The organism is Bacteroides sp. D1, assembly GCF_000157095.2.
Lineage (GTDB): Bacteria > Bacteroidota > Bacteroidia > Bacteroidales > Bacteroidaceae > Bacteroides > Bacteroides xylanisolvens.
Genome location: NZ_JH114331.1, coordinates 586,984 through 806,781, shown reverse-complemented (window position 1 = coordinate 806,781; position 219,798 = coordinate 586,984). Strand labels below are relative to the sequence as shown.

General features: G+C 41.2%; 189 protein-coding genes, 2 tRNA genes, 2 pseudogenes and 1 riboswitch. Of the genes and pseudogenes, 57 read left to right on the top strand and 136 right to left on the bottom strand.

The genetic code is table 11. The features are described from left to right. From BSAG_RS18365 to dnaN, 16 genes are all read right to left on the bottom strand, one after another. A partial coding sequence (locus BSAG_RS18365) for a glycosyltransferase family 2 protein (RefSeq protein ID WP_008997365.1) occupies positions 1 to 449 on the bottom strand: 449 nt, incomplete at its 3' end. Positions 450 to 511: 62 nt separating this feature from the next. Then, the gene (gene glf, locus BSAG_RS18370) at positions 512 to 1,666 is read right to left on the bottom strand and encodes a UDP-galactopyranose mutase (RefSeq protein ID WP_004313282.1); all 1,155 of its coding nucleotides are present in this window, start codon (positions 1,664 to 1,666) and stop codon (positions 512 to 514) included. After that, positions 1,653 to 2,573, bottom strand: coding sequence for an NAD-dependent epimerase/dehydratase family protein (locus BSAG_RS18375; RefSeq protein ID WP_004309193.1), 921 nt, complete (start codon positions 2,571 to 2,573; stop codon positions 1,653 to 1,655). Before BSAG_RS18375 ends, glf begins: the two co-directional genes overlap by 14 nt. Continuing rightward, complete coding sequence (gene rfbG / locus BSAG_RS18380) at positions 2,570 to 3,649, bottom strand: CDP-glucose 4,6-dehydratase (protein ID WP_004309192.1); 1,080 nt, start codon at positions 3,647 to 3,649, stop codon at positions 2,570 to 2,572. The genes BSAG_RS18375 and rfbG overlap by 4 nt, the downstream gene beginning before the upstream one ends. Positions 3,650 to 3,652: 3 nt before the next feature. After that, entirely contained in the window at positions 3,653 to 4,432 is a 780-nt protein-coding gene (rfbF, locus tag BSAG_RS18385) for a glucose-1-phosphate cytidylyltransferase (RefSeq protein ID WP_004309191.1), read from the bottom strand. Between the two features lie 171 nt (positions 4,433 to 4,603). After that, a complete protein-coding gene (locus BSAG_RS18390) occupies positions 4,604 to 6,013 on the bottom strand; it encodes an undecaprenyl-phosphate glucose phosphotransferase (RefSeq protein WP_004309190.1) in 1,410 nt (469 codons plus the stop codon). Between the two features lie 20 nt (positions 6,014 to 6,033). Next, a complete protein-coding gene (locus BSAG_RS18395) occupies positions 6,034 to 7,170 on the bottom strand; it encodes a chain-length determining protein (RefSeq protein ID WP_004313281.1) in 1,137 nt (378 codons plus the stop codon). 12 nt (positions 7,171 to 7,182) lie between these two features. Then, complete coding sequence (locus BSAG_RS18400) at positions 7,183 to 9,597, bottom strand: SLBB domain-containing protein (protein ID WP_008020270.1); 2,415 nt, start codon at positions 9,595 to 9,597, stop codon at positions 7,183 to 7,185. Beyond that, positions 9,575 to 10,171, bottom strand: coding sequence for a UpxY family transcription antiterminator (locus tag BSAG_RS18405; protein WP_004297022.1), 597 nt, complete (start codon positions 10,169 to 10,171; stop codon positions 9,575 to 9,577). The genes BSAG_RS18400 and BSAG_RS18405 overlap by 23 nt, the downstream gene beginning before the upstream one ends. Before the next feature lie 357 nt (positions 10,172 to 10,528). Further along, complete coding sequence (locus BSAG_RS18410) at positions 10,529 to 11,473, bottom strand: tyrosine-type recombinase/integrase (protein ID WP_004315124.1); 945 nt, start codon at positions 11,471 to 11,473, stop codon at positions 10,529 to 10,531. 368 nt (positions 11,474 to 11,841) lie between these two features. Further along, positions 11,842 to 13,548: a serine protease gene (locus tag BSAG_RS18415; protein ID WP_008997363.1), complete on the bottom strand. Its 1,707-nt coding sequence runs from the start codon at positions 13,546 to 13,548 to the stop codon at positions 11,842 to 11,844. A 1-nt stretch (position 13,549) separates the two neighbouring features. Next, entirely contained in the window at positions 13,550 to 14,293 is a 744-nt protein-coding gene (gene rlmB, locus BSAG_RS18420) for a 23S rRNA (guanosine(2251)-2'-O)-methyltransferase RlmB (RefSeq protein ID WP_004316861.1), read from the bottom strand. Between the two features lie 102 nt (positions 14,294 to 14,395). After that, positions 14,396 to 16,057: a DNA repair protein RecN gene (recN, locus tag BSAG_RS18425; RefSeq protein ID WP_004316862.1), complete on the bottom strand. Its 1,662-nt coding sequence runs from the start codon at positions 16,055 to 16,057 to the stop codon at positions 14,396 to 14,398. Between the two features lie 26 nt (positions 16,058 to 16,083). Next, a complete protein-coding gene (gene coaBC / locus BSAG_RS18430; protein WP_004316863.1) occupies positions 16,084 to 17,292 on the bottom strand; it encodes a bifunctional phosphopantothenoylcysteine decarboxylase/phosphopantothenate--cysteine ligase CoaBC in 1,209 nt (402 codons plus the stop codon). Continuing rightward, positions 17,292 to 18,071, bottom strand: coding sequence for a 3'-5' exonuclease (locus tag BSAG_RS18435; RefSeq protein ID WP_004316864.1), 780 nt, complete (start codon positions 18,069 to 18,071; stop codon positions 17,292 to 17,294). Before BSAG_RS18435 ends, coaBC begins: the two co-directional genes overlap by 1 nt. Positions 18,072 to 18,183: 112 nt before the next feature. Further along, complete coding sequence (gene dnaN, locus BSAG_RS18440) at positions 18,184 to 19,308, bottom strand: DNA polymerase III subunit beta (RefSeq protein WP_004316865.1); 1,125 nt, start codon at positions 19,306 to 19,308, stop codon at positions 18,184 to 18,186. 154 nt (positions 19,309 to 19,462) lie between these two features. On the opposite strand from dnaN, the gene BSAG_RS18445 reads away from it, so the two are divergent. Together BSAG_RS18445 and BSAG_RS18450 are read left to right on the top strand one after the other, a co-directional pair. Further along, a complete protein-coding gene (locus BSAG_RS18445) occupies positions 19,463 to 19,837 on the top strand; it encodes a DUF3127 domain-containing protein (RefSeq protein ID WP_004316866.1) in 375 nt (124 codons plus the stop codon). Positions 19,838 to 20,138: 301 nt separating this feature from the next. Further along, positions 20,139 to 20,327, top strand: a complete 189-nt coding sequence (locus BSAG_RS18450; protein ID WP_008771201.1) for a hypothetical protein — start codon at positions 20,139 to 20,141, stop codon at positions 20,325 to 20,327. Between the two features lie 4 nt (positions 20,328 to 20,331). On the opposite strand, the gene BSAG_RS18455 is transcribed toward BSAG_RS18450, so the two are convergent. The 5 genes from BSAG_RS18455 to BSAG_RS18475 all read right to left on the bottom strand — a co-directional run bounded on the left by BSAG_RS18455 (position 20,332) and on the right by BSAG_RS18475 (position 25,654). After that, entirely contained in the window at positions 20,332 to 21,906 is a 1,575-nt protein-coding gene (locus BSAG_RS18455; protein ID WP_008020263.1) for a DUF3352 domain-containing protein, read from the bottom strand. An 83-nt stretch (positions 21,907 to 21,989) separates the two neighbouring features. Further along, complete coding sequence (locus BSAG_RS18460) at positions 21,990 to 22,748, bottom strand: MBL fold metallo-hydrolase (protein WP_004313651.1); 759 nt, start codon at positions 22,746 to 22,748, stop codon at positions 21,990 to 21,992. Between the two features lie 10 nt (positions 22,749 to 22,758). Then, positions 22,759 to 23,751 (bottom strand): UDP-N-acetylmuramate dehydrogenase, encoded by a 993-nt coding sequence (gene murB / locus BSAG_RS18465; RefSeq protein ID WP_004313652.1) that lies wholly within the window; start codon positions 23,749 to 23,751, stop codon positions 22,759 to 22,761. A 101-nt stretch (positions 23,752 to 23,852) separates the two neighbouring features. Continuing rightward, entirely contained in the window at positions 23,853 to 24,701 is an 849-nt protein-coding gene (locus tag BSAG_RS18470) for a DUF4348 domain-containing protein (protein ID WP_004313653.1), read from the bottom strand. Further along, positions 24,701 to 25,654, bottom strand: a complete 954-nt coding sequence (locus BSAG_RS18475; protein ID WP_004313654.1) for an NAD-dependent epimerase/dehydratase family protein — start codon at positions 25,652 to 25,654, stop codon at positions 24,701 to 24,703. The genes BSAG_RS18470 and BSAG_RS18475 overlap by 1 nt, the downstream gene beginning before the upstream one ends. Positions 25,655 to 25,790: 136 nt before the next feature. Here BSAG_RS18475 and kbl point away from each other — a divergent pair, with 136 nt between their 5' ends. Beyond that, a complete protein-coding gene (gene kbl, locus BSAG_RS18480) occupies positions 25,791 to 26,984 on the top strand; it encodes a glycine C-acetyltransferase (protein ID WP_004313655.1) in 1,194 nt (397 codons plus the stop codon). A gap of 172 nt (positions 26,985 to 27,156) precedes the next feature. Next, on the top strand, positions 27,157 to 27,564 hold the full coding sequence (locus tag BSAG_RS18485) for a DUF2721 domain-containing protein (protein ID WP_004313656.1): 408 nt from the start codon (positions 27,157 to 27,159) through the stop codon (positions 27,562 to 27,564). Positions 27,565 to 27,597: 33 nt separating this feature from the next. Here BSAG_RS18485 and BSAG_RS18490 read toward each other — a convergent pair whose 3' ends face one another. From BSAG_RS18490 to purU, 10 genes are all read right to left on the bottom strand, one after another. Then, a complete protein-coding gene (locus BSAG_RS18490) occupies positions 27,598 to 29,862 on the bottom strand; it encodes an ATP-binding protein (RefSeq protein ID WP_008771203.1) in 2,265 nt (754 codons plus the stop codon). Between the two features lie 154 nt (positions 29,863 to 30,016). Further along, a complete protein-coding gene (locus BSAG_RS18495) occupies positions 30,017 to 30,496 on the bottom strand; it encodes a ferritin (RefSeq protein ID WP_004304025.1) in 480 nt (159 codons plus the stop codon). Between the two features lie 142 nt (positions 30,497 to 30,638). Further along, positions 30,639 to 31,799 carry a diaminopimelate decarboxylase gene (gene lysA, locus BSAG_RS18500; protein WP_004313658.1) on the bottom strand — a complete coding sequence of 387 codons (1,161 nt, stop codon included), beginning with the start codon at positions 31,797 to 31,799 and terminating at the stop codon, positions 30,639 to 30,641. A 78-nt stretch (positions 31,800 to 31,877) separates the two neighbouring features. Further along, a complete protein-coding gene (locus BSAG_RS18505; RefSeq protein WP_004313659.1) occupies positions 31,878 to 33,197 on the bottom strand; it encodes an aspartate kinase in 1,320 nt (439 codons plus the stop codon). Positions 33,198 to 33,210: 13 nt separating this feature from the next. After that, the gene (locus BSAG_RS18510; RefSeq protein WP_004313660.1) at positions 33,211 to 33,939 is read right to left on the bottom strand and encodes a cell division ATP-binding protein FtsE; all 729 of its coding nucleotides are present in this window, start codon (positions 33,937 to 33,939) and stop codon (positions 33,211 to 33,213) included. Positions 33,940 to 33,981: 42 nt separating this feature from the next. Beyond that, on the bottom strand, positions 33,982 to 34,593 hold the full coding sequence (hisIE, locus tag BSAG_RS18515) for a bifunctional phosphoribosyl-AMP cyclohydrolase/phosphoribosyl-ATP diphosphatase HisIE (protein ID WP_004313661.1): 612 nt from the start codon (positions 34,591 to 34,593) through the stop codon (positions 33,982 to 33,984). A 129-nt stretch (positions 34,594 to 34,722) separates the two neighbouring features. Then, positions 34,723 to 35,478 carry an imidazole glycerol phosphate synthase subunit HisF gene (hisF, locus tag BSAG_RS18520; RefSeq protein WP_004313662.1) on the bottom strand — a complete coding sequence of 252 codons (756 nt, stop codon included), beginning with the start codon at positions 35,476 to 35,478 and terminating at the stop codon, positions 34,723 to 34,725. 124 nt (positions 35,479 to 35,602) lie between these two features. Further along, a complete protein-coding gene (hisA, locus tag BSAG_RS18525) occupies positions 35,603 to 36,322 on the bottom strand; it encodes a 1-(5-phosphoribosyl)-5-[(5-phosphoribosylamino)methylideneamino]imidazole-4-carboxamide isomerase (protein WP_004313663.1) in 720 nt (239 codons plus the stop codon). Positions 36,323 to 36,413: 91 nt separating this feature from the next. After that, positions 36,414 to 37,004, bottom strand: a complete 591-nt coding sequence (hisH, locus tag BSAG_RS18530) for an imidazole glycerol phosphate synthase subunit HisH (RefSeq protein ID WP_008020256.1) — start codon at positions 37,002 to 37,004, stop codon at positions 36,414 to 36,416. After that, positions 37,004 to 37,861, bottom strand: a complete 858-nt coding sequence (gene purU, locus BSAG_RS18535) for a formyltetrahydrofolate deformylase (protein ID WP_008771204.1) — start codon at positions 37,859 to 37,861, stop codon at positions 37,004 to 37,006. Before purU ends, hisH begins: the two co-directional genes overlap by 1 nt. Positions 37,862 to 38,301: 440 nt before the next feature. Here purU and BSAG_RS18540 point away from each other — a divergent pair. The 3 genes from BSAG_RS18540 (at position 38,302) to BSAG_RS18550 (ending at position 39,630) form a co-directional block, all read left to right on the top strand. Beyond that, positions 38,302 to 38,375: transfer RNA gene (locus tag BSAG_RS18540), tRNA-Asp, on the top strand. 55 nt (positions 38,376 to 38,430) lie between these two features. Next, positions 38,431 to 38,504, top strand: a tRNA-Asp gene (locus BSAG_RS18545). 529 nt (positions 38,505 to 39,033) lie between these two features. Beyond that, positions 39,034 to 39,630: a type 1 glutamine amidotransferase family protein gene (locus BSAG_RS18550; protein ID WP_004317740.1), complete on the top strand. Its 597-nt coding sequence runs from the start codon at positions 39,034 to 39,036 to the stop codon at positions 39,628 to 39,630. Positions 39,631 to 40,206: 576 nt separating this feature from the next. On the opposite strand, the gene BSAG_RS18555 is transcribed toward BSAG_RS18550, so the two are convergent. From BSAG_RS18555 to BSAG_RS18615, 13 genes are all read right to left on the bottom strand, one after another. Continuing rightward, entirely contained in the window at positions 40,207 to 40,629 is a 423-nt protein-coding gene (locus tag BSAG_RS18555; protein ID WP_004317738.1) for a pyridoxamine 5'-phosphate oxidase family protein, read from the bottom strand. A 91-nt stretch (positions 40,630 to 40,720) separates the two neighbouring features. Continuing rightward, positions 40,721 to 41,599: an AraC family transcriptional regulator gene (locus BSAG_RS18560; RefSeq protein WP_008771206.1), complete on the bottom strand. Its 879-nt coding sequence runs from the start codon at positions 41,597 to 41,599 to the stop codon at positions 40,721 to 40,723. Positions 41,600 to 41,721: 122 nt separating this feature from the next. Continuing rightward, the gene (locus tag BSAG_RS18565) at positions 41,722 to 42,270 is read right to left on the bottom strand and encodes a Crp/Fnr family transcriptional regulator (RefSeq protein ID WP_004317734.1); all 549 of its coding nucleotides are present in this window, start codon (positions 42,268 to 42,270) and stop codon (positions 41,722 to 41,724) included. 40 nt (positions 42,271 to 42,310) lie between these two features. Next, positions 42,311 to 43,675, bottom strand: coding sequence for an MATE family efflux transporter (locus BSAG_RS18570; protein ID WP_004317732.1), 1,365 nt, complete (start codon positions 43,673 to 43,675; stop codon positions 42,311 to 42,313). 260 nt (positions 43,676 to 43,935) lie between these two features. Further along, on the bottom strand, positions 43,936 to 45,465 hold the full coding sequence (locus BSAG_RS18575; RefSeq protein ID WP_008643444.1) for an STM4011 family radical SAM protein: 1,530 nt from the start codon (positions 45,463 to 45,465) through the stop codon (positions 43,936 to 43,938). An 11-nt stretch (positions 45,466 to 45,476) separates the two neighbouring features. Further along, positions 45,477 to 46,751 carry an STM4012 family radical SAM protein gene (locus BSAG_RS18580; RefSeq protein ID WP_008020253.1) on the bottom strand — a complete coding sequence of 425 codons (1,275 nt, stop codon included), beginning with the start codon at positions 46,749 to 46,751 and terminating at the stop codon, positions 45,477 to 45,479. Then, positions 46,748 to 47,602 (bottom strand): STM4013/SEN3800 family hydrolase, encoded by an 855-nt coding sequence (locus tag BSAG_RS18585; protein WP_004317724.1) that lies wholly within the window; start codon positions 47,600 to 47,602, stop codon positions 46,748 to 46,750. The genes BSAG_RS18580 and BSAG_RS18585 overlap by 4 nt, the downstream gene beginning before the upstream one ends. Then, entirely contained in the window at positions 47,589 to 48,599 is a 1,011-nt protein-coding gene (locus BSAG_RS18590; RefSeq protein ID WP_008771207.1) for an STM4014 family protein, read from the bottom strand. Before BSAG_RS18590 ends, BSAG_RS18585 begins: the two co-directional genes overlap by 14 nt. Positions 48,600 to 48,602: 3 nt before the next feature. Next, positions 48,603 to 49,676 (bottom strand): STM4015 family protein, encoded by a 1,074-nt coding sequence (locus tag BSAG_RS18595; RefSeq protein WP_008020250.1) that lies wholly within the window; start codon positions 49,674 to 49,676, stop codon positions 48,603 to 48,605. A gap of 215 nt (positions 49,677 to 49,891) precedes the next feature. Continuing rightward, positions 49,892 to 51,025 (bottom strand): OmpA family protein, encoded by a 1,134-nt coding sequence (locus tag BSAG_RS18600; protein ID WP_004317719.1) that lies wholly within the window; start codon positions 51,023 to 51,025, stop codon positions 49,892 to 49,894. A 402-nt stretch (positions 51,026 to 51,427) separates the two neighbouring features. After that, the gene (locus BSAG_RS18605) at positions 51,428 to 53,014 is read right to left on the bottom strand and encodes an ATP-binding protein (protein ID WP_008997361.1); all 1,587 of its coding nucleotides are present in this window, start codon (positions 53,012 to 53,014) and stop codon (positions 51,428 to 51,430) included. 676 nt (positions 53,015 to 53,690) lie between these two features. Continuing rightward, positions 53,691 to 54,896 carry a cupin domain-containing carboxymuconolactone decarboxylase family protein gene (locus tag BSAG_RS18610; RefSeq protein ID WP_004317715.1) on the bottom strand — a complete coding sequence of 402 codons (1,206 nt, stop codon included), beginning with the start codon at positions 54,894 to 54,896 and terminating at the stop codon, positions 53,691 to 53,693. A 115-nt stretch (positions 54,897 to 55,011) separates the two neighbouring features. Further along, positions 55,012 to 55,407 (bottom strand): putative quinol monooxygenase, encoded by a 396-nt coding sequence (locus tag BSAG_RS18615; protein WP_004317713.1) that lies wholly within the window; start codon positions 55,405 to 55,407, stop codon positions 55,012 to 55,014. Positions 55,408 to 55,592: 185 nt separating this feature from the next. Between BSAG_RS18615 and BSAG_RS18620 the strand changes: the two genes are divergently transcribed. Continuing rightward, positions 55,593 to 56,504 (top strand): helix-turn-helix domain-containing protein, encoded by a 912-nt coding sequence (locus BSAG_RS18620; protein WP_008019676.1) that lies wholly within the window; start codon positions 55,593 to 55,595, stop codon positions 56,502 to 56,504. Between the two features lie 153 nt (positions 56,505 to 56,657). Here BSAG_RS18620 and BSAG_RS18625 read toward each other — a convergent pair whose 3' ends face one another. The 6 genes from BSAG_RS18625 to BSAG_RS18650 all read right to left on the bottom strand — a co-directional run bounded on the left by BSAG_RS18625 (position 56,658) and on the right by BSAG_RS18650 (position 62,606). Beyond that, the gene (locus BSAG_RS18625; protein ID WP_004317709.1) at positions 56,658 to 57,233 is read right to left on the bottom strand and encodes a sugar O-acetyltransferase; all 576 of its coding nucleotides are present in this window, start codon (positions 57,231 to 57,233) and stop codon (positions 56,658 to 56,660) included. An 85-nt stretch (positions 57,234 to 57,318) separates the two neighbouring features. Beyond that, positions 57,319 to 58,245, bottom strand: a complete 927-nt coding sequence (locus BSAG_RS18630; protein WP_004317707.1) for an EamA family transporter — start codon at positions 58,243 to 58,245, stop codon at positions 57,319 to 57,321. A gap of 70 nt (positions 58,246 to 58,315) precedes the next feature. After that, positions 58,316 to 59,473, bottom strand: a complete 1,158-nt coding sequence (locus BSAG_RS18635) for a MalY/PatB family protein (protein ID WP_004317704.1) — start codon at positions 59,471 to 59,473, stop codon at positions 58,316 to 58,318. A gap of 3 nt (positions 59,474 to 59,476) precedes the next feature. Continuing rightward, on the bottom strand, positions 59,477 to 60,340 hold the full coding sequence (locus tag BSAG_RS18640) for a DUF3737 family protein (protein WP_004317703.1): 864 nt from the start codon (positions 60,338 to 60,340) through the stop codon (positions 59,477 to 59,479). 55 nt (positions 60,341 to 60,395) lie between these two features. Then, positions 60,396 to 61,427, bottom strand: a complete 1,032-nt coding sequence (locus BSAG_RS18645; RefSeq protein ID WP_004317701.1) for an alpha/beta hydrolase — start codon at positions 61,425 to 61,427, stop codon at positions 60,396 to 60,398. A 411-nt stretch (positions 61,428 to 61,838) separates the two neighbouring features. Continuing rightward, positions 61,839 to 62,606, bottom strand: a complete 768-nt coding sequence (locus tag BSAG_RS18650) for a class I SAM-dependent methyltransferase (protein ID WP_004317699.1) — start codon at positions 62,604 to 62,606, stop codon at positions 61,839 to 61,841. 178 nt (positions 62,607 to 62,784) lie between these two features. Between BSAG_RS18650 and BSAG_RS18655 the strand changes: the two genes are divergently transcribed. Further along, complete coding sequence (locus BSAG_RS18655; protein ID WP_004317697.1) at positions 62,785 to 64,542, top strand: 1-deoxy-D-xylulose-5-phosphate synthase; 1,758 nt, start codon at positions 62,785 to 62,787, stop codon at positions 64,540 to 64,542. A gap of 169 nt (positions 64,543 to 64,711) precedes the next feature. Here BSAG_RS18655 and BSAG_RS18660 read toward each other — a convergent pair whose 3' ends face one another. Then, positions 64,712 to 65,602 (bottom strand): helix-turn-helix domain-containing protein, encoded by an 891-nt coding sequence (locus tag BSAG_RS18660; RefSeq protein ID WP_004317695.1) that lies wholly within the window; start codon positions 65,600 to 65,602, stop codon positions 64,712 to 64,714. Between the two features lie 155 nt (positions 65,603 to 65,757). On the opposite strand from BSAG_RS18660, the gene BSAG_RS18665 reads away from it, so the two are divergent. After that, the gene (locus BSAG_RS18665) at positions 65,758 to 66,429 is read left to right on the top strand and encodes a YczE/YyaS/YitT family protein (RefSeq protein WP_004317693.1); all 672 of its coding nucleotides are present in this window, start codon (positions 65,758 to 65,760) and stop codon (positions 66,427 to 66,429) included. Positions 66,430 to 66,585: 156 nt separating this feature from the next. On the opposite strand, the gene BSAG_RS18670 is transcribed toward BSAG_RS18665, so the two are convergent. The 3 genes from BSAG_RS18670 to BSAG_RS18680 form a co-directional block, all read right to left on the bottom strand. Next, positions 66,586 to 69,945, bottom strand: coding sequence for a S41 family peptidase (locus BSAG_RS18670; RefSeq protein ID WP_004317691.1), 3,360 nt, complete (start codon positions 69,943 to 69,945; stop codon positions 66,586 to 66,588). A 17-nt stretch (positions 69,946 to 69,962) separates the two neighbouring features. Next, positions 69,963 to 70,784 carry an MBL fold metallo-hydrolase gene (locus BSAG_RS18675; protein WP_004317690.1) on the bottom strand — a complete coding sequence of 274 codons (822 nt, stop codon included), beginning with the start codon at positions 70,782 to 70,784 and terminating at the stop codon, positions 69,963 to 69,965. Positions 70,785 to 71,036: 252 nt separating this feature from the next. Then, positions 71,037 to 71,576 (bottom strand): flavodoxin family protein, encoded by a 540-nt coding sequence (locus tag BSAG_RS18680; protein ID WP_004317688.1) that lies wholly within the window; start codon positions 71,574 to 71,576, stop codon positions 71,037 to 71,039. Positions 71,577 to 71,822: 246 nt separating this feature from the next. Here BSAG_RS18680 and BSAG_RS18685 point away from each other — a divergent pair, with 246 nt between their 5' ends. After that, positions 71,823 to 72,512 (top strand): Crp/Fnr family transcriptional regulator, encoded by a 690-nt coding sequence (locus BSAG_RS18685; RefSeq protein ID WP_004317686.1) that lies wholly within the window; start codon positions 71,823 to 71,825, stop codon positions 72,510 to 72,512. Between the two features lie 178 nt (positions 72,513 to 72,690). On the opposite strand, the gene BSAG_RS18690 is transcribed toward BSAG_RS18685, so the two are convergent. The 12 genes and pseudogenes from BSAG_RS18690 to BSAG_RS0222620 all read right to left on the bottom strand — a co-directional run. Continuing rightward, positions 72,691 to 73,971, bottom strand: coding sequence for an alginate export family protein (locus BSAG_RS18690; RefSeq protein WP_008771211.1), 1,281 nt, complete (start codon positions 73,969 to 73,971; stop codon positions 72,691 to 72,693). A 29-nt stretch (positions 73,972 to 74,000) separates the two neighbouring features. Next, a complete protein-coding gene (locus BSAG_RS18695; protein ID WP_004317682.1) occupies positions 74,001 to 74,792 on the bottom strand; it encodes a cytochrome c biogenesis protein in 792 nt (263 codons plus the stop codon). Further along, positions 74,789 to 76,033 (bottom strand): cytochrome c biogenesis protein ResB, encoded by a 1,245-nt coding sequence (locus BSAG_RS18700; protein WP_004317680.1) that lies wholly within the window; start codon positions 76,031 to 76,033, stop codon positions 74,789 to 74,791. The genes BSAG_RS18695 and BSAG_RS18700 overlap by 4 nt, the downstream gene beginning before the upstream one ends. Before the next feature lie 23 nt (positions 76,034 to 76,056). Then, entirely contained in the window at positions 76,057 to 77,538 is a 1,482-nt protein-coding gene (nrfA, locus tag BSAG_RS18705) for an ammonia-forming cytochrome c nitrite reductase (RefSeq protein ID WP_008019661.1), read from the bottom strand. A 39-nt stretch (positions 77,539 to 77,577) separates the two neighbouring features. After that, positions 77,578 to 78,177: a cytochrome c nitrite reductase small subunit gene (gene nrfH, locus BSAG_RS18710; protein WP_008019659.1), complete on the bottom strand. Its 600-nt coding sequence runs from the start codon at positions 78,175 to 78,177 to the stop codon at positions 77,578 to 77,580. Positions 78,178 to 78,330: 153 nt separating this feature from the next. Beyond that, positions 78,331 to 78,822: a DUF4625 domain-containing protein gene (locus tag BSAG_RS18715; RefSeq protein WP_004313310.1), complete on the bottom strand. Its 492-nt coding sequence runs from the start codon at positions 78,820 to 78,822 to the stop codon at positions 78,331 to 78,333. Further along, a complete protein-coding gene (locus BSAG_RS18720; protein WP_004313312.1) occupies positions 78,819 to 80,978 on the bottom strand; it encodes a TonB-dependent receptor in 2,160 nt (719 codons plus the stop codon). The genes BSAG_RS18715 and BSAG_RS18720 overlap by 4 nt, the downstream gene beginning before the upstream one ends. 87 nt (positions 80,979 to 81,065) lie before the next feature. Further along, a complete protein-coding gene (locus tag BSAG_RS26015; RefSeq protein WP_004313314.1) occupies positions 81,066 to 81,380 on the bottom strand; it encodes a hypothetical protein in 315 nt (104 codons plus the stop codon). Between the two features lie 271 nt (positions 81,381 to 81,651). Continuing rightward, complete coding sequence (locus BSAG_RS18725) at positions 81,652 to 83,364, bottom strand: ATP-binding protein (protein ID WP_004313315.1); 1,713 nt, start codon at positions 83,362 to 83,364, stop codon at positions 81,652 to 81,654. Positions 83,365 to 83,441: 77 nt separating this feature from the next. Beyond that, positions 83,442 to 84,059, bottom strand: a complete 618-nt coding sequence (locus BSAG_RS18730; RefSeq protein ID WP_004313318.1) for a DsbA family protein — start codon at positions 84,057 to 84,059, stop codon at positions 83,442 to 83,444. 269 nt (positions 84,060 to 84,328) lie between these two features. Continuing rightward, on the bottom strand, positions 84,329 to 86,575 hold the full coding sequence (locus tag BSAG_RS18735; RefSeq protein WP_004313319.1) for a hypothetical protein: 2,247 nt from the start codon (positions 86,573 to 86,575) through the stop codon (positions 84,329 to 84,331). 370 nt (positions 86,576 to 86,945) lie between these two features. Beyond that, a pseudogene (locus BSAG_RS0222620) lies at positions 86,946 to 87,179 on the bottom strand (hypothetical protein); the annotation flags it as partial. Positions 87,180 to 87,749: 570 nt separating this feature from the next. On the opposite strand from BSAG_RS0222620, the gene BSAG_RS18740 reads away from it, so the two are divergent. From BSAG_RS18740 to BSAG_RS18760, 5 genes are all read left to right on the top strand, one after another. After that, entirely contained in the window at positions 87,750 to 88,124 is a 375-nt protein-coding gene (locus BSAG_RS18740) for a CPCC family cysteine-rich protein (protein WP_004313325.1), read from the top strand. A gap of 126 nt (positions 88,125 to 88,250) precedes the next feature. Further along, a complete protein-coding gene (locus tag BSAG_RS18745; protein WP_008643512.1) occupies positions 88,251 to 88,553 on the top strand; it encodes a hypothetical protein in 303 nt (100 codons plus the stop codon). Positions 88,554 to 88,642: 89 nt separating this feature from the next. After that, on the top strand, positions 88,643 to 89,149 hold the full coding sequence (locus tag BSAG_RS18750) for a hypothetical protein (protein ID WP_008643518.1): 507 nt from the start codon (positions 88,643 to 88,645) through the stop codon (positions 89,147 to 89,149). Between the two features lie 77 nt (positions 89,150 to 89,226). Next, positions 89,227 to 90,123 carry a WD40 repeat domain-containing protein gene (locus BSAG_RS18755; protein ID WP_008019653.1) on the top strand — a complete coding sequence of 299 codons (897 nt, stop codon included), beginning with the start codon at positions 89,227 to 89,229 and terminating at the stop codon, positions 90,121 to 90,123. 59 nt (positions 90,124 to 90,182) lie between these two features. After that, positions 90,183 to 90,614, top strand: coding sequence for a hypothetical protein (locus BSAG_RS18760; RefSeq protein WP_008019652.1), 432 nt, complete (start codon positions 90,183 to 90,185; stop codon positions 90,612 to 90,614). A 180-nt stretch (positions 90,615 to 90,794) separates the two neighbouring features. Here BSAG_RS18760 and BSAG_RS18765 read toward each other — a convergent pair whose 3' ends face one another. Continuing rightward, positions 90,795 to 91,016, bottom strand: a complete 222-nt coding sequence (locus BSAG_RS18765; RefSeq protein ID WP_008643522.1) for a hypothetical protein — start codon at positions 91,014 to 91,016, stop codon at positions 90,795 to 90,797. Positions 91,017 to 91,193: 177 nt separating this feature from the next. Here BSAG_RS18765 and BSAG_RS18770 point away from each other — a divergent pair, with 177 nt between their 5' ends. The 5 genes from BSAG_RS18770 (at position 91,194) to BSAG_RS18790 (ending at position 93,710) form a co-directional block, all read left to right on the top strand. Next, on the top strand, positions 91,194 to 91,706 hold the full coding sequence (locus tag BSAG_RS18770; RefSeq protein ID WP_004313328.1) for a hypothetical protein: 513 nt from the start codon (positions 91,194 to 91,196) through the stop codon (positions 91,704 to 91,706). Between the two features lie 134 nt (positions 91,707 to 91,840). Next, the gene (locus BSAG_RS18775; protein ID WP_225450304.1) at positions 91,841 to 92,281 is read left to right on the top strand and encodes a hypothetical protein; all 441 of its coding nucleotides are present in this window, start codon (positions 91,841 to 91,843) and stop codon (positions 92,279 to 92,281) included. A 19-nt stretch (positions 92,282 to 92,300) separates the two neighbouring features. Further along, on the top strand, positions 92,301 to 92,639 hold the full coding sequence (locus BSAG_RS18780) for a hypothetical protein (RefSeq protein ID WP_004313330.1): 339 nt from the start codon (positions 92,301 to 92,303) through the stop codon (positions 92,637 to 92,639). 10 nt (positions 92,640 to 92,649) lie between these two features. Beyond that, the gene (gene lepB / locus BSAG_RS18785) at positions 92,650 to 93,183 is read left to right on the top strand and encodes a signal peptidase I (RefSeq protein WP_004313331.1); all 534 of its coding nucleotides are present in this window, start codon (positions 92,650 to 92,652) and stop codon (positions 93,181 to 93,183) included. Positions 93,184 to 93,221: 38 nt separating this feature from the next. Then, on the top strand, positions 93,222 to 93,710 hold the full coding sequence (locus BSAG_RS18790; RefSeq protein ID WP_008771216.1) for a hypothetical protein: 489 nt from the start codon (positions 93,222 to 93,224) through the stop codon (positions 93,708 to 93,710). Here the strand turns inward: BSAG_RS18790 and BSAG_RS18795 are convergent. Both BSAG_RS18795 and BSAG_RS18800 read right to left on the bottom strand, forming a co-directional pair. After that, positions 93,693 to 94,238 (bottom strand): hypothetical protein, encoded by a 546-nt coding sequence (locus BSAG_RS18795; protein WP_004313333.1) that lies wholly within the window; start codon positions 94,236 to 94,238, stop codon positions 93,693 to 93,695. The genes BSAG_RS18790 and BSAG_RS18795 overlap by 18 nt on opposite strands. Positions 94,239 to 94,244: 6 nt before the next feature. After that, positions 94,245 to 94,631 (bottom strand): hypothetical protein, encoded by a 387-nt coding sequence (locus tag BSAG_RS18800; protein ID WP_008643529.1) that lies wholly within the window; start codon positions 94,629 to 94,631, stop codon positions 94,245 to 94,247. Positions 94,632 to 95,568: 937 nt separating this feature from the next. Here BSAG_RS18800 and BSAG_RS18805 point away from each other — a divergent pair. From BSAG_RS18805 to BSAG_RS18820, 4 genes are all read left to right on the top strand, one after another. Then, positions 95,569 to 96,288, top strand: a complete 720-nt coding sequence (locus tag BSAG_RS18805; RefSeq protein ID WP_004313336.1) for a WGR domain-containing protein — start codon at positions 95,569 to 95,571, stop codon at positions 96,286 to 96,288. Between the two features lie 109 nt (positions 96,289 to 96,397). Then, the gene (locus tag BSAG_RS18810; protein ID WP_004320634.1) at positions 96,398 to 96,988 is read left to right on the top strand and encodes a hypothetical protein; all 591 of its coding nucleotides are present in this window, start codon (positions 96,398 to 96,400) and stop codon (positions 96,986 to 96,988) included. Positions 96,989 to 97,094: 106 nt separating this feature from the next. Next, positions 97,095 to 97,562 carry a macro domain-containing protein gene (locus tag BSAG_RS18815; protein WP_008025599.1) on the top strand — a complete coding sequence of 156 codons (468 nt, stop codon included), beginning with the start codon at positions 97,095 to 97,097 and terminating at the stop codon, positions 97,560 to 97,562. 179 nt (positions 97,563 to 97,741) lie between these two features. Beyond that, entirely contained in the window at positions 97,742 to 98,314 is a 573-nt protein-coding gene (locus BSAG_RS18820) for a GrpB family protein (protein ID WP_004313338.1), read from the top strand. 100 nt (positions 98,315 to 98,414) lie between these two features. Here BSAG_RS18820 and rsgA read toward each other — a convergent pair whose 3' ends face one another. The 4 genes from rsgA to BSAG_RS18840 all read right to left on the bottom strand — a co-directional run bounded on the left by rsgA (position 98,415) and on the right by BSAG_RS18840 (position 102,057). Beyond that, the gene (gene rsgA / locus BSAG_RS18825) at positions 98,415 to 99,503 is read right to left on the bottom strand and encodes a ribosome small subunit-dependent GTPase A (RefSeq protein ID WP_004313339.1); all 1,089 of its coding nucleotides are present in this window, start codon (positions 99,501 to 99,503) and stop codon (positions 98,415 to 98,417) included. 217 nt (positions 99,504 to 99,720) lie between these two features. Next, positions 99,721 to 100,422 (bottom strand): SIMPL domain-containing protein, encoded by a 702-nt coding sequence (locus BSAG_RS18830; RefSeq protein ID WP_004313340.1) that lies wholly within the window; start codon positions 100,420 to 100,422, stop codon positions 99,721 to 99,723. Between the two features lie 84 nt (positions 100,423 to 100,506). Then, complete coding sequence (locus tag BSAG_RS18835; protein ID WP_004313341.1) at positions 100,507 to 101,109, bottom strand: DUF1062 domain-containing protein; 603 nt, start codon at positions 101,107 to 101,109, stop codon at positions 100,507 to 100,509. A 108-nt stretch (positions 101,110 to 101,217) separates the two neighbouring features. Further along, the gene (locus tag BSAG_RS18840; protein WP_004313342.1) at positions 101,218 to 102,057 is read right to left on the bottom strand and encodes an RteC domain-containing protein; all 840 of its coding nucleotides are present in this window, start codon (positions 102,055 to 102,057) and stop codon (positions 101,218 to 101,220) included. A 331-nt stretch (positions 102,058 to 102,388) separates the two neighbouring features. Between BSAG_RS18840 and BSAG_RS18845 the strand changes: the two genes are divergently transcribed. Next, positions 102,389 to 102,664, top strand: a complete 276-nt coding sequence (locus tag BSAG_RS18845) for a putative quinol monooxygenase (RefSeq protein WP_004313343.1) — start codon at positions 102,389 to 102,391, stop codon at positions 102,662 to 102,664. Positions 102,665 to 102,796: 132 nt separating this feature from the next. Here the strand turns inward: BSAG_RS18845 and BSAG_RS18850 are convergent, their stop codons facing one another. The 4 genes from BSAG_RS18850 to BSAG_RS18865 all read right to left on the bottom strand — a co-directional run bounded on the left by BSAG_RS18850 (position 102,797) and on the right by BSAG_RS18865 (position 108,104). Then, positions 102,797 to 103,213: a pyridoxamine 5'-phosphate oxidase family protein gene (locus tag BSAG_RS18850; RefSeq protein WP_008771219.1), complete on the bottom strand. Its 417-nt coding sequence runs from the start codon at positions 103,211 to 103,213 to the stop codon at positions 102,797 to 102,799. An 81-nt stretch (positions 103,214 to 103,294) separates the two neighbouring features. Next, entirely contained in the window at positions 103,295 to 104,119 is an 825-nt protein-coding gene (locus BSAG_RS18855; RefSeq protein WP_008019640.1) for a helix-turn-helix transcriptional regulator, read from the bottom strand. Between the two features lie 37 nt (positions 104,120 to 104,156). Continuing rightward, positions 104,157 to 105,635 (bottom strand): ammonia-forming cytochrome c nitrite reductase, encoded by a 1,479-nt coding sequence (gene nrfA / locus BSAG_RS18860; protein ID WP_004313347.1) that lies wholly within the window; start codon positions 105,633 to 105,635, stop codon positions 104,157 to 104,159. A gap of 39 nt (positions 105,636 to 105,674) precedes the next feature. Then, positions 105,675 to 108,104, bottom strand: coding sequence for a sensor histidine kinase (locus tag BSAG_RS18865; RefSeq protein ID WP_004313348.1), 2,430 nt, complete (start codon positions 108,102 to 108,104; stop codon positions 105,675 to 105,677). 117 nt (positions 108,105 to 108,221) lie between these two features. Between BSAG_RS18865 and BSAG_RS18870 the strand changes: the two genes are divergently transcribed. Further along, the gene (locus BSAG_RS18870) at positions 108,222 to 108,818 is read left to right on the top strand and encodes a 3'-5' exonuclease (protein ID WP_004313349.1); all 597 of its coding nucleotides are present in this window, start codon (positions 108,222 to 108,224) and stop codon (positions 108,816 to 108,818) included. A 74-nt stretch (positions 108,819 to 108,892) separates the two neighbouring features. Here BSAG_RS18870 and uxuA read toward each other — a convergent pair whose 3' ends face one another. The 5 genes from uxuA to BSAG_RS18895 form a co-directional block, all read right to left on the bottom strand. After that, a complete protein-coding gene (uxuA, locus tag BSAG_RS18875) occupies positions 108,893 to 110,062 on the bottom strand; it encodes a mannonate dehydratase (protein WP_004313350.1) in 1,170 nt (389 codons plus the stop codon). 126 nt (positions 110,063 to 110,188) lie between these two features. Next, positions 110,189 to 111,001 carry an SDR family oxidoreductase gene (locus tag BSAG_RS18880; protein WP_004304110.1) on the bottom strand — a complete coding sequence of 271 codons (813 nt, stop codon included), beginning with the start codon at positions 110,999 to 111,001 and terminating at the stop codon, positions 110,189 to 110,191. A gap of 21 nt (positions 111,002 to 111,022) precedes the next feature. Further along, entirely contained in the window at positions 111,023 to 112,096 is a 1,074-nt protein-coding gene (locus BSAG_RS18885) for a substrate-binding domain-containing protein (RefSeq protein WP_008643545.1), read from the bottom strand. A gap of 387 nt (positions 112,097 to 112,483) precedes the next feature. Continuing rightward, positions 112,484 to 112,771, bottom strand: a complete 288-nt coding sequence (locus BSAG_RS18890; protein ID WP_004313352.1) for a YtxH domain-containing protein — start codon at positions 112,769 to 112,771, stop codon at positions 112,484 to 112,486. A gap of 44 nt (positions 112,772 to 112,815) precedes the next feature. Beyond that, positions 112,816 to 113,061 (bottom strand): GlsB/YeaQ/YmgE family stress response membrane protein, encoded by a 246-nt coding sequence (locus tag BSAG_RS18895; RefSeq protein ID WP_004313353.1) that lies wholly within the window; start codon positions 113,059 to 113,061, stop codon positions 112,816 to 112,818. A 161-nt stretch (positions 113,062 to 113,222) separates the two neighbouring features. Between BSAG_RS18895 and BSAG_RS18900 the strand changes: the two genes are divergently transcribed. Then, entirely contained in the window at positions 113,223 to 114,428 is a 1,206-nt protein-coding gene (locus BSAG_RS18900) for an MFS transporter (protein WP_004313354.1), read from the top strand. 132 nt (positions 114,429 to 114,560) lie between these two features. Here BSAG_RS18900 and BSAG_RS18905 read toward each other — a convergent pair whose 3' ends face one another. Together BSAG_RS18905 and BSAG_RS18910 are read right to left on the bottom strand one after the other, a co-directional pair. Beyond that, on the bottom strand, positions 114,561 to 116,042 hold the full coding sequence (locus tag BSAG_RS18905; RefSeq protein WP_008019633.1) for a RagB/SusD family nutrient uptake outer membrane protein: 1,482 nt from the start codon (positions 116,040 to 116,042) through the stop codon (positions 114,561 to 114,563). Between the two features lie 14 nt (positions 116,043 to 116,056). Continuing rightward, a complete protein-coding gene (locus BSAG_RS18910) occupies positions 116,057 to 119,185 on the bottom strand; it encodes a SusC/RagA family TonB-linked outer membrane protein (RefSeq protein ID WP_004316909.1) in 3,129 nt (1,042 codons plus the stop codon). 157 nt (positions 119,186 to 119,342) lie between these two features. Between BSAG_RS18910 and BSAG_RS18915 the strand changes: the two genes are divergently transcribed. The 6 genes from BSAG_RS18915 (at position 119,343) to bioD (ending at position 126,412) form a co-directional block, all read left to right on the top strand. Further along, positions 119,343 to 120,452, top strand: a complete 1,110-nt coding sequence (locus BSAG_RS18915) for a DUF4421 domain-containing protein (protein ID WP_008997356.1) — start codon at positions 119,343 to 119,345, stop codon at positions 120,450 to 120,452. A gap of 91 nt (positions 120,453 to 120,543) precedes the next feature. Next, positions 120,544 to 122,958 carry an adenosylmethionine--8-amino-7-oxononanoate transaminase gene (gene bioA / locus BSAG_RS18920; RefSeq protein ID WP_004316906.1) on the top strand — a complete coding sequence of 805 codons (2,415 nt, stop codon included), beginning with the start codon at positions 120,544 to 120,546 and terminating at the stop codon, positions 122,956 to 122,958. Positions 122,959 to 123,179: 221 nt separating this feature from the next. Next, a complete protein-coding gene (locus tag BSAG_RS18925) occupies positions 123,180 to 124,334 on the top strand; it encodes an 8-amino-7-oxononanoate synthase (protein WP_004316905.1) in 1,155 nt (384 codons plus the stop codon). Next, positions 124,331 to 124,990, top strand: a complete 660-nt coding sequence (locus tag BSAG_RS0222615) for a DUF452 family protein (protein WP_004316904.1) — start codon at positions 124,331 to 124,333, stop codon at positions 124,988 to 124,990. Before BSAG_RS18925 ends, BSAG_RS0222615 begins: the two co-directional genes overlap by 4 nt. Positions 124,991 to 125,000: 10 nt before the next feature. Beyond that, positions 125,001 to 125,768: a malonyl-ACP O-methyltransferase BioC gene (gene bioC / locus BSAG_RS0222610; RefSeq protein ID WP_004316903.1), complete on the top strand. Its 768-nt coding sequence runs from the start codon at positions 125,001 to 125,003 to the stop codon at positions 125,766 to 125,768. Next, entirely contained in the window at positions 125,765 to 126,412 is a 648-nt protein-coding gene (gene bioD, locus BSAG_RS18930) for a dethiobiotin synthase (protein ID WP_004316902.1), read from the top strand. The genes bioC and bioD overlap by 4 nt, the downstream gene beginning before the upstream one ends. 43 nt (positions 126,413 to 126,455) lie before the next feature. Here the strand turns inward: bioD and BSAG_RS18935 are convergent, their stop codons facing one another. The 9 genes from BSAG_RS18935 to BSAG_RS18975 form a co-directional block, all read right to left on the bottom strand. Then, positions 126,456 to 128,015 (bottom strand): ATP-binding protein, encoded by a 1,560-nt coding sequence (locus tag BSAG_RS18935; RefSeq protein ID WP_008019626.1) that lies wholly within the window; start codon positions 128,013 to 128,015, stop codon positions 126,456 to 126,458. 76 nt (positions 128,016 to 128,091) lie between these two features. Continuing rightward, positions 128,092 to 128,514, bottom strand: a complete 423-nt coding sequence (locus BSAG_RS18940; RefSeq protein ID WP_004316065.1) for a HEPN domain-containing protein — start codon at positions 128,512 to 128,514, stop codon at positions 128,092 to 128,094. Then, positions 128,511 to 128,825, bottom strand: coding sequence for a nucleotidyltransferase domain-containing protein (locus BSAG_RS18945; protein ID WP_004316066.1), 315 nt, complete (start codon positions 128,823 to 128,825; stop codon positions 128,511 to 128,513). The genes BSAG_RS18940 and BSAG_RS18945 overlap by 4 nt, the downstream gene beginning before the upstream one ends. A 216-nt stretch (positions 128,826 to 129,041) precedes the next feature. Further along, complete coding sequence (locus tag BSAG_RS18950) at positions 129,042 to 129,728, bottom strand: REP-associated tyrosine transposase (protein ID WP_004316067.1); 687 nt, start codon at positions 129,726 to 129,728, stop codon at positions 129,042 to 129,044. A 129-nt stretch (positions 129,729 to 129,857) separates the two neighbouring features. Then, positions 129,858 to 130,244: a DUF3592 domain-containing protein gene (locus BSAG_RS18955; protein WP_225473796.1), complete on the bottom strand. Its 387-nt coding sequence runs from the start codon at positions 130,242 to 130,244 to the stop codon at positions 129,858 to 129,860. 61 nt (positions 130,245 to 130,305) lie between these two features. After that, positions 130,306 to 132,663 carry a PAS domain-containing protein gene (locus tag BSAG_RS18960; protein WP_008771223.1) on the bottom strand — a complete coding sequence of 786 codons (2,358 nt, stop codon included), beginning with the start codon at positions 132,661 to 132,663 and terminating at the stop codon, positions 130,306 to 130,308. Positions 132,664 to 132,750: 87 nt separating this feature from the next. Beyond that, complete coding sequence (locus BSAG_RS18965; RefSeq protein WP_004314803.1) at positions 132,751 to 133,275, bottom strand: biotin/lipoyl-containing protein; 525 nt, start codon at positions 133,273 to 133,275, stop codon at positions 132,751 to 132,753. A 29-nt stretch (positions 133,276 to 133,304) separates the two neighbouring features. Further along, positions 133,305 to 134,816: an acetyl-CoA carboxylase biotin carboxylase subunit gene (accC, locus tag BSAG_RS18970; protein WP_004314804.1), complete on the bottom strand. Its 1,512-nt coding sequence runs from the start codon at positions 134,814 to 134,816 to the stop codon at positions 133,305 to 133,307. Positions 134,817 to 134,873: 57 nt separating this feature from the next. Further along, positions 134,874 to 136,418: an acyl-CoA carboxylase subunit beta gene (locus BSAG_RS18975; protein WP_004314805.1), complete on the bottom strand. Its 1,545-nt coding sequence runs from the start codon at positions 136,416 to 136,418 to the stop codon at positions 134,874 to 134,876. 512 nt (positions 136,419 to 136,930) lie between these two features. Between BSAG_RS18975 and BSAG_RS18980 the strand changes: the two genes are divergently transcribed. After that, positions 136,931 to 138,430 carry an L-lactate permease gene (locus BSAG_RS18980; RefSeq protein WP_004314807.1) on the top strand — a complete coding sequence of 500 codons (1,500 nt, stop codon included), beginning with the start codon at positions 136,931 to 136,933 and terminating at the stop codon, positions 138,428 to 138,430. Between the two features lie 324 nt (positions 138,431 to 138,754). Here BSAG_RS18980 and BSAG_RS18985 read toward each other — a convergent pair whose 3' ends face one another. From BSAG_RS18985 to BSAG_RS18995, 3 genes are all read right to left on the bottom strand, one after another. After that, positions 138,755 to 139,858: an AAA family ATPase gene (locus tag BSAG_RS18985; protein ID WP_004314808.1), complete on the bottom strand. Its 1,104-nt coding sequence runs from the start codon at positions 139,856 to 139,858 to the stop codon at positions 138,755 to 138,757. Then, positions 139,833 to 140,567 (bottom strand): RNA ligase family protein, encoded by a 735-nt coding sequence (locus BSAG_RS18990; protein WP_008019617.1) that lies wholly within the window; start codon positions 140,565 to 140,567, stop codon positions 139,833 to 139,835. The genes BSAG_RS18985 and BSAG_RS18990 overlap by 26 nt, the downstream gene beginning before the upstream one ends. A gap of 131 nt (positions 140,568 to 140,698) precedes the next feature. Beyond that, a complete protein-coding gene (locus BSAG_RS18995) occupies positions 140,699 to 142,096 on the bottom strand; it encodes an RtcB family protein (RefSeq protein WP_004314810.1) in 1,398 nt (465 codons plus the stop codon). A gap of 515 nt (positions 142,097 to 142,611) precedes the next feature. Here BSAG_RS18995 and trxA point away from each other — a divergent pair. Continuing rightward, positions 142,612 to 143,109 (top strand): thioredoxin, encoded by a 498-nt coding sequence (gene trxA, locus BSAG_RS19000; RefSeq protein WP_004314811.1) that lies wholly within the window; start codon positions 142,612 to 142,614, stop codon positions 143,107 to 143,109. A gap of 187 nt (positions 143,110 to 143,296) precedes the next feature. Here the strand turns inward: trxA and BSAG_RS19005 are convergent, their stop codons facing one another. The 15 genes from BSAG_RS19005 to BSAG_RS19070 all read right to left on the bottom strand — a co-directional run bounded on the left by BSAG_RS19005 (position 143,297) and on the right by BSAG_RS19070 (position 165,189). After that, positions 143,297 to 144,013: a LytR/AlgR family response regulator transcription factor gene (locus BSAG_RS19005; RefSeq protein WP_004314812.1), complete on the bottom strand. Its 717-nt coding sequence runs from the start codon at positions 144,011 to 144,013 to the stop codon at positions 143,297 to 143,299. Then, complete coding sequence (locus tag BSAG_RS19010; protein WP_004314813.1) at positions 144,010 to 145,119, bottom strand: sensor histidine kinase; 1,110 nt, start codon at positions 145,117 to 145,119, stop codon at positions 144,010 to 144,012. Before BSAG_RS19010 ends, BSAG_RS19005 begins: the two co-directional genes overlap by 4 nt. After that, a complete protein-coding gene (locus BSAG_RS19015) occupies positions 145,116 to 146,198 on the bottom strand; it encodes a sensor histidine kinase (RefSeq protein WP_004314814.1) in 1,083 nt (360 codons plus the stop codon). The genes BSAG_RS19010 and BSAG_RS19015 overlap by 4 nt, the downstream gene beginning before the upstream one ends. 57 nt (positions 146,199 to 146,255) lie before the next feature. Further along, a complete protein-coding gene (locus tag BSAG_RS19020) occupies positions 146,256 to 148,733 on the bottom strand; it encodes a TonB-dependent receptor (protein WP_008997355.1) in 2,478 nt (825 codons plus the stop codon). 286 nt (positions 148,734 to 149,019) lie between these two features. Then, positions 149,020 to 149,562 carry a hypothetical protein gene (locus BSAG_RS0222605; RefSeq protein WP_004314816.1) on the bottom strand — a complete coding sequence of 181 codons (543 nt, stop codon included), beginning with the start codon at positions 149,560 to 149,562 and terminating at the stop codon, positions 149,020 to 149,022. A 193-nt stretch (positions 149,563 to 149,755) separates the two neighbouring features. Then, entirely contained in the window at positions 149,756 to 151,840 is a 2,085-nt protein-coding gene (locus BSAG_RS19025; protein ID WP_004314817.1) for a beta-glucosidase, read from the bottom strand. A 67-nt stretch (positions 151,841 to 151,907) separates the two neighbouring features. Beyond that, the gene (locus tag BSAG_RS19030) at positions 151,908 to 153,479 is read right to left on the bottom strand and encodes a PKD domain-containing protein (RefSeq protein WP_004314818.1); all 1,572 of its coding nucleotides are present in this window, start codon (positions 153,477 to 153,479) and stop codon (positions 151,908 to 151,910) included. Between the two features lie 18 nt (positions 153,480 to 153,497). Beyond that, complete coding sequence (locus tag BSAG_RS19035; RefSeq protein WP_004314819.1) at positions 153,498 to 154,658, bottom strand: sialidase family protein; 1,161 nt, start codon at positions 154,656 to 154,658, stop codon at positions 153,498 to 153,500. Beyond that, positions 154,645 to 156,099 carry a RagB/SusD family nutrient uptake outer membrane protein gene (locus BSAG_RS19040; RefSeq protein ID WP_004314820.1) on the bottom strand — a complete coding sequence of 485 codons (1,455 nt, stop codon included), beginning with the start codon at positions 156,097 to 156,099 and terminating at the stop codon, positions 154,645 to 154,647. Before BSAG_RS19040 ends, BSAG_RS19035 begins: the two co-directional genes overlap by 14 nt. Positions 156,100 to 156,118: 19 nt before the next feature. Continuing rightward, positions 156,119 to 159,403 (bottom strand): SusC/RagA family TonB-linked outer membrane protein, encoded by a 3,285-nt coding sequence (locus BSAG_RS19045; RefSeq protein WP_008025673.1) that lies wholly within the window; start codon positions 159,401 to 159,403, stop codon positions 156,119 to 156,121. Positions 159,404 to 159,428: 25 nt separating this feature from the next. After that, the gene (locus BSAG_RS19050) at positions 159,429 to 160,661 is read right to left on the bottom strand and encodes an MFS transporter (RefSeq protein ID WP_004314822.1); all 1,233 of its coding nucleotides are present in this window, start codon (positions 160,659 to 160,661) and stop codon (positions 159,429 to 159,431) included. Positions 160,662 to 160,667: 6 nt separating this feature from the next. Next, the gene (locus BSAG_RS19055; protein WP_004314823.1) at positions 160,668 to 162,308 is read right to left on the bottom strand and encodes a sialidase family protein; all 1,641 of its coding nucleotides are present in this window, start codon (positions 162,306 to 162,308) and stop codon (positions 160,668 to 160,670) included. 116 nt (positions 162,309 to 162,424) lie between these two features. After that, complete coding sequence (locus BSAG_RS19060) at positions 162,425 to 163,336, bottom strand: dihydrodipicolinate synthase family protein (RefSeq protein ID WP_004314824.1); 912 nt, start codon at positions 163,334 to 163,336, stop codon at positions 162,425 to 162,427. A gap of 36 nt (positions 163,337 to 163,372) precedes the next feature. Further along, positions 163,373 to 164,389, bottom strand: a complete 1,017-nt coding sequence (locus tag BSAG_RS19065) for a hypothetical protein (RefSeq protein WP_004314825.1) — start codon at positions 164,387 to 164,389, stop codon at positions 163,373 to 163,375. A 47-nt stretch (positions 164,390 to 164,436) separates the two neighbouring features. After that, entirely contained in the window at positions 164,437 to 165,189 is a 753-nt protein-coding gene (locus BSAG_RS19070; protein WP_004314826.1) for a FadR/GntR family transcriptional regulator, read from the bottom strand. Positions 165,190 to 165,603: 414 nt separating this feature from the next. On the opposite strand from BSAG_RS19070, the gene BSAG_RS19075 reads away from it, so the two are divergent. The 3 genes from BSAG_RS19075 (at position 165,604) to BSAG_RS19085 (ending at position 168,785) form a co-directional block, all read left to right on the top strand. Beyond that, positions 165,604 to 166,230 carry a hypothetical protein gene (locus BSAG_RS19075; protein ID WP_004314827.1) on the top strand — a complete coding sequence of 209 codons (627 nt, stop codon included), beginning with the start codon at positions 165,604 to 165,606 and terminating at the stop codon, positions 166,228 to 166,230. Positions 166,231 to 166,530: 300 nt separating this feature from the next. Further along, positions 166,531 to 167,556, top strand: coding sequence for an AI-2E family transporter (locus BSAG_RS19080; protein WP_004314829.1), 1,026 nt, complete (start codon positions 166,531 to 166,533; stop codon positions 167,554 to 167,556). A 56-nt stretch (positions 167,557 to 167,612) separates the two neighbouring features. Next, positions 167,613 to 168,785, top strand: a complete 1,173-nt coding sequence (locus tag BSAG_RS19085) for a glycosyltransferase (RefSeq protein WP_004314830.1) — start codon at positions 167,613 to 167,615, stop codon at positions 168,783 to 168,785. A gap of 2 nt (positions 168,786 to 168,787) precedes the next feature. Here BSAG_RS19085 and rimI read toward each other — a convergent pair whose 3' ends face one another. The 4 genes from rimI to BSAG_RS19105 form a co-directional block, all read right to left on the bottom strand. Further along, positions 168,788 to 169,246 (bottom strand): ribosomal protein S18-alanine N-acetyltransferase, encoded by a 459-nt coding sequence (gene rimI, locus BSAG_RS19090; RefSeq protein WP_004314831.1) that lies wholly within the window; start codon positions 169,244 to 169,246, stop codon positions 168,788 to 168,790. Continuing rightward, positions 169,246 to 170,712 carry a RimK family protein gene (locus BSAG_RS19095; RefSeq protein WP_004314832.1) on the bottom strand — a complete coding sequence of 489 codons (1,467 nt, stop codon included), beginning with the start codon at positions 170,710 to 170,712 and terminating at the stop codon, positions 169,246 to 169,248. Before BSAG_RS19095 ends, rimI begins: the two co-directional genes overlap by 1 nt. A gap of 130 nt (positions 170,713 to 170,842) precedes the next feature. After that, positions 170,843 to 172,087 carry an ABC transporter permease gene (locus BSAG_RS19100; RefSeq protein WP_004314833.1) on the bottom strand — a complete coding sequence of 415 codons (1,245 nt, stop codon included), beginning with the start codon at positions 172,085 to 172,087 and terminating at the stop codon, positions 170,843 to 170,845. A 123-nt stretch (positions 172,088 to 172,210) separates the two neighbouring features. Next, positions 172,211 to 173,410, bottom strand: coding sequence for a pyridoxal phosphate-dependent aminotransferase (locus tag BSAG_RS19105; protein WP_004314834.1), 1,200 nt, complete (start codon positions 173,408 to 173,410; stop codon positions 172,211 to 172,213). 181 nt (positions 173,411 to 173,591) lie between these two features. Between BSAG_RS19105 and BSAG_RS19110 the strand changes: the two genes are divergently transcribed. Next, positions 173,592 to 174,827, top strand: a complete 1,236-nt coding sequence (locus tag BSAG_RS19110; RefSeq protein ID WP_008025695.1) for a fucose isomerase — start codon at positions 173,592 to 173,594, stop codon at positions 174,825 to 174,827. Positions 174,828 to 174,926: 99 nt separating this feature from the next. Here the strand turns inward: BSAG_RS19110 and BSAG_RS19115 are convergent, their stop codons facing one another. From BSAG_RS19115 to BSAG_RS19130, 4 genes are all read right to left on the bottom strand, one after another. After that, positions 174,927 to 175,766, bottom strand: coding sequence for a histidinol-phosphatase (locus tag BSAG_RS19115; RefSeq protein ID WP_004314836.1), 840 nt, complete (start codon positions 175,764 to 175,766; stop codon positions 174,927 to 174,929). Between the two features lie 79 nt (positions 175,767 to 175,845). Continuing rightward, positions 175,846 to 177,714, bottom strand: coding sequence for an ABC-F family ATP-binding cassette domain-containing protein (locus tag BSAG_RS19120; protein WP_004314837.1), 1,869 nt, complete (start codon positions 177,712 to 177,714; stop codon positions 175,846 to 175,848). Between the two features lie 27 nt (positions 177,715 to 177,741). Continuing rightward, positions 177,742 to 178,548 (bottom strand): DUF3805 domain-containing protein, encoded by an 807-nt coding sequence (locus BSAG_RS19125; protein ID WP_004314838.1) that lies wholly within the window; start codon positions 178,546 to 178,548, stop codon positions 177,742 to 177,744. 52 nt (positions 178,549 to 178,600) lie between these two features. Next, a complete protein-coding gene (locus BSAG_RS19130; RefSeq protein WP_008019595.1) occupies positions 178,601 to 179,794 on the bottom strand; it encodes a hypothetical protein in 1,194 nt (397 codons plus the stop codon). 241 nt (positions 179,795 to 180,035) lie between these two features. On the opposite strand from BSAG_RS19130, the gene BSAG_RS19135 reads away from it, so the two are divergent. After that, a complete protein-coding gene (locus tag BSAG_RS19135) occupies positions 180,036 to 180,725 on the top strand; it encodes a response regulator transcription factor (protein WP_004314840.1) in 690 nt (229 codons plus the stop codon). A 27-nt stretch (positions 180,726 to 180,752) separates the two neighbouring features. Further along, the gene (locus BSAG_RS19140; RefSeq protein WP_004314841.1) at positions 180,753 to 182,534 is read left to right on the top strand and encodes a sensor histidine kinase; all 1,782 of its coding nucleotides are present in this window, start codon (positions 180,753 to 180,755) and stop codon (positions 182,532 to 182,534) included. A 66-nt stretch (positions 182,535 to 182,600) separates the two neighbouring features. On the opposite strand, the pseudogene BSAG_RS0222600 reads toward BSAG_RS19140, so the two are convergent. From BSAG_RS0222600 to BSAG_RS19175, 8 genes and pseudogenes are all read right to left on the bottom strand, one after another. Then, positions 182,601 to 182,905, bottom strand: a pseudogene (locus BSAG_RS0222600) (nucleotidyltransferase family protein). Positions 182,906 to 183,170: 265 nt separating this feature from the next. Further along, positions 183,171 to 183,638 (bottom strand): HU family DNA-binding protein, encoded by a 468-nt coding sequence (locus BSAG_RS19145; protein WP_004314844.1) that lies wholly within the window; start codon positions 183,636 to 183,638, stop codon positions 183,171 to 183,173. Between the two features lie 215 nt (positions 183,639 to 183,853). Further along, positions 183,854 to 184,771 (bottom strand): hypothetical protein, encoded by a 918-nt coding sequence (locus BSAG_RS19150; protein ID WP_004314845.1) that lies wholly within the window; start codon positions 184,769 to 184,771, stop codon positions 183,854 to 183,856. A 237-nt stretch (positions 184,772 to 185,008) separates the two neighbouring features. After that, positions 185,009 to 186,736, bottom strand: a complete 1,728-nt coding sequence (locus BSAG_RS19155; RefSeq protein WP_225473997.1) for a DUF6562 domain-containing protein — start codon at positions 186,734 to 186,736, stop codon at positions 185,009 to 185,011. A 56-nt stretch (positions 186,737 to 186,792) separates the two neighbouring features. Then, the gene (locus BSAG_RS19160) at positions 186,793 to 187,839 is read right to left on the bottom strand and encodes a DUF6562 domain-containing protein (RefSeq protein WP_004314847.1); all 1,047 of its coding nucleotides are present in this window, start codon (positions 187,837 to 187,839) and stop codon (positions 186,793 to 186,795) included. Positions 187,840 to 187,845: 6 nt separating this feature from the next. Next, positions 187,846 to 189,075 (bottom strand): DUF3575 domain-containing protein, encoded by a 1,230-nt coding sequence (locus BSAG_RS19165; protein WP_008016239.1) that lies wholly within the window; start codon positions 189,073 to 189,075, stop codon positions 187,846 to 187,848. A 567-nt stretch (positions 189,076 to 189,642) separates the two neighbouring features. Beyond that, the gene (locus tag BSAG_RS19170; protein WP_004314849.1) at positions 189,643 to 190,467 is read right to left on the bottom strand and encodes an Rpn family recombination-promoting nuclease/putative transposase; all 825 of its coding nucleotides are present in this window, start codon (positions 190,465 to 190,467) and stop codon (positions 189,643 to 189,645) included. A 102-nt stretch (positions 190,468 to 190,569) separates the two neighbouring features. Next, on the bottom strand, positions 190,570 to 192,633 hold the full coding sequence (locus tag BSAG_RS19175; protein WP_008997353.1) for a tetratricopeptide repeat protein: 2,064 nt from the start codon (positions 192,631 to 192,633) through the stop codon (positions 190,570 to 190,572). 75 nt (positions 192,634 to 192,708) lie between these two features. Between BSAG_RS19175 and BSAG_RS19180 the strand changes: the two genes are divergently transcribed. The 7 genes from BSAG_RS19180 to BSAG_RS19215 all read left to right on the top strand — a co-directional run bounded on the left by BSAG_RS19180 (position 192,709) and on the right by BSAG_RS19215 (position 201,483). Next, positions 192,709 to 193,653: a DUF5106 domain-containing protein gene (locus BSAG_RS19180; protein WP_004314851.1), complete on the top strand. Its 945-nt coding sequence runs from the start codon at positions 192,709 to 192,711 to the stop codon at positions 193,651 to 193,653. Between the two features lie 267 nt (positions 193,654 to 193,920). After that, a riboswitch (cobalamin riboswitch) is annotated at positions 193,921 to 194,121 on the top strand. A 182-nt stretch (positions 194,122 to 194,303) separates the two neighbouring features. Next, positions 194,304 to 196,346, top strand: coding sequence for a TonB-dependent receptor plug domain-containing protein (locus tag BSAG_RS19190; protein ID WP_004316214.1), 2,043 nt, complete (start codon positions 194,304 to 194,306; stop codon positions 196,344 to 196,346). Between the two features lie 23 nt (positions 196,347 to 196,369). Next, positions 196,370 to 198,346: a YncE family protein gene (locus tag BSAG_RS19195; RefSeq protein ID WP_008016879.1), complete on the top strand. Its 1,977-nt coding sequence runs from the start codon at positions 196,370 to 196,372 to the stop codon at positions 198,344 to 198,346. Between the two features lie 36 nt (positions 198,347 to 198,382). Beyond that, positions 198,383 to 199,168 carry a DUF4465 domain-containing protein gene (locus tag BSAG_RS19200; RefSeq protein WP_004316212.1) on the top strand — a complete coding sequence of 262 codons (786 nt, stop codon included), beginning with the start codon at positions 198,383 to 198,385 and terminating at the stop codon, positions 199,166 to 199,168. A 236-nt stretch (positions 199,169 to 199,404) separates the two neighbouring features. Further along, positions 199,405 to 200,778, top strand: coding sequence for a tryptophanase (locus BSAG_RS19205; protein ID WP_004316211.1), 1,374 nt, complete (start codon positions 199,405 to 199,407; stop codon positions 200,776 to 200,778). Between the two features lie 169 nt (positions 200,779 to 200,947). Continuing rightward, on the top strand, positions 200,948 to 201,250 hold the full coding sequence (locus tag BSAG_RS19210; RefSeq protein WP_004316210.1) for a GNAT family N-acetyltransferase: 303 nt from the start codon (positions 200,948 to 200,950) through the stop codon (positions 201,248 to 201,250). Between the two features lie 8 nt (positions 201,251 to 201,258). Further along, positions 201,259 to 201,483 (top strand): (4Fe-4S)-binding protein, encoded by a 225-nt coding sequence (locus tag BSAG_RS19215; RefSeq protein WP_004316209.1) that lies wholly within the window; start codon positions 201,259 to 201,261, stop codon positions 201,481 to 201,483. A 178-nt stretch (positions 201,484 to 201,661) separates the two neighbouring features. On the opposite strand, the gene BSAG_RS19220 is transcribed toward BSAG_RS19215, so the two are convergent. From BSAG_RS19220 to mutY, 4 genes are all read right to left on the bottom strand, one after another. Further along, a complete protein-coding gene (locus BSAG_RS19220) occupies positions 201,662 to 202,294 on the bottom strand; it encodes a 4'-phosphopantetheinyl transferase superfamily protein (protein WP_004316208.1) in 633 nt (210 codons plus the stop codon). Between the two features lie 43 nt (positions 202,295 to 202,337). Then, complete coding sequence (locus tag BSAG_RS19225; RefSeq protein WP_004316207.1) at positions 202,338 to 203,690, bottom strand: gliding motility-associated protein GldE; 1,353 nt, start codon at positions 203,688 to 203,690, stop codon at positions 202,338 to 202,340. Positions 203,691 to 203,767: 77 nt separating this feature from the next. After that, complete coding sequence (locus BSAG_RS19230) at positions 203,768 to 204,247, bottom strand: single-stranded DNA-binding protein (protein WP_008025720.1); 480 nt, start codon at positions 204,245 to 204,247, stop codon at positions 203,768 to 203,770. 181 nt (positions 204,248 to 204,428) lie between these two features. Further along, complete coding sequence (gene mutY, locus BSAG_RS19235) at positions 204,429 to 205,469, bottom strand: A/G-specific adenine glycosylase (protein WP_004316205.1); 1,041 nt, start codon at positions 205,467 to 205,469, stop codon at positions 204,429 to 204,431. 211 nt (positions 205,470 to 205,680) lie between these two features. Between mutY and BSAG_RS19240 the strand changes: the two genes are divergently transcribed. Both BSAG_RS19240 and BSAG_RS19245 read left to right on the top strand, forming a co-directional pair. Further along, positions 205,681 to 205,956, top strand: coding sequence for an HU family DNA-binding protein (locus BSAG_RS19240; RefSeq protein ID WP_004300646.1), 276 nt, complete (start codon positions 205,681 to 205,683; stop codon positions 205,954 to 205,956). Positions 205,957 to 206,239: 283 nt separating this feature from the next. After that, positions 206,240 to 207,814: a ribonuclease E/G gene (locus BSAG_RS19245; protein ID WP_004316204.1), complete on the top strand. Its 1,575-nt coding sequence runs from the start codon at positions 206,240 to 206,242 to the stop codon at positions 207,812 to 207,814. A 45-nt stretch (positions 207,815 to 207,859) separates the two neighbouring features. Here BSAG_RS19245 and BSAG_RS19250 read toward each other — a convergent pair whose 3' ends face one another. The 3 genes from BSAG_RS19250 to BSAG_RS19260 all read right to left on the bottom strand — a co-directional run bounded on the left by BSAG_RS19250 (position 207,860) and on the right by BSAG_RS19260 (position 213,958). Beyond that, positions 207,860 to 209,416, bottom strand: a complete 1,557-nt coding sequence (locus BSAG_RS19250; protein WP_004316203.1) for an ATP-binding protein — start codon at positions 209,414 to 209,416, stop codon at positions 207,860 to 207,862. Positions 209,417 to 209,983: 567 nt separating this feature from the next. Beyond that, positions 209,984 to 212,635: a collagen-like protein gene (locus BSAG_RS25450; protein ID WP_008997352.1), complete on the bottom strand. Its 2,652-nt coding sequence runs from the start codon at positions 212,633 to 212,635 to the stop codon at positions 209,984 to 209,986. 372 nt (positions 212,636 to 213,007) lie between these two features. Further along, the gene (locus tag BSAG_RS19260) at positions 213,008 to 213,958 is read right to left on the bottom strand and encodes a tyrosine-type recombinase/integrase (protein ID WP_255344458.1); all 951 of its coding nucleotides are present in this window, start codon (positions 213,956 to 213,958) and stop codon (positions 213,008 to 213,010) included. 195 nt (positions 213,959 to 214,153) lie between these two features. Here BSAG_RS19260 and BSAG_RS19265 point away from each other — a divergent pair, with 195 nt between their 5' ends. Beyond that, complete coding sequence (locus tag BSAG_RS19265) at positions 214,154 to 214,423, top strand: DUF4248 domain-containing protein (protein WP_004300655.1); 270 nt, start codon at positions 214,154 to 214,156, stop codon at positions 214,421 to 214,423. A 156-nt stretch (positions 214,424 to 214,579) separates the two neighbouring features. Here BSAG_RS19265 and BSAG_RS0222585 read toward each other — a convergent pair whose 3' ends face one another. Continuing rightward, positions 214,580 to 214,885, bottom strand: a complete 306-nt coding sequence (locus BSAG_RS0222585; RefSeq protein WP_153882625.1) for a hypothetical protein — start codon at positions 214,883 to 214,885, stop codon at positions 214,580 to 214,582. A gap of 41 nt (positions 214,886 to 214,926) precedes the next feature. Here BSAG_RS0222585 and BSAG_RS19270 point away from each other — a divergent pair, with 41 nt between their 5' ends. The 5 genes from BSAG_RS19270 to BSAG_RS19290 all read left to right on the top strand — a co-directional run bounded on the left by BSAG_RS19270 (position 214,927) and on the right by BSAG_RS19290 (position 218,598). Then, entirely contained in the window at positions 214,927 to 215,550 is a 624-nt protein-coding gene (locus BSAG_RS19270) for a hypothetical protein (RefSeq protein WP_004314320.1), read from the top strand. A 47-nt stretch (positions 215,551 to 215,597) separates the two neighbouring features. Beyond that, positions 215,598 to 216,977 carry a replicative DNA helicase gene (dnaB, locus tag BSAG_RS19275; RefSeq protein ID WP_004314319.1) on the top strand — a complete coding sequence of 460 codons (1,380 nt, stop codon included), beginning with the start codon at positions 215,598 to 215,600 and terminating at the stop codon, positions 216,975 to 216,977. Between the two features lie 189 nt (positions 216,978 to 217,166). After that, entirely contained in the window at positions 217,167 to 217,661 is a 495-nt protein-coding gene (locus BSAG_RS19280) for an HU family DNA-binding protein (protein WP_004314318.1), read from the top strand. Positions 217,662 to 217,782: 121 nt separating this feature from the next. Next, positions 217,783 to 218,076 carry a hypothetical protein gene (locus BSAG_RS19285; RefSeq protein ID WP_008648736.1) on the top strand — a complete coding sequence of 98 codons (294 nt, stop codon included), beginning with the start codon at positions 217,783 to 217,785 and terminating at the stop codon, positions 218,074 to 218,076. A 72-nt stretch (positions 218,077 to 218,148) separates the two neighbouring features. Continuing rightward, complete coding sequence (locus BSAG_RS19290; protein WP_004314316.1) at positions 218,149 to 218,598, top strand: N-acetylmuramoyl-L-alanine amidase; 450 nt, start codon at positions 218,149 to 218,151, stop codon at positions 218,596 to 218,598. Between the two features lie 127 nt (positions 218,599 to 218,725). On the opposite strand, the gene BSAG_RS23850 is transcribed toward BSAG_RS19290, so the two are convergent. After that, the coding region (locus tag BSAG_RS23850) for an ATP-binding protein (protein ID WP_008997349.1) at positions 218,726 to 219,798 on the bottom strand (1,073 nt) is incomplete at its 5' end.

Genomic DNA, 219,798 nt, shown 5'->3' with positions numbered 1-219,798 from the left:
AAAGACTCTACTTCTTCACGAAGGAAATAAATAGGTTGTAATGGCTTTAGTTCAGGAGACATGCCAATGGGGCTTGATACAATCACATCCACATCTTGATTTTGATCTAATAAATTGAATATCTTATTTAGTCCTCCATCCATTAAATAATCATCATCACCTTTAAGAATAGACCACTCTCCATCAGCCATTTTCATTACTTGTTCATGATTAGCATCCAAACCACGATTTTCACCAAAATAATTTATTTTAAAGTTAATAGTAGGATATTTTCTTTTCATTTCTTCAATGATATCTTTAGTTCCGTCAGTAGAGCCATTATCAGAAAAACACAGCTGAACATCATTCTCTCTATGTTCAGAAAGAATTTGTTCAATTATCTTGGTAGTTGTATCTTTAATAAAATATACACGATTATAAGTTGGTTGACAAATAGATAGTTTAAACATGTTTTTGTTGTTTATAATATGAGTATATTAATAACTTAAGTAATTTAACAATTGATTTATATTTATGTCAAACGTAATACTGCAAGGATTGCTTGATCCATATTATAATATTTATAATTAGCCAGCCGCCCACATAGTATTAGATTATCATAATTCCCAGCTTTTGCTTTGTATTTAGAATAAAGCATAGCTGTATCATCTGTTGGAACAGGATAATATGGTTCATCCGCTTTACCTTCCTCAAACATCATAGGATATTCATAAGCAATAGTTGTAATCCCTAAAATATTTTGTTTAGGGAGCTGCTTGTATTCTGTTATACGGGTATATCCTTCAACCTGAGGATAAGCCACTACTGGAGTTGCTTGAAATAACTCCTCATTCAAAGTCTCATATTTAAATGTTAAAGAGCGATATGGTAATTTTCCAAACTCATAATTAAAAAGTTCATCAATAGCACCTGTATATACTAATTTACAATTAGTGGACACTTCTAAATCATGGAATTCAATCCTATGGTCTTGATCATTCAAAGATATATATTTAAGTGCATCCTCATTGTTTATATATTCAATATTATCGTGATCCAAAAGGTCCTTAATGAAGGAAGTAAAACCACCCTCTGGCATACACTCGTACTTATCAGAGAAATACATCTCTTTATAATCTAAGCGAACTGGAACTCGTTTCAATACATTGATATCGATTTCACTAGCTTTAATACCCCATTGCTTTGCTGTATAAAGACTGTAATCATTATCAAAAAGCATTTGTGCATACTGCTTAATAAGAGGCTCTTCACTGTTCAATAATTCCACGATTGTTACAGTACTTTGATTAGGATACTTTAATAGCAAAGCTTCCTTAATTAATTCAGCTTTATCTGTAGCATAAAACTGATCTATGGTTTTAAAATTGAAAGGAGAAGGTGTTTGTTGTCCACACATATCAACAGAACACCTTAATTTAAAGGGATTCCATTTATGATATTTAGTTATAAATGAATATACTTCCTCACTATTAGTATGAAAAATATGTGGTCCATACTGCTGAACTAATATGCCATACATATTAGTTTCATCATAAAGATTACCAGCTACAGTGGATCGCCTGTCTATCACTAGAATTTTAGAGCCTTTTTCAGCCCTCAATCGTGCAAATGTGCTTCCACTCAAACCTGCACCAGCTATAATATAATCAAAATTACTTAATCGCATTTTTATAGTAATCTATTGTCAATTTTATTCCAGACTCAAAACTATACCTTGCTGTAAATCCTGTATCTTCATTTAATTCTGATATATCAAGTATCTGATTATCAATAGTTTTATTTTTATAAGGTATATCTCCAATTCCTAAAGGCAAGGTAGGATCAATCATATCACGTATAATCTTGACATATTCTACTATTTGTTTATTTTCACCACTCCCAATAGGATATGTCTTTCCTCCTATTCCTTTTTCACCAACAGCAACTAGCGCATCAATTAAATCGTCAATATACAAGTAATCCCACTGCTGTTCAAGCCCTGTAAAAGATGGTTTTTCACCTTTTAACAATGTCTTAATACAATAGGTTATCAAATTTTCATCATTACGACCAGGACCATAAATACTTGTAATTACAGCCCAAATTAACGAAATACCATTTTGTCTTGCATAGGTTTGACACAAGAACTTGGTTGCTACCTTGGAAGCACTATACAAATCAGAAGGCGATGGAATACTGCGCCCATTAATAACTTCATTACCACAAGCATATTCGGATGCAGAACCTGGAAAAATTACTCTAGAAATTCCATTACGATGGGCAAACTCCATCACTTGTATTCCATACAATATATTTGAAACTTGAATTTCGACTTGATTTTTATAAGTTGAGCTAACACCCGCCCAAGCCATATAGAACATTGTATCAGCACCTTTTATCTCCTCAATTCCATCCCAATCAACAATCCGCGATAAATCAAATTCGATACAGTTGACATTATGCAAGCTTTTTGCAAAAGAGTAATCACCTCCTTTAGCAACTAAAGCAACAACTGCAATACCTTTGGATGCCAGTTTCTTACATAATTCCCTCCCTAAAAAGCCATTAGCACCTACAACTATTACTTTTTTCATTTGATTAAATATTGCTTAATCTGATCAACACACAAGCTATATACATTCTCAAATGTATACCTTTTATACCAGTCAACAGTAAGAGCAACACATTGATGAATATTCATACGTGGTTCCCAGCCTAGTTGAAACTTAGCTTTACTAATATCAAGCATTAAAAATCTAGCTTCATGAGGAGCATTGGGGATGGAGATATCATTGAGCCCACCACTACCATAATTCTTGACTACATCATTTGCCACATCCCATACAGAGGTAATACTTTCCGCACGAGGCCCGAAGTTCCATCCCTCACAATATTTTGTTGGTTCTTCCCAAATTTTTGCAGTTAAAAGCATATAGCCACTCAATGGTTCCAATACATGCTGCCATGGACGGACAGATTTAGTATTTCGAATATCAATATTCTTACCGGATTCAAGAGCTTTAATGCAATCTGGAATAATACGATCTAATGCCCAATCGCCTCCACCAATCACATTACCTGCTCGAACACTAGCAATACTCTTGCCATGTTTATCATACTGGTCAGGATTGAAGAAACTTCTGCGCCATGAGGCAATGGCTATCTCTGCCGCCCCTTTACTACTGGAATAAGGATCATATCCTCCCATCGGTTCATTTTCACGATATCCCCAAATCTGCTCTTTATTCTCATAGCATTTGTCCGTAGTTATCATAATACCGACCTTCACACTATCTGTTACTCGTATAGCCTCTAAAATGTTTATTGTTCCCATCACATTCGTTTCGTATGTTTCAACAGGAATATCATAACTTAGACGCACTAAAGGTTGAGCAGCTAAATGAAAAACAATTTCAGGTTGGTATGTCTGAAAGATTTCTTTCATTCGTTGACTGTCACAAATATCGGCACGTAAGTCAGCTTTAATTTTCTTTCCTATTCCCGATAAAACATAATTATCTTTTTCTGAATATGGATCTTTCGCTACACCAACTACCTCTGCACCAAGTTCATGAAGCCAAATAGAAAGCCAACTACCTTTAAAACCAGTATGTCCAGTTACAAGAACACGTTTTCCTTTATAGAAATTGTTAAATATATCTATACTCATTATTTACCAAACTTTCCAAGGAGCTAGCCCCTTATCCCACATCTCATTCAATTCTACATTATCACGCAGTGTATCCATCGGTTTCCAAAAACCAGTATGACGATAAGCATGCATTTTACCATCTTTTGCTAAATTTTCGAGAGGTTTACGCTCGAAAATAACAGTATCATCATTTTCGGGAATATATTCTAAAATTTCAGGTTCGCAAACAAAGTAACCTGCATTTATCCAATTGCGATCACCATCTGGTTTTTCTTGAAAAGAGAGCACTTTGTTACTTTCCAAGTCAATTTGTAACGCACCAAATTTTCCTCCAGGTTTATAAGCCGTCAATGAAATGGCACATTCTGATAATTCATGTTCTTTAATACTCTCTGCTATATTAATATCTGCTACCCCATCACCGTAAGTAAGAACGAAACGTTCAGCACCAATATATTTCTGTACCCGCTTCAAGCGACCACCTGTTTGGGTATTCAACCCTGTATCAACCATAGTCACTCTCCAATCTTCTGAATGGTTATCCAAAATTTCAACACAATTATTAGATAAATCAACTGTCATATCACTATTGTGCCGAAAATAATTGGCAAAATATTCTTTTATTACATATTGCTTATAACCGCAACAAATAATAAACTCATTAATACCATAATGACTATAAGTCTTCATGATATGCCAAAGGATAGGTTTTCCTCCTATTTCAACCATCGGCTTAGGAATTAAATTGGTTGCTTCGGACAATCTAGTACCCAAGCCACCTGCAAAAATTACAGCTTTCATATACAGGAAAAAATTATAAGCCCCTGTTTCTATATCTACTTCTAAAAATATATCTTTAAAAATATCCCATAGAAAATAGACAATTTTCTATAGGTTCTCTATATGCTATTGCAAACAGGGGTAAGTAGTATTATCTCAATATATTTGACTAATTTAAATTGATCATCAATCTTAATACGCATTCTTTTCTCCAATGACCACATTTGCTATAGTCTTATAAATGATATATAAATCTAGGAATATTGTCCAATGCTCCATATACCAGATATCAGCCTTCACACGTCCTCCCATCTGTGAAAGTTCTTTGGTTTCACCACGAAAACCGTGTATTTGCGCCCATCCGGTCACTCCAGGCTTAATAAAGTGTCTAACCATATATTTATCAATTAACCGAGCATAAATCTCCGTATGAGACAACATATGAGGACGAGGACCGACTATTGACATTTCACCTTTAAAAACATTTATAAACTGTGGAAGTTCGTCAATATTAGAACGTCGAAGAAAGTCTCCAAAACGAGTTTTCCGGGGATCATCAGCCGTTGCCTGTTTGCTGTCAGCTTCATCATTTACTTTCATTGAACGGAATTTGTAACACACAAAATCGACGCCATTCAAACCGGTACGCATTTGTTTAAAAAGTATAGGACCGGGAGAAGTAAACTTTATGATACTTCCCACAATGAGATAAACAAAAGGAAAAACAGTAACCAGAAAAATACCAGATAAAGCAATATCGAATATCCGTTTTAATATACGGTTCTCCATCTTACCTAGAGGTTCATAACGCAAATTCAAAATTGGCATATTACCAACCATACTATGCCAGATACGACGGGGAAAACCCTTACAAACATTAGGAACACCATGAAAATAAAGTAAATGGTTCTCACAATAATTCATGATAGAAAAGTTATAGCGTCCTTCCTCCATTGACAAAGAACAAAAAACATGCTTAATTCCTGTGTGTACGGACATAAAGTCCGAGAAACCATCAGGACTACCCAAATAAGGACATTGGGAGGAAATAGTGTCATTCGATTTAATATCAAAATAACCGACTACCTCATAAACAGAAGATGCCAAAGAACTCTCCATTTCCTCATATAACATCTGCATATTATTACCTCCACCTATAAATACAGCATAGCGCCTATGTTTACCTTTCGTGCAATAAACTATCAGCAAATGACGAATAATAATGCGGTAAATACTTAAAACAAGAAAGAGAATAAAAAAATAAGAGACAAAGAAAAGAGGAGAAAAAATAGAAATTCCACTAAAAGTCATAATACATGCCCAAAAGATAGAAAAGGCTATAATGTTCTTCAATACACGTAATACGAGCTGATCTGCACGAATCCCCCTACTGTCCCAAACCCTCCCACGAGATCCGAAACAAGCCAGATAGCAGAGAGTAAGAGAAGCCATCATAAAAGAAACAGTACAAGAAAACGGCAAATTTATAAACGCTTTCTTCCAAAAGAAAAGGAGCAGAGACAAACACAGGTTCAGGATAATTAGGTCTCCCAAAACTACAATAGACTCTACAACTTTATTTATCTGGTTAGTTGATGCCATAACACTTTACTAATGGATATTTAAGCCCGGATTTCTTTAAACTTATTCAAGATATCTTTTCCCAATAAATGCCAGAATATAACAATACAAACAGACAGAAATACAAATGCCAGCACACATATCTTTTTGTCGGTTCCTGAAGGAGTCAGCGGCACTACTGCAGGCTCTATAACAGCAAACACAGGCTTTTCCTCCTGAACTTTGGCTCTAGAGACCTGAAGTTGACTTCCAACTTGGCTATATATCTGGTAAGCAAGACTCATATCATTCTGTAAACGTTCCTGTTCGGCACGAACACTTTGCAAAATGATATTATCATGAGAATCCAAATAATCAGCATATTTCTTTTGGGCAGCATAATATTCCTGCTGACGTTCTTTGAAAAGTTTCTCCAAGTAGATACAGTCTTCTTTCGCCTTGGAAGTACGATAGTCAATGATGTATTCCTGCAACTTTTTCACAACCGAATCTGCAACAACAGCAGCCACTCTGGGTTCTTGCAAGGTTACGGCAACGGAAGTCATGGATGTTTTCTTATCTACAGAGGCAACAATCATTTTCTTTAAAACACCAATCTTACCCAACTCTTTCTTTGATAATTCAATTGTACCCTGACTTACTTTATCAGAAGATATGAATTCATCCTCACCTTCAATAAACAAAGACTTTACTCCACCAATTACCATAGCAGGAAATCCAATTACATAACTCCACCAAGGAGAAGACTCCTCATCCAGATAAGCATTCAAGGTCATCATTTCATTTTTCAATACAGGTATTTTCATTGTGGAAAGTTCCAATAAGAAAGGAGTGGAAGATACAATATCTGCAGATAAAGAAGCATTCAAAGCATCACTGCCATCACCCATAGTAACGTCACTTCCCAAGAAAGAAGCTGCCAAACCAGATAGACCACCACCTTTAGCACTTCCCATCTCCGGAGAAAGAGTCACTTCAACCGTGTACTGCCTAGGAATACTGATTGCTATAATAACGCCAATTATCAGTCCGATACCGGCTGCCTTATAAATCTTCTTACGAATACCCATAATCCTACGAAGAACACCCATCAAATCAATTTCGATCTCTTCATTCGTATGATTATTCCGTTTTTGTTTTATATCTTTTTCAGATTTTTGTTCTATCAAAGTAGTCATAAAAGGAATTCGTTATTTCTTTATTAAGTTAGCAATAGAAGCAACCATCATTCCCAATGTGCTGAATGTAGTAGCGTACCCTAAAATATTACCCATATTAGTCCTTTTCTTAGCCTTACTAGGCACAATTATCTCACATCCCGGCTCGATCTGTTTCTTACCACTACCTTTCACTTTAGTCACTTGGCCATTCATATAAACTATAAATTTCTTACTCTTCTTTGCATTTTCAGAATAACCACCAGCCTGATTCAGATAATAGTCTATATTCTTTCCTTCCATATAAGAAACCGTATTCGGGACCATTACGGCACCATTGATCGTTACTGTATTATTATTTTTCGGAATAGAAATTACATCACCCACACGCAAGACAATATCTGCTGTACTTCCAGGGTTAGCTAATGCTTTCTCCAAGTCAATACCAACACTAAAGGTATCTTCCACACGAACACCTAATGAGTCCATCATAGCTTCACCCAACTGTCGACTCATCAAGCGGACCACATCACCCATGCGTTTCTTTTCACTTGCATTGGCTACACGAGTCAATTTGGCACCACGTAAGTAGGCATAATTCGTTGCACCTCCCGCTTTATTGATTAAGTCCGAAAGACGTTCTTCACGACTGGTCATAGCATAAGAGCCTCCGAACAGAATTTCACCTTCAACAACCACATTCTGTTGAGCTTGATACCCCGGACTACGACGCACATAAACTTCATCATAAGGTTGAAGGACAAAGCCAGGGGTTCCATCTACAATAAAACCTTCTTTTAGGGAGAATGTATATATCTGGCCGATAGTATCGTTATCTACTGTACTGCGAGGATTCTTAATTCTACGGGATACATCTACACGGACTACAGAAGCGGCTTCACGCAAGCCACCTGCCTGAATGATCAAGTCTTCAAGGGTCATGTTATCAGCATAAGGATAAGAATCAGGTTTGGCTACTTCACCATGGATTACGACGTTGCCTCTGTCTTCCAGGTCATGAATACTAGGAATATAAAGGATATCGTTTTTCATCAGGATGATGTTTTGGGAAGTACCGTCCATGATAGCTTTAATGTCTACAGGAACAACTTCGGTAGTCAAGTCCTCACGCTGGCGGTAGAGAACGGCACGGTTCAAGAAAGCATCACCGGTCAGGCCTTGGGCTTCGTTTACCAGTTCACGGACAGTATTCAGTTTTCCATTCAACTGGTAGATGCCGGGACGATAAACGGCTCCACGGATTTCAAGTTTGTTGATGAAGCGGTTAAGGATGGCTTCGGCGGTCACAACATCACCGTTTCGCATTTTATAGACACTATAGTCAAGGTCTTTGACCGTGTTTACTTCATATTCCTGTCCATTCTGGCGTACGACACGCAAGGAACGAGTGTAGGCGTCGGCTTCAAAGCCACCGGCATAGCTGATAAGAGTGGATAGACTCTCATTCTTTTTCATTTCGAAACGCATGGGGCGTTTCACTTTTCCGTCGATCTTAACCAATACATCATAGGCGGGGACTATTACTACATCCCCTTCCTGAAGACGAATGTCATCCTGAATGTTTCCTTTCATGATAAATTGGTAGACATCGATTGTGGCGATATTTTTGCCGTTACGTACCAACTGTACATTGCGAAGGCTTCCTATGTCACTGACTCCACCCGCACGGTAAAGTGCATGAAAGACTGTGGCAAAAGAAGAGAGGGAGTAAGTGCCCGGTTGGACAACCTCACCCATTACATTGATCTGGATAGTACGTATGCTGCCCAAAGTCAGACGGATGTCAGAGGTGGGATCATTCGCATTATTAAGACCATTATATATCTTGTTTAATGTCTTTTTGAGATAATCATTGGCTTCAGCAATAGTTAGTCCGTTCAGGTTGACAGGACCTATTTTCTGAATATTGATCGTGCCGTCAGGAGAAATCTGTTGGCGGATAGTGTTCTGGCTGGCTCCCCAGATATCGATAATCACTTCATCACCGGGACCCAGACGATAGTTCAAGGGAGTGGCGATGTTGACGCTGGGTTCAAAAGTCAGGTTACGGGTGTTGAAGATATTTCGTCCGAAAACCTGATTGCCACGTGCGAGGTCTTGAGTGCTCGGGTGGTCTTCCAGCATATCGGAAGTGTTTTCTTTCATTTCCTCACGAAGACGTGATTCATTGACATCGGTACCCGTTGCATTGGAAGCATTAACATTGTTTTGTTGTTCATATAGTTGCTTCACACGAGTTGCCTGTTCTTTGGTCACACCTCTACGTGCCAGTTCAGAGGCTAGTTGTTTCTGTTCTTTACCTTGACGGATGCCATCCTTTACATATTCAAGAACTTGGGAGTCGCTCATGCTTTGAGCCATTAAAGGAGAAAAAACTCCCAGCAACAGAATGAATAGAAATACGTTAAATTTTCTTCGTGTTGTCATTGGTGATTTTTGTGGATTCTACATAACCGATTGGCATATCTACACAAGCACAGCCAAGCATATTTAAACGAACGGCAATCTTACTCTTCCCGCCTACAGTCACAAGTTCGCCAACAAGTCCACTCAAAGGACCTTTTATGACACGAACTTTCTCACCACGCGCTAGTGGAGTATCATTCATACAGACTGCTTCTTCGGAATAATCGAGCATGAAACGGAAACGGGCCATCTGCTCGTCAGGAATAACGGCAGGAGTGCTCTCTCCACGCATCACCATATAACGGCTGACCGTAGAAAATGAAAGGACTTCCATACGTTCTTTTGGATTGACATGTACAAAAACCATCATTGGGAGTAAGACTGTATCAACCATCTTACGACGGTCACTCCATTGATGAATTTGTTGTTGAACGGGAACAAAAGAATCAATTCCCATCTTAGACAAACGCTCGGCAACTTTTTTCTCGTGATGCATTCGAACGAGTGCTACATACCAGCGTTTTGAGTGTGCTACGCCTTCCCCTGTCCCACTACTAGGCCCGGCATTTACTGATTTTGGTTTCGTTAAAATCATATTTTTTTACCCCATGTTCATCCGTTACTTCTTAGGTAACGGACAACACACATATAGAATACACATCGCTGTGAAAAAAAGAAAAAAATCGATTATGAGGGAATATAAAAGCGGGCACCTAACATTCAATATAAAACATTCTTGAATTTAGGTAATAAAAAGCCTTTGAGCATGAAGATGTTATCCTTCATGTTCAGATAGATTTATGTTGCATATTTTAGAGAAAAAGGAAAAAAAGAAGTTTATTGTTTGTTTGCTATTAATATTTTTACCTATCTTTGTAGCGAATATAATTCCGTTACCTAAGAAGTAACATCAGCATTAAGTCCCTAATCCATAATGCTTTAATAATATTAATCAGAGCATTTTAAAATTACAAACGTAAGAATAATTCAATTTATTTACTTTTGTTCTTTCTTCCAATTCGAAACCCTTTAAATATATCTGTGTTGTTTTAATAGATTTGTGTCCTAGTGATTCGCTAATCATTTCGATAGGTACACCTCTGTACTTAGCAGTCGTAGCCCAAGAATGACGAAGCGTATACGACGTGACGGGCGAATGTAGCCTTAATTTTCTGGACAGGCTTTTCAACTCATTATTAAAACGTCTCAAAGCTGACTGATACTCACGATAGGCTCCTTCTTCATTCCGCTTGTACGCTCCGCTTAATATCCGGAAAAGATAATCAGGATAGCCAGAACTCCGGGCGTCAGATTTATTGTACAATCCCCCAATTGCATTCTGCGCTGACTCCAGCACTTCTATACTCATAGGAGTACCGGTCTTGGTACGATTGTACTTCAAAAGCCCTCGCTCCAGATTGGACTTTTCCAAATGGGCTAAATCAGAAAAAGGCATTCCACAAAACTGAAATAACAGATTGGCAATGGCCTGCGTCCGGCGAAGCTTTTCCGATTGAGGATCTTTGTTTAATAGCATGTGAAGTTCGCCGATCGGGATAGCTTTCTTCTGACGTGTGTCCACCCCGGTAAAAACATCCCGGAACAAACCATGTACATAAGGAGCCTGATGCATATCGACACCACGATTGTAGATACTACGCAACATACGCATATACGTAGAAATCGTATTGGGCTTCAAACGGGAAGCCATCAGATAGTTGCTATACCTCTTTAGAGTTTTACGGTTTATTTTACTAAACGTGATGGATTGAGTTCCACAAAACTGCGAAAAAGAACGAATAGCGTGTTTATACACATGGGCCGTAGAATAACGACCCTCTTGTCGCAAACAATCGATGTAATTGTTTGCACAAATAGTAAATCGATTTTTTTCCATAAATTATAACTTATCTCATAAGTGTTATTAAAAAACGTGCGGAATATAGTAAGATTATAGATAAAATGAATCACATTTTTAAATTTAGTCACTGTTTTAGATGGAAAATCGAATAATTTCTAAAAAAAATAAGTGAAGCCATGCAGTATTTTCAATAAGCGTGCATTTAACTTATAAAAGAGGGGAAAAAGGGAAATCAAACCATATATCATTAAAACCTACAACCTGAGCTTAACAAGTGAAGTGGGGAAAAATAAAAAAAGAGAGAGAGTTTTTTATACAACGTCCCCCAAAACGAGGAATCCCTGCCAATTTTCGAGTTGGCAGGGATTCATTTTTACTTATGTTGTTTTCGAAGAGGCAATCTCTTACTTGCAGTATTTGGTAATCAGCTCATCTACATTTGGATCACCCAGTTCTTTCGCTTTCTTAAAGTTGCCACAAGCTTCATCTGTCTTCTTCAACTGTATCTGGCAAAGCCCCAGTAAGCGGTAAGCCTCGGCATATTTAGGATCAGCCTTCAGTATATTATCCAAAATCTGAATAGCTTCTTCATAACGTCCTACACGCAGGTTGACCACTGCATGTTCCGCCTGATAGGTCAGGTCTGTCGGATTCATTTCGATTGCTTTAACTATATCATCCAAGGCGCGTTGGAATTGGCGTGCTTTCAAAGCGGCCTGTTCGCGATAGTAATAGAATACGTCGTTCACTTCTCCTTTGACTGCTGTATGATAAGCATCATAATCGAGCATCGCATTCCGTGGCTGGCCGGCATTCATGTTCATCTGCGCACGTTCCAACAAATATGGAGCAAAATCTGCTGTGATCGGTTGCGGGCAACGGGCAATACAGCTATCCATTAAAGCTACGACTTCTTTCGGGTCACCTTTCGCCAGTTCCTTCGTCTTGGCAGCACTAAAGAAAGTGGCCGGAGAAGCAATGTTGCTGGCATTTACCTTTTCATAAGCTGCCAAAGCACCGGCATAATCTTGCTGGGCAAACAGTATATCGCCTTCCATTTGAATATAAATAGGCAGCGGATCAATGCCGATTGCCTGACGAACATTCTGCAAAGCAGTGTCATACGTCCAGTCTTTATACGTTTTTTCCGGCTTCGACAACTGATAAGCATATATCAGCTTACCTATATTATAATATACATCATCTTTTTTCTGGGCTACTTTCAAAGCTTGATTAAAGTCGGCAACTGCTTTATCATACCAAGTCTGGTCGTCCTTACCTTTAGCTGCATAATAATTGGCACGACGAAGATAACCATCCGCATTGGCAGGGAACTGACGGATGAAATCATCCAACAGCTTTTCGTAATCGTCGCCCGACAGGCTCGAAGATGCCATAAACAAGTACACTAATGCTTGGTCTTCCGTCTCGGGCAGGCCTTTCCGGATGCCAATCTTTTTCAAAGCAGCGTCTCCCAAAGAAAGAGCACTGATTTTCTGTGACATGGCAAAAGCTGCTCCTGCCGCATAGCAAGTGGTCACCGTATCGATGCCGGATGATTTCTGCGCAATACCAAACACCTGACCTTCGGCATTCATCACCGGACAGCTCACCATCTTATCTTTCATCTGCATGCCCAATGTATAGTAATGATATTCTCCGGCTACTTTGGAAACTTCTTTCACTTTACCAGTAACGCAAGCAATACTTTTCTGTGTAGAATAAGGAAGCATCCACGCATCGGCTCCCACTGCCGGAGCTGTTTTAGCCACAATGAGCGCAGGCACTTTCTTCTCGGTGATAGCCACACGGAACTTAATGACATCATACATATCATTCGCTCCAAGTATCAAGCTAACCGGCATCTGCTTGCCTTCGGAAGTGATTACCACCGCACGTTCGGCTCCTTTAAAAAGAGTATAATCTGATAAAGCCAATCCATCTTCGGATACAAAAAATCCGTTTCCGGTATTCAGCATTTTATCATTCTTGTCATAAGTCACCACAGAGAAGACTGCCCGTTTTGCCTTCTCTACCCATTTGGGAGTTTGCGCCATGCTTCCCTGTATCAGGAAGAAAAGCAGCAAAGGTAGAATTAAAATCTTCTTCATATCAATCATTATTTCTTTGTTTCACAGCTTCGTAAACCAGAATACCGGCAGCCACGGAAACATTCAGAGATTCGATGGTGCCCAGCATCGGGATTTTCACCCATTCGTCGCAAAGCGCAAGGTTTTCATAAGAAACTCCCGTATCCTCCGCTCCCATAATGATGCACAGCGGTCCTGTATAATCGGCTTTTGTATAGTCGTAATCTCCCTTCTCGGTAGCAGCTACAATACGGAAACCACTGTCTTTCAGATATTGCAGCGTTGAACGGAGGTTCTGCTCACGACACACAGGCAGCGTGTGCAGCGCTCCTGCCGATGTTTTCACGGCATCAGCATTGACAGACGCACTCCCGCGGACAGGAATAATTACTGCATCGACAGCTGCACATTCGCAGGTACGGGCAATGGCTCCGAAATTACGTACATCGGTCACTCCGTCCAGCATAACAAAAAATGGATTCTTCCCTTGTTCGAACAAGAAAGGAACAAGATCTTCCGTTTTCTGATAAGTCACAGAAGAAATGAATGCAATCACTCCCTGATGATTTTTCCGGGTAATGCGGTTAATACGTTCTACCGGAACACGCTGAACCGGTATCATCAGCCCTTTCAAAGCAGCAAACAATTCTTTGGAAAGATCACTCTGAATGTCTTTCTTTACCAGAATTTTATCAATCTCTTTACCTGCCTGAATGGCTTCTATCACGGCACGAACACCGAAAATCATTTCACTTTTATCCAACATCTATTTGATTTACTATTTTACTATTTACAATTTACTACTTATCAGTTACCGCTTAACAATTCACTACCTCAACTACTTTGAATGAATCAATTTAGCCATTAATTACTTAGCATCAAGCAGGGATTTGGCATTGCTAAGGGCGGCCTCGGTCAGAGTGGCGCCACTAAGCATGTGAGCTATTTCCTCTACTCGTTCTTCATCGGTGAGACGGCGGATATGACTGTTTGTTTCCGTATCGCTGTCTTTCTTATATACTTTATAATGTGCACGTCCGCGGGCAGCAATCTGCGGTAGGTGGGTGATGCTGATTACCTGACGATTCCGGTCGCCCATTTCCTGCATCATGTCCGCCATGCGGTCGGCTATTTCACCGGAGACACCGGTATCTATTTCATCAAATACGATAGTCGGCAGTTTCACGGCTCCGGCAATCAATGCTTTGATAGAAAGCATGACACGGGCAATTTCACCTCCCGAAGCTACGGAAGAGATATTTTGCAAAGTACCGTTCTTATTGGCAGAAAACAGGAAGTTGACTGTATCTTCTCCTTGTAATCCCGGCTCTTTCTTCAGTCCCATTTCGATCTGGAAACGAACATTCGGCATTCCCAACGGAATCAAGCGGGCAGCCAATTGCTTTTCCACTTCACGCGCAGCTTTCGTACGGGCTTTGGTGAGCAGTTCTGCTTGTTGTTTCACTTGCTTATATTGTTCCTCTTTACGAACGGTCAGCTCGGCAATACGCTCATCGTATGAAGTGATGTCGGACAATTTGCTACGATATTCATCCGTCAACGCTATCAACTCGTCAAGAGTCTGTGCCCGGTGTTTCTGTTGCAGGGAATAAATCAGATTCAGCCGTTCGTTCACTTCTTCCAGGCGGACCGGATTAAATTCAACGGAATCACTTTGCGAAGAGACTTCGTGCGAAATATCTTTCAATTCGATATAGGCGCTCTCCATACGTTCGGTAAGTTCCTTAGCGGGCTGATAGACTCTTTGCAGGCTATTCAGCGTATTCAGACTATCTTTCAGGTAAGAAAGCAATCCGCCTTCATCCGAGACAAATGACTGTTCTACCCGGTAAAGTCCGGCTTTAATCTCCTCCGCATGACTTAATGTTTCGGCTTCCTGCTCCAGTTCCTCCTGCTCGCCTTCCACAAGATGGGCTTCTTCGAGCTGTTCAAGTTGGAAACGGATATAATCTTCATCAGAACGGCTTTTCTCTGCCAGTGACATTAATTCAGCCAGTTCGCGTTCTGTCTGCTTCCATTCGCCATAACGCAGATGGTATTTCTCCAATGCTGCATCATTATGTGCCAGAATATCAAGCACGTTCAACTGGAATCCTTCTTTATTAAGTAACAGATTCTGATGTTGAGAATGTACATCTATCAACTGTTCGCCCAGCTCTTTCATTTGTACCAGTGAAGCGGGAGTATCATTGATGAATGCCCTGCTTTTGCCGGAAGCCTGTACCTCACGACGCAAAATACACTCTTCATCATATTCCAATTCGTTTTCTTCAAAAAACGGACGCATACCGTAGGCAGCAATATCGAACCGTGCCTCTATAATACATTTGGAAGCTCCGCGACGAATCGCTTTCACATCGGCACGCTGCCCCAGCAGGAGCCCGATCGCTCCCAGAATAATTGATTTCCCGGCTCCCGTTTCACCTGTTATAACGGAAAAGCCTGTTTCAAAACTGATATCCAGTTTTTCTATCAATGCGTAATTCTGAATGTATAGTGAACGTAACAAACTAATTAAAAATTAAAATTTGAAAATTAAAAATTGGGAGACAGGGTGGCTACCAGACAATCAATGATGTCTTGAGCTACTTCTGTTTTCGACTTCAGAGGATAGTCTGTACGACCTTTCCTGTCGATTATACTTATCTTATTGGTATCATGGCGGAAACCGGCTCCTGCATCATTCAACGAGTTTAGCACGATAAAATCGAAGTTCTTGCGTTCGAGCTTTCCTTCGGCATTCTGCTGCTCATTATTGGTTTCGAGCGCAAAGCCAACCAGGCATTGTTGTTTTCTTTTTATGGCTCCTAAAGAGGCAGCAATATCTTGTGTTGCCCGAAGATGCAGGGTCAGTTCTTCTTCTTTTTCCCGCTTAATCTTCTTATCGGCTACCGTTGCCGGACGATAGTCGGCTACTGCCGCACAAAGAATACCTGCATCAGCATCCGGGAAATGAGCCTGCGCTGCTTTGTACATTTCTTCAGCAGATTCGACATCGACACGAATTATGCCAGAATGTTGCGTTTTGAGTTGCACAGGACCTGTTATCAAGGTCACTTGTGCTCCGCGACGGGCACATTCTTCTGCCAACGCGAATCCCATCTTTCCGGACGAATAATTGCCGATGAAACGCACCGGGTCAATCTTTTCGTAAGTCGGTCCGGCGGTAATCATCACTTTCTTTCCGGACAGTTCGTCACTCGAAGCAAAGAATTCATCCAATACCCGGATGATATTCTCCGGCTCTTCCATTCGCCCCTTCCCTACCAGATGGCTGGCTAGTTCTCCTGTCCCCGGCTCGATAATATGATTACCATAGGAACGCAGAATATCCAGATTTTTCTGGGTGGCAGGATGGGCAAACATATCGAGGTCCATTGCCGGAGCAACAAACACGGGAGCTTTTGCCGAAAGATAAGTGGTTATCAGCATATTGTCGGCTATTCCGTTGGCCATTTTACCGATGGTAGAGGCAGTGGCCGGCGCAATCAATACGGCATCCGCCCATAAACCGAGATCAACGTGGCTGTTCCACGTTCCGTCACGTTGGGCAAAAAACTCACTGATGACCGGTTTGCTGGTCAAAGCCGAAAGAGTGATCGGAGTAATAAATTCTTTTCCCGCCGGAGTAATTACGACCTGCACTTCCGCTCCTTGTTTTATCAGTCCGCGAATGATATAGCACGCCTTATACGCGGCAATACTGCCGGTAATTCCAAGAATTATTTTCTTTCCTTTTAGCATTATTTTGTAATCAAATTACTCATTTCACGCAAGCGGATTTTTGTCAATGCCGCCTTGGTATTCAGCGTGAAGTCACTATTCAAAATCCAACTGTAATATCCGGGATCTTTCTTCAAAACCTCGGCTACAGACATTCCCTTATATTTTCCGAAGTTGAACACTTCTACTCCGTTATCATCATACACCATGCGTCCGGCAAAATCGACATTCTTGCTGAAACTTGAATAATCAGCCAGGAACGCAATATCATTCTGAAGATCGGAGTAACGGTCGAGCTGTGCTTTCAGCACCTCATAAGTAGCCCGTGTATCTGCTTCGGCAGTGTGTGCATCTTCCAGATTCTTGTCGCAATAAAACTTGTAGGCAGCAGACAGGGTGCGTTGTTCCATTTTGTGGAAGATGACCTGTACGTCTACAAATTTACGTTTTGTCATATCAATATCCACTCCGGCACGAAGAAACTCTTCGGCAAGAACAGGAATATCAAAACGGTTGGAATTAAATCCTGCCAAATCGCAACCTTCAATGTCTCGGGCTATGTTTTTCGCTACTTCTTTAAAAGTAGGACAATCTGCTACGTCGGCATCATAAATACCATGTATAGCAGAGGATGCTTCCGGAATATGCATTTCAGGATTGATACGTAATGTCTTTGCTTCTTCATTTCCATTCGGATATACTTTCAGATAGCAAATTTCAACAATTCGGTCTGTGTTGATATTGGTTCCTGTTGTTTCTAAATCAAAGAAAACAATGGGATTTTTCAGATTTAATTTCATTTCTGTTTATTTTATTGAGTCACCACAGAGGACGCAGAGGACACAGAGGGTTATTTAATAAATATTCAAATTTATCCTCTGTGTCCTCTGCGTCCTCTGTGGTGAATTAACATTAATCATTTAGCATCATCGGCATCAGCAGCATCAGCAAGTCTTCGTTTTCTTCCTGCTCTACCGGGATGATTACTCCGGCACGTGAAGGATCTGCAAGTTCGATGACTACTTCATCTGCCGAAATATTGTTCAGTATGTCGATGAGGAATGTCGATTTAAAACCGATACTCATTGCAGCACCTGCATACTGGCAAACTTGTGTTTCTTCGGCAGAAGTAGAGAAATCAATATCTTGTGCGGAAATCACAATCTGGTTTTCCTGCATACGAAGTTTAATCAAACTGCTGGCTTGTGACGAGAAGATAGACACACGGCGCAAAGCTCCTACCAACTGTTGGCGGTCTACGGTTACTTTGTGCGGATTGTTTTGCGGAATTACCGAGTTGTAGTTCGGGTAACGTCCTTCAATCAGGCGGCAAACCATCCGGTAGCTTTCAAGCATGAATACAGCGTTGCGTTCGTCAAATTCAATGGTCACTGCACCTTGTTCTTTCGGCAAAAGATTCTTTAGCAATGTAGCCGGTTTCTTTGGAAGGATGAAGGCTGCACGCTCGTTGCCTTTGGCTGCCAACGTTTTACAACGCACCAGTTTATGACCGTCCGAAGCAACCATTGTAATGTCTTCTGTTGTAATATCGAAATAAATACCGTTCATCACCGGACGAAGTTCATCATCGGCAGTAGCAAACACCGAACGGTTGATACCTCCCAGAAGTACGCTTGCTTCCATTTCTACACGGACAGCATTATCCCCCAGTGTAGCCGATTGCGGGAATTCATCCGCATTCTGCCCCATCAGGCTGTATTTTCCGTTCTGGTACTGCACCGTTATTTCATAATTATCCGGATTGATATCGAATGTGAGTGGTTGTTCCGGAATTTCTTTCAGTGCGTCAAGCAATGTTTTCGCTACTACGGCAAAACGCCCGTTCGTATCGCTTTCATTCACTTCTACGGTAGTCACCATCGTTGTTTCACTGTCGGATACAGTCACAGACAAAGTTCCGTCTTCCAGTTCGAAGAGGAAACAATCGAGAATTGGCAGCGCATTTTTTGAATTAATAACACGGCTGATGGCCTGTAAATGGCTGGAAAGAGCAGTACTTGAAACGATAAATTTCATATATTTTCGTGTATTTAAGTTTTAAATGTTCTATCGCACAAAGTTACGAAAAAAGATTTGGGCTGCCCAATAAAAACAAAAGAAAAAAACAGGTATTGTGCGAGGGATATTACTAAAAAATTGTAACTTCGCCGCAGAATTTAAAATTATCGCAATGGAATTTACAGGAAAAATCATCGCTATCCTCCCCCCGAGAGGCGGAGTTTCAAAAACTAGCGGCAACGAGTGGAAATCACAAGAGTACGTTATCGAAAACCACGACCAATATCCACGTAAAATGTGCTTCGACGTATTTGGCGCAGACAAAATCGAGCAGTTCAACATTCAAATGGGCGAAGAATTGACTGTATCATTCGACGTTGACGCCCGTCAGTGGAATGATCGCTGGTTCAATAGTATCCGCGCATGGAAAGTAGAGCGTGTTAGCACAGGTGCTCCAATGGCTTCCGGTTCTCCCGTTCCTCCTCCAGCTCCGTCGGCTATGCCGGAATTTACTCCGGGCGATGCCAAAGACGATCTGCCATTCTAAACCGAAAGTCATTCGTTCGATGAATAAGCATAAAAAACTCCCGATAGGATTAAACTCCATCAGGAGTTTTTTTATCTCCTTTTCTCCCGAAAAAAAACAAATCTTTTTCTTCTTCTTTTTCATCTTCAGAAGAAGAAGTTTTTTTATTTATTTCTTTGTTTATAATGGGGGATGAATTTTTCTGTATATTTTACGTATTTTCTGTGAATTTTTCTGTATATTTTACAGATTCAAATGTTAAAATCACTCATAATAAGCTGACCATAGGACTATTATAAGCACACATATAAAAACGGCAAAAATGCAAAAAGAAAAAAAACAAAAAGGCGTTTCTCCAAAAGCAGAACGCACACAAAAAAGTATGGGTCAATGGAGCAAAAAAACGATAAACAGCATCTTGAAAATGTATGGAGGAAGCAGGCAAAGTTTATGGATAATCCAACCAAAAGCTATGGAGGTTTTCAGAAAAATAATCGCAGACAAACGATGATTTTTTATTCTGATTTATATTTCAAAACAATATTAGGATATACCATTCCGTCTGCACAGGCAAACTGAACAAAAAGGGTGAAATGACGGAAGAAGTCGGCGTTGCGCAGAAAGAAATCCGGTACAAAACGAACGTGATTTTCTGATTGTTGGAATATGTGGTCGAAATCCGCCATCAGCATAAAATGGTAGGAATCGGACAAATGATCCATGCCTGTCTGATAGGCCATCGCTCCATTGAGCACCTCACCTTTATCCAGCTGGCGAATATAATGCGCGAGAGCATCCGCATCAGGAGCGAGCAACAAGCGCCCGCCATAGAAGGCTGCATATACATCCAAAGTTGGTTCCGCAAAACTGGTTAGTTGTTCAAACAATGTTGTTTGAGGCAACCGATAGACAAGATATGCTTTATTTACAGTATAACAAAAAGTTATACGCGGATTTCTTCTTCCTTCGTCCGCCGAAGCGGCATTAACAAGGGCACGAAGCATTCGCTCGGCTTCCGTTACATCTGCCACCGACAGGCTCAAGACTGCCGCTGCACCCTGCAAAGTATCTTCACGCTGAAAGAGACAGGCAACCAAATCCTGCCCGGCATTTTCCATCAGATAGCGTGAAAACTCTTTATCCCTATTTTGCACTTCACTCGTGCGGGCAGGCACGCTCTGTCCTTGGGCATTTCCATAAGAAAGTAGAAACACCCAGTCCGTAATCCCTTGCCTGCTGAAATAGAAAGCAGTAGACGGCAATACCTCTCCCGGAAATCCCTTGACGGATTGTTGCTGGCGAAGCTGGTTTATAAACGCAAAGCAAGTGTCTGCATCGTGAGTGATGCCGGAGAAATAGATGAAATCATCTTTCATTTTCATGTCAAATTCCGTCCATCCCATCATCCCTTGCATACGGGTATAGATGGTAGCGGCCGCCGCACTTTTTTTCGGAGCACGTATTCCTGTAAAGGTAGAATCATCAGCCAACGATTTTCCACTTTTATACGCATCAATAACGTTTTCAATCAGTTTTTTCTGAAAGCTCAATGCCATAAAATCGGATGTCAGATAGCAGGCAAGAAAATCACCGTCCGCCATGGGATAAATAATAATCTCTTCTCCTTTGTAAATAAATGTTTTCGGCGGATAAAGTGAGGATATATATTTGCGTACAAATCTGTTTACCAACTCCTTATCCCCATTTCCCAATCTACAATAGAGCACTTGATTACGTTCGTTATCCGGCTCGTGGAAACTAATCAACATTTGATTCATTTGCCGGCTTAAACCGTGGGGAGTATCTTCTGAAAGGGCGTAAAGACTCTGTTTCAGATAAGAAAAGAGTTTGGATACATAAAGATATTGCTGATTTTTACTGCAAGTCAGCTCATCGACTTCTGCTACAAATTCGAGCACGTCATCAGTAACGAATACTGCTGAAGTTGTGGATGGCACCAGTTCATAAAGATTAAAGTCTTTCTGCCCTTCAGCTGCTGACAGTCTAAAAAAAGAGTACAATGCGAAACCTGAGCACAAAAGTACAACAGAAGATGTGATCGCTATTTTCACTATCGTACGAAGTTTCATAATATTCGCTGTTTATCGGCTAGGTGCAAAAATAATAATTTCTACAAAGAAAACAAAACTTTTGCTAAAAATTTCACCGATAATCAAACATAGATATCCAATCCGTCGAACGCCAGGTGAATATTTTCCGGAAGGTTCTTTTCAACCTCCGCATGCAAGCCCATATCATGACTCATGTGTATAAAGTATGTCTTCTTTGCCTGAATACGCCGGGCCACCGCCAATGCTTCTTCCAAATTTTGGTGAGTAGGATGCGAGGCGATCCGAAGCGCATTCATTACCAAAACATCTATTCCTGCCAATTGTTCATAGGATTCTTCGGGCATGGTCAACATATCAGTGATATACCCCAACTGCCCGATACGATACCCCAGAATCGGCAGTCGGCCATGCATCACACGCAGAGGAAGCACTTCCGTATGATTTATAGAAAAGGATTGCCCCACCGAAATTACTTGTAAAGGAATATCGGGAACACCTGGATAACGATGGTCGACAAAGCAATAGGGCATACGCAAACGCAATCCCTGCGCTACATAATCTTCCGCATAAATAGGCACGGAACCGAACCGACAAAACGGACGTAAATCGTCCAGTCCGCCTACATGGTCATAATGTTCGTGCGTAATGAGTACACCATCTATCCTCTCAAAAGGGAGATGTAATACCTGTGTCCGGAAATCGGGACCACAATCTATCAGAATCCGCGCGTCATCTGTCTCCACAATAGCAGATGCACGCAATCGATTATCTTTCGGATCGGAAGAAGTACAAACCGGACATGTACAGCCGATTTGAGGTACTCCCGTCGATGTTCCACTTCCTATAATTCTTACTTTCACTTGTTTATTCTCAATTTATAAAGTTGACTTCCGGATGAATATCAATACCGAACTTCTCACGGACAGAGGCTCGGACCGCATCTGAAAGCGCAATAATATCACTACCTTTTGCTCCACCACGGTTCACCAGCACCAGTGCTTGTTTATCATGCACAGCAGCCGGCCCCAAGGCTTTTCCTTTCCAACCACATTGGTCAATCATCCACCCTGCCGGAATTTTTACGCGGCCGTCGGCCAGCTCATAGTAGGGTATGCGGGGATATTCCTGTTGCAAGGCTTCCAGTTTTTCTTTCGGCACAATGGGGTTCATAAAGAAACTGCCGGCATTACCCATCACTTTCGGATCGGGCAGCTTGCTCTCGCGAATAGCAATAATCACTTTCCGGACAACAGAAAGTGTCAACGCCGGATATTTTTCAAGCTCCTGACGAATGGTGCCATAGTCTAATGTATAATGCTCTTCTTTACTCAATCGGAAACGAACATAAGTGACAAAGGTCGCTTTGTTTTCCGGATACTTAAAGATACTGTTGCGATAGGTATATCCACATTCACCAACTGAATAAACGCGTTCTTCAGCTTGAATGTTCACCGTTTCCACAGCCGTTATCAGATCTTTTACCTCAACGCCATAGGCTCCGATATTCTGTACTGCACTTGCCCCCACCTCACCGGGAATCAGCGACAGGTTCTCCGCTCCATACCATCCATGCTCTACACAATAGGCTACAAAGTCATCCCATACCACCCCTGCTCCCACTCGCACTGATACAGAGTGGTCATCTTCTTCCGTCACTTCGATTCCTTCAATGCGGGAATGCAATATCACCCCGTCGTAATCTTTGGTAAACAACAGGTTACTGCCACCACCAATATGCAAAAAAGGTGTCGTAACGGCACCTTGCACAATCAGCTTCTTCAGTTCTTCAACCGAAGTGTACTCTAAAAAACGAGCGGCACTGACATCAATGCCGAATGTATTGTAGGGTAAAAGAGAATACATATATTTTTAATTATAAGTTATATCATTATTCGTTATAAGCCGGCAAATACTGTTATATCATTAACAGCAAGGCTATTTCTTGTAGCGTATTACTACCTGCATCAAATGCTTGTATCTTCAAACTTATACAATTCCCATTCTCCGGCTTTGCGACGGAAATAGAGGATATTGGAAAAACCATTACCGATACCTTTCAACGCCAGAATCTTCGTTGGCGAATCATCGTCATTCCGCTGCCCGTAATTGATATTAGAAAGACGATCGGCAGGAAGTCCCGGTTTAAAAGCGAACCACTGATTAAGATCGAGGGTGGTCTCCAGAATAGAGAAATCATCGTCCGGATCGGTGGTTACAAAAGCTAGAGGCTCACACACACGCTTACTCTGAAAAAGACTATCTGCGGCAAAGTGTCCGAAAAACTCCACGAAATTTTCATTATCATTTTGCTTAATGGGGCGCAGATTAATTGCCTCCAGCATCCATGCACCTTTGATACGCTCAAAATAGTATTTCTTTACCATTCGTGTTTTCACAAACACCCATTCTACCTGTACGGAAGTGAGGGAGGTATCTCCCACTAAATCCATATCTTCTTCTCTATCAAATAGAAGCGTATAATAATGCTGTTTGGTAAACAAGTCATCATGCTTCCAGTTATGCTCCTCGATATTCGTTTTTTTATCTCCATTGTAGTAAGGCAACGGAAATTTCACACGCTGACGCTGCAACACGTCATCGGAAGCAAAATTGTAGATAAAATCATCGAAAGATTCATCTGCCTGTATAGGTTGCGGATCTTCCGGCGATTCATCACAGTGAATAGAATCGGCTACCCGCCGGATAGAATCCACTTCTTTTGTGATAGATGCGAAGGGGTCAATGTTTGTTTTCTTGTTTCCACAAGCACCCAGTATACCGAGCAACATGACCCCTACAATTAGTTTTTTCATTATTTTAGTTTCTCTCTTAACTTTTCAAGCATATCTACCGTCATGCTTTCCAAATCGTAGGCCGGCTTCCAGCCCCACTCTTCACGAGCGCAGGTGTCATCCAGACTATCGGGCCAGCTATCGGCAATGCGCTGTTTCAAAGGATCTATATCATAGATCATCTCAAACTGCGGCACATGCTTCCTGATAGCCTGATAAATCGTCTCCGGGTCGAAACTCATCGAGGCGATATTGAAAGCATTTCGGTGTATCAATTTTGTCGGATCAGCTTCCATCAGCGTAATTGCTGCATTCAGCGCATCCGGCATGTACATCATATCCATCAAAGTGCCTTGCTTAATGGGGCACACAAATTTTTCTCCTTTCACTGCCGAGTAATAAATATCGACAGCATAATCGGTCGTACCTCCTCCCGGAGGGGTCACATTCGAAATAATGCCCGGAAAACGGACAGCACGGGTATCAACCCCATATTTATTAAAATAATAATCACTTAGCAACTCGGTCGTTACCTTGGTAACTCCATACATGGTGCGCGGACGCTGAATTGTATCCTGCGGTGTTTTCGTATGAGGCGTACTAGCGCCAAACGAACCGATAGAACTCGGAGTAAACACTGCACATCCTTGTTCGCGTGCCACTTCCAATACATTCCATAATCCATCGATACCTATTTTCCAGGCCAGCTTGGGCTTCGACTCGGCAACTACGGACAGCAGAGCAGCCAAATTATAGATTGTATCGATGTGATACTCTTTTACCACAGATGCGATCGCTTCTCCATCCGTTACATCAGCAATTGCCGACGGTCCGGACTCCTTTAATTCCCCTTTAGGCTCTGCACCCGGAATATAACCTGCTACTACATTTGCATTTCCGTAACGTTTACGTAGCTCCATCGTTAGCTCCGACCCTATCTGTCCGGTAGCTCCAATAATCAAAATGTGTTCCATTTTTTCTTCTGACTTAGAATATCAAGCTTAAATAGTGCGCAAAGTAAGCACTTTTTTTTCAGATTTTAATCAAAAAGACATTGTTATTCCAAGAAAAATTGTGTCCTTTGCAATATAACTTAATCACCCAAACACTATGTACGGTAAAATGCAAGAATATCTCTGCCAAACATTGGCTGAAATCAAGGAAGCCGGACTTTATAAAGAAGAACGACTGATTGAAAGTGCGCAGCAAGCTGCCATCACTGTAAAAGGTAAGGAAGTGCTGAACTTCTGTGCAAATAATTACTTAGGATTATCCAATCACCCGCGATTGATTAAGGCTTCGCAGGAAATGATGAACAACCGTGGTTACGGAATGTCGTCCGTCCGCTTCATTTGTGGAACGCAAGATATACACAAAGAACTGGAAGCTGCCATCTCGGAGTATTTCCAAACGGAAGACACGATCTTGTACGCCGCTTGCTTCGATGCTAACGGCGGTGTATTCGAACCGCTTTTCTCTGAAGAGGATGCCATCATCTCGGATTCTCTGAATCATGCTTCTATCATTGACGGAGTACGTCTTTGCAAGGCAAAGCGCTACCGTTATGCCAACGCTGACATGAAGGACTTGGAAAGATGTCTGCAAGAAGCGCAGGCACAACGTTTCCGTATTGTTGTGACGGACGGTGTGTTCTCTATGGACGGCAATGTAGCTCCAATGGATCAGATTTGCGATCTTGCCGAGAAATACGATGCACTGGTAATGGTGGACGAGTCACACTCTGCCGGTGTGGTAGGTGCCACAGGGCATGGAGTAAGCGAGTTGTATAAGACTCATGGACGGGTAGATATTTATACCGGAACATTAGGTAAGGCTTTTGGCGGTGCACTGGGAGGTTTCACCACCGGTCGTAAAGAGATTATCGATTTGCTTCGTCAACGCAGCCGCCCGTATCTGTTCTCGAATTCTTTGGCTCCGGGCATCATTGGTGCCAGCCTTGAAGTTTTCAAAATGCTGAAAGAGAGCAATGCATTACATGATAAACTTGTTGAGAATGTAAACTACTTCCGTGATAAGATGACAGCTGCCGGATTTGATATCAAACCGACACAAAGCGCTATCTGTGCCGTTATGTTGTATGACGCGAAGTTATCCCAGATTTACGCTGCACGTATGCAGGAGGAAGGCATCTATGTGACAGGTTTCTATTATCCGGTAGTGCCGAAAGATCAGGCACGCATCCGTGTGCAAATCTCTGCAGGGCACGAGAAAGCACATCTTGACAAGTGCATCGCTGCCTTTATCAAGGTAGGCAAAGAGCTTAATGTGCTGAAAGCGGAATAACTCCGGGGCAAGGTTTACTTGCAGCATCCATTTTTAGGCACGGATTACACAGATTACGCTGCTGCTTTATGCAAGCATATTTCTAAAACCGTGAAATCCGTGTAACCCGTGCCAAAAAATTCTCTTTTATAAAATGAATTTTGAACCGCTACTTGACTATAAAAAAAAGATTATGGAAGAATTGACTCTCACTACTCCTGCCCTACTTTTCTCGGCAGTTTCATTGATATTGCTGGCTTATACTAACCGTTTCTTATCGTATGCCCAACTTGTGCGCCAACTGCGTGACCGCTACATGGAAAACCCTTCGGATATCACTGAAGCACAAATCGAGAATCTACGGAAACGGTTAAACCTGACCCGTAGAATGCAAGGACTAGGTATTGCAAGCCTTTTTTTCTGTGTAGTCAGCATGTTCCTTATTTATATCGGGCTTCAATTATTCTCTGCTTATGTATTCGGATTGGCATTGATTCTGCTGATAGCTTCTTTAGGCGTATCTTTCCGCGAAATACAGATTTCCACCCGTTCACTGGAGATTTACCTGGGAACGATGGAGAAAGGAAAAAACAAGAAATAAGATTGTTCGTATTCCCGTTAAAGTCTATCATTATCAAGATACCACCCGGCAAGGAAGAATAACCGTAAAGCGGCTTCCCTTGCCTACTTCAGATTTGAGTTCGATCTTTCCACCCAGCTTCTCTATAATCACCTGACAAATAGAAAGTCCCAATCCTGCTCCCTGCGAGAATTCGTTTTGTTTGTAGAAACGGCTGAAAATCATCCGTTGTTCTTCTCGTGGAATCCCTCTTCCGCTATCTTCGACATAAATCTGCACATTGCCTTCATCCGGCAGATAACTATATCCTAATTTGATATATCCGGTTTCCGTAAACTTGCAGGCGTTATTCAGAAAGTTTGTCAGAACTTGTATCAAGCGCTCCCTGTCCACATTGATTTCCAGAGGTGTATCATCCACTTCTTTCAGGAATTCCAAATGTGGAGCAATCAGAACCTGATGTGTCATATAGATATCGTCAATCAACTCTCTCACCTTGCATCTCTTGAATGAGAAAGACATATATCCTGATTCGATACGGGAAAGTTCCAAGATATCATTAATCAGTTTGAGTAATAACTCGCTGTTCTTGTTAATAGTACTGATATACTCTTCGCGTTCTACGGAACTCAATCCATCTTCCAATGCCAGTATATTGGCAAAGCCAACGATTGAATTAAGCGGAGTACGTATCTCATGGCTCATATTTGCGAGGAATGATTGTTTCAATTCCGCCTTTTCAGCCAATAAGCGTGCTGCTTCCAATTCTTCTTCACGATCTTTTATATCCTGTATATTAAGCAACAAACCTGCGGTTTTATATTCGCCTCCGGGTAGCTGTTTGGTAGTATAACGGAACTCCCACCACTGATAGCCTTTGCCGTCGAAGTTACAAAGCTCCTGCACAATCTTTTTATGAGCACTTTTCAGATTTCGCCAGTTGAACTTCACTCCTTCCCAATGGTCGGGATGGATAAAGCTCATGAATTCCTTAAACGAAAGTTGTCTGGAATTTAACCCTTGCGACGCCCAGAATGCATCTTCAAAAACAAAACAACCGTTATCCAATCTCCAGGCATACGTCATTCCACCCTCAATGGCTAATGACAATGTTTCTTTTTCATCAGCCAATGCTATAAGAGCCTGCTTTTTCCTCATCTGTTCCCGAAGGTATAGCCACCAAAGAGAAGCGAAAAGAATAATTAATATAAGAATGAACGATGCGACTGAAATTCCCCACAACAAAGGGTATTTATCACTAAACGGAATATTGATAATACGATATTTAGCAGGAATACTTTCCTTACTCAAACCTATTTGCGTCATTGTATTCCAATCAACAACATACTCTTTCCGGCTTTCAACAATAGGCATGTCCGCCGGACTCGCACCATGTAATATACGAACGGCTGCTTTCACCTCTTCTTCCACCTGAATAGGCAACGAAGTGATGTATCCACCCAGCAACTTTTCACCAAACCCGAAGGCTTCATTGATGGCAGTCAGACTGGGACTGCCACAGATGCTTCCAATATTAATGGTAGTATAATCACGTTTCAGCTGAATATAACATTGATCGCGATAGCTTCTGTTCAACACCCACATAAAGGTGGCATCCGAATGATTTCTGGCATTACGCAAAGGAATAGCCATGAAACGAGTATAACCTTCTTCCTGCGTCAAACGTATCTGTTCTTCAGGAGAAAGTTCGGGGTTATCGATGAATCCGGTCACTTTATGACCTTTAAACTGTTCCTTTGCATCTCTTCTGATTTGTTTATCGATATAAGTGGTATCGAGCATGGTAAACAACCGGACGTATTCACCGAAAAGTTCTTTTGCCACACTGACATTTTCATTAAAGGCGATCTTATCATGGAAACCCGTCACATTAGGATGGCGTTTCAGCAAGCCCCAATTCGGGTAATTGACACCACCAAAGACCACAGGTACTTCTTTGCCCAACTGCACCCCACATTTCATCAATGAATAAGTAGCCTGGTCTTCATTCACCAGAATCACTTCCGGCCGCCAGTCTTTCGAAACGGAATCAACCAGAAAACGCATTCGCTCCAACTCCGGTTCTTCCCAATAGGACTCGCAATCTAAATAAACGGTACGGATATCAGCATCTATTTTCTCTTTCTCAAATTGCTCCGCTATCATCCGGTTGAATTCCGGATAAGCCGCGTAAGTCTCCTCATAAGAGTGGATAACTAAAATACGCCGTTCCTCTTTTTGAGAACAACTGCTCACCCCCAAAAAGAGCAATAAAAATATAGGGAGCAATCTAAAAATTCCTCTATTCACACCATTCATTTATAATAATCGGGATTAATTTCTCTCTGACTCGTAATACAAAGGTAGTTTATTTTCGAACATAAGCCAAATAAGTGAAAAAAAAGAAGCTGTCTGAACAAAAATTCAGGCAGCTTCTATGTATAATAAAGAACTATTTTTCAGAGTAGCATCATTAACGCTGTCCCAGTTGTGAATCTACAAAGAAAATTCCGGTATCACCGGCTTTCTTGATTTTATCAACAATGCCTTGCGCTGTAGCTTCTTCTTCTACCTGTTCACGAACAAATCCCCACAAGAAATCCTGTGTTGCTTTATCCTTTTCAGCAGCTGCTACGTCTACCAGCTTGTCTACCAATTGAGAAACATGACATTCATGTTTGTAAACGTGTTCGAATACTTCGAGAGGTGTACCCCATCCGTTAGGAACAACATCTATTTTATCCACTTTAGCAGTTCCTCCACGTTTGATGATATAATCTGCCATTGCATAAGCATGTCCCATTTCTTCCTGAGATTGCTTTTTCATCCAATGAGCAAAACCACTGAAACCTTCTTTCTCAAAATAGAAAGACATTGCTAAATACAGGTTAGCAGACCACATTTCAGCAGTAATCTGTTCGTTAATTGCATTCTGTAATTTTTCTGAAATCATAATCGTATTTTTTTATTAAGTTGTTAATGTAGTTTCTTTTTGAACTCATTACAAAAATAACACGCTTTCAGTTAAAATTGTTCCATGCACCCTATATTTTTAAACTACATTCACATTTTGATTATAGCAGTTCATTTTTTACTTACACCATTTCGTCGGAAGTATATCCTTTCGGCAGCTCACGACAATTGTATCCGGAAGCCATTATTTCACCGTACGCACCGGCAGAACGAAGGGCGATCAAGTCACCACGCTTCACTTTGTTCAAGTCAATCGCTTTTCCGAAAACGTCTGACGATTCACAGATCGGCCCTACTACATCGTAGGCTTCCAATGGTTCTTCAGAAGTTATATTTTCCATTTTATGGAATGCCTGATACAAAGCCGGACGGATCAGGTCGGTCATACCTGCATCAAGGATAGCAAACTTCTTCCGTGTTCCCTGTTTTACATAGAGAACTTTGGATATCAAAGAACCACACTGACCTACCACTGCACGTCCCAGCTCAAAATGCAGTGTCTGATAAGGACGCAATTTCAATTGTCCGGCATAGGTAGCAAAGTAATCCTTGAAATTCGGGATAGCCTGACGGTTGGGGTGTCCGTAATCAATACCCAAACCACCACCTACGTTGATATGTTCTACCAGGATTCTTCGTGCTTCCAGTTTGTCCTGCAACTCATTGACACGATTGCAGAGGGCTACAAAATCACCCATATCCAGAATCTGCGAGCCAATGTGGAAGTGAAGACCGATAAACTTTACGTTTTTCATCTCTTGTGCTACGTCTATCACCTTGTCCATGTCCTGCATACTGATACCGAATTTGTTTTCTGCCAAACCGGTAGTTATATTGGCATGTGTATGTGCGCCGACATCGGGATTGATACGGAAAGCAACATTGGCAACCTTATTTTGAGCGGCAGCCAATTCATTGATTACCTCCAGTTCGGGGATAGACTCGACATTGAAACAGAAGATGCCATACTCCAGTCCGAGATTGATTTCCCAATCTGCTTTGCCGACTCCTGCGAAAACAACTTTATCGGCAGGGAATCCGGCACGGATAGCGGCACGGATTTCTCCGCCGCTCACACAATCGGCTCCCATTCCGCTCTCACGGATAATGGTAAGTACTTTCGGGTTGGCATTGGCTTTAACAGCGTAATGCACTGAATAATTAGGATATTTGGCAACCTCCTGGTTAATAGCCGACAATGTATCACGCAGCACTTTGGTATCGTAATAATAGAAAGGTGTCTGCAAAGTGCGGAATTTATCGATTGGAAATATTCCCTTCATAATTCGAAAAACTTGTTTAGTTGGTTAAAAAAGAGCGCTTTTATCAGTTCGGTAAAAGCGCTCGTGTTATTTGTGGATTTATTTGTCGTTGAAAAGCATATCACTCAACGACTGTAAAGCTACTTTCTTATCGCACTCCCGAATGAGGAAGGAGATATTGTAGTTACTTCCTCCGAACGAGATCATTCGCACCGGTATATTCCGCATCGCATCAAGAGCTTTCGCTTCAAAACCGACATTTTCCCATTCAAGGTCACCTACAACGCAGATGATACACATCTCTTTATCAACGGTTACAGTTCCGTATTTCTTCAAGTCATCCAGAATCTCGTTCAGATGCTTCGTGTTATCGATTGTTACAGATACACCTACCTCTGAAGTACAGATCATGTCGATAGACGTCTGATAGCTTTCGAAGATTTCGAATACCTTACGCAGGAAACCGTGAGCCAATAACATACGGCTGGATTTGATCTTGATCGCAGTAATGTTTTCTTTTGCGGCTACTGCCTTGATTTTACCTTTTTCCGTGTCGTTGGAAATCAGTGTGCCCGGAGCTTCCGGATCCATTGTGTTCAACAGACGAACAGGGATATTGGCATATTTAGCAGGCTGGATGCAGGTAGGGTGCAGGATTTTTGCACCGAAGTAAGCCAACTCGGCTGCTTCTTCGAAGTGAAGCTGACGAACCGGAGCGGTCTTGTCAACAATACGCGGGTCGTTATTGTGCATACCGTCGATATCTGTCCAAATCTGGATTTCAGAAGCGTTTACTGCGGCTCCAATCAAAGAAGCAGTGTAGTCACTACCACCACGTTGCAGATTGTCTATCTCACCGTAAGCATTGCGGCAGATGAAACCTTGCGTAATGTAGATTTCTGTATCCGGATAGAGATCGAGCTGTGCGCGCAATTTATCCTTAATATATACAGGATCCGGCTCTGCGTTCTTGTCAGTACGCATGAATTCCAAAGCTGGAAGCAACACGGACTTCACGCCACATTCCTGCAGGTAGAAGTTTACCATCGCCGTAGAAATAAGCTCTCCCTGTGCCAAAACCACTTTCTCTTCGAACAAAGTGAAAAGGTCTTTAGTATAGGAGCGGATGTAGTCGAAGTGGGATTTGACAACTTCAAGACCTTTCTGTTTATATTCCTGGGTTGCAAAAAGTTCATCAATGTGCTGTTTATATTTTGCTTCCAGCTTATTGATAATCTCGTTGGCACCCTCCGGATTCTTCTTATACAGATAGTCCGAAATTTCCACCAATGTGTTTGTTGTTCCTGACATAGCAGAGAGAACAACAATCTTTTGTTCACCATCGGTAATCAATTTGGCTACTTCCTTCATGCGCTGAGCAGAACCTACGGAAGTTCCTCCAAACTTTAAAACTTTCATTTTCGTTACTGTTTTAGTTATCTATATTTAAATCTATTTCTATTGTTCTCTGTCTGGGCATGTATTCGGCTGTCACATCTACAATTTGATGGTCGGCGCAACGATATACCCTGCCCGGATACTCTTTCAGCAATTGCAAATTGTGCGTCGTCATCACTACGGATGAACCGGATTCACAGATATTGTGCAACAATTCTACAATGGCCTTACCGGTCTCTACGTCCAGATTTCCGGTCGGTTCATCCGCTAGAATAATAGCAGGAGAATTGAGTACGGCACGTGCAATCACAATGCGCTGTTGCTCGCCACCGGAAAGCTCGTTCGGGAGCTTATAACCTTTGTTGGACATTCCCACCAGCTGAAGCACTTCTTCAATACGATCTTGGATTTCCTGTTTGTTTTTCCAGCCTGTGGCACGAAGTACAAATTCCAGATTATTGTATACAGTACGGTCTGTGAGCAACTGAAAATCCTGAAAGACAATGCCTAATTTCCGACGCAGTTGCGGAATATGCTTACGTTTGATAGAACGCATGTTATAACCCAACACTTCCGCTTCACCGTCAATTACGTCCAGTTCGCCATACAGAGTCTTGAGCAAACTCGTTTTTCCCGAGCCTACTTTTCCGATCAAATAGACGAACTCTCCTTTGTGCAGTTCCAGATTTACATCGCTTAATACACAGAGTTCCTGTTGATGGATTTCTACGTTCTTATATTGAATCAACGCCTCGTCATCCATACTGACTCCCGTTTTAATTTTTAATTATTAAATTTTAATTGTTTAATGCTTCTTCCATGTACTACTGTGTCTTTCCTGCAATTCACGTGCAAGGTCTTCGAGACGATAGCCTTTTGAAGTAAGCAATACAATCATGTGATAAATAAGGTCGGCTCCTTCGTAGATCAAACGTTCGTCAGTACCGTTTGTTGCTTCGATTACTGTTTCTACAGCTTCTTCACCTACTTTTTGAGCTATTTTATTGATTCCCGACTCAAACAGACTGGTAGTATAAGAGCCTTCGGGCATTTCTTCATGACGTTTGTCAATGAAATCTTGCAATGCTTTCAGGAACATAACCGGTTCTTCGTTTTTCTCCCCCCAACAAGTATCTGTACCAGTATGGCACACGGGACCTACCGGGTTTACCTGAATCAGTAGTGTATCATTGTCGCAATCGGCCTTTATAGATACCACATGAAGGAAGTTACCGCTTTCTTCGCCTTTTGTCCACAAACGATTCTTGGTACGGCTAAAGAATGTAACTTTTCCGGTTTCTACCGTTTTATCATAAGCTTCTTTATTCATGAAGCCCAGCATCAAGACTTTACGTGTCTCGTTGTCCTGTATGATAGCCGGAACGAGTCCGTTCATTTTATCGAAATCCAATTCCATTTTTATATAAGTTCTAATTACTATTTCAAATTACAATTACGATCTATTCGCCTACGGAGTTCTTTTGCAGACAGTTCCTATATTTATCTGACTATATAATCCATCCGCAGGGAACCTGGCCGGGGTGCCTCACCCCCTAGTGGTAATTCCTTCGCCGCAAAGATACGATTTTAATTCGGGAATTTTAATTTCTCCGAAGTGAAAAACGCTGGCAGCCAATGCAGCATCTGCCTTTCCTTGTAAAAAGACATCGCGGAAGTGCTCTTTACAGCCCGCACCTCCCGAAGCAATGATAGGAATGGAAAGCTGATCCGCCAAAGCGGCAAGTGCATCATTTGCATAACCGGCCTTTACCCCATCGTGATTCATGCTTGTGAAGAGAATCTCTCCTGCTCCGCGTTCCTGGGCCTCTTTTGTCCACTCGAACAGGTCTTTATCTGTTTCGATACGTCCTCCATTCAAGTAACATTTCCAACCATTTTCGGTTTGTTTGGCATCTACTGCCAACACACAAACTTGCGAACCGAAATTCTTTGCAATCTCGTCAATCAATTGAGGATTACGGATAGCGGAAGAATTGATAGAGATCTTATCCGCCCCTGCATTCAACAGGCGGTCTACATCACTTAATTCGTTGATTCCGCCACCTACGGTAAATGGGATATTGATATTAGCAGCAATCCGTTTTACCAATTCCGTAAAAGTCTTACGTCCTTCATGACTTGCAGTAATATCCAGGAAAACAAGTTCATCTGCTCCTTGTTCACTGTAAGCACGGCCTAACTCTACCGGATCACCGGCTTGGCGCAAATTGACAAAATTCGTTCCTTTCACGGTTTGTCCGTCTTTTATATCCAGACAAGGTACTATTCTTTTTGCTAACACAATCCTACTTTTATTTATTGTTCAACAATTTATAATCTATATCCCTGACGTTTGATTCTTTGTTTCCTCTTATAATAAGGTAGCCATTTATAATATAAACAGCCATTTCATTCTGGTACGCTAATTATAAAAAGATTCTCAAATCTTTTAAGGTGATATGTCCTTCGTATAGTGCCTTACCGAAAATAACCCCGGGAACACCAGCTTCATCCAAAGCAACAATATCATCCACCTTACTCACCCCGCCACTAGCCATCAAATAGAGGTCAGGGAATTTTGCCAGCATCTCCTTATATAAATCAATAGAAGGCCCACTCAACATTCCGTCACAGCTAATATCCGTACAGATTACCTTGCGTATACCTTTATCCATATAATTTTCAAGAAATGGAAAAAGCTCACAGGCACTTTCGTCTTTCCAACCGTTGACGGCTATCTTATGATCTTTTACATCTGCCCCCAAAATGATTTTTTCACTGCCATATATTTCCAGCCAATGACAGAACAATTCCGGGTCTTTCACCGCAATGCTTCCACCTGTAACCATCTGTGCTCCACTCTCAAAAGCAATTTTCAAATCTTCATCACTCTTTACTCCACCACCAAAATCGATAACGAGAGAAGTGTGCGCAGCAATCCGTTCCAACACCCGATAATTGACTACATGATGAGAAGCAGCACCGTCCAAGTCTACCACATGAAGCCTGCGAACACCGTTCGCTTCAAACTCCTTGGCAACTTCCACCGGATTTTCGTTATATACTTTCTTACTGTCGTAATCTCCCTGGGAAAGACGTACGCACTTTCCGTCAATAATATCAATGGCTGGAATAATTTCTATCATCTATTATTTATTTGCTAAAAGTTTATTATAAACGATGAACGAGTTTATTATAAATTATGATGGAGTTTATTATAAACGGCAACATAGTTTATTATAGATTCAAAAAGTTTGTCAGAATCTTTTCTCCCGTCTTACCGCTTTTCTCCGGATGGAACTGGGTAGCATAAAAGTTATCTTTATGCAATGCAGCACTAAACGGGTGAATATAATCAGTTGTAGCAGCAGTAAAGTCACAGACAGGCACATAAAAGCTATGTACAAAATAGACAAACTCTTCTTCGGTGAATCCTTCAAACAATTTGCTATTCGTTTTTCCAATGGTATTCCATCCCATGTGCGGCACTTTATCTTCATGTTTCTGCGGAACAAAACGCTTCACGTCCACATCAAAGATATTCAAACAATCGACCTCTCCTTCTTCGGAATGCCGGCACATCAACTGCATACCGAGACAAATTCCAAATACAGGCTGACGGAGATTTTTTATCAGTTTGTCCAGTCCCGTTGCTTTCAAGTGGTTCATGGTAGTTTCTGCCTCTCCCACTCCGGGGAAAATAACTTTATCTGCCGATTGGAGTTCTTCTTTATCAGCAGTAATCACCGCTTCCACACCCAACCGCTTCAAAGCATAATCCACAGAACGAATATTGCCGGCATTGTATTTTACAACTGCTACTTTCATCAGCTAAATATTACTGTTTTATTTTTATAAGCCAAAACTTTACGTTCGATGTGCTTCTGTACTGCACGTGAAAGAACGATTTTTTCCAAATCCTTTCCTTTATTTACAAGATCTTCAATAGCGTCCTTATGAGTAATACGCACCACGTCCTGCTCAATAATCGGTCCGGCATCCAGTTCAGTCGTTACATAGTGACTGGTTGCACCGATAATCTTCACACCTCTCTGGAATGCCGCATGATAAGGCTTCGCTCCTACAAACGCAGGAAGGAAAGAGTGGTGGATATTGATAATCTTATTCGGATAAGCATTAATCATCTGCTCGGAAATTACCTGCATATAGCGCGCCAATACAATAAATGTAATATTATGCTTGGCAAGCAGTTCCATCTCCTTACGCTCCTGCTCTTCTTTCGTCTCCTTTGTAATAGGAAACAGATAGAAAGGAATTCCGAACCGCTCTGCTACATGCTGCAAATCCGGATGGTTACTTATAATAAGAGGTATTTCTACATTCCATTCTCCGGCTGTATATCGTGCCAATATATCGAAAAGACAATGTGACAGCTTGGAAACGAAAATAGCCATACGTGGTTTTACATCAGAGAAATAAAGACGAAAATCCATTTCATATTTTTGCCCGTAGAGAGTTCTGAAATAATCTTCAATTTTCTCCTGCGGAACCAGAAAGTCTTTCAGTTCCCATTCAATACGCATGAAGAATATGTTCTCTACATGATCTACATATTGATCCAGATAGATAATATTTCCTTTGTTTACCGTAATAAAGTCTGTCACTTCCGCAAGGATTCCCGGTTTGTCGGGACAGTGCAATAACAGTTTGGCTGTTGTCATCATTCTTTTTACTAATTAACGATTCTAGGCGGATAATTTTCCACCTTTCTTATTTTAGTCCGCAAAAATAACGATTTATTGCAAAATTACGAATTATTCAAGCAGAAAGTTGATATAAAAACGGTGATTTCTTACAGATAGAAAGATATCGGGAGTTATTTTCTATGAATAGAATGACAAACTTCAGGATAGTGACGCTATTGACTTCGGACAGTGACGCTATCCTATCGTGATGGCGTCACTATAACAACCGGATAGCGTCACTATCCGAAGAGAAAAAAAACAATATTTTTTTCATTACAAAAGTACTCAAAATGAGACACTAAGCATTTTTATCGTTTTTTCTTGAAAAAAACTTTTCTCAAAACGCTTGCAGATTTATAAAAAACAACTACCTTTGCACCCGCAATCGAGAGAGATGCAGATTAATAAATTGAAATTCTGGTGCGTTAGTTCAGTTGGTTAGAATACATGCCTGTCACGCATGGGGTCACGGGTTCGAGTCCCGTACGCACCGCTTCTTTCATTAAGAAGTAAAAGAGAATAGAAATGAGTTAATCCAATTAAAATTTGGTGCGTTAGTTCAGTTGGTTAGAATACATGCCTGTCACGCATGGGGTCACGGGTTCGAGTCCCGTACGCACCGCTTCTTAAGAAAGTGAAACAAAGAAAAAGCTCTGTAATTCAATGATTACAGAGTTTTTTTTATTTCACTTTTCTACTTTGTACACAGTTGGCTATCTAGCCGGAAATCATATTCTCGAAGCTAACTTCAAGGTTTTCAAATCATAGATTAAGATTTCATCCTTATCTGTTTTGTCATACTTGTTATTATTGTTTGTATCATAATAACCTGCGACGACAAGTTTACCTGTTTGTGTATTGACAGTCCCAGTACGGACAAAAATTTATCTTCCGTTAATTGAGTCATTTCTTTTCCGAGCGTATCGCACTCCCCCATAAGGTATTGTACCTTCCAATTCATTTTTCCTGAATGGAAAAGTTATAGTTTTTACTTCACGCCCTTCATCATTGCTCTTTGAATGATAAAAAGTTTCCTATTGTAAACTGAATAATCATATTTTAATTGTATTATTCGATATTTTACCACAATTACTACTACAAAAGTCAATTAAATATCACACCTTTGTACTCACTAAAAATTAGAATCATATATGAAAGAAGTAATATTTGTAATTTTAGAAGGGTTCGCCGACTGGGAAGGCGCATATATAGCTACCTGTTTGAATCAGGGAGTCAAGCCCGGAAATCCTATTAGTTATAAAGTGAAAACCCTATCAATAACTCAAGAACCCGTAAGTTCAATAGGCGGATTCAGAGTGCTGCCTGATTATGGGCTAAAAGATATGGCGGAAGATTATGCGGGGCTGGTGTTAATTGGCGGTATGAACTGGTTCTCACCTGAAGCTGAATTAATAGTTCCACTTGTAGAAAAAGCTATTAAAGAAAAGAAATTAGTTGCCGGAATATGTAATGCTTCTGTTTTTCTGGGTATGCACGGTTTCCTTAATGAGGTAAAGCATACCAGCAATACGCTCAATTATCTAAAACAGTATGCTGGGGATAAATATACAGGCGATTCGAACTATATCAATGAACAAGCTGTAAGAGACGAGAATATTGTAACTGCCAACGGAACCGGGCAATTGGAATTTTGCAAAGAAATATTATATGCATTAGAAGCTGATACTGCCGATGCGATAGAGGAAAGTTATCTGTTTTATAAAAACGGATTCTGTCCGGGAGCATAAAATGAATGAAAGAATGACCATTCTTAAAAAAGGAATATTTAAGCAATCAGAAAGAGAGACAATAGCATAACGATTTAAGAAAAATAGAAAAAAGCCCGGCATCTGTCGGGAGAAAGTTCTTTATTATTATCATTTGGGACATATATCATCCAAATAGCAGCTATTTTCCATTATTCATTCACCATTCAACATAAAATATTAAGATAACCGTTCTTTTTATTATTCCTATCCTTTCTAACAGTTATGCCAAACTAGAGAAAAACCACCCTCAAAAAGACTAGTTTCAGCTTCCTCACCGATGACAAACAAGTTCCTCGGTGAGGAAGCTAGCGACGCACACCGAGGAACACCCCGCTCCTCACCGAGGAACGAACGCTTTGCCAACAAGAAAAGATGCATTCCGTATGTAGTTTTATGCGAAATAGACCTGCATTTCCGCATATTATTGCACTATTTTATGCCGTTTATTCACTGGTTCATTGTTTTTAAAGTCGCTACTCTTTTATACAATCTTAAAAATAGCACATTGAGACTATAAAAGCGCTGTCTCTTAGCTTCTCTTATGTACTATGAGTTCTATTCTACGATAAAGCTCTCTGATTTGAAATTACTATAAAACCTACCGGAAGTTGCCGTAAATTTCAATACACAATAATCGGGATCGGTGACTCCCTCGGGATAATACATGGTATCACCCTCCTGCCAAATCATTTCTTTGCTGGCACTGTCTGTCAATACTTCCATTGTACCCCGCAACATCGCACCTCTAAAAAATCTTGTATCACAAAAGTAAATACACGCATGATTGTTTTCCCGGTATTGCGCCACACGCATGGATGAAGTATTCGTTGTCAGATAAATCGTTTTTATCCCTTCCCTTTTTCTTGGCTGCAACATTGCCTTGATATTAGGAAATCCCTCCCTGTCTATAGAACCGATAAAAGCTGTTTTCAACTTATCAATCATGTTCCCTACTGTTTTTTCTGCGTCTCTCATCATTTCATTTTTTATTGTTAGTTATTATCTGATGCGAAAGTAGAGAAATAGAAGAAACACGGCGTAATAAAAAGAAAGGGGAAAATAGTACTTTTTACGGTTTATGTGTTTTCCGATAAAGTAATGGAGTTTCTCCCGTATGTTGCCGGAAGCTGCGAATAAAATAGGAGACCGTTGAAAAGCAGAGTTCAAAAGCAATATCCGATATAGGGACGTTTGTATAAACGAGCAGTCTTTTAGCCTCATCCATCACTTTATTCTGAATATATTGTTTGGCACTAAACCCCATTGTCGAGGTTACCATCTCATTCAAATAGTTAGAAGTAATGCAGAGTTTATCCGCATAATACTGAACCGAGTGTTGCTCTTTCGAATGGATATTTACCAAATTCATGAATTTACTTACATGGTTATTAGACGCTTCTCTGCTCCTGCCCTCCTCTATCGAAGTCATTTTAAGATAAGCCCGGTCCAATAACATCAGGACTTCATAAAGCAACGCTCTCAATACATGCACATCGTTTTGCTGATACGAGTCGATCTCCATCTTTATATGATGCAAAATTTGGAGTATACGGGCATAAAGCTCATCTGGCAAATGCAGTCTTGATGAAAAGCTTTCCAGCTGAAAAAACGAAAGATGCTGTACAAACAAAGAATCTTTAAAGAGGGAAGACAAGAACTCTTCCTCGAAAATCAGCGCATAACCATTGATGATATGACGCGTATCCCAGTTCCGGATTTCTCCCGGTTTAGAGAATAGAACGTCACATGGGGTTACTTCATAGGTTTGGTTATCGACAGAAAACGTCCCTTTACCTTCTGTTATAAAAGTAACATCATAATAATTCAACGTGTGAATAGCACTTTCAGCCAAGAATTTCTTCACATATTTCAGTTCTACCACATCGACCAAAAGTTCGCTTCCATACTTATTCTTATAAAAAGTATATCGAGGTATTGAGTTTTTCATTTGGAATACAAAAATAATATTCCTTACCAAATAATCCAAAGACTTTTCAAACTCAATTTTGAATAGTCAATGAACCATCTGATAAGGAATACATAGAAAAATAGATGTCCAGGTTATATTTCCTATTTAGAACTTCCAGCCATATATCCCAAACTGGTTACATCGGCACCCAGATAATGAGTAATATACTTCAAAGGTACCCTGTACAGGATATCCGGGATTTCTGCCAATAAAGAAAGATACCTCTCTCTTACCGTCAGTTTCCGAACGTTCATATTCTCTTCTTCTTTAAAATAGAACTGATATTCCATCAGTTGACGAACCAAGTTGGCAAACGAAATAGATGTTGCGCACAACTCTTCAATCTCCTCTTCGCTGATGTAATAAGCAGCACATTTCGTCAGCGCCTTTACAGTATACTGACTGGAGTTATAGCACAATACAGCATCCCCTTCAGATAAAAACCGGATGGTTCTGTCCTCTCCTTCATGGGTCGTGTATGTATGCAGAATGCCGGAAACAATAATATACAAGCTCTGCTCGGGCATTGTGGCAGATGCAATCGTTTCTCCTTTATCCAGATACACCATTTCCATACGAGCCAACAGCTCTTTCACTTCTTTTTCATCAACCTGATACTCAAAACAGAGTTTCTTCAAATAAGCTTCCATACAAAATAGATTTTAGTTAATATATGTCACTTAAAAACACCTAATTCGACATAGCAGGCATCAATGTGCCTCTCAAGTATAATTTCCTTTGCGTATATCGCAAATACCAGATACAAATCAATAATGAAACCACCGTTGAAATGGGTGGAGCAAATCCCATGATAAACAGCGACGAGCTATCCATCTGACTGAACCAGTATGACAATGGTATACGGAACAGGAAAGTAGCTATCAGACTGTGAATCATCGGGAATAACGAGTTCCCTTGTCCGCTGAAATAAGAATTGATGCAGAACACAAAACTGACTACGATACAGTCGATGCTATATCCCCGCAGGTACTTTGCTGCCATTGCCACCACAGCGGCATCTTTCGTAAAAAAAGCGGTAAGAGTCTCCGGCAGGAATTGCGAATACACGCAAACCGACACACCGAAAACAAGAGCAATCCCTATTCCGGAAGCAAGACATTTATTCATTCTCTTGATAAGTCCCGCCCCGTAATTTTGTGCAGTCATGGTTGCCACAGCCGATGATATAGCCATCGGAGGCAACATGGCAAACACTATGATTTTCTCAACAACACCTAAAGAAGCAGACGCAATGACTCCCATCTGATTCACAATGACAGTGATTATCAGAAATGAAACATTGATTAAAGCATCTTGCAAAGCAATAGGCGCTCCCAATACCATGATCTTTTTAGACAGATTCCGGTTCAAACGGATATCCTTCCGTGAGAAATCAAAGTGGAATCCATGCCGGTATAAGAACCAAAGCGCTATTCCAAAGCTAACGCCTTGCGCGGTTACAGTAGCAATAGCCGCTCCTGTAGCTCCCCAATGGAAATAGCCGACCAGTATAAAATCGAGCACTATATTGATTATACATGCCAAGCCTACAAAATAAAGCGGTGTCTTTGAATCACCCAATCCACGCAGGATACCACATACAACGTTATACCCTATTATGAACAGAATACCAGCCGAACATACCAGAATATAGTTTTTAGTATCAGCCATCGCTTCCGCAGGCGTGTGCATCAGTTCGGTTATCTGCCCATGAAATGCCAGCATGACCAAGGTCAGCAAGACTCCTACGATTGAAAATAGCCACACGGAAGAACCGATTGTAAAAGCTACTTTCCGGTCATCTTTTGCTCCGATAGCGATAGCAATCAGCACGGTTGTGCCTGTCGTAATGCCAAGAATAATACCCGTAATCGTCTGCATCACCTGACTGCCGATAGCCACAGCCGCCACACTTGCCGAATCATCATATTGCCCCACAACAAACAAGTCGGCTCCACCATAAAGTGCCTGAAGCACATTGGCAATAAGAAAAGGTACTGCAAATTGCAGCAATACCTTCGGAACACTTCCTTGTGTCAAATTTAACTCTTTCATAGTTTCTCCGCTACTTTACCTCTTATCTTAAATTGTTACAATAAAAAATAGTGCCGGACAAGCGAATGATTTACACCATTCATCTTATCCAGCACTATAATTATCTATTATAGCACCCTCCGATGAGGATTTTTATGCCTGTCCCTATTTTCGGGCTGCAAATATGGGCTTTGTTTTTATAACTACCAAATTATAACTGATTTTTATTTTTGAATGGTACAATCAGGTATCAATGTGAAGCTTTTATTGCAGCCGCTTTTCTACTCCCGGAAGCGGAAGAAAGCAGCCAATCGGTCCGGATTCAGCGTATAGCGGGCACGTTCTTTTAAAAGTGGTTCGGCGTTCATCACTGCACAAGAATGAGATACTACTGACATCATCTCCCAATCCTTCAGTGAATTTCCGACAACCAATACTTGGTCAAGGGGAGAAGCTAAAGCCTTGCATATATGAAGCACTCCTTTCCGTTTGTCAACGTCCTTATGGATAACCGTAATAAGAGGTGGTTTATAAAACACCTGATAAGGTTTCTCTTTTAAGCGAGAAAGAATATTTATTCTCTCTTCCTTATCATAAACCAGCATGCTGTATTTATAGACTTGACCTTCATAGCTATGCGCCGTTATCTTTGCGGATTCTTCGTTTATGTCCAGTAGTAATTCAACTGGCATACACCGGTTCTGCCCGGCATATACCAGTAATCCACCATCAGCAAACACCCCTCCTTCAAACAGGCTGAAAAGAGCCTTGCCTAACTTTCTCCGCGCCTGTTGCATAGATAAAGAAGTAGCAAGATATAAGGGAACAAATTGCGCTATGTACCGCAAAGCATGGGCATAACTTTCCGAAACCCTTCCCTGGGCATCGGTAAGTGTTCCATCCACATCAAAAAACACGGAAGTAATGAAAGGCTTATCCGGGATCCGCCAAAATGCACCTGCTCTCATTATTCGATGCAAAGGATGATTAGTCAAATTACTGAAAGCAATGTAACAGTCACAGACCTTCCGCCGACAAGGAAGCAAGGGGTCCAAGATCTGATTCTGATAAAGATTTCCTATCTTCACCTGACTTCTGGGACAGCCAAAGATATCTCCTTTCCAATCAATAAAACAACTACTTCTCCCTCCCGAACAGATATCCCATTGAGCTGAAGCGTTTTTTAAATCATACTCAAAAAGGTTATCCAGTTGCGTAAAGAAACGAATATCTTCTACGCTCAACGGAGACTTCAAACCTTGCATAGCATTAATAAACAAGTAAATATCCGGCAAAAGAGCATTTCGCAAATCGCTAAGTACACTTTTTGCCATCGGATTGCCTACGGCTCCGGCACAGACCTGTATTCCTGCATTATAAAGGGTATGAAGTCGCCGGACAAAGCTTTCTACTGAAGTCATTTCCGGATGAAAGCTGGCCCAAATCTTTATCTTACTTATCAATGTCGGTGTAGCCGAAAATTCGTCCAGCCATTCATCGGCAGAGAAAGAAAGATTAGTCTGACAGGAAATTCCGGCCACTTGTGGCAACGCCGCTAAATGAATGATCCCTTTCCGATAATAACGATGTATCAATGCTTCACCGTAAGGAATAATAAATAACTGCAACGGTCCTCCCTGCCATTGTTCAATAGCCGTAATAAAACGGTTCCACGCCTGTTCATCCTGCGTAGTAGCTGTCAGATGTGACTTTTTGCCGAAAGGACAATAAGAGCAGGTATAATTGCAGCTATTCAATTTACCGCGATAATAGATACGCTTGATGGAAAGTAAATCCCCCTCGTTTTTCATTTCCATTTCGTTCAATAAGAATAAGTTTCCATCAGCCCTCTTATTTCAGGAGTAATGAACAACTGACCAATATAATCAGAATATCCTATTCCTTCGGAAGTAAGACAAATGCGGTCATCTGTACTTTCTATCCATTGCCGTTCTGCCAGTTGCCGGAATAATGGAATATCATCCGGTGATTCGCCAAAACGACGCTCATATTCGGCTTTATCAAGCCCCATATAATACATCAGATTTTTAATGATGAAACGTTGCCTCCGTTCTTCTTGAGAGAGAATAAATCCATTGCGAGCTACTGTAAAATCAGCAGTGCCCATATAGTCATCTATCTCTCCGGCAATGCAGTGTTGAGAAACAGTATACCGGGTGGCATAATGCAAATGACCCAAGTAACTACGTCCACCGGAACCACACGAAAGCATCACTTCATCTCCACAGGAAATTTCCGCATCAGTAGACGGATGATGAATAAAACGCCGCATCGAAGTTTGTAGAAAGCCTCTGTCTTTCAACAGATCACGGGCGGCACAATACATCCGGAAACAGACATCATCAGGTTCCCGCTCCGTGATAGCTGTTCCCTGTCGCACATATAACGGATAAATAAAGAGTTCGTTAGGCTGAAACAGAAGAGCTTGCTCCAACGAATAGAGAAAACTATCCACCGTTTGTCCTTTGATTCCGTAAATCAAGTCGATATTAAAAAAAGGAAATTCCATCTTCCGGATAGTTTCCAACGCCTGATTGATCGTGTCTTGCCGGGGACGTCTTTTCAAAGCGGTTAACTCTTCGTTGAGAAAACTTTGTATACCGATACTTATACGAGCCACTCCGGCTTGTTTCAACCATGTCAAACGGGCAGGATCAGCATACTCCGGTGATGTTTCTATGGAAGTAAAAGCATGTGAGGGATGCACTCCGAACAGGGCAGCCGTCTCCAATAAGTATTCCAGTTGGGAAACGGTGAGAAGCAACGGTGTACCTCCTCCAATGGCGAAACTGTCAAAGATCAGTCCGGTGGTGAGAGGTGACAATTGTTGTGCCTGCTTATGAAGGGTTTCCAAATAAGTTGCGATATAATCCGCACGATTGGTTTGTAGAGAAAACAGGTTACAATATCCACATTTATGACTACAAAAAGGAATATGAAAATAGAGTGATGCCTTCTGCCCTTCCACCTGTTCCAGGTAAGGAAGCAGCGAAACCGGAGATGGAAAAGGACGATAGGCAGTTTTATGTGGATAGCTATACATATAGTCTACATATCGTGGTAGCGGTTGATTCATTGTTTCGTTAAAATAAAGTGTTTGTAAGGGACTGTATAAACCGTTTCGTGAGATATGCAATGGTATTCATACCCATCTTCACCATAACAAGTGCCATGATCGGAAAAGGCAATCACCAGCGTATTGCTCCGTTTCTGAAAAGCCTGAAACAAACAAGGTAACTGACTGTCAATATATTGCAGGGCAGCCGCATGTGATTCTTTATCATCTTTCATTTTACCCTCCACATAATGACAGTTCGGATAATGGATAGCAGAAAAATTGATATACATAAAGATCCGTTTGTCGTCCGGATAATTTTCTAGTTTTTTCAATGCAAAATCAATCTGTTTTTCAGTACTATCGGGCGCTGTGCATCCAAAGGAAGGAAGCCAATAACTTTTAGTAAAGTAACCGGGGAATACACGCCCCAGCTCATTACGCTTGCTAAAGAAGTTTACGCCACCTATACAAATCGTTTCATAGCCTGTATGGGCAAGGCTCTGCACAAAGGTTGCTTCTGTAAATGGATAACTTCCTTTGGGCGGAATACGTCCTGTACCCGCCTGTACGGGGAAAAACAACCAGTTACGGCTACGCAATGAATGAGGTTCTGCCGGAGAAGGCAGAAATCCGGCAAAGATGGCAAAATGAGACGGGTAAGTGAAATTTCCCGGAGCATGTCTTTTCTCCCATTCTCCTCCATGGCTGTTCAGTACAGGCGTTCTTCCGGCCGCTTCTTCCTCTTTGCTGACATCATACCGCAAGGTGTCAAAGCAAAGCATCAATATATCATGAGTACCCACCACCTGATTCATATCCAGATCCGGATGACGGGTCTGTTCGCCAGCCGGCAGTTCATCTATTTGCATGGTTATATTTCTTTTTTATGTTTTTTATTTGTTGAGTATAAATAGAATTATGAGCGAACATATCCTGATAAACATGGTCTCCTTGTCCGTTGACTTCTATTATATAAGGAATATCCGTCCCTCTTTCTATCAATACATCTACTCCTGCATACTGCAAATCCAAGGATTGCACAGCTTCCTGACATTGAAAATAGATTTGTTGCCGCACCTCTTCGGATAGAGACAATTCATTCCACCAATGCGCCTTGTTGTTCAGGTGTAGATTCGTTATGCTTCCTTTGCTGCATCTCACAACGATATAATCTATTTCAGACTCCCGGCACACTACCCGAAGGTCGTAATTTTCTCCTTGCAATTGTGCTTTAGGAATCCATTCTTCGAGGATAGCTTCTGTTTGTATCACAGCTTCTGCCAATGGGATGATCTCTTTTTCCACGCTCAAACGATTGATTCGTTTGGTATTATGAATCACTCCGTCCACTTGCCGCAGCGTAGTATAGACTACCCACTTATTCCGGTTGGGCTGATAACGAATCGCCATAATGCCTCCCGCACCCGAACCATAACGGGGTTTAAAAAAGCATCCTCTACCACAATCGGCAAGAAGCTGCCGTAACTCATCGAAAGAGTGTGGAGACGGTAACATCGGAGTCACTTTCAGCCCTTTGTCCATCAGAACTTCTTTTGTTTCCTTTTTATCAAGAGCACGCAACAAAGCATCAGGAGTATTTAAAAAGCACACATCATCAGGCAGGCTCATCTCGCTCAAACGTTGCAATGTCTCCTTATATGCCTGATTCAACAGCGCATATTTCAGGAAATCAGTTTCATCACTTACACAAGGTTCCAGTTTGATAACTGCCTGCCGCAATAGCGGCAAGCAGTTAAAAAGTTCCTCATAAGTCATAAAACAAACTTCTGTCTGCAAGTGCTTACCTGCTTCAACAAAATATTCTATACGTTTGGATAAAGAGTTGCTGACAACGATTATCTGCATCTCCTATTCTGTAATCATCGGGTAATACCACAATTCACCATCATATTCATCCGCCTCTTCGGTTTCGGCAATGTCTATTTTCATAGGAAGGTTCTGCAACTGTTTCTTCATGTCCTTGCTCAAATAATTATAGCGCATATTGATAAACTTCAAGTGAGCGATTTTATCCATATTATCCAGCAACAACTGTGCACCTTCATCTTTCAGAGTACCAGCCGAAATATCCATGGTTTCAAGTTGAGGAAGAATATCCGATTCCAGGAACATTTCTACAATGCTGTCCTGTTCTTCAGAGTTAACAAGCCCCAGATAGGTCAGCTTCGGGAAACGCTCTTTGGAGAAAAGCGGACGGAAGATCTCAATATCACCTTCAAATCCGTAATCTTCCACACCAACATATAGAATCAGTTTTTCCAGATTGGGAAAGTCAGAAGCAAGAATGTCCTCTACCACTTCAGTAGGCATACCACCACTGATTATTTCCAGCGACCGCAACTCCGGACGTGAAGTTTTTCCCAAGCGCAGATTGTTTGTTCCTTTTATTTTCAGATCCTTCAATTTAGGCATACTATCGAGCAGCGGACTAAGGTCGGCTTGTTCAATCCATGAAATCTCCTGTTCTTCCTGTTCAATATCACCCCAGAACAGGCCTTCTATCTGCGCAAACTTGTCCTTATTTTCAATGAGACCTTGTAACAAAGCCGAACAGTCATCACCTTCATAATCCCAACAGCCAATCGTTATTTGCTTATATTCAGAGAGATGCTTGTCTTTCAATATCTTATCCAAAAGCTTCACATCGTTTTCATACTCATCATAGCTCAATGTATATTTCTTAGCTTCCACTTTCATTTCACGTGCCGTTTCTTCGGCAGTTTCCACATAACCTTTCTTTGTCTTCTCTGCAATCAGTTTGTTGGCAGCCTTTTCAGCTTCTTCAGTAGTTGCGTAGTTTTTCACTTGTGTTTGTCCGGCAGTCCCCAGCTTACCATAATTTACAGTAACATCTGTTCCGACTACCTCTATACTCCAGAATTTCTGCGATTTAAAATCTTGAAAAACGAATACTCTCTTCATAATACAGTTTTTAATGGTTGATATTTGCACACTCAACACAGAACGCGCATGAACAATACTTGCAAAAATAGCTATTTTATGTAATGTACAAAGAAATCTGTTTACTAATCTTTCAGGCTTATTCAAAAATAAGCCGCTTATCTATAAAACCAGTACATACAACAAAGGCTGCCTTTTGGGCAGCCTTCATTATTCTATTTATGTAATCTATCTGTTTAATCTTCAATCGTACATATACTTACACGGTTCCAATCCGGTTCGGTAAACATGTCGCCTACGCCCTGACCTTCAGCAGTGATGCGGGATGCACTAATCTTGTATTTATTAACAAGGATAGTTTTTACAGCCTCTGCACGTGCAGCAGCGATTCTTGCGTTGACCTCCACACTACCTTCCGGAGAAGCGTATCCTTTAATAACTACTTTTGAGTCAGCATATTTCTTCATGTATGAAGCTACACGTTCCACGTTAGGAAGTTGGGAAGCGTCAACCGATGATTTACCTTGTCTGAAAGTAATGATAGATTCGGGCACACGGGCGGTTTTCACTACTGTCTCTACCGGAACAACCTTTGTACGACAGGCTTCAAGTTCTTCTTGCAGTCCGTTGATGCGCTGGTTGGCGTTGCTGATCTGACCGTCTTTGTTGTTCACTTCCGAACGAAGCGCATTGATGGAAGAGTTCAATCCGTCAATTTCAGCTTGGTTGTACACTCTCACTTTTGCAAAATGATGTGTTCCGTTACTTGTCTTAAAGTGATATGTCAATCCGGCTGTCAATTCGAAACCTGCGTTATTGGCATTGAAACGGCTCTTTGTTTCGGGGTAAGTGCCTTGCATATCATATACAATGGCAGGTTTGATACCCAATGTCCATGCTTTGCTTTCGCCCAAGTTGAAGTTGAAATTCAATCCCAAACGGGTAGACCAAGTGTTCTGATCTCCATCACCATTCACATAATAATGTAACCAGCCCATTCCTGCAACGGCTTCCACTTCAAACAAACGGGGTTCGCCTTTGTAACCAGCAAACAGGTTCATCAGGTTGACTTTACCCAATACGCTGACGTCGGAAGCATCGAAAGATGTTTTACTCGGAGTAGTATTAATGTATCCCATTCCTTGGAATCCCAAACCGAAGATAGGAGTTAATTGCTTGGAAACTCCCACTCCAAAAGCAGGACGCATACTTTTAAAGAAAGCACTGTGAGTAAGGGGAGTGATTGCACCGGCATTGACTTCCACAGACCAATTGTCTGTTACTTTTGTACCTTCTACAACTGATTGGGCATTTGCTGTAACGCCACCCAATATCAAGGCTAATAAAATAATCGATTTTCTCATAATCATAAGTTTTATAATGTAATGTTTTATCTGCTAAATCATTAGAAATGCTTTATTTGTCCATATCTAACTTTCTAGTTCATTTTTTAATTCGTTATTCACTTTAAACAACATATCATATTAAAAATTAGTTCGCAAGCCTGGTAGCCAATTAACATCTATTGTGTTTTCGAGCAATCTAAAATATGAAAAATAGAACATCGACCGGGAGTTGTCAAAGGAAACATTAAAATCAACGTCTATATCGCATAGAGAACGGAGTAATGGAAGATATAAGCTATCGTTTCCTTCCTCATCCTTCCAAAAAGATTTCTAAAAAAAAACGCTCAAACGGATGCTGTTTTTACCGTTTGGGCGTTACTTTTGGGGTTTGAAATTATATACTATACTTTTATTATCAATTCCCTACTATCCTTCTTCCTCTACTAACCATCGACTCAAATTACGTTCTTCCTTACTGAACTCTGCACCTATTTTCACTATACGGCAACCATTAGTAGTATAAGGTATGAGATAGCCGCGATTATCAATCTGTGCCAATGCTTCTTCTGCGGTACCGTTTAGCTTAAATTCGAAGACATAAACAGCATTTGCTGTTTTCACCACAGCGTCAGCACGTCCCAGGGCACTTTGCACTTCGGCGTTAATAAACTGCCCCAGCAGTTTAAAAACAAGATAGAATACCACTTGATAGTGACGCTCTGTCTTATCATGCAGTTCGTAGGGGAAATCAGCAAAGAACGCACGAAGGCGGGTGAGGAAAGCCTCAACATCTCCTGCCCTTAGTTCTTTTACAAACTGTCCGATATAGAAGGGGGCTTTCGATTCATCCAACGAGGTATAAAACGGAGTGATAAAATTAAGAAAGCCATACTTCACCTCATCATTGGGGTACCCCAGCTTGTAGAGACGCAGTTCTGTATCATATCCTTTAATGGTCAGATATCCGCTTTGATAAATCATCGGCACAGGGTTGTTTACGTCAGCACGGTCGTCGGTAAGAGAGGCGGCAGTTACTTCCAATCCGTCCAGTTCACGCAAATCATAATGGGTCTTCTTCAGCATTTCGGCTAGGAAAGTAGGTGTTCCGCTGGCAAACCAGTAATTCTCAAACATCCCGCTCCTAAGCACATTCAGTATGCTGAACGGATTGTACATACCTTCCTTACGGACATAGTTGAAATGATATCCGTCATACATACGAGTAAGGTATGCCATACAATCTTCTTTTGTCAAACCGTTCCTTTCTGCCAACCGTTCCAGTTCCGGGATGAAATTGGCTTCAATTTCCGGGCGGGTCATACCACAAAGAGCATTGTATTGCGGGTCGAAGCTGATATCGATCAGTTGGTTGAGAGTGCTGAATATACCCATTTGAGCAAATTTGGTCACTCCGGTGATAAAGACGAAGCGCAACCAGGGGTCTGCTGATTTCAGTACAGTATAAAAAGCGGTGAGCATTTCGCGGAACTTGTCTTGTAATTCCGGATTATGCATGGAGCGAAGCAGCGGTTTGTCGTACTCGTCAATAAGAACAACTACGCCACGACCTGTTTGTCGATAAGCTTCTTTAATGACTTGCATGAAACGACCGGAATAACTCAAACCTTCCTCACTGGTTCCATAGACTTTTTCCCAACTACGAAGCTGCAATTCAAGTCCGTTTCTCAATCCTTCTATTTCAGAGTAATCCTCGGCATTAAGGTCAAGATGCAATACAGCGTGTTCGTTCCATTCTGTTTCGAGCTGTTCAATGGCAAGTCCTTCAAAAAGCTCTTTCTTTCCACAGAAATACGCTTCTAACGTAGAAAGCAGCAGACTTTTGCCAAAACGACGCGGACGGCTAAGGAAATACGGATTGCCCGTTGAGGCAAGTTCGTAGACAAATGCTGTTTTGTCAACATACAAATAGCCGTCGCGACGAAGTCTCTCAAAACTTTGTATCCCGATAGGCAGATTACGCCGAGGCCCTTTCAAACGGTCCATGATATCCATAACTTCTTCTCTTTATAAATGAAACCTTTGCAAAGATAACAAATCTTGCAGTGAATCGATCATCAAATATGAGGTTTTATTATCTCGTCCTGCAAAGTTTCCGACAGATAAAAACAGGTATTCAAGGTGCATTTCAAAACAAAGCTGATAGATAACATAGAGTAACAAGAATAGTGAAGAAACTATATTTTATAAAATTAAATTACCCAGTCAATATATCAATTATTATTATCACAACCGCACAAGTTTCTATCCTTTAGAGAAAGGTTATACAAAAAAGATAACAACCTACCACATAAACATAAAGAGCGTTATTAATAAATACTGTGACCGTTTATTATAAATGTCCCCCCTGTTTATTATAAACTTTAAAATCTGAATTTGCATAAATATATTCAATAATAGGTTACAAAAAAGGCTGCGAACTCTGTAAAGTTCGCAGCCTTTGGGTTATATCTGTTGCCTTATCCTCTAGTATAAGCTAAGGGAATGAGCTAAGTTCGTTGTAATATTATACTATTTTCCATCCATTTCATATCCATATTCCGTCTATTTTTTCATTTAGTAATCATTCGTTTCATACTTTCCCGGACTACAAATATACAACATTAAAAAGCGTTTGTCAAGTCCCGGATAGATTTTAATCGTTATCTTTCGGGATGCATCAATGTCTTTATTATTTTTCCGGAATCACTTCGTTCAGACAGGCTATGGCATTGAGTGTGCGCGGATAACCAATAAATGGCAAGAGTTGCGTTACGACTGCCAGCAACGTATCTTTATTATTCCCTACGTTGACATTTCCCTGTATGTGACTTTTTACCTGCGATTCACAGCCGCCTAAAGAAACAAGTATCGAGAATGTAATCAGTTCGCGGGTCTTTACATTCAGTCCGCTACGTGTCTGATAGTCGCCGAAACAGTTGGCGGAGAGGTAACGTTGGATGTGCTTCTGATTGTCAGGGGCGTTCTTATGCATCTGTTCTATCCGTTCACCAAATATGGATTTCTGCAACTCCAGTCCCTTATTGAAACGTGTTTCGGATGATACAACCGATTGTCCTTCCAAAGGAAGACGCACGCCACGGGCGAGCAATATATCATTGGTGATACCGATAAAATCTCTGACCTTAGCCATGCCCGCATAGGCTACTGACTGGTAAAGGATTTCTTTTATTTCTATCGAAGTAATGCCTTCATTAAGTGCGCTTTCGAGTGTGATGCGGTATTCGGCCTGCGCTTGTGAAGCAATATTGGATGCCAATGTTACCATAAGACGGGTTTTAATGTCCAGTGCACCGTATTCTTGCACTTCTTTTGTAAAATTACTAAATATATCGTCCAATTCAGGATCGGTAGCTTGCAGTCCGATTGCTACGTTACCTTTCGTTGCTTCGGCATACTGTTGGTCATCCACTCGTTCCAACCATGTATTCTGGTTGGTCTGCGGATTGCATCCGATAGCAAGGTGTGAGAACCAACTATCAGGAGCGGCGCCATGCCAGTGTTCTATGTTTGGAGCAATTTCAACCACATCACCGGGAAGCAAACGACGCGCCGCTTTACCACGTTCCTGATAATATCCCACACCGCCGACGGCAATCAGGAGTTGTCCACCCGTATGGCTGTGCCAATTATTCCGGCAGCCAGGCTCAAAAGTAACGTTGGACATGGGTACATTCAAGTCTTTGTTACCAGTCAGCGGTGCCAGCCAAGATCTACCCGTGAAATATTGTTCGAATCCTGTATTTGCTTTTCCTACCGGAAATGCGCTGATGTTTTGAGGTACTTCTTCTTTTTTCATATTCTGTGCATTTATAGATTGCATCGGGATTTGCATCATTCCGATAGCTGTTACAATAATAAAAAACAATTTTCTCATATAACTACGTATGGTTTATTATTTATGAACTCTCTGATAATGCAAAGTTAGCTATTCTGTTCCAACTCTTTATGATACAAATTACGGATATAGAAACCAATATTACTGATTCAATTTACTTAATCTTCAGCCCGGGAATGAGTGGAGTGGTATCTACCAGTTCGAGCGACTGCACCATATCAAGCGTTCCTTTTTTATATTTCTGAAAATGAGACGTAGCAATATGGCTTTTATAAGCTGCTTCATCAACATAAATTTCAAGAATTGTCACATGGTGGGGACGTTCTTTCTCCGCTACGGCATAGAGTACCAGCACACCTGGTTCTAATCGCATGGAGGCTTCGATTTCTTCCTTCAGATAAGCATTATATTCTTCCAGTCGTGCCGAATCGACTGTTATGCGAGACAACCGTACTTTATTATTTTCGGTGGCAAACTGCTCAACCGGTTTAATGATGCTGGCCGAAATAGCGGCAGCAAACAATAGAAAAGCAATCAGTAACTTTTTCATCTTGATAACTTATGATAGTTCGAATTTCAGTATTAAATTACCGATTACAAAGTTACTGGGAATCATCCACCCCGGATGTAGACGATTTACGGATATTTATACCCCAATCATGGATTTTGAAGATGGAGAACTAATTTTATGGATAAAAGAATTATATTTGTAACCTACTAAAAGCAGACAACGCTATGGAAGAGAATTATAAAGACGAAATGATTGTAATAGATAACGTGAATCGTTATAACGAAATATTCGGACTTGAAACCAAACATCCGTTGGTCAGCATCATCGATCTCACCAAGGCCACCACATGGCCTACACGCGCATGGTTTCGCTATGAAGTGTATGCGCTATTCTTGAAGAATGTAAAATGCGGTGATATTAAATACGGTCGTCAATATTATGACTATCAAGACGGAACCATTGTCTGTTTTGGCCCCGGGCAAATTACTGATTTGGAATTGATCCAAAATATTCAGCCCAATGCGCACGGCCTCCTATTCCATCCCGACCTCATACGAGGCACCAGCCTCGGACAAGAAATAAAAAACTACTCATTCTTCTCTTACGAAACCAATGAAGCACTCCATCTTTCTGAAGAAGAGCGACAGATAGTAATGGATTGCCTGCAAAAAATAGTAATCGAACTAAACCATGCTATCGACAGACACAGTCGCCGCCTCATCTGTACCAATATCAGATTGCTGCTTGATTACTGTATGCGCTTTTACGAACGGCAGTTTGAAACCCGAAACAAAGTTAACAATGATATTATCGTCCGCTTCGAACATCTGCTCAATGAATATTTTGAAGGAGATGCTCCGCAACATTTAGGATTGCCATCGGTCAAATACTTTGCCGACAAAGTATTTCTTTCTCCCAACTACTTTGGCGATATGATTCGTAAGCAAACTGGTAAAACCGTCTCCGAATATATTCAGGATAAAATGATTGAACTGGCAAAAGAACAACTCTTGTCTTCAGATAAAACAACGAGTCAGATTGCCTACGAAATCGGATTCCAGTATCCACAACATCTTAGCCGAATGTTTAAACGAATTGTCGGGATGACTCCTAATAAATTCCGCACGCAAACCTGACATTTTAAATACAGATAGCGTCATTATTAGATCAACACATTTCTCCCTAATACTCCCCGTTCTGGTATTTTTTACGTTATGAACGGGAAGTGCTTAACATAGCATTACAAGTGACTTTTTTACTGACGAGATAATACGAATATTAAAGAAGCGTCAATCCTCTATCTGTTTAAGGATTCTACACGGATTGCCAACCGCCAGCACATTGGCCGGAATAGACTTTGTGACAACGCTCCCTGCCCCAATAGTTGTATTATCGCCAATAGTTACTCCCGGAAGAATGATGCATCCTCCACCAATCCACACATTATTGCCAATAATCACCGGAGCTGTCTGTGACTTCCAAAAAGTACTGTTTTCAGAGGTTCTTTCCAATGCCTTTGTAGAATGAAAAACAGTATAAATATGTACTCCCGGCCCAATCCCCGAATTATCACCGATAACAATCTTGTTACAATCAAGAAAAACGCAATTCATATTAATCTCTACATTCTTCCCGATATAAATATTCTCACCATAGTCCACAAAGAAAGGAGCACTAATCCAGACATTATCCCCCCTTGAACCGATTAATTCATCTAATAAATCAGAAATTTTACCTGCATCAGTAGTGAGAGTATTATTATACTCCTGTTGAAGCTGCTTTGCTTTATGCCATCTGGTCAGTAACTCATTATCAGCACAATCATAAACTTCTCCCGCCAACATTTTTTCTTTTTCTGTTTTCATTTCTCAAATTATTGGTTTATTCATCCTGATACAAATATAAGGAATTATATTATCGAAATGATATAAGATGTACATCGTTTTCTATTTATTGCGCTTTACGCTTCCGACTTATCAACATCACTCCCAACAGAATAACCAGCAAACCGGAAACCTGAATAAAAGTAACCTGTTCGTTTCCTAAAAAGACTCCTAAAAGAACAGCAATAAAAGGATTGACATAAGCATGTGTCCCTACCTCCGCAGCCGGACGCACTTTCAACAGCCAAACGTATGCCGAATATGCCAGTAAAGAACCGAAAGAGACTAAATAAAGCAGGGAGAGCCAGCTTGTAACCGAGACTTCACGCAAATCGGCCTCCCGGACATCTCCATTGATAACAGCACAAAGCCAAAACATTCCACTGGCAAAAAGCATCTGCCAGGCAGAACCGGCAAAAGCATTCACTTTTTCTTCACGAGAAGAACGATATTTGGCATATAGCGTTCCCAAAGCCCAGGATATGCACCCGAAAATAAGGAGCAGAATACCACGCTCACTATACGAATGTAACCATCTGACATTGAGTTGCTCTGCATAAAGCATCACTACCCCTCCGAAACCAATCAAACCTCCCATTATAGTAAGTGGATTACGGAAATTAGTACGCCACATCGGGACATCCAACAGCAAAATCCAAAGAGCCGTGGAAGAAGCGATAATGGCTACAAGGCTACTGGTCAGATAACGTTGCGCCAACATAACGACAGCCATATCTACAAACAACAATACAATGCCACTAACGGCGGAACGTTTTACCAAGCTTTTCTTTATAATTTGTTCTCCCCGCAAATAACAGATTCCCAGAAGTATAATCCCGGCAGCCGTAAACCGGAGTGCTCCGAGAAGGAAAGGCGAAAAGTCTTTCAAGGCCACACCGATAAAAAAATAGGTGGAGCCCCAGACTACATAAATGAGAAAATAGGCAACAACAATACCTACCGTATTCCCTTTCGAACAATTCAGACTTTCCATATTACTTCTTTTCATTCGTATTTACGGGGAGTGAGAAGGGGGATTTCTCAATAAACTGACAATTATTTTATTATTTCAAAGCCCGCTTCAATCTGTTTAATCCATCTATCAACCGCTGTCGCGGACAGGCAATATTGATACGGATAAATCCTTCACCAGCCTCTCCATACAAGCTGCCTTCGTTCACCCAAAGTTTTTCTTTCTTCAACAAGTCTTTGACTATTTCCTCTGACGCCTGATGCAGAACCGAACAATCTACCCAAACTAAATACGTACCTTCCAACATCATTACAGGAAATTCCGGAAGATAGGTCTCGAAATAACCTTTTAAATAGATGTAATTCGCAAACAAATAGATTTTAAGTTCTTCCAGCCATTCTTCACCCTCATTATAAGCAGCTATCAACGCCTCCACTCCAAAAGGATTCACATCACAGACTTCATTCATATTAATCGCTTTATTTATCCGCACCCGCACATCGGCATCTGCAGAAATGATATTGGCTATCTGAAGTCCTGCCAAATTAAAGGCTTTGCTAGGCGAAACAAAAGTGACCGAGTTCAGTAGGAATTCTTCTGATATAGAAGCAAAAGGAGTATATTCATGCCCCAGAAATACCAATTCACAATGAATTTCATCCGCAACCACAAACACATTATTTCGAAGACAAATCTCACCTATCCGCCTTAATTCTTGCTTGCTCCACACTCTTCCGGCAGGATTGTGCGGATTGCATAACAACAGAAGTTTGACCTTCGGGTCTAAAGTTTTCCGCTCCAAATCATCTAAGTCAATCTGATAGCCCCTGTTTCTATATACCAAAGGATTGGCAATCATCTCGCATCCGTTATTACGGATAGAGGAGAAAAAACAGTTATATACAGGTGTCTGCACCATTACTTTATCTCCGGGCAGTGTCAATGCTTTAATAACAGCAGATATTGCCGGCACAACACCGGTGGTGTAAATAATCCACTCTTTTTCCATCCGCCAGGCATGCCGTCGAGCAAACCAATTTACAACAGCCTCGTAGTATGCATCAGGTACACGTACATAACCGAAAATCCCATGTTCCACCCGTTTCTTCAATGCCTCCACGACAGGGGGAGCCGTACGGAAATCCATATCAGCTACCCACATCGGCAATACATCCGCATCTTCAGCCGAATCCCATTTATAAGAATTCGTTCCTCTGCGTGGAATAATTTCATCGAAATTATACTTCATATTTCAATTAAAACAGGTTAGATCGTCCCAAAGTTTCAATTCGCAATTTCCCGGCACTTTAAGGTTTTCGTCCAAAATGATTGCTCCGAAACTTTCGGCAACAATACTTCCCGTACGAGGATTTTTTACGCTATGAACGGGACTTTTAATCGTTGCCTTCACACTACTGTTTTCAAAAGCAAGGTCAGCATCTTCCGCCATCGTACAATTTTCCATCACCAGATCATGTGCGTAGCAAAGCGGTTGAGTCCCCGAAATCTTGCAATTTACCAAACGTAAGTTTTTAGAATGCCATCCCAGATATTCTCCGTTCAGCTCGGAATCATAGACTGTCACATTTTCCGTATTCCAGAAAGCATCTTTGGAGTTGATAACTGCATTACGGATTTCTACATTCTTGCAATATTGGAACGAATAGTTCCCGTTTTGGGCATAGTTTTGTATCTTAATATTCTCACTGTGTATAAAAAGGTAATCCGCTTTATCAATCTGTACGTTCTTCAGATCTATATTACGACAATACCAAAACGTTTCCAAAGCATTAGGCAACTGTACGTTTTCGAGTTTTATTCCGTCCATTTCACGGAACATCTTCGGTGCTTCTACCAAGGTATCTGCCATTTGCAGACTTTGAGAGTACCATAGAGCAGCACGGGCTCCCTCTGTAAAGAGACAGTTTTTCACAATGAATCCGTTGGTATGCCAAAAAGGATATTTTCCTTCAAAGCGACAGTTGATTGCTATAATATTACTACATTCTTTCAACGCAGATTCACCGGCGTGAATTGTTACATCTTCCAGTTGAAGGTCGTGGGTCGCGAACAGAGGACGTTCGCCTCCATATTCTTTATTTCTTATTTGTTCCATTAGTTTATTCTTTAATCTGTTATTTCAAAAGTTACATTTACACTTCCTGTTATCACTATTTCTTCAGATACTCCTTGAAGAAAGATTCCAGCTTGTCAAATGGTATAAGGCTTACACGGTCGTAAAGGTCTACGTGTCCGGCGCCGGGTACTATATACAGTTCTTTAGGTTCGGCGGCCAATCGGTAAGCGTCTTCACTAAATTCACGTGAGTGGGCATTTTCACCGGTGATGAAAAACATAGGGCGGGGTGAAATAGTCTCAATATCTTCGAAAGGATAGAAATTCATAAATTTCACATTGCTTGAAAGTGTAGGATGAGTGGTGGTCATAGGAGTTGCTCCGTCGGGGGTAAATTCTCCTCTTTGTGTACGGTAGAACTCATAGAACTCCCGTTCAATCGGACTGGACTTTTCTGTCAGTTGATGTACGGTGCCACCTGTATATTGAGTTTCTCCACCTAAAAATTCAGCATAACGCTGTTCTGCCGCTTCAGCCATTATTTGCTTTCTCTGTTCCAATGTCAATGAGTGTTTTAACCCGTTACGGCTAGCCGTACCCATATTGTACATACTGATTGTCGCAATGGCTTTAAGGCGAGGGTCTATTTTCGCTGCACTGATAGCAAAACTTCCACTACCGCAAATACCGATTACTCCAATCAGATTCCGGTCAACAAATGGACGGGTACCTAAAAAATCAACTGCGGCACTAAAGTCTTCCGCATAAACTTCCGGCAGAACAGCATTACGCGGTTCGCCTTCACTCTCACCCCAAAAAGACAGGTCTATGGAGAGTGTTACAAAACCCCGTTCGGCCATTTTCGTTGCGTAAAGATTCGCGCTCTGTTCCTTGACAGCTCCCATTGGATGTCCGACAATGATTGCAGGGTATTTGTCCCCTTCTTTCATATTCTTAGGCAGAAACAAATTTCCGGCTACCTTCATTTTATACTGGTTGGAAAAAGAAACTTTCTCCACACTTACCAAATCACTTTTATAAAAGTTATCTGCATCTGTCTGTGCAGAAGAAAAACTAGTTCCAAGCATCATCATAAATACAGTTGTTAATAATAAAATCCGTTTCATATCTCTTGTGTTTTAATAATTAAAGAATTGATTATCTATTTTCTACGTTGCAAAAATAGGGTGAAATAAAGAGACTGTATGTAGATGAATTACTGACATTATTACCCGAATTACAGATTCTATTTTTTATCAATCTGCTATAATATCTATTCTAACCTATTTAAGGAAATGAAGTAAGTATCAAAACCAAGGAAGCCAAAGTCAGACTTCCTACTTTAGCGAACGCCAAATTTATTACGAGAAGTAACTAAAGAATCATTAAACAAAATGAGAAAAATCGAAACTGAAAAAGAATTCTGATGAGTACTTCCAGTTCAAAAGGATAAAGACAGCCCCAAAAGGCCTTTAGGCAACCACGCTACCATACTGATTGCCGACAAATTACATTTTCACTTATTTATTAATAAAATCTCAATACACTAAATCACATTGACAAATAAATATCTGTTTTGCCGAATTATCGTCAAATGCCTCTTCTTCAAATCCGCCATACTTATGATTAATATGAAAACCATTCCATTCCAAATATGAATCTAACTCTTGAGGGAAGAACATTCTCATATCCAGATTTTGAATAGAGTTGAACTTGCCATTGATAAAATAATGCCATTCGATACGGTTAATCTGAGTTTTATTTTCATATCGCATAGTCTGCTTTATCAATACTTCTCTACCGTCATCGGTTGTATATGCAGCAATTTCTTTCTGCTCTTTTCCACCTTCAACTATATATTGGATATTCGGATTAAAACAATCAAACAGAAATAAGCCACCGTCTTTGAGGTGATTCTTAACGACATTAAATACCTTAAATAAATCTTCATTCTTATATAAATGATGAATTGAATTAAACGGAATAAAGATAAAGTCGTATTTTTCCGGCAAATTCAAAGTTCTGATATCTGCCTCGATAAAACTTATTTCTAATCCTGCTTCGGAAGCTTTAATTTTTGCCTGGGCAAGCATTGAAGGGGTATAATCAATCCCAGTAATATCATATCCTTCCTTTGCAATGGGCAGAGTGAGCCTGCCCGTACCACAACAAAGTTCAAGTATCCGGGCATCCTTGTTTTCCGGCAGCCATCGCTTATAAAAGTACCAATCATCTAGATTAGTATTCATCGCATCATAAATATTTGCATCATAAATTAAATCGCCCACTTTATAATCACTATTCATATATGTTGTCCTCCAATATATATTATCTACTATTTTTATGTTTATCGTCAGTCCTATTTTCCAAGGTCGGTAATATAGGTAAAATAATCCGTAATCTATATACAAACCGAATCTAAAATCAGCAGTATCTTTGCAGTGTGATAAAGATAATAGGTATAAACGTAAAAAACAAATTGATATGTATTTAGAAAATATTTACTCTCCTGCAGACGTAAAGAAGTTATCGTTTAAAGAACTCAATGATTTAAGTAATGAAATCCGTGCATCACTCCTGCAAAAGTTGAGTGAACACGGCGGGCATTTCGGCCCTAATTTCGGAATGGTGGAAGCGACTATCGCTTTACATTATGTATTCAACTCACCAGAAGACAAGATTGTTTTTGATGTATCGCATCAGAGTTATGTACATAAGATGCTGACCGGACGGAAAGATGCTTTTCTCTATCCGGCAGAGTATGACAACGTATCCGGTTATTCCGAACCACAAGAAAGTAAGCATGATTTTTTTGTTATCGGTCATACTTCCACTTCCGTCAGCCTGGCTAGCGGATTGGCAAAAGGACGCGACCTGATCGGTGGCAATGAGAATATCATAGCTGTGATAGGCGACGGTTCCTTAAGTGGCGGCGAAGCATTTGAAGGATTGGACTATATGGCGGAGCTTGGTACAAACATGATTATTATTGTCAATGACAATCAGATGTCTATTGCCGAAAATCACGGTGGACTATATAAGAACCTGAAAGAATTGCGTGACAGTAACGGTCAGTGCGAATGTAACTTCTTCAAGGCGATGGGACTGGACTATATATATGTAAATGACGGTAACGATGTACAGGCGTTGATTGAAGCATTCTCCAAAGTGAAAGATATTCAGCATCCGATAGTAGTGCATATTAATACCTTAAAAGGTAAAGGTTATGCACATGCCGAACAAGATAAAGAGACTTATCACTGGCGCACTCCATTCAATCCGGAAACCGGAGAAGCAAAAGTCAGTTATGAGGAAGAAGATTACAGCGAAGTAACCGCTCAATATCTGCTGAAAAAGATGAAAGAAGATTCTCGTGTGGTGACAATCACTTCGGGTACTCCTGCCGTTCTCGGATTCACTCCGGACCGCCGCAAGGAAGCTGGCAAACAGTTTGTAGATGTCGGTATTGCAGAAGAACACGCAGTAGCTCTTGCTTCGGGTATCGCAGCCAATGGCGGAAAACCTGTTTACGGAGTGTATAGTACATTTATCCAACGTTCATACGATCAACTTTCGCAAGACCTCTGTATCAATAATAACCCGGCTGTTTTGTTGGTATTCTGGGGAACACTGTCCGGAATGAATGATGTAACTCACCTCTGCTTCTTCGATATTCCGCTCATCAGCAATATTCCTAATATGGTTTATCTGGCACCGACTTGCAAAGAGGAATATCTTGCTATGCTAGAATGGAGTATCCGCCAAAATGAACACCCGGTTGCTATCCGTGTGCCGGCAACAGATGTAATTACTTGTGGGGAACCGGTGGAGACTGATTATAGTGTTCTCAATCGCTATAAAGTGACGCATCGTGGATCGAAAGTAGCCATTCTTGCTTTAGGTTCGTTCTATGGATTGGGACAGTCGGTTGCATCACTTCTGAAAGAAAAAGCCAATATTGATGCAACACTCATCAATCCACGTTACATCACCGGTGTAGACAACGAACTGATGGATGAACTGAAAGCAGATCACGAATTAGTGATTACGTTGGAAGACGGTGTATTGGATGGCGGTTTCGGTGAAAAGATTGCCCGTTATTATGGTGCTACAAACATGAAAGTTCTGAACTTTGGAGCTAAAAAAGAATTTGTTGACCGATATGATATACAGGAGTTTCTCCGTGCCAATCATCTGACGGATGAACAGATTGTAGAAGATATCACAGCAGTGATCGGTTAAAATCAAATCCATTCACTATATATTCAGGTAGGTTGATGTATACGGTCTTTAAGGACAGTTGCATCAACCTACTTCCATTTTCATTCAAATCAGTCAACTTATTATTTAAATTCATTATATTCCCTATTCAGTTCAGTAATTCCCCATTCAGTTCAGCAATCCTTTCCGTTCAAATCAATAATCCTTTCCGATAATTCAACGGAGTCTGTCCCGCATTTCTTTTAAAGAACTTACAAAAACCGGCTGCATCACTAAACCCCAGTTTAGTAGCAATCTCGCCAACCGTAAATTTGGTAGAAGTCAATAAAGTACGCGCTTCCATTACTAACAATTCATTAATAAGGCTATTGATAGTCTTACCTGTTCCAAGACGTACAATGCGTGCCAGGTACTGTTCACTAATAGCCAGTTTATCCGCATAAAAGCTCACGAAATGTTCTTCCCTGAAATTACGGGTAACGAGTGCATGAAATTCTTGCAGAACGTGGTCTTTACGACTGATCTCCTTTTTGATAACGGTCTTTCGGGAAAGAAAATCTGCTATATCCAAAAACAGAGAATTGCACGCTGCCTGTATACGCCGGAAAAGGAAATGATGTTCAATATTCATCAGATGCATCAATACTTCCAGCTCCTTATGGATGATTTGAGCTTCATACTCTGTCAACTGAATCGTATATTGCTTATTCCGCCTCATGGTTGCCAACAGGATTGCCGTGATTTGTGTCAGATATGAATCGTCCGTCCGCATAGATTCAGAAAGGGCGAGAGTGATAAATTTAATATCCCGACTTGAATAAAGATGTTCCGTGAGATAATTTGCTCCATGAATAAGTAACATATTCGGTTCTATCGCAATAAACTCTCCATTCAGTAGAATTTCCGAACGGCCTTCAAGAACGAATATCATATAAAGCTCCCGATTGAAATAACATTCATTTGCCGGATAACTTCTGTCTTTATATTCACTCCGGAAACAGACTACCTCCTCTTTATAATGAGGAAGTTCAGGATGCTCCTTCAATAGTTGTGTATTATCAAATATACGAGATTTTACCATTTACACCTTTATTTTATGACGTAAAAATACGATTTGTTTCGGATATGACAAAAACTGTATGGAATTAGATAATCTATTTCAGAGTAAAAAACAGGACCTTTGCATATCCTTTTCAATACATGAGAAAGGAATCAATAGAAAGAGGTTAAAAAGACATGGAAATGAAAGAGATTTTTAAGAGGTATTTAGTGTTTGTTATCGGACTCTATTTTTTAGCGGCAGGTATCGTGTTGATTATACGCTCGACATTGGGAACTACTCCCATATCGAGCATCAATTATGTATTAAGCCTGAATAGTCCTTTATCGTTGGGTACTTGCACATTTATCATCAACATGGTGCTTATCCTGGGACAGTTCTGGTTAATCCGAAAGAATAGAACCCGACAGGATCTTATTGAAATTCTTCTTCAACTACCGTTCTCTTTTATCTTTTCGGCATTCATCGATTTCAATATGATGCTGACAAGCGAACTGCATCCCGCTAATTATGGTATGTCGATTGCTTTATTACTTACAGGATGCATGGTACAGTCTATCGGAGTAGTGCTTGAACTGAAACCAAGAGTAGCCATGATGAGTGCAGAAGCATTTGTGAAATATGCATCCCGCCATTATAACAAGGAATTTGGAAAGTTCAAAGTTTATTTTGATATTACTTTAGTTACATTAGCCGTGATTCTCTCGCTCCTGCTGACTCAAGGTATTCAGGGAGTACGAGAAGGATCACTCATTGCCGCTTGTATAACGGGGTATATCGTCAGCTTCCTGAATCAGAAGATAATGACTAGAAAAACCCTCCATAGATTACTGCCGGTCTGGAAGTAAGCCCTATATCTATTTAAAATAAACGCCTTATGAAAGGAGTCATATAAAAAGGTCAATATAAGAAAATCACTATAAAAGAAAGTCGCTTCTCTGTTAGAATCTGATTGATTCTTTCAAAGAAGCGACTCTTTATTTTAGATATAATTATACTCGTATTTACTTCTTCTGACTATCTATCTCTTTCAAAAGTTCATCCACAGCCACCTTTAGTTGGGTATCCTCTCCTTTGACTACTGTTTCCGGATTATTGGCAACCTTTACATCCGGTTCCAATTGGGTATTTTCCAAATAACTGCCGTCAGGCAAACGATAACCGACGATAGGAATACCAAAAACCAGTGAAGGATCTTGTAAAGTTTCCCAAGACACACTTGTCATAGTACCCGGAACAGGCATACCGACAAGTTTGCCAATCTTTTGATGTTTATATACCCACGGAGTTCCGTGTGCATTCGAGTAGTTAGCTTCACATTGCAGCATAATGGAAGGTTTGTTCCAACGACGACTCGGCATATCACAGGCTTCACGTCCGCGTACCACCTGTGTGAAGTATTTCTGACCACTGAACAGTATTTCAATATCTTCATGCAGACGGCCACCACCGTTGAAACGGGTATCAATCACAATGCCTTCGCAGTTGTTATATTTTCCCAGAATGTCCGAGTATACAGTACGGAAGCTGTCATCTCCCATCGACTGAATATGAACATATCCCAAACGTCCTTTCGACCATTTTTCAACATCTGCCGCACGTTGTTTTACCCAACGTTTGTATAACAATCCATTCAGTTGCCCGTTGGTGACCGGCATCACCACTTCTTCCCAACGCTCTTTACTTTGTGGATTGTAGATTGAAATCAATGTTTTCTTCCCTGCTTTATTATTCAGCAAGCAGGTTATGTCATTATCGAGAGTTATCTCTTCTCCATTAATCTTTTCAATGATGCAACCAGCCTTTACTTTGGTACGTGAATGATCGAACGGACCTTTTTCTATTACTTCGGCAATCTGCATTCCTTTTCCCTGATAATTCCAGTCGAACAAGAGTCCGAGATTAGAAGTGACATCTCCTTTTCCTTTGGGAGAATAACGTCCTCCGGTATGTGAAACATTCAGCTCACCCAACCACTCACTCAATAATTCTGCAAAGTCATAATTGTTATCAATATGAGGCAGGAACTTACGATAAGCATTAGTCATAGCATCCCAGTCAACCCCGTGCATATTGACATTGTAGAAGCGTTTTTGATGCTGTTTGTACACATGGTCAAACATCGTTTCACGTTCGGCAGCCAAATCCATTTTCATTTCAGCCTGATAGCTGATGGACTTCAACGCATCCGACTTAGCATCCATCTTTTGCATAATCCGGCTTCCCAACAAAAAGACATCTCCTTTTTTGTCCAACATCAACGATGCCCAACCGGTATTGAGTTTGTGCAGACGCTTCGTATCTTTTTCACGGAGATTCATTTTCCAAAGGTCATATCCATCTTCGAACGCAGAGAAATAGTAAAGATCTTCCCCGTCTTTTGAAAGTATGGCACTACCCAAGTCGGATGAATTGGGAGTCAGACGTACGATACGGTCTTCAATGCCGTTCAGCTCGACAAGTAGCTCTTTCTGATCTGCCTTATCATCAGCAGACTCATCCTGATTACTGTCTTTGCTGCTATCTACTTTGCTCTTTTCCTTGTCGGCCTTGCTTTTATCGGCCTTTCCCTTGTTAACATTTCCTTTATCTGCTTTTTCCGCTTTAGACTTCTTTGCGTCTTTCGTCTTCTCATCGTCTTTCTCCTTTGCCTTCTTCTGTTCCTTTTCAAATTCCTTGAGTAATTCGAAATCTTCCTTACTCAAACGGTAACGATCATAAGCATCCTGATTGAGAAACACCAACATCACATCTTGCTGCGATCCCCAGGAAGCGTGCGCACGCATACCATAGCGCTCGGTTTGGAAAAGAATAGCATTCCCATCGAGTACCCAACGCGGAGCACCACTGATATATCCACTATTTGTCAGATTAGTAATTGCCCCTCCCTGTGCGCTGACAATGCCTACATCCGAATAAGGATCGTGACGGTTGCCTATAAATTCAAGAGTGAACCATTTACCATCAGGCGACCATTCGTAATCGAATCCTCCTCCGGTGTTATACCATGTAGAACCATCCGTTACCTGACGTACCTTTTTTGTTTTCAAATTGAGTACCATCAAACGATTACGGTCTTCGATAAAAGCCAATTCTTTACCGTCCGGTGAATATTGCGGATAAGTACGTTCTACCGTTTTAGACGGTAATAATACTTCCTCTTCAATAAGAGTGGCATTAGGGAAATTCGGGTCTTCCTTACGACTTATTTTGGCGGTATAAAGTTGCCAGTTACCGGTTCGCTCGCTGGCATAAACCAGTGTCCGGTTGTCCGGAGCAAAAGAAACGGCAGCTTCTTTTGCCGGAGTATTTGTGATTTGCTTGGTGGTAGCATAATCAGTTGAAGTCACAAACACATCACCACGTACAATAAAAGCAATTTGTTTACCGTCCGGAGATACAGAAGCGGAAGTTGCTCCCTGCGAGAATTTAAGTGTAGCAAGCTGCTGTTCATCATCACGAACAAGTTCTACTTTTACTTTTTCCGGACGTGCACCAGACTTCTGTGTGTATAACTCACCATCATAGGTATAACATAAGGTACCTTTATCGCTGACAGACAAAAAACGTACCGGGTGAGTTTTGAAAGTAGTCATAGCTTTCACTTCCTGTGGAGTATTCAAAGAGAAAGTATACACATTGAAGGAACCTCCATCACGCTCACTTAAAAAATAGATAGCATTACCATCAGGTGCATACACAGGATTACGGTCCTCTCCTCCCCGGTTTGTCAGGTTCGTATGTTTTCCCGTTTGGGTATTATATAACCAAATATCTCTCGTAATGGAAGAAGTATGATGCTTTCTCCATTCATCCTCAAAACCTTTACGATCCTGATAAAGAAAGTTCTTCCCTGTTTTATCAAAACAGACCAGTTCGGCAGGAGTGCCCAGCACTTGCTCGGTACGTCCGCCGGCAACAGGAACTTTATATAATTCCGTCATTGCTCCTGTAGGAAACAGGGCACTGCTTGCCGGATCCTGTATAGAGGCAGAGAAAAAGACATACTTTCCATCCGGAGTAAAAGTTGACGGTATTTCTGATGCAGAATGGTAGGTCAACCGCCGGGCGGCACCTCCGTCAGCAGGCATAATGAACAAATCAAAATTTCCATTCCGGTCACTGGCAAACGCAATTTGCTTGCCATCGGGCGACCAAACCGGATTGGCTTCATAAGAGGTTTGTGTGGTGAGTTGAACAGCTGTTCCTCCTTGTGCAGGGACTTTATAAATGTCACCCTTGTAACAAAAAACAATTTCTGATCCATCCGGTGAAATACGTGCATCACGCATCCACAAAGGAGTAATTGCATAGCTGGATAATGCTGATAGTACCAGCGCTAAAGAAGTTATTAGTTTCTTCATATCAAATTATTATAAATTTATTCCGATAAATCGGTTTGAATTAGTTTTCCCGTGTAATTATAAAATGTGCTGTCACCAAAGTCTTTGTAAAAGAAGGCATATTTATCCACTCCCGTACAATGACAAACGCCAATCTGTCGGGGAAGATATTCCTGTAAATAATCTGCAATGACCTGATATTTTTGTTTTTCCGCATTATGGATATGAAAACCTCCCAGAAGTAACTTACAAGGAGATTCGGGAAAGGCAGCCTGAACCGTACGCAAAATATTGGTTATTCCCCGATGAGAACAGGCACTTAATACAGAAAATCCTTCCGGTTCCACCAATACCATCGCCAATTCATCCTGAAAAGTATCCGGTATTTTGCATCCATCTTCTTGCTGAACCCAAAAACGTTCAAAATGGGTATCTTCCTGATTTATAATATCAATAGAGGGAAAAAGGAAAACTCCGGGAAGCAGCTCGGTCTGCTCTGTAATAAAGCGGAAACGGGAACGATCGAGGTTTTGTGTATGCATCATCCCGTTCTCACGTTCATCCTTGAATTTAGGAGAAAAAACCTCACACTTACAAACAACGGTTGCCTGCGTATTCAATTCCAAAAAATAACGTAGTCCACCCGTATGATCGCTATGACCATGAGATAATATCAAATAATCGACTTTTTGCAAGTCAATATGCAACAAGCGGGCGTTACGGATAAACAAGTCGGATGCTCCCGTATCGAAAAGTAATCTATGTTCTTGAGTCTCGATATATAGAGAAAGACCATGTTCTGCCTGCAATTTACGTCCATAGACACAATTCTCCACAAGAGTCGTTATTTTATAGCCCATGATACTTAGTTAGTTATCAAACGAATTATACAAAATAAAAAGTTCTGCCACAAAATTATAATAATTCTGTGGCAGAACAAGCAATCCAGTCAATTAAGTAATCGTAAAAAGGGGAAAATCTGGAAAACATAACCGTCTTTTCCAGATTTCCCGTCAGGTTTTAAAAGTTAAGTTCGAAACGATATCTCAAATATTCGAACAAATCCATTTATCATATTCTTTATGAATATCTTTAATATGGAAAACAAACAGTTACACCATTTTTCCCATATTATATGCTTCCTGCATGTAGGGAGTATCTTTAATCTCTCCTACTTTCCATGCACCGATTCCATAGACCGTCCCTTTTTCCTGTGGTCCTTCCAAGCAATCGAGGAAGCCACGGAAGCCGTCGATAGTACGCTCCATCATTGCTTTATCGTTTTCTGCTGCCGCAATAATGAAATAAAATTCCTTATTAGTTATTTCCGTATAACGTGCGCAACAACGGTCAATCATAATCTTCATCTGCCCGGACATGGTATAGAAATAAACAGGAGTTGCCATTACAATTACATCGGCAGCAATCATCTTCTCCACGATTTCCGCTGCATCATCCTTCTGTGGACAGGGTTTACCGTACATACTGCAAACACTACATCCCGTACAAGGATGAACCGTTTTGTCTTTCAGAAAAATCTTCTCTACTTCATTGCCCGCCTCGATAGCACCTTTCATAAATTCATCACAAAGCAAATCCGAATTACCACCTTTACGTGGACTGGACGAAATTATCAAAACTTTTTTAGCCATAACTTTCTTTTATTACTTTTTATTTTCAGAATTCTTTTTATCAATGATTCATGTTGCAAAAATAGACAAATAAAGGTATCCTGCATGTAGATAAATTACAGAGAAAGATACCATAATTACAGATTCTATATTTTACATTCGTTTTAACAACTTTCTTGTATATAGTTATTCTACAAATAGTTCTGAAAGTTTCTTTCACTAATATATAATTTATATCTTTGCCCGTGATACAGACAACATGATACAATGAAAAAAATACAACTGACCGACTCACATAAAGAAAAGCTGTTTCAAATCCCCTTATTCAGGGATTTACCTTTAAACATCAAAGAGTCCTTATTGGAAAAGCTGGATTTTGTAATCTATGCGGCTAATAAAAAAGAGATAGTCGTTACACAAGGAACACCCTGCAACAAGTTATTTGTACTTTTGGAAGGAAAACTACGTACAGATATTATTGACGGATTAGGTAATGAGGTGATGATTGAATACATTATCGCTCCACGTACCTTCGCCACTCCTCATCTTTTTAATTCGAACAATACTTTGCCGGCTACTTTCACTGCTCTTGAGGACAGTGTGATACTTATGGCAACCAAAGATTCAACCTTCAAAGTAATTAGTCAAGACCCACAAGTTCTTCATAATTTTCTTTGTATCGCAGGTAATTGTAACATCTGTACTGTATCCCGTCTGAAGCCTCTTTCACGCAAAACCGTACGGGAAAGGTTCATTGTCTATCTATACGAACATAAGAAAAAAGACTCGTTAGTAGTAGATATCATGCACACCCAATCCCAGCTCGCCGAATATTTAAATGTGTCACGCCCTGCTCTATCTAAAGAAATCAATAAGATGATGAAAGAAGGACTCGTCATCATGGAAGGAAAACGAATCGAGATTTTAGATAAAACAACTTTAGAGAAGTACCTGTAACGACGTATTTAGAAAAATATCCGTAACAACAGACGTAACAATAAGAGTGTAGCTATCAAGAAGTGGTTAAAACAAAAAATCATCCTCACTTCAGATATACTGTGGTAAGGATGATTTTATAAATTCAAAGCCTTTCAAAAACTCTCTCTTTATTTAAATTCTATCTATTCCTTTAGATTTACCATTTCACAAACAATATCTTCGGATTGATATTCAACGATAACCATCCCCAATCCTGCCAGCTTTTATGATTGCCGGTTTTCACAGCGTCCATCGTCTTCGTGCCACGCATAAAAGAATATCCGGCAGAGAGTTTCACATCTTTCATGATCGACCAGTTTATCTGATAATCGACTTCCGATCCTAAATATTTCTTCAAGTCCTGAACCTTTACGGCTGTACTAAAGTAGTGATAATTAAGCTCCATATCCACTTTGGCAGAAGCACGGAAACGACCTCCGATACGGGCATCCATCAATCCAGGGGCATAACCGTTCGCAAAGGTGGAAGCATAAAAATAATCCATTGCTCCATAGAATTTATGATGAGTTCCATAAAGAGGATCGAAAGCTTTGTACTTACCGCCATTTCCCTTATCACCACTTAGATAATCAAAGCTAGCCACAGCTCCCCATGTATGGTCAAACGTATAAGCAGCCTGTATGCTTCCCATCAAAGCTGAAACTTTATCAGCAGTTTTATTCTTACCCATCTGATAGTAGAAAGCACCATCCAGATTCCAGTTACTGTTCTTATAAGTGAGGTAGGTTCCCATTGTTTGTAAGTAACGGGTGTGAGAATCATCCGTAGCTTTATCGCCCGTTTCCAATCCCAAGTTCATAAACAATAAAGAAGCCCCGAACGGAACATTGTCCGCCTTATAGTGATACCAAACGGTTTGCATATTCTTATAAGGCTGTCCCGTAGAAGAATCATAGTAAGTGCCTCCGCTTGTTCTATTGTCATTATTCTGATTAAAAGCAAGAATCAAATGCACTTCATTATTTTTGTTGGCATACCCCAGCTTCAACGCATCGTGGTAACGACCCGCTACATTCCAGTCCAATCCTCCCAAAATACGTTCATCATCATAAATCAACGACTGACGTCCCAGTTGGGCAAAGAATCCTTCGCCAAAGTTCATCTTTGCCCAAGCCTCATTCAGCATAAAACGCCCGTTCTTTTCAATCTGCGGGTCCTGTCCCCAGACACCTACATGCTGTGCCGACATCTTCAGTTCCAGATCCGAACGTTTATAATCCATCGACAAACGCGCGCGGTTATTGATGAAGGACGTAGGAGCCACCCCTTCATCCCGTGGAGTCAAGGCACCGTTCCGATACTCTGCACGAGGTCTGATTTGCATAGACATCGTAAATTCATTCTCTTTCTCAGTGTTTTGTGTGTATGCCATGCTTGGCAATAGCATAAGCAAGAATGACCAATAAAATGTTTTCATTGATAGTGCAGTTTAAATGATTTGATATTTCAATTTAAATTATACGTATGTACACTGACTCCTTGTGCGGACGGAAGATAATTGATTCCATACCAACACATTTGTAATAAGACAAAAGAGACCAATAAAATAACCAATGCCGGACGTGCCTTTAATGGCTTTCCCAATCTGAAATGAATATATGCCAGATAAGCAAACCAAGTCGCTGCCGCCCATGTTTCTTTCGGGTCCCAAGCCCAGTAGTGTCCCCAAGCTTCTTTCGCCCAGATAGCTCCTGTAAGCATACCTAATGTCATAAATGCCAGACCTACATAAGTGAGGTTATCGCACAAATCCATTTCTTTCCGTTCAATCTTTTTCTTCTTGAACCAAAGCAGATAAACAGCTATCACCGTCGCCGCTCCCAACATAGCGTAAGCAAACATATACACAATGACATGAGGAGCAAACCACGGACTTTGCAAAGCAGGCATCAATGTTTTATTGTGAATCTCCGGTTTGAAGATATTGATACAGATAAAGACGAACGAAAGGATGCAACTGAAACTAAGAATCCATTTATACTTCCAACGTACGTAGGTTATCAATCCCGCCAACGGAAGGAAGAAAGAATACCACAGCCGGGTCTCTCCCATAGTTCGCATCGGAGGACGTTCCAATGAAATCCACATTCCGATAATGAAGCTGAAAAAAATAGCCAACCCTAAGAAAGTAAATCCATAAGCCCATCCCGGTTTTGTTCCTTTCCAGGCAGCAAAAGCTCCTAAAGCCCAACAAACCAGTGCAGCTATTGCAAATAATATAAAGTACTCCCAATTCATGCTTTGTCCTCCTCTTTTCTCTTTTGTGCACTGACGAACAAGCAGACAGCTCCTGCCATCATCATTATAATTCCTGCGTAAACGAACGGTAGCCACGGATCGCGAACCAGTTCGAAGACACTGACATCACTCCATCGTCCTTTTGTCTCATCGTAGCTAAGTTGATAGATTTTCCATCCTTCTATCTCCATCGGACGGTTCACTTCAATGGTGCCTTCCGTTATCGTTCCTTCTTGTGTATAGATTTTCACTTCCGATGCAAACCGCTGCGGTTCCCGTTCCGGCATCACAAGACTGGTTAAAGAATCCAGCCGGATTGCCTTATAAGGAAAGAGGAAACTGCCACAGCTTACCCAACCTTCTTTGGTTGTTTGATTCTCCTGATTGAAAGCTTTCAGGTAAACAGCATAAGTTGCTCCCATCGAATGAAATTCTATAAACTTCACAGTATCTTCAGTAGCTACAGAAGCTGCCATCGGGATAGATTGTTCAATTGTCAATTGCCAGTCTTGTAATGTTCCCTTTATCACTCCCTCTTCCAGCAATACATGTTCAGGAGATTTTTCGGGAAGCGTACGCCCGGTTTCGTTGTCAATCAGCATCAGTTTTGGAGGATATTCGTCGATAGTAAAATCCTTGAGTTCGATAGCCAATGGAAGTTCAATCAGTTGACCTTTATCGTCAGTAGCCCGCCATTCGGCATTGCCCATGCGGGTTGTCATTTTCAACCGTTGCATATCGGCGTTTCCTAAAGTGGCCGCTATCAACGCGACGAATAATCCGATATGATTGAGAAGGAACGAAAGTCGTCTCCACTTAAAAGGAAAGCTGGCACGAAGTATCGTCAGTCCCAATGCAGTGACCATCCAAAAGTAAAGCAGAACGAAAGGCCAGGATGCAATCATCTGTGAGAATCCCAGCAAATCCGTTGAAGCATTTGGAGCATGACCGGAAGGAGCTTGCCGGATAAGTCCCATAACTACCGTCATGCCGACCACCCACAACAAAGCGGAGACGGCAGCGGAATAATGGCTTAACCAACTGAATAAATACACACGTTTACGAAGAAGGTGCATGGCTATCAAGGCAACGATATAAACCAGCAGCACAATCACGTTGACCGGACAGGCAAACAAATCCCAGTTAATAGCACCCACTGTCATTTGCAGCAATATGCCTATTATCAGTAATCCTGCGCCAATCGCCAACCCTTCTTTATAACTCCACGGTTTGCTCCACATATATATCTATGCTTATATTTGTTTTATATCTGCGCCAAACGTCCATTTTCTTTCGCTTTCTCCAACCAGGCGGGAACCGTTGTTTTCAAGAATTTCTCTTTCGCAGCTCTTTCAGCGTCCATATCCAAGCCGATATATTCCTGTGCCTTTGCCTTCGTCGAGATGTCCGGCATCGGAACATCACCAGTGTATCCGTTCTTCGCCAATACTTTGGATACGGCAAGACGGGCTTGCATAGCACGGTCGAGTCCGTGAGAAAGGATTCTCTGAATTTCCTGCGGTGCATGGAAAGAGCCGCCGTGTGAAGCCACTCCGAAATCCCAACGCCATTGTGCCTGACGAATCAATGCGAGAACATCTTTCATTTGAGCTTCTGTCGCTCCATTATCCCAAGCAAATTTAGCTTCGATATGCGCTTTCGCCAATTCCTGTTCCAAGCGGTTACGAATTTCGTTCGCTTTGCGTTGGCGTTCGTAAACGTTATTGCGCAAAGTCTCTTCGCTCTCGCGATGGCAAACCTGACAGGTACGATCAATCATAGCCAATGGGCTCTGAATATGGTGATCGCTGAATTTCACACCACCTTCACTCTTATACGGCATGTGACAATCGGCACAAGAAACACCTCTTTGCCCATGAATACCCATTTGAGCAATCTCATAATCAGGATGCTGTGCTTTCAGAATCGGAGTACGACTCAATTTATGGATATAATCATAGAACCCGACCTCATCATAATAAGCCTCCATATCTTCTACCGTGAAACCTTTATCCCAAGGGAAAGTCAGGTATTTGCCATCACCTTTGAAGAAATATTCAACGTGACATTGCGCACAGACCAATGAACGCATTTCTTGCGGAGTAGCTTTGGTGATGTCTTTACCTTGGCGTTGGAAAGCTTCAATCAAAGCCGGACGGCTGATATGAAGATTCATTGTTTCCGGGTCGTGGCAATCAGAGCAGCCAATCGGATTTACGATTTCGGCCCCCATAGCTCCCCATTTATTATTATAAAAAGAATCAACACCCAATGCTTCCATCATACGGGGAACATCCGGACTTTTACAAGTCCAGCAAGTAGACGGTTGAGGACCATCCGTCGGATTCACAGGTGCACCAGTACGTAATGATGCCGTAATATCCTCAATAGCATGCATGTGCCCCCGTGGAGTAGAATAATCTTTAGAGAAAGCGTATCCCGCCCATAGAATCACCATTTCAGGACGTTTTTCCAAGGCATCCACAGCTATATTCCCATTAAATTCGCTTTCAAAGTCAGTCTTTGCAGTTTCCGTCCAAGTTTGATATTCACGGGGGAAATCATCCTTGAATAGTTCATTTCGTGCTTCAATCCCCTTGATGGCGTTTTTACGGTTGTTGAAAATGCTGGCAACTTCCGCCCTCCGTTCCATCAACGCAGAAACGCATAATCCCAAAACAAATACAACGACCATTGAACCTCCGAACAACAGCCATCCTTGCCATGATTTTAATTTCTTTTCCATTGTATATCGGTTTTATTATTTTATTACGTATTTCATTTCCTATTTATCTTTCTGATTCACCATCTTCCGGAGCCATTCGGGAACGGGCGATTCCGGAAGAGGAACAATAGCTCCCGGAGTGCCGGACAGAGAGTTTTTTCCACCATGAGGAACATCACGATGGCAATCCCAGCAAGCCTTCCCCTCTCCTACTTGTGACATCATATAATCAATCTTCCCCGTCTTCACAAATTCCGTATTGAGTTGCGTATGACAGCGAATACAATTATTCATTATCACTTCGGAACTGGCTTCATGAGCCTGAATCACCTGCGGCTCGCTTTTGGTAAGAAATGCAGCTACGTGTTTCATTCCGTCCATCCCTTTAAAGGTCCATTTTTTCACAGCATTTTCATGCGGCACATGACAATCATTGCAGGTGGCATTCCGGGCATGTGAGCTATGAAACCAAGTTGCATAGTAAGGAGTCATAATGTGACAGTTCACACAGGCAGCTGGGTCATCTCCAAGATAGGTATGCGCCCGGAGCATGTACATAAACAATGCCCCTCCACCCACAATAACACCGCCAATGATGACAGCCGCTACTTTCCATTTAAAAGAAGGAAAGAATCGATTTATTATTGGAAACTTCATCATACGAAATAGAATTTTTCACAAAAGTAAAGGATTGGAAACAAAAAAGGTGTAATATCTATTACACCTTTCGAAAGAAAAAATACTCTTTATACAAAAAACAGCCTATCTATCGTCCTGTAGCCAACAGATATTCCAGTTCCTTTATATAGTTGTCTATTCATTATGATGGTGGTCTTCATCTTCCACCTCATTGCTCAATTTAATATTGCGCGCGATATAAGATTCGTTGCCTGCGGCATCTGTGCAATAAACCATCAAATGATAATCCCCTGCAGTCGCATTGGCTGGTATTACAATATCGTGATGATGAATATGTGCTGTTTTCTGTCCTGACACATCATACGATCTGTTAAAACTAAAATCTACTGTTTCCTGCACAGCCCTACTATTACCGCCGTGTGAATGATGGTCGAAATTGCTATGAATTTCGATCTTATAGGATTTCAGCATAACATCATCCGACAAATCCATTTCAAAATGAACTCCATGTTCGTTTCCGATCTCCAATGCCTGACCTTCTTCCGGTTCATGAAGTTCAATCAAAGGTTTGATCGTATCGCTGGAGTCATCATTATCACAAGAGGAAAACATGAAAGTAACTGTTGCCAAAAGGCTAACCATTGGGAGATAAAATTTATTTTTCATTTCAGTAATTTTTTAAATGGAACTTTGATTAATATCTGGAAGTTACGTCCCGGTTCGGGAATCTCAACTTTCCTGTAAAAACTAAGATGATTGTAATATCGGGTATTGAATATATTCCGGGCGGTCAGGGTAATTTCAATTTCATTATTTCCACCTATCGGAATGTTTAAAGATCCGCCCAAATGGAAGAGATTTGCTCCGGCTGTACGGTCTTCGTTACGGTCCACTCTATTTTGCCGAGCAATGCTCTGCCATTCTGCATACAACATATACCGGTTCTTTTGCCAGGTTAATGTATTGCGCATAACAGGTGGCGGCGAGAAACTCAATGGAATATGTTCATCACAATTATAGGTGTAAACGTATTCAGCGGAAATCCGATAATTGAAGTTACGCAGAAAATCAACATCTACGGTAGCTTCAGTTCCTGCGAACAGTGCTTCCGCTCCGGTATAGCGATAGATTTGTCCGGCATGAGGCAATACAGACCACTCTCCGGTAGGACGCAGAAAGATGTAATTGCTGAACCAACTGACAAATGGAGAGACGGAGAAAGAAATTCTCCGGTACTTCAGATGATAAGAAGCGTCCAGTTGCCAGCCCTGTTCCGATTTTAAATTGGCATCTCCCTGTTCATGGCGGAAAGTGCCGTGATGTACTCCGTTGGCAGCCAACTCATTCGCACCGGGCAGGCGGAAACTACGCCCGATATTCACCTTTACCAAATGCTTGTCGGAGGGAGTCCATACCAATCCCAGAGAAAGAGAATAATCACCATAGTGTTTTTTCACCTGGTGACTGTTCCACTTATAAAGGTCTATCTGTTCCTGGGTATATCCCTGTTTTTGAAGATAATCGGCAAGGTAAACATCTTCATGCGAAGAAATATTTATGTATCCGTAGTCATACCGAGCTCCTCCGCTGACAGAAAACACATTGTTGGGTCTATATGTCGTAAGCCAAAGCATTCCGGTAGTGGAACGGCGATATTCAGGCAGTAAAAATGAATAGCCGGAAATGTCGTTCCGTTGATGTTGTCCATCCCACCCCAATGTATGTTCCCATGAAGAAGATCCGATAAAACGAGCTTTCACTGAAGCACTGAAGGTGTTCAGATTAAATGCGAGTTCTTTGTCGGGGTCTTTCTCTGGTGCGGGTTGCGAGCCATAGTGAGTATGGAAAGCACTCCACTCTTCACGGTGATTGTTCTGGAAACCCAAATCACCAGACAAGATCAGTTTCTCCCATGCATATTGCTGATGGGTGGTCACTTTCAGGTGATTCACTTTGCTATAAGGCAATTCGATATTACGGCTGTCTCCATCATCTTCCACACGGGATGCATCGGGTATGCCATGCGCTCCGGGGAAGAAACCTGTCTTTTGATAGACATTACTCACGGAGAAATTCGCTCTATATGCTCTTCGCTGATATTGGGTAAAGAATCCGATATTGCGTTCAATGCCTGCTGTATTCTTCAGTTTACGCCCATATATGGGAATTCTTTGTGTCAGGTAGACAATAGAATCCGTCGGAATACGATAGTCACCGAAATGTTGTTCCGAATAACGGATGTGAGAGTACCAGGCATTTTTTTTGATTCCCAGCATCAATGATCCTCCGATGGTTCCATTGACTGATTTACCCAGCAATGTGACATCTCCAAACACCCGATTATCCATAGGCACGGCCGGTGGAACGACATCTATCACTCCTCCCATCGCATCGCTGCCATAAAGCAATGAGGAGGGACCTTTCAATACATTGACTGTTCCGATGTTGAAAGCATCCAGTTCCAAACCGTGATCGGCTCCCCATTGTTGTCCTTCCTGCTTGATTCCGTTTTCCAATACGGCAATCCGGTTGAATCCCATTCCGCGAATCATCGGTTTGGAGAATCCCGAACCGATATCCATTGCTTGCACTCCGGGAATGTTCTCCATCGCTTGCATGAAGTTTCCTGTAAAATGTTTGCGCAGAAAATCCTGATCGGCTACATCAACCGTAAGGGCAGACTTTTTGGCTTGACGTTGCTGGTACGTTTCGGTCACCACAACATCAGGCAAAAGCATACTCTTGATTGAATCGGATTTCTGTGCATGGACGGATAAGGTTATAAATAACCCTATTACGCCCGAAATAATTCCGATACGCATCAATTACAATCTTTTATATAATGTGTAAAATGAATAGGAGAACAGATTGAAGGTCAATCTATCTCCTTTGAAAATATGATTATGTAATCAAGCAACGGGAGGTCCGCGTAAATGATGCGAATAAGTTCGTTTACAAACAACCTTATCCTGATAAATAACCGGCTCGTATGGGACGAGCGTCAACGTACAATGAAATTCTACCGGTTGAGGTTCCGTAAAAAGAAAAAGGGAATATTTACATATCGCACAATCATCAGAAGGATTATGGGAATGTTGTGCATGGGAACATGATGTCTCATCTTCACTTCCATGATAGTGAAAGGTTTTCACCACAAAAAAGGGAATGAATGTCATCAACAACACCCACGCTATATATACCTTTATGTTTCTCTTATGATACATTCTCCCTCTATTGATAATATAGAATAGCGAGGACAAATATAGGCGTATGAAAGAGAACGGACAAATTATCAAGCTTAATATGTGTTATATACCATATAATCACTATACATGACTGCAATCAATAAAACATTCCTTAACGAGTAATATAAAATAAGTTCTTTCCTTAAAAATACAATTAATTGTAGAGATACACTGTTTCATCAAAAAAATTATCCGAGATATACATAATCCCTGCTACATACTCAAAACATCCATTATGCTACAAACACAACTACACTTCCCAACATTTCCATCCTTTATTGGCACAAATGTATACTACATACGTGCGTACATTATAATATGGAAACTTTCTTTTCGTATCTTCACCATATCTTTTCACCTGCTCCACATGTTCGGGAAGGGGTTCGGTAAGTGCAAGCATCTTTTCTGCTTCTTTTGCACGATAATATTTGAATTCTACGACACGGTCATCTGTATAATAATCCGTACCGGGAATACCTGTCATTTCAAAATCCGAACGTCCTACGGAGTTGTTCTGTTCAATAGCAAATGTATAGCAACTACTCAAATACCGCGATACAAGCTCATAGAATGAACATCGGATGAAGTTCTCATTGATTTTATCAAATACCTGTGCAGGGAATTGTCCCAAATATTGTTCAAAATAGTTTTGTACCAGAGGTTCCAGACTTCGGTTGGAATCATAATACCGATACACTGGCACATAACGCTGCGCATTACCTTCTATCTTGTTCAACTGATTATAGTAGTCCATGTACACACTACGCATCGTCATATTAGGTAATGTTGTTACAAATTTGTCTTTCAATGTCGTCATTCCCAAATAGAACAAGCTAATGGGATAAAACTCTTTATCAAAGAACTTTTTCTTATTAAATTTACTAGCAAGATCGGCTACATTATAAGGCAACTCATCATCAATAATCAATGCATCCAACATCGCTTTCGCGTTATCCAGTGAAAGGGTAAGCCGACGAATCCAATTAATATCGGTACGTAGATTTTCATCCACCAGTTCGTCGGGAATACTACCGGCATTGGCCGCAAACTTCTTGAAGAAATAAGTCAAGATAGTAGCATTGAACAACCGGTCACCATTGGGACGGAAACGATAACCATCATAGTTACTTACAATTAGCTGCCAGATTTCATCAAAACGTTCTTGTCCTGTGGAGTATTTATCAAGTACATAACGCAGATATGTTTCTGTCTCTTCGTATGTAAACCCGAGCATATTCAGAAAATTAGGTTCAAGAGTCAATATCTCTGCTATATTATATCCACTGGTCAAATCATCCATCGTAACAGGTAATACACCTGTACAGAAACAGGTACGGATACTCCCCTCACCTATTCCGGCTTTTATCACTTTAAAGAAAGTACGCAAAAAACTGTCATTCGTCGTCACTTCCTCATAAAGCGGATCGTTGTATGCTGTAAGCAACTGATTAGTGAAGTTATCATATTCATCAATCAATAGATAAACTTTTGGAAATTCATGAGAACGGGCATAATTAAGAACTTCTTCCAACATTTTGGAAGCGTCTCCCCGAGTAGTAAACTGAAAATCACCGAACAAATCTCTGTTATGCTCTACCATCACATCTACCGGGCCACAGTTCAAATCATTAAAGTTTTGAGCCAATCCTTCAATAGTATCCGCCATTACCATTTTCGAAAAATCGTAGCGAATAATCATATAACTGTTATGCTCTTTTGTCGGATGGTTACCTATCCAGGTTCCCCCAAACAGTTCTTCAAACCGATGCGCTTTTGTACGGTCATAATAGCAAGCTAATGTAGAAACCAACAAACTTTTTCCAAAACGACGGGGACGGAGAAATACAGGAGCATTATAATCCTCTAATTTAGGAATATAATCAGTCTTATCAACATAATAAAAACCACGTTCACGCAAATCTATGAAATCTGCTACTGCATAAGGAATAGTTATTCTTGCCATAATCTTACTATTTTCTCTATATACAAACAAAGGTACAAAATTGTTAGCAAAAAGAAGGACAATTACTTATTATAATATTATTCTTCCTGTTTCCATACATAAAACACATTCCTTCCCGCCCCTCTCTTACGCAGTTTTCCCTCCTGAATAAAAGTATTCAAATCATCAACAGCTTTCAGCCGGGCTACTCCTGTCAGTCTGCTGTATTCTATGCGGGTGATTCCTCCATTCTTCTTCAGAAACTCCTGTAACATTTGAAGACGTTGCTCGATAGGTATTTCCGTTTTACTGACAGTCCGTCCCGATTTGGGCACACGTTCAAGTCTCATTTCCCGTCTTACCTTCAATTTAAAATTTTTGGAGGTACGCAGGTGTACATTGTCAAAACAGATAGATTCGGAACGGATTTCTTTTTTAGTCATTACCTTTTGGGTGCATTTCAAAGAGACACTAAGATGTCCCAGCTCTCCAAGCTCCACAATATAGCCACGCGCCAAGAGACTACCAAGTTCATCTATTACAGCCCCCAACACCCCGTCAACCATATTCTGGGGGAAATGTTGATAACGTGACACACGTTCTATAAACTCTTTTTGGGAATAAGTCCCGCTCGGAACTATCCGCGCATGAAGGGGTTGCTTCTCGCCGGTATTCTGAACGTCCGGTGTCTCATACAAATCATAATACGCACTCATAAGCAGCTATATTTTATTGATTATCATTTATCATTTTCTTGCCTGATATTTAATCTCTCTTATACCAATCATTAGTTCTTGACTAGCATATATTTATTCGTCTGACTATAGTATAATTTGCATCTGACTATAGTTATTCTTTCGTCTGACTATAGTTAGACGAAAAAACAACTATAGTCAGACGATTAATTTATTGCATACAAAGATATACTTTATCGCAATACAACTTATAAATATTAGGAAGAAAAGATTCAGTTAACCGCCAGAAATTAATCACCTAACAGCAACTTAGTCACAGCAGCCGTATTCAATGCCCATTCACGGGTATATACTTCATCGGCTTCCGGTGTATCAGCCAACTTCAAACCCTGTGCTTGTGCTTTGATTGCCAACAGTTCGCCCACAGTGGTTTTGGCTTCCAGTTTATCCAGATACTTTTCAATAGTCTGTGTATCCAAAGAAAGAACCGTCTGTCCGCCGAAAGGAATTTCCAACCATACCACTTCCCGTTCCTTCACTTTCAGGACTCCGAAAACAAGTCCTTTCTGCACGCTTTGAGAAACTCGCACCTGATGCTGAACACAAGAAGGGTCATAAGCCACTCCGTTTCTCTCCGATATTTTCATCGGGTAAGCGGAGTTCATCCAACCTACCACCAGATTAGGAGAGATAGCCCCATTACTATACGCATTGCAGGTGAAAGCAACATATTGCGCACCTACACGATCCAACTCATTCAAATCCAATTCGATATACTCGGCAGTACCTTTCTTGTCGGGGATGCTTCGGATATCTCCGCTATGTTTAGCACCAATAGCTTTCAGATTGAAGTAGGAACATACTTCTGTCGTTGAGGGCAAAGCGATATGACAGCTCAAGTCCATATCCAGATGCTGTGCCGGAAGTCCTTTTCCCCATTGCATAAACAATCGAACTTTATCTCCTTCCACCGGGAAACGTGTACCCTGCAAGGCACAGGAAGTATCCTGAACCGTTTCGCTACGGTCGCCGATAGACAATGGAATATGAAACAACATAGGATCAATATACATACTTGCGCTTCCACTTCCGGCACCCGCATTGGCAAAGCGGGTAGCAACAACCTCTTTACACAAATCCTGTACCTCTTTCACCATCTCTTTAAGCTGGTCTTCCATATAAAGACTCACCAAATAGTGAGGCTCTATCAAAAGCGCATTACCACCTAAGGGTTTCACCATTCTCTTATGTCCTTGCTCAAAGTAACTCTCCGCATACATACCCAAAGTGACCACCAAACGAGCCGGCAACAAATGAACAACTTCTTTAAATGCCGCCAACGTTTCTTCCGGACCGAACCAAAGCATATTGGCAAACAAGGAACGTGCAAACATACCCGGACGTTGCTTCAACAAAGCGAATGTCTGTGCCGCATCTGCTTTCAAACGGCTACGTTCCACTTCTCCCTGCCAAACTGTATATGCCTGACAGTAGAATACGTCCATCAACTCTTTCAAATTTTCGAATCCCGGTTTACGAGCATATTCCGCCAAACGCAATGCACGTATCATACGTACCCACATTTCCCTTTTCGAATGCATCATTTCACAAGACTTCTCCGGTGTCATCGCCAAATTGTTCAACCAAAGAGCCACCATTTTACACTCGCGACGGGTATATTTCAATTTTAATTCTTCCCGCTTTGCCTGGGCAGCCGAACGGCTTTTATCCAAAGCATTGCACAGATGTGCATTGTTTCTACCCGCTTTACGAATGAGGGTCTTAGGCTCTATGATTTGCAAGAATCCGGTTTTCTTATACCACAAATAACGCAATATATCATTCGGAGCAGAGAAATAAATCTGCGTTTCCTGTGCCCTATCCTGCTCTACCAGTGTGTCGATCACCAGCATCAGAGTTTCTTTCATCTTGATTCCGACTGCCGGCAACGGAAGTTCAGCCAACAAGATTTTCAAGCTGTCCGCTTGTGTTGCATCAAGGGCCGTACGTGATTCCAGCAAGTCACCAAAGAAAACATTCAGCTCTTTTTCCTGCCAAAGTTCCAACACTTTCAGTTTACTGGCTTGTCCGAAATATTCTGTAGATGCCGTTTCAAACGGAGTTCCGCAGAACGGACAACCGTTGTATCGTTCCAAGGGGAATGTATTATCAGGAATCACGTGTCCGCAAGATAGTTTCACACCTTTCTTACTATTGAACATATTAGCAAGCCATGTAATCCAATGATCCAAACGTGTTTCTCCGGTAGGTGTATCCCAGCCTTTCACCAATGGAGCCCAGTTGAGTGACACACCCAATACTTCTTTCATCACCTGAAGAATCTCCACCTGTTGTGCCGGATACAACTGATTGACAGCATGCAGCAACTCTTCGGATAAGCTATATCCCACTTTTCGAAGTTGAGCAACCAATGTTACAGTAGTCGAAGTCAATGCTTCGCGCTTTTCTGTTCCTTCTATCGCTGGCAAATAAATTGCATGTTGCCTGATAGATACTTTCAACAAATCTTTTTTCATACGTTGTATTTTTTAAGTAAGGTAATCGGAAGACTGTGAATCAATGGTGCATTCCTGCGGTTTTGAAGTAAGTCTTCCTTGACCTTAGTTTATAAAAAAGAGGTAGAACAGGCCGGAATCGAACCGACGACCGTAACTACCCACTGAGCTACTGCCCCTTTGCGAAACAGGAAAAACGGATAATCGTACTGGTATATTCTACCTAAAAGAGTGTGTTGAAGTAACCCGTACTTGACCTGTTTTCTTGTTTCTTCGACAAAGATAGATGCAGTGATGCGCAGTCTTTTTGCGTAACTCAAACTTTTTTTCGGAAAAGGGGACAATCTCTATATGATTTAAAATATAAAGTATCTTGTTTTATATTTCTTGTTTAATAAACGCTGGCCGATTGAATAACAATCTTTTCCAGCAACTTCTGCATCTTTCCAATCACCGATTCTTTATCAAGCCCATATTCTGTCGCCATCACATCTTGAGCATTCTTGCCGTGGTCGAATTTCGCAAATACTGGGATTCCCATATTTTTCAATGTTTGTTCGATACGTGCCATTGTCTCTACTACACCGAACTGGCTTTCATAAGTGTAAAGCAAGTTATTGGCTGCCAAAGGATGAAATTGTATAGGATAAAGGAAAAAACTAACAGATTCCTTTGTGAATAATTAGACAAAACCGTATCTTTAGAGGCATAATTATATACAGCAAAACAATATGAATATAATTTACTGATAAACAAAACATTAAAAGTCAGAATAAGAAATTATAGCATATAGTGTAAATTTATCAAATATTGTAATTGGATAGACAAGGAGACAACTTATAGGTAGTCATATAATATAGATAATATGACTGATGAAATAAAGAATATAAAAACAACAGCGATGTACGTCCATATAGCAAACACTTACAAAAGCAAAATTAAAAGCCTGTTGGACGATATTTTAGAAGAAGAGATTTAATTAAATACTTAGAAAAAACAACAGCGAAACATTAAATGACCGCTGTTAGCATAACGTTAGCATTGAAAATAAACTGAGAAAATGATCCAATTAAAAAGAAAAGAAGCTATTAGGTTAATAAAATACCACCATCTTCTCCATTTATCAAATGAAGAAAAGGCAGATATAATATCTGATTATAATTCCAAAGTAAAAGTATAAGACAAAAGCAACAGTTTGGATTTTAAAGAGATTCAAAAATATAGTAATAATAAGTATATACTTGATCGATTTTCATATAATGATTTAGTTACTAATGAATACATTGAAGAGATTTTCTTTGCTTTATATAATATTCATATTGAGTTAATTGATAAGCCGGTGTCATTATTAGGATATTGTTGTCCATGTTGTAACTATAAAGTATATAGAAAAATGGAAATATTTGATATTTGCCCTGTTTGTATGTGGGAAAATACAAATACTGGAGAAGATCAATATAGTGCCCCTAATCGTTCTACATTAAAAGAGTATCGACAAGCGTTTTTAAATAATCAAAAGTTAGAGCCTAATAATCTTAAATATATACAGTATGAATTAGGGAGTATTTAATTGGGAAACAATATATCAAAATCAACAATAAAAACATCATGATAAAGTAAAAATAAATGCTAACAAACGGCTTAACTTCCGAAAAGTTAGTTAGCCGATAGACATTAGCAATAAATCAATAATAAAATGGAAGATATAAACATAAAAGATTTAGAGGTGCGAAAAGAGATCGCATGCGGAGATATTATCATCAAGCTATACACGCCACCTGTTAAACAAAGGTACAACAGGAACATCACAGGCGAAAATATTGATGGAGAGATTCTTTGGCAGATAGAAGATGTGAGACCAAACGTCGACTCCCCCTTTATGAACATAATACTTTATGATGAGAAAAAGATAGAGGCATATAACTGGGAGGGCGTCTTCTACTATGTCCATATATATACTGGTGAAGTGGAGTCTATTCCAAATCAAAGACCGTGGTGAAACAAAAAACATTGCTAACAAGCACCTGTTCCGCCTAACGGCGGCAAGCTGCAAGCCATTATCGGTCAAACAATAAAAAGAAAAAGTTTATGAAACTACGAGAAGAAATAGAACCTAAAATTATTCAAATAGAAAAAATATGTCCGCAAATATCGAGGTTACTACGTGGGTATGATAGTGAAAAGGACAATAAATGTTTGAATATAATAAAGAAAATTTCTGAATTAACTCACAAAGTTATTACTAAAGATATTCTTTCTGAATATATGGAAGATGACTCTATTTGTATGGTTGCTCTTAGGCTTTCAATAGGGACTCCACCATTACTCCATATTCCATTATCGTGTGACGAACTTCTTGAAATCATACAAAGAATACATTCTAAGAATTATGTCGAATATAAAGTTAAGGCTTTTCCTGAAGATGAACTTTGGTGGGTTCTGTCACACGATTATTATGTTCCGTTATTGGAAAAAAACATGGAATTATCAGAACCTTCGCTTATTCGTGAAATGCTATATCAAGAAACTGTATTTGACAGTTTGCGGTATAAGCCGGAAGAAGTACTTGAAAAAATTTTAGGTGTAATGAAATAGACCGATAACAAACAGCAAACCGACTGAATAAGCGGAACGCTGTCAAACATTAGCTGCCAATTAAAAAAATAATGAATATGGAACTGATACAAACTTTTAAGAAGTCATATTTTCTAAAGATGTCGAACGATAAACATTTGATTGCACAAGTTAACAGTAGTCAGATAAACATCTTTGAAAATGAAACATATAAGCATTTAGCACAATTCAAAGAAGTAGGCAATGCTTCTGTTTTCTTTTCAAATGACAGCAACTTGCTCTTGGCAAAAGATAATGATCGTAAACTTGTTGTGTATGATTTGGCAACTATGTCAATCCGTTGCAAACTCAAACCGAAAGTAGGCAGTTCAAATGGTGATGGTGACGCTTGTATTTCACATGATAATAAGTATATCATTAATTTGGGGTATGATTTTCCATACGGCTATATATCGGTTTATGATATTGAAAACGGAAAGGAAACAAGATTTCGTGAAGATATGAGAGAAGTGTATAACCAAATACGTTATATCCCTTCACGCCAATTATACTTCATTGATGGGTTTCGCAAACCGAACGAAGGGACAAGTGAAAAGAATAGGTACTTCTATCTTTGGTTTGATATGGACAACAGAACATTTGAACAAACATTCTGTGATTTGGACGATGCAAATTTTCTGTATAGTGAACATTTAGAGCAAGTGTTATACTTTACAGAAGAGGGCAATCTTGCTTTTCGCATTTTGCCCTTGAATATAGAACTGCCGATTAAACACCAACAAGGCTGTTTGGATATACAACTTTCGCATAACAACAAGATGATTGCCTTATATCAAGATAATAATCTAAAACTTTGTACGTTCCCTAATATGGAAATATTGGCTGAATTATCGAATATCGGCTATGGTAATATTTCCTTCTCTCCTGATGATAAAGAAATATTAATTGCAAGTACAATAAAAGGGCTTATTTATAAATTGGAAAAGTGCAGCTAACAAGCACCTGTGCCACCTAACGGCGGCAAGCCGCATAACATTACCAACAGAGTAAAAAAATGAAAGTATATAGAATAGCAATAAATATGATTAAGCAAACCAAGATTTTTAAATTTATAATCCCTATTGTAGTATTTATTCTATTGTATGCTGTCTCAACAATTAGAAACAACAATGTAAGAAAGGATGGCATATATTCTATAGTAACTCTTGTTAAATACAGTTCTGCTTATAGAGGGCAAAGTGCAAAATATGAATTTGTATATAATAAGACTTTATATAAAGGAAGTTTTTTTATATCATTTGCCGAGAGTAAAAACACTCCAATCGGAACCCGTTACTTTGTAACATTCTTAGCCCAAGCCCCCGACCGACATCTTATATTAGACAGCGTACCATCTTGGTTTACTCTAAAAGCACCAGATAAAGGATGGAAAACATTACCTACACAAAAACAACTACGAATAATGATGAAAGATAGCTTGAATTAAAATGCTGCCACCGGACATTAACTTGATAATAAATAAACGAAAAATGAAACAGAAATACTATATAATCAAACTCTTATTGAAAATATGGTTTGGAATATTATGTATTAGTCTATTGTGTACCACGGGTATTCTTTGGCTAAGGACTCAAAATATAAAACCTGTACCAGATATGGATGTTTCTTATAGAGGTATGGCATTGGCTTGGTCAATTTTGGGAATTTTGGCATTATCTACCGGAGCAATCACTTTGTTCTTGAACTGCTTTGCAAGAGTTAGAAACAGCATACTGTATAGTTTCCTATCATTTTTTCTTATTCCTATTTTGATAATTTTATTTTCTGGAACAATGTGCTTGTATGATACTACAATACCATTTTTACTTTGTTTATTGGCGTCATACATATTGTTTAGAAATAAAATAATACAGAAAACAAGCGGATGAATCGCCCTGATGGTCGATTAGCCACCAGACGTTATCAGAATATATATGATAAAAATCAGAGTATAGGATTGAAGCACATAACGTATATTTGCAGTCTACTTCAATGAAATAGATGAAATCATAAAAGTAATTTGAATATGAAACACTTTAAAATAATAACGATGGGAATACTTGCCTCTATTCTGAGTTTACTGGGATGTGGATATGGAAACAAGCGAGCTACGCAGAGTGAGAGTATAAATCCTTATATTCCGGTAGCCGCACAGATTACAATGGATAAGTTGCCGGGCGTGCTGAAAAACGTAAAGGCAGGACGAACGGAATATGATTTTACGGGTATCTGTGCCAATGGTGTGGATTGTATCTATTTCATGCAGGATAACGGAAAGTTCTACATTGATTTTGAAGCCATGAGCAAAGACCAACTTCCCTATCTGAATACATTGAAGCAGTTTGCCAAAGAGCATAATTACCCAATTATCGAAACGACCTATAACAACACGCCCATAGATTACGATCATGTGAAATTTGCTCCGGTTCTAAGCCTGAAAGTCAATGCGGATATTGACAGCATCGTTCATGTTGGAAAATTGATTGAACAAACCATTTTCAAGAATAACGATCAGACCATTTACGATATAGTGCCTTAGAGGGTATAAGGAGAATATAAAAGAATAATGATAAAATGAGAGATAAGGATTCCGGGAAAAAGATATTCTGGATTTACCCTACAAATAAGTTTGTTTGGGCAGGAGTTGTCATATGTAGTATATTCTGTGCATTTATGATCTACTTTTTATGTGTAGCCAATTTAAGTGAGAATAAAGTCCTCTTTATTTTCCTGTTGCCCATATCTTTGTCTATCCTGTTAATCTGTTGGGCACTACCCAGTAAGATTTTACTTTGTGAGGATAGAATAGAAGCACGAAGCCTGTTCGGGAAAAGAAGCATCCGGGTGGATGAGATAAACTCGTGGGGAGTTGTGCAAATGTATAAGCCCTACCGTTGTAAAGAGGGTATTTATTCTTACATACCTGCCAAGTCATTCAAACCTTCCCGTAAAATAGAGGAGAACATGATTTTCTCGTATAGCCTGTTTTTATCCAATATTCCGCACTATGACGGGAAAAAGAAAAATTCGTCCCAAACAGATAAAACTATTTTTGTCAGTTATCGGAAAGAAGTGTATATTGCATTGGAAAAGTATCTGAAAGAAAAAAAATAATGTATTAATATTAGTATATATGAAAGAATTTGGAACTATCGGAGATTTAATCAATGCTTATAAAGCAATACCATGTGACGCTTATATCTATTGCTCAAAAAGTGTTATTGAAACAGAGAACTTGGAGAATGGCAAATATTTAGTCATTGAATCGGAAGAAGAGGATGGATATGTGGAAACAGAAGATGGTGAAGTCCCCAAACAAGCATACGATTTGGGCATGAGTTCGTTGGTCGATGTTGAAACATTTAAGGATATATTGAGCTTTCAATATAAATTGAATCCCAAAACATTATACAAAGATTGTATAAAGGCTATTGAGTATTATCTAAGTAATGATGATTTTCTGGATGAATGAAATCAATCTTATGAAAAAGTTATTGTATTTGCTTGTCATGCCATTGATATTGGCGGCATGTAACCCAAAAGTTGAATTGACCAGTGCCGGAATGTACCCGAACTATCAAGTGGGTGAAATAGTAAACCTTATTCCGGTGGATTCTCTGACTTATGGGGACGTAATCGCATATCATTCATACATTCCCGGCTTTCAGGAAAGGGCATTTAAACGAATTGTCGGACTACCGGGCGATACTGTCCGCTTTCAGGATCAGCAATGTATCGTGAACGGCAAAAAGTGTGAATGGGTACTCATACGGAAACTTTTCTATGAAGAAGATGAATGTGAAGAGTATTGCGAAAGTCTGCCCAATGGCATGAAGGTGAACATCTGTAAAAGCGTTGTACCCATAGATTCGGCAACGGCTACCACGACTGCGGTTGTCGTCCCGGCGGGCAGCTACTTCGTTGCGGGGGATTACAGGGGCGGCTCGATTGACAGCCGTTCGCAAGGATGCGTAGCTGCGGATTCAATTATCGGGAAAGGTGTAAAAAGAAAGTAAGTACAGGGCTTTAGTTCCGATTTATTATGCTGAATACAATGAATAAAAGAATCATTTCATTTGTCTGTGCAGGATTGGTCGCAACAAGTTGCGTGTCCTCACTCTGTTTCTATGATTATTTTGCCAACGATGGCACTACCAGCAATCTCATCTATTGGATTTTCGACTTTTTCCAGTTATCCATACTGCTGGGACAAGCCGGAATAGGCGTTTATACTATCAATGTGCTCCTACGGCAGAGGAAAGAAGCCATTTCTTCTCTAGGATATTTTGCGGCTCACGTATTTCTGCAAAATATAACTCCCTTGCTCCAAGCATGGTCTGCGGCTGTCATTACGGAATATCCGCAATGGTTGCTGATGAGTCAGGTCGGTTTTAGCATTGTTCTTTTTCTTACTTTGCTAATCATCCAGCCTGCATCTTTATTCAAAAAGTCGGAATATATCCCCTGGCTGTTGATGGCTGCATTTTATATCAACTGCGTATATACGGCACTTACCGTCATCGGTTTAATTATTACCCTGTAATGATTGCATATAAACATAATCCAGCACAGCACCTTCCCAATGAATAGCAGGCGGGTATTGTTTCCAACCTCTTTCCGGTGGGGACAGTACCCATGTGGGGACAAACTCGTCCCCCAAAGCCTTATTGTATTCAGGGTTGCTGACGGCATACCTCACTATGATGCGCAAAGGATTGCTGACACCCAAAAATTTGGGATATGTCGTTGTAGTATTATATTTCACCCCATCCACATAAAAACCGAACTGGCGTACCTTATGTCCCCCTTTAATGACACCCGACACTTTTTCATAAGTGGCTAAAGTGTATCGATTGCCTTCTGCCAACGCACGGGCTTTATGTATGCTATTGTACCATGTCCAGCCGGAACCTGACATTGCGAAAAGATATAAAAGGTAAATGGATAACGAAGTCTTTTTCCCATCCGTAGCCCACTGCTTTTTCAATAGCGAGCCTACTATCATAACAAAAGCCCCCACCCCTAACAGGGAGACACAAACCAAAACCGGAATATTCATGTACTCTATCATACTGTTTTAGAATATTCTTTTCTTCAAATAATATACCCATAAATCAATAGCTTTGCCGATAACGACACCAAAAACACTAAGTGCCAACGCTATGTAAGCTGCAACAATGAACGGTTGTTCGTCTATCCACTTATTGACAAGTACGGACATCCGGGAAAAGACACCACCCGCAACAGTCAGAACGATGGTCAGGGCAATATGTATCTCCACCAGCTTATCCTGTCTGTTTGAATCTATTTCGTCATCTTTTAAATACCTGACAAGCCACAGGCACGGAACAAACAGAAACAACATGAAAAATGCAATAATTACCATTTCTTCCCCGGAGATTTCATGCAATCCTCTGCCGAAAAAGCGAAAACCGAATATTATTGCTATACAGGAAGTTATCATTTATGCCACTATTTTTAGTTTGTATTCTTAATCGTACATTCTTTCTCAATAGCCTGACAATTCGTTTCCCGGCTATCCTAATTCTTACCACCGAAAGCGCATCTACGAAGAATAGAATTGTATCGGCTTTGTTACTAATAACTCCTGATTCATATAGGATTCTTTAGTTTACAAAGTTACGGATATGACAGGAAAAAGGCAAATTTAAATCAAGAAAAGATAATAAACACGCGGATATACGATATTGATAACAATAACAAACAGCACTTCAATCTACAAAGCAAGCATCCGGAGATACCTGTATCGTTTCAATAGAGATCAACAATTAGACTGATAGGTACTTTCAACTAATCTTTTTTCATACATTGTGTTTTAAGTAAGGTAATCGGAAGACTGTGAATCAATGGAGCATTCCTGCAGTGTTGAAGTAAGTCTTCCTTGACCTTAAGTTGATAAAAAGAGGTAGAACAGGCCGGATTCGAACCAGCAATATCCACCGTTAAGAAGTAAGCCCCGGTTGACCTCATTTCAGATAATCCCGAAGCTACTGTCCTACCTCTATATTTGTTTTTTTGTGGAGCAGGCTGGAGTCGAACCGACGACCGTCTCTACCCACTGAGCTACTGCCCCTTTACGAAACAGGAAAACAGATAATCGTACTGGTAATGTTCTACCTTAAAGAGTGTGTTGAAGTAACCCGTACTTGACCTGTTTTCTTATTTCTTCGACAAAGATAGGCGTAGTGGTGCGCAACCTTTTTGCGTAACTCAAACTTTTTTGCTGTTTTCTCGAAAAAACAGTAAAAAATGAATAAACAAGACTTATTTTGTAAAAATACAGAAGAAATACGAAGACATATAGGTGATAACTCAACAGTTTTCCTACTTTTGTGTATAGTAGAGACATTACTCTCTCCCAACAATAAACACACAATATTATGAAAAGAGCATTTATTTATAAAGATGAGAAATCTCATAAATTTTGGTGGATTGATTATAGTGGCTGTGATTTTGCTGTAAACTATGATAAGTTCGACAGTATCGGTAAATTTGAAATCAAAGACTTCGATACAGAAGAAGAATGCCTGAAACAAGCAGAGAAACTTATTCACTCGAAAAAGAAAAAAGGATATGTAGAAGATGCCAACTTCGACTTCATGCACAGATTTTATATTGATTCCGAAGAATATGGTTTGCACCCCAAAACTTCTCATCCCCGATTTACCGAACACTTCACGGAAGAACTCTATTATGATTGCGTAGACGAAGAAGCACCTTTTGGTAGCGATGAGGGAAGTGATACGTTAGATTCTCTTGAAGAAACGATCAGAAAAAATCCCAAACTCAACTTTCTTGATTATCCCAAGTATCTGATAGAACACGACTGGGGCATGGAATATATTCCTGTTGAAAGTCTTGACCCCGAAGTGGTTAAAAAACTAGCTTCAAAGAAAGAAATGGATATGACACAAAGCGACATGGTGACTTACGCTACTGCCTTTGGACAAATAAAAATCACTGGGCGTCTCTCACCCAAATTACAAGAACAGGGAGTTAAAGCTATCAAAAGATTAGCTTTACTTTGGGGAAATGGGGTGACCGAGATTCAAAGCAGAATGATTGATGACTTACTTTCATTTCCTATTGATAAGGACTGATAATATGAAACTAATAGGTAGTAAATATATGAGAATAATAGAGATTAGGAACTACACTATGAGGTGTGGTTATTAACGCATTAGCAACAATCAAATCATTATCGTTATTATGGATATAGAAAGAATACTTAAAACAAGAGAAAATGCAATATACTACGGCATTGGTGAATACCAAAAAGACTGCTTTGGTTGGGTTGGTGGAAATGCTCCAGCTTGTTTTGATGATAAGTATTTATCGGACAAAGATAATCTCTATTTTTATCTAACATTTCAAAACCCTCTAAATCCGAACAAGCAAATATCTATTTTCACTCCGGATTTTGATATTGCATTGGAATATAACACATATCCCGATTGTAAATTGTTGTTGGTTGAACATGAATTAAGTAGCCAAAGTAAAAGTGATAGATATAAACACCCCGAAATAGATGAAATTTATTCAATATACGAAATGAGTACGGAAAAAGATATGCCTGAAAAAAATTGTGCAATCAAGTTTGGGGGTAACGTAATGCCTATTCAATGGGGATTAGATAATGATGGTAAAGTGGTTAAAGATGGAAATAGCTTCATTTTTCAAATCAACGAAATTTGCATGAAAGATATTTCCGTTTTCATGGCTGGCTGTATATATGTTTATGGAAAAATTGAAGGTAATAAAGTCACAAATCCATTTGTGGCATACTGGGAATATTCCTAATAACGATAAAATGATTAATTATTTCAAATAGGTTGCTAACAACGAAAGATAGCATCTGACGATGCTCCTTTCTAACCATTATAAGCAATAGAAAAACGGAAACAATATGATAAAATACATTTCGGGAGATATATTACAGAGTAAAGATGAGTACATAGCACAAGGTGTAGCTGTTGGCTCACAAGAAGGATTAGGAACTGGGCTTGCCTTTAAGCTGTCAAGTCAATTCCCTGAAATCCAAAAACTCTTTAAGAAGTACACACGAAACACTAAGTTCCAGGCTGGCAATGTGTTTATAGGAGAAATCAAAGGTTTCTCTCCGGGTATAATCTACATCGCTACACAACCCGATATGTATCATGCGGAACTCACATATCTGAATAAAGGTTTGAAACGCTTGAAAAAAGTGTGCGAAAGCAGAGGTATCAAAACCGTGTCGCTACCGAAAATAGGTGCAGGGCTGGGTAAGTTAGATTGGAATAGTGAGGTCAAACCTTTGCTTGAAAGTATTTTATCAGATTGTGAAACGGTATTCAATGTATATGAAGATTACAAGATTGAATACGAAATTTAGCTTACAACATACACCTGTCCTGCCTAACGGCGGCAAGCTGCAAACCATTATCAGCATAAAACATTAATACAAAAAAGAATGTTGATAATGAAATAGGAAATAAAAGAATTAATTGATTTTTGGCTGTAATTTATCTATATAGCTATGTCACCTATTATTAATAACAATTGCCACATGATATGGAACAAAAGAAATTAACTGAATTATCATTAGACGAGCTTTGGCAATTATTCCCCATAACCCTGACTGCACACCAAGACTATTGGGCAGATTGGTATAAGGAAGAAGCGGAGTTGCTGAAAGAGAGACTTCCCTGTATTGAACGTATTAGCCATATAGGTAGCACAGCAATTAAAGGAATTTGGGCAAAGCCTATCATAGATATACTTGTGGAAATCCCAAGAGAAGAAAAAGTCGTCGATTTGAAAGGTACAATTGAAAGATGCGGCTATATCTGCATGGCAGAGAACGACAGTCGCATTGATTTCAATAAAGGTTATACATTACAAGGATTTGCCGAACGGGTATTTCATCTACACTTATGTTATGAGGGAGATAATGATGAATTGTATTTCAGAGATTATCTTCAAGCAAATACAGCTATTGCGAAAGAATATGAACGGCTTAAACTTGATTTATGGAAACAATATGAACATGACAGAAATATGTACACTTCCCACAAAGGTGATTTCGTAGAACAATATACACAGAAAGGGAAACTGCTTTTTACAGGCAGATACGACAATAAGTAATAAAAAAGCTCTTCTAAATATAAATCCCAAATAGATATAAGCTTAAGCTAGTATAAAACGATGCAGGCATCTGGAGATACCTGCATCGTTTCAATAGAGATCAACGATTTGCCTTGCGGTTCTTCACTTCTTCCACGAGTTTGGTAAATGATTTTTCTTTTTTGCGTTTCTCATGTTCGGAAGCAGAAAAGTGCCACGCTTCCCGACGAAGTTTCAGATAGCTCTCATAAACTTTATAATCTAATACACCACTGTTTACTGCTTCCAAAACAGCACAACCCGGTTCGTTGATATGTTTGCAATCTTTGAAACGGCATGACTCCGCATAGTCGGAGATTTCCAGTACTTCGGCAAGAGAATCGGGATTGTCAATAGCCAAGCCAAATTCACGGACGCCCGGAGTATCGATTAAAACACCCGAACTGTCCATCAATACCATTTCACGACGGGTCGAAGTATGACGGCCTTTTCCTGTGGACAGGCTTATATCAGATGTGAGCAATACCGGCTTTTCACAAAGAGCATTCACCAAAGAGCTTTTCCCGACACCCGAAGAACCGACAAACACAACCGTTTCGCCTTCCGATATGGACTTCCGTAACCGGACAATTGTTTCGAGCTGATGAATACTCGTGAAAAATACGGGTATCTGACTGGAGATATGTTTTATTTGTTCCTCAACACTCTGTCTGTCAAAATCTAAATCGGCTTTATTAAGAACCAATACAGAGCTGATATTTTCCTCCATTATCTGAACCATAAAGCGTTCTACCCTGCGAACATTGAAATTATCATCAAGGCTCTGCACAATAAATGCCTTATCGACATAAGAAGCAATGACCTGCTTATCAGCAACCGTGCCACTTTTCTTGCGATACAATGTCCGCTCACGAGGCAAACTATCAACTATAATCCCTTTATGTTCATCGAACGGTTGAAAAATGACCCAATCACCTGTACAAGGTAATTCATCATCCGATTTTCCATACATCATATTTCCCGTGAGTTCACACTGAAACAATCCGTTTCCGGAAATTACCTCGTAGCAAGTACGGTGTACAATGGAAACACGCCCATGAGCAAGGGTACTATATATTGATTCTTGTTTTAGCTGATTGAGTTTCTCATTCCAACCATAAATAGTTAGGTTATCGTTGGATTTGTGAATTGTTTGATTTTCGTTATTCATGATCTTAATATATAGAGCGCACACGTTGAAAAGCATAACAATGCTTTTCACACCATTGTACGCAAGTTAAAAATTGAATTTATAAAAACATAGAAAACACCCTCGAATGGAATCATCCGAGAGCAAACGAAAGGACAACCTGTGTCAGAAACACAGATTGTTTATCAAACCAAATCCGATTTATTATTTTTAGTCATGCCGCAAAGATAGGCATTTTTTATTTGATGGCAAAACGGGCAGTCATTTCATATCTCAACTTGATGACACGGTACTGTTCGGTAGCAGCCGTCCCCATGCTGACATTGCTCTGTGCCTGAAAAGGAAGATAACGGCTTATATTATTATCAACAGGTTCTACAATACGAATCACTTCACCCAATTCCTGCCCCATCGCTTCCACCAAGTAAGATGCTTTTTCACGGGCAGCTTTCAATGCTTCAATCTTACCTTGCTTCCGATACATTAGCAAATCCTTATGCTTCAATTCTCCGATGCGCATGGACTCAATTCCCCATGTGTTGACAGAACGGATAATGGAATTAATCTGCTCAAAATCGGTCAACCGGATATCCAATTGCTTACCTATCAGAAATTCCTTTCCTCTCTGGCGCCAATAATCCCCTATTTCCTGTGTACGGATAGCATCATCCGCTATTCCGATTTTGCGCAAACTCCGACGCAAATCCTTTTCAATCATAGCCAATGGCACTTTTGTCCGAAAATCTTCTTCTTTATTAGATTTACCTGTGTACTCTTCCTGCCAATACTCCTTAATCTGAATCAGAAAATGTATTTCATCCGGAACGACTTCAATCTCCGAAGAACCTGTCACTTCAATATATTTCCCATCACTCTCTTGAGCATTGACAACCATACTCCATGCAAACAAAACAAAAGCTAATAAAAATACCTTTTTCATATCTTTGATTTTATAGTACAACCTCATTTACAGCATCCGAATGAGTATATCACAAAGCTATTAAAAAAAACTGTAAAATCGATCTTATCCCCAAATATCAATCAAGCTTTTTCGATCTATCAAAATTATATCTCCATTCTTTACCTTACACTTTGGAGACGTCTTACCGGAAAGCAAAGAAATATTTCCTTCTTCAAACAAATGCTTCAACCGGGTAGTGGAAAGAGAAAAACACCTTTTTATCAATGATAATAATTTCAGGTTCAATTCAAGATCACATTCGATCCAAATACTTATTATCTCGTTGTTCATATTCATAATATCTTCGAAGGAGATATTACTTATCACCTCATATTCAACGCTATCGTAGTCTATTTGAAGCTTGTTCTTACTTGCCATTCCGGCTGAAAAAGCATACTGCCAGGCCACTTCTCTATCATTCATAGAAAAGCTATGAAACAGTTTTTTATCAATCAAGTCCGGTTTGGTGCGTGACAGCAAAGTTATATTACAAGTGTTATCGCACTTCACGCACCTGTAAATCAGCCAGACATCAATGTTCTTTTTCTGTGCATTCATCCTGAACTTATCACTGCAATAAAAGCGGTCACTCTCACAGTGGCTGCATTTCTTAATCAATAAAGGAGTATTCTTCACCTTTATCTCCCATGTAAATGTTGTTTCCATAATTATACAAAAGCTATTATCTTTCTTTGTGAATCAAATCTTTTTCACCGCAAAGTTGGATATTAGCCATTTGTATAATTCACAAGATGTCACAAGACGACATGAAATTTATTTGTCCAGCTCATCCATCATCTTTATAATTTTATCTTTCAACTTATCAAGAAACTGCGTCCGACTCTTCTTCCGGTTTCTGATTTCCAGGAATATGCGATAAAAGTCTCCAATCTCAATATTGAAAAGAGTCTCGCAGCAGAAGGCTATGTCTTTTAAACTGGTATTTCCATTGTTAAAGCATTTGCCCGCATACAGGGCATAGATAAACTCAACCAAAGCGACCTTGCTGTCCGTCCACTGCAATAGCCGGTTTTCTACCATTGAAGTGAATTTCAAATGAAGTTCCTCTGATAATATCTCTATTTGAGCAGACAGGTATTCCGCTAAACGATTGTTGGCTATGATTTCAGCCACACTTGAATCATGCAGGGTAGTGAAAGAAGAATCCCTGTCCAGCAACCCGAAACGGGTGTCTGCCAGAATATCATAGTTTCCTCTGACAAAATATTGTTCGTCGAGTTCCGTCCTGCCGGTACGGTAATAATCATAGAAAGAATTATTCAGGAAGTATTTTTTCAAGTTCTCCAGTTCCGACTTCAGATATTTGCATTGGGAAGACGGAGATTCGCCGATACGCTTCTTTTCAATCTGATACAAGCGGACATAAAACATCAACAGCCCGGAAATCTGTGGTTTCCAGGTCTTAAAGAAAAGAATTTCTTCTTTCGGATTCGGGAATTGGTATTCGGCAACGGCGGATTTCAACAGAATAAGAGACATCTGTATGACATCAATAATCTGCTTAATCTTATCTAGTGGGGCAATCGGCTGTCGCTCAATTCTTTCAATCTCTTTTTCTATGTTCTGCTTACTATTTCTTACGAAATTTTCCATTCGTTTTCATATCGCATACGTTTCAAGAAACCATGCAGTAAATAATAAAAATAACAAAATGAAAAACCGGTTCGAGTGGAATTACTCAAACCAAAGAAATTAGCCTGTGGTTCGTGAGGCTAATATTAAGCCAGAACAAATTTAAGAGTTGCGCCCAAAATAGTTACTTTTTGATTTCAAGGGCAAATATAATCGTTTTTTATGATTATATGACGTTTTGGTGAAATTTAAAGAACAAGGTATCCGAAAAAGCACAAAAATAGTATCTTTGCCTGCGATTTATTACCAAAGATGTGATAAAGCTATTTTTAATCATTTAATAATAAAGACTATGATTAGATTAAATGTTTTCGTCCGCGTAAGCGAGACAAACCGCGAAAAAGCGATTGAGGCAGCTAAAGAACTGACTGCTTGCTCTTTGAAAGAAGAAGGATGCATTGCTTATGATACTTTCGAAAGCAGTACCCGTCACGACGTTTTCATGATTTGTGAAACATGGCAGAATGCTGAAGTATTGGCAGCTCACGAGAAATCTTCTCATTTCAGCAAGTACGTAGGTATCATTCAGGAATTAGCTGAAATGAAACTGGAGAAGTTCGAATTCTAAATGAAACACGAAGAATAGATATACTATCTATCCAACTATCATCAAAAAGAGAGAGACATTCTTCTTCGAAAGGAAAGAATGTTTCTCTCTTCTTATTTCCAGATCGCACGGGAATAGGACTGTATGAAGAGATTAGTCCAGCTTCTTATGAATAAATATCCCTTCAATCCAATAAGTTGCGTGATTCGATTCAAATTTCAGCAGCACATAGCCCGGATCGGTAGGACCTCCAGGAAAATGTTCGATAAACCAGTCCTGCCAAAGTTCTTGTTTCATCTTCTCGTCGGTTACCACTTCCACCGTTCCCGTCAATGCTACACTGTCTCCCTTATCCTGAAAGCATAATCCGGCTTTCGGGTTTGCCAGAAAATCAATAGTCTTTAATGAGTCCGATCCGGTAGACATCCAAATAGTAGAAATTCCTTCTGTTGCAATCTTACTCATCGGCACAGGACGGGGATACCCCTCTTTATTTACAGAAGCAAGCACTACCACTTCACATCTCTGCAACAACTCGGTTGCTTTCTCTTTCATTGTTTTTGTTGACATAATCTTATTGGATTTATATTACGATTGCAAAGATAACGGCATGAAGTTCTTTTCTATTGTAAAAAATCGACTTTTACCAGCCTACTTTCCAGGTTCGATATAGGTCAGCGTCGTATCTTCCGGCACAGTAAGTGAAAGAAATGACGTAGGAGTACTGCCCGACAATGATTTCACTTCTTTCGAGAAATGCGCTAAATCGTAATATCCCGCATTAATCGCCGTAGTCAACAGATTGGAAGGTGCGGTATTCCTTAACAATTCTACAGCATTCTTGAATTTGATAATGCGACTGTACTCTTTAGGAGTGTATCCGGTGTAATGCTTGAACTTCCGTTCGAAATGGCGCTGGCACAAACAAACTTCGTCCATCAGGCTGCGGACAGAACGTTTGCCACCGGACTGGTTAATCATATTTACCGCCATGGCGACATGGGAATCGGCAGATTGATAATGACGGGCCAAATACGCCAGCAGGTATCCTTCCACCAGTTGTATCCTTCCTTCTATATGCTCCTGTTCGCATAGTCTTTCAACAAAAGTATCATCAAAAACAGCCCTCATCTCCCTTGTACTGATTCTGCTGTTCACAAATTCATGCAAAGGCAACTTTGTAAAGCAGGACAACCCGCAAGGCAGAAAGCGGATACCAAACATATGAATGGATTCGGCGTAAGTGACCAATTCGGAGAATTTTGTCATCGGCCCTACAAAGTAAGAACGATACGGCTGCATAATCAGGCTCTCCTTCTCCACTGCTTCAGCTACTTCTCCCAGCGTAAAAATAAAATCAGTACACCCATCCGGCAGGATATGGATACGCATACCATATTCCGGAGTACCTTTCAATTCCCAGTAATTATCAACATAGGGAGCAAGCAAATGGGAGGGCTGATATTCTGTGTACATTGATTTGTTTTGCGGACAAATATAGTGAAAATAAATTCTAATTCACAATACGCCCGTTTGCCTTAGCCTTTTGAAGCCATTCAGGGACAATTTCTTTGAGAAATTTATCTTTGTCCGCCTTTTCAACAGCCATATCCAAACCGATATATTGCTGTGCTTTTTCTTTCGTTGTAATATCCGGAAGCGGTACATTATCTGTATACCCATGCGCTACAAGCACTTTGCTGATAAGCATACGAGCTTGGAATACTTTATTTAAGCCATGCCCCAAAATACGCATGGTTTCCTGCGGGGCATGAAAAGAACCGCCATGAGAAGATACGCCGAAATCCCATCTCCACTGTGCCTGACGAATTAACAGCAAGGCTTCTTGCATTTCATTTTCTGTAGCTCCTATATCCCAAGTAAACTTCGCTTCAATATGTGCTTTTGCCAACTCCTTTTCTAAAAGTGTACGCAACTCATTTGCCTTTTGCTGACGTTCGTATACATTTTTACAGAGCGTCTCTTTATTATCACGATGACAAGTCTGACAAGTGCGTTCAGTCACAGCTAACGGATTCTGAATATGGTGATCGCTATATTTTATCCCTCCTTCATCATTGTAAGGCATATGACAGTCAGCGCACGACACACCACGCTGGGCGTGTATGCCCATCTTGAAAATTTCATAATCAGGATGTTGAGCCTTTAGTATAGGGGCACGACTCAATTTATGAATATAATCAGTAAATCCGATTTCATCATAATACTTTTCCAAATCTTCAACAGTGAATCCCTTATCCCAAGGAAAAGTAGGATATTTTATATTCCCCTTGAAATAATACTCCGAATGACACTGTGCACAGACCAATGAACGCATTTCCTGTGGAGTAGCATGAGTAATATCTCTACCTTGACGGCTAAAAGCTTCAGTGAGCGACGGACGGCTGATATGCAAATCCATATTTTTAGGTTCATGACAATCGGCACATCCTATAGGGTTTACAATTTCGGCTCCCCATGCAGCCCACTTATTATTATAAAAGGAATCTACCCCAATAGCTTCTATCATACGGGGAACATCAGAACTTTTACACACCCAGCAACTTGCAAATTGAGGACCGTCAGCATCCCCCATAGGCGCACCAGTACGAAGTGAATGAACAATATCCTGTAAAGCGTACATATGCCCGCGCGGTGTTGAATAATCCTTAGAAAAAGCATATCCAGCCCATAATATGACCATTTCAGGACGTTGCGCTAAAACATCGATAGAAGTTCTTCCATTTAATCTACTGTGCAAATCGGTCGATGTCGTATCCACCCACGTCTTATATTCACGTGGATAGTTTTCAGCAAAAATAATGCTGCGTGCTTCTATTCCGTTTATTTTTATCTTTTTCTTATAGTCTACATTTACAACCTCTGCGCTGTGTTCCATCAGGAATGAAATAATTACTCCCGATGCAAAAATAACAGCCATTGCAAGAGCGAATAGTACCCACCTCTGCCAGGGTTTGAACTTATCTTTCATTATTTGCTTTTTTCTTTTAAATACCTTCTGTTTATTGTACTAAATTATATTTGCCAAAGACAAAATAACGGAGAAACAACTTCCTTTTCCTACTTCTGAATGCACTTCTATACGTCCAGCCAGTCGTTCAATAATCACTTTACAAATGGAAAGTCCCAAACCACTCCCCTGCTCAAATTCATCAGTCTTGTAAAAGCGATCAAAAATCATCATTAGTTCTTTATCATCAATCCCTTTGCCAGTATCTTTAACGTAAACGCAAACTTCCTGATGCTCTTTATATATTTTGCACCCCAAAGTAATAGTTCCGTCTTTGGTAAATTTATTTGCATTATTCAGAAAATTAGAGATGACTTGAGTAAAACGGAAGCAATCGATGTTAACGGGTAAGGAAACTGTTTCATCAAGTTCAAGGATAAAGCATAATGAAGGCTGAATCAATGTTTGGTAAGTGACATAAATCTCCTTTATTATTTTCGTAATGTTATGTTCCTTTATATCAAAGGATAAGTTGCCTGAATCTAAACGAGATATTTCTAATACGTCATTCACCAGTTTCAAAAGCAACTCATTATTATTATTGACAATTTCAATCATAGCAGCTTTCTCTTCCGGTTCTATTTCATCAGCCCCCTCACCTATTAATAAATTTGTGAAACCTACAATAGCATTGAGCGGTGTACGGATTTCATGACTCATATTATTTAGAAACGACTGTTTCAGCTCTGCTTTTTCTGCTATCTGTTTCGCTAGAATCAACTGTTGTTCATGCTCTACCAAGTTTTGAATATTCTGCATAATGCCTGCCAACATAATCTCCCCCTGGGCATCTTTCAAGGTACTGCATCGAAGTTCATACCATTGATAATCTGCCTCTTTCCCTCCAAAACAAAAACGTATTCGTTGTATTTGCATACTGGGAGACTGATATAATGTTTCGTAGAATGAGCTAAGCAATTGTACATCATCAGGATGGGTATATCTCATAATATCCTCTTTTGTAAATCTCCGTTGTTCCATGCCAACCAATCGTACATAATTATCATCAAATTCAAGAACACCTTCCTGAATATTCCAAAGTGAAATTTTCCCGCCATTCATAGAAAGAGTCAATCGTTTATGCGCTTCTTCCAGCATTTGAAGATTCTTACGCTCCATCAACGAACGGCGATGTGTACGTAACAAACTAATGGTTACCAAAATAAAAGAGAAAACAAACAACCCACCCAACAAATAAAGTTCTTTTCGATAACAATCGTAAAACGGATAGTTGATTATACGGACATTTTGCGGAACATTACTAATATCACCCGCATATTCAGAAAAATATGTCCAGTCCAGTACATACTCTTTTTCTAAATCTCTTATTTTAGGCATTCCTATTTTTTCTTTCTTTAATAAGCGTGCAGCAAGGCTAGCGGAAGCCTTCGCCGTAATACCCTCTGTAGCCATATAACCGCCGACAATCTTAGCATTTTCACCGAAACCTTCACGAATACAACTAAAAGAAGGAATATTTAAAGCTGTTACTATCGGAATTGCCAGCATATCTAATTTATCCAGTAAAAACGCTTGATTTTGTTGTCTTCTCTTTGATTGTTTCAACATTACTAACAAAGAAGATCCTTTTATATAACGAAAGGGGCAAAGACTTATTGTCAGACCATTCTTGTTAACATTATCATTTATCAAACCGGGGGTCAGATTAAAATATTCAATCATCTCCGTCAAATGCTTATAATCACACTCTTGCACAAATGCTTTTTGATAGCCCAAAACTCTCACATTCTTCCTGTCAACCACTCGGGAAAGGCTATCGAAAGATTTATGTCCAAGAAAGGTCAGATCTATATTATAAATAATCTCCATATCATTATGGGGATACAATGTTTTTATAAAGTCGATATTACGTTTCAGATCGGGACTATCACGCAATACATAAACTTTCTGCGAATCGTATTCTTCAATCAGTTCTTCATTGGGAAAATGCACATTACAAGCTACCACAGGAATAGAAGATAATAACCGGTGACGGGTAGATAATAAAGAATTAGTTGCCTGGTCACCAACGGTCAGAATAAGGTCTGTCGATTTACTTTCTAGAAATTCAAGATATTCCCTTACATGTTCTATCCGCTCTTTCTCATCATATTTGCTACAATCAAAATAAAACTTATCAAACATTACCTCTATCCCTTGTTTCTGAAACTCCTGATACAACAACTTTTCTATATTTCTGTTGCCAATATCATCTTTAGATATGGAGTAAATCAGGGAAATACGCTTTACCATCAAATTGTCAGTAACATACCAGTGTTTGTAATTTAGTCCACCTATAAAAACAAGCAATGAAAGAATGAATATTAAAACGTATTTATATTTGAAGTAGGTTTTGTTCATGCTTTTTTGTTTATGTTTGGCAAAAATAGCATAATTTTCACAACAAGAAAGGTATTTCACTGAAAACATCCATTAAAAACATTCATTTTCATTAAAATCAATAAATTTCCTGGTTATCAATCCTATTTCTATATTTTGCATGACCCTTTTTTGTATTATCTTTGTTTCTCTAAAACAAGGAAATAAATGAGGAACTTTGCAGCCATCGACTTTGAAACAGCCAATGGTAAACGTACAAGTGTTTGTAGTGTAGGTGTTGTCATTGTAAAAGACGGTAAGATCGTGAATAAAATCTATCGTCTCATTCGTCCTGCTCCTAATTATTATACGCAATGGACAACGGCTATCCACGGATTAACTTATGACGATACGATGGAAGCCGAAGATTTTCCTGATGTATGGGCTGAAATCAAACCGTTGATAGATGGATTGCCACTTGTTGCACACAATAGTCCTTTTGATGAAGGTTGTCTTCGGGCAGTTCACGAATTGTATGACATGACTTATCCTAATTACAAATTTTATTGTACCTGCCGTACTTCCAGAAAAGTTTTCGGAAAAGATCTGCCCAATCATCAATTGCATACGGTAGCAGAACGGTGCGGATATAATTTAGAGAATCACCACCACGCACTTGCTGACGCAGAAGCTTGTGCACAAATAGCTTTGCTTATTATCCCCGATCCTCCCAAACCGAAGAAAGCAAAAAAAGCCGATAAAGATACGCATGTTGGAGACTTATTCGCCTCACTTATCCCTCAACAAGTGAAAAAGAATAAATAAAAAACACTACAACTATTATCACGATCAATAATAGTCATAGTGTTTTTATAATAAAGTGCTAATTAAAACTTCAACTAAAGGATAGACTTAGCGATACCCATTTCCAAGCCGCGAAGTTCTGCCAGTCCGCGAAGACGTCCCAGACAAGAATATCCCGGATTTGTCTTCTTTTTCAAGTCATCAATCATTTGATGTCCGTGGTCGGGACGCATAGCGATAGAGCATTTACGACGTTGTTGCAAAAGAATAAGAGCTTTCATTACGCCGTACATATCTACATTTCCTTCCAAGTGGTTAGCTTCATAGAAGTTGCCTTCTTCGTCACGCTGTGTACTACGCAGGTGAACAAAGTTTACACGATCACCGAAACGTTCCATCATGCCTGCAAGGTCATTGTCGGCACGCACTCCGAAAGAACCTGTACACAAGCAAAGGCCATTGGATTCGTTAGGCACGGCTTCAATCAGTTTTTTGAAATCTTCTTCCGTACTCAAAATGCGTGGCAAACCTAAAATAGTGTAAGGAGGATCATCCGGGTGAATAACCAGCTTCACGCCTACTTCATCGGCAACAGGCGCAATTTCTTTTAAGAAGAAAATCAAGTTGGAACGGAGCTTTTCAGCGTCAATATCATTATAACGGTCTAATGCCTGCTGGAATTGTTCTACAGTGAAACTTTCTTCCGAGCCTGGAAGTCCGGCAATCATATTGCGAACCAACAGTTTCTTATCATCTTCACTCATTTGTTCGAAACGAGCTTTTGCTTTAGCTATTTCTTCAGGAGTATAATCTTTTTCTGCGTTCGGACGTTTCAGGATGAAAAGATCAAAGGCTACAAAAGCCGCCTTTTCGAAACGAAGAGCTTTAGAGCCATCAGGCATTGTATAGGCAAGGTCAGTACGTGTCCAGTCCAGTACGGGCATAAAGTTATAAGTAACTACCATTACGCCACACTTCGCCAGATTACGGATACTTTCCTTATAGTTTTCAATGTATTTCATGAAGTCACCAGTCTGTGTCTTGATATGTTCGTGTACAGGTACACTTTCTACCACAGACCATGTCAGACCTACTTCTTCAATCATTTGTTTACGTTTCATGATCTCTTCTACTGTCCACACTTCACCATTCGGAATGTGATGAAGAGCATTTACTATACCGGTAGCGCCTGCCTGCTTAATATCCCACAAGCTAACGGGGTCGTTAGGACCATACCAGCGCCAAGTTTGTTCACATAAATACATATTGTTATTAAATTAAGAATTAAAAATTGAGAATTAAGAAATCAAAGTTGAAAATTAAAAGTTGAGAGTCGGCATACGGATGCTACGCAGCCAATTCTCAATTTTTAATTCTCAATTCTCCATTTATTAAATTGAGAATGCATCAAATCCACCATCGATTACAGCTACTGTACCTGTTACGAAGTTGGAAGCATCGCTAATCAAATAATGGATGGTTCCATAAAGATCTTCCGGTTCACCGAAACGGTTGAATGGAGTATGAGCGAGAATTGTTTTTGAACGATCAGTCAGAGAGCCATCCGGATTAGTCAATAACGCACGGTTCTGATCGGTCAGGAAGAATCCCGGAGCGATCGCATTTACACGCAGACCGTTACCGAATTTCAATGCCAGTTCACCAGCCATGTATTTAGTAAAGTTAGCAATAGCTGCTTTAGCTGCACCATAACCAACGACACGAGTCAATGGACGAAGAGCTGATTCAGAGCAGAAGTTTACAATAGAACCTTTCTTCTGTTCTACCATAATTTCAGCAAATACCATCGTAGGCAATACGGTACCGAAAAGGTTCAAATCCACCACTTTCTTAAATGCGTCAATCTGTAAATCGAAGAACGTTTTGTCCGGAGCGATAGTTGCACCTGCCATGTTACCTCCAGCAGCGTTCAACAAAACATCAATACGGCCATAAGCCTTCATTATTTCCACTTTGTTACCTTCCAGCACTTCCTTATCCATCACATCAGTGTAAAGGAACATTGCTTCATTTCCTTCTGCTTTGATACTGTCTACCAATGCTTTTCCAGCTTCTTCACTTCTGTCGAGCACAACCACTTTTGCGCCTTCCTTTGCGAGATACGCAGCAATACCTTTACCTAAAATACCAGCTCCGCCGGTGATAACAACTACTTTGCCTTTTACGTTAAATAATTCATTCATGGTTCTTATAAATTTATATGTTTATAATTTATTGTTCAGATAATATTTCAAATTCTCTTTAAGGAGAATATCGATAGGCATCAAATTCACTTTCTCACTATTCTGCTTGAACAGCAAATGATTACACAATGATTTAACGCCATCGTACCCCTGACGCTCGGGGCGCTGCGCAATCAATGCGGTTATCACACCTTCGGAAAGTAATTGCGTATTTCTGCCGATAAGATCATAACCAACCAGTTTGACAGCCTGCATTCCTCTTGCTTTCAGGTAATTTCCTAAAATATAGCAAGTTGAATTAAAGATAATAGCGCCTTTAATATTCGGATTAGCTTCAAAGATTTCATCCAGTTTCATGAAGTTATACACTGAATCATTTATTTTCAGTTCTACTTCATGCAGATTTCCGTTAAACCCTATTTCAGTGAGATAATGACAGAAACCTTCGCGCCTGTTCTTTCCCTGGTTAGAATCATTCTTCCCACTATGAATAATCCGTGCCATTAATATATCGGAAGAAGAAGGAAGCCTGTCCATCAATAATCTGGCAGCAATCACTCCGGCATCATAAGATTCCGTTCCAAAATAAGCCAGTTGATGCTGCCCTCCAATGTTGGAGTCAACATACACGTATGGTATTTCATTCCTGTCAAGCTCCTGCGAAAGCCGGATAACAGAATCTGTAAACAAAGTCGCAATCAATACCCCATCCACTTTCTCATTCAGCAGATTTCGGATGATATCATCAAAAGTCTTATTATTATATTGATCGAAAAAGAGTTTGGTAATGGTGATATTATATGATTCCATTTCCGCCGCAGCTTTATCTATCCCTTCCGAAATAGCTTCCCAATACTCCCCTTGCACAAAAGAAGGAGTTATTGCAAGGATATGATATTGTTTTTTGGAGGCAGCTAATGAACGTGCCATCAGATTTGGTTGGTAATGTACCATTTCCAGGATAGCCTGTACTTTTTTCCTGTTTTCTTCAGATACTCTTCCACGATTATGGATTACACGGTCTACCGTGCCAACAGAGACACCTGCCATCTTGGCAATGTCTACAATCCGAATATTTGAAAACTCTTTATCCATATATTGATAAGTATCTTGTTTTTCATCGGCAAAAGTAAAATGAATTATTGAATTAAGCAATAGTGTGTGCGCACACACATCATATCAAAACAAGTATATACAACTAATAATCAAATAATTAACTCCAACAAACAGAAAACATACATGTTGTTAAACATAAGAAAAAGTAAAGATGGTATAGAGAAAAAGACTCTTTTCAGATGAAAAGTTAGAGAGAAAGTAACTCCCAATTCTTGAAGGAAACGAGAATAATAAAGAAGATTAGCCTAAATGTGTTCGCACACACATTGATACGATGACTAAATAAAGCTAGGGATAAAAGATTAAATATACAAAAATAAAACAGGTAACCAATTATATTTAAATCGATTACCCGTTTTGGGATTCTTACTTTTCCCACTTATCTTTTGCTTTTCCGGCCACTTTGTCGGCTTCTGCCGCTACTTTATCAGCAATTTCCGCACCGGTTTCTACTGCTTTAAGTCCAAGATCCATTGCTTTTCTTTCAGCATGAGCAGCTGCTATTTCAGCATCGCGACCTATACGATGGATAGCATTATAAATTTCGCTTTCCAACTGTTTTGCTTTTGCTGTACGTGAAAGACGATAAGCTACTGCGCCGAGGATTGACCCAATTCCGAGTCCAATCCAGAAATTTCCATGTCTACATTCCATAATTAAGTTCTGTTTTTAGGATTAAAAATAAATTATATAAATATCTATTTAGATTTCGAGAATAAGGAAGCAATCCATAATACAAGGATAGCCCCTACAGTGGAAGTTATCAAACTTCCGATCAATCCTGAAGCTGACAGTCCGAAAAGGGCAAATACCCAACCGCCCAGTACACCTCCAAGAATACCAAGTAATAAATTTATAATAAGACCAAAGCCTCCGCCGCGCATTACTTTACCTGCGAGGAATCCAGCCACAATACCAATAATGATATACCAAATAAAGCCCATATAATCCTCCTTTTTTATTTAACAACAGCAGGTACGGAGAATAGTTCAGTTAGTCAAAATTGAATTAACGACAATTTAGAATCCTTAGTCTTAGAGAAACGGGAAAGTTTGCGTACCTTTGCAGCCAATTTTTCAGGAACACTTCTAAAGCAATAGGTATCATGGTACAAAATCAGGAACAACCCGTAGGAAAAATTACATTTTCCATCTTAATCGCATTAAGTCTTTCACACTGTCTCAATGATCTTTTACAGTCCGTTGTTTCAGCAGCTTATCCGCTATTCAAAGATGATTTAGGATTAAGTTTTGCGCAAATCGGCCTTATCACACTGGTTTATCAGCTTTCGGCTTCGGTCTTTCAACCGATTACCGGAATCATTTTTGATAAATATCCCGTTGCATGGTCGTTGCCTATCGGAATGAGCTTTACACTGATTGGTTTGATAAACTTAGCATTCTCTGATAATCTATACTGGATATTAGCCTCCGTATTCTTAATCGGAATTGGCTCTTCCGTACTACATCCGGAAGCCTCCCGTATCACATTCCTTGCCTCCGGCGGGAAACGTGGACTAGCACAATCGCTCTTTCAGGTAGGTGGTAACTTCGGAGGTTCATTAGGTCCTTTACTGGTTGCTCTGTTGGTGGCTCCTTATGGCAGACAACATCTCATCGTATTTGCATTTGTGGCTTTAGCTGCTATCGGAGTGATGTACCCAATTTGCAAATGGTATAAATCATATCTAAACCGGATGAAAGCACAGACCGTCAGTGTCAGAAAACCTGTTCATCTTCCTTTGCCTATGGATAAGACAGCCCTTTCAATCGCGATATTGCTGATTCTGATTTTCTCCAAATATATCTATATGGCAAGTCTCACGAGTTATTATACTTTCTACTTGATTCATAAATTTAATGTAAGCGTACAAGATTCGCAACTATATTTATTTATCTTTCTGGTAGCTACTGCTATCGGAACATTAATTGGTGGACCTGTCGGTGACCGAATTGGTCGGAAGTATGTGATTTGGGCTTCTATTTTAGGAGCTGCCCCATTTAGCTTACTAATGCCCCATGCCAATCTGCTGTGGACTATTATCCTTAGCTTCTGTGTGGGATTGATGCTTTCTTCCGCTTTTCCTGCCATATTGCTTTATGCCCAAGAGTTGCTTCCTACCAAACTTGGATTGATATCCGGCTTGTTCTTTGGATTTGCTTTCGGAGTGGCCGGTGTAGCATCTGCCGTACTCGGTAATTTAGCGGATAAAACGAGCATTGAATATGTATATAATATCTGTGCTTATATGCCGTTACTAGGATTGGTCACATTCTTTTTACCGAATTTGAAGAAGAAAAAAATAGAATAAGATTAGATTAAATAAAATGGGGTGTGTCACATTTTGCGCTCCCTCTTTTCCAAAGAAAACGACCGGTATGCATCGTCACGACGTATACCGGTCTACAAGTTAAGGTCAAAGTCAAAAAATTAAGAGAGCTATTTATATGTTAGGGTTAGCGTTAATTTCTTTCTGTGGAATAGCATATAAATAATAGGTGCTATTTACTGTAAACGGTTTACCGTTCGGGAAGTTGAGGAACCAATGTCCCAGAGGATTTCGTTTTTCAAAGCTACCACCCTCCTGCCAGCAATCGACTTCTGTCTTTTGCATCTCATCCGACAAAGCAACACGTTCTACTGCCTTTTGTGTACGAAGTATATCGGTAATACCAAATCCTTCTCCCCAAAGTTCACGACGACGTTCCATCAGTATCTCATTGATTACATCTTCCTGTGATTTTCCTGTCACCTCATAATCCCCTACTCCACGGGCATTACGCAATGTATTCAATGGAGCTACAGCCTGTGCCAACGCTACGCCGTCACGAACTTTCGCCTCCGCTTCTATCAAATACATTTCAGCAGCACGCATCAAGACCAGATCAGCCGTATCATCTGCACGCATGTGAAATTTCTTATATCCCAAATACCCTTCACGCATCCACTGAAACAAAGGTAAACGAATATCACCTTCGGTAAATGTATCTTTCAGATGGGGATCAGCCATAAAGCTGCTATATGCTCCTACGTATGTTGCATCCAAATAATAGAAATTATAGCTGGCATCCGATTGGGAAGGAATTTGAGGAAATCCCCATATCCATTCTTTATTGGAAATATTATTAAAACCTTCGTACTCGGCTGTAGTTGTCATCAACGTATATCCTGCACGTGCTGCTTCGGCAGCTTTTGCGGCTTCTTCCCATTGTCCGGTCAGCAAGTAAGCGCGAGCCAAAAGACCGTCAACCACTGCAACATTCGGTTTGAACTTTTGATTATCACCGCTGCGGACATAGTTTTTCAAATAGTCCTTCGCCAAAGTGAGATCGTCGAAAATAAGCTGATAAACCTGTGCCACTGTTGATTTTCCTTTCGGTACAGTGGAACTATTGCTAGGTTCGGTATATATAGGAACACACGGAGCATCTTTATCTTTCAAGTAGGTGAATTGATAATGCTGTACCAAGTGCAAATAACAAAAGGCGCGTAATGCCAATGCTTGTCCCTGTGCCTGACGGAGTTCTTCCGAATCCCCCTTGATAGAAATGGCAGTGTTACAATTATCTATCGTTTTATATATCAGATACCAGGCAAACTCTGTTCTACCATTTGAGGATTGCGCTATATCATTAAACTGATACGAAGAGTTAAAACCATATTTCGGACGGGAAACAATATCACTTGCCATCATATCATCCAGACACTGAAGTGCCCGATAACCGATATTGGCATAGGTACTTGAATAATCAAACAGATTATACCAGGCACCATTCACAAGTGCCTCCGCATTTTCGGGTACAGATACCTTATCCGAACTTACCGCATCTGTGGGGTCCGTATCCAAAAAACTGCTGCTACAACTCGTTGCCAGGAAAAGTCCGGCAACTGCCGCAAGAATGGATTGAATTTTTATTTTTCTCATAATTTAGTCTGAATTTAGAAAGAAACATTGATACCTCCGGAGATGGTTCGCATAGCCGGATAACGGTAATAAGTGATACCGGTAATTCCCTGTTCAGGGTCTAGTCCCTGATTCCGGTGAATGGTAAACAGATTATCTCCTTGTACATATACCTGCACACTGCTCAATGACAACTTACTAATCCATTGTTTGGGTAAGTTATAGGAAAGTGTCAGGTTTTTCAATCGCATATACGAATTATTCTGCAAGAAGCGAGTGGAAGCCGAGTTCCAGTTATTAGAAGTAGTACTCAAAGCAGGGACATCGGTATAGCGATTGTCGGGAGTCCATCTTCTTAGAATCTCCGTCGACCAGTCGCGACCCTCCAAACTTCCATTGTGCAGAATCATTGTAACATCACGATTGTAGATATATCCACCGATACTGTAAGCAAAGATAGCCGAAAGATCAAATCCTTTCCAAGAAAGAGACGTATTGAATCCGCCATATACTTTCGGAAGAGACGATTTGTTGACATAATAATAGTCAGCCGAACCATAATCATTTGTTGTGACACGTTTTCCGGTCGGATTCTTATTTGCATCCACCTCATCCTTATACCACAGCGGATCTCCATTTTCCGGATCTACTCCTGCCCACTCTATCATATAGAAATCATACACCGAACGACCTACCTGCAACTTGTTCACACCACTTCGCGGCATATCTTTCAATGGGAGGTCTGTCACCTTATTCTTATAATGCGTCAAGTTCATACCCAGTTTCCATACCCAACCATTCTGATTGATAATCGTTCCGTTAAGCACCATTTCTATACCTGTATTCTTCAAGGCTCCTACATTTTCGTCAATAGAACCATATCCCAGGGAAGGAGCTATCGGACGTGAATAAAGCAGGTCTTTCGAACGACGTGTAAAGAAATCAAATGAACCGGAAAAACGATTATTAAACAGGGAGAAGTCGATACCTACATTAAAGTTGAGGTTCGTTTCCCATTTCAGATTCGGAGTCGCCATACGGTCGGACACTAACGCATTTTCTCCCAAATTGGAAACAATGGTATAAAGTCCTTTACTCGCATAATAAGTACCTAGGTTATCATTTCCCTGCGCACCATAGCTCATTTTCAGAGTCAAGGCAGAAAGCCAGTCGGAAGTACTTGCCATAAACTCTTCCCGGTCGATACGCCAGGAAGTACCCAACGACCAGAAATTTCCCCAGCGGGTCTCCGGCGCAAAACGTGAAGAACCGTCGCGACGATAGGATGCCGAGAAGAAATATTTATTTTGATAGTCGTATAATGCTTGAGTCAGATAACCCACCAACGCATAGTCGATGCGATACCCCGAACCTCCGGTCAACTGTGAACCAACTACTAGTTCCGGCATATCAGGCTGCGCCATTTTGGAACGTGATGCCGTCAGTTCATCGTAGCGGTAGGAATAGGCCTCCACGCCGGCAAGAACATTAAAATGATGTTCACCAATTGTCTTGTCATACGTAGCAATATTATTCCATGTCCAAGAGAAAGTACGGGTATTCATTCGGCTGACACCGCCGCCGTTTTCTTTAGCCGGACCTAATTGGGGGTTCGTATAATCCAACGTATTATAATTAATCAAGTCAAAGTTGAAACTAGTCTTGAATTTCAATCCCTCAATAATCGTAGCTTCCAAGAAAGTACGACCGGAGACTTCATCTTTCATTCGTTCTGATTTATCCAAAGGCAAAGTAGCCGGCAGATTCCAGTTTGCCATCGAACCGGAAGGACGATAAGAGCCGAAGTCATAAATGCGGTCTCCATTCTCATCCAATTTGTAACTACCGTCGGTATTCATTTCATAAATCGGATAAAATCCCGGCATGGTACGTCCTGCAGTAATCACATTACTGGTTTTGGAGTCAGAAGAAACCGGATAGTTCTGCATAGAATGTGCAAAACTCAAATTGACTCCTCCCTTCAACCAGGAAGTCATTTCGCTGGTGATATTGGAACGAAGATTGAAACGCTGATAACCCGATTCAAGCGCAATACCTTTATCATTCAGGTAGCCGGCTGAAAAGAAATACTGATTTGCTTTTCCGCCTCCGGAAACACTTAGATTCAACTCTGTACGAAGTGCCTGTTGTTCCATGGCGTCACTCCAGTCTGAATTCCATAATGGACGGGCACCTGCCACCAATTTTCCATCTGTACCGACCGGTTGCGTATATTGGGGACCGTATGGATTGGGGCCACCTCCCATCAATTTCGTAACCAGGTCTTTGGATGCTTGTGCCGCAGCAGTTGCCGGAGTATAATCCGCGCTCTTGGCGTACTGATTGCGAAGTGCTTCCCAATACAATTCAAAGTATTGATCGGTACTGACGCGATCATAATCACGCACGGCACGATTGGAACCTCCTAAAGAGGCTTTTACCTTTACGGTCGCTTTGGTATTTTGATCTCCTTGCTTGGTTGTGATAATAATCACTCCATTTGCGCCACGTGAACCGTATAAAGCAGCAGAAGCCGCATCTTTCAATACTGTCATCGAAGATATATCATCAGGATTGATAGAGTTCACACTACCGTCGAACGGAACACCGTCCACCACATAAAGCGGAGCACTGGATGCATTGATAGATCCGATACCACGAATACGGATTTCCGCATCCGTACCCGGCTGCCCGCTTGCCGCACTAGCCTGCACTCCGGACACCGTCCCTTCTAATACGCGCGATACGCTCGAAGTCTGTAGCTTTTCAATCTCACCTGCTTTCATCGTCGAAGCTGCTCCGGTAAAACTATACTTCTTAGCGGTAGCATAAGCTACTACCATTACTTCTTCCAGTTCTTTACTTTCCGATTCCAACGTGACATTAATCACACTTCGGTTATTCACCGGTTGCTCTACCGATCTCATTCCTACAAAGCGGAACACTAAAGTGCCGGTAGCAGGAACTTCAATTGAATAATTTCCATCAATATCAGTGATGGTGCCGGAGGATGCTCCTTTCAATTGTACGGAGACACCAGGCAAGGGCTCCCCTTCAGAAGTCACCGTACCCGTCACGCGTTTCTCCTGCTGTGCTTCCGCATATACTATATTTCCTGCAAAAAGCAGAAGAGACACGACTAATAAACGTAAATAGATTCTCATAATTTTGTGGCTTAAGATTTATTTGCTTGTTGTAACTAACAGTATATTGAACTTTTTTGTTTAGGAAACGAAACATTTTTTAGAAGATTACTAGCATAAATCAACGAAAGGTAGTACATTCGTGAAACGAAAAACATCTAAAACAACAAAGAACCACATGGGGAAACGGGTTATTCTATATCTATTTCTGTTATTTTCACTGTCCTTACAGGCGCAAAGTGAAAAGAAAACCCTTTCTACAAATGATAGCACAAGAATAGATTCCACAACGGTCACCCAGCCCAGTCCTTTCAAAAGAGCAATCAAGAAATTTATGAATTTCAGTGATTTTGATACGCTCTATATCAGCCCGAACCGTTATAATTATGCGTTGATGGCTACTCATTTCAGCAACTTCGAATATTACTCTGTCACCAGCGAACAGCCTCAACCACAAAAACTTAGTTTCTCTCCTAACCCGCATAATAAAATAGGACTGTATTTCGGCTGGCGATGGATTTTCCTGGGATGGTCCGTAGATGTGGATGATATCTATCGGAAAACCAACCGGAAGAATAGAGGTACAGAATTTGACCTTAGCTTATATAGTTCCAAACTTGGTGTAGATATATTCTACCGCCGTACCGGAAACAATTACAAGATACATAAGATCAGAGGATTTTCTGAAGATATTCCCTCCAACTATTCCGAGGATTTCAGTGGAATAAAGGTGGATATAAAAGGGCTGAACTTATATTATATCTTCAATAACAGAAAATTCTCTTATCCGGCCGCCTTCAGCCAGTCCACCAACCAACGACGCAACGCGGGAACATTTATTGCCGGTTTTTCTATTTCAAAGCATCATCTCGACTTCGACTACACAGAACTTCCTGATTTTCTACAGCAGACAATGAATCCCGGTATGAAAGTCAAGGATATAAAATATACCAATGCCAATATCAGTTTCGGATATGCCTACAACTGGGTCTTTGCCCGCAACTGCCTGGCATGTTTGTCTCTCACCCCTGCCATTGCCTATAAAGCCTCTGATGTAGATGCGGAAACTCACGAAGGAAAAGCATGGTACGGCAAATTTAATCTGGATTTTCTACTCCGTGCAGGGGTTGTTTATAATAACGGAAAATACTTTGTAGGTACTTCTTTCGTTGGGAAAAACTATAATTACCACCGGAATAATTTCTCTGTAGACAATGGTTTCGGCACTCTTCAGATATATGCCGGATTCAATTTCAACTTACGCAAAGAATACAGGAAAAAGAAATAAAAGTACGGATATCAGAAATCGTAAACTTGCTTGCTTATCCAAAGAATCTTTGTACATTTGCCACGTTCTAACGAACAAAAGTAAAAAATCAATGAAGCAACAACGCCACATACAGACCACACGTACTCTTCTTTCCCGCTTCCGTTATTGGGGCAGAAAGAACTATGCCGCTTTTGCGAGTATGGGACGTGAATTCCAAATCGGTCATCTGCACATCAATGTTGTGGACGTTGCCCTTCGCAAGCAGAATGCTAAAATTACTATCCCTTATCATACATTTATGACACTTCAGGAAATAAAAGACCAAGTGTTGGCAGGCATTGATATTTCGCCCGACCAAGCCGCTTGGCTAGCCAACATGGCTGACAGCGAGGCGCTATATGCCGCCGCACATGAGATTACCGTCGCACGTGCTTCGCACGAATTCGACATGTGTTCCATCATCAACGCCAAGTCCGGCCGATGCCCGGAAAACTGTAAATGGTGTGCACAATCCTCTCACTACAAGACTAAAGCCGATATTTACGATCTCCTTCCCGCTGAAGAATGTCTCCGACAGGCGAAATACAATGAAGCCCAAGACGTCAACCGTTTCTCTCTCGTTACCAGCGGACGAAAACCATCTCCCAAACAGATCACCCAACTTTGCGATACCGTTCGCCAAATGCGACGTCACTCGTCCATTCAGCTCTGTGCTTCTCTGGGGTTACTTAACGAAGAAGAGCTACGTTCCCTATACGAAGCCGGAATCACCCGTTATCACTGTAACCTGGAAACGGCTCCGTCTTATTTTTCCAAACTCTGTACTACGCATACACAAGAACAAAAACGAGCTACTCTTGATGCAGCCCGCCGTGTAGGCATGGATATCTGCTGCGGAGGTATCATCGGTATGGGAGAAACGATGGAGCAACGGATTGAATTTGCTTTCACTTTAAAAGAACTGAATGTTCAGTCCATACCTATCAACCTGCTTAGTCCGATTCCGGGAACTCCACTGGAAAACGAGCAGCCTTTAAGCGAAGAAGAAATACTTAAAACCATCGCTATCTTTCGTTTTATTAATCCGACAGCTTTTCTAAGATTTGCCGGAGGACGTTCACAACTTTCTTCCGAGGCGATGCACAAAGCATTATATATCGGTATTAACTCGGCTATCGTAGGCGACCTGCTGACAACTCTCGGTTCCAAAGTATCGGAAGACAAAAAGATGATTCAGGAAGAAGGTTATCATTTCGCCGCTTCCCAATTTGACCGCGAACATATCTGGCATCCGTACACTTCTACCACCGATCCGCTTCCTGTCTACAAAGTGAAACGGGCAGACGGTGTTACCATTACCCTCGAAGACGGACAAACGCTCATTGACGGAATGTCTTCCTGGTGGTGTGCAGTGCATGGATATAATCATCCGGTATTGAATCAGGCGGCAAAAGAACAATTAGATAAAATGTCTCATGTCATGTTCGGAGGACTGACGCATGATCCGGCCATTGAATTGGGGAAACTATTATTGCCTTTGGTTCCTTCCTCCATGCAGAAAATATTCTATGCAGACTCCGGTTCGGTAGCCGTAGAAGTGGCACTGAAAATGGCTGTACAATATTGGTATGCAGCAGGAAAACCGGAAAAGAACAATTTCGTGACTATCCGTTCCGGCTATCACGGTGATACGTGGAATGCCATGTCTGTATGTGATCCGGTGACGGGTATGCACAGTCTTTTCGGTTCAGCATTGCCTGTACGTTATTTTGTCCCGTCCCCCACTTCCCGGTTCGACGGAGAATGGAATCCGGAAGATATACTGCCTCTGCAAGAGATAATTGAAAAACATTCAAAAGAGTTAGCGGCGCTTATCCTGGAACCGGTGGTACAAGGAGCAGGTGGAATGTGGTTTTATCATCCGCAGTATCTGCGTGAAGCAGAAAAGCTTTGCCGGAAGCACGATATTCTTCTAATCTTCGATGAAATAGCAACGGGATTCGGACGTACCGGCAAACTTTTTGCTTGGGAACACGCCGGAGTAGAACCGGATATCATGTGCATCGGCAAAGCACTGACCGGAGGATATATGACACTTTCTGCTGTATTAGCCAGTAACCGGATAGCAGATACCATCTCCAACCATGCACCGGGAGCTTTTATGCACGGGCCTACATTTATGGGTAATCCACTTGCGTGTGCAGTAGCTTGCGCTTCCGTTCGCCTATTACTCGAATCCGATTGGCAAGAGAATGTGAAGCGAATCGAAACTCAACTGAAAGAAGAACTGGCACCTGCACGGGAATTTCCGGAAGTAGCTGATGTACGAATACTCGGAGCTATCGGAGTCATTGAGATGAAGCGTCCGGTAAATATGGCCTATATGCAACGACGATTTGTGGAAGAAAGAATCTGGGTACGTCCCTTTGGCAAACTGGTATATCTGATGCCGCCTTTCATCATTACTTCGGAACAATTAAGCAAACTGACTTCCGGGTTACTTAAAGTCATTCAAAAAAGATGACAGATAAAAAGAATATTACCGGATTTTCACCCAAGGATCTGTTCCTCGGTGAGCAAAAGGGTGTTCCTCGGTGAGGAACGGACCTTTCCTCACCGAGGAAGGATGCCTTGGTCGGTGAGAAACTTCCGGGATAGTCCTTCTGACGATAAACATCTTATAAGCAACAGATTACACTTTCAATCATTCATCTATCGAATACTGATTACTTAAAATAACAATTCATGACATTAGAGTATATAAACCAGGAACTCCAAACCTTGAAAGAGAAAAAGAATTACCGTTCTCTCCCACCGCTAATCCACGAGGGGCGAGATGTTCTGCTGAACGGACAACGAATGTTGAACCTATCTTCTAATGATTATCTCGGACTGGCCAATGACATTTCATTGAGGGAGGAATTCTTAAGGACGCTCACTCCCGAAACTTTCCTGCCTACCTCCTCTTCTTCCCGGTTATTGACCGGTAATTTTAGTGACTATCAGAAGTTGGAGCAACAGCTAGCCACCATGTTCGGAACCGAAAGTGCACTCATATTCAATAGTGGTTATCATGCCAATACAGGAATACTTCCTGCCATTTGCAACACTCACACCCTGATTCTTGCTGACAAGCTGGTGCATGCAAGCCTGATAGACGGAATTAAATTATCATCAGCTAAATGTGTCCGGTATCGTCACAATGATATTTCCCAGTTGCAGCGACTGATTGCTGAAAATCATAACGCTTATGAGCAGATTATTATTGTTACCGAAAGTATCTTCAGCATGGATGGCGATGAAGCTGATCTTCCCGCTCTCATTCAACTCAAAAAGAGCTATTCCAATATTCTTCTTTATATAGATGAGGCTCATGCTTTTGGTGTACGAGGGAAAAAAGGATTAGGATGTGCTGAAGAACAAGAATGTATCAACGATATAGACTTTCTAATAGGTACATTCGGGAAAGCCATTGCCTCGGCAGGAGCGTATATTGTCTGCCGGAAACTGATTCGGGAATATCTAATCAATAAAATGCGCACGTTTATATTCACCACTGCACTTCCTCCTATCAATATTCAGTGGACTTCATGGGTGTTAGAACGTCTTCCAGCTTTACAACATAAGAGAACTCACCTGCTACAAATCAGTGAAAAGCTAAAGGAAGCCCTTACAACCAAAGGATACAATTGCCCCTCGGTAAGCCACATTGTCCCTATGATTGTCGGAGCAAGTGAAGATACCATATTGAAAGCAGAAGAACTCCAACGCAAAGGATTTTACGCATTGCCGGTACGTCCGCCTACGGTTCCCGAAGGGACTTCACGCATCCGCTTCTCACTGACAGCGGACATCACTGAACATGAAATCGACCAACTCATTAAACTGATAAACGGATGAAACAGTATTTTATCATAAAGAATAATCAAAAGCATCTATTGCTTTTCTTCGCAGGCTGGGGAATGGATGAAACTCCATTCCTGCAAATTCACCCGACCGATAAGGACTGGATGATTTGCTATGATTATCGTTCATTAGAGTTCGATGCCGACATTTTGCAAGAATATTCCGAAATCACCCTCATTGCCTGGTCAATGGGAGTATGGGCAGCCTCACAGATAATGAAACAATATCCATCCCTGCCCCTTTCCCAAAGTATCGCTATCAATGGGACTCTTTCTCCTATACATGAAACGAAAGGGATTACTCCTACCATTTTTGAAGGAACCCTGCAAGGACTGAATGAACAATCCCTGCAAAAGTTTCAAAGAAGAATGTGCGGTTCAGCAGCCGATTACAAGGCTTTTCAGACAGTAGCTCCCCAACGTCCCGTTGAAGAGCTCAAAGAAGAGCTTGCTGCCATACAAAAGCAATACTTATCATTGCCACCGTCGGATTTTGCATGGCAAAGAGCCATCATAGGAAAGAGCGACCGTATCTTCCTGCCGGATAGCCAATGGTTGGCATGGAGAAACAAAGTGGATTCCCTTGAATATACAGAAGCCGCTCATTATCAACAAGACCTTTTTGATAATGTAATCATGCAAATCAACTAATGATCGATTTATGGATAAACAACTAATCGCCGAACGTTTCTCTAAAGCCATTGCTACTTATCCCCAGGAAGCAAACGTACAGCGGCAGATAGCAGATAAAATGATTCACCTGCTTACAGAACACATCTCTTTTCCTTGTTCAAAAGTGATTGAGTTCGGATGCGGTACAGGTATTTATTCCCGTATGCTACTTCAGGCTCTTCGGCCGGAAGAATTATTACTAAACGACCTTTGCCCGGAAATGAAGTATTGTTGTGAGGATATATTAAGAAAAGAACAAGTTTCCTTTCTTCCGGGAGATGCAGAAACAGTTCCTTTCCCCGCTGAAAGTACATTAATTACTTCCTGCTCGGCTCTGCAATGGTTCGAATCTCCTGAAAACTTTTTCAAAAGGTGCAACGCCCTGCTTAATAGCCAAGGCTATTTCGCTTTCAGCACTTTCGGTAAAGAGAATATGAAAGAGATACGAGAGTTAACAGGAAACGGGCTCCCTTATCGTTCACGGGAAGAGCTTGTAACAGCCTTGTCATCCCACTTTGACATACTCCATTCGGAAGAAGAACTTATTTCTCTTTCGTTTGATAACCCCATAAAAGTACTTTATCATTTGAAGCAGACAGGAGTAACCGGAATATCCGGCACCTCTTCCCAACAACTGCGGACACGTCGTGACTTGCAGTTATTCAGTGAACGTTACACACAAGAATTTACCCAAGGCACTTCAGTGTCCCTGACCTATCACCCTATTTATATCATCGCAAAAAAGAAAAAAGTATGAAACAGAATGTATATTTCGTAAGCGGTATCGACACCGATGCCGGCAAGAGCTACGCCACCGGATTTCTAGCTCGTGAATGGAACAAGAACGGACAGCGTACCATCACTCAAAAGTTTATCCAAACAGGAAACATTGGTCACTCCGAGGATATTGATTTGCATCGTCGTATCATGGGAATCTCCTTTACAGAAGAAGACAAAAAAGGACTGACTATGCCGGAAATTTTCTCTTATCCCGCCTCTCCGCATCTAGCTTCCCAACTGGATAACCGTCCCATTGACTTCGGCAAAATCAAACGTGCTACGGAAGAGTTGAGCGAACGCTATGATTTTGTTCTGCTCGAAGGCGCAGGTGGCTTAATGGTTCCGCTAACAACAGAGCTTCTGACAATAGACTACATTGCCCAAGAGAATTATCCGCTTATCTTTGTTACTTCCGGTAAATTGGGAAGCATCAATCATACTTTGCTTAGCCTTGAAGCCATACAAAAACACGGTATTGTACTGGATACAGTACTTTATAATATGTATCCTACCGTAAAAGATAAAACGATTCAGAATGATACGATGAACTTCATTCAAAACTGGCTGAAGAAGTATTTCCCGGATACGAAATTTATATTAGTTCCGGAAATAAAAGAATAAAAAGACTTATGACTTCAAAAGACTAGCCTCACTATTTGCCGGGCTAGTTTTTTGTTTCTACAATCCACTTTTCAATATTACGGGTTTCCGCACTGAAATTTACTCCTATTTTAAAGAGTTTACGTCCGTCCATTTCGAAAGGAAGAGCATAATTCTTGTCGTTAATCTGCTGTAAAGCATCTTCTGCCGTACCGTTCAACTTAAATTCCATGATATAAATAAATTTATCGGTCTGCAAGACAAGGTCGATGCGCCCTTCACTCGTATGATACTCTACCTTGGTGTAGAAACCTAGCAGTTTAAAAACGATAAAAAGAACATTTTCGTAATGTAGCTCCTGGTCCCGAATCACTTCGTAAGTAGTGTCTGCAAAGAAACTTTGCAGACGGCGGAAGAAAGAGTTATAATCACCGGAACGCACTTCACGAACAAACTTCTGAATCTCAAAAGGCGACTCGACCTTATTTACGTTCGCATAAAAAGGAAGCAGGAAGCGGATAAAACCTTCTTCCACTTCGCGATTGGGGAAACCCAAGCGATACATTCCAAATTCTTCATCATACCCCTTAATGGTTAGGTATCCACTCTGATAAATTACCGGGATGGGATTGGTGGATTCAGAATCTATACTGTTCAACACTTGGACATCGGTCTCTTCATGTGCCATCCGCTCCAGGTCATAATGATGTTTTTTTAGCAATTTCACCAAATAGGTAGGCGTACCCGTTTCAAACCAATAACTACCAAACTCCTTACGCTTGAAAGCGTTCAGCAGACTGAACGGGTTGTACATGCCGATTGAATTGTGCGTAAAATGATAACCGTCATAACACTCTCTCAAATCTTCACAGAGTTTGTCATACGTTATTCCACGTGCTGCTGCAAATTCATGTAGTTCCGCTTCCAGATTTTCATGGATTTCACGCTCGCTGACACCACAAATTTCGACATACTCATTCCACATTGAAATATCATCCAGATTATTCAAATCACTGAATACACTGACTTTGCCAAACTTTGTCACGCCGGTGAGCAGAGCGAACTTTATATACCCGTCCTTCGTTTTCAAAGCGCCATAAAATGGCTTCAGAGTATTTCGGAATTGCTTTTGCAGTTCCTCATTACCGATAGCTTGCAGCATAGGTTTGTCATACTCATCTACCAGAATAACTACACGTTGTCCGGTCTTCTCACAAGCACGCTGAATGATACCTGCAAAACGCAGGGAAAAAGATGTCTCGGATGGACGGGTGCCGTATTGGCTTTCCCAATATTCCAGATTATCATTCAATATCTTATCCAGACTTTCCGGAGTGTCATACTTCTCGATATTCAGGTCGAGATGCAATATAGGATATTTAATCCAATCCTTTTCCAACTTTTCTACTGCCAAGCCGGTAAACAGTTCTTTTTTTCCTTGAAAGTAAGCCTCTAAAGTAGAAATGAGCAGACTCTTTCCGAAACGGCGCGGACGACTCAAAAAGTAATAACGCCCGGTCTTTACCATTTGATACATCAATGCCGTTTTATCAATATAAAAATAACCATCCTGACGAAGGCTTTCAAAATTCTGAATACCGATAGGATAAATTTTATTGCTCATAATCTCTTCTTTTAAAAATCAACAACACATAAGTGAAGCAAGCGGATTCAAAATCCACTGGGACGGTTCACCTTCCTTATATAGATTCCCACTCTTTATCTCTTATTAATTCTTGAATACTATTTATGAAAGTCTCTGCTTGTGGATATAAGTTGTTTACCATTTCTTCGTCACAATATACAAAGTCATCATAATCTCCACTATGCCTTTTCTCAAATAATGTAGAAAAAGTTTTTCCTACTTTTACAGGAAGTTTTCCTGTCGAAATAAAGTGCAGACCAAGCATCGTCTTCACCCCATTATGAGTCTGCGTTTGAATATCATATTTTAAAAGAAGAGCTACAGTTGCATAATAGCATGCATAATACAGCCTGTTAATAGCAGCATTATAGAATGACTCACGTATCATAACCTCAGCCTCTCTCAATGTTTCATAAGCACGTTGTATCCGATAAGCGACCAGTGCTTTCTTACTTTCCTTATCTAGAATTTCTTTCATAAGACAATACCTTCGTTTATCACATTTACATAAAAAGGTGTTTTAAAAGGCCGGTTCTCCCAAAATTTCTTCAAAACAACTATCGGGCTAATACTAACACCTGTTTTCAATTCCAATTCATATAAAGGTAATGTGATAGCTTCTTCTTTAGCCAATGTCATTTTGTCACCTTCCACTAAAATGAGTAAATCAACATCACTATCATGCCTGGCATCCCCACGCGCCTCAGAGCCATATAAAATAGCCTGCGCATTGGGAGCAACACGTTTTAATGTTTCACGAATAGCTTCTATAATCTCTGGTCTCTTCATTTCTTACTCTTTCTAAATGCATGAATGAATCAAACTTACTACATTACAAAGATACATTTTTCTATCTAAACAACATCACATCTTACATGAAAGTTCGCCATAAAATCATTTAAAGTAGGTTTCCGTTCTCTGTTCAATCTGCTCTGTTCAATCGGATTTGCAATCCGATTGCTTGAGTATCAGGATTTGTAATCCACTCCTTAACCTCTTGCCTTCCTAAACTACAATCACCTCTAGCAGTCCTTTATCACCCGCATAACTCACCGCCGAACTATATAAATAATCTTCCTGCCGTGCAACAATCTCCTGCTTCACCGGATTATTATGAATATAATTCAATTTTTGCAGAAAGAAGTCATGCAAATAAATTAATTCGGGATGATTACCTTCTTGCCAAAAACGATACTTAGATATTTTTTTGTCATTAGCTCCGGCAAAGCGAAAACGATCCAGCATCCATTCGCGACGACTTTCTTGAGGATCTGTTTCGAGTTCTGCCATAATACGTTTACTAGTGAACTTTTTAAAATCTCGAAGGATATCCGAAACAGATGCTTCTGTTCCGGAACTGACAATCATATGCAAATGGTTACTCATTAATACCCAGGCATAAATTCTTAAGCCTTTTTTCTCCTGACAATAGGCTAGTGACTCCAGAATTATATGCTTGTATTTAGGACGGGTAAAGATATCTATCCAATCAACAACGGTAGAAGTAACAAAATATAATTCATCTAAAACTCGATTCGCAGTATCCATTGATATACTAATTTGATTAGAGAGGATAAATGTACGATTAAAATCGAAAGAGACAAAGGATTTTAAACGATCGGATAAGATAAGCGGATTAAAAATCCTGATACCAAAGACCAGCGGATTATAAATCCGCTGGCTCATGCTCATAGCTTCTAATGGTTAAGCATTCTACAATTATTCACCGATTTTGTAGACTTCTCTTCTAAGATAATTGAATATTCTAAGAACAAGAAATAAAAAAGTGACCGGTAGAAAAACAGTCACCAATTAACCCTTTCACTCAACAACAATCGTACTAATTTGAGGATTATGGCTATCGTATGTAACCGTCACAGGATACATAGAGCCATAATCCTTTATTTTTTTAATAAAAGGGATATTCTGTCTGGTATAACCCAAAGAAACTTTGCTAGAATAATGTTCTCCTCCAACCATATATTGATAATAGACTACGAAAGAATAAGAAACACTACCACCCATTCGCCCTTGAGTCATGTCATATTTAAGTTCATGGCGTACGATATTTCCTACTGTTTCTTTATCATAATTTTCTGGAAGTGAAGAATAATACAATAAAAAAGACACAAATACCATAAAAAAGAAGGCGATTATAGCAAATGAATATTCCGACCAAAAAGTTCCCTTATGAGGAGGCTTCTGCACATACTTCTTTTTCGGTATTGTTTTTATGATCTTACGTTTTCCCTTCTGTCGCATCTATTCATTAAACAATAGTCGAATATTTATCCAAAGCCTTTCTCAAAGTTCTTTCCGAAACCGGTTTAGTCACAAAATCATTGCATCCCATCTCCAAAGCCAATTCTTTATCCGTTTCAAAAGCATAAGCCGTCAAAGCAATAATAGGAACCTCTTTGGAATAAGAACGAATGATATGCGTTGCTTCCAATCCATCCATGCGTGGCATTTTTATATCCATCAGAATTAAGTCCGGTTGATACTGCTTATACATTTCAATGGCTTCCACCCCATCCTTAGCCCAAAGCAATGTATATTCCCTGCCGATCAGATTCTTCAGCAGGATGAAATTACTTTCTACATCTTCCGCTACCAAAATCTTTTTGATCTGTTGCACACGATTTACAGTATTTCCTTTAGATTCCGTCTTTGACATTTTAAAGATTTCGCCGAGTTCTCCGGCTTCTTCATAAGGAATCGTGAAATAGAACGTAGAGCCTTTACCCAATTCAGAAGTCACCCCTATTTCTCCACCGATCTTTTCGATAATCATCTGACAGATAGATAGCCCTAATCCTGTGCCTTGAGCAAAAGAGTTCAGTTTGACAAAACGCTCGAAGATATGATCTACCTTTTCCGGTTCTATTCCTATTCCTGTATCCTTCACATATACACGAATATTTTTATCCGTCCGCTCAAAACCCAAACGAATCTCTCCTGCATACGTAAATTTACTCGCATTAGTCAGGAAATTCGTTATCACCTGCATGATACGATTCTGATCTCCCTCAATGAATAAATTCTCATCCTCATTATCAAAAACAAGAGTTACCCCTTCTTTCACACGTTCTTTATGAACAGCATAAATTGTCCGGCAAACTTCTCCCAGATTCATTGGACGCTTGATATATTCCAGTGTCCCGGCTTCTATCTTCGATAAATCCAGAATATCATTAATCAGTTGCAACAAAATATCCGAATTCTGATTGATAATACCCGAATAGAGCTTTTTCTCTTCAGCAGTTTCGGCAGCAGGCAATAATTGAGAGAATCCTACAATTGCATTCAGGGGTGTCCGGATCTCATGACTCATATTAGCAAGGAAAGCACTTTTCAATCGGTCGGATTGCTCCGCCTTAATCCTTGCCTTTATCAGTTCCTGCTCAATATTCTGAAGATTAGTAATATCCCAAGAGATACCAATCTGCAACGGTTTGCGTCCTTCCATCGGCACAAGCGCCTTTAACGTCTGTACAATACGCGCTTTCCCGGTGACGGAAAGATACGTTTCCTGCATATCAATACGCTTATGGGTCTGAAGTAATTCCAAATCATCCTTACGGAATTTCTCTGCGTCTCCATGACTCGGAAATACTTCATAGTCCGTATGTCCAATCGCTTTAGACGCCGGGATACCTGAATGGTCGGCAAATGCTTTGTTCCAATACAAATACCTAAAATCATTTTCCGGGTCTTTCACAAACAGATAGACTGGGATATTATTCAAAATACCATCCAGCAATAGATTTAGTTCGCGAAGTTCATCCTGTTTCTTTATAACATCAGTAATATCCTGTGTAAAGAACCAAGTCAGTTCTTCATTATTCTCACGAATCAGAAATGTAGACACCTGATGCATCCGCTCTTTATCTTCACCTTTCCGCATATAGGCAGCACGATAAGCAAAAGTGCCATCATTGTCACGTATTTCCTGAAGACGTCTTTCCCACGCCTCCTTTGTTGTCATAGAGACGGGCAAATCATATATCTTTTGGATACCCATCTGTTGGGTAACTCCGTATTCTTCTATAAATTGCTTATTTGCATAAACCAATGTCCCGTCTTCCGATACGGCAAGAATGCTGTCACTCACTTTATCGAGTACACTCTTGAAAACCTCCAGTTGCCTTTGCGTGGTCACCCGCTCCGTTATATCACGGCACATAATCAATACATACTCCTCATCCAACGGAAAGATACGATTTTCGTAATGATGATGTTCGCCATTAAAATCCAATTCATGATGGGCGGTTGAAACAGCTCCCGTGCTGACAGCCTGACGCATATTGGAGTGAATATTCTGATATGCTTCCGGTGGAACCATTTCCCGCATATACATTCCCTTAAAATCTTTATTTGATATCCCGACATGATTGGTTTCTTCATTGGAAACAACTTCAATGCCTACTTCGTTCTGATTGAAGACAGTCAGCATATCCGGCAAAGAGTCCAGAATCCTGACAGCATATTTTTCTTTGAAACTCACGGGACGATTACTTATATTCTCATTCCTAAGAATAGAAAGCTCCTTTTTGAGCTGCTCATTTTCTTTCTTTAGCGCTTCCAGCTGTTCTAATAGTACTTTTTGGTTTTGTTCGGTGTTCATGATATATCAGAATTAATGCGTACTTATCTGCCAAAAGTAAATCTTTTTTTGAAGATAAGTACGCAAAAACCAGTTTTTTTTTGAGAATCATTCAATTACCATGATCCGGTCGTTCAATCCCACCTTCATGCCATCTTCCACAAATACCTCTTTAACTACTCCATCCGTCACCGAACGTATCTCATTCTCCATCTTCATTGCCACCAATACGCAAAGCGGATCGCCACGTTTCACACTATCTCCTTTCTTTACATACGTCTTCAGTATTACTCCCGGCATCGGTGCCTGTACTACCTGACGTCCTACAGACTCAGCAGCAGTGCGGGCATTATGTATCTTCTCCATTTCTCCCTGCAATTCAATCTGATAAAGCTCCCCTTTATTCATGATTGTATATGAATTATTGGAAGAGGGAGAAATCTGCACTCCATGCGAGTGGTGATCGATGATAATTGAATGGATAGAGTCGCCACCCATGTTATAATCGACCTCATATATCTTACCATTGACTGCAATCTTCTTGATTGGTCCGTCCTCCAGTATTTCCACCTTATATTCACTATCCGGCATGTCCTGGAGCTTGGCGTAATATGTAGCTAATGTTGTACCCATAATCTGTTCTGTTATTTTTTAGTCTTACATCAATAATTATTAGCAGTCATCTGCAACTTACCATAATACTTCCAGAGCGATTCGCCTACCACCGGAAGCGTTGTGGCACGGGAAGCCGCTTCTTTCTCCCGTTCGTAGTGTCTCACTGCGGCAGCAATGACAGCCACTGTCGGATCGGTATTCTGACGGCGTTTCAGATCTTCCTTATCAAAGCGCGTATCAATAAACGTTGTATCATATTCGCCTTTCAGGAAAGCTGCATTCTTCAATACACGTTGATGGAAAGGAATTGTTGTTTTAATTCCCAAAATCTTATACTCGCGCAAAGCACGTGCCATATTGGAAATGGCAGAAGCACGGGTACGTCCCCAACAACATAGCTTGGCAATCATCGGGTCATAATGCAGAGAGACTTCAAATCCGGCATAAGCGGCACTGTCAAGACGCAGGTTACGCCCTTCGGGAGCTTCACGAACAGTAATCACCCCGGGAGAAGGTATGAAGTTATTCTCCGGATCTTCCGCATAAATACGACATTCGATAGCTGCTCCGCTAAACTGAATATCATCCTGTTTATAAGGCAACGGATTTCCGGCGGCAACTGTTATCATATCCCGAACCAGGTCAACTCCCGTACATTCCTCCGTCACAGGATGTTCTACCTGCAAACGGGTATTCATCTCGAGGAAGTAGAAGTTTTGGTCTTTATCCATCATAAACTCCAATGTCCCGGCACTGTAATAACCTATTTTCTTACAGGCTTCCACAGCAACCTTCAACATTTTCTTTCTCGTCTCTTCTTTCACAAAAGGAGAAGGACTTTCCTCTATCACTTTTTGATTACGGCGCTGAATAGAACATTCACGTTCGTAAAGGTGGACCACATTGCCATATTTATCTCCCATGATCTGAACTTCGATATGATGCGGGTTCTCGATGTATTTCTCAATATATACCGCATCATTGCCAAAAGAGGTCCCTGCTTCGGATTGTGACAAACGAAGAGCCGTTTCCACTTCTTCTTCCGTACGTACCAAACGCATTCCTTTTCCTCCACCTCCGGCAAGTGCTTTCAGCATAATGGGATAGCCGACTTCATTAGCCACCTTCTTCACTTCATCAATCCCCTGCACAGGTGTTTCGGTTCCGGGAACAATGGGTAATCCTGCTTCACGCATAATCTTGCGGGCTTCTGTCTTGATTCCCATTTTGGAAATAATGTCCGCACTCGGTCCGATAAAAATCACTCCTTCTTCTTCACAACGGCGGGCAAAATCCGCATTCTCCGACAAGAAACCATATCCCGGATGAATAGCAGCACCGGTCTTTTTAGCAATGGACAAGATCAATTCCGGCTTCAGGTAGGAAGTATCTTCGGGCGATTCGGAGATGCAATAGGCTTCTTCTGCATAACGTACATGCAAAGCTCCGCGGTCTACATGGGTATAAACAGCCACCGTTGCGATATTCATCACCCGACAGGTACGGAAGATTCGCATCGCTATTTCACCGCGGTTGGCTACTAATATTTTCTTTATCATAATCTTTTTATTCTTTTAATGAACACTCTCCATTCTCAACTCTCCACTCTCAACTTATTAAAGCGGAAGATTCGAATGTTTCTTAGGAGGATTAGACTGCCGTTTGTTGGCAAGCATCTCGAAACTTCGAATCAACCGCAAACGGGTTACCGCCGGATCAATCACTTCATCCACATATCCCAATTCCGCCGCCCGGTAAGGATTGGCAAACTTCCCGCGATAATCATCCTGAAGTTCTTTCCGTTTTTCTTCGGGGTTTCCGGCCTTATCTATATCCTTACGGAAAAGAATATTCACAGCTCCATCCGGTCCCATCACAGCTATTTCGGCAGTAGGAAAAGCAAGATTGACATCTCCGCGGATATGCTTGGAGCTCATCACATCATAAGCGCCACCGTATGCTTTGCGGGTGATAACCGTAACTTTCGGCACTGTAGCCTCACAATAAGCATAAAGCAATTTTGCCCCGTTACGAATAATTCCGCCATATTCCTGATCGATTCCCGGAAGGAATCCCGGCACATCTACCAGTGTCAGTAAAGGGATATTGAAAGCATCGCAGAAGCGGACAAAACGGGCAGCTTTGACAGATGCGTTAATATCCAGCGTGCCTGCAAGTACCAATGGCTGATTAGCCACCACTCCCACTGTTTTTCCATTCAGCCGGATATAGCCGGTCACAATATTCGCAGCATACTCTGCCTGAAGTTCGAAGAAACTATTATCATCAGCCACTGCTTCAATCATTTCTTTTATATTATACGGCTGATTCGGATTGGTTGGAATCAAATTAGCCAGTTCCGGAGTCAGACGGGTCGGCGAATCGTTTGTAGCTACAAACGGAGGCTCTTCCATATTATTTCCCGGCAGATAGGAAATCAATTCACGAATATAATTAATACACTCAATATCATTCTCCGCAGAAAGATGAGCTACACCGGACTTTGTCATGTGTACGCCTACTCCGCCGAGTTCCTCTTTAGTGACTTCTTCCTGTGTCACACTTCTCACCACATCCGGTCCTGTAATAAACATATAACCGGAATTTTTCACCATCAGGATAAAATCTGTCAATGCAGGAGAATAAACCGCACCTCCGGCACATGGGCCCATGATCGCACTAATCTGCGGAATCACTCCGGATGCCATAGAGTTGCGCAGGAATATCTCGGCATATCCGGCCAAAGAACGTACCCCTTCCTGAATTCGTGCACCGCCAGAGTCGTTCAGTCCGATGATGGGTGCTCCCATTTGCATAGCCATGTCCATCACTTTACAAATTTTCTTAGCGTGCGTTTCCGAAAGAGCTCCACCAAATACGGTGAAATCCTGTGCAAAGACATAAACCAGGCGCTTGCCAATCATACCGTATCCCGTCACTACCCCGTCTCCGGCAAATTTCTGCTTTTCCATACCGAAATCGGTACACCGATGGGTTACCAACTTATCCAGTTCGATAAACGAACCTTTCTCCAATAATAAATCGATGCGTTCACGGGCGGTCAGTTTTCCCACAGAATGTTGTTTTTCAATGCGAGCGTCTCCGCCGCCTTTTTCTGCTTTCCTGTTCAGTTCTTCCAGGTTGTTAATAAGCTCTTTCATAGGCTGTAGTTATTAAAGTTGTATGTGTGTGTAAAAATAAACAGTAATATATGAAATCATTGTCATATTGATTACACAAAGTACTTTTATATAATGAACGCCTCATGTGTGGAAAATGTTAGCATTTATGCCTTAAAACATCTTTATCCATTTATTTAGGGAGCTTTTTTTGCAGGTTGCGACAACAAACTTCCCCGCTTTTCTGTTTATCGCTTATCATTTTTAATAAAACCTATACCGTTGTCAACTTCGATGTTGAACAAGGCCGCATCATTATCAGGGAAAATCCGAAATACCTTAGTCTGAACGAAATGTATCAGGTAGCCAACAGCTATCCGAAAGGCAGCAAAGCTAGGTAACGAAGCTGCGCTGGCCAACTTAAAACAATTACAACAAATTCTTAGCGTGAAAATGAAATAAACAGAAAAATCTTTTTATTCAACCGACCAAAGTGGGACGTTTGTTTGTTATATCAATAATAAACGACGTTCCACTTTTTAAATCTGATAATTATGACCTTGATCCTTGCTATTATTCCGGTGTTACTGTTGATTATATTAATGGCATTCTTTAAAATGCCGGGTGACAAAAGTAGTATCATTTCTCTGATCGTGACGATGCTGATTGCTATTTTCGGCTTCGCTTTTTCAGTAGACAATCTGTTTTACTCCTTTTTATATGGGGCGTTAAAAGCCGTCTCTCCTATCTTAATCATTATCCTGATGGCTATTTTCAGTTACAACGTATTGTTGAAAACAGAAAAGATGGAGATTATCAAACAGCAATTCGCTTCTATTTCTACCGATAAAAGTATCCAGGTGTTATTACTGACTTGGGGATTCGGCGGACTACTGGAAGCGATGGCCGGCTTTGGGACAGCAGTTGCCATTCCGGCAGCCATTCTTATCAGTCTGGGATTTAAGCCTATCTTTTCGGCAACTGTAAGTTTGATTGCCAACAGTGTAGCCACTGCTTTCGGAGCGATCGGAACTCCGGTGTTGGTATTAGCCAAAGAAACGAATTTGGATGTATTGCATCTTAGCACGAATGTCGTATTGCAGTTATCCGTTTTGATGTTCCTGATTCCGCTGGTTTTGCTTTTCCTTACTGACTCCAAACTTAAATCGCTTCCCAAAAATATATTTCTTGCCTTATTAGTAGGCGGAGTTTCTTTAGTCAGCCAGTATCTGGCTGCCAAGTATATGGGTGCTGAATCTCCGGCCATTATCGGCAGTATTCTTTCGATTATCGTGATTGTTCTTTATGGAAAACTGACTGCCTCTAAAGAAGAGAAAGCACGGAAAAGCCATCTGAAAACAAAAGATATACTGAATGCATGGAGCATCTATTTGCTGATTCTATTTTTAATCATTCTGACCAGTCCCCTCTTCCCGGAATTGCGTCATACATTAGAGAATAACTGGATAACCCGAATCAGTTTGCCCATCAATGCTTCCACCGTCAATTATACCATTTCCTGGCTAACTCATGCCGGGGTATTGCTTTTCATCGGAACTTTTATCGGTGGATTAATTCAAGGAGCTAAAGTAAAAGACCTGTTCATCGTTCTTTGGAATACAGTGAAGCAATTAAAGAAAACATTCATCACCGTGATCTGCCTTGTGGGATTATCCACAATTATGGATAGTGCCGGAATGATTGCTGTGATTGCCACGGCACTGGCTACGGCTACGGGAAGTTTGTATCCACTGTTTGCTCCGGTCATCGGTTGTCTGGGAACGTTTATCACCGGAAGCGACACCTCTTCCAATATCCTTTTCGGAAAGTTGCAAGCAAGTGTTGCAGGGCAAATTCATGTCAGCCCGGATTGGCTGTCCGCTGCAAATACAGTAGGTGCTACAGGTGGTAAGATTATCTCTCCACAAAGTATTGCTATTGCTACTTCTGCGGGAAACCAACAGGGAAAAGAAGGTGAAATACTGAAAGCGGCTATTCCTTATGCGTTGGTGTATGTGGCGATTACCGGAATTATTGTTTATATTTTCAGTTGATTACCCCAAAGATATCTCTAATAAGTTTACGATGTCTTTACCCTCACACCCTCTCCCTATTAGCTCAAACCGCTTATTCATCATGGTTACAGGTGGGAGGGTAAACGGTTACTTTCAACCTGCCTCGTAATTACTCATTGGAAAATTTCCGGTTAACAGTAGTTCCACTTTGTTTCATTACTTGGGACAAAGTGTTTCACACTGGGAAACAAAGCGTTTCAAGCATTGAAACAAAGTGTTTCACACCGAGAAACGAACTGTTTCAAGGCTTGAAACATATTTTGAAACTATTCGGTCATTATTTGTATAAGTTCTATAAGTTACTTATACCACATGATATACCACTTCATGCGCTTCCGTCAGTTGAGGAACCTCCAGTTTATCCAACATCTTATCCAATACAGATTCAGGAAGTGCATATTCCCTGCTTTTATTTTGTTGACGCCAAGTGTGATAGGGCTGTTCCAGATAGACTATCTTCACTTTTGCACCATAATCAACAAACAGATCAATCAGTTGGGCACGCATCTGACGAGTTATGTTAGTAGCATTCCAAACAAAATCCTGTCCTTTGCGAAGATACGTTCTGGCTTCTTCCTTCGCCATTTGCACTACCCGTCCATTCGCCGACTTATCCGTGGGACTCAATTTGTACTTGCGACGAATGGCATCCAAGCTCACCACCGGCATATCCATGCCAGCAGACTGAATATAATAGTCTTTCCCCATTCCCGGAAGTCCTGACAACATCGTCACTTCACATTTAAACTGTTCGTGAGGGATATAATCAATATAACTGCCTTCTGCATGGAAGTAATGAAAGCGTGCATAATCTGTGGCAAACTCTCTCGGTTTACTCCAACAATCTTGTTCACGGCAGAAAATCTCAAACAGTTCCACTGCTTCCAACAACCCATTCTTATCTTCACAAATACGTCCTCTGACATCAGCTTCAGCCAACATTTTCAGTAATGAAGTATCTACCCGTAAAGAAGCTTCACAGAGTTTCTTTACAGAATCCGACTTCTCCATCAGCCAAACAGGCAATCCGTGATACCGGACTAAAGACGCAATCTGCTCCCGAATATGGAACGGAGCAGGACAATCCCGGTATAAAATAGTACGGGTAGTGTACTCTCCTTTTCTGGCGTGCCCTTTTACCCGCCCCTCTCCTTCATCCACGGAAGTCGAACGTTTTTCAACATCATGCAACAATGCAGATGTCCAAATAATTTCTTTCTCCAAGGTGCAGAGAGTCTGATAAGCAGAAGACTGCTGCAATGCTTCCAACACCATACGGGTATGCTCGGCCACACTTCCCTCCGCGTGATAACAAGTATCTTGCGGGACTACATTCATTTCGCGTACCCACTCGAACTGCTGTTCAAGTGAGCACCACGATTTATCTTCTATCAATTTCCAATTCATCATTATTCTCCTTTTCATTACTCAATTCCCAGACAAGCGGGGCACGTTTCCAATTACGCGTCCAATGCTCATCTGTTTTGACGTGTCCTTTTCGCACATATTTAAACACATGATGCGCAAATTCGCTTACCGGATATTCCTCGATATTGCGGCTGACTACTCCTTCACGAGTACAAGCCACTTTTGTCCACGGATCACATGAACCGAAAACAGACGGGTCTTGTGACATATCAATGATTTCCTGTTTTAAAAGTTCCGGCGTTAAACCGGAAACAGGTTCTATCTTCAACTCTGGAACAGTAGGCAAGTCAAATAAAGCTGCATAAAACTTCACTTCTTCCCATGACAACCATTGATCCATGCAACGAACCGCAAAGATATAAAAATGCGTTTCTAATCGCTGATATTCAATAGAATGTATGGCGTATAGATTTTCTCCAAAGATTTCTATATCACCCAAATCATTCTTTATCAATTCCCAACGTTCCCGCAGTTGCCTCGTCCAGGGTGAAGTGGTGGGAGCCGCATGCGAACGGGCAAAGACACCCCACTGACTCAAACAATTATTCTCTCCATCCAACTTCTCGGTATGCACCAATGTCTTAATCCGTTGGATATCTTCCCAATACGTATGATTAATCCGGTCATCACTAGTCGTTCCGGGAGAGAACGGATAGTGATAGGTACGACCATATTTCTCTGATATCATCTTCTTCTTTTTTTTTAATTAAATACTTATTCTTTTTTGCACAGCTAAACAGCACTAAAGCCACTACCCGGCAACATTCCGCAGGTCCTCTGCCGGAAGTAATTTGTAAATAGACTTTTTCTTTCATCGCATCATTCCTTATTCATTCGTACAATGCGAGGCATAAATTTGCCTTGCACTTCCACTAGTGTCTCCTGCGTATACATCACTCTGTCAATGTCCTTGTATGCCAGCGGCATTTCTTCCACGCTCCCACCAATCAAAGTTACTCCTGCTTGCGACAGTAACTTCTTCAAAGCCGATTGCGTAAAACTATCTTTTGCCTTTTGGCGGGACATTGCCCTGCCGGCTCCATGAGAAGCCGAATTCAACGCATCTTCCACCCCTTTGCCACACACCAGATAACCCGGGGTGGCCATACTTCCGGGAATCAATCCCGCTTGTCCCTTTTGCGCCGGAGTAGCCCCTTTACGATGGACGATCGCCATACGTCCCGGTGTTATTTCCTCTTTCCAAGCGAAGTTATGATGATTATTGACATTAGCGAGAGGCTTCAACCCCAAGGCTTTCGCCAAATTCAAATGAATCCGTTCATGACAGGCACGGGCATAATCACCTGCCAGATTCATACTCATCCAATACTCCTGTCCCTCTTCCGTGTTCAAATCCAACCAGGCAAAATGTTGTGCTTCACGAGGAAGCCTGCACACTTCACGTGCCAGCAGACTGTAATGTTTTGCAATAGCAGCCCCCAATCCTCGTGAACCGGAATGTGACAGCAACGCCAAGTAACTTCCTTCCGGAAGATTCAGTACATTTTTTTCTTGCAAAGTGATCTCGCCGAACTCTACAAAATGATTGCCACCACCGGAACTCCCCAGTTGACGGACGGCCTTTCCATGCAAGTCCCTCAATAAAGGCGTCAGACGGAATTCCTCCCTATCCAACACTTCATGTTCCTGCTCAAAACCCAATCCACCATCCATACCGAAATGGGTGAAATCTTTCAAGGCTTCTTTCATCTGATAGGCATACCGTTTCAGAAAATCTGCTCCGGCATCGAATACCGTCAGACTCATCCGGCAGCCGATATCAACTCCTACGGCATACGGAATCACCGCATTATCCGTAGCAAGCACTCCACCGATAGGCAACCCGTATCCGGCATGAGCGTCAGGCATCAATGCTCCGGCCACTGTTACAGGCAAGCGCATAGCCAGGTTCATCTGTTGTTTGGCAATCGTCTCGATAAATTTACCTCCATAGGTTTTATACATCAACGGCTCATCCAGTAAATCATAAGCTATAAACTCTTTCGCTATTATAGTCGGCGAAAGGCGTTCGGCCAGCTTATTCCATATTTCATTGTTTTTGTAAGATTCGGGATGCTCGAGTATATCGCTCAATGTCATTTCAATCTGTTCTTTTGTGTTATATTTGCAATGTTTGCTTACAATGTCCACTACCAGACTGCGGGCAACATTATCCCGGTATCCCAGTTTACTTAAATCTTTTAATCGTATTCCCATACTCTTTTTTCATTCGCATACAACATTCCCTGTCAGCCTCACCGACAAACGACGATGCAATACACGTGATACCAATGCTTAGGATACGGATATAAAATACCCTCCTACCGCATTGAAGTGATTAATTTTAAAAATAATAAATGTGATTGCGGGACTAATCAACCATTGCCGCCTGTTAGTAGAATTGCGGTCAATGTAAAAACCATCAGTTCAATATAAAAAATAATAAGTTGCAAAGCCTCATCCTCCCGACGAGACAACTTAGTCCTAATTTGAAAATATTATAACTCCAACATAATTAATACCCTTTCCATCAATTTTAAAGGGTGAATACTCATTTTATCGCGGCAAAAGTAGTGCTTATTTTTATATCTTCCAAAGATTAATAGACAAATTTTAGTATTCAATAACTATCCGAGGGAAGTTTTGCCAAGAGTTTCTGTCAAATTGCTATTTTATGGTCCCTTTATATCGTCTATCTTTGCATCAGATAAAAACAAAAAGAAAGATAATATATGAAACAGATAAAAAGCTTATTAAGTGTCTTCGTCTTGACACTGGCAGCCACAGCTTGCGCGGGAAACAGCGGAGAAAATAAAAAAAGCAATGAACCAACAAAGGAGGACAATAAAATGGAAGTAGTAGCATTAAATAAAGCAGATTTTTTAAAGAAGGTATATAACTATGAAGCCAATCCAAACGATTGGAAATTTGAAGGCAGCCGTCCTGCCATCGTAGATTTCTATGCTACCTGGTGCGGTCCCTGCAAAGTGATACACCCGATTCTGGAAGAACTTAGCAAAGAATATAGCGGCAAAGTAGATATCTACCAGATTGATGTGGACAAAGAACAAGATCTGGCAGCAGCATTCGGTATCCGCAGCATCCCTACCCTATTGATGATTCCGATGAAAGAGGAACCGAGAATCATGCAGGGAGCTATGCCTAAAGACCAGCTTAAAAAAGCAATTGATGAATTTCTTCTGAAACAAAATAACGAAGCAAAGCAATAGACTTCGACTTTTTTCTCGTCATGGCAACTGCCCTCTATTCGTCTTTAGAAGATGGATAGAGGGCTGTTTATATATGCCAAATGATAAGAACAAACATATTTGCATATATTCGCACTTCACTTTATCTTCTTATTTATATTTCAAATTGAAAAAATGCAGAAACATTGAATAATACTACATCACGATCTCACACTCTTTGTTTCATCACAAACCCCTCAAAGAAGTCGTCGCGGTAACTATTACCGATAGCTATTTCATACGATTTTATGAATATATCATTATTGTCGAACGATTCGATGTGACCGGTATTGACAATATATGACTTATTCACTCGCAGGAAGGTTGATTTGGGTAACAAATCGAATATGGCTTTCAAACTCATACGGGTGATAATACGTTGATCGCTAAGTTGGATTATAACGTAATCTTTCAATCCTTCAATGAAGAGAATATCGGAGAAGTTGACTTTGAAATACCGGCGTTCTGCTTTCACAAAAAAATAGTCGGCAGTAACCACCGTTTCGATGGCTTCTTTCTCTTCTTTCAGTAACAAAGAATGGTAAGACAAAGCCTTATCCACAGCTTTTTGAAAACGCTCCGCTTCAACAGGCTTAATCAAATAATCTATCGCATCCACTTCGTAACTGTCCAGTGCATACTCTGTGTAGGCTGTGGTAAAAATGACCAGTGTTTTCTTTGAAATCGTACGTGCAAACTCAATTCCTGTAATCCCTGGCATCTGAATGTCAAGAAAAACCAAATCAGTCACATGTTGCTCCATGAAATCGGAAGCAGTGGACGCACTATTAAAACTCCCTATTAATTGAAGGTTATTCGATTCTTCTATCAATAGCTTCATGGCTTCACGTGCCAATGGTTCATCGTCTACAATAATACAATTCATAATGTTATACTTAAAATTACAGTATATTTATTTTCATTCTCTATCTGCTTCAGTTCATACCGACCGGGATACAACAGCCCCAATCTGCGTTGAATATTCACGAGTCCTATCCCTCCGACTTTCCCTTTACTAACGGCAACTTTTGGTGTGGAATTCTCGCATCGAAACTCTAATCTATCATTATCAACCTTAAAAGAAACGTGCACATACGAAGGATGCTCGCTGTCAAAACTATGCTTTACCGCATTCTCCACAAAAGGAATAAACAATAACGGCTGAATCCAAATGGAATCTGTCTCTCCATGTTCCTCCATCGTAAACTGAAAATTATCACGACGGATCTTTTCCAGATTCAGATAATCATTTAAGAAACGGATATCCGATGCTAACGAGACTCTTTCTCGCGAACTGTCATTTATCTGATAGCGCAATAAATCCTCTAATTTGAAAAGTACTTTGGATGCTTCTTCCGGATTTCTCTTTATCAGGACATTGGCATTATTCAGCATATTAAAAAGAAAATGCGGATTAATCTGATTTTTAAGAAACTTCAGTTCCGATTGTAAAGTCGTGGATTCCAGTTCATCAATACGCAGGTTATAGCGTAGCCAATGCATGAACAATGAGATAGCTGCAGAGCCTGCCATGACAAAGCCAATGGTCAGTATGCCCGAAAAAGCATTGATAAAAGTGGCAAAACCATTGGGATCTTTTCCGGGCAGAATCACTTCAAAAAGCAAACCTTGGGTAACTGAAAGAAAAGTAATGACTGCTATATTTGTAATGACTGCCATCAACACATAACTACCCCAACGATTCTTCAACAGGAAATAAGGAACCAATACATACAGGTTTATATATATCACCATATTCATAGAAGCAAAATATGCCAGACATCCGCCCAGTCGCCTCCCAAAAGAGACTGTTTGTAAAGGCTCATACCAAAGGACATTGATTGTTATCAAAACAACAACCAATTGCAGCAGCAAATGCCTGTATATCCGATAACGGGGACTCAATAGAAATGCAGTGACACTTTTATCATTCATATTTCTGTCAGTGGTATTTTTATTGAAGTCATTACCATGATTGGTATCCCTACTCATGACTCACCTCCTTTCAGTTCCAGCCATATACTGCCGACAGCCAATGACAATCTGTAACGGCTTCCATACAAAATATCCAATCTTTGTCTGATTCTTTCCAGCCCTTTATCGGACGACAAGAGATTTACTTCAGGACAAGCGCAAGCGAAAATAATCGTACCCTTTTCCGCTTTCAAATGAGTTTTCAATGAAACAGGAGGCTGTATCTGTTGCTCGTCTATTGCTTTGACTATATATTGTACAAAAGGGATGAAAAGCAAAGGTGGTACCAACATTCTGTTCACTTCGCCTTCGGAAGTAAATTCATAGTAAAATTGTGGTCGGGAGGTCTGTTCCAATGTCAGATAATTAGTAAGAAATGTAATTTCGCTACTAAGCAAGACTTTGGCCCTATTGCAGTCATACAACTGATAGCGGAGAAGTTGGCTTAACTTCATCAACATCTTTGAGGCTGTTTCCGGCTCACTCAACGTTAATTCTCCCGATTGGTGCAATGTTTTAAAAAGAAGTTCAGGGCTGATCTGTTCTTTTAACCGTTCCACTTCAGAAACGACATGGGCTTTCTCCATTTGTGAAACACGCTGGTTGTTAATCATCCACTCCTTCAGGAGAACTGTCATCGTACCTCCTATCATACACAGCGTAGATAACATAAAAGAAGAAATATAGTCCACTACCATGTGCATCGAAAAATAAGAACCTCGCGCATGGAGTTCCGGCCAATAGGAATATGCCATATATTCTATTGACATCTGTATCAACAGAGCTACGATCATCGCAGTAGAAAGCAATGACAAATAGGTCAGATAATGTCTCTTCAACAAATATTTCGGAAAGAGTTGGAAAAGATTCAAGTAGATAACCGCTACATAAGTGAGCAGGTAAAGAAAGGTAAATGTGTAAATCCATCCGCCCAATATATCCTTATAATCCAAAAAGATAATAAAGACCTGATTGAAAGAGATCGTCCCCAGCACCAGGATAAGTACCAAATACCGCATCCATCGTAAGTCCGGACTAACGAGAAATCGATATAAAAAGGTAGATTCACTACCTGTTGCAAGTGTTTCAGTTGTCATACGCTTTATTGGGGACGAAGATAAAACATTTTTCCGGTTAGACTCTATACCGTATCTCTAAAATTCAAGTTTATAACTCACATTCGTCAATATCGTAGAATTGTCGCTGACATCTATTTTTCCAGTTTTCACATTATATTCATGACCGTAATGTTCTTTAGCACCCGTAAAGTTAAGTCCTTTCACTGCAAATTCATGTGATACTTTTCTCTTGTTGATACGATAACTGACAGTATAATTACCAATCAACATAGGAGAATATTGTTTTGAGAAAGCTTTCGTTTCGTCATATTGCACTTCTTTATCCGGATGATTCATCGTTGCCTCCAAGTCAATCGGAGAATATCGATCACCACCTTGCAAGGTTAGTTTCAGGTTGACACTAAGTATATTCTGTTTATTTCTTCCCAACATCCATTCTTTACCGATGAGTCCGTTTATCACATAATTACGGTTAAACTTCGTGTTATACCACACACCGTCCCCACCCCGGTAACGGGAATCAAACCAAGAACCCGAAATCATATAATAAAGTCCTTTCTCCAAAAAACGTTCGAAGGTAATGTCTATTCCCACATTGCGTCCTCTTCCTTTATTAACCAACGCATCTTCCACATAAAAATCAGAACGGTTAAGTACGGAGTAAGAACTATCCGCCATTACTGGGACATCATGCAAAAACTGGATATATGGTTCTATCTTCAGATTCATGCGATCAGAAATCTTGTAACCGAATGATAACATAATGTGCTGTGCTTTTGTAAAATCAAGATCTTTATTGACGGATTGATTGCCTGTACTTTTCGTTTTAACAAAATATACATCCATCTTTTCCATACGACTGTACATTCCATAAGCCAACGCAAAGGTTGTTTTTGGAGTAGCTTGCCACTTCAAGCCAACCCGTGGTTCTACAGACCATTTATTGTTCAGAGTCAGAAGCTGTCCATAGATTCCTGCATTAAGGGTCCAACGCTCTGTTAATCCCACCGATGAACTATTGTAGGCTGAAATCAGACTTGTATTACCTTTTCCTTGAGATACAATTTCCAGTGGTTCGGCTTCATAAGGAGCAATGGAAAGATCCATTTTGTAGAACATATTGGTATAGGTGAATCCTGTCTTGTTCGTAAAACGGTTACTGAATTTACGATTAAAGGTAGTGGTAAATATCAGGCTGGTATATTTTGAATCAAGATCCATATAAGGAGTAGACTCCATCGAATGGTTGAACAAGGTTGCTCCTCCGTCGAGTTGCGAATAGGTAGCGGCTATCGTGGTCTTCAACGATGCGTCATTATTAAAGAAATAACGATGGCTGACACCTCCGGCTGCCATATATTGCTTGTCTCTTGATTCACTGCGGTCGCCCCAATAATCCCATTTCTCTGTGTTCTTCTCAAAATCACTGGTGAACTTATCAATCAGGCTCGTTCCCCAAACAGAGAACGTTCCGGCTTTCTGTGTTGGAAAGTTGAGTTTGAGGTTCAGGTCCTGATAATCCATCGTTCCTCCTTCAAGATTCAGAAGTCCGGTTGTAGAATAACGGTAATTGAAAATATACGATGCTTTATGTTTCTTGCTCAAAGGGCCTTCGGAAGCGACGTCGATTCCCATAATTCCCACCTGAATGGTATTTTCGTTCTTTTGGTTGTTGCCGTTACGCAATTTCATGTCAAAGACTCCGGATACAGCATTTCCATATTCGGCAGGAAATGCTCCGGTGAAAAAATCAGAGTTTCCAAGCACTTGTGAACTTAGAGAGGAAAGGATTCCTCCACCCAACGTAGCGATGTCCGCAAAATGATTCGGATTAGGAATTTCGACATCCTCCAGTCTCCATTGCAACAGATGTGGGGCATTGCCATGAATAGAAATTCCATTGGAAGAAACGCTGGGAGCTACTCCGGCAAAAGCAGAAACCAAACGTGCGGGATCATCAAATCCACCTGCATAACGGCTCGCTTCTTCTACACTCAACATACGTGCTCCGGTAGTAGCCATCTTATTCATTGCTTCTTCCTTGTTCGTCCGCGCACGAATTATTACTTCGTTTAATTCGTTCACGCTTTCTTTCAAAGGTATTTCCAAATATATTTCCTTGGCGGAGGTCACCAGTATTTCTCTGAAAATGCCCGGTTCATATCCCATAAACGCAGCTTCTACGGTATGTCGCCCGACAGGAACCTGCGGTATACTGAAACGACCAAGACTGTCTGTTATCGTACCCGCCCCCTCTTTTTCAGATAGCTTTACTGTTGCATACGGTATCGGAAACTTCGAGTCTCCATCTATAACAATCCCACGGATGGTCTGCACCGGACGTCCTTTCCGTCCTGTTGTCTGGCTGAATACTGTTACAGACACAAATAAAGCGGTCAATAATAGGATCCATCCGCCATAACGATATATTTTCCGGGAAAGTTCTTCACTTAGAACTTTTTCAAAAGTTTTGAGCACTGTCCCACACTCATCTAAAGAGACGCCCGACTGAATAGATATTTTCTCCAATAATCTAGTTTTATTCATCTTCATGATTTTATTCCATTTTTATTTCGTCACGAAGATAAGGGAGAGATCAGCACTAATTTTTCAAATGAGACGAACGCGTCCCATTTGTAGACTAAATGCAAAATTAGCAAGATGAAAAATAAAAGAAAAGAAAAATGAATGAAGAAAATAACGACAAAGATGTGAAGGCTAACGATTAATCTAACGATAAGCTGCGCAACTTCCACTTTGAAAGCAGCCTCACCTTTTAATAAAAGTCACATCGCTTTTAAAGAATATATAACCCATTCTAAAGGTGGTGTGACTTTCATTAAAGTCCTTTGGTAATTACAGGCAACCCAAATAAGCCCTTTTGCAAAGTCAGAATCTTCGGCCGACCTGTCTTTGTCTTATTATAAGTAGAAGGAGATACATGCAATGTTTCTACATTCCCATTTTCAAAAGCTACCTGCAAATAATATTCTTTACGAACGCCATCCGACACATAACGATGTCTGCCGACTCTACGGGTTTTCTTGTGTGTTTCCACATATTTTTTCTGTACCATGACTTTCTCTTCATGCGTGGAAGCAGAATCGGCGAACCAGTAATTCCCCCCAAGAAACAAAACACAACTGATAGCACCGACACAAACCAAATGGCAACAACAATTAATTACTTTATTATCCATTGTTGTCAGCCAAATCCATCCTTTATAGAAAGGAATTGTTGCTATCACTATTATAAGTGCCACTCCAACAGGTATCCACCAGGCAGCCAATGTATCTTCGTATACTACATAGGCAACTCCACATGAAATCATAATCACGAGAATCATCAGGATACGAAGTGTATTAATAAATATAATTTTCATGATATTGTAATATATGTCTGCAAATATACAGAATTGGCCAAATAAATAAGACAACTCCACCATTAAATAATAAATGAATGAGATATTATCAAAAAAACTACAATCTAAATAATTATCAGACTGTAGTTTTATTAATTTATGCTTAAAGGCAAATTCTATCATCGGCATCCACAAAGTAGCCCTAAAAGTATTCCTATTCTTTTATAAAAGAAAGAGTTTGATTTATATGCCTGGAGGATGTTCCTAGAAAAATTGTATATTGTCCAGTATTTGTTTTCCAACTATGTGTCTGATCATCCCAAAAAGCTAAATCCTTGGAAGTTATTATAAACTCAAGGATTCGATTTTCCCCAGGTTTCAAGGATACTTTCTCAAATCTTTTTAGTTCTTTTTCGGGACGTAATACACTTGGCTGGTTCTCTTTGATATATAATTGTACCACCTCAGCTCCTTCACACTTACCTGTATTCGTAAGAGTAACAGAACATTTTATAGTCTGTTTATCATTCATCTTGTTAGATGATAATCGTGGTTTTGTCAAAGCAAATGTTGTATAGGATAGTCCATATCCAAAAGGATAAAGCGGTTCTATCTTCTTTGTATCATACCACCTATATCCAACTAATACATCTTCCTTATAATTAACATCATACACATTAATAAGATGCTCATTTTTAAGCTCATTATAGAGTGATGCCCCTTGTGGCAAATATCCCCATGCCGGTGAATCTTTAAATGACCTTTCTATAGTCATCGGTAATTTTCCTGATGGATTTACTTTTCCGATAATAATATCAGTAAGTGCTTCAAATCCAGATTGTCCTCCATACCAACCATAAATCAAAGCTGCTAATTGTTCGTTCCATGCTGACATATCAATCGCAGACCCAGTATTGATAATAGCAATAGTGTTAGGATTATTTTTAGTGATATAGCGCATAAATGATTCGTCTTCTCTAGGTAAAGCAAACGGACGTTCTACGGCTTCTTTATCCCGTGTACCCATACTCAATAAAACAACATCAGCCTCTTTTATCTCTGCCACAGTAGGCTTTTCAATATAATATACAGTTCGCCCAAAGACTTTCTGCAAAGCATCAATCAGACTTACATTATTATACCCTATCACTTCTGCCGCACCATAGCCACGAGGTATTTCATATACAAATTTACCGGTTAATAATATTTTTCTATTTTTTGTAGGATCAAGCGGTAAAATTTCATTCCTGTTTTTAAGTAATACCACACCTTCTTCTGCAACTCGCCTCGCAGTCTGCTCATGTTCAGGATATTTACTTAACAAAGTCGTGTCATACTTAGGCCTGCTATAAAATCCCATGGCAACACAAGTAGCCAAAGTGGGCCGTATCATATCGTCTAAATCCTTCTCTGTTATTTTCTTTTCATGATATAAATCCAATACTGATACTCCAAAATTATATGAACCCGGCATTTCCAGATTTTGACCTGATTTAATAACCTTTTCCAAATCCCACACAGAATTCCAGTCACTCATAACCAACCATTTAAATCCCAGCTTTTCTCTAAGAATCTTCTTTATTACATACGAACTTTGTCCTGCCCATTCGCCATCGATCTGATTATAAGAAGTCATTACAGACATAGCTCCTGCATCTATCCCAGCTTTAAAACCCGGCAAATAGATTTCATTCATAGCACGTTCTCCGATAATGGAATTACTCCGTTTACGATAAAATTCAGTATTATTCCCGTAGAAATGCTTTAAACATGCCGCTGTACCCGTACTTTGAAGTCCGGTCACATATTGACTGACCATTTGAGATACCAAATAGGGATCTTCTCCAAAATATTCAAAATTTCTGGCACATTGAGACTGTCGATAGATATTTAATCCGGGACCTAACAAAACCTCAATTCCTCCAGCTCTACATTCTTCTCCAATAGCTTTAGCATATTGGTAAGATAACTCCGGTGAAAATGTTGAGGCTAGCAAAATGGGAGAAGGAAAAGCTGTTGAACGTTCCAGTTGCTTTACAACGTTAGGATCAGGCAAATTATTCCGGATATTAACCCCTTGTGTCGCATCCGACAAATAAACAGGAAGTATTCCTTTTTCTTCAAAACCTTTGATAAAAAACTTATTATAGCCCCTAACCATGAGCGCTTTTTCCTCAATTGTCAGCTTCTTTAATAATTCATCCGCCTTCTTGTATGCTTCACTTGTCTCCATTACCTGTTGTGCATATAAACCAATGCAATTTACAAGCATGAAAATCAATAGAAAAAGTTTTTTCATATTCTGATATTAATTGAATGTGGAACTTCTCTTTTACTGATTAAAAGAGAAGTTCCACAATTAGTTTTTAGTTATTGTATAAATCTTGTATTTCTTCTTCTGACAATATTCTGTTATACAAAATAAAATCATCCAGATAACCATTCAAGAAGTTCTCAGGTGCAAATTCTCCATTAGTAAATCGATAGTTACAACCAATATAGTATGGCCAATTATCTACCACCTTGTCAACAACCCCTTTCTTTTCAATAACTTTCTGCCCATCTATATACAAATAACTATCTCTTTTTCCATCCACTTTCTTATAAATACATACATAGTGATGCCACTCACCGTCATCCATTCGTTTACCTTCATATTCAGCCCAGTTTCCTGCTTTTCCCTTGTATTCTACACAGAAAACAACAGTTTTACCACTGGTATCAAGTCTAAACCAACTTTGTCTGGGCACAGGATCGGTATAAGTAGCACCAGGTCCCACACCTTGATGAAAGACTGCATTCTTAGCTGTCATATTTGAAACCTTCACCCAAAATGCAACTGTAAATTCACTATCCGTATAATGATTCTTCAATCCTTCTTCAGGAATAGACAAAATTGAATAATTTTGCTTGTCGCCTTGGAAGTGTGCTGCAAATCGACATTCAGCACTTTCTCCGGAAAAGCGCGCCTGAGAATTATATACACTGGAACCAGCTCCTGCCGTAAGTTCCTCAGGATTCAATTGATTTGGACCTGCATCTTTATTATCACCATCGAATGGCAAATACAATACTAACTTTTCTGCAGAAACAACATATACATAACCTTCTTTCTCTTTCGTAGAGCTATTTACTGAGTTTTTAGCTTTCAACGTCACTTTGTATTTTCCTGGATTATTATATTGCACTACAGGATTTTGTTCTACAGAACTGGCTGGAGTACCTCCTTCAAATGTCCATTCCCATTCTTCAACCGTTCCTAATGTCTTATCCAAGAAGTTAATATATCCCCCGGCATAAGTATTCCGGCATTGTGCACCAAAATCAGCGGCAATCGCATTTTTATCAATAACAGTAATATAATCCTCTCTTACTTTGTCCGAAGACGCTTTGGGATTCTTAGCTGTCAATTTAATAGTATAGATTCCCGGAGAAAGTGTCATTTGTGGATTTTGTTCTGTTGAAGTGATAACTGCTCCACCTTCTTTAGGTGTGAAACTCCATAACCACTCATTCGGATAGCCTTTGGACAAATCTTTAAAAGAAATAACATCTTCATTTGTAGCAGTAGTTTTATCTGCAGAGAAGTCAACAGTTATCTGCGACGGATAGTTAACAGTAATATATTGTTCCTTCACCATTTCGTTTGCTTCTTCTCCGCGTCCGACAGACAAGGTAACCGAATAAACTCCAGGCTTATTATATACAACATTAGGACTAAATAAGATTGAGGTTTCTGGTTCTCCACCTTCGAACCGCCAATTCCATTTAGAAGGTTCACCAGTAGATATGTCTTTGAAAGTAATACTTTCTCCGATTGTGACTTCCTGAAGATCTGATTCGAAAGCAGCTTGCAAGGACTGCAAATCATCTTCAGAACAAGCCAATAACAATATCACAACAATACACTGTAATAAATATATAGTTTTTCTTTTCATATCAGTAATGTATTAAATTCATTGTATTGATTTTATGCTAACAACTTTAAATGCCAGCCCATCCGTATATCGTTTTTCTCCTCCCTCATAGATAATAGCAATCTGTGAATCAGAGAGCTCAACTATATCAGAGTAACCAGAGTTACCTTCATAAACTGTATATTGTCCCTTCCAGTTTTTCCCATTATCCGTACTTTTTTTGATAGTCATATTAATACGTTCCGTAGCGGAAGCAGCATTCGAAAGAAAAACAGCTCCTCCTATTGATAATATACTACCCTGACACTTACAGTCTATTTGATCAATGCTAATTTGAGGTGAAGACCAAGTAAGTCCTCCATCTATGCTAGTACAACTTTTCCGATAAAAGCCTTCATCTGCTCTCATATTCAACATTAACGTTCCCTCTCCTATCTCGGCTACAGAACATTCTCCAACACCACCGACAGGAGTAGGTTCTCCTGGTTTCCATGTTTTTCCGTAATCATCAGAATAAATGATATGAGAATAACTCGTGACCTTTCCACTCTCCCGAGTTGTAAAATAGTTTGGAGCAACTAATCTTCCTTTATGTATTCCCTTTTGAATCTGAATACCATGGCACGGACCGGTAGCATACCAATCCCATTTTTCTTTTTTTACAGAAGAAGTTATTTCAACTGGTTGCGCCCAAGTAATGCCGTCATCATCAGAATATGTATAGTACGGACGTCGGCTGTCTTCTCCGGTACCATTGGTTATTGCCCCCCATTTATCAGTCTGGAAATTCCAAGTCATAAGCAGATGTATTCTACCTCTGTCGTCAACAATAGGCACGGGATTTCCACAAGTGTTTTGTCCATCATTCCATATCGTAATCTGTTTACTCCATGTTTTTCCATTATCCGACGAACGTTTGACTACAAGATCTATATCTCCGCTATCTCCATTACTTCGAGCTTTTCTAGCTTCAGCAAAAGCTAATAAAGTATTGCTTTTACTTTTAACAATAGCAGGTATTCGATAGAGTTCAAAACCATCCGTCCCTTGATTATAAATATAGTTGAATTCGGACGAAGGCACTTCTTCTTCCGGTGGAACAGGAGTTGGGTTTCCTTGTGTCTCATCATCTTTTTGACAAGCCTGTGTAAACATACTTGTAAAAAGAAATACGCATGTAATAATCTTATAGGTTTTCATATCCTTGAGTTTGTTTTAAATTAGGATTGATATTTATATCGCTCAATGGGATTGCAAGATATAATGGAATGATAATATTATCATCGACTTTTTTCTTTAAGTTCGGGACCTCCTGATAAACATCAATCGTTCCACCATAATGAAATCTAAGAAGATCGGGCCATCTTTTTCTCTCAAGATATAACTCTCTTGCACGCTCGTTCAGAATTTCTTTCTCCACTGCTATTTTATTGGTACTTCCATTATAAGTTCCAATCTTGGCACGGTCTCTGACTCTATTCAGTTCAATAATAGCCTGTGGTGTTTGATTTAACGCCGCATAAGCTTCTGCTTTAAATAAATACATCTCTGCAAGCCGATATATAACTATATCTGAGTCATAGGTGCGATCTCCTTCTGTTTTTGTTCCCTTCATCTTATTATCAAAAGTCCCTATTTCATTTCCGTCCGCATCCTTTGCAGTGATATAAGAGTCTTTGGTTCTGATATCTGCCGGATTTGCATTAAAAAGACCTATCAAAAACGGACTTGGTGCATAAGTGCTGCGAGCTCCTCCTTTAGCATAAGGAATTTCATCCTTATTGACCGCCTTTTCTACAAAAACATCTCTTGGCTTCAGACTCTGACTATACTGAGCTTCCTTTTCATAAATTTCGAAATGGATAGTCCATATCACTTCTTTCCCATATTTAGTTCCATAAATATCTGCAAAGTTATCTTCCAGTGAAAGTCCTTTACTTGCCAAATCCGCATAAGTTATGACATCTTTCAAATCTTGTTCCGATCCATTCATCACTTTTGCTTTCCATAGCAAAATATCGGCTTTCAATGCATAGCATGCCGGCTTCGATGCCCTTCCTTTTCCATTTGCATAACTTTCTTCCGGAAAAAGATCAATTGCCGTATTTACATCACTTAGAGCACGTGCCAAAACTTCCTCCGCGGGTTCTCTTGCTAACTTAGGCTTATTTGAACTTTCTGTCGGTTCCAGTTCCAAAGGGGCATCCCCCCATATCCGGGCAATACAGAAATACATATACCCTCTGATACAATACGCCTCTGCCAATAATCTGTTTTTATCAGCCTCTACACCAAAATCTATTCCGGGAGTATACTTCAGCAACATATTACAATGTTGTATTACAGAGTAATAGCTCGACCAGCTATAACCATTTTGCGATGTGAGGTTTTGCGCCCATAAATTAGAAGGGCCACCTTCCAGCCCTGTTGTAAAGGCATCTCCTCTGTCTTCAAAATGAAGAGTAGAATTCGATGTATCGCGCAATTTGGTATAAATACCAATCATATAACTTTCTACATCGCCTTTTGTATTCCAGTATCCATCTCCGGTAATGCTTGAAACAGTATCTACATCCAGTAAGTTACACGAATGCAACAAGAATAAAGAAATGCCTAATAGTATTGATTTAAATTGTTTCATAATTATGAGTCTTATTTAATTAGAAATTAATTTTTACTCCCATGTTATATTGTCTGGGTCTCGGATAAATGCCATAGTCAACACCAGTATATATTTCAGGAAACATGCCATCATATTTTTTTATATAACCAATATTATACGCTCCTGCAAAAACTTCCACAGCACTGAGTCTCATCTTTCTAATCCAAGATAATGGCAACATATAACTTAAAGACACTTCCCTGAATGCCAGGTAATCTCCCTTGCTAAAATACAAGCTATTATTAGTACTACCACTTGCAGAGCTCCCGATCTGATTATCCCATCTCATATGATTTCTATATTGATAATCATAGTCGCTCTGAACAGTATATTTAGGATATTTGCTCCCATCATTCGCACTCTGCCAAGAATTGGTCATTGCCTCTTTGATGGCATTATTATTATTACGTGAGCTACCCATTATCTGTCCTTTGAAGCCATTGTCTATTACATGCCCCATAGCCCAGTCCATAACGATCCGTACAGTTAGTCCTTTGTATTTCAATGTATTAATAATTCCTCCGACTTTATCAGGACGAACATATCCCATGAAAATCATGTCTTTTGAGTCCAATTGTCCATCATTATTTACATCTTCAAATATTGCATCTCCCGCATGTTTCTTTCTTCCTTGTGCGTTCGGGTCATTAGGTGCCTTGGCCGCTTCTTCTTCAGTCTGATATGTTCCCAAGTAATGAAAAGCCCATCTTCCGCCAAATCTCTCACCTTCGGCAATACCACCCACTTTTTTTGTCCCTCCAGTTGCAGGATCATAAACAAAATTTCCTCCTACACGATGCTTTTCTTCTCCATTATCCGGTAAGTCTACTACCACTCCTTTGTTATAAGCAAATGTCAACCCTAAATCCCATGAGAAATCTTTAGTTTGAATAGGAGTAGCATTCAACTCAATCTCTACTCCGGAGTTTCTAACAGATCCATAGTTACTCTTAATGGAACTAAATCCGGTAGAACTCCATAAAGGTTCATCATACAATCTGTCAAATGTCAGTTTGTTGTAATAGTCGATTAACAGTCCTAATCTATTATTGAAAAAGCCCAAATCAACCCCGATGTCATAGGATTCTGTTGTTTCCCAGCGCAACTGCGAATTTTTCAATGTTGTATTTAATATACCGACAGAGCCCTGATAGTTGGTATCTGTAATCTTATATTCTCCTCTCGAATTAGCCACACTCAAATTGTTGTTACCTGTGCGCCCCCAACTAGCACGCCATTTCCAACGACTAACGATAGCTTCCAATGGTTTATAGAAGTTTTCCCGATGCATATTCCACCCAGCAGATACTCCCGGGAAAAATCCCCATTTATTATCTTCCGCAAATCGCGAAGAACCATCGGCACGCATACTAATAGAGAAAAGATATTTGCCATTATAATCATAATTTACACGTCCGAAATAACTCAAAGTGGCTTCCATTGTTTTAGTTGAACTTGCCCGCTGAGTACTATCTGCCGTTGCATTTAATGTCGGAATTAAATCTATGGAGGAACCACTGCCACTTGCAGAAAGCCTATAACTATAATCATGAGTATAGCTGGCACCTGCTACGACTCCAATATTATGATCTTTCACTTTCTTATCATACGAGAGCACTAAATCTCCCTGCAAATGCCTGTCAAAATTATGTTTGGCAGAAGCCGGACGAATTGTATTTCCGGTTGTTTCATTATCTGCCTGAAAATAATTTTCTATACCTTCCGTACCGAAATAATAGGCTGTAGGCTTTAATATCAAGCCAGGCAGAATATTCCAAATTGCACCTAATTGGAAAGTTGTCCTATATACATTGGTATCATCATAGTTAGTCTTATAATAAATTTCATGCAATCTGCTTCTGAAAGAAGAAATTCCTTCACCCGGAGCCGGAGTTCCATCTTCATAATACAAGCGGTAAGTTGGTGGAGTCAATATGCTTCGTGATATGGTATTAACTGTATTTCCACCTCCTACAGCATCTCTCACCTGCAAACTAGCTTTAGTAGACAGACTCCATGCTTCACTCAATTTATAGTTTCCATTAAACAAAACGCTGTAATTCTTATAATTCGTACCTCGAAGAATACCATCCTGATTCAAATATCTTAATCCTACATAATAGTTAATAGCTTCCGTCCCTCCACTAATGCTCAAATCTATTTCATGCTTCTGCCCAGTTGTAAAGGTGGCTTTCTGAAAGTCATTATCCTGAAAAATAAGTTGTTTACCTGTAACAGGATCTGCCATTGTCTGCCATCCTTCGTTTTCCAACAAGTTACTGACATAACCTTGACCATACTTTTGAAGATAAACATCCAAAAACTCAAGCGTATTCTTTGAGTTTCTAGGATTTCCGGTTGACATACCAAATGAACCGCTCAAAAATTTAGCCTGATCTTCTTTTCCATTATAAGTTAAGTCTGCCTGATTAAATTTGGCAATATTCGAACGAGATAATGTTATATAATCCCGTGCATTCAATAATGGGATTCGCTGAGGTTGTTGTTCCACTCCGTATGTGTATCGCAGACTCACAACAGGTTTCCCTTTCTGACCGGATTTAGTCTTGACAAGAATAATACCATTGGCTGCTCTGGAACCATAGATAGCGGTAGAAGCAGCATCTTTCAAGACCTCTATAGATTCTATATCTGCCGGATTCATATCTGATATATTTCTAAAACCTTGTGATATTATACCATCAATAATTATTAAAGGCGTATCACTTTCCGGCGAAGTTGAACTTCCTCCACGAATAAATAATTGAGGATCAGCTCCAGGCTGCCCACTAGAAATCTGTAAAGACAGACCAGGCACTTTTCCTTGTAACTGTAATAATGGATTCTGTCCGGGTGCCTTCTGGAATTCTTCCTTATTTATCTTAGAAATAGAATTGGTTATTAATGCCCTTGATTGTTTTCCATAGCCTATAGCTACAACTTCATCAAGCAATACAGAACTCTCTTTCAAAACAATAACAATATTTCTACGCCCTTTGACTGCAATTTCTTTTGTTTCCATTCCTACAAAAGAAACAATAAGAGTAGCGTCAGGAGAAACCATTATTGAGAATTCACCGGACGCATTGGTAATGGTACCTTTATCTATTCCTTTTACAGAAATTGAAACTCCGGGCAATTCTACCCCAGTTTGATCCTGTACTATACCAGAGACTTTAATTTCTTTAGAACTGATATCATCTGCTTGAATATTTAGGGAAATAAATAAAAAAGCAAATAACACCGATAATATTTTATTCGTATGCTTTATTGAGTTTTTCATAAAATATAAAATTAAAATTTGAAAATTAATCTTTCATATCAATTGTTTTAGGTCGCAGACAAGTGACCAGAATAACCAGCATAGCCAGTACCAATATAGCAAGCAGTGCAAAATCACGTCCCAAGTGTCCGGCATCCATTGATTCGCCTAAAAGGCTCGTAATAGCAGCTCCGGCAAATACACCACACATATTCATGATACCATAAGCGGTTGCCCTGTAACGTGCAGATACAAACTGACAAAGAATAGGCATATTATTTGCGTCAAACATGCCAAAACCTATTCCGAATAACACCGCTCCCATGACCAATGCAAAAATAGAATGACCATATCCGATAAACAGCAGGGAAGGTATGATAAGCCCCAAACCCAACGCACCAGTATATACTCTTCCACGTACATTTTTTAATACCCATCGGTCGGATATATATCCACCTGCCAATACACCGAATAGTGAAGATAAAGCTATAGAAATGGTAGACATAGGACCTGCTACTGAAATATCAATAGACAAGCTATCAGAAAAAAGAGTTGGTAACCAATTCTTCGCCGCCCATCCCGGAGTACCCGGCACACAGAAATAAAATAAGATAACCCAGAAGAAGACATTAGAGAATAACATTCCCAAGCTCTTCAATACCGGAATCTTTTTCATCTTCTGATTCTCCGAAACATTTCCTCTCTCTTTATCACGCAGGAAAAATGCCAGAATAATACCATAACCTACACCTATAATGCCAAACCAATGAAACGTGGTATGCCAGGAATAGATTGCTGCAAAAGTAGCTCCGAACCCACCAATAGCCTGTCCTACATATAATCCCGTCATATGTATTCCCACAGCCAGCGAACGAGTTTTATCTTTGTGAAAATCGGCAATCAGAGACAAAGCAGCAGGTAAATACAGTGCTTCACTAATTCCCATAATCCCACGCAACCAATAGAGTTGATTGAAAGTGGTGGCATAGCCCATCAGATAAGTAACTCCCGACCATACACACAGACTACCTACAATCAACCATTTACGGTTCACACGGTCACCGATGATACCCGACAAAGGACTCATCAGTCCGTATACCCACAGGAAGACAGCCATCAGACGACCAAAATTGGCAGCCGATTCCAATTCCCGGACATCCTCCATCATCGGAATTCGCATAGTGGAAAGCATTTGCCTGTCCATATAATTCAGCAAGGCAACACCCCACAATAGTCCGACTACTACCCAGGGATATATATTTGAAGTTTTATTATTCATGCCTGTTTACTTTAAAATCTCCGTTAAATCGATTTTTATAAAAGCTAAATCCGACTGACTGCTCTCATATAATATGCCTATTGAATTTTCATCTATGGACGTAATGCAGGAATATCCGGCACTGCGATATTGGTCAAAAAGAATCCAATGTTCCTCCGGCCAGGTCATCCCATCATCAAAACTCACTTTCAAAGTCAGTTTATCCCTTTTCCCGTAATCATTCGGATTTACAAAGAGAAGCATGCTTTTCTTTTTTCCTTCTTCTATATATTCATGTCGGTGCAGGCTTGCCATACAGGTAGGTTCCACCAGTGCCTTTCTTGAAGTAGGATGTTCCTTCCAACTCGCTCCCAAATCGGTAGTCGTACAAATTCTCCGACCGTTCACCTCTTTATGTCCTCTGTTCCGGTTGTCGCGCATGTTCAACATCAAGGCGCCATCATTCAATTGTACGACACTACATTCCGTTACATCCTGATATGCAGAGTTGCTGGTCACCCACGTCTTTCCGTGATCTTTACTATACGTAATATTTGAAAAAGGAAGTCCCTTTTCATCACGTCCTTGTGTGGGAAATACCAACGTGCCATCCTTCAACGTAATCCCTTGTCCCGGTGCCGGTGCAAACAGCCACCATTCAGGATGCTTCGTCTTTGCGGTTATATTATCCGGAAAACTCCAGCTAAGACCGTCATCCGTACTTTTCGCTATCATAAACTGGCAGGTTTCTTTTAGTCCTGTTCCGGGTTGGGAGCCTTTTCCTTTCCACTGGTGTGTCCAGACCGTGCTACTTTCATTCAATCCTTCTATCCACTTGCCATCTTTATCCAGCAGGCCATGCATCCACAATCCGGCTACATAAATGTCACCTGTATTTTTATCGACTAGAATACAAGCATCGCTCACTCCATTGTATTTCTGCGGCAAGCCGCCCCATTCTCCCATATCTAATACAGTCTGAACAGGTTGCCAGGTCAATCCCTGATCCGTACTCCGATGAAGAGCAATGTCTATATTTCCTTGCAAATCACGAGAGTAATCATAACGGGCATCAAAAATGGCTAACAAAGTTCCTTGATTGCTGGTAGCCAATCCCGGAATACGTGACGAAACACACCCATCCTGTCCTTTCTGCCGTACCGCTACTCCTACCCGCAAAGGTTTACTTCCTTTTTCCGAGATTTTCAGATTGCCTTTAGTCGTTTTAATCCGGTTACAGTTAAGCTGAATACGGTGATCCAATGAAACCGTATCTTTCAACGTCACGGCTACCCAAAAAGACAAAGAATCCTGATTTACCTGCACTTTATCAGTAAATGATATTTTACGTGCAGCGGGAAGTGCTTTATATAGCAAACGGGATGTATCTATCAGTCCATTTTCTTGTGTACCATATATAGCAACAGAAACAACATCTGCCACATCCGTACTCCCTAATAAATCTAAATCTATTTGCTGAATGGCGTAAGGTTGATTGTCTGCCCTGATTAGAGTAACCTTTAATACAGGACTTGCCGGTTTCTTCACCAACACAGGAATTACCGGTCGTTCCAGCACCCATTTTATTTCTTTACCCAAAGACGTGGCTGGCAATACCAATAATAAAATCATTGAAAATATAATTAATATTTCCCTTCTTACTTTCATAGTATTTTTATTTTAGGTAATTTTGAACGCATTTAACTAGATTTGAGGGGAATGACAGAAAGTAAAATAGCTAAACCCCAGCAATATACTTTTACTGTCATCTCCTCTTTTTATATCTAAAAATCGAAGAAATTTATTGCATCCAAATCACCTTTTAATTTGTCATACTCCTCAATTGAAAAAGGTTTAATCGGTAAACGACAACTGCCACAATCAATGCCTATTAATTTCATGATAGCTTTACCTCCACGTACGCCTCCACCATATTTAATGATAACTTCCACTGTACGTATAGATTTCATTTGCCAGGCACGTGCTGTTTCCACATCATTTTGCTTCATTGATTCAAAAATGGCATGGTAAACATTCGGAATATAATTATATGTACTTCCTACGCCTGCCACAGCTCCCATTGATAAACCTGCAATCAAAATCTCGTCAAAGCCATGCAGAACTTCAAACTTATGCTGCTCCAAATCGATGCAAGCCCCCATCTCCATCAGGTTATTATGAGTAAATTTAGTACCTACCAAGTTTGGTATTTTCTTCTTACCCTCTACCAAAAATCTATCTACCGGCAAATTAACCCCTGTGATTGACGGCATATTATAATAATAGAAAGGTAGTTCACTGGCAGACCTGCAAACCGGAGCAAAAAAATCGATCAACTCATCTACCGTTCCCGGCTTGAAAAAAGACGGAGCTATTGAAGCAATGGCATCGGCTCCTGCTTTTTCTGCATGACATGCCAATTCCATAGCACTCCGTTGACAGTTTGAACCTACATGGGCAATCACTTTGAACCGCTTACCAGCCGAAGCAACCCATTTTTCAAGAATTAATTTACGTTCATCAATCGTCAGCGAAGAGAATTCACCGGTCGTACCGCACACAAACACCCCTTTAATAGGAGTTGATGCGATCCAATCAGCATATTTTTCAATAACAGATAAATTTACATCCCCATTTTCATCCATTGGGGTGAAGGTGGCCGCAACCATCCCTTCCAGTCTTTCATAATTGTTCATAATGCATTTAATTAGATTTGATATTTCATTTTATTTCTAGAAACTTCCCTTCAGAATAAATGGCGTCCGTATTCCCGGCTGTACCTCACCACTTACGATGAATACCTGATTTCCGACAGAAACAACATTCGTAGTAACCGGAATGCGATAAGGACATTCGAGCGAATCTACCAGAGAATTCGTACTTGTACTGACTACTCGTAACTTGCGGCTGAATCCCGGATGCTCGGAAGATGTAGGAAGAATCTCTTCCACTCCCCCAAATAGCAGAATCTTATCCTCCCCGTATGGTATACCAGTCCCCGCCATTACAGGAAAAGAACCGATCATTTTACTCCATTTTCCAATGCCTGGCTCAAATACGTACCCCTCCGTATGTTCTACCATCGCCTCATCCGGAGCATAACTTCTTCCGCTGAAAAGATAAAATCGTTCCCCTTGAGCCACGCCTACTGCATAGGAAAGAGAAGGACCATTCCAATCCGGCATTTCTTGCCATCCTCTTTCTTTATGCATCAAATCAAGCATGTAAAAATGATGAGTCGACTGTTCATTTACCATAGTCTCTTGCCCCCCAGCAATATAAATACAGTTATCACCCATTGCTCCCGTTGCATTCGCCAACGGAACCGGCAAAGATGGATAACTGACAGAGTCTATCACAAATGAATCTTCTTCTTTCTTTATCAGGAAAACGTTATCACTACACTGCGTACGATCACACCCTCCAATACACAACAATCCTTCCGGCAGACTTATTGAAACTCCATAAGCAAGCGGGCGATCGAGAAAATCATCATAAACAGTCCATTTTCCCGTTTGTAAATCATAGCTATATAAAGTAGACCACCAAGTTTTCGTTCCTCCTTCCCAAGGATACTTGTCAGGAAAGTTAGCTCCGCCCAGCACAAGCAACTTTCCTTCCACTATCCCGGAATATGCACCTGCTAATCCGACGTTCTCCGGCATGCCGGCGCATCCTGGAAGCAGCAATGAGTTTTCCCATTGCACCTCTATCCTCTTTTCCTTTTTTCTCAAACAAGATGTATTCATAAACAATATTATTAAGGATAAACATAAAATGATGAAATGTAGTCTTTTCATATCCCTTCTACCTTTTCACTACTTTCTTTTTCTGCCATCAACTCCTGACTCCGATTGACCTTGAAAATCTTATAAACCTCAAAATGTCTTTCGATGGCATCCCGGTATCCTTTTTCATCCCCTTTTTTTATAAAATCCAGCAAATCAGCATGAGTAGCTATTTTACCACTTTTACTCATTTCTATATTTATAGGTTTCAAATAATCTTTGAATTTTTCTTTCACATAGACAAGTATAGGGTGAATGATTTCCTGAAATTCGGATATTATTTTATTTCCAGTGATTTTATATAGTTTCGTATGAAAAGCCGATTCACTGATTAATGCGTATTCATTATTCTCAAAAACAATTCCCATTTTCACTATCTCGCTTAATTCTTCGATGTCTTTAGGAGTTATCTTACGGAAAATATCGCTTGATATTCCTATTTCAAGTGCAATTCTGAAATCTAACAGATCTAAAATAGTTTCTTCACTCAAAACACGAGGATCTATCACTCTTTTCATCCCTCCTAAAATAGAAGGTTCGGTCAGAACCATTCCTTTGCGAGGACGTGCATGAATCAGCCCCATCATTTTCAAACGACTCAATGCTTCTCTGACAACACTCCTTGCAACTCCTAATTCTGCAGCCAGATTATTCTCATTGGGAATTGAATCTCCACGCCTTAAGTCATTCTTTTTAAAGTAAGTAAGCAGACTGTCTTCCACCTGATCGATTAATGTTGTTTGATTAATTTCTATCTTCATATTATTAGAATTTTACGATTTGTATTATTTGTCTGACAAATAATACAAATGCAATATTAAGGGATTTTTTTTAGAATACAATAATATTAGTATAGAAAAACACTCACTTATGCTGAAAAACATAATTTTCGGCACAGGACAAGAAACGTTCACTTGTTCAACACATTAGAAGATTATTCCCAAACATTGCATCAATTACTTGTCCGCCTCACATAAAACAAATACCTTTACTGCATAATTTTCATTATCCCTTTACAACAAAACAATTATTTTCTTATAGGAAAACAAATAGTTTTTTATAACAGGACAATAGACACCCTATAACAGGACGAGCAAAATTATACTAAGCAGTTTCATAAAAGCTACAGTAAAAAACAATAAAGAATACAGAGAATATATTTAATTATCAGAATAATGGCATATTACGACTTTAAGAAGAAACCGGCTCTCACTACAAAAGAGGGAGAAAAGGATGTGTTGTACCCCAGCATTGTATTTAACGGCACTATCAACACCAAACAACTATTGAAACAACTCGTTGCCCGCACCGGATACAAGCCGGGAGTGGTAGAAGGTACACTGATGGAACTTGTAGACCTCGTGGGAGAATACATAGGACAAGGCTACCGGGTAGAAGTAGGTGAGTTCGGTTATTTTTCCGGAAAGATAAAATCCCGACTGGTGAAAGATAAAAAAGACCTGCGTTCACCTTCCATTCAATTCAACGGAGTGAATTTCCTTGCTTCCAAAACATTCAAGAAGAAAGCAACGGGTAAACTGGAACGGGCTCAAAAACTATTTTTCCAAGCTTCAAGCCAACTGGATGACGAAGAACTGAAAAGAAGACTACTTGAACACGTCAACCGATATGGATTCATCACACGCACCACATATACCGAACTGACCGGACGACTGAAAAATAAAGCATTAGAGGATTTAAAGCGGTTTGCCAAAGAAGGCATAATCTGTAAAGTGGGACGTGGGAATCAAATGCTTTTTGTGAAAAACCAAGAGGATAGTCAAACAGAGCAGAATATATAACATAAAAAAAGGCTATCTATCCCAGACAGCCAATCTTTGTTAACCTTAAATCTAATACTATGAAAAACACACTACAAAGATACGAGCTTTTCGGTTATCTCCAAATTTTCAGGTCAAAGCAGTGTATCTTATAACATGGTTTAATAGAAACAACCAATCCGTTAACATTTAACATAAATCAATTGGATATTAACGAATATCCGCTCAATGAAACCAAACTGTTTTCATTTCGTTATCTCACCATAAAACAAACCTTTCCTATACCTTAATTGTTCATTATATAAACGAATTTCACATGATATGAGCACCAAAGAACAATACTGGAAATATTCCCTCATCGTCATCATCCTATTTATGGGGATCATCATCTTCCGACAAATCACTCCATTCCTGGGAGGATTATTGGGAGCACTCACTATTTATATTCTTGTACGCGGACAGATGAGATATCTGGTAGAAAAACGAAAGCTAAAACGTAGCCTAAGTGCTTTACTGATTACCGCAGAAACTATTTTTGTCTTCCTTATTCCTTTGGGACTGACCGTCTGGATGGTAGTAAATAAACTACAAGATATCAATCTGGACCCACAAACGTATATCGCACCGATCCAACAAGTAGCCGAATTTATCAAAGAGAAAACAGGATATGATGTATTAGGAAAAGATACATTGACATTCATTGTCTCCATACTTCCCCGTATCGGACAAATCATAATGGAGAGTATCAGCAGTCTCGCCATCAACCTGTTCGTCATGATCTTTGTACTTTATTTCATGTTGATCGGAGGAAAAAAAATGGAAGCATACGTCAACGATATTCTGCCATTTAACGAGACCAATACTCAAGAAGTAATCCACGAAATCAATATGATTGTTCGTTCCAATGCCATCGGTATTCCCTTGCTGGCTATCATTCAGGGAGGAGTAGCCACGATAGGTTATCTTCTTTTCGGAGCACCCAACATCTTATTATTAGGATTCCTGACCTGCTTTGCAACCATTATTCCGATGGTGGGCACTGCATTGGTATGGTTTCCCGTAGCCGCTTATCTGGCTATAAGCGGAGACTGGTTCAACGCCATCGGGATTGCCGCATACGGAGCCATCGTCGTATCACAGTCAGATAACCTGATTCGGTTTATTCTTCAAAAGAAAATGGCAGATACTCATCCACTTATCACTATTTTCGGGGTAGTCATCGGTCTGCCGTTATTTGGGTTTATGGGAGTGATCTTCGGTCCGTTGTTGCTTGCGTTATTCTTCCTTTTTGTAGATATGTTTAAAAAAGAATATCTGGACTTACGAAATAACCTCCCGTCGAGATGACAGAACTACCGAAAAATTGTGTACTTTTGCCGTTGTAAAAACGACACTAAAATTTGATGGAAACATTTACATTCAATACTGTCGAACTGATTCTTTTATCAGCGGCAGGCATTCTTTTTATCATTCAGCTCATCTATTATTTTGGTCTGTACAATCGGATACATGCCCATAATAAGGCTGTACGCAAAGAAGAGGTACATTTTTCACGAGAACTGCCTCCACTTTCCGTAATTCTCTGCGCACGCAATGAGGCTGAAAACCTGCGTAAAATCCTGCCAGCCATTCTGGAACAGGATTATCCGCAATTCGAGGTGATTGTCATCAACGATGCTTCCACAGATGAAACCGAGGATATACTGGGAATGATGGAAGAAAAATATCCTCATCTTTACCATAGTTTTACCCCTGAAAGCGCACGCTATATCAGTCATAAAAAACTGGCCCTGACATTAGGCATTAAAGCCAGTAAACATGATTGGCTGGTATTTACAGAAACAAACTGTATGCCGGCAAGTAACCAATGGTTAAAGTTAATGGCACGCAACTTTACTCCGCAGACTCAAATCGTATTGGGATATAGCGGCTATGACCGTACAAAAGGATGGTTGCACAAACGTACCGCATTTGATACCCTCTTCCAATCCTTGCGTTATCTGGGATTCGCTTTAGCCGGAAAACCATATATGGGTATCGGACGTAACTTAGCTTACCGGAAAGAGTTGTTTTTCCAACAGAAAGGATTCTCCAAATACCTGAACCTGCAACGTGGAGAGGATGACCTATTCATCAACCAGTTGGCAACTCCTTCAAATACCCGCGTCGAAACAGACATCAACGCCACCACACGGATAAATCCTGTGTACCGATACAAAGAATGGAAAGAGGAAAAAATAAGCTATATGGCGACCGCAAGATATTATCAGGGAATACAACGATACCTTTTGGGATTTGAGACTTTCTCCCGTCTGTTATTCTATGTTTCCTGTATAGCAGGCATCGCATCCGGCGTCCTCAATTCTCATTGGTTAGTCGCAGGCATCGCACTGTTAATCTGGTTACTACGCTTCATCATGCAAATTGTCGTTATTAACCAAACAGCCAAAGAAATGGGAGGAAACCGGAAATACTATTTCTCATTACCGCTATTCGACCTTCTCCAACCTATACAGTCGCTGAATTTCAAGATTTGCCGATTCTTTCGAGGAAAAGGAGATTTCATGAGAAGATGAATTCATGGAATCAACCGTTGCATATAAATAGCATCCGAACCATCATGATAATAGCATGGCTTTATTCCTGCCGGAATAAAGCCATTTTTCATATATAGCGCAATAGCGGCAGCGTTCGTCACCTTCACTTCCAAAGTAATTTTAGCAGCCTTACATTCGTTAGCTGTCCGAATCGTTTGGTCCATCAATGCTTGTCCCAATCCTTTCCCTCTGAAATCCGGATGGACAGCTATCGAATATATCCTTAAATAATGAGTTCCACCATGGAATAATAAGGAGACATAAGCGATTACCCTATCCCCTTCCATCATTACATAGAAAGTTCCTTTCGAGCGGCTTATCAGATAAGCAAACTGTTCTTTCGAAAAGCTATCTTCCCGAAAACATTCCCATTCTATTTCCAAAATAGCAGGAATATCACTTTGCTGTGCTTTACGAACAAATAAACCCGTCTCCATCATCAATAATGTTTCGCCTCCAAGGCCTGTTCAAAATGATTCAGTAACCGGTAATACATTTCATCACCGATAATGGCATCTTCCAGCCCATGGTCGATACTCGGATTATCATTGATCTCAATAACATAGGCTTTATCATCTACCATTTTCAGGTCGACTCCATACAATCCCTTTCCGATCAGATTCGCAGCTTTAACGGCTGTATCCAACACTACCCGAGGTACCTGATAAATAGGAATCGTATCTACCAGTCCGCAACGACTTCTGCCCGAATCATAGTGGCAGTAAATTTGCCAATGTCCTTTTGCCATATAATATTTGCAGGCATACAGCGGTACCCCATTCAACAGGCCGACACGCCAGTCAAACTCCGTAGGAGTAAATGCCTGCGCCAGTAAGATAGCCGACTTCTCAAAAAGCATCTTCAGACTTGCTTGCAGTTCTTCCTCATTCGAAACCTTTTTCATGCCAATGGAATAAGACCCATCCGGTATCTTCAGAATAAAAGGAGCCCCCACCTGTTCGCTGATCTGCTCAAACGAATGATCGTTTGACTGAAAAATCAGCGTTGACTTAGGAGCAGAAATTTTTTCCTTTTCAAAAAGTTCTTTCAGGTATACTTTGTTCGTACACCGGATGATGGAAAGCGGATCGTCAATAACGGCCATTCCGTTTTGTGCAGCCAATTGCGACAAATGGAATGTATAATGATTCAATGATGTTGTAGTACGAATGAACAAGGCATCAAATTCGAGCAAACGGATGGCGTCATCTTCCGTAATCATTTCCACATGAATATTCATCTTCTTGGCAACTTCTGCCAATTTATGCAAGGCACCTTTGTTGCTGGGCGGAAATTTTTCCTGTGGATCAACCAATACAGCTAAACTATAACGGGAAGCTTTCGCCGACTTAGGCGCACGCCATATTTTCTTATTAAAGTTATCCAATGTGTTGGCAAAGAAATCCTGCTCTTCATCATTGAGCCGATTCAGAGGAAGAAATTGAATACTTTCGATCTGATTTCTGGGATGAGTATTCAAAGCCACCCTCAATAATGGGCAAGGGTAATTCTCAAAAATAAATCGTGCAATCCGCTCCAGACCTTTCTCTCTACATTTGCCAAAGTAAATGTTCAGATACCAAATGTCGTCTTTGACATTGTTCTTCTGTATCCACTGGTAACAGAGGGCTTGCAGACTACGATCCATCCGAACACCCGTCCCGGTCTCCAACTTGTTGATTATATCAACATCCGGAATGACTTTCTGTCCTCTCGTTTGGGCTAACAATGAACAGTAATACCCTTCAGAGTTATAACTGTAATCATCGCTAAGATTAATAACTAACTTCCGGTCTTTTTCTACCGGCTTGTTTTTCAGATAGTCGGAAACAGTCAGGACACTACTTGTCTCGTAATACGGTTTCCAGTCATCCAGATTATCCAACAGGATTAACACATTATTCATAATGGTTAAAAATTAAACCTACAAGAGGATATTAAGTAAATTGGGCGCAAATATAGACATATTATTCACTCCACATCACGCAACAGACTAAATTATTTATGCAGTAGAAAACGGGTAGATAAAAAGAGGATTATTCGTATCTCATGGAGCTTGCCGGATTGATCTTGGTAATCAAAAATGAAGGACCAATCAACATCAATACAGAAGCAAACAAAGTACCCAAATTAATCAAGATAAAAAGTAAAACATTAAAAGATACCGGGACAGTATCTACGTAATAAGTCTCCGGATCAAGTTTGAAGAGTCCGAATTGAGATTGAAGAATACAGAATGCCAAACCAATAGCATTGCCCCATAGCATACCTTTGCCAATCAGAAAGACTGCAAACCAAAGAAAGGTTCTGCGAATCGTGAAATTATTGGCTCCTAATGCTTTTAAAATCCCAATCATATTGGTGCGTTCGATGATAATAATCAGTAAACCGGAAATCATGGTGAAGCCGGCAACTCCTATCATCAAAATCAGAATCACCCATACGTTCAAATCCAATAAATCAAGCCAGGCAAAGATTTGAGGATTCAGTTGTTCGATGTTACGCACATAATACACACCTCCCAGTTCATCTTGCCTGTTGTCAATATCAGTTGCGATCTCATAGGTTATATCTTCCAGTTTATCATAATCTTTCACCTGTAATTCCACACCGGTCACCTGTTCCGGTTGCCAACCGTTCAAGCGATTCACCAGATTGAGATCCGTCAGTAAAAAGAGGTTGTCGTATTCGGAGAAGTTCGTCTGATAAATTCCGGCAATCGTCAGGCGACGAGCACGAATATCATCCTGTATATAATAGGTATATATCTTATCTCCCAGTTTCAACTTCATTTTAGTTGCCAACGCTTTCGAGATAAGCACTTGATTGGTAGATACTGAATCACTGAAAACAGGAATCTCCCCTTCTACCAAATACTCTTTTATAAAATGGGGGTCGAACTCCGGACCTACCCCTTTTAACACCATTCCTTGAAAAGCGTCATCGGTCTTAATCATACCCGGTTTGGTAGAGAAACGCTGCACATGGCTTATCTCCGGATAATCAGCAAGAGCAGTCATCATACTGTCTCCTACCACAATCGGATGAGTTTCGTAAGAACTGACGGCATCCAGATTAGTTATCTGAATATGTGACCCGAATCCTATGACTTTATTTCTCACCTCACTTTTAAACCCGATAACTACCGCCACCGCAATAATCATCACAGCCAAACCAATAGCAATACCCGCCATGGCAATGAGGACCGCAGGACGTGACACCTGCTTTCCGCCATCGCTTTCACGATAGATACGCCGAGCTATGAAAAGTGATAGAGACATTGGGTTAAGTATTAAGTATTAAGTATTAAGTATTAGACATAAAGTATTAGACAATTATACACACGAGCAAACACACAAGAAGCTACGGTTAATACTTAATACCTAATACTTAATACTTAAATTTCATTCTGTTCTTCCCGGATATGCTTCCAAAGCCTTCTGCAAGACAAAAAGCGCACGGGTTAAATCTTCTTTCTTCAATACGTAAGCAATACGAACTTCATTGATGCCGGAACCCGGAGTGGTATAGAAACCGGAAGCCGGAGCCATGAATACCGTCTGACCTTCATATTCAAAATCAGAGAGGCACCATGCACAGAACTTGTCGGAATCATCTACCGGGAGTTTCGCTACTGTATAAAAAGCGCCCATCGGGATGGGTGAATAAACACCGGGAATACGGTTCAAACCGTCAATCAGGCATTTACGACGTTCTACATATTCATCATACGTTTCACGAGAATACTCTTCCGGAGCATCCAAAGAGGCCTCTGCAGCAATCTGTCCGATCAATGGAGGACTCAAACGAGCCTGGCAGAACTTCATGACAGCATCGCGTATCTCCTTGTTTTTGGTTATCAACGCACCAATACGAATACCACATTCTGAATAACGTTTGGATACGGAGTCAATTAATACCACATTATTCTCAATACCTTCCAAATGGCAGGCAGAGATATAAGGAGAACCGGTATATATAAATTCACGATATACTTCATCGGAGAAAAGGAACAAATCGCACTTCTTTACCAGATCACGAATCTGATTCATTTCACGACGGGTATACAAATAACCGGTAGGATTGTTGGGATTACAAATAAGAATCGCTTTGGTACGCTCATTAATCAGTTCTTCAAACTTCTCTACTTTCGGAAGGGAAAAGCCCTCTTCAATGGTCGTAGCAATGGTGCGGATCTTTGCTCCGGCAGAGATTGCAAATGCCATATAGTTAGCATAAGCCGGTTCCGGAACAATTATTTCATCTCCCGGATTCAGGCAGGAAAGGAAGGAAAAAAGTACGGCTTCCGAGCCTCCTGATGTAATGATTATATCGTCTGCTGTAAGGTTGATATTGAATTTCGCATAATATCCTACTAATTTCTCGCGGTAGCTACGATAACCGGCACTTGGACTATACTCCAATACCTTCCGGTCAATATTGCGTATAGCGTCAATCGCGGCCTGAGGAGTGGGCAGATCAGGCTGTCCGATGTTCAGGTGAAACACATGGACTCCACGTTGCTTGGCAGCGTCTGCCAAAGGAGCCAGCTTTCTGATAGGAGATGCAGGCATCTCGTTTCCGCGAATGGATATGGTTGGCATAATTTTAACTACAAATTACTTAATTACTATTTACTTTTTCTACTTGGAGCTGCAAATGTACGCAATAATTTGAATACAGAGACATAAAAACTTTAAAAACCTTAGCAAGGTTAAAATCGTTATGGTAATTTGAAAAGAAAGCTATACATTTGTCATACGGAAAACTTAAAACAATATCATAATGACCATACACCTTATCTCATTTGCTTCAATCCTTCACAAACAAGTCTCGCTACGTAGCTCACACGAAGCTATTTTAAGCGAAATTGAAAAATATTATACCGTAAAGCTCGTTGATTATCAAGATATGGACAAGCTTAGTAGTGATGATTTCAAAATTATTTTTATCGCTACCGGTGGGGTGGAAAGACTGGTCATACAGCAATTCGAAAACCTCCCCCGCCCTGCCATTTTACTGGCAGACGGCATGCAGAACTCTCTTGCTGCCGCATTGGAAATATCCACATGGCTACGGGGACGTGGAATGAAGAGCGAAATACTACATGGCGAATTACCTGCTATCATCCTGCGTATTCATACACTTTATAATAATTTCCGTGCACAACGTTCCTTATTCGGCAAACGTATCGGAGTCATCGGAACTCCTTCTTCCTGGTTAGTTGCCAGTAACGTAGACTACCTGTTGGCAAAACGTCGTTGGGGAATTGAATATGTAGATATTCCATTGGAACGGATTTATGAACAATTTCAACAAATAACGGATGAGCAAGTCGGAGCATCATGTGCAGCTGTAGCATCGCAAGCTCTTGCCTGTCGCGAAGGAACTCCCGAAGATTTAATCAAATCCATGCGGCTGTACCGGGCGATAAAAAAGGTATGTCAGGAAGAAAATCTGGAAGCACTGACATTGAGCTGCTTCAAATTGATTGAACAAATCGACACTACCGGATGCGTGGCATTATCTTTATTGAATGATGACGGGATAATAGCAGGTTGTGAAGGCGATCTTCAATCTGTATTTACGCTATTAGCAGTGAAAGCGCTTACGGGCAAGGACGGATTTATGGCAAATCCTTCCATGATTAATTCCCGTACGAACGAGCTGATATTAGCACACTGCACCATAGGACTCAAACAAACGGAGAGATACATTATCCGCAATCATTTTGAAACAGAAAAAGGAATTGCCATACAAGGGTTACTTCCAACAGGAGACGTAACGATTATAAAATGCGGCGGTGAATGTCTGGACGAATATTACTTATCTACTGGAACATTGACTGAAAATACCAATTATATTAATATGTGCCGCACGCAAGTACGCATCCGCATGAATACTCCAGCCGAGTATTTTCTGAAGAATCCATTGGGAAATCATCATATTATGCTTCATGGTAACTATGAAGATACATTGAACGAGTTTTTCCAGGCAAATGCTTGCAAAAGAACTGAATAACATCTCAAAACATCCTTAAAGAAAGCGCCTCCTTAATAAACAAAATAAATTATCAGTTTATTAAGGAGGCACTTTGGAGATTGACTAAATTCTATTTCTTTATTCAATTTCTCTTTCTTCCCATTTTCCATTATGCCACTCTGCAACTGAAGTAAAACCTGCCTTCTTCAAAGCAGCCAATGCCTCGGCACGTCCATTATTAATCCGTTCCGGATAATGCGCATCACTGTTCACCTGTACTCTGATACCTAGTTCTTTCAGGAATGAAAAATATCGTTTATTGGGATAGAACGTTCCTAAATCGTGATAAGATTTAGTATTTATTTCAACGATATAACCATATTCGGCAATGGCGGTGAAATATTTGCGAACCAATGCATCATACCACGGTTCATCCAATAATCCCGGACGATAACAGGAAGCATTATAATGCATCTTGTCAGCATGACCGACAATATCAAATCCTCCCAATTCTACCATACGAAGCAGGTTCTTATAGTAAAGGTGGACAACAGAATCCAAGTCACCATCGAAGTGCTTGTCTACCAATTGACGGAAAAGATCTGCCGGAGTATCAATATCTACGATTTTTCCTTCCGGAGAGTACAACATATGTACGGAACCTATCCGGTAGTCAAGTGGTAGTTTTTGAAAACAGGGTAAAGAAGGGTTGCTTTCTTCGTTCAGGTAATCTATTTCAAGACCAATGGCAAGCTCTATTTTATCTGCATATTTCTTCTTCAGACGGGAAAATTCGGAAAGGTAATCATCCATTCTATCCCACTCCATCGTCCATGCAGTAGAAAACGGCAGTGGAGCATGGGAAGAAATGCCATAGGAAGTAAATCCTTCACTGATAGCAAAACGAATAAAATCTTCCATATTGGCGCGTCCGTCACAATACAGACAGTGGCTATGATAATTGGTTAGGTTTGTCATACAAGGTTATATGTTGTCCGGGATATATTATCAAAGTTATTATCATTATCAGACTATTCTAGTGATACAATGGCACAAATCAGCCTTCTATTTCACTAAGTTCCAGCCATCGCATTGTTTTCTCATCAATCAGGTCATTGACTTCAGGCAAACGTTTCGATTTCTCTGTCAATTCGTCAACAGAAAGGGTACCGCTACATAAGAGTTCTTCAATCTGCACTTTTTCTGTTTCTAATTCTGCTATCTCCTTTTCCAATTGCTCGAACTCTCGTTTTTCCTTGAAACTCATCTTCCGTTTGTCGTTCAAACGAACACGGGCAGTCTTTTCTTCCTGCGGCTTTTCAGCTTCTTTCTCCTTTTGAGCTTTCGCGTCTTTCCAGTCACGATAGTCGCTATAGTTTCCGGGGAAGTCGCGAATATCTCCCTGTCCATTGAATACCATCAAATGGTCTACTACCTTATCCATAAAGTAGCGGTCGTGAGAAACAACAATCACACAACCTTTGAAATTTTGAAGATATTCTTCAAGCACGTTCAGAGTGATAATATCGAGGTCGTTGGTAGGTTCGTCAAGCACCAGGAAGTTAGGGTTACGCATCAGGATGGTACACAGATAAAGACGACGACGCTCGCCCCCGCTCAACTTATAGACATAGCTATGTTGCGTTTCGGGAGTAAACAGAAAATGCTGTAAGAATTGCGAAGCAGTCAGTTTCTTTCCATTACCCAGTTCAATCACTTCGGCAATATCCTGCACTACATCAATAACCTTCATTTGTTCATCGAACTGAAGGCCATCCTGCGAGTAATAGCCGAAACGAACAGTTTCACCAACATCCACCGTTCCACTGTCGGGCGCAACCTGCCCCATTAATATCTTGATGAAAGTAGATTTACCTGTTCCGTTATTTCCCACAATGCCCATCTTTTCATAGCGGGCAAAGATATAAGAAAAATCATCCAGTATCTTCAAGTCACCGAAGCTCTTAAACAAGTGATCGGCCTCGAATATCTTACTACCGATATAGGATGCTTTCACCTCCAGCTTCACATTATCATTGTTGAAACGTTGCTTTGCCACCTTTTCCAATTCATAAAAAGCATCTTCCCGGTAACGGGCTTTATGCCCGCGTGCCTGCGGCATCCGGCGCATCCAGTCGAGTTCCGTACGGTAAAGGTTGTTGGCACGTTCTATTTCTACACTTTTAGCTTCGATACGTTCCTGACGTTTCTCGAGATAATAACTGTAGTTACCTTTATATTGGTAGATTTGTTGATTGTCTATTTCGATAATCTCCGAACAAACACGATCAAGGAAATAACGGTCGTGCGTCACCATCAGCAAACTAAGATTGGTACGACGCAGGTAATCTTCCAGCCATTCGGTCATATCCAAGTCCAGGTGATTGGTTGGCTCATCAAGGATAAGCAGATCCGGCTCGGTAATCAACGCATTGGCTAAAGCAACGCGCTTCAACTGTCCACCGGACAGTTGCTTCACTTTTTGGTCGAAGTTGCGGATTTTGAGTTGCGAAAGAATTTGTTTGGCTTTCTGTTCATATTCCCAGGCTTTCTCCTGATCCATACGCGCCAGAAGATTTTCCAATCCCGGATGACCTTCAGTCTCCATGCAACGTTCATACTCTTTTATCAGTTCCACGGTACTGTTACCGTGATGGAAACAGGCTTCAAGCACGGTCAACTCTTCGGGATACTGTGGATCTTGTTCCAGATAATCCACCCGAAGGTCACGCCGGAAAACAATGTTACCGCTATCATAACCTTCTTTTCCGGCGATTATATTCAATAAAGTAGTTTTTCCGCTGCCGTTCTTCGCTATCAATCCTACACGCTGGCCTTCAGCAATGCCAAAAGATATATTTTCAAAAAGAACCAAGTCACCGAAGGACTTGGTCAGGTTATCTATCTGTAAATAAGGTACAGCCACGTAATTTAGTAATTAGTTGGTTAGTGATTAGTGATTAATAATCACGGATTTATACTCTTCAATAATGTCGCAAGGTTCTCCAGCCTTTACTTTACTCCATGCCAGTTTCAACGGGTCGATGATACGGTCTTTATATTGTAATACAGGAGCTTCCCGGTTACCGTCAATCAACGTTTTCCATTCCATACCTTCCACTTCATTCGTCAGAATTATACAGACTGTGATGCCGATTGCCAACCATTCCTCTTTCTTTTTCGAGCCAATCTTACCGCTATTAATCACTTGCTGAAGTTTCTCCAGGTCTTCTTCTATTCCCTGAAAATCTTTTTTCAATTCCTGCTTCACGGTGGATACCACCCATTCGTACGCTTCATTAATCAAATAGATTTCAGAAAGACGGGCCGGGATCAGTTCAGCAGGATACTTCTGCCCTTCTTTGCGTACCTCCAAAGTAGCGATTACATCTTCCGCCTCCTTCACAACTCCGCCTTTAGGTACAGTAAAAGAACATTCGAAAGCAATATCGTCAACTCCTGTAATCCACAAATGGGAAGTATAATAAGTCCCCTCCTCCTGAAACATTTCTTTGCTATACGCACATTCCCACGTTCCGACTTTCACCAACGAAGCCGAATCATTCTCTTTCAGTTCCTGCCGGATGACGTCTTTACCATAACCGGCTTTTCCTTTAAATGCGGATATACGAAAATTTCCCGTCCATACTTCGGGATTATAGAAAAGAAAAGAGCCTTCGCCATCTTCAAACTCATTCCAGTCTGATGGATAGTTCATAGAAAACCATGCTCCGGGAGAGATAAATTTCTTGCCTTGCATCCTTTTATATTAAAATGATTACTTGGGCAAAAATACGAATTAAAAACGAATATCATTTACCTATCGGCTGTATTTTCCTCCGCACTTCTTTAGAAATCTCCAAAAACATATAATTCAACTTTCCGGAATGGATTCCTTCTTCGTTTTCCTTATACTTCTTATTAGCATACTGCTTCGATTTCTCGAAAGTCAGTAACGACATCTCATTCTGCGATTTGCCTACCATTGTAGAATCCAGTTGTTCATCCGGGAAAAAATCATCCAGATCGACATCACCAATCATCGTTGTCTCCAGGAAGTTTTTATTCGTGTGCGAATTATCCGTATAGTATCCTACAAACATGTGCCCCGGTGTACGTACCAGAATAGGATCAATATTAATGGCGCGAAGCAACGACGCAAACAACACACTCCCATCCACACAATTAATCTGTGAAGATTCCAGTGCATCATCAAACGTACGGACACGCTGCGAGAAAACAACATTGCTCGAAAGGCTGGTATTGGAAACAGAACTATAACGGAATTTACGTTTCTGCAATATATTCCAAAGGGCATATACCTGCTTGTCTACCGCCCCTTTAGCCTTACTTTGATAACCGAGAAAGCGATTAACAATCCGAGTATTCAATGCTTCACGAAGTAACTGATCGATCATCGGATTTTCTTCATTGACATAAGCCGCAAAGAAAATACTGGTATCATGGAATTTAGTTCCGTTAGCCACATACCCCAACAGACACTCATTGATGCTACGCACTGAAAAAGTACGCACCCGTTGTCCCAAATCTTTTCCGTTCATCTCCACTGTGATGGCTACGCTTACCGGCTCTGCCTGCACCTCATTTTTCAGTGCCTCATAATTCCAGATAATATCAGGATAAATCGTATATTCTGTCCTGGGCTTGTTTAATACAAATTCCGACACCGAGCGGGAGAAAAAAGGCGTTTCGGCTACTTCAATCCGCACACGACTATAAGCTGTCTTCGATTTCAACCGAACGGCAATACACGACTTCGGATTTCCCAAAGACGTCGAATCCGACGGAACAATCACTTGTGCATCAGTGGTGGCAACAGACAGAATCGCCGAAGGAAATATATTTCCTCCCAGATCGTCTACAATCTCAAAACCGGAATTGAATGAAGTATATTTAAACACAGACATACCGCCAAGGAGAATTAACAGTACCACAACAGATCCTATTATTTCCTTCCGATGTCGTTTTAAGTCAATTTTTATCATTATTTGTAGTTTCTATAGTCAAACATTTCTATTGTATCTCGCTAACAAAGATAACAAATAGCGAGCGTTTTTTCCTCTTACAATCAACAAAAACTTCCATATTCCGTATCAATTCCCGGAATTCACAGAATGTAACACGATTGTAACGTCTGTTTCATCTGCCCGTAACAAAGTCTCCTCATCTTTGCAAAGGATAAAATAAAAACGTAACTTTGTCATATCACATTAATACATATATCTTATGAACGATTACCGTATTCTAGTTGTCGACGATGAAGAAGACCTCTGTGAGATTCTGAAATTCAATCTTGAAAACGAAGGTTATGAGGTTGATACAGCAAATTCTGCCGAAGAGGCAATGAAGATGGACATCAGCAGTTATCACTTAATTCTCCTCGATGTGATGATGGGAGAAATCTCCGGTTTCAAAATGGCCAACATCTTGAAGAAAGACAAAAAAACAGCAAAAGTGCCTATCATCTTTATCACGGCAAAAGATACTGAAAACGATACTGTGACCGGATTCAATCTGGGAGCAGACGATTATATTTCGAAACCTTTCTCCCTGCGTGAAGTCATTGCCCGTGTGAAAGCAGTATTAAGACGTACGGTAACAACGGAAACGGAAAGAGCACCCGAACGTCTTACTTATCAGTCGCTCGTTATTGACATCACAAAGAAGAAAGTAAGTATCGACGACGAAGAAGTGCCATTAACTAAAAAAGAATTTGAAATATTGCTTCTACTGGTACAGAATAAGGGACGCGTATTCTCACGCGAAGACATTCTAGCCCGTATCTGGAGTGACGAAGTGTATGTGCTCGACCGTACCATCGACGTAAACATCACCCGTTTACGTAAAAAGATAGGTATATACGGCAAACGTATTGTCACCCGTCTCGGATATGGATACTGTTTTGAAGCTGAATAAGTAATAATACCGAATTAAGCAATTATTATGAACCTGCCTGTAACTCAAAAACATTTTCTTTCTTTCAGCCGGAAGCTGTTCCTTTCGGTTATTTCACTCTTTCTGGTATTTGCCATTTGTTTTATTGCGTACCAGTATCAACGTGAACGGGAATATAAAATAGAACTGCTGAATACAAAACTGCAAGATTACAACAGCAGACTCTACGAACAATTGGAAGAGCAACCCCTTGATAGCGAAATAATCAGCGGTTATATCAACAAACATATTCTGGAAGACTTGCGTGTGACCCTTATTGATGCAGAAGGAAATGTTGTTTACGACAGTTATCCAAATCATAATAACCAAATAGAAAACCATCTGAATCGTCCGGAAGTACAGAAAGCAATAAAGCATGGTAACGGATATGACGTACGTCGTACTTCGGAAACAACCGGAGTTCCCTATTTTTATTCGGCCACTCGTTATAAAGATTATATTGTCCGTTCGGCTTTGCCTTATAACGTCAGCCTCATCAACAACCTGCAAGCAGATCCACACTATCTATGGTTTACCATCATCGTGACCTTATTATTAATGATTATCTTCTATAAATTCACCAACAAACTGGGCACTTCCATCAGCCAGCTCCGTGAATTTGCCATGCGTGCCGACCGAAACGAGCCTATCGAAATGGCTATGCAATCCGCTTTTCCACATAATGAACTAGGAGAAATCTCACAACACATCATCCAAATCTACAAACGATTGCACGAAACCAAAGAAGCTCTCTACATCGAACGTGAAAAGCTAATCACTCATCTCCAAATCTCGCACGAAGGATTAGGAGTATTCACAAAAGACAAGAAAGAAATTCTAGTCAACAATCTTTTCACCCAATACAGTAACCTGATTTCGGATTCCAACCTGGAAACAACAGAAGAAGTCTTTGCCATCAACGAACTAAAAGAGATTATTCATTTTATCAATAAGAACCAGCAGGAACGCTCGAGAGGAAAAGGCGAAAAACGAATGTCAGTTACCATCAACAAGAACGGGCGGACATTTATCGTAGAATGTATCATCTTCCAGGATGCCAGCTTTGAGATTTCCATCAACGATGTCACCCAGGAAGAAGAACAAGTAAGACTCAAACGCCAACTGACTCAAAATATCGCCCATGAGTTGAAAACTCCTGTCAGCAGTATTCAAGGATATCTGGAAACCATTGTCAGCAACGAGAATATTCCACGTGAAAAGATAAACGTATTCCTCGAACGTTGTTATGCACAAAGCAATCGTTTGAGCCGGCTGCTACGCGACATCTCCGTACTCACCCGCATGGACGAAGCCGCCAGCATGATTGATATGGAACGAGTGGATATTAGTGTACTGGTCGGAAATATTATCAATGAAGTATCTCTGGAACTCGACGAAAAGCATATCACAGTAATCAACTCTCTGAAAAAGAGCATACAAGTCAAAGGTAATTATTCATTGTTATATTCCATCTTCCGCAACCTGATGGACAATGCCATCGCATACGCCGGAAGCAATATTCAGATAAATATCAACTGTTTCCGTGAAGATGAGAATTTCTACTATTTCAGCTTCGCCGATACTGGTATAGGTGTATCACCCGAACATCTGAACCGTCTCTTCGAACGCTTCTACCGGGTAGACAAAGGTCGCTCACGCAAACTAGGCGGAACAGGATTGGGACTGGCTATTGTGAAGAACGCCGTTATTATCCACGGCGGCAACATCTCCGCCAAGAACAATCAGGGAGGCGGACTTGAGTTTGTATTTACACTGGCAAAGGAGAAATAGAGGGGTAGCTACATTTTAAAACATTTCCCGAATCATTACTTCGGCTTCCTTCATCCAAGATTTCTCTCATAACACGACACCTTCATTGGTGACGTTAATATAAAAAGGGGGGGGAATGGGCGGTTCTCCCAAAGTTTTTTGAGCGTGACTATCGGGCTGATAGAGACTCCGGTTTTCAGTTCCAGTTCGTAAAGTGGCAGTGTGATAGATTCTTCGTCCTTCAATGTCATTTTCTCGCCGTCGAGCAGGATAAGCAGGTCAATATCACTGTCGCTACGCGCTTCGTTCCTTGCTTGCAAACCATATAAAATAGTTTTTGCCGTAGGAGCCACGCGACGTATAATCTCTCTTATTTGTTTCGTTTCATAAATTTTCCATTTATTATAATCAATGCTACGGGCAAAGATAACAATTCCGGTGCAGATTGTTCTGTCAAGAACCGATTATTTCCCCCGGCACACAAAGAAAGATTCGTTTCTCTCATCCGGCAGCAGGCTACAGCAGCGGCGAGTGAAAACGAATCTTTCATCTTAAAGGGTCGTGCGGCAATGCCGGAAGGAGCCTTTGGCAATACAGAAAAGTCCTTTTGCAGTGCAGGAACCCGTCCTTTTTATAGCACCGGAAAAGCATCCGGCTTTATGCTGCCGGATCGGGAGCCTCTCCTCCCCCTTCACCACCGCCACCTTCGCTGGGAGTAGTGGATTTTCCGCCCCATTCTTCCCAGAAGATATTGGAATCGACGAGGGAACGGGTGGTAACCTGGTTGTTGGATGAACGGCTCGTTTCAGGGATGAAGCGGACACGGACGCCGGTGATTTGCTTGGCAGTCACTTTGTCGGGGGAGTCCACTCCATTGCCCGAAGCAACGGCTGTGTAGTAGAATGTGCCCACGCCGTCGAGTTTGACGGTGCGGCCGTCTGCCATGTAGCTACCTAATACGCTGCCAAGGGACTTGAGCACGGCAAAGGTGTCGGCAGGGCTTACGGTGGATTCAATGGCAAGACGTTTTGCCACTTCGTCCGTCGTGACAGGTTTGCCAACGGTGATGGATTGCGGATACCACATTCCATTGATTTTCTGTTTTACTTTCTTGAAGAATCCCATAAGTTGATGTTTTTTACCTCTTCCCTGCCGCATCCCGATAAGACTAATACTCGGTGACGGACTTTGCTTATCTCGGTGACGACCTTTGCCTACCTCGGTGTCGGACTTAGCCTACCTCAGTGACGACCTTTGTCTGTCCGTGTCTGCAAGCATTTCCTGATGGGGTGCTGCAAGAAGGAAGCGTGATTAATAAATGTTGCGAATTATCTCAATTATCATATTTGCCGTTCCCCTCCGTATTCCGCCAGCGCGCAAAGCAGTTCGCCCAGTGCAAGGCCGCCGTTGAAGGCTGACACGTAGTTCTGCGTGTCGGTCACGTCCTCGTTGAAATGGTTGAGACGGTCGGTGATGGGGGAAAGAAAGAGGATAGGTTCGCCTGAGGTGCTGATTTTTACCACGCCGTGGGTGGTTTCGATGGAGTTTGCCGTATACCCTTCGGGGGCTGCAGCGGCAAATTCTTTAAGGGCTTGGGCGTCTATCGTGTCGTATGAACCGTAGTCGGTGACGTTGACGGAGCCTACTGCCGTGAAGGTGGACGCTCCTTCACACACGAGTTGCGGTGCGGGGAAGTTGGGCGGCGGGACAAGTTTGCATGCGCCGCCGGGGTAACAGTGCAGGCGGGCGTTGACGGTTTCGGCCAGACTGAACACGGCAGGGGCTACGTTGGAAGCGATGAAGGTGCCTACGCGGTCGTCGATAAGGTTGTGTTCCGGATCGGTATGGCTGTCGGGATTTCCGTCGTGGATAAAGAAGTTGCCGCCGAGGACAACGGTTCCGTTATGGGTCACTGCCGGGTCGGGATAGTTGGCGGTGCTGACGCTGATGATGAGGTCGGCGGCATCGGCAGCAATGGCTTGCGGGAGCACTTTGTATTTTTCGAGGGAACTCGAAGTGTTGACTCCCGTTGCCATAAGGTCTTCGATGCAGCGGACTACGACTTGCAACGGTTCTTCTCCTTCTCGGGGAAGGGAGAAGACAGCACGGGGTTGGCTCATGCGGTTGTCTCCGTCGCACGGAGTGTTTATCACTTCAGGGAATGGTAAGGCGGCGGGACGCAGTTTGGGGTTGGTCAGGGCGTTGAGCACGGGTTCCGTTTCCCAGTTTTTGTTGATGATGACGAGTATCTTTTTCATAAGTGTGATGTTTTTTATGGTTGTTACCTTGATCAGTTGCGTCGCTTCCGGCAATTGCTCCTATCGAGGAAGGTATCCTATAAAGAGAAGTGATGTTCGCTTCTCAAGTCGGCGACAAGGGAAAAAGGACAAGGTTCATGATATTGCCGCCGACTGCATCCCCCAGCGGCTTGGGACGTATATGATGTAGGGGGACGGGATGGAGTGACCTGGATACCCCGTCCCCGTGTGTCATTCTTAAAAAGCGAGGATGGGGCGCACGGCGGAATCGGAGTTGTACCTGACATTATGCCAGCATTGCACAACGTTCGCCTGCTTACCCACAAACCACGTCCATATACCCGAATCGGAGTACGTCGAGGAAGAGAAGAATTTCTGATAGCTCCCATTCGGGATTGCGTCATAGTTCCCAGTGCCCAACGGTTCGAAATAGGCATTTATCTTACTTACGAGTTCTGTCTGATTACTCCATCTATACAGGTTGGGGGTTAGGTCGTTGCCTTCGTTTATGGCGTCATCCCAGCTTGGGAGACCGCCCAGATTGGCGGTAAAGTCATACCATTGACCTATGGAGGGCAAGTACCACCCCGTCGTCTTTTCGGGAGCCTGTACAACATAATCCTTCACGGCCTTGAAAGCGGGATAAAAATTTTCGAGTTCTTTGTTGTTTGCGGCCGCATAGTCGATTACCGTGGTGTAATTAAGTAGTCCGTTGATGTCTGCGTTGCAGGCAACTTTATCCGTGCATTTCGTCAGCTCGGAGAAATCGTGATCTTCCCCCCAACTCATAAGGCTTTTGGTTACGGTCTTCAATGACATGACCAGACCATGCGGCGTGGCAACGCCTTTTGCTGCCAACACCTGTTTTTCTTTGTCGCCGATGCGCGAGGGGTCGGTCTGGAAAACGATGCCGATGCAGGTCTTGTTCGCATCGAGGGCGGTAGACCATGTGCCGTCTGCATAATAGAAGTCACCCACCTTAACGATATCCGAAATATCCGTTACATCCTGACTTACCCAGTCAGTGGTCATATCTACAGACAAAGTTACCGCCGGATCGTTTCCGACTGTAATCAGGTTTCCGGCAGCCCGTACCCAGTTGTTGCGTTTCAGGGGGATGTTGGCAGGAATGTCTCTATCGTTCATCGTTATGCTACCTGTCCCGGTAAACGTAAGTTTTATTCCGCCCAACGTGGCGTCGGCAGTGGTAAAGACATAATCGGAGAAGAGGATTTTGCAGTTGTTTCCATTGATAGTAATATCCGTGCCGTCCATTGAGGTTGTGATGTAGGTGGCATCGTAGGTAGCTGTCGGGCTTACCTCCTCGCTAAAAGCATTGAATTCTGACGGAACGGTGTATGTTGCCGTCATGTCTTTACATTTGCCTATCATCTCGGTGTTCTTTTCCGCAATCGTCACTTTCGTAAGCGGACGGACAAGCGTGGCGGTAAGGTCGTTCTTAGCCGTAGCGCCTTTGGTGAACGGTACTACTGCCGCAAATGCCTCACGTAGTTGGTCGGCGTATGTATAAGCAGCGGTGATGATAGTCACTTTCTTCAAGCCATCGGCATTATCAGTCTTGTAATACTTATCGGGATAGTGGTCGCCTGACGCCGTTGCACCCGAAACGATGTAATCCGCCCAAAGCACGGCTTTGTAGTCACCTTGGTCTGCCAATTCAAAACTAAATGTAATGTTAGCGGCACCAGCCGTTACCAACTGCTCCTGGCGTACTCTTCGTGTAGAGCCATCTTTCGTCCACACTTCGAGGATGCAGCGCAGCGTATGGCCGGCGGGAAACGTAGCGGGGGCGGAAGCCCGTGTTTTTACAAAATCGGCAGGCATTCCGATGCTCATGCTTACTTGGTTGCTGTCCGCAGTCGGGGAAGCGTCGGTGTCGTCCTGACTGCACGAGGTGAATAGCCCTGCCAGAGCCATTAACCCGAAGAAAAGGTTCTTTTTCATACTTCTGTTCATCGTTTACTGTGATTAAATTTGTTTTATTATATTGACCTGTCATTTCAGAAAGAATCGAGGTCGATGTCTATCTCGTCGTCATATCCGGTGTCGATGTTGATGCCTCCCTGCATTTCGTTGGTGAGGAAGTTGCCTCGCAGGGTGGTGAGGTGTCCCCGCCGGTAGGGCACTTCCAGTCCCCGGGTACGCGACACTACCTTTCCGTTGGCGTCCGCCAATTCAATATTCAGGGGCACAAAGGATTCCGTGCCGTTCACGAAGATAAAGTCCGAACCTAGCGGACATTTCTCCGTGCCGTCGTCGGGGATGGTGAGAGGGGTGGAGAACGTCACGCCCTGCACGGAGTTCATCGGCTTGCCCGTGGCGGTGTTGAATCCTAACGGGAAATAGAACCCGTAGGAAAAGGTGACGGTGTAGGTGTTGTTGCCGCCTTCGGCATCGCGTTGCCGCTGTGTTTTTGCCAGAAACTCCTGCACGTCGGTGGCGATAATACGGTATTTTGCCAACGGGCGCACCATGTCGACTTTGGCTTGTACGCGGACGTTCCATTCGTCCCGGTAGGGGCGCAGGTCAAGGGTGGTGCTGCCGTAGAGGCAATCGCGGTAGCCAGTGCTTCCGGTGTAGGGCGTGGTGCAAGTTACTTGCTGCAAGTTCTCCGTATTATAATAGAGGTCGGTGGTCGTGCCTGCCACAACGTAGTCCGTCCATACGGCGAGGGTGTATTCTACGGCGTACAGCTTCAAATGGACAGGGAGCGTGATTTTCCCGTTGCCGGCTTCGTCGGCATTGTCCATGACGGTCACTTGCCGGGCTGCCGGTTTGCCGTCGCGCCATGCTTCGATGATGAAGCGGCGGCGGTAATCCGTTTGTTCTCCGGCACGGGCTTTTGTGATTCCGCGGTGTGCCTTGTTGGTGATGATTTCCAGTGGTAGGAGTTCGAGGTCGAGGGTCACTTCGGTACTGACCTCTACAAGCGTGGGGTCGATGCCTTCCTCACCGTCCGGTGTCATCGCGGGATAGTCGTGTACACAAGCGGCAAGGACGGTTGCCAACATGAAGGTGATAAATCCTATAGCATATTTCTGTTTCATAAGCCGTTACTTTTTAAGGTTGAAGCGATAGACGATAGAAAGCCCCATGCGGGTGATGCCCCAGTAGTTCTTCGTCCGTGTGTCTATCCGTGCGCCGTTGTCTATATTATAATAGGTGTCGTACTTCATGTTGGCATAGCCTGCACCGAGGGTAAATTCTCCCGCCCAATGTCCGCCGAGCGGCAACAGATAACCATAGCTGACGCCCGCGCCCAGCAACGGACGGTCGGCGTCTTGATAACGGTCGCGATTCCACTTCACATTGAACCAGCCTACGTGGGCATGAAGACCGAAGAAATGTCCCGAGCCGGGCTTCGAGAGCCAGTAACGGGCTTCGGGTTGCAGGGTGAAGGTCTTCACGGCATGTTTGCCGCTGATGTGCCACGGACACCACAATATCGGCAACTCTACGGAAAGATGCTTGCCGACCTGCACTTCCGCCGCCACGTTCATAATCGTGCCCGCCCAAGCGGCAAGGTTGGTTTTCACGCCAAGGTAACGACCGTTGGCGGGAAGTGAAGGCGAGGTAGCTGTAGAGGTGGAAGCGGTGGAAGAAGAAGGAGTAACTGAAGCAGAAGAAGCAACCGAAGTAGAAAGAGCAGTAGCTGCATCGGGTGCAACAGGTGCAGTAGCTGCATCCGGCACAACAGCCGTGGCAGCCACGGCGGAAGAGTCAACAGGCTCTTTGTCTCCCTGCAAGGCAACCGGAAGGGCTTCCTGTTGTTCCTGTCGCCTCGCCGCACTTGCAGGCTCTTGCCGGTTTTGCGGAATCTCGCTTTGGCAATCTTGGAAACCTCGGCAACCTACCACGACGACTTCTCCCCACAAGGGATGAGCCAACGGGTGGTTGAGTGTCCGGAAATGCCGCTCGCGCAGTCCGTAGTGGTCGATAAGATAGCCTTTCAGATTGTTGGCACGCCAGTAGGCGGCGCGCAGATTCGACTTTTCATCGTCCCAACTGCCGGAATAGCTCTGCACGTAGAGGGTGTCCTGACGTTTACGAAAGGTGCGCAGCCGTTTCTTCAACTTCCGCAACGACAGTCGGTTGTCCGCATATTCCGTCTTGAACATCCGGATACGTGAAGGATAGCTGAAAATAATCAGGCTGTCTGCCGAAGGTGAGGAAAGGACGGCAGCATCCGGCTGACCGCGCAAGGGAACAACCGATAGACATAGCAAAAATGCCAGTACGAAGTAACGGAATGTACTCCACGCTACGTTTTGTTTGTTTTTCATTCTCATACCTGTAACATAAGATTACAAAAATTTATATACAAGAAAGGCGTAAGTGTCCGTATGCTTATCCGTCAATCGGGGCCTTCGCACTGCCCATACCGTAGATAAGCAACAGAACACTCACGCCATTGGCGTATATAAAGCTTGTGTATCGTCCCCCTCCCCTCTCCGGACGGAGGGGGAAGCGGGGGCGCAAACAGGCATCCATATAAACAATGGAACGTGAGCATTTGTTGCATTCATCTTCACGGTGACAAGTCAAAGGTGCGAAGTTTGATTGACGAAGATGATATTCTTCAAACGCTTTCCGTTATCTAAAAATCACGCCCTCTCTCACAAGGGCAGTGACAAAGATAAAGAAAAGCCGAAAAACAGCAAACAATATAGGCTAAACTTTTATTCGCCGGGGCAAAAATAATTATTTCAGCCCGACGAAGGACAAAATGGGAATGGACAGATTCATGGACAAAATAGAGAAGAGGCTGTCAGGAAAAGGCTTGGCGCATACAAACAGTAAGGGCGACCCGTTTTTTAACGAGCCGCCCTTACTGTTTGTTATCTATCTTTTCACAATGCCTCAATTTCTTCAGCAGTGAGTCCCGTACATTCTGAAATTAAATCGATAGCCAAACCTTTGGATTTCATCATACGGGCGGACGATTCTTTTCCTCTCAACATACCTTTCTGTTCGGCAAAGTCCAACGTATTGAAATAATCGTTATAAACTTTCCATTCCTTCTCATATTGAGCTCTTTCCTCCGGAGTCATATTCGCTTTGGAGGCCATCTTCTCAAGTCGTTCAAAAACGGCTTTACGTGCCTTGAAAGGCATTCTATCAAGTGTATCCATATGCTTTAATACATAAATCCATCGTTCAAAATCGTTACTACACTCATCCTCTTCTTTGTCAAAGTTAGGCAGTTCGATAAAAATCTGCCGAAACTTGTTATTGAAAAGCTGTCCTGTATCCCGGTCGGAAAGGATTACATCAGTCCTTATCTTCGCAGGCATGTCCTTGTCAATCACAAAGTTCATAAAAAACACTCCGTATACAGCATCCAACCGGAAGTCCCAAGGACCGCTTTTAGCTTGTTGCGTAATCGCACGAGAGAGGTAGAAGAGAGCACGATCTTTAAAGTAAGGTTGCTCACGATTCTGCATTTCTACGATTATCCGTTCACCTGTGTCAGTCATACAGTAGATATCGTAGATAATCCCCCGTTCTGTTTTTACTTCCGGCTGCTGTTCGTTGTTAAGGAACTGGATGTCGGTAATCACGTGCTCTCCAGAGAGCAAATCGTTCAAGAAGTCGATTAATAACTCCTTTTCTACCTCTCTGCCGAATAAAAACTTAAAGCCATAGTCGGTAAAGGGATTAATAAATCTTCCCATTATTAATGTAATGGTTGTGTATATTGACAACAAAGATAGACATTTTTTGTTTAATGATGAAAGTTCCGGGTTAATATTGCTGAATGACTGGAAGAACCGATTCTATAAATCTTCCCCTGCCATAATGTGACGGATTTCCGCATCAGTGTCCGAACCTTCGGGCAGACCAAGCTTCACACGGATGCGGTATCGGGTTTTGGACACACTTGCCACGCTGATGCCGAGCGTCCGCGCCAGTTCTTCGTTGGATTGTTTGAGCAGAACCAACATACAAAACAGTTCCTCGCTACGTGTCACCGCCGGACAGGCTTCACGAAGATGCAGCAGCGCCGACGGATAGACGGACAAAAAGGCGTTACGGAAATCCTCTTCTTCCTTACGGGTGAGCAAGTGGGATTGAAGGCTTTCCATCACGCTGTCAAGTTCGCACGTGTTGCGGTGGCGCGCCTGGATATCAGAAAGCTGGCGGATAAGGGAGCGGTTGCGTTCGTACAAGTCCTGACGGGCGGCTATCAGTTCGTGAAGCCTGCTTTCCTGGTCACGTAACCGTTCGTCAGCCCGCTCATGTTCCTGCGCCTCGAGCTGCCACCGGAGCCGCAGATTGCGGTGGCGCATCACCATCCAGCCGGCTATAAAAAAGACGAGTAGCAATGTACACACTCCGGCTATGAAATACACATGCAACAGGGTATCCTGAAGACGGACTTCGGCAGTCAGCAGAAGATTCTCCTGTTCTTTCTTCTGTGTTTCGAAACGGATATTTGCCGATGCCAACTGGCGTATCTTGTCTTTGCGGGTCACCGAATCTCTCATCACCCGGTATTCGGGAAAGACGGTGAGTATATCCGCTGCCCGCCCCGTGTGGCGATAGCCTTCCATTAACAATTCCGCCGCTTCCGAAGCAGGGTGAAGCTCGGATATATCTTTCAACTCGCCAATAGATTTCCGAAGCAGGGGGATTGCCTCCAACCATTTACCGACGCGGGCAAGAGTGGCACCGTAATAATAGTCATAATATGGCAGGCGATGACGGGGAACTTTACCTTCAAGTGCGGCAAAGCCTCTCAAAGCCACATTCACAGAGTCGGGAAAGGCGGCAAGGTAATACATCCGGTCTATCTGCAGCATCAAATGATAGTAGTCGTTCTTCGTCCGGTCAAAGCAACTGTCGGCCTGCGCAAGAACCAGGAGTGCGGAGTCGGGGCGATTCAGATTGTTGTGTATCTCCGCCTTCGCAATGAAGAAACGACCTATCAAGTTATTGTCAACTTCGGCACGTGCCGGCTCGCCCGTTCCTACGGCACAATAGCGAAACGCTTCATCATAGAGCCCGAGCAGGCGGTAGGCTTCCGTCAGAATCTCCGCCACCACTAGCTTGCCGTGATAGCTGCCCGACTTCTCACATAGACGGATAGCTTCACGACAGAGGGAGATACTTTCTTCATACTTCCCCTGCTGAAGGTATATATCGGCAAGCCGCCCGATAGCTTGTGGATAAAGCCAATAGTTGCTTAGGCCCGAGCGTTCTGCCACTCGGCAGGCTCTACGGAAAGCGGACTCGGCACGAGTGCTGATAGTGTCGACACCCATATAAGTGATGCCTGCCGTAGCTGTACAAAATATCTCGCTCAACGGGTCGTTGTTCTCATCTTTCAGTGCCATCGCCCGGTTGAGATAGTCCACCGCCTCCGCATGGCGGTCGAGCGCCATAAGCATCTGCGCCTTTGCCACCCACAGTTCCCTGCGGCAATATCGGGAGACAACGGGGTGTTTCGCCCGCTCCAACGAATCAAAATACTGATAGCCGGACTCAAAGTTCATCATCAGATTGAAGTATATCATTAACCGGCGGAGAGATTCGGAAGATAAACGGCGCAATTCTTCGGTAGTGAGCACATCGTCCACCGGAAGCCGGAACACGGAATCAAGCGGCGGGAAAGCCAGACTTTCCTTCTCCTCCTTAATCAAGCGGATACCACGCCCCAATGTACGAAGACTGTCGGCATAGAATGTGGGAGAAACGGCAGGATGTTCCCGCTGCATGTCAGAAGGTCGGTTGCAACTCCACACAGCCGTCAGCATAAAAAAAACGAAGAATATGTAGGTGGATTTAATCATAGATATGCATTGTATGTTTGTTTGCCGACACAAATATAGCATTTTCATTAAAACAGTGCATTTTCACACATAGTTTTTTTATCTTTGCTCACCAATAGTAAATTGAAAACAATTCAGCAAGTTATGAGAACAAATATAAATCTTATCCCAGTCTTCTGTATTCTACTGCTTTGCGCTTGCAAAAGCGGGAATGCATCCAGCCAAAACTCCAAAGAAGCTCCCAAAGATACCATCACCTCCTTTACGCTACCTGCCATCCCGCCAATGCTGACAGCACCCGAGCTACGGGCAGATTTCCTAGTAAAGCACTATTGGGATAACGTAAACTTTGCCGATACCAATTATATCCATCATCCCGAAGTGACCGAACAAGCTTGGGCGGACTATTGTGATATACTGAATCATGTCCCTTTGGAAACTGCACAGCAAGCTATACAGAAAACAATTGAACGGACAAATGTGAATAAGAAAGTATTCACTTACATCACTGATTTGGCAGACAAATATCTGTACGACCCTAACTCCCCGATGCGTAACGAAGAGTTTTATATCCCTGTACTGGATGCCATGTTGGCTTCTCCCGTACTGGAAGAAATAGAAAAGGTACGTCCCAAAGCCCGTCGCGAACTGGCTCAGAAAAACCGTATCGGAACCAAAGCACTGAATTTTAACTATACATTAGCTTCCGGCGCACAGGGTTCTCTTTATCAACAAAAATCGGACTATACCTTATTATTTATCAATAACCCGGGATGCCATGCCTGCACGGAGACAATCGAAGCATTAAAAAATGCCCCTATCATCAATCAACTTCTGGAACAAAAGAGACTAACAGTCCTCTCCATTTATCCCGACGAAGAGTTGGACGAATGGCGAAAACACCTAAATGAATTCCCAAAAGAATGGGTTAACGGATATGATAAGACCTTCGCTATCAAGGAACAACAACTGTATGACCTGAAAGCCATCCCTACCCTCTACCTTCTAAACAAGGATAAGACAGTACTTCTGAAAGATGCTCCCGCGCAAACCATCGAAGAATACCTGCTAATGAAAGGCGAACAATAAGCCCCCACGCCGCCCACACACGTGCCCATGCCACACCGCCCACGCCGCATGGTCTCCCGGCCTCGTTTTTTCAGCGTCAAGCGCAGGTGTTTTCTTCGGCGTCAAAAAGGGCAGACTGTTTGAGCGTAGCGAGTTTCTGCCCTTTAGCCGAAGGAAGCACCGGAGTAGCTGAAAAAACGCAGCCTTGATCCTTTCTTTTTGGTTCTTTCTCTTTCGTATCAAGACGAAAGAAAAAGAACATCCCTTTGGAAAAAACAAATAAACTCCCTATCTTTGTCGCGCATTGGTTTGCGACTCCCATGCGGGGGAAGCAATTAAAAGGGAATCAGGTGCAAGTCCTGAACAGTCCCGCTGCTGTAAGTTCCATACAAGTTACAAGCAATTCACTCATTGCCACTGGAGACCAATCCGGGAAGGCGTTTGTAACAGGAATAAGTCAGAAGACCTACCATGCAAATAAGTTTCACTGCTTTCGAGGAAAAAGCGTTGAGTCTAATGAACCGGACAAGTCGTCTATCATTTCATTCATCACTCTGATTCAGAGAAAGTGTGTTAAAACAGATAAACTCTGCCAAGTTTATTTATGCGTGTCCGGTCGAAGGGATTTCGCCCGGACACTTTTAAACAACAACAGACTGAAAAAGGAATAAATGAAGAAAAGAACATTTAATAAAGTGATCTTTGTAGCATTCAGCTGCCAATTCTTATCCATACCACTTTTTGCACAACAGCAAAAGGTAGATACGACACATACATATTCTATTCCCGAAATAACAGTATCAGATATCTACCAGACCCGCGAAGTACGCTCAACCGCTCCCCTGCAAGTCTTCTCCAAAGACGCCCTGAAAAACCTGCACGCCCTGCAAGTCTCCGACGCGGTGAAACACTTTGCCGGAGTGACCGTAAAAGATTACGGAGGTATCGGCGGACTGAAAACAGTATCCATACGAAGCCTGGGAGCCCAACATACTGCTGTCGGTTATGACGGAATCACCCTGACCGACTGCCAAACCGGACAAATAGATATCGGGCGTTTCTCGCTCGACAACGTAGACCGCCTTTCTCTAAACAACGGACAAAGCGATAACATCTTCCAACCTGCCCGCTTCTTCGCGTCAGCAGGCATATTGAATATACAGACACTCACGCCGCTATTCACCAAAGGCAAAAAGACCAATATAGCCGGAGCTTTCAAAACCGGCTCCTGGGGATTAATCAATCCCTCCCTGCTACTGGAACAACAATTCAATAAGACATGGAGCATGTCAGCCAATGGCGAATGGATGTCCTCCGACGGACATTATCCGTACACACTACATTATGGAAATGCGGCAGAAGACCTGTCCTCACGTGAAAAACGAAAGAATACAGACGTACAGACATTCCGTGCCGAAGCCGGACTTTACGGCAACTTCTCCGATAAAGAACAATGGCGGTTGAAAGCCTACTACTTTCAGTCCTCCCGGGGACTACCCAAAGCTACAACCTTCTATAACGACCATTCCACACAACACTTGTGGGATAAAAACACATTCATACAAAGTCAATACAAGAAAGAATTCAGCCGGCAATGGGTGTTCCAAACCTCTGCCAAGTGGAATTGGAGCTATCAACGTTATCTGGACCCCGATACCAAGAACTCTTTAAAGAAAACAGAAAACAGCTATTACCAGCAGGAATATTACCTTTCCGCTTCTGTACTATACAGACTGTTGAGCAACCTCTCTTTCTCACTTTCCACAGATGGAAGCATCAACACCATGAACGCCGATCTAGCCAACTTTGTACACCCCACACGTTACGCATGGCTGACAGCATTCGCCGGAAAATACGTAAATAACTGGTTAACAATCTCCGCATCCGCATTGGCAACCGTTATCAATGAAGATGTGAAAAAAGGCGGTAGTGCCGGCAATCACCGTAAGCTAACCCCTTATGTAAGTGCCGCTTTCAAACCTTTCCAGCATGAAGAATTCCGCATCCGCTTCTTCTATAAAGACATTTTCCGTCTGGCAAGTTTCAACGACTTATATTACGAAGAAGTAGGCAACACCCAACTAAAGCCGGAAAAGGCCAAACAATACAACATCGGACTGACATACAATAAAAATGTATGCCCGTTCCTACCCTATCTGTCAGTAACCGTTGACGCCTATTATAACAAAGTGACAGATAAAATTATCGCCTACCCTACCAAAAACCTTGCCGTATGGAGCATGAAGAATCTGGGTGAAGTTGACATCAAAGGCATTGATGCCACAGGAAGCCTGTCCCTCCAACCTTGGGATAAAATACGCATCAACCTCTCGGGTAACTACACATACCAACGAGCTTTAGATGTCACCCCGCCCGATCCGAACACGTATGAATCGACATACAAACATCAAATAGCCTACACTCCCCGCGTCTCCGCTTCGGGACAGGCAGGCGTCGAAACACCGTGGATCAATCTGTCTTATTCATTCCTTTTTTCCGGAAAACGCTATGCATTAGGACAAAACATTGCCGAAAACCGATTGGATAGTTATAGCGACCACAGCATTTCTGCAAACCGTGACTTTCAGATCAGAAAAATCACTACCTCTTTCAGCGTGGAAGTATTGAACCTGATGGATAAGAATTACGAGATTGTGAAATATTTCCCAATGCCCGGACGATCCGTAAGGGCGACAATAAGAATAAGATATTAACTATTATAAAGTAAGATATTGACGTGAAAAGGAAACTAATATATATATTCTCGTGCTGGCTGTCATCCATAATCTTATTCGTGGCATGTGATGATATGGAGGACAAACCATTCACATCAGGCATTATAGGCGATCCGACAGAAACGGGTACCGCCGAATTATATGTATTATGCGAAGGACTGTTCAATCAGAACAATAGCTCGCTGGCACGTTTTTCTTTCGGCAACCAGCAAATGGTTCGTGACTATTTCAAAGCAGTCAACCGCCGGGGATTAGGAGACACAGCCAATGACATGGCCATCTACGGAAGCAAGATATATGTGATAGTCAATATCTCCAGTACGGTAGAAGTGATAGACTTTCGTACGGGAAGCTCATTGAAACAGATTCAGATGTTGGCAGAAAACGGAAGTTCCCGTCAACCACGCTACATCGCTTTTCACAAAGAAAAGGCATACGTATGTTCATACGATGGAACCGTTGCACGTATAGACACAACCTCCCTATCCATAGAAGCTATCACATCAGTGGGACGCAACCCCGACGGTATTTGTGTACAAAACGAAAAGTTGTATATTTCCAATTCCGGCGGGTTGGACTATTCATCAGGACTGGTGGGGGTAGACAACACGGTATCTGTTGTCGATATTGCCACATTTAAAGAAAGTAGCAAACTAACAGTAGGCCCGAATCCCGGTAAAATAGTAGCAGGGCCGGACGAAACCGTTTATGTAGCCACCCGTGGCGAAGATGTAGAAGCCGGCGATTATAACTTCGTCAAGATAGACTGCCGGACAAACAAAGTCACTCAATCTAACGAGAAAGTACAAAACTTTGCCATCGATGGAGAGATTGCCTATCTATACAATTACAATTATAACACGCAGACCTCTTCTATCAAGATGTTCAATCTGAAAACAGAAGAGACAATCCGTGAGAATTTCATAACTGACGGAACAGTGATAAAAACGCCATACGGCATCAACATCAATCCTTACAGCAACAATGTATATATCACCGAAGCCCGTGATTACACCACCTATGGAGACTTACTTTGTTTCAACCAACAAGGACAACTCATGTTCCGTCTGAACAACATCGGACTTAACCCGAATACAATTGCATTCAGTGACAAAGCCTCACAAAGCGATATTGATGACAACGATGATGATAAGGAAAATCCTCTGGCCTTCGCCAATAAAGTATGGGAATATCGCCCTGCTCCCGGACAGTTTATCAACACTACCACTTCAGCATATAAGAAAGGCTTTACTTATGATGATATACTAGAAGAAGCAACCCGCAGAATCCAGCAGAAATCACTCCTTACATTGGGAGGATTCGGCGGTTACATTGTTTTAGGATTCCCACAATCCATTCCGAATGTAACAGGAGAATATGACTTCAAGATAAAAGGCAATGCTTACTATAACTCCAAAACCGGAACAGGAGCATTGGGCGGAAGTGCAGAACCGGGAATCGTATTTGTATCTAAAGATGTAAATGGCAATGGAAAGCCTGACGACGAGTGGTATGAATTGAAAGGAAGCGAATACGGGAAAGACACTGAAACACGCGGATACGAGATAACCTATCACCGTCCGAATCCAGCCAACCTAAAAGTTTTTTGGAAAGACAATCAAGGCAACGAAGGATATATCTTCCGCAACAGCTTCCATAACCAGGAATCATATTATCCACTTTGGATAGAAAGTGATGAAATCACATTCCAGGGAACACGTCTAAAAGATAATGCCGTTTTAGAGAACGGATTATGGGTAGGATATTGCTATCCGTGGGGATATGCAGACAACCATCCTAACAGCAAGGAAGGAAGTAATTTCAAGATAGATTGGGCTGTGGATAGTAATGGCAGTCCGGTAGACTTGGATCAAATCGACTTCGTGAAGATTATGACCGCAGTCAATCAGGATGCAGGACAAATGGGTGAAATATCAACCGAAGTTACCACCATTGAGAACTTACATTTCAAGAAATAATCAATAATTAATTAATAACTAAAATCAGAAAAGAACATGAAGAAATTATCTTTATTATTACTGTTATCAGTATTTGTATTTTGTGGCTGTAGCGATGATGACGATACAAAAACATACGTGCTTAGCCTGCCCAATTACGAAACTCATACACTTGATATGGGCGATCAAGAAAATCCGGATGATTCATGGTCTGTTAGTAGCGACTGGGGGACAACTAACTACAAATATAATCTATTAACTGACGCTAGTGGTATCTTTGAATTTGACTGTGTATCTTCAACATACGGTTTCTATTCAGATAGTTTTGCATTTACAAATTGTACAGAAAAAGATTGCCCAGACTTCGCAACTTATGATTATCGCGCTATCACTAAAAAAGGAGTAATCAATAATACATACGTTATCGTGGGAGCTGCCGGATATAAAATTGGAAAGAATTCTGATAAAGAAGCTGCAATCCGTTTCAGAGACCACGACAATTCAAACAAATTGGAATCCTATAGAGTAAAAGGACTATATTTAACAAACTGTGTCTATGCTTACAATAGTATGAAGGAAGGTAGTTCTATATTCGAAGGAAAAGATAAATTTGGAAATACAGATTCTTTCAAAATCATCATCTATAATATGGATAAAACTCAAAGTGTAGAGTGCACTTTAGGTGAAGGAACCCAATTTGTAACTACATGGAAATGGGTAGACCTAACTTCATTAGGCGAAACAGAGGGATTGAAATTCAATATCAAGACCACCAAAGAAGACCAATGGGGTGCAATGACCCCAACCTATTTCTGTCTTGACGGTATCACTATTGAAGACTAAATAACCAACTTGTTTGATTGGTTGAGATTAAACATCAATCGACCGCATAATTTTAAAGGGCCGGATATTCTTTTAAGAAATCCGGCTCTCTTTCTATCTACTCACTACATTTTGATATATTACCAGCCCATAGAGAAGTAAATCCAATAACCCTCACTAACAAAAAGACACTATATATTTGTTAATCACACAAATTTTAGCTACATTCGTTGTTCAAAACTATTAAATCTACGACAATGGAATTACCTTTTGCTGAATCATGGAAAATAAAGATGGTAGAACCCATCCGGAAAAGCACACGTGAAGAACGCGAGCAATGGATTAAAGAAGCACATTATAATGTCTTTCAACTCAAATCAGAACAAGTTTATATCGATCTCATCACCGATTCCGGAACCGGAGCGATGAGCGACCGTCAATGGGCGGGAATGATGCTAGGCGATGAAAGTTACGCCGGAGCAACCTCTTTCTTTAAGTTGAAAGAGATGATTACGAAACTGACAGGATTTGAATATATCATACCTACCCATCAAGGACGTGCCGCAGAAAATGTGCTTTTCTCTTATCTCGTGCATGAAGGAGACATTGTACCCGGCAACTCACATTTTGACACCACCAAAGGACACATCGAAGGACGCCATGCCACCGCATTAGACTGCACTATCGATGCAGCAAAACATACCCAACTGGAAATCCCGTTCAAAGGAAATGTAGACCCTGATAAATTGCAGAAAGCCCTGACAGAATATGCAGAACGAATTCCTTTTATCATCGTAACCATCACCAACAATACAGCCGGAGGACAACCCGTATCCATGCAAAACCTGCATGAAGTACGTGCCATTGCTGACAAATACGGCAAACCCGTACTTTTCGACTCTGCACGCTTTGCCGAAAACGCCTATTTCATCAAGATGCGCGAAGAAGGTTATCAAGACAAAACCATCAAAGAAATCACACGGGAAATGTTCTCTCTAGCCGATGGCATGACAATGAGTGCCAAGAAAGACGGAATCGTCAATATGGGTGGATTTATCGCCACACGACGTGCAGACTGGTATGAAGGTGCAAAAGGTTTCTGCGTACAATACGAAGGCTATCTCACCTATGGAGGAATGAACGGACGGGATATGAACGCTCTTGCCATCGGCTTGGATGAAAACACCGAATTCGACAATCTCGAAACACGTATCAAGCAAGTGGAATACCTGGCAAAGAAACTGGATGAATACGGAATTCCTTACCAACGACCGGCCGGAGGCCACGCCATCTTCATTGATGCACCTAAAGTGCTGACGCACGTTCCCAAAGAAGAATTCCCGGCACAGACGCTGACCATAGAACTTTATTTGGAAGCCGGTATCCGCGGATGTGAGATCGGTTATATCCTCGCCGACCGTGATCCGGTGACTCATGAAAATCGTTTTAACGGTCTTGATTTACTCCGCCTCGCCATTCCCCGCAGAGTATATACAGACAATCATATGAATGTAATAGCCGCCGCTCTCAAAAATGTATATGAACGTAGAGAAAGCATCACTCACGGAGTGCGTATCGCCTGGGAAGCGCCTTTAATGAGACATTTCACAGTTCAATTGGAAAGATTATAAACTTAGAAAAAATAACAAATATCAGTTGAAGAAGTAATAGAAAGGGATCGAAAAGACCAGTGCCAGTATGAACGGGCAATACTTTCTCCATTAACAAGAATAATTGTTTGCATAAAACAAAAGTGTTTCCCAAGTGTTTATATTATAATCGAACTTAATACGTAAAATTATGGCAGAAGATTATAAATTAATAGACAACGAAGAAAAACATCGATATGAATTTCAGATCGATGGCAAAATAGCCGAAATAGACTATATCAAATCAAATAATGGAGAAATATACCTTGTGCATACAGAAGTACCCGCCTCATTAGGCGGCAAGGGAGTAGGATCACAACTTGCAGAAAAAGCACTGACAGACATTGAACGACAAGGTTTACGCCTGGTACCGCTTTGCCCGTTTGTAGCCGGATATATTCACAAACATCCGGAATGGAAGCGCATTGTAATGCGTGGTATTCATATTAAATAAATACAGATATGGAAAAGAAAATAGAATACACCAATGGTGAACTGACCATTATATGGAAACCGGAATTATGCCAGCATGCCGGAATATGTGTAAAGATGCTACCCAATGTCTATCATCCTAAAGAAAGACCCTGGGTGCAAATAGAAAATGCGACAACGGAAGAATTAATTGCACAAATCAGTAAATGTCCGTCAGGAGCATTGAGCTACCGACTTAACAAAAAAGAGAAGTAAACCAACCATAAAAGAACCTGTCTGAAAAGCCGTGAGTTCATAAAATCATGAGGGCGTCCGAATATAAAGTGAACCCCGAAAGTCATACAAAAACTTTCGGGGTTTATTTATTATGTCAAGACATCACACATTACAAAGAAAAGAGAAACAGGTAGAGGCACTTCATTTCCTCCCCCATTCAACTCAATGTCCATGTCAGTACAAAGTCCGGGCAGATACGATAACCGACAGAGTAAAGTTCCTGCTGCTCCGTCGCCAACTCCTGAACCTGAAACGTTCCTTGCTCTTGAGGAATAAAATGCGTCAAACGGAGTTTACGAAGGTCAGCGTCAGCGTTTTCCATCCGCTTAAAAACAGCTTCTTTTGCCGACCAATGCAATAACAGTCCCCAAGTCATATCTCCCTGATAAGGTTCCGTTTGTTCGTCAGAACGGATATACCTATCGGATACCTTGTGAACGCGTTGAGCATATTGCTCAATATCAATGCCTGCCGGAGTGAAAGAAGCAAGCATCACAGCTACATAACCTTTCGTATGAGAAATACTGATGAAAAAAGAATGATCCGTCAGATACGGTTTTCCTTCGGGAGAATAACCGATTTCCTTATCCTCCTGCAACATAGCATACAACAAAACACGAACGGACAACCATTCCATCTTACGGCGTTCGGAGACAAAACGATTCAATTCCTGTTCACAGAAAACTCTGCGCGCATCCGGCAAAAGAGCCAACAGAACCTCCAAAGACTCTTCCATCTTCCAGACAGCCCACTGTATATCATCCGTCTTATGTTGCAGAAATAACGCCATCTTACGTTTGCTTGATTATGCTTTCAAAATTATGATTCCAAGATTATTCCTTCTCTTCCGAGCCTTCCATATCCTTCGGCAGAATTGTAAACTTCACTTTCAGGATACGACGACTATCCATTTCGAGCACTTCAAACTCATAATGGTGATAAGTCACTTTCTCATGCAATGCCGGGAATTCACCTTTAATTTCGAGCAGCATACCCGCCAATGTATCCGCATCTCCCACCACCTTTTCAAACTCGTCTTCGTCTACTTTCGCAATCTTATAGAAATCCGTCAACTGCGTCTTCGCTTCAAATATCCAGGTATGGTCATTCAAGACCACGTATGTACGTTCTTCATCATCATATTCATCATGAATCTCACCCACAATCTCTTCAATAATGTCTTCCATCGTCACCAGTCCGGAAGTTCCTCCAAACTCATCCACAACAATGGCAATATGAATCTTATTCGCCTGGAAGTCACGCAACAGATCATCAATCATCTTTGTTTCCGGCACAAAATAAGCCGGACGGATCAATGACTGCCAACGGAAATTATCCCCCTTGTTGACATGAGGCAGCAAGTCTTTAATATACAATACCCCCTTGATATTATCCCGCGAACCGGAATAGATAGGAATACGCGAATAAGCATTTTCAATGATACATTGCATCACCTCCTTGAAAGAGGTACGGATATCCAGATCGACCATATCCAGACGTGATGTCATCACCTCCTTCACAGTTTCACCGCCGAAACGGATAATACCCTCCAAGATATTATTCTCTTCAGAGAGTTCCGCTTTATCTGTCAGCTCCAATGCGTGCGACAATTCATCGACAGAAATATTGTGGCTCTTCTTTACAAAATGTTTATTCAGAAAAGTGGTTGAACGTACAAGCACAGTAGCTATCGGACGGAACAGTTTTTCCAGGAAGTAAATCCCCGGTGCCGAAAAACGGCAAAAAGCCAAAGTCTTCTGTGCTGAATAGATTTTCGGCATGATTTCACCGAACAACAACAATAGGAAAGTCAGGATGACGGTCAGTATCAAGAACTCTGCCAATGGAGAATGAAAAACAAATACATTCATAAAGAAGAAGTTGCAGAGCATGATAATGGTTACATTCACAAAGTTGTTCGTAATCAATATCGTTGCCAGGAGGCGTTCTGAATCCCCCAACAGGGCACTTATTTTTTCGTCGGAAGGATGATTCTGTTCATCAATATCATTCCGGTCGGAAGGAGTAAGTGAGAAAAAAGCTATTTCGGAAGCCGAAGCAAAGCCGGAAGCAAGCAGGAGTACACCTGCCAATACTATGGCAATAATAGCAGAGATAGAAGGAGTGTTTACGGTAATACCGTTGAAAATGTCAGCCAATTGGCTTAAATAACCATCTGAGTCCAAAGAGTCTATATTTTAATTAAACAAAAGATAATGTGCCAAGAAGCTCGCGAAAACCTATTGGCACACTATCACATTATCTAGAACGGCAAATCATCTGTCGGATTATCTTGTGCGGGTTGTGCCTGCGACTGCTGCGCTTGTTGCGACTGGCCGGCAACCGGTTGTTGCTGTTGCCCCGTAGCCGGTTGTCCAGTAGCAGAAGCTCCCGCACCCGGATTGGCTCCTTTCGGAGACAGCATTTCCATATTATCCACATAAATTTCGGTGATATAGCGCATAGCACCCGACTGGTCGCTATAAGAACGTGTTCTTATCTTTCCTTCCAGATACAGTTTGTCACCTTTGTGCACATACTTATCCACAATCTCCGCCAAACGGTTGGATGCAACGATATTATGCCACTCTGTTCTTTCGGGAATCTGGGTTCCATTAGCCAACGTATATCCACGATCCGTTGTAGCCAACGGGAAAGTTGCTACTGCCGAACCTGTATCGAAGTATTTTACCCGAGGATCTTGTCCTACGTTTCCTATCAATATCACTCTATTTACTGACATATCTGTATCAAGTTTATGATTCTTAAAATTAAATCTGCTGCCAAAATTAAACAGAATAACAATAGGATGCAAGATTTTAAGTATAAAATCAAGTATTAAGTTTTAAGTATTAAGTATTAGGCTGCGCCATAAACTGCATGGGTAATACTCAATACTTATTACTTAATACTTATTCTAATGCTTATTCTAATGCTTGTAGCAAGTCTTGTACTAATTTAGAAACAGCGTATTGCTCCAGTTCGTCCACCCTTATTTTCAGGAAATCACTGAAAGAAGTCAAATTTTCAGACAAGGTCACTTCATATAGATTAGCATAGATAACCCGGTGAGACAATACATGCTTCACCTCCCTGCAAATCGAACGTACCACCGGTACTTCCCCCGGCACAAAGAGTGCACGAAATTCCGGTAAAGTCAAAAAATCTTCTTCCGAAAGAGCCGTCGGAGTTTCTATCAATGGCAGTTCAAACAGATTTTTCCAAATATCATTGCCCGTCCGTTTATTTATAAAGGTATACGCGCCCGCACGTACATAAATATAATTAAAGTAACGGTTCGTTGTCTTTGTTTTGTGTTGCTTCACCGGAAGTTTTGTCACCCAGCCTTTCGAAAGTGCCGAGCAACTGCCTGCCAACGGACAGAACAAACAATCAGGCGACTGCGGAGTGCACTGAATCGCCCCGAAATCCATTATTCCCTGATTATAAACAGCCGGATGCTTCTTATCCAGCATCTCATCCGCCAATGCTGCAAAGAGCTTCTTTCCTTCCGTCGAATCAATCGGAGTATCGATGCCAAAATAGCGCGAAAGTACCCGGTACACATTACCGTCCACTACCGCATAAGGCATACCGTAAGCAAACGAACAGATCGCTGCCGCTGTATACTCCCCCACTCCTTTCAGAGCCAGCACTTCCGGATACGTTTCCGGGAAAACCCCATTCATGCTTTTGGCGGCGGCATGAAGATTGCGGGCACGTGAGTAATATCCCAGTCCTTGCCAGTATTTCATCACTTCATCCTCCTCCGCAGCGGCTAAAGTCCGCACATCGGGAAAACGTTTGATAAAACGAAGAAAATAATCATACCCCTGCGCCACCCGCGTCTGTTGAAGAATGATCTCCGAAATCCAGATCAGATACGGATCGGCAGACTCCCTCCAGGGCAGTTCACGTTTATTCTCTTTATACCACTCTACAATCGTTTTAGTAAACTCGTTCATATCCTCGTTCCTAGTGTATTATCTAACATTTATCTTGCCTATCCTATCCAAAAGGCACACAAAAGTAACTCTTTTGGTTCTAAGAAAACCCTATGCCACTATTTTTTTAGAAAAATGTGCAGAATATATTTTTTTAGGAGCTTAAAAAGCTATATATTTGCAGTCCAAAAAATTAGCAATAACATAGTAATAATATTTTTTTTAAGGAAAAATGACTAAAGCAGATATTGTAAACGAGATTACAAAGAAAACTGGAATTGATAAGCAGACAGTTCTTACAACAGTTGAGGCATTTATGGATGCAGTAAAGGATTCATTGTCTAACGATGAGAACGTATACTTGCGTGGGTTTGGTAGTTTCGTAGTAAAGAAAAGAGCACAAAAGACTGCTCGTAACATTTCTAAAAATACTACGATCATTATTCCGGAGCACAACATTCCGGCTTTCAAACCGGCTAAGACATTTACAATTTCAGTAAAGAAATAATAAACAAGAGTATTAACCCATAAAATGTGAAGCTATGCCAAGCGGAAAAAAGAAAAAAAGACATAAAATGTCTACGCACAAGCGTAAAAAAAGACTAAGAAAGAACAGACATAAAAGCAAAAAATAATTTTTAAGTCTGGATCACACAGAAATAAAGAACAAACTTGCGAAGCTAATGTCTTTCAAGTTTGTTCTTTGTTTAAGTAGCTAACCCAAAATGAACAATTTGTCAAAAAAGTTGTTCATATAAATGAGATTCAATCAATAATAAGGAAACAAAACAGTGACAAGTGAACTAGTAGTTGACGTACAGCCCAAAGAGGTCTCCATCGCCCTTCTCGAAGATAAGAGCCTGGTGGAACTTCAAAGCGAAGGAAGAAATATTTCTTTCTCTGTGGGCAATATGTATTTGGGACGTATCAAGAAATTGATGCCCGGACTGAATGCATGCTTTGTAGACGTCGGTTACGAGAAAGACGCTTTCCTTCATTATCTAGATTTGGGTCCTCAATTTAACTCACTCGAAAAGTTTGTAAAGCAGACTTTAAGCGACAAAAAGAAGCTGACCTCCATCAGCAAAGCAACCCTGCTTCCCGATCTTGACAAGGATGGAACAGTATCCAACACCCTCAAGGTAGGACAAGAAGTAGTGGTGCAAATCGTTAAGGAACCGATCTCCACTAAGGGACCGCGACTGACGTCCGAAATTTCGTTTGCCGGACGCTATCTCGTACTGATCCCTTTTAATGACAAGGTTTCTGTTTCACAAAAAATTAAATCGAGCGAAGAACGCGCCCGCCTGAAACAATTGCTGATGAGCATCAAGCCGAAAAACTTCGGTGTCATCGTCCGCACGGTAGCCGAAGGCAAACGCGTAGCCGAACTCGACGGAGAGCTTAAAGTCCTGGTTAAGCATTGGGAAGATGCGATGGTAAAAGTACAAAAAGCCACCAAGTATCCGACGTTGATTTATGAAGAAACCAGCCGCGCCGTAGGTTTGTTGCGCGACCTCTTCAACCCTTCTTTTGAGAATATTCACGTCAACGACGAGGCTGTGTACAATGAAATTAAAGACTATGTATCACTGATTGCGCCCGACCGGGCTAATATCGTGAAACTGTACAAAGGTCAACTTCCCATTTACGACAATTTCGGTATCACCAAGCAGATTAAATCATCGTTTGGTAAAACAATCTCTTACAAGAGTGGTGCCTATCTGATTATTGAGCACACTGAGGCGCTTCACGTAGTAGACGTGAACAGCGGTAACCGCACCAAGAATGCCAACGGGCAGGAAGGTAACGCACTCGAAGTAAACCTGGGAGCCGCCGACGAGCTGGCCCGCCAATTGCGATTAAGAGATATGGGTGGTATCATTGTCGTGGACTTCATCGATATGAATGAAGCCGAAAACCGTCAGAAGCTTTATGAACGAATGTGTGCCAATATGCAGAAAGACAGGGCACGGCATAATATTCTGCCGCTTAGCAAATTCGGGCTAATGCAGATTACACGCCAACGTGTGCGTCCGGCAATGGACGTCAACACGACCGAAACCTGCCCCACTTGCTTCGGCAAAGGCACTATCAAGTCGTCCATTCTTTTTACGGACACTTTGGAGAGTAAAATTGATTACCTAGTCAATAAACTGAAGGTTAAGAAATTCTCGTTACACGTCCATCCGTATGTTGCCGCTTATATCAATCAGGGACTCGTTTCCCTGAAACGGAAGTGGCAAATGAAATACGGATTCGGTATCAAGATTATTCCAAGTCAAAAACTCGCATTTCTGCAATATGTGTTCTATGATACACATGGAGAGGAAATCGATATGAAGGAAGAAATCGAAATCAAATAAACAGAAAAGGCGGCCCGGTCAAAACGAGCCGCCTTTTTGTTTTATCTATTTTTCTTCAACTATCCATTTTTCAATATTACGGGTTTCCGCACTGAAATTTACTCCTATTTTAAAGAGTTTCCGTTCATCCATCTCGAAAGGAAGAGCGTAATGCTTGTCATTTATCTGCTGCAATGCTTCTTCTGCCGTACCGTTCAGTTTAAATTCCATGATATAGATGAATTTGTCTGTCTGCAAGACAAGGTCGATGCGTCCTTCGCTTGTATGATATTCCACTTTGGCATAGAAGCCGACCAGTTTAAAAACGATGAAAAGCACGTTCTCGTAATGCAATTCCTGATCGCGAATCACTTCGTAGGTGGTATCTGCAAAGAAGCTTTGCAAGCGACGGAAGAAAGAACTGTAATCGCCGGAACGTACTTCACGAACAAATTTCTGAATTTCAAACGGAGATTCTACCTTATTTACATTCGCATAATAAGGAAGCAGGAAACGGACAAATCCTTCTTCTACTTCACGATTCGGGAAACCTAACCGATACATTCCAAATTCTTCATCATACCCTTTAATGGTGAGGTAGCCACTCTGATAAATCACCGGAATGGGATTAGTAGATTCAGAGTCTATGCTATTCAATACTTGGGCGTCGGTTTCTTCATGCGTCATCCGCTCCAAGTCATAATGATGTTTTTGCAGCAATTTCACCAGATAGGTCGGTGTGCCCGTTTCAAACCAATAGCTGCCGAAATCCTTACGTTTGAAAGCATTAAGCAAACTGAACGGATTGTACATACCAATAGAATTGTGCGTAAAATGGTAACCGTCATAGCACTCTCTCAACTCTTCACAAAGTTTATCATACGTTATTCCGCGCGCAGCAGCAAATTCATGAAGCTCTGTTTCCAAATTGTTGTGGATTTCACGCTCGCTAATGCCACAGATTTCGACATACTCATTCCACATGGATATATCATCCAAGTTGTTCAAGTCACTAAACACACTGACTTTGCCAAACTTTGTCACACCGGTAAGGAATGCAAACTTGATGCAACCGTCCATTGTTTTAAGCGCTCCATAAAAAGGCTTTAATGTATTCCGAAATTGCTTTTGCAATTCTTCATTACCGATGGCTTGCAACATGGGTTTGTCATATTCATCGACAAGAATAACCACACGTTGCCCCGCCAACTTACAAGCGCGCTCTATGATACCGGCAAAACGCAAGGAAAACGAACGTTCGGACGGCTCGGCACCATATAGTTTTTCCCATGCTGTCAGCGATTTATCAAGTATATTATCCAGACTTTCGGATGTATCATATTTCTCGATATTAAGGTCCAGATGCAGTATAGGATATTTGATCCAGTCCTTTTCCAGTTTTTCCACAGCCAGCCCTTCAAACAGTTCTTTCTTTCCTTGAAAATAGGCCTCTAAGGTGGAGACGAGCAGACTCTTTCCGAAACGGCGCGGACGACTCAAGAAGTAATAACTTCCGGTCTTTACCATTTGATACATCAGTGCTGTCTTATCAATATAGAAATAACCGTCATTACGAATTTTTTCGAAATTCTGAATACCGATCGGATAAATTTTATGGCTCATATTCTCTTCTTTTATTAATCAATGCCTTTCTTGCAAAGATATATATTTTTAATAGAAATCTTTGTCATGGCAGGTTAAAAGATTCTTTTCAATCATTCATTCTGCACATTTCCCCGGAAACTTAGGGACGATAAAATAAGGGGATAATGACTGCACAAAATTACGAAAAGCCCGGACTTTCGCAAGCTCGGGCTTTCTGTATCTTGAGGACGTCTCCTTTACCTATAGGGAAATGGGCGACTAGCAATTGATTCTAGTACAACAAAAAAAGACGTCCCAAGAGTAAAGATAAAAGGGATGCCAGTAGGAAATGTGGGGAGGCATCCCTTTTCTAATAGAAGAACAAAGATGGAAGGATGGACTTTCACAAGCTGTGTCTCTTCGCTTTGTCACTTCTCAACATATAATCTTCACACTTCGGTGAAGAAGGGTTTCATATTTATGGAGAGAACGCACTTCAACAAGCACGGGCTCTCCTATTATGTTATATCATTCTAGAGATAGCTCCCACCTCTGCCAGAGGCAAATATAGAGGAGCTATCTAATAGAACATTAAAGGATTTCAAATTAATCCGCAAAGAGAGCAGTAGGGAATGTTACTGTCTTCACCACAGGTGCAGGAGATGTTGCGCTCCAGCTGATTGAAGGAGTAATAGTAACTGTCACTACCAAATCTTTCACAAGACCCTTCAAGGCCTTACCAGCATCTGTTAATATCAATTTCTGTCCAGTAGAATCAAACTTGAAGTTAGTTTTGTCACTTAGTTCTACCTTAATAGAATATCCATAAAGAGCAAGAACAGCGTCAGCGGTAGTCAAAGTACCAGTGTCATAAGTGTTATTATCTGCAGTCGGCCACATTGCCTTGCCTTTTCTGTCTTTCCATACAATGTCACCTAATACATCAATCTCTGAATCTATGGTTTCAGCTGTATACGCTGTTGTGATACCTTTTTTAGCGTCCGTTGCACCAAATTCCGATTTAAGCAATTCTGATAATGAGATGAATTGAATCTTTTGGTTAGCAATTGAAGCAGGTTCAGTAGCATCGTTAGGCTGACAATTTACATCTACAGAGAATGCCATATTGTCTTTAGCGTGAGCCATGTCTACTGTGAACTTATCGTTAGCTACACTTCCTACATGATCGTCACCATTCTTGTCAACATCATACGTAATGCTGTTGTATATACCTGAAGTAACTCCGCCAGTAATAGCGTTCCATGTAGTAAAGATTGAGCCCATTTCTCTTTCGAGACTGATGCTCTGAATCTTATCAGCATTCTTAGTTTCATTAATCAGAAGAGACACCTTGCCATCTTCAGTCCACATACCTGAAGTTTTTGTAAATACAGGCGTCTTATAATCAACAGTTACCGGTAATTTGAATACAATTTGCTTCGTTGCGTCAACGTCAACTGTCAATACGGCTTCCATAGTACCCTTGTATGCAGCGGTTACTGTCAGTTTCAGGTTATCATATTTAGTATCACCAGAAGCAATACCACTAAACTTCACTTTATCTCCATCGTTAGCCGTGGCAGTTGAGCTAGCAAGTTTAGCAGTAGTAATAGCGTCTTTGATTGCCTTAATATTAGCTGCTGACACAGCAATGTCGGATTTTTCTGATTTATTCCAAACTACCGTCTGTGCTGCCAAAGATTTTGTTTCTATTTGCTTGAAGGTGACAGTCAGTTTAGCCGGAGCAGAGGAGCCACCGACGCTAGAATAATCAATGCCCTCATGAGTTTCTCCATCAAAAGGAATACCATTTGTAGTTATATAGCAGACTTCAACCTTTGCTTCTTGCCCTTTGGTAGAAGTGATGGTTTGTTTGCCGGCTTCGTTCGTCCCCAATGTTACACCTTCAGGAGCATCGGCTGCCAACTTATAATAATATGCATAGACTGTACTCAAATCCATAGGAGTGGTGGTAGCTGCAGCTGCCAAGTCATCCAAAACCTGTACCTCACCAACTTTTGCGGACACTGCTGCATCTACCAGTTTAGTAGCACTTGTAACTGCTTCCGGTTTGATTTTAACATCATAAGCAGAGATTATTTCATTGTTCCATGCGTCTTTTGTACAGAATGCGTATGCTTCATCTGCAGGAAGGGCAGTTTCCAAATTCAAGCCATCTTTTAGTGTAACAGTAAGGTCGTAAACACCACGATTCACTTTGGCTTCGGTAGCACGTGTCAATGGTTTTGCAGTTTTATTTTGTTCAATCTTAGAGATAACAAAATTAGCTTCATTTTGAGAATTCATCAAATAGATTTGATATTTGCTATCAGTAAAGTCAGGACCTACTGGATTAATCAACGCATTCAACACGCCGGAATTAGTTATTAACAGGTCATTTTTCTTAAATTCTTTTTTCTCATCCTCCATACCAAAAGTGAAATCAGCTTTGCATTGAGCATAACTTAATTTAAGTTCCTTTGTTCCGCCTGCAGTGATTTTACCATTCTCAATAGTCACTCCTTCAAGGCTACTAATCAAAGCTGCAGTAGGCAGAATAGTTGTTAATTCTGTTCCAGTAGTTTTATCTTTTACATGTAGAGTAAAGCTAGGTAATCCCTCATTCTGTACAGCATAAACAGTGGCTGACGAATAATCACCTTTCACCCATTTATCTGTAGCGTCATCATAGAAATACCAATAATCTTTTTCAAATTCACCTGTTCCATCACCAATAAAAGGAGATTTTCCGGCAGGACCAGCAGGACCTTCGGGACCAACAGGACCGATAGGACCTTCGGGGCCAACAGGACCGACAGGACCTTCGGGACCAACAGGACCAACAGAACCTTCGGGGCCAACAGGACCAACAGGACCTTCGGGGCCAACAGGACCGACAGGACCAGTAGCACCGGTCTCACCCTTTTCACCTCGTGCCGGTTTCCCAGTATCAACACCGTCTATAAACCAGTTTCCATTTTCTCCAATTTCAACGACAGATCCATCTTTACCATTCACAATAGAATATTTATTTCCATTGTTGAAAGTAATTTCAAATCCACCAGTGATACTTTTAATGTCTGTTACCCAATTACCTGCATTCACTTTTGCTTGCAGTTCAGCAAGACCTGCCGCATTGGCATCAATCTGCGTTTGCAGATTGTCGATGTCATCATCATAGTCTTTACAGCCTACATAAGTGACAGTAGCAAGCGTCAATGCCCCGAAAAGCATTACCCTAACAAAATTTTTCTTCATAACTACTTAAAAATTACATTAATAATATATTATTAAACACTAAGTTTCAATAATAGACCGCCCGTTACTTTGTAGGTAACGGAGAAACCTTTGTTCCTGCTCTTTTGGAGTAGTCAATACGGAAAAATGAAACAATATGCGATTACATTTTTACCCCTGCTTCTTAGAAGCGGCAGAGGGGCGGGAGACCTTTTGCAAAATTTAGAAGTTAACAAAGCCCTAATACAAAGAATCCGCGTGTTTTATTTGTTTAATTCCTGTTTTGAGTAGTTTATTAGAAAAAATGTATGATTTCGTTTGGTTGTTTTAAGAAATATGCTCATATTTGCACCGATATTTCAACCCGTTACCTACAAAGTAACAGAATAAAAATCAAGCACTTACACCGACCACAGATCGTTTTATAAAATCAAGTACCTGCATATTTGCTTCATCAATTTTCTTATTTCGGAAAGGCTTCAAATAAGTTTCTGTCACGGTGATGGACGAATGTCCCATCGCTTCGGAAATAATACCCGGATGAATTTCGCAATAATACGCAGTCGTAGCCCAGGTATGGCGGGCGGTGTACGAGCTCAACCGGTCTTTGAGTCCCAATGCCTTTCCTAATAATTCCAACTGATAATTAAAATTGCGCAATGCCAGTTGATATTCCCTATACGCCTTTGGCGAACCTTCGTCACTATGAAGAATCGGGAACAAATAAGGCGACTGTTCCTCCCGATTCATATACTTTTGCAAAAGAAACATCGCTTCCGTCGTCAACGTCACAGACAACGGACGTCCCGTTTTACGACGACGATAACTAATCACATTTCCCCGGAGATCACTCTTGCGCAAATAAGCCAAGTCGACAAAAGGCAGTCCCCGAAGCAAGAACATAAGAATGAACAACTCCTGCGCCCCCTTCATGGCAGGAGTGATGGCGTCCGACTGCAACAGACGGGCAAATACCTTCTTCATATCCTCCATATCCAATGCCCGACGGCGGTCTGCCCGCGTACCTGTATATACGGAGCGAAAAAGATGCGGCACGTATGATGCCTTCCGAAGATCGACAGCGCGATTGTAAACCGCACGCAACGTGCGAAGATACGTAGACACCGTATTCCAACTACACCCACGTGCACGAAGACTACCCTCAAAATGCTTCAGCCACTCCGGAGTGATTTCCCGAAACGACAAACGATCGGAACCCTGAAAAGTAAGAATCGCATTCAACGTACTTCTGTATACATGAGCAGTCCCTAAATTTCCACTCTGCTGCAAATCAACAGCCACTTGTTTCATAAACAAAGTAAAACTTTCCTTTTCATTAAAAATAAATTAATAATTAATATTTACTTTTCCCACATTTTACTTTAGTAAAATACAAAAATATATCTTCAAAAATTTACATACATAAAATCTAAAAAATAAAAACTAAAACATTTACATTAATCATCAAAGTAAATTTCATACATTTGCGCAATTTTTCAAACAACATATTATTTTAACCATTTAAAGTATAAAAAAATTATGAACAACAATGAACCAGCTGCCGAACGCTACAGCATTAATGGATTCAAGTATTTCTCCGAATTGGCGAAGGAGTATTTTCCCGATCTGGCAAACGCTTCTTCCGCCAGCAAAAAAATGCGCAAACGCATTAAAGCAAACAAGACATTGAACGAACAACTGGTTGCTGCGTATTACACCAGCCAAACAATCGATGTCAGTCCTGAAATGCAGCTAATCATCTACCGACACTGGGGACCTCCCCACATTGACTTGCCGACAAACGTTTAGCGCGTAACAGAAAACGAAAACACGGACAAGAAATAAAAGGAAAATCGAACTATATATTTTTAAATATATCATTTATCTTTTATTGTTTATTATGTATTCCACTTTGCGTTCATCACTTTTTTTCAAAACGAAGATAACTACCAATCATACAGCTATTTACAGAAAGAAAAAAGCGTTCCACAAAGCGTTCGGCAAAAATGACCGTTTTTTCACTACAAACAAGACCTTCGAATCCCCCCAAACGAAGGCTTTGTTTTTTCTCCAACAGAAGCTCCACCAGTCACAAACAGAAGCTCCACCAACCACCAACAGAAGCTCCGCCAACCACCAACAGAGCATTCGTTCCATCCCCACTCCTTCCCCGGCTTCATGAAAGAAGAAAAAAACAGCCATTTGCGCATCGCGGCACCCTTTATTCATCCACACCCGTCCGCACGGAACCACACCCCTTGCGCATCGCACAAGAACGGCGTACCTTTACAGAAATTTAAAACGATAACCCAATGAACAATTTCAATTTTGAAGCCATGATGGAACATGGTTTTCTCATTATCCCCAAAGCCCTGCTACAACAACAGATAGAAGACCCGAACATAGAAGCCGGAGAAATAGAAGCGCTCCTGAAAATCCTGATGAAAGTAAACTATTCGGACACGTTATACAGCGACCGGCAGCACAAAGACTACCTGTGCAAAAGAGGCGAAAGCATGTTCAGCTACCGCGACTGGAGCCGCATTTTCCGCTGGTCTGTCGGAAAAACCTTCCGATTCATACACGCCCTTGCCATCCTGGGGATCATCGAAATCGTCCCCCATCCCAACAACTCGTCCCTGCATATCCGTGTCGTCGAATACGACAAATGGGTAGGAGCCCCCGACAGCGGCAAGCAGAAAAAGAAAGCCGTCAACGAGAAGTTCCGCCTGTTTTGGAATGAGTTTCACAGCATCACGCAGCTTCCCAAAGAAAACATCGCCAAAGCGCAACGCGAATGGAAAAAATTAAGCGACAAGGAACAGCAACTCGCCATCGACAAGGTAGAAGATTATTATTTCCACCAAACAAACATCAACTACCTGCTCCACGCCGCCAGCTATTTATCCAACAAAGCTTTCCTAAACGAATACTGATAAAACGAATCCCAATTAAACGAAGACTGATTAAACAAACACTGATTATGAATACCGAAAACAGAGTTTCACCACAGGCTCCCGAAATAGAAGAAGCCATCATCGGCGCCTGCCTGATAGAGCAGAGGGCTATACCACTGATAGCCGACAAGCTGCGCCCCGAAATGTTCTACGTCCTGCGCCACCAACTGATCTACGCCGCCATACTGGCTATGTACCACGCCGGAATGAAAATAGACATCCTCACCGTAAAAGAAGAGCTTTCCCACCGCGGAAAGCTCGAAGAGGCGGGCGGAGCGTTCGGCATCACCCAGTTGAGCAGCAAAGTGGCGACTTCCGCCCACCTCGAATATCACGCGCAGATCGTACACGAGAAATATCTACGACGCGAAATGACCTTGGGATTCAACAAACTACTCGCCTGCTCGCTAGACGAAACGATGGACATCGACGACTCGTTGATGGACGCGCACAACCTGCTCGACCGTCTGGAAGGCGAATTCGGCCACAACAACCACATGCGGGACATGGATGAACTGATGACCGCCACCATGACCGAAGCCGAAGGACGTATTGCCAACAACATAAACGGAGTGACCGGCATCCCTACCGGACTGGCAGACCTGGACCGCATGACGTCCGGACTCCAAAACGGCGAACTAGTGGTAATCGCCGCCCGTCCCGGCGTAGGAAAAACGGCATTCGCACTACATCTGGCACGAAACGCAGCCATGGCAGGACATGCCGTAGCCGTCTACAGCCTCGAAATGCAAGGAGAAAGACTGGCCGACCGATGGCTGACAGCAGCCAGCGAAGTCAGTGCCCGCCATTGGCGGTCGGGAACCGTCAGCCCGCAAGAGCTTGCAGAGGCACGCACGGCAGCCGCCGACCTCAAACGTCTGCCGATACACGTAGACGACAGCACCTCGGTCAACATGGAACACGTACGATCCAGCGCGCGACTGCTGCAAAGCCAACATGCGTGCGACGCGATCATTATAGACTACCTGCAACTCTGCGACATGACAACCGGCCAAAACAACCGCAACCGCGAACAGGAAGTGGCACAAGCCACCCGCAAAGCGAAGTTGCTGGCCAAAGAGCTAAACGTACCGGTGGTACTGCTTAGCCAGCTAAACCGCGAATCGGAAAACCGCCCCGCAGGCCGCCCCGAACTGGCACATCTCCGCGAAAGTGGCGCAATCGAGCAGGATGCGGACGTCGTGATATTACTCTACCGCCCCGCCCTCGCACGAATAACAACCGACCGCGAAAGCGGTTACCCTACCGAAGAACTAGGCATAGCAATCATAGCCAAACAACGCAACGGAGAGACGGGAAACGTATACTTCAGGCATAATTCGGCAATGACAAAAATCACCGAATACGTCCCACCGCTGGAATACATGCTGAAACATGCTAAATAGATACAGATTCACCCCGATTCCATACAATTTTATATTACAATATATAGCTGTATGGAATTTCTTTTTTTATTTCATTATTGATATAAAATAAATAGCAAAATACTTGACTTTCCCTTTCAAATTTCGTATATTTGTAATGTCAACAAGGACAGAAAATATTATTACTTAAACCTTAACTTTTTTAATTGTATGAATGTATTAGTGGAGCGCTATCAGCGCAGAAAGTATGTGAATCAGCCGGATTCACAGATGTTGTATTATGTACGCCAGAAATCGGGTACAGTGAGAGTGATGGACATCAACAAGCTGGCCGATGCCATCGAAGCGAACTCATCGCTTACAGCAGGAGATGTGAAGCATTCCATCGAGGCTTTTGTTGAGCAGTTGCGCCTGTCGCTTACCCAGGGCGACAAGGTGAAGATCGACGGATTGGGCACGTTCCATATCACGTTGAGCAGCGAAGGGGCGGAAAAGGAGAAGGATTGCACGGTGCGCAATATCCGCAGAGTAAATGTTCGTTTTGTGGCAGACAAGGCACTTCAGCTGGTGAATACGAGTCATGCCACTACCCGAGGCGAGAATAATGTCGATTTCATCCTGGCCGGAAAGGGTGACGGAGAAGACGCGGATGGTGGAAACAGCGGTAGCGGTGGAAGCGGAGAAGCTCCGGACCCGGCAGCTTAATCATTAAAAACAGTGCCGCATGGGTATTACAGAGTGATTTCTACAGTTACTCTCCATGCGGTTTCTGTTTTCTTCTACATTTATTTTTTAATTCTCAATTTTCAATCCTCAATTTATTAAAATGCTCGATAAAATCATAGAGATCATTATGACGATCCTGCCCTTTCTGGGCAGTAATCGCAAAAAGCGCAAAGTAATGGCGCAAGAAGTAAAAGAGTTCAGCGAACTGGTGAAAGACCAATATACTTTTCTGATGCAGCAATTGGAAAAAGTGTTGAAGGATTATTTCGACCTTAGCTCGAAAGTGAAAGAGATGCATACGGAGATATTCTCATTAAGAGATCAGCTGGCACAGGCTGCTGCCTTACAATGTATTAATAAGGAATGTGCACAACGTAGTGCAGCAGAGGCATGATAATGATTCAATTAATGCAAATTATGGAACCTGTGCAATTTACAGAACCTATTCAATCTATTTAATCCATTCATGAGAACTATAAACCTGATAGTAATCCATTGCTCCGCTACGCGCGAAGACAAGAGTTTCACAGAATATGACCTGGACGTCTGTCATCGCAGACGAGGATTCAACGGAACGGGTTATCATTTCTATATCCGCAAGAACGGGGATATAAAATCTACCCGTCCGATAGAACGAATTGGTGCGCACAGCCGCGGTTTCAACAAAGAAAGTATAGGTATCTGCTATGAGGGCGGACTCGATTGCAAAGGACAACCGAAAGATACCCGTACCGAATGGCAGAAACATTCGCTCCGGGTATTGATTCTCGCTTTATTGAAAGATTATCCGAATTGCCGGATCTGCGGACATCGGGATCTAAGTCCCGACCTGAACGGAAACGGCGAAATAGAACCGGAAGAATGGATCAAGGCCTGTCCCTGTTTTAATGCTGAAACGGATTGGGATAAAGTCTAAAAAAAAATAGCTTTATTATAATTTAGGCACGGATAACACGGATTTCACGGTTGCTTTGTACAAGCATAGCACTAACCGTGAAATCTATGTAATCCGTGCCTAATCTTTAACTTATGATTTTGCTAGACTACGCGTTATCAAAGGTTGTTTCAAACCGACGCAATATGCTGTCTAATTTTCCAACGAGGTAAAAAGGTAGATTTATCAATTTGAATTCTTTTCCGTCTGCCGTCTTTACCTCATCCACAGCATAAGGCTGCGACCATATTCTGACTGCAACAGTCTGATTAGAGTGATTCATAAAAGAATGTAAGGAACGCAAGTGGGCGTTATGCCCTGATTTGACTTCAATGGGATAAACCATAGAATCCTGCACCCACACATAATCGACTTCTGCATTAGAACCACTTTTATTACGCACCCAGAAACAACGTTTCTGACTGACTTTATCTGTCAGTGTCAACAGTTCTTGCGCTACAATCTGCTCCGCTATCATACCACGCCAAGCATCCATTATATCTTTTGCTCCCAAAACCTCTTTCTGTACTTGTGCCGCATAATTCACCAATCCTGTATCTAACCAGACCAGTTTGGGCATACGCTTTATTTCAGGAGTGGCCGGAACTTCCGTTGCCGTAGTCGGATAAACTAATTCCAGCAACATCGCCTTTTCCAATAAACGAAAAGCCTCTCCCACTTCCCGAGCATTATAAGACGAACCAGCAAATCCTCCTAAAGTTATAATTTGTCCAGCTTTATGCCATCCTTCTTTTAATATAAAGCGAATCACTTCCGGAAGTTGTTTTCCCAAAGCATATTTTTCCACATCATCCCGGTAGCCTTGCAAAAGAGTTTCATAAGTGGACTCCAAGGATAAAATATCCCTGCGCTCCGCATAGAGTTGCACAACTTCCGGCATACCTCCAATCAACGTATAGATATTAAACAATAACATCAAACGATCATGGAAAGCGAGAGTGATTTCAGGCTTATCTAAAACGGATAATAAAGGTTCTTCTCCAACAGCACCCAGAAACTCGCGAAATGAACAAGGACGCAATGCCATATATTGCACCCTTCCCACCGGAAATGAAACACGTACATCTATCAGGTTTTCTAATAATGAACCGGCAGCAATTACATAAATATCAGGTAATTCTTCATAGAAATAGCGTAATAACGCTACTGCCTTTGCTGAAT

What these genes read in the sequence shown, in the direction of transcription:
- BSAG_RS18760 (WP_008019652.1), top strand. Translation starts at nt 90,183, where the DNA reads ATGAAAGTATATAGAATAGCAATAAATATGATTAAGCAAACCAAGATT.
- BSAG_RS18410 (WP_004315124.1), bottom strand. Translation starts at nt 11,473, where the DNA reads ATGGAAAAAAATCGATTTACTATTTGTGCAAACAATTACATCGATTGT.
- BSAG_RS19110 (WP_008025695.1), top strand. Translation starts at nt 173,592, where the DNA reads ATGACCATACACCTTATCTCATTTGCTTCAATCCTTCACAAACAAGTC.
- BSAG_RS19290 (WP_004314316.1), top strand. Translation starts at nt 218,149, where the DNA reads ATGAGAACTATAAACCTGATAGTAATCCATTGCTCCGCTACGCGCGAA.
- murB (WP_004313652.1), bottom strand. Translation starts at nt 23,751, where the DNA reads ATGTATTCTCTTTTACCCTACAATACATTCGGCATTGATGTCAGTGCC.
- BSAG_RS19115 (WP_004314836.1), bottom strand. Translation starts at nt 175,766, where the DNA reads ATGACAAACCTAACCAATTATCATAGCCACTGTCTGTATTGTGACGGA.
- BSAG_RS19155 (WP_225473997.1), bottom strand. Translation starts at nt 186,736, where the DNA reads ATGAAAAAGAACCTTTTCTTCGGGTTAATGGCTCTGGCAGGGCTATTC.
- BSAG_RS19065 (WP_004314825.1), bottom strand. Translation starts at nt 164,389, where the DNA reads ATGAATACATCTTGTTTGAGAAAAAAGGAAAAGAGGATAGAGGTGCAA.
- BSAG_RS19285 (WP_008648736.1), top strand. Translation starts at nt 217,783, where the DNA reads ATGCTCGATAAAATCATAGAGATCATTATGACGATCCTGCCCTTTCTG.
- BSAG_RS18730 (WP_004313318.1), bottom strand. Translation starts at nt 84,059, where the DNA reads ATGAGTGCGTATTATGATTTGTATGAGACACCGGACGTTCAGAATACC.
- BSAG_RS18625 (WP_004317709.1), bottom strand. Translation starts at nt 57,233, where the DNA reads ATGAAAACAGAAAAAGAAAAAATGTTGGCGGGAGAAGTTTATGATTGT.
- BSAG_RS18560 (WP_008771206.1), bottom strand. Translation starts at nt 41,599, where the DNA reads ATGAAAAACTCAATACCTCGATATACTTTTTATAAGAATAAGTATGGA.
- BSAG_RS18470 (WP_004313653.1), bottom strand. Translation starts at nt 24,701, where the DNA reads ATGAAAAAACTAATTGTAGGGGTCATGTTGCTCGGTATACTGGGTGCT.
- BSAG_RS18620 (WP_008019676.1), top strand. Translation starts at nt 55,593, where the DNA reads ATGGAAGAGAATTATAAAGACGAAATGATTGTAATAGATAACGTGAAT.
- BSAG_RS18840 (WP_004313342.1), bottom strand. Translation starts at nt 102,057, where the DNA reads ATGGAAAATTTCGTAAGAAATAGTAAGCAGAACATAGAAAAAGAGATT.
- BSAG_RS18575 (WP_008643444.1), bottom strand. Translation starts at nt 45,465, where the DNA reads ATGAAAAACGAGGGGGATTTACTTTCCATCAAGCGTATCTATTATCGC.
- BSAG_RS18915 (WP_008997356.1), top strand. Translation starts at nt 119,343, where the DNA reads ATGGGGAAACGGGTTATTCTATATCTATTTCTGTTATTTTCACTGTCC.
- BSAG_RS18400 (WP_008020270.1), bottom strand. Translation starts at nt 9,597, where the DNA reads ATGACAACACGAAGAAAATTTAACGTATTTCTATTCATTCTGTTGCTG.
- BSAG_RS19005 (WP_004314812.1), bottom strand. Translation starts at nt 144,013, where the DNA reads ATGAATTGTATTATTGTAGACGATGAACCATTGGCACGTGAAGCCATG.
- BSAG_RS18570 (WP_004317732.1), bottom strand. Translation starts at nt 43,675, where the DNA reads ATGAAAGAGTTAAATTTGACACAAGGAAGTGTTCCGAAGGTATTGCTG.
- BSAG_RS19135 (WP_004314840.1), top strand. Translation starts at nt 180,036, where the DNA reads ATGAACGATTACCGTATTCTAGTTGTCGACGATGAAGAAGACCTCTGT.
- BSAG_RS18725 (WP_004313315.1), bottom strand. Translation starts at nt 83,364, where the DNA reads ATGGCAAGAATAACTATTCCTTATGCAGTAGCAGATTTCATAGATTTG.
- BSAG_RS18750 (WP_008643518.1), top strand. Translation starts at nt 88,643, where the DNA reads ATGAAACTACGAGAAGAAATAGAACCTAAAATTATTCAAATAGAAAAA.
- BSAG_RS19020 (WP_008997355.1), bottom strand. Translation starts at nt 148,733, where the DNA reads ATGAAGATGAATAAAACTAGATTATTGGAGAAAATATCTATTCAGTCG.
- BSAG_RS19075 (WP_004314827.1), top strand. Translation starts at nt 165,604, where the DNA reads ATGGCATATTACGACTTTAAGAAGAAACCGGCTCTCACTACAAAAGAG.
- BSAG_RS18395 (WP_004313281.1), bottom strand. Translation starts at nt 7,170, where the DNA reads ATGACTACTTTGATAGAACAAAAATCTGAAAAAGATATAAAACAAAAA.
- uxuA (WP_004313350.1), bottom strand. Translation starts at nt 110,062, where the DNA reads ATGTATTTATGTGAACAAACTTGGCGCTGGTATGGTCCTAACGACCCC.
- BSAG_RS18445 (WP_004316866.1), top strand. Translation starts at nt 19,463, where the DNA reads ATGGAATTTACAGGAAAAATCATCGCTATCCTCCCCCCGAGAGGCGGA.
- BSAG_RS19215 (WP_004316209.1), top strand. Translation starts at nt 201,259, where the DNA reads ATGGAAAAGAAAATAGAATACACCAATGGTGAACTGACCATTATATGG.
- BSAG_RS19130 (WP_008019595.1), bottom strand. Translation starts at nt 179,794, where the DNA reads ATGATAAAAATTGACTTAAAACGACATCGGAAGGAAATAATAGGATCT.
- BSAG_RS18670 (WP_004317691.1), bottom strand. Translation starts at nt 69,945, where the DNA reads ATGAAGAAACTAATAACTTCTTTAGCGCTGGTACTATCAGCATTATCC.
- BSAG_RS19060 (WP_004314824.1), bottom strand. Translation starts at nt 163,336, where the DNA reads ATGAACAATTATGAAAGACTGGAAGGGATGGTTGCGGCCACCTTCACC.
- BSAG_RS18405 (WP_004297022.1), bottom strand. Translation starts at nt 10,171, where the DNA reads ATGATTTTAACGAAACCAAAATCAGTAAATGCCGGGCCTAGTAGTGGG.
- BSAG_RS19205 (WP_004316211.1), top strand. Translation starts at nt 199,405, where the DNA reads ATGGAATTACCTTTTGCTGAATCATGGAAAATAAAGATGGTAGAACCC.
- BSAG_RS19105 (WP_004314834.1), bottom strand. Translation starts at nt 173,410, where the DNA reads ATGCCAACCATATCCATTCGCGGAAACGAGATGCCTGCATCTCCTATC.
- BSAG_RS18855 (WP_008019640.1), bottom strand. Translation starts at nt 104,119, where the DNA reads ATGTACACAGAATATCAGCCCTCCCATTTGCTTGCTCCCTATGTTGAT.
- BSAG_RS18765 (WP_008643522.1), bottom strand. Translation starts at nt 91,016, where the DNA reads ATGTATGACGCCAATAAACAAAGTAAAAATGGTATTGTAGTATCATAC.
- BSAG_RS18770 (WP_004313328.1), top strand. Translation starts at nt 91,194, where the DNA reads ATGAAACACTTTAAAATAATAACGATGGGAATACTTGCCTCTATTCTG.
- BSAG_RS19010 (WP_004314813.1), bottom strand. Translation starts at nt 145,119, where the DNA reads ATGAGTAGGGATACCAATCATGGTAATGACTTCAATAAAAATACCACT.
- BSAG_RS18505 (WP_004313659.1), bottom strand. Translation starts at nt 33,197, where the DNA reads ATGAAAGTTTTAAAGTTTGGAGGAACTTCCGTAGGTTCTGCTCAGCGC.
- BSAG_RS18995 (WP_004314810.1), bottom strand. Translation starts at nt 142,096, where the DNA reads ATGGGAATACGATTAAAAGATTTAAGTAAACTGGGATACCGGGATAAT.
- BSAG_RS18475 (WP_004313654.1), bottom strand. Translation starts at nt 25,654, where the DNA reads ATGGAACACATTTTGATTATTGGAGCTACCGGACAGATAGGGTCGGAG.
- BSAG_RS19085 (WP_004314830.1), top strand. Translation starts at nt 167,613, where the DNA reads ATGGAAACATTTACATTCAATACTGTCGAACTGATTCTTTTATCAGCG.
- rlmB (WP_004316861.1), bottom strand. Translation starts at nt 14,293, where the DNA reads ATGTTGGATAAAAGTGAAATGATTTTCGGTGTTCGTGCCGTGATAGAA.
- BSAG_RS18685 (WP_004317686.1), top strand. Translation starts at nt 71,823, where the DNA reads ATGAAAAAAATACAACTGACCGACTCACATAAAGAAAAGCTGTTTCAA.
- BSAG_RS18660 (WP_004317695.1), bottom strand. Translation starts at nt 65,602, where the DNA reads ATGGTAAAATCTCGTATATTTGATAATACACAACTATTGAAGGAGCAT.
- BSAG_RS18940 (WP_004316065.1), bottom strand. Translation starts at nt 128,514, where the DNA reads ATGAAAGAAATTCTAGATAAGGAAAGTAAGAAAGCACTGGTCGCTTAT.
- BSAG_RS18635 (WP_004317704.1), bottom strand. Translation starts at nt 59,473, where the DNA reads ATGAAGTATAATTTCGATGAAATTATTCCACGCAGAGGAACGAATTCT.
- BSAG_RS19160 (WP_004314847.1), bottom strand. Translation starts at nt 187,839, where the DNA reads ATGAAACAGAAATATGCTATAGGATTTATCACCTTCATGTTGGCAACC.
- BSAG_RS19190 (WP_004316214.1), top strand. Translation starts at nt 194,304, where the DNA reads ATGAAGAAAAGAACATTTAATAAAGTGATCTTTGTAGCATTCAGCTGC.
- BSAG_RS18555 (WP_004317738.1), bottom strand. Translation starts at nt 40,629, where the DNA reads ATGATGAGAGACGCAGAAAAAACAGTAGGGAACATGATTGATAAGTTG.
- BSAG_RS18590 (WP_008771207.1), bottom strand. Translation starts at nt 48,599, where the DNA reads ATGCAGATAATCGTTGTCAGCAACTCTTTATCCAAACGTATAGAATAT.
- BSAG_RS18645 (WP_004317701.1), bottom strand. Translation starts at nt 61,427, where the DNA reads ATGAAACGGATTTTATTATTAACAACTGTATTTATGATGATGCTTGGA.
- BSAG_RS18890 (WP_004313352.1), bottom strand. Translation starts at nt 112,771, where the DNA reads ATGGAATGTAGACATGGAAATTTCTGGATTGGACTCGGAATTGGGTCA.
- BSAG_RS19015 (WP_004314814.1), bottom strand. Translation starts at nt 146,198, where the DNA reads ATGACAACTGAAACACTTGCAACAGGTAGTGAATCTACCTTTTTATAT.
- BSAG_RS18615 (WP_004317713.1), bottom strand. Translation starts at nt 55,407, where the DNA reads ATGAAAAAGTTACTGATTGCTTTTCTATTGTTTGCTGCCGCTATTTCG.
- BSAG_RS19050 (WP_004314822.1), bottom strand. Translation starts at nt 160,661, where the DNA reads ATGAATAATAAAACTTCAAATATATATCCCTGGGTAGTAGTCGGACTA.
- BSAG_RS0222615 (WP_004316904.1), top strand. Translation starts at nt 124,331, where the DNA reads ATGAAACAGTATTTTATCATAAAGAATAATCAAAAGCATCTATTGCTT.
- BSAG_RS18585 (WP_004317724.1), bottom strand. Translation starts at nt 47,602, where the DNA reads ATGCAAATAGATGAACTGCCGGCTGGCGAACAGACCCGTCATCCGGAT.
- coaBC (WP_004316863.1), bottom strand. Translation starts at nt 17,292, where the DNA reads ATGCTAAAAGGAAAGAAAATAATTCTTGGAATTACCGGCAGTATTGCC.
- BSAG_RS18675 (WP_004317690.1), bottom strand. Translation starts at nt 70,784, where the DNA reads ATGGGCTATAAAATAACGACTCTTGTGGAGAATTGTGTCTATGGACGT.
- BSAG_RS18985 (WP_004314808.1), bottom strand. Translation starts at nt 139,858, where the DNA reads ATGAATTGGAAATTGATAGAAGATAAATCGTGGTGCTCACTTGAACAG.
- BSAG_RS19265 (WP_004300655.1), top strand. Translation starts at nt 214,154, where the DNA reads ATGAACAACAATGAACCAGCTGCCGAACGCTACAGCATTAATGGATTC.
- BSAG_RS19045 (WP_008025673.1), bottom strand. Translation starts at nt 159,403, where the DNA reads ATGAAAAACTCAATAAAGCATACGAATAAAATATTATCGGTGTTATTT.
- lysA (WP_004313658.1), bottom strand. Translation starts at nt 31,799, where the DNA reads ATGAAGGGAATATTTCCAATCGATAAATTCCGCACTTTGCAGACACCT.
- BSAG_RS18655 (WP_004317697.1), top strand. Translation starts at nt 62,785, where the DNA reads ATGTATTTAGAAAATATTTACTCTCCTGCAGACGTAAAGAAGTTATCG.
- kbl (WP_004313655.1), top strand. Translation starts at nt 25,791, where the DNA reads ATGTACGGTAAAATGCAAGAATATCTCTGCCAAACATTGGCTGAAATC.
- BSAG_RS19150 (WP_004314845.1), bottom strand. Translation starts at nt 184,771, where the DNA reads ATGAAAAAGATACTCGTCATCATCAACAAAAACTGGGAAACGGAACCC.
- BSAG_RS18595 (WP_008020250.1), bottom strand. Translation starts at nt 49,676, where the DNA reads ATGAAGAGAGTATTCGTTTTTCAAGATTTTAAATCGCAGAAATTCTGG.
- BSAG_RS19200 (WP_004316212.1), top strand. Translation starts at nt 198,383, where the DNA reads ATGAAGAAATTATCTTTATTATTACTGTTATCAGTATTTGTATTTTGT.
- BSAG_RS19040 (WP_004314820.1), bottom strand. Translation starts at nt 156,099, where the DNA reads ATGAAACAATTTAAATCAATACTATTAGGCATTTCTTTATTCTTGTTG.
- BSAG_RS19170 (WP_004314849.1), bottom strand. Translation starts at nt 190,467, where the DNA reads ATGGGAAGATTTATTAATCCCTTTACCGACTATGGCTTTAAGTTTTTA.
- BSAG_RS18510 (WP_004313660.1), bottom strand. Translation starts at nt 33,939, where the DNA reads ATGGATGACGAGGCGTTGATTCAATATAAGAACGTAGAAATCCATCAA.
- BSAG_RS18835 (WP_004313341.1), bottom strand. Translation starts at nt 101,109, where the DNA reads ATGGAAACAACATTTACATGGGAGATAAAGGTGAAGAATACTCCTTTA.
- BSAG_RS18390 (WP_004309190.1), bottom strand. Translation starts at nt 6,013, where the DNA reads ATGGCATCAACTAACCAGATAAATAAAGTTGTAGAGTCTATTGTAGTT.
- BSAG_RS18745 (WP_008643512.1), top strand. Translation starts at nt 88,251, where the DNA reads ATGGAAGATATAAACATAAAAGATTTAGAGGTGCGAAAAGAGATCGCA.
- BSAG_RS18640 (WP_004317703.1), bottom strand. Translation starts at nt 60,340, where the DNA reads ATGGAACAAATAAGAAATAAAGAATATGGAGGCGAACGTCCTCTGTTC.
- BSAG_RS19025 (WP_004314817.1), bottom strand. Translation starts at nt 151,840, where the DNA reads ATGAAAAAACTTTTTCTATTGATTTTCATGCTTGTAAATTGCATTGGT.
- BSAG_RS18810 (WP_004320634.1), top strand. Translation starts at nt 96,398, where the DNA reads ATGGATATAGAAAGAATACTTAAAACAAGAGAAAATGCAATATACTAC.
- BSAG_RS18700 (WP_004317680.1), bottom strand. Translation starts at nt 76,033, where the DNA reads ATGTGGAGCAAACCGTGGAGTTATAAAGAAGGGTTGGCGATTGGCGCA.
- BSAG_RS18490 (WP_008771203.1), bottom strand. Translation starts at nt 29,862, where the DNA reads ATGAATGGTGTGAATAGAGGAATTTTTAGATTGCTCCCTATATTTTTA.
- BSAG_RS18870 (WP_004313349.1), top strand. Translation starts at nt 108,222, where the DNA reads ATGAGGAACTTTGCAGCCATCGACTTTGAAACAGCCAATGGTAAACGT.
- BSAG_RS19030 (WP_004314818.1), bottom strand. Translation starts at nt 153,479, where the DNA reads ATGAAAAGAAAAACTATATATTTATTACAGTGTATTGTTGTGATATTG.
- BSAG_RS18800 (WP_008643529.1), bottom strand. Translation starts at nt 94,631, where the DNA reads ATGATAACTTCCTGTATAGCAATAATATTCGGTTTTCGCTTTTTCGGC.
- bioA (WP_004316906.1), top strand. Translation starts at nt 120,544, where the DNA reads ATGAAGCAACAACGCCACATACAGACCACACGTACTCTTCTTTCCCGC.
- BSAG_RS19165 (WP_008016239.1), bottom strand. Translation starts at nt 189,075, where the DNA reads ATGAAAAACAAACAAAACGTAGCGTGGAGTACATTCCGTTACTTCGTA.
- BSAG_RS18600 (WP_004317719.1), bottom strand. Translation starts at nt 51,025, where the DNA reads ATGATTATGAGAAAATCGATTATTTTATTAGCCTTGATATTGGGTGGC.
- BSAG_RS19080 (WP_004314829.1), top strand. Translation starts at nt 166,531, where the DNA reads ATGAGCACCAAAGAACAATACTGGAAATATTCCCTCATCGTCATCATC.
- BSAG_RS18850 (WP_008771219.1), bottom strand. Translation starts at nt 103,213, where the DNA reads ATGTCAACAAAAACAATGAAAGAGAAAGCAACCGAGTTGTTGCAGAGA.
- glf (WP_004313282.1), bottom strand. Translation starts at nt 1,666, where the DNA reads ATGCGATTAAGTAATTTTGATTATATTATAGCTGGTGCAGGTTTGAGT.
- BSAG_RS18690 (WP_008771211.1), bottom strand. Translation starts at nt 73,971, where the DNA reads ATGAAAACATTTTATTGGTCATTCTTGCTTATGCTATTGCCAAGCATG.
- BSAG_RS18880 (WP_004304110.1), bottom strand. Translation starts at nt 111,001, where the DNA reads ATGAATGAATTATTTAACGTAAAAGGCAAAGTAGTTGTTATCACCGGC.
- BSAG_RS19210 (WP_004316210.1), top strand. Translation starts at nt 200,948, where the DNA reads ATGGCAGAAGATTATAAATTAATAGACAACGAAGAAAAACATCGATAT.
- BSAG_RS18925 (WP_004316905.1), top strand. Translation starts at nt 123,180, where the DNA reads ATGACATTAGAGTATATAAACCAGGAACTCCAAACCTTGAAAGAGAAA.
- BSAG_RS18830 (WP_004313340.1), bottom strand. Translation starts at nt 100,422, where the DNA reads ATGAAAAAGGTATTTTTATTAGCTTTTGTTTTGTTTGCATGGAGTATG.
- BSAG_RS18680 (WP_004317688.1), bottom strand. Translation starts at nt 71,576, where the DNA reads ATGGCTAAAAAAGTTTTGATAATTTCGTCCAGTCCACGTAAAGGTGGT.
- rsgA (WP_004313339.1), bottom strand. Translation starts at nt 99,503, where the DNA reads ATGAATAACGAAAATCAAACAATTCACAAATCCAACGATAACCTAACT.
- nrfH (WP_008019659.1), bottom strand. Translation starts at nt 78,177, where the DNA reads ATGATGAAGTTTCCAATAATAAATCGATTCTTTCCTTCTTTTAAATGG.
- BSAG_RS18950 (WP_004316067.1), bottom strand. Translation starts at nt 129,728, where the DNA reads ATGAGCATGAGCCAGCGGATTTATAATCCGCTGGTCTTTGGTATCAGG.
- BSAG_RS18630 (WP_004317707.1), bottom strand. Translation starts at nt 58,245, where the DNA reads ATGGAAAGTCTGAATTGTTCGAAAGGGAATACGGTAGGTATTGTTGTT.
- BSAG_RS18715 (WP_004313310.1), bottom strand. Translation starts at nt 78,822, where the DNA reads ATGAAAAATAAATTTTATCTCCCAATGGTTAGCCTTTTGGCAACAGTT.
- BSAG_RS25450 (WP_008997352.1), bottom strand. Translation starts at nt 212,635, where the DNA reads ATGAAGAAAAATTTTGTTAGGGTAATGCTTTTCGGGGCATTGACGCTT.
- purU (WP_008771204.1), bottom strand. Translation starts at nt 37,861, where the DNA reads ATGATGACAACAGCCAAACTGTTATTGCACTGTCCCGACAAACCGGGA.
- BSAG_RS18695 (WP_004317682.1), bottom strand. Translation starts at nt 74,792, where the DNA reads ATGAATTGGGAGTACTTTATATTATTTGCAATAGCTGCACTGGTTTGT.
- BSAG_RS18415 (WP_008997363.1), bottom strand. Translation starts at nt 13,548, where the DNA reads ATGAAGAAGATTTTAATTCTACCTTTGCTGCTTTTCTTCCTGATACAG.
- bioD (WP_004316902.1), top strand. Translation starts at nt 125,765, where the DNA reads ATGAAACAGAATGTATATTTCGTAAGCGGTATCGACACCGATGCCGGC.
- BSAG_RS18815 (WP_008025599.1), top strand. Translation starts at nt 97,095, where the DNA reads ATGATAAAATACATTTCGGGAGATATATTACAGAGTAAAGATGAGTAC.
- BSAG_RS18885 (WP_008643545.1), bottom strand. Translation starts at nt 112,096, where the DNA reads ATGGATAAAGAGTTTTCAAATATTCGGATTGTAGACATTGCCAAGATG.
- BSAG_RS18665 (WP_004317693.1), top strand. Translation starts at nt 65,758, where the DNA reads ATGGAAATGAAAGAGATTTTTAAGAGGTATTTAGTGTTTGTTATCGGA.
- BSAG_RS19035 (WP_004314819.1), bottom strand. Translation starts at nt 154,658, where the DNA reads ATGAAAACCTATAAGATTATTACATGCGTATTTCTTTTTACAAGTATG.
- BSAG_RS18605 (WP_008997361.1), bottom strand. Translation starts at nt 53,014, where the DNA reads ATGGATATCATGGACCGTTTGAAAGGGCCTCGGCGTAATCTGCCTATC.
- BSAG_RS19230 (WP_008025720.1), bottom strand. Translation starts at nt 204,247, where the DNA reads ATGTCAGTAAATAGAGTGATATTGATAGGAAACGTAGGACAAGATCCT.
- BSAG_RS19250 (WP_004316203.1), bottom strand. Translation starts at nt 209,416, where the DNA reads ATGAGCCATAAAATTTATCCGATCGGTATTCAGAATTTCGAAAAAATT.
- BSAG_RS18820 (WP_004313338.1), top strand. Translation starts at nt 97,742, where the DNA reads ATGGAACAAAAGAAATTAACTGAATTATCATTAGACGAGCTTTGGCAA.
- BSAG_RS18960 (WP_008771223.1), bottom strand. Translation starts at nt 132,663, where the DNA reads ATGAACACCGAACAAAACCAAAAAGTACTATTAGAACAGCTGGAAGCG.
- BSAG_RS19095 (WP_004314832.1), bottom strand. Translation starts at nt 170,712, where the DNA reads ATGAATAATGTGTTAATCCTGTTGGATAATCTGGATGACTGGAAACCG.
- BSAG_RS18935 (WP_008019626.1), bottom strand. Translation starts at nt 128,015, where the DNA reads ATGAGCAATAAAATTTATCCTATCGGTATTCAGAATTTTGAAAGCCTT.
- BSAG_RS18450 (WP_008771201.1), top strand. Translation starts at nt 20,139, where the DNA reads ATGCAAAAAGAAAAAAAACAAAAAGGCGTTTCTCCAAAAGCAGAACGC.
- BSAG_RS18780 (WP_004313330.1), top strand. Translation starts at nt 92,301, where the DNA reads ATGAAAGAATTTGGAACTATCGGAGATTTAATCAATGCTTATAAAGCA.
- BSAG_RS18495 (WP_004304025.1), bottom strand. Translation starts at nt 30,496, where the DNA reads ATGATTTCAGAAAAATTACAGAATGCAATTAACGAACAGATTACTGCT.
- BSAG_RS18735 (WP_004313319.1), bottom strand. Translation starts at nt 86,575, where the DNA reads ATGAAAAAAGATTTGTTGAAAGTATCTATCAGGCAACATGCAATTTAT.
- hisA (WP_004313663.1), bottom strand. Translation starts at nt 36,322, where the DNA reads ATGATAGAAATTATTCCAGCCATTGATATTATTGACGGAAAGTGCGTA.
- BSAG_RS18775 (WP_225450304.1), top strand. Translation starts at nt 91,841, where the DNA reads ATGATCTACTTTTTATGTGTAGCCAATTTAAGTGAGAATAAAGTCCTC.
- BSAG_RS18945 (WP_004316066.1), bottom strand. Translation starts at nt 128,825, where the DNA reads ATGAAGAGACCAGAGATTATAGAAGCTATTCGTGAAACATTAAAACGT.
- BSAG_RS18795 (WP_004313333.1), bottom strand. Translation starts at nt 94,238, where the DNA reads ATGATAGAGTACATGAATATTCCGGTTTTGGTTTGTGTCTCCCTGTTA.
- dnaB (WP_004314319.1), top strand. Translation starts at nt 215,598, where the DNA reads ATGAATACCGAAAACAGAGTTTCACCACAGGCTCCCGAAATAGAAGAA.
- BSAG_RS19180 (WP_004314851.1), top strand. Translation starts at nt 192,709, where the DNA reads ATGAGAACAAATATAAATCTTATCCCAGTCTTCTGTATTCTACTGCTT.
- BSAG_RS18580 (WP_008020253.1), bottom strand. Translation starts at nt 46,751, where the DNA reads ATGAATCAACCGCTACCACGATATGTAGACTATATGTATAGCTATCCA.
- BSAG_RS18895 (WP_004313353.1), bottom strand. Translation starts at nt 113,061, where the DNA reads ATGGGCTTTATTTGGTATATCATTATTGGTATTGTGGCTGGATTCCTC.
- BSAG_RS18435 (WP_004316864.1), bottom strand. Translation starts at nt 18,071, where the DNA reads ATGAAATTAAATCTGAAAAATCCCATTGTTTTCTTTGATTTAGAAACA.
- BSAG_RS18375 (WP_004309193.1), bottom strand. Translation starts at nt 2,573, where the DNA reads ATGAAAAAAGTAATAGTTGTAGGTGCTAATGGCTTTTTAGGGAGGGAA.
- BSAG_RS19100 (WP_004314833.1), bottom strand. Translation starts at nt 172,087, where the DNA reads ATGTCTCTATCACTTTTCATAGCTCGGCGTATCTATCGTGAAAGCGAT.
- dnaN (WP_004316865.1), bottom strand. Translation starts at nt 19,308, where the DNA reads ATGAAATTTATCGTTTCAAGTACTGCTCTTTCCAGCCATTTACAGGCC.
- BSAG_RS19055 (WP_004314823.1), bottom strand. Translation starts at nt 162,308, where the DNA reads ATGAAAGTAAGAAGGGAAATATTAATTATATTTTCAATGATTTTATTA.
- rimI (WP_004314831.1), bottom strand. Translation starts at nt 169,246, where the DNA reads ATGATGGAGACGGGTTTATTTGTTCGTAAAGCACAGCAAAGTGATATT.
- BSAG_RS19220 (WP_004316208.1), bottom strand. Translation starts at nt 202,294, where the DNA reads ATGGCGTTATTTCTGCAACATAAGACGGATGATATACAGTGGGCTGTC.
- BSAG_RS18965 (WP_004314803.1), bottom strand. Translation starts at nt 133,275, where the DNA reads ATGGGTACAACATTAGCTACATATTACGCCAAGCTCCAGGACATGCCG.
- nrfA (WP_004313347.1), bottom strand. Translation starts at nt 105,635, where the DNA reads ATGAAAGATAAGTTCAAACCCTGGCAGAGGTGGGTACTATTCGCTCTT.
- BSAG_RS18845 (WP_004313343.1), top strand. Translation starts at nt 102,389, where the DNA reads ATGATTAGATTAAATGTTTTCGTCCGCGTAAGCGAGACAAACCGCGAA.
- BSAG_RS19280 (WP_004314318.1), top strand. Translation starts at nt 217,167, where the DNA reads ATGAATGTATTAGTGGAGCGCTATCAGCGCAGAAAGTATGTGAATCAG.
- BSAG_RS19145 (WP_004314844.1), bottom strand. Translation starts at nt 183,638, where the DNA reads ATGGGATTCTTCAAGAAAGTAAAACAGAAAATCAATGGAATGTGGTAT.
- BSAG_RS18455 (WP_008020263.1), bottom strand. Translation starts at nt 21,906, where the DNA reads ATGAAACTTCGTACGATAGTGAAAATAGCGATCACATCTTCTGTTGTA.
- BSAG_RS18755 (WP_008019653.1), top strand. Translation starts at nt 89,227, where the DNA reads ATGGAACTGATACAAACTTTTAAGAAGTCATATTTTCTAAAGATGTCG.
- BSAG_RS19175 (WP_008997353.1), bottom strand. Translation starts at nt 192,633, where the DNA reads ATGAAAATGCTATATTTGTGTCGGCAAACAAACATACAATGCATATCT.
- mutY (WP_004316205.1), bottom strand. Translation starts at nt 205,469, where the DNA reads ATGAACGAGTTTACTAAAACGATTGTAGAGTGGTATAAAGAGAATAAA.
- BSAG_RS18720 (WP_004313312.1), bottom strand. Translation starts at nt 80,978, where the DNA reads ATGCGTATCGGAATTATTTCGGGCGTAATAGGGTTATTTATAACCTTA.
- BSAG_RS18900 (WP_004313354.1), top strand. Translation starts at nt 113,223, where the DNA reads ATGGTACAAAATCAGGAACAACCCGTAGGAAAAATTACATTTTCCATC.
- BSAG_RS18550 (WP_004317740.1), top strand. Translation starts at nt 39,034, where the DNA reads ATGAAAGAAGTAATATTTGTAATTTTAGAAGGGTTCGCCGACTGGGAA.
- hisH (WP_008020256.1), bottom strand. Translation starts at nt 37,004, where the DNA reads ATGAAAGTAGCAGTTGTAAAATACAATGCCGGCAATATTCGTTCTGTG.
- BSAG_RS19140 (WP_004314841.1), top strand. Translation starts at nt 180,753, where the DNA reads ATGAACCTGCCTGTAACTCAAAAACATTTTCTTTCTTTCAGCCGGAAG.
- BSAG_RS19240 (WP_004300646.1), top strand. Translation starts at nt 205,681, where the DNA reads ATGACTAAAGCAGATATTGTAAACGAGATTACAAAGAAAACTGGAATT.
- BSAG_RS18910 (WP_004316909.1), bottom strand. Translation starts at nt 119,185, where the DNA reads ATGAGAATCTATTTACGTTTATTAGTCGTGTCTCTTCTGCTTTTTGCA.
- lepB (WP_004313331.1), top strand. Translation starts at nt 92,650, where the DNA reads ATGAAAAAGTTATTGTATTTGCTTGTCATGCCATTGATATTGGCGGCA.
- BSAG_RS0222605 (WP_004314816.1), bottom strand. Translation starts at nt 149,562, where the DNA reads ATGAAAATTATATTTATTAATACACTTCGTATCCTGATGATTCTCGTG.
- BSAG_RS18565 (WP_004317734.1), bottom strand. Translation starts at nt 42,270, where the DNA reads ATGGAAGCTTATTTGAAGAAACTCTGTTTTGAGTATCAGGTTGATGAA.
- BSAG_RS18865 (WP_004313348.1), bottom strand. Translation starts at nt 108,104, where the DNA reads ATGTTTTCAGTGAAATACCTTTCTTGTTGTGAAAATTATGCTATTTTT.
- BSAG_RS18610 (WP_004317715.1), bottom strand. Translation starts at nt 54,896, where the DNA reads ATGAGAAAATTGTTTTTTATTATTGTAACAGCTATCGGAATGATGCAA.
- BSAG_RS19070 (WP_004314826.1), bottom strand. Translation starts at nt 165,189, where the DNA reads ATGAAGATAGAAATTAATCAAACAACATTAATCGATCAGGTGGAAGAC.
- BSAG_RS19125 (WP_004314838.1), bottom strand. Translation starts at nt 178,548, where the DNA reads ATGCAAGGCAAGAAATTTATCTCTCCCGGAGCATGGTTTTCTATGAAC.
- accC (WP_004314804.1), bottom strand. Translation starts at nt 134,816, where the DNA reads ATGATAAAGAAAATATTAGTAGCCAACCGCGGTGAAATAGCGATGCGA.
- BSAG_RS18990 (WP_008019617.1), bottom strand. Translation starts at nt 140,567, where the DNA reads ATGATATCAGAGAAATATGGTCGTACCTATCACTATCCGTTCTCTCCC.
- BSAG_RS18980 (WP_004314807.1), top strand. Translation starts at nt 136,931, where the DNA reads ATGACCTTGATCCTTGCTATTATTCCGGTGTTACTGTTGATTATATTA.
- BSAG_RS18485 (WP_004313656.1), top strand. Translation starts at nt 27,157, where the DNA reads ATGGAAGAATTGACTCTCACTACTCCTGCCCTACTTTTCTCGGCAGTT.
- BSAG_RS18975 (WP_004314805.1), bottom strand. Translation starts at nt 136,418, where the DNA reads ATGAAAGAGCTTATTAACAACCTGGAAGAACTGAACAGGAAAGCAGAA.
- BSAG_RS26015 (WP_004313314.1), bottom strand. Translation starts at nt 81,380, where the DNA reads ATGTATCATAAGAGAAACATAAAGGTATATATAGCGTGGGTGTTGTTG.
- BSAG_RS18790 (WP_008771216.1), top strand. Translation starts at nt 93,222, where the DNA reads ATGAATAAAAGAATCATTTCATTTGTCTGTGCAGGATTGGTCGCAACA.
- BSAG_RS18905 (WP_008019633.1), bottom strand. Translation starts at nt 116,042, where the DNA reads ATGAGAAAAATAAAAATTCAATCCATTCTTGCGGCAGTTGCCGGACTT.
- rfbF (WP_004309191.1), bottom strand. Translation starts at nt 4,432, where the DNA reads ATGAAAGCTGTAATTTTTGCAGGTGGCTTGGGTACTAGATTGTCCGAA.
- hisIE (WP_004313661.1), bottom strand. Translation starts at nt 34,593, where the DNA reads ATGGAATTGGATTTCGATAAAATGAACGGACTCGTTCCGGCTATCATA.
- bioC (WP_004316903.1), top strand. Translation starts at nt 125,001, where the DNA reads ATGGATAAACAACTAATCGCCGAACGTTTCTCTAAAGCCATTGCTACT.
- BSAG_RS19270 (WP_004314320.1), top strand. Translation starts at nt 214,927, where the DNA reads ATGAACAATTTCAATTTTGAAGCCATGATGGAACATGGTTTTCTCATT.
- BSAG_RS18805 (WP_004313336.1), top strand. Translation starts at nt 95,569, where the DNA reads ATGAAAAGAGCATTTATTTATAAAGATGAGAAATCTCATAAATTTTGG.
- rfbG (WP_004309192.1), bottom strand. Translation starts at nt 3,649, where the DNA reads ATGAGTATAGATATATTTAACAATTTCTATAAAGGAAAACGTGTTCTT.
- BSAG_RS18650 (WP_004317699.1), bottom strand. Translation starts at nt 62,606, where the DNA reads ATGAATAGTGATTATAAAGTGGGCGATTTAATTTATGATGCAAATATT.
- nrfA (WP_008019661.1), bottom strand. Translation starts at nt 77,538, where the DNA reads ATGGAAAAGAAATTAAAATCATGGCAAGGATGGCTGTTGTTCGGAGGT.
- trxA (WP_004314811.1), top strand. Translation starts at nt 142,612, where the DNA reads ATGAAACAGATAAAAAGCTTATTAAGTGTCTTCGTCTTGACACTGGCA.